We start from the raw sequence: 226,926 nt of genomic DNA on the forward strand, positions 1-226,926 counted from the left end.
CCGCTGGTCGCCGAATGTTACGCCAGCTTCGAATGCCGTCTGGTCGACGACAGCCAGATCGACCGCCACGAGCTGTTCATCTGGGAGATCGTCAAGGCGCATGTCGACAGCTCGATCGAACGTCCCCGCACGCTCCACTACCGCGGCCATGGCCGCTTCATGATCGCCGGCGACGAAGTCGACCGATCAAGGGACTTCCGGGTGCAGAATTTGTGACTCTCGATTCATATCAGCAGCGTGTCGTTGCAGAAACCTCGAGGCTTCGACTTCGCGAGCTCGCGTATAGCGACCACGCCGAGCTGGCGAAAATATTGGCTGACAGAGAAGTCATGCACTTCTCGATGAGAGGTCCCCTTACCAACGATCAAACTAGCGCATTCATCGAGGCCAACCACTCTTTGTACCGGGAGCGTCAGTTCGGAATGTGGGCCGTGGAACAAAGCGCTGACGGTGCGCTCATCGGCTTCTGTGGACTGAGTCCAATCGACCTCGCAGGTAAGGAAGAAATTGAACTCGGTTATCGACTAACGCCCTCCGCATGGGGCAAAGGGCTCGCTACGGAGGCCGCCTGTGCGACAGTGAAGCAGGGTATAAACAACTGCTGCCTAGACTCGATCATCGCTATCGTCGCGAGCAGTCACCCAGCCTCGGCAAGCGTGGCGCGTAAAGCTGGGATGAGTCTCGAAACGACTACCCGCTTTCACGCATGGGAAGTCGATATATTTCGCTATCGAAGACACGATGATAAAGATTAGCGCTCCAGCAGCCCCTCGAAGAAGCACACCGCGTTCTCTTCGAGCCCTTCCAGGTAGTAGCCGCCCTCCTGCACCACCAGCGTGGGGAGACCGAGAGCGGCGATGTCGCGGCCGAGCCTTTCGAATCCCGGCGTGGAGACCGTCACCTTGGCCTGGGGGTCCTTCTCGTGGATATCGAAGCCCAGCGCCAGCACCAGCGCATCCGGTTCGAACAGGCGAATCGCCTGGCAGGCTTCCTCGAGACGCGCGAAGAAGACCGCCTCCGATGATCCGTGGGGCATCGGCAGATTGAGGTTGTAACCGAGCCCCGCGCCGCGCCCGCGCTCATCCTCGAAACCGCAGACCGCCGGGTAGAAATTGGTGGTGTCGCCGTGGATCGAGATATACATCACGTCGTCGCGCTCGTAGAAGATCTCCTGCACGCCCTGGCCGTGGTGCATGTCGGTATCGAGCACGACGACGCGGGGATAGCGCGAGGTCAGACGCTGTGCGGCGATCGCCGCGTTGTTGAGAAAGCAGAAGCCGCCGGCGGAGTCGATCCCCGAGTGGTGACCCGGTGGGCGCGACAGCGTATAGGCGAAGCGCTCGCCGGCGAGCAGGGTGTCGGCCCCCGCCACCGCGCCCTGGGCCGCCCAGTAGGCCGCCTGCCAGGTGTGCCGGCCCACCGGGGCGCTGCCATCGGCCAGGTAGCGCGCCGCTTCGGCAAGAATGCCGCGCAGGGCGTTGGGCGAGCGCACGAACACATTGGAGATCACCTCCTCGCCCCAGTCCTCGCCCAGCTCGTGCCAGCGCCGGTGGGCGCTCTCGAGAAAGCGCAGATAGGGCAGCGAGTGCACGGCGCGCAGCGGGCCGACCCCCTGGTCGGTCGGCGCCTGGACCTGGAAACCGAGCCGCCTGGCCGCCGCCAGCAGATGCTCGGCGCGGTCGCGAACTTCCTGGGGCTTGCGCATCTTGCCGCGGGAGAAATAGGTCTGCGGTTGATGCAGTAGCTGATCGTCGTGAAAGAAGGTCTTCATGGGTTGTCCTTGTTGTCCGCCGTCCACTTCGAGCTCAATACCCTGCCTCTCGATCCACCACGCTCGCAGGCAGCAGACCGTCGTCCAGACGCTGCAGCGCCTTCGCCACTTCCTGGGCCACCTGCGGCGGCGTCGAGTCACAGGCGTCGTGCGGGGTGGCCAGGATCCGCTCGTGCCGCCAGAACGGATGATCCTGCGGCAGCGGCTCGATCGCGAAGACGTCCAGCGAGGCCGCCGCAAGCTGGCCGCTCGCCAGGGCCGCGAGCAGGTCGTCCTCGATGAGATGCTCACCGCGCCCGACGTGGATCAGCGCCGCGCCCCGAGGCATCCGGGCAAACAGCGCGGCGTCGAGGATGCCCCGGGTCTGCGGGGTCAGTGGCAGCAGATTGATCAGGATGTCGCTGCGCGCCGCGAGCCGCTCGAGCCCCGCCTCACCGCTGAATCCCTCGACGCCGGCCGGCAGATTGCGCCCGCTGCGCGAGTAGATCGCCACGTCGTAATCCAGCGCCACCAGTGAGCGCGCCACCGCCCCGCCCATCCTGCCAGCCCCCAGCAGCCCCACCCGCACGTCAGCGGCGTCGCGCTTCGGTAGACGCTGCCAGTGGCGTTGACGCTGATGGCGCAGATAGTCGCCGAAGCGACGGTGATGCCACAGCACGTGCCAGGTCACGAATCCCGCCATCATCTGCGCCTGGGACTCACCGGCAATACGCATCAGCGGCACGTCACTCGGCAGGCTGGGGCTGGCGAGAATTCCGTTGACGCCGGCGGCGATCGACGACACCAGGCGCAGATGGGGATAGGGCCGGAAATCCTCGGCCCCCGGGTCCCAGGCCAGCGCGAAGGTCACGCTCTCGGGGTCGGTGATGGCGTCCGGCAGCGACAGACGGATATGCGGCGCCACCTGCTCGAAGGCGGCGATGTAGGTCGTCATGATCTCGGCCGAGCCCAACAGCACGCCCTGCACGGTGGGCACGTCGGCGCCTGGTTCGGGTGTCCGAGCGTGATGTTCGGTTTCCATGGTCGTCATGCGTTCCATTTGTCGTTGATCGATTCAGAGCACCCCGGCGGTTGCCGTCGCCGGCGCCTCGCGGCGTCCCGGTATCGCTTCCAGCAGCTCGCGAGTGTACGGGTGCTGCGGCGAAGTAAAGATCTCCCTGGCGCTGCCGTGCTCGACGATACGCCCCTTCTGCATCACGATCAGGCGATCGCAGATCTGGGCCGCCACCCGCAGGTCATGGGTGATGAACAGCAGCGAGAGATCGAGTTTCTGTTTCAGGTCATCGAGCAGCTTCAGCACCTGCGCCTGGATCGAGACGTCCAGCGCCGAGACGGCCTCGTCGGCCACGATCAGCTCGGGATTGAGCGCCAGCGCCCGAGCGATACCGATACGCTGACGCTGGCCGCCGGAGAACTCGTGGGGATAGCGCTCGGCGGCGCCGCCATCGAGCCCCACCGTTGCCAGCAGCGTCCGCGCCTGTGCCAACGCCTCGGCCTTGGGCACGCCGTTGGCGATCGGCCCCTGGGCAATCGCCATGCCGACACGGATGCGCGGGTTGAGCGACGCATACGGGTCCTGGAAGACCATCTGGATGCGACGCCGATGCGCTCGCAGCGCGCGGCCCTCCAGGGCGCTCAGGTCCACCCCGTCGAGACGGATCTCGCCGCTGTCCGGCCGGTTCAGGCCCACGATGCAGCGCCCCAGAGTCGATTTCCCGGAGCCCGACTCGCCGACGATCCCCAGCGTCTCGCCCTTGCCGAGCGAGAAGCCGATGCCGTCGAGCGCGACGACTTCACGCTTGGGCTGGAACCAGCCGCCGCTGGATCGATAGACCTTGTCGAGGCCGCTGACCGACAGCAGCGGTGTCGAATCCGTGCCGTCCCGCGGCGGCGGGATGGCATCCCCCGGTCTTTCTACCGCCGCCACGACACCGGCGGGTCTTCCTACCGCCGCCACGGTATCGGCGGGTCTTCCTACCGCCGCCACGACATCGGCGGGGATGGCGTCGATCAGCGCACGGGTGTAGTCATGCCGGGGATGGTCGAGCACCTCGCGGGCCTCCCCCATCTCGACGATCTTGCCTTCGCGCATGACGCAGACGCGATCGGCGATCTCGGCGACCACGCCGAAATCGTGGGTGATAAACATCACCGCCATGCCACGCCGCGCCTGCAGATCCTTCACCAGATGCAGAATCTGCGCCTGGGTGGTCACATCCAGCGCCGTGGTCGGCTCGTCGGCAATCAGCAGTTCCGGCTCGAGGGCCAGGGCCATGGCGATCATTACCCGCTGACGCTGGCCGCCGGAAAGCTCGAAGGGGTAGGCGCGCAGCGCCGATGTCGGATCGGGCAGGCGGACCTCCTCGAGCAGCGCCAGCGCCCTCTCCCTGCGCGCCCGCGGGGTCAACAGGCCGTGCGCCTCGAACACCTCGGCGATCTGCTCGCCGACCCGCATCAGCGGATTGAGCGCCGTCATTGGCTCCTGGAAGATCATGCCGATGCGCCGCCCGCGCAGGGCACGGTGGCTGAGCTCATCCATCGCCAGCACGTCCTGGCCGTCGAACAGTGCCCGCCCCTTGGCGACGTGAACACCGGTGGGCAAGAGCCCCATGAGCGCATTGGCCGTCATCGACTTGCCGGAGCCGGATTCGCCGACCACGCACAGGATCTCCCCCGCCTTCAGGTCGTAGCTGACGTTATCGACGGCATAGAGCCGGTCGGCGCCCTCCGGCAGGGCCAGCGACAGGCGCTCGATGCGTAGCAGGGGCGCGCCGGACTCTCGTGTGGGTTCACTCATGGTCGGTCTCCTAGCGTGCTCTGGCGAGCTGCGGGTTCAGTGCATCATCCAGCCCTTCGCCGACCAGATTGAGCGCCAGCACCGTGAGCAGGATCGCCACCCCCGGAATGACCGACAGCCACCAGGCCTGGCGCATGACCGTCCGTGCGGCGCCGATCATGTAGCCCCAGGACATGGTGTCCGGATCGCCGAGACCGAGGAAGGAGAGCGAGGATTCCAGCAGGATCGCCGTGGCCACCATGAGCGAGGCCAGCACGATCACCGGCGAGAGCGTATTGGGCAGGATCTGCTTGATGATGATGTCACGGTGGGTCTGGCCGACCAGGCGCGCCGCCTCGACGTACTCGCGATGTTTGATCGAGAGAAATTCACCGCGCACCAGGCGCGCCACCGGCGGCCAGCTGACGATGGCGATGGCCAGCACGATGGAGAACGTGCTCGGCTCCATGATCGCCACCAGCACGATCGCTAGCGCAAAGTTGGGAATGGTCTGGAAGAACTCGGTGAAGCGCATCAGGGCGTCGTCGATCTTGCCACCGAAATACCCCGCCAGCGCCCCAAGGGGCACCCCGATGGCGAGCGCCACCACGGTGGAGATCAAGCCGATCAGCAGCGACACCCAGGCGCCGTGGGCCAGCCCCGCAGCGACGTCGCGCCCCATGACATCGGTGCCCAGCCAGAAACCGGAGACCTCCCCCGGCGCCAGAAACGGCCGCTGCACCATGCGCCAGGGCGAGTCGGGATAGAGAAAGGGCGCCAGCAAGGCCAGCAGCACCACCAGACCGAGAATCACCAGCCCCACCAGGGCGCCGCGATTCTGGGCAAAGCGTTTGAAGAAATTCATGCGGCCCCCAAAGAAAGAGTTGCCTGGATCGCCGAGCGGAATGAAGCGCGAGGCGCTCGGCGCGTAGAGAGCAAGACATAACTGGCTGTTAGGATTGCGCTAGAGCACCGCGCACCATTTCGCCGGGAGCGAAATGGAACAGCCGTAGGCTGGCCTTCGGTGGCCGCCAGGACGGCGGCCATAGCAAAGCGATTCGTCCGCGCAGACATTCAGGTAGCGCCCTGCTTGATACGCGGATCGGCGAGTCGATAGATCACGTCGGTCAGCATGTTGAACAGGATCACCAGCAGCGCGCAGAAGAAGAAGATGCCCAGTAGCAGGTTGTAGTCCCGCTGCATCAGCGCCTCGTACATCAGCCGGCCGATGCCGGGCCAGGCGAACACGGTCTCGGTCAGCACCGCCCCGCCCACCATCTGCCCGGCCTGCAGTCCGGCCAGGGTAATGATCGGCAACAGCGCGTTGCGCAGGATATGCCGACGCTGGATCACTCCGGGCGCCAGCCCCTTGGCCCGCGCCGTCTTGACGAAATCCTGCTGCGACACGCTCAGCATCGAGGTGCGCGTCATCCGGGTGTAGACCGCCATGAAGAACAGCCCCAGCGTCAGCGCCGGCAGCATCAGATGAACCGCGACGTCGCCGACGTGGGCCAGGCCGGTGTAGTCGGCGCCGACCGTCGAGTAGCCGTAGGCGGGCAGCCAGTCCAGCGTCACCGAGAAGACCAGCACCGCCATCATCGCCACCCAGTAGAGCGGCGTGGCGTAGAACAGCAGCGCCAGCCCCATGATGATCGACCCCGATGGCCGTTTGGCGCGCATGGCGGCCAGCGTCCCCGCGATGATCCCGAACAGCAGCGAGATGCAGAACGCCGCGCCGGTGAGCAGCAGCGTCGCCGGCAATCGATCCAGGATCAGATCGAGCACCGGCATCTGCTGGCGATAGGAGTAGCCGAAGTCGAGCTGCAATACCCCGCTCATGTAGCGCCAGAGCTGCACCGGCAGTGGCTGGTCGAGACCGAAGCGTTCGCGCAGGTCGTCGAGGAACTGCTGGTCGGTCGCCCCGGCTTCGCCCGCCATGACGGCCGCGGGATCGCCGGGAGCGGCGTGAATCAGGAAGAAATTGAACACCAGGATCGCCAACAGCACGATGACGGCCTTGCCGACGCGACCCAGGATCAGAGAGACATAAGCCATGGTTCTGTCCTCGTCGAGCGTCGGCCACCCGCAGGCCACCGACGCTTGCTACCGAAACGAAACCGGGGTCGTCTACTGCTCGATCCAGGCGTTCTTGAACCCATCGTTGAGACCGATACCGGTGGTGATCAGGTCATGCACGTTGCAGCGGTAGATCGTCGGCTGCGCCAGCTCCATGATCCACGCCAGCGGCACGTCTTCGTGCAGCGTCTGCTGAATCTGGTCGTACATCGCCTGGCGTTTGTCGGCGTCGTTCTCCACCGCGGCAGCGGCGAACAGCTTGTCGATCTCGGGGTTCTCGTAGCCCTCGACGTTGTTCCACGGCGAGCCCTTGGCGATATTGCTGGAGACGTAGGTCCGCGCGATACCCAGTGACGGGTCGCCATACTGGAACAGGTAGGTGAAGGCGATATCGTAGTCCCAGTCACTCACTTTCTGGTTCCAACCCGCCACGTCCGAGGATTCGGTTTCGATGTTGATACCCACATCCTCGAGGTTCTGGCGCACGGCTTCCGCCCAGCGGGTCCAGGTCTCGCCATAGGGCAGCGGCAACAGGCGCACCGGTTCGCCGTCGTAACCCATCTCGTCTAGCAGTTCCTCTGCCTTGTCCGGATCGTAGGGGTACGGCTGGAGATCGTCGTCATGAGCGGCCAGGGTCGAACTGAATGGGCCGTTGGGCACCTTGCCCAGTCCATTCCAGAGCACGTTCTTGGCGAAATCGCGATCGAGGGCGTACATCACCGCCTGGCGGAAGCGCTTGTCGGCGGTCGGCCCTTCACGGTTGTTGAGCCACAGCATGGCGAACGGGTTGAAGTACTCGTTGCCCGCTTCCGTCATGCAGCTTCCGTCCATCCCGGCAAGACGCGGGATATCGAAGTTCTCCACCGACCCGGCGGGCATGATGTTCAGGGTCCCGTTCTCGTAGGCCGCTGCCCGGGACGCCGCATCCGGGATCACGTGCCAGTAGATCTTGTCGAGATAGGGCTTGCCCGCTTCGTAGTAGTCCGGATTCTTGTCCAGCTCGATCACCGAGCCGCGATCCCATTTGGCGAACTCGAACGGGCCGGTGCCGATCGGGTGGTTGTTGGCCGGATTGTTGTAGAAGTCGGTGCCTTCATAGAGATGCTTGGGCACGATCGGCAGGGTGCCGACCTCGAAGGCCTGGATGAAGGCCGGGAATGGCTGCTTGAGCGTGAAGACCACCGTCTCGTCGTCCGGCGCCTCGATGCTGGCGACGTGGTCGAGAATCGCCCGGGTTCGCGGGTTGGTCTCGCGCAGGAACACGTCGGCGGAGAACACCACGTCGGCGGCGGAGAACGCCTCGCCGTCATGCCAGGTCACGTCGGGGTGCAGATGGAAGGTGTAGGTCAGGCCGTCGTCGCTGATCTCCCAGGAGGTCGCCAGCTGGGGCATCGGCTCGAGCTCGGCGTCGTAACGCAGCAACCCTTCGAAGATATTCCCGGCCACCCGCTGGGTCGGGGCATTCTGGACCAGCGGCAGCATCAGCCCCGGCGGCTCGGGTTGAATGGCGACATTGGCGACACCGCCGGATTGTGGCGTTTCCTGAGCCACGGCGGGCAGTGCGACGGCAAGCGATAGTGCGGCCGCCGTCAGACGGCCGGTCACGGACGATAGCAGGGTCATGGCAGATCTCGTCGTTATTGGATTTGTCGAATCTTCGAACCACTGGCAAAGCGACTTTCAGACGCCTTCAGCGCGGTGTGTTCAGGGTTACCGCGCGCCTTCTCGTGTCTAGCTTGGTGATGTCCAACCTCGTTCCATCCAGCCTCGTTTCCTTCCAGCCTCGTGATGGCCCACCGCAGGGATCGGCGACAGGCGCGCGAGCTTCCGGCGGCGCGTCGTCAGCCCTCGAAATCGGGCTGAATGCGCTTCAACAGGCGCAAGTAGGCGTCCCACTCCGGGTCGTGATCGGTGACACCGTGATCCGCGTCCCACTTTTCGTACTGCTGGGCGGTGTGCTCGGCCAGGGCGTCGTCCACCCGGCGGACTTTCATGCCGCTGCCCATCAGCGCGAGCTGCGCCTGACAGCTGCGCTCGAGGTTGTGCATCCGTTTGAACGCCTCGCCGACGCTGCGGCCACACACCAGCATGCCGTGATTGCGCAGCACCATGATCGGCTTGTCGCCCAGATCCGCGACCAGGCGCTCGCGCTCGGCCAGGTCCAGGGCGATCCCTTCGTAGTCGTGATAAGCGGTGCGGCCGTGGAACTCCATCGACCACTGGTTCAAGGGCAACAACCCCTCTTCCAGGCACGAGACGGCGACACCGGCCACCGAGTGGGTATGCAGCACACAGTGAACGTCCGGGCGCGCCTCGTGGATCGCACTGTGGATGGTGAAGCCGGCCTTGTTGATCCCGGCACGCTCCGGATCGTCGACCACGTTGCCGTCGAGGTCGACGGTCACCAGATTGGCTGCGGTCACTTCCTCGAAACGATAACCGTAGGGGTTGATCAGGAAGTTCTCCTTGCCCGCCTCGGCACGCGCGGAAATATGCGTATAGATGCTGTCATCCAGGCCGAAGTGCGCGATCAGCCGATAGGCTGCCGCCAGGTCGCGGCGGGCGGCCTGTGTCGAGGCGTGGTGGGCGTCAGTCGCCATTTCCATCATCGATCTCCTGTGGGGACTTGGGGCGTTGCCGTTGTCATCGGTGACCGCGTTGTCGAGCGGGCCTGGCGATTAACCTATCAGGCCATCCTCAAACTGTCGACACTCGACAGTCGACCCGATACGATCGCTGAGAGAGTATCTGAACGATGCCAACCGCCAGCCAAACGAGATGACATGACGACGACCACACGGGGATTCGCCACCATCCAGCAGCGCGATCTGGTCAACCAGATTGCCGACATGCTGACGGAAGCGCTGCTCAAGGGGGAGTTCGCACCCGGCGTGCATCTGGCCGAAGCGCAGCTGGCACGCGACTTCGGCGTCAGTCGTGCCCCGGTGCGGGAAGCGGCACGCCTGCTCGAAAGTCGTGGCATGCTGGTCTCCCAGCCCCGGCGCGGCTTCTTCGTGCGTACCTTCAACGCCGACGAGCTGGATGACGTCTACGACCTGCGCCTCTGCCTCGAACGCCACGCCATTCGCCTGCTGGCCGGCAAGTTGACCGCCGCGATGGAAGCGGCGCTCAGCCATCAGCTCGAGACGATGCGCCAGGTGGCCCGCGACGGCACCGCCGTGCAGCAGATCGAGGAGGATGTCGCGTTCCACCGCATGCTGTGCGAGTTCAGCGGTAACCAGCGCCTGGTGCGCGTGTTCGACGAGCTGTGTCACGAGATGCGCTTCTGCATTCTGCTGATCGGCCAGCTCTACGATGACCCCCTGCGCGTCGCCGATACCCACGAGCCGATTCTGGAGGCGCTGCGCACCCGCTCGCCCGACGCCGGCGAGGCGGCGCTGGATTACCACATCGGCGTCGCCCAGCAGCGGGTGGTGGAGATGTTCCGGGAACGTGCCAAGGGCTGACTGCGGCTTCGGCGCTCGTGGGCACGACAGACGGCTCTGGCCGCGCGGCTGACGCCGGTGTCGAAGACTTTCCGACAAGTGGAGAACAATATGCATGTCTTCGTCAGTGACGCTCACCGCGATCACGACCCGCAGTTCTTCGTCGTGCGCGGTCAGGTCCGCCGCAGCAACGAGCAGCCGGAGCGGGCCGATCGCCTGCAGCGCTCTGCGGCCAGCGCCGGCCATACCCTCGTCACCGCGGATACCGAGGTCGACCACGACACGCTGGCAGCCGTGCATACGCCGCGCTATCTCGACTTCCTCGAACACGTCCATAGCCGCTGGCTGGCCCTGGAGGACCGCAACCCGGAGGAGGTGGTCGCCAACGTCCACCCCTTTCCCGGCGAGCCCTGCACCTACCCGGATCATCTGGTCGGGCGGGTCGGCTTCCACCTGGGCGATATGGCCGCCTCGATCGGGCCCGGCACCTGGCGGGCGGCGAGAGGTGCCGCCCAGTGCGCCCTGGGCGCGGCTCGCCACGTCCAGTCAGGCCACCGCCTCGCCTATGCGCTGTGCCGCCCCCCGGGGCACCACGCCTATGCAGAGCGTGCCAACGGTTTCTGCTATCTCAACAACGCCGCCATCGCCGCCAGCGAGCTGCGCAGCCACCATGCGCGGGTGGCGATACTCGATATCGACGTTCACCACGGCAATGGCACCCAGGGCATCTTCTACCACCGCGACGACGTGCTGACGGTCTCGCTGCACGCCGACCCGCACTTCATGACGCCCTTCTTCACCGGTCACGCCCATGAAACCGGGCGCGATGCCGGCGAGGGCTACAACCTCAACCTGCCGCTGCCCCAGGGGCTCGAGACCGATGGTTACCTGCGCCAGCTGAGCCGCGCCTGCGAGCGCATCGCCGACTTCGCCCCCGGCGCGCTCGTCGTCTCGCTCGGTCTCGACATCTACGCACACGACCCCTACCAGGGTGTCGCGGTAACTACGGAGGGCTTTGCGCGGATCACCCACCAGATCGCCCAGCTCGGCCTGCCCACCGTCATCGTGCAGGAGGGGGGCTACCTCTCCGACGCCCTCGGCGACAACCTGATCAGCGCGCTGTCGGGGTTCGAATGACGACGATTCCCGCACACGAGACCACGGACGTCCTCGCGGCCACGGCCCTGACGGTGTCGCCAGAGACCGCCCAACGAGTGCTGGCCGAGCGCTTCGGCCTCGCTGCCACCCTCGAGCCGCTCAGCGGCGAGCGCGACTGCAATTTCCGCGCGGCGACGGCCGACGGCCAGCGCTATCTGCTCAAGTTCACCCACCCGGCGGAGCGCCAGGCGGTGAGCGATTTTCAGGTCCGGGCGCTGATGCACCTGGCCGAACAGGACCCGGCCCTGCCGGTCCCGCGGGTGCTGCGCGACCGCGATGGCGATCCAGCGCCGCCGCTGCGTCTCGACGACGGCCGCGTCAGTCACGTGCGCCTGTCGACCTTCCTGCCCGGCACGCCACTGGCCGACCGGGTGGCCTCCCCGCCTTTCCAGTTCAGGCTCGGCGGCTGGCTGGCGCGGATCGATACCGCCCTGGCCGACTTCGACCACCCGGTTCGCGAGCTGTCGATGCCATGGGACCTGCAGCGCGCCGACGACCTGCTGCCGCAGACCGACAGCCTCGATGACGCCTCGCGCCAGCGCATCCGCGACCTGCTCCAGCGCTTCGCCGAGCAGCTGCGCCCGCGCCTGGCGGTGCTGCCGCGTCAACCGATCCATAACGACCTCAACGGTCACAACGTGCTGTTTGCCCCGACCGCGGACGACGCCAACGCCGCGCCCGAACACCCCGCCGCGATCATCGATTTCGGCGACATGCTGTTCGCCCCGCGGGTGATCGATCTCGCCGTGGCCGCGGCCTACCAGATGAAGGGTGCCGCCGATCCGCTGGCGGGGGCCCTGGCGCTGATCGCCGGCTATCATGCCCATTCGCCGCTCGACGAGACGGAGTGCGCGCTGCTGCGCGGCTTGATCGAGACCCGGCTGGCGATGGCGATTACCATCGCCACCCATCGCGCCGAGCGCTATCCGCAAAACGCCGACTACCTGCTGCGCAATACGGCGGCCTCCCGCCGGGCGCTGGAGCACTGCCTGAGCCTGCCCGCGGCGACCTTCCAGCGCCGCCTGAGCGAGGCCCTCGACTCACCCATCAATCCACCGGGTACGGGAGAGTGAACATGCAGGAGCCCAGCGTGAAAGATGACGATGCCGTCGATGCGGCCCTGCTGGCGCGGCGCCAGCGCCTGCTCGGCGCCTCCTACCGCCTGTTCTATCAGCGGCCGTTCCATCCCGTGCGCGGTGAGGGCGTGTGGCTCTTCGATCGTCACGGCACGGCGCACCTGGACGCCTACAACAACGTCGCCTGTGTCGGCCACTGCCACCCGAAGGTCGTGGCAGCCATCGCCAACCAGGCGGCCACCCTCAATACCCATACCCGCTACCTGCACGAGACGATCCTCGACTGCGCCGAGCGGCTGATCGACTCACTGCCGGCGCCGCAGGAACAGCTGGTCTTCACCTGCTCGGGCAGCGAGGCCAACGATCTCGCCCTGCGCATGGCCCGCGCCTTCACCGGCGGCGAGGGGCTGATCGTCACCGAGCTGGCCTATCACGGCGTGACCCAGGCGATCGCCGAGGCATCGCCCTCCCTCGGCAGCAAGGTCAAGCTGGGCAGGAGCGTGCGCACCGTGCCCGCACCGGTGGATCGCGGTGACGGCGTCGCAGCGATGGGTGCACGCTTCGCCGCCGGCGTGCAGGCGGCGATCGACGATCTCGCCGCCCACGGCATCCGCCCCGCCGCGCTGCTGCTCGACAGCGTCTTCTCCAGCGACGGCATCGTGACCGATCCGGTCGGGTTTCTCGCCCCGGCGGTCGAGACCATCCGGCGTGCCGGCGGGCTCTATATCGCCGACGAAGTGCAGGCCGGGCTCGGCCGCACCGGCGTCCTGTGGGGTTTCCCACGCCACGGCGTCAGGGCCGACCTGGTCACGCTCGGCAAACCGCTGGGCAACGGCCACCCGGTGGCCGGGGTTGCCGGCCGGCGCGAGGTGATGGACCACTTCGGGGAGACGGCGCGCTACTTCAATACCTTCGGCGGCAACCCCGTGGCCTGCGCCGCCGCGCTGGCGGTCCAGCGCGTCATGGCCGATGAGGATCTGGTGGCACAGGCCGCCGCGGTTGGCGCCGATCTGCACGCCGGCCTGGGTCGGATCGCGGCCACCACGGACCGGCTCGGCGCGGTGCGCGGTGCGGGTCTGCTGGCCGGTGTCGAGGTGCTCGATGCAAAGGGCGCACCGGACGCCGCGCTCGCGCAGGCGCTGGTCGACGGCCTGCGCGAGCGCCAGGTGCTGATCAGCGCCACCGGGCCACAGGCCAATGTGCTGAAGATCCGCCCGCCGCTGGTCTTCAACCGCACACACGTCGAACGCCTGTGCGAGGTGCTGGAGGAGACCCTGGGCGACCTGCTCGAGACATGGCGCGACAGATAAATCCCGACAATGACGTTCCTGGCAGCCAGCCACTAACATGAAGAGCCAGGCGCGGTGATAGACCGCTGCAAGTAGCAGGCTGAACATGAGGAAAATGCCCAGCGGCCTGGCTTGGCCCTCACCCGTCACCCCACCCGTCATTCCATCCCAACCAGGAGAGAGATCATGTCCGACGCCCCGGTTGCCATGATCAGTGGCGCCAATCGAGGCATTGGCGCCAGCATTGCCGACACCCTGCTGGCCGCCGGCTGGCGCGTGAGTCTTGGCTGCCGTACCCCGCCCAGCGAACGTCCGACGCGCGACGACTGGCTGAGCTGTCACTACGATGCCCTCGATGCCGCCAGCGGCCAGGCCTGGGTCGATGAAACCCTGCGCACCTTCGGCCGCCTGGATGCCTTGATCAACAACGCCGGTATCCTCAGCCAATCGACGGTGCTGGAGGCGAGTGGCGATGAGTTCGACCGCGTGATGGCGGTCAATGCCCGCGCGCCGATGCTGCTCACCCAGCAAGCCTGGCCGCACCTGGTCGCCGCCGAACAGGGCAAGGTGATCTCGATCGTCTCGCTCTCCGGGCTGAGGGTCAGATCCGCCGCTTCCGGTCTCTACGCGATGAGCAAGTTTGCCGCCCAGGCGTTCGTCCACGGCTTGCGCCACTGCACGGCGGGCACCCGTGTCCGCGCCACCGCGATCTGCCCCGGCTTCGTCGCGACCGACATGGCCGCGGCCGCTCAGGTCGATGGCGCCAGCGTCACCCAACCCGAGGAGGTCGCCCGCGTGGTGCAGATGCTCGTCACGCTGCCGCCCTCCGCCGGCATCGCCACGGTCCCGATCAACTGGCAGATCGAGGACACGGTCTGATTCGCCATCATCGCCGGCGGGACGCGGGTGCCGAGAAGGCGAGCCCGGCGCGACACTCGCGCCTCGGGGTCTCGCGTCCGGGCGTCGGGCGTGGTGCAACGGCTATCGACATGGCAGCTGTCGACATGGGCTGAGCGCCGGCATCACGGACAACCGACGATACCCATGGCAAGATGGCCTTTTGACACGCGGCACACTCGCTATGACCTCTCCTGCCTTGACGCCAATACGCCACTGGGTCTTCGACATGGATGGCACGCTCACCGTTGGTGTGCACGACTTCCCGGCGATCCGCCGCGAGCTGGAGATACCCGAAGGCGCCGATATCCTGCACCACCTGGAGACGCTCCCGGCTGCCGAGCGCGACGCCAAGCACCGCTGGCTGCTCGAGCATGAACGTGCGCTGGCGATGCGTTCGACCGCCGCCACCGGTGCGGTCGAGCTGATAAAGGCGCTGCGTGATCGCGGCTGCCGGCTGGGCATCCTGACACGCAATGCCAAGGAGCTGGCGCATATCACCCTGGAGGCGATCGGCCTCGCCGACTGCTTCGCCCACGCGGACGTGCTCGGCCGCGACGAAGCGCCGCCCAAACCCCACCCCGGCGGCCTCGACCACTTCATCCATCACTGGCGGGTCGAACCCTCGGCGGTGGTCATGGTCGGCGACAGCCCGCTGGATCTCGAGTGCGGTCGCGCCGCCGGTACCCGCACCATCCTGGTCAACGTCGCGGACAACCACTGGCCAAGCCTCACCGACTGGCACCATCAGGATTGTCGAGGACTGCTGGCACAGCTTTGAGCCCGAGCGCCTGCGGGCGCGGCGCCGTCCGGCACGCTCTCGCCCTCACCACCGGTTTGGCCGTCCCCCGCTTCAGACCCTCTCCTTCCGATTGACGTCGCTTTTCCCTTCACAGCCGAATCAACCGATGCTATACATCGAAACCAAAGGAACACCATTTAACCGGGGTAAAAAAAGAATCGCGCTAACGTTTCGCGCTCGAAGCACTGCGTGGGCTTGGAGCACAACGATCGCGACTACCCTGGCCAATCTCGTTTCGAGTAGGAGCGCCTCATGCCTGGGATGATGGATCGACGTTGGACACTGGTGCGGATCGTGACCTTCGCGATGCTGCTGATCGCGCTGCCGGCCTTCGCGCAGGATGCCGAGCGGAAAAAGTTCAAGGCGGTGACGACGTTCACGGTGATCGCGGATATGGCCCAGAACGTGGCCGGGGATGCCGCCACGGTGGAATCCATCACCCGTCCGGGCGCCGAGATCCACAATTATGCGCCGACCCCGCGCGACATACTGCGTGCCCAGGATGCCGACATGATCCTCTGGAACGGGCTCGACCTGGAGCGCTGGTTCGAGCGCTTCTTCCACAACCTGCAGGAGGTACCGAGTGTCGTGGTCTCCGAGGGCGTGAGCCCGATCAGCATCGCCGAAGGGCCCTACGACGGCAAACCCAACCCGCATGCCTGGATGTCACCGGCGAGTGCGATGATCTACGTCGACAACATTCGCGACGCCTTCATCCAGTACGACCCGGACAATGCCGACACCTACCGCGACAATGCGGCGCGCTACAAGCAGCAGATCGAGGCTGCCGTGGCGCCGATCCGTGAAGCGCTGGCCCAGATCCCGGAGGCGCATCGCTGGCTGGTGACCAGCGAGGGGGCATTCTCCTATCTGGCACGGGATTTCGACCTCCGCGAGCGCTACCTGTGGCCGATCAACGCCGATCAGCAGGGTACGCCACAGCAGGTTCGCCAGGTCATCGACGTCATCCGCGCCAACGATATTCCGGTCATCTTCAGCGAGAGTACCGTCTCCGACAAGCCGGCCCGCCAAGTGGCCCGCGAAACCGGCATTCACTATGGCGGTGTCCTTTACGTGGATTCGCTCAGCGATCCCGATGGCGCGGTACCGACCTATATCGATCTGCTGCGCGTCACCACCGAGACCATCGTGGACGGCCTGAATCAGGGAGCCTCTTCATGACGAGGCGGCGCGATACGGCACCTGCCGATCACAAGGCGGATGCCACGACTGCCGATCGGGCCGGCGCGGGCATCCGTGTGACCGACGCCGCCGTCATCTATCGCAACGGGCACACCGCGCTGCGCGATACCAGTTTCGAGATCCCCACCGGTACGATCACCGCGCTGGTCGGCGTCAACGGTTCCGGCAAGTCGACCCTGTTCAAGGCGATCATGGGCTTCGTGCGCCTGGCCCGGGGCGAAATACGCGTACTGGGGGTGCCAGCGCGCGTGGCGCTCAAGCGCAACCTGATCGCTTATGTGCCGCAGTCGGAGGAAGTCGACTGGAACTTTCCGGTGCTGGTCGAGGGCGTGGTGATGATGGGCCGCTACGGGCACATGGGCATGCTCAGAATCCCCAAGCGCCAGGATCGCGAGGCGGTCGAGACGGCACTGGCCCGGGTCGATATGCAGGCGTTCCGCCAGCGCCAGATCGGTGAACTCTCCGGCGGCCAGAAGAAACGTGTGTTCCTGGCCCGTGCGCTGGCCCAGGACAGCCGCGTGATTCTGCTCGACGAGCCGTTCACCGGCGTCGATGTGCAGACCGAGGACCGGATCATCCACCTGCTGAGAGAGCTGCGCGCCGAGGGGCGGGTGATGCTGGTCTCGACCCACAATCTCGGTTCGGTTCCGGAGTTCTGCGACCGCACGGTGATGATCAAGGGCACGGTGCTCGCCCACGGCCCCACCGACGAGATATTCACCCAGCACAACCTCGAGCGCGCCTTCGGCGGCGTGCTGCGGCACTTCGTGCTCGACCAATCCCAACAGGCCGGCGCGCCGCCCCAGGCCGTGGGGGTGTTCACCGACGATGAACGGCCCCTGGTGCTGCAGAACGGCATCGCCGCCAGGCGGCCCTCGAGCAAGCCGGGGGAGCGACGATGATCGGTGCGCTGCTCGAACCCTTCGGCTACGGCTATATGCAGAATGCCATGTGGGTATCCGCACTGGTCGGTGGGGTCTGCGCGTTTCTCTCCTGCTACCTGATGCTCAAGGGGTGGTCACTGATCGGCGACGCGCTGTCGCACTCGATCGTGCCTGGCGTCGCCGGTGCCTACATGCTGGGGCTGCCGTTCTCGCTCGGCGCCTTCTTCGCCGGTGGGCTGGCCTCCGCGACGATGCTGTTTCTCAACCAGCGCAGCAAGCTGAAGGAAGACGTCATCATCGGCCTGATCTTCAGCTCGTTCTTCGGCCTGGGGCTGTTCATGGTGTCGCTGTCGCCGACCTCGGTGAATATCCAGACCATCGTGCTCGGCAACATTCTGGCGATCACCCCCGCCGACACGCTCCAGCTGGTGGCGATCGCGGTGGTATCGCTGGTCGTGCTGCTGGCCAAGTGGAAGGATCTGATGGTGACCTTCTTCGACGAGAACCATGCCCGCTCGATCGGGCTCAATCCCACGGCGCTCAAGATCCTGTTCTTCACCCTGCTGGCCGCTTCCACCGTCGCGGCGCTGCAGACGGTCGGTGCCTTTCTGGTGATCTGCATGGTCATCACCCCGGGCGCGACGGCCTATCTGCTCAGCGACCGCTTCCCGCGCCTGCTGATCATCGCGGTGACGATCGGCACGCTGACCAGCTTCTTCGGCGCCTATGCCAGCTACTTTCTCGACGGCGCCACCGGCGGCATCATCGTCGTGCTGCAGACGGTGCTGTTCCTTCTGGCGTTCGTATTCGCACCCAACCACGGCATGCTGGCGGCGAGACGCAGGGCCGCCGCATCGCTGGCGCAGTCATCGACGAGCCAGACACGATCGCCAGCCACCGGGCCCACGGAGTCACCTCGATGAGCGGGTTCGAGACGCTGCTGATGCCGTTCCAGTTCGGCTTCATGGTCAACGCCATGATCATCGCGGTGCTGGTGACCATCCCGATGTCCCTGCTCTCCTGCTTTCTGGTCCTCAAGGGCTGGTCGCTGATGGGCGACGCCATCTCCCACGCGGTCTTCCCGGGTGTCGTGATCGCCTATCTCGTCGGCATCCCCTACGCCATCGGCGCCTTCGTCGCCGGCATGTTCTGTGCCGTTGCCACCGGCTTCCTCGAGGAGAACAGCCGTATCAAGCAGGATACCGTCATGGGTATCGTCTACTCCGGCATGTTCGGCATCGGCCTGGTGCTGTTCGTCAAGATCCAGTCAACGGTCCACCTCGACCACATCCTGTTCGGCGACATTCTCGGGGTCGCCTGGCGTGACATAGTGGAATCGGCGCTGATCGCCCTGGTCACCGTTGGCGTCATCGGCGTGAAGTGGAAGGAGTTTCTGCTCCACGCCTTCGACCCGACCCAGGCCCGGGCGGTGGGACTGCGAACCGGGCTGCTGCACTATGGCCTGCTCTGCCTGATGTCGCTGACCATCGTCGGCGCCCTGAAGGCGGCGGGGATCATCCTGGCTATTGCCCTGCTGATCGCGCCCGGCGCCATCGCCTTCCTGCTGACCCGGCGCTTTGGCACCATGCTGCTGCTGTCGGTGACGATGTCGGCGATCATCGCCTTCCTCGGTGTCTATCTCTCGTTCTTCCTGGACAGCGCCCCGGCCCCGACCATCGTGCTGCTGTTCTCGCTCGTCTTCATCGTGGCATTCGTCGTCTCGACGAGACGCACGGCGAAGCGCGAAGCCAGCGGCGGATCGCTACCCGTCGAGCGGCGCTGACACGTCTCGGGTGGGCGCAAACCGCTCGGTGTGGCGGAAATCATACTGACGAAGCGTTGCCGCCGGCAGACACCCGCACGGGGTGGCGAATAAAAAATCACACTATCGTTACCAATTCCTGCGAATCGCCTTCCCTGGCGGCTGTAGCATGAGCGGCTTCATTCAGGACGCTACCGTACCGGATCATGGAATCTTTCAACTTACGTCTCTTCGCCTGGCTCAATGCCCCGCCGCACGCTTCACATCTGACCCTGTCACTGGCCTACGCCCTGGCCATCTACGCCATCTATCTCGTGCCGCTACTGATGATTCTCGGCTGGTTGCACCGAGACCCCGCCCGCCAGCGTTTGGCGCTGAAAGCCCTGCTGGGGTGCGTCGTCGCCCTGTCGGTCAACGAAGTCATCGCCTTGCTGTGGGATCATCCTCGCCCCTTCGTCATTCCCGTCGGCCATACCTACCTGGATCACGCCGCGAACAGCTCGTTTCCCAGCGATCACATGACCGTGATTTCGACACTGGCGATCACGCTACTGTTGTCCCGTGAATGGCGTCCGCTCGGCTGTCTCTTCGCCGGACTGGGGCTAGGTATCGCCTGGTCCCGGGTCTACCTCGGCGTTCACTTTCCCCTGGACATGCTCGGCGCCATCGTCGTCTCGGGCCTGGTTGCCACGCTGTTGGCCATCACCGAGCGCTTCTACATGCCGGCGCTCCATGGCCTGTCACGCGGCCTTTATCGGCGCCTGTTCGCCCCGCTGATCGAGCGCGGCTGGCTGGCCCACTGAGCTCCCGCGGCGATTCAGTGGCCAAGACAGAACGGCCGGGCCATCGATGATGGCCCGGCCGCTTGGTTTCTTCCGCGCTACCGCCGCGCGTCAGGCGCCGGCGGACACCGCGGGCTGCCTCCGCCCGGCGAGACTCACGCCGATCAGCGTCACCGCCGCCAGCGGCATCGCCACCAGCACGCTGTTCCAGCCCATCGGCTTGCCGAGCGCGATCTCCCACACCAGCGTCATCACGCCGCCGACGATCATCGCCGCCAGCGCCCCGGCCGGGGTCGCCCGCGGCCACAGCAGCGCGGCCAGGAACACCGGGGTGATTGCGGCGCCGTACATGCCGTAGGAGTACATCTGCATCGCCAGCACGCTGGGGAAGAACGCCCCCAGGACCCAGGCCAGAATGCCCAACCCGACCACGGTCAGCCGGTTGACGAGCAGCGCCTTGCCCGCCGGGATATTCAGTCTCAGCAACCCACCAAGAATGTCCTGGGTCAGGCTGGCCGAGGCCGACAGCAGGTACGAGTTGCCGGTAGTCAGCAGCAGCGCCACCAGAGACGCCAGCAGCAGCCCGCCGACCACCGTGGGCAACCCCTGCTGGGCCAGGGTCATCATCGCGGTCGACGGCGTGATATCGGGATACATCACCCGCGTGGCACAGACCAGCAGGGTAATCAGCGAGGTGCAGACGATGGAGGCGATGACCAGCCCCATCGCCGCCTTCTTGGCGGTGGCCGGGTCACGCGCGGCGGCAAAGCGCTGGAACAGGTTCTGGTCGCCCAGGATGAGCAGGAACAGCGGCAGGAAATAGCCCAGCGCCTGCCATGGCGTGAGACCGCCGAGCAGTGTCTGGTGCGTGGCCGGCAGCGCATCCATCATGTCGCCGAGACCGCCCAGCCGAGTCAGCACCAGCGGCAAGGCGATCAGCATGCTGCCAAAGATGATGATGGCGCTCAGGTAGTCGGTGTAGGCCACCGAGACCAGCCCGCCCATGGTCGCCAGCCCGATCATCACCAGCGCGGCGATCACCACCCCCTGCCACACCGGCAGGCCGAACGCCAGGTTGAGCGCCTGGCCCGCCCCGGTGAACTGGTAGGAGACGATGCCGACGTAGGCCAGCAGGATGATCAGTGATGCGATCGAGCGCGCCGTGGAGCCGAACCGCTCCTCGATCAGCCCGGGAATGGTGGTGGCGCGCGAGCGCCGCATCTTCTGCGCCAGCAGGAAGTAGACCACCAGCGCCGCGATCGGCGTGCCGGCGAAGAAGAAGATTGCCGCCCCCGGGCCGTGCTGGAACACGAAGCTGGCGCCGCCGACGATGGAGCCGGAGCCGACGAAGGTGGCCAGCAGCGTCGCGGTCAGTACCAGCGTGGAGAGCGAACGCCCCGCCACGATGAAGTCGGTGTCGTCGTGAACCTTGCGCCGCGAGAAGTAGAGCCCGATGACGACCATCAACACGATATACGCGATGACGAAGAATGCCTGCATGATCGCAGCCTCCCGTTCTTGTTTGTTATGAGTCGTGATTGTTATGCGTCGTGACTGTCTTGCATGTCGTTGTGCCGACCCGGTGCGAATGCTCGCCCCGGATCGAACGGGTGTCAGCGGCTCAAGCGATCCTTGACCGCACGGCCGCCCTGCATGATTAGCGACAGGTGCTTGCCCTGGCCGGCCAGCAGGCTCATGTCTTCCAGTGGGTTGCCGTCGACCACGATCAAATCCGCCCACGCCCCCGGCGCGACACAGCCGATCTCGCCTTCCATCCGCAGCAGCTTGGCCGCCGTGGCGGTGGCACTGCGGATCACCTCATGGGCCGGCAGGACCTGGGCGCGGATCACGAACTCCTCCGACTGATGCGGATGCATCTCGCCGAGCAGATCGGTGCCGTAGGCCATCTCCAGGCCGGCCTCGCGCATGGTGACCAGACTCTCCAGCCCGGCCAGGCGCACGTCGTCGATCTTGGCCACCGACTCGGGCTTGAGACCGTAGTCGGCGCCTTCGATCTTGAGACGTTCGTAGGTCACCAGGGTGGGACAGGCCATGGCACCACGCTCCGCTGCCAGTCGGGCCGTGTCCGCCGTGATCAGGTTGCAGTGCTCGAGCGAGCGGACGCCGGCCTCGACGGCACGTCGAATCGCCTCGTCGGTGTAGAGATGGGCGCTGACATAGGTCTGGGCGTTGCTGGCCTCCTCGACGATGGTCTCGAGCTCCTCCACCGAGAAGCTCAGGAAGTCGATCGGATCGCTGGGCGAGGAGACGCCGCCGTTGGCCATCACCTTGATGAACTGGGCGCCGGCCTTGATCTCCTGACGCACCGCACGACGCACCGATTCGACGCCGTCGCAGATACGGCCCATCGATCCCAGTCGCCGGGTCTGGTACTGGTCGTCACGCTCGTCGTAGAAGCCGCGGTAGTCATTGTGGCCGCCCGTCTGGGACAGGGCCTTGCCGCAGATCACCAGCCGCGGCCCGACGAAGAGCCCTTCCGCCACCGCCTGTTGGATCCCCCGGTCGGCACCGCCCACGTCGCGCACCGTGGTGAAGCCTCGCATCAGCATGCCTTCCATGATTGGCGTCGCGCGCGCGGCCACCAGGGCGTCCGGCAGCAGCGCGTTGGCGCCGAGATCGGCCGTGGTCGCGATCACGTGGACATGGCAGTCGATCAGGCCCGGCATCAGCGTGCGCCCTTCGAGGTCGATCACGCGGGCGTCCCGGGGCGCCTCGATCGGCGAGTCGGAAACCTGGGTGATGCGGTCACCCTCGACCAGGACGTGCACGCCGGGCCGTGGCTGCGGAGAGGATCCGTCGACCAGGCTGGCGTTACGAAACAGCACCGCCGGGGTCGCGCGGGAGGAGGTAGGTTCGGTCATGGCTTGGGCTCTTGTGGGTGACTCGAATACGGCTTGAGCCTACCCAGCGCCTCGAGCCCATGAAAAGCGCTAAAAACGCATGGCAGCATGCGGCCAGCGCATCGATCGCCCGCTCACGCTTCCCGCGGTGATATCTCCAGCAGCCAGCGCTTGAAACAGCGCGTGGCGACGTTTTCCCGACGCTCGTCCGGCGTGATCAGATAGTAGCCGCCGCCATGGCTGGCCCAGTGGTCAGAGGCGACCACCAGGCGGCCACGCTCGATCTGGCTGTCGATGACGTGGCGCCAGCCGAGCACGATGCCTTGCTCGAATACCGCCATTTCGACCAGCGTGGGGTAGTGATTGAAGATCACCGCCTGGGTCGACGGCGAGATGGTCACATCGTGGTATTGAAACCAGTCGCGCCAGGAGATCCACAGGCTCTGGGCATCCTCCAGGGTCAACAGCGTCTCCTGCAGGATATGCTCGGGCTCGAGCTTCTGGTGCTCAGCGAGGCCGTAACGCTCGCGACACGCCGCGAGATAGGCGGGCGCGCAGACCGGGAAGACCTTCTCGGGGATCGCATGAGTGGTTTCGAATCCTGGCAGGGACGCCTGTTTCAGATAGTAGAGCCCGATATCGAACTCGAACGAGGAGAGCGAAGTCACGCCGTCCCGCACGATCAGGCGCAGCTTGAAGTTGGGGTACTGACGCCGGAAATCGCCCAGCCGTGGCGCCATCCAGAACTGGGCCACCCCCGCGGTACAGGCCACCGTCAACTCGTTCTCGCCGGTGCTCTTCATCACCTCGGCGGTGGCGTTGACGCAGTCGTCCAGAATCGAGCGCACCTGCAGCGCATAGGTTTCGCCCGCACGGGTCAGCGTCAGTTGACGCTGCTCGCGGATGAACAGCTTGCGTCCCAGGAACTGCTCGAGATGAACGATCTGGCGGCTCACCGCGCTCTGGGACAGATTCAGCTCGACCGCGGCGCGAGTGAAACTCATGTGTCTCACCGCCGCTTCGAAAGCGATCAGAGCGTTGAGCGGCGGCAGCGGCGACATGCGCATGGAAAGCTCCAGGGAAGCGGCGAAGGGGATCAGGATACGTTATCGCGCCGCCGGGAACGCGAGTCGCGATCGCGGACGAAGTCGATGAAGGCGCGCAGGGGGGCGGGCACCAGCCGGCGATCCGAGTAGTAGAGATAGGGGCCGGGGAAGCGCAGCCACCAGGGCTCGAGAACCGCGACCAGCTCACCGCTGGCCAGGTACGGTTGAAGCCACTGCTCGAACAGCATGATCAGGCCGACGCCTTGCAGCGCCGCCTCGACGCCAAGATCCACCCCGCCGCCGATGCTGATCGTCAAGGGGCCGGTGGGCTCGATGCGCATCGACTCCTCGCCGCGCTCGAACTCCCAGGCCGCCCGGTTACCGTTGGTGAAGCGGCCACGGATACAGGCATGCTGCAGCAGCTCGCGGGGGTGCGTGGGCGTGCCGCGACGCGCCAGGTAGTCGGGCGAGGCGACCAGCGCAAAGCGCTGCTCGCGCGGACCGATGGGCACGGCGATCATATCCTGCTCGAGTAGTTCGTCGTAGCGAATGCCGGCATCGAAGCCCGCCGCCAGCGTATCCGTCGCGGCGCTGTCGGCGGTGACCTCCACCTGGATCTCCGGGTAGGCCTTGAGGAAATCGGGCAGGATCGATGGCAGGATCAGCCGCGCCGCACTGACCGGCACATTGAGGCGTAGCGTGCCGGCGGGGCGATCCCGGAATCCATTGATCGCATCCAGGGCGTTTTCGACCTCCTCGACCGCTGGCGCCAGCCGCGCGACCAGGGCAGCACCGGCCTCGGTCAGCGTCACCGCCCGCGTGGTGCGATGAAACAGCCGGATGCCAAGTGCGGTTTCCGCACGCCGCACCGCATCGCTCAAGCGTGATGGGCTACTACCGCTCAGCCGCGCCGCTTCCCGAAACCCCTTGGCTCTGGCCACGGCCAGCACGACCTGAAGATCGCTGAGATCGGCGCTCATTGTGCATTTCTCCGCACGCCCTGTATGGATTGAGGGCAATAGTCGCACAGCCCTGGCGCGCCTACCATGAGGACACATCGGGGCATCTGACGCTCCGACCTCGACACAGGAGTGAACGCATGTCCCTCATCGACAAGGCTGGCACCTACACACTCGGCAACCGCCAAGTCAAACGACTGGGCTATGGGGCGATGCAGCTCGCCGGCCCCGGCGTGTTCGGTCCGCCCAAGGATCCCGCTCGCGCCGTTCAAGTGCTCCAGGATGTCATCGCTGCCGGCATCGATCATATCGACACCTCGGACTTCTACGGCCCCCACATCACCAATCAGCTCATCAAGCAGGCGTTGCACCCCTATCCGAGCGATCTCTGCCTCGTCACCAAGGTCAGTGCCCGGCGCGATGACACCGGCGCCTGGCTGCCCGCCCTCTCCCCCGCCGAGCTGACCCAGGCGGTGGAAGACAACCTGCGCAACCTGGGGCTCGAGCAACTGGAGGTCGTCAACCTGCGCAGCATGCTGGACGTGCACGGGCCGGCGGAGGGCTCGCTGGAGACCCCGCTGACGACACTGGCGGAGCTTCGCGAGCGCGGCCTGATCAAGCATATCGGGCTGAGCAACGTCACGCCGACCCAGGTGACCGACGGCCAGAAGATCGTGCCCATCGTCTGCGTGCAGAACCAGTTCAACCTGGCCAACCGCGCCGACGATGCGCTGATCGACCGGCTGGCCGCAGAGGGCATTCCCTACGTGCCGTTCTTCCCGCTGGGCGGATTCACCCCTCTCCAGTCGCAGACGCTCACCGAGGTCGCGGCGACGCTCGACGCCACCCCGATGCAGGTAGCACTGGCCTGGCTGCTGGCTCGCTCACCCAACATCCTGCTGATTCCCGGCACCTCGTCCCCCGACCATCTGCAGCAGAATATCCAGGCGGCAGCGCTGGAGATTCCCGCAGCGCAGATGGCGCTGCTGGATCGCATCGGCGACTGATTCATTGGGTCTCCCCCGCGCCCGGCAGCCATGGATTACCCGGTAGTGCGACGCGCGGACACGATGGCCCGGGCCGAGCGCGACTTCGCCCTCTGAGGAGATCGCAGGAGTGACGCCAGCGCACCGAACACGATCACCCATCGTGCCCGGTTCGGCGTCCATTCGTCGAAGCTAGCCGATGGTCTGACGGTCGTCGGACGTTACCCCTCATACAGTGTCATCAAGCCCCGGCGGGATGGGCCGGGCAGGCACTTCAGCGGGGTATGCCATGAGTCGTTATCAGGACGAGTACCGAGCTTCGCTCGAGGACCCGGAAGCCTTCTGGATGCGCCAGGCCCGGCGCCTGCCCTGGTTCACCCCGCCGACCCGGGCGCTCGCCTACGACGCAAACGGACATGCCCGCTGGTATGGCGATGGCGAGCTCAACCTGTGCCACGCCGCCCTCGACCATCACGTCGAGCAGGGGCACGGCGAGCGCATCGCGCTCTACTGGGACTCGCCGCTCAGCGGCCAGCAGCGGCGCTACACCTATCGTGAGCTGCGCGACGCCACCGCCCGCTGCGCCGGCGCCCTGCGCGGGCTGGGCGTGACCCCGGGCGAGCGCGTGGTGATCTACATGCCGATGGTGCCGGAGGCGTTGATCGCGATGCTCGCCTGCGCACGCCTCGGCGCCATCCACTCGGTGGTGTTCGGCGGTTTCGCCGCCCGCGAGCTGGCGGCACGGATCGAGGACGCCAAGCCCAGGGTGGTGGTCGCGGCCTCCTGCGGGCTCGAGCCCGGCCGCGTGGTGGCCTACCAACCGATCGTGCGCGAGGCGCTGTCGCGCAGCGCCCATGCGGTGGCTCACTGTGTCTACCTGCAGCGCGATGCCTGCCGCGCCGAGCTCGGCCCCGGCGAGGCCGAGTGGAAGACGCTGATGGCCACGGCCGAGCCCGCCGACTGCGTTGCGGTCAAGGCCACCGATCCGCTCTATATCCTCTATACCTCCGGCACCACCGGCCGCCCCAAGGGCGTGGTCCGCGATACCGGCGGCTACGCCGTGGCGCTGCACTACTCGATGGAGACGATCTACGACATCGCCCCGGGTGAGGTGTTCTTCTCCGCCTCCGATGTGGGCTGGGTGGTGGGCCACTCCTACATCGTCTACGGCCCGCTGCTGCGCGGCGCCAGCACGGTGGTCTACGAGGGCAAGCCGGTACGCACCCCCGATGCCGGCGCCTTCTGGCGGGTGATCGAGGCGTATCGGGTGAAGAGCTTCTTCACCGCGCCGACGGCCTTCCGCGCGATCAAGAAGGAGGACCCCGAGGCGCGGCTGAAGGAGGGCTACGACCTCTCCAGCCTGCGCTCGCTGTTTCTGGCCGGGGAGCGCCTCGACCCGCCCACCTACCACTGGCTCAAGGCGCATCTCGACGTGCCGATCGTCGACCACTGGTGGCAGACCGAGACCGGCTGGGCGATCGCCGCCGATCCGCTGGGGCTCGACCCGGTGCCCACCCGCGCCGGCTCCGCCACCTTCCCGGTGCCGGGCTACGATGTGCGCATCCTCGATCGCCACGGCGAGGAGGTGGGCGCGCTGACCGAGGGTAGCGTGGTGATCAAGCAGCCGCTGCCGCCGGGCTGCCTGGCCGGTATCTGGGGCGACCCCGAGCGCCTGTACAGCGCCTACCTGGCCACCTATCCGGGTTACTACCTCACCGGCGACGGTGGCTATATCGACGAGGACGGCTACCTGTTCGTGATGGGGCGCACCGACGATGTGATCAACGTCGCCGGCCACCGGCTCTCCACCGGCGAGATGGAGGAGGTACTCGGCTCGCACCCGGCGGTGGCCGAGTGCGCGGTGATCGGCGCCCAGGATGCGCTCAAGGGGCAATTACCGCTGGGCCTGGTGATCCCCAAGGATGGCTTCGATGGCGACCACGCCAAGCTGGAGCGGGAGCTCGTCGCCCTGGTGCGGGAACGGATCGGCCCGGTGGCGAGTTTCAAGCAGGTGCGGGTGGTGGACCGCCTGCCCAAGACCCGCTCGGGCAAGATCCTGCGCCGCGCGCTGCGCCAGATCGCCGACGGGGAGACCTTCGACGTGCCCGCCACCATCGACGATCCGACCAGCCTGGAGGATGCCCGCGAGGCGATCGCCAACCTGCGCGAGGGGGCGCCCAAGGGGGTGGACGACACTTGCTAAGAACGTCTTTCACAGCCGCCAAGCGACGTGGGCTTATCCGGCGGCAGGGCGTCGTGAGGGCGCTGTGAACCCATCCCTGGGCGCTACTTTTGCATCCATGGCAAGGGACCCTCGCTTTGCCATGCCCCCGGCGCCCATCGCCAGAGGGTTTGGAAATGAGCGCCAAGAGGGGTGTACAGGAAAATGCCTGCGCGTGCGTCCGCTCTCGAATCGCGCCAGCCGAAACGTCCCTGCCGAAAAACCTAGCCGAATAGCCCTTTCAAGGTATGCGGCTGGCTGCGTAGATACTGCTTGGGCGCGTGCACGCTGGCCCCCAGCTTGGCCGCGGCGTGCCACGGCCAGCGCGGATCGAAGAGCATGCCGCGGGCCAGCGCCACGGCGTCGGCCTCGCCGCTGAAGACGATCCCTTCGGCCTGCTCCGGCTCGGTGATCAGACCCACCGCGATCACCGGCATGGCGACCTCCTGCTTCATGCGCCGGGCGAACGGCACCTGGTAGCTGGGGCCCACATCGAGCGCCTGGCGCGGGTCGAGCCCGCCACCGGAGCAGTCGATGAAGCTGCAGCCGCGGGCGTCCAGCGCCTGAGCCAGGGCCACGCCCTGCTCCAGATCCCAGCCGCCTTCGACCCAGTCGCTGCCGGAGATGCGAATGCCCACCGGCTTGTCTGCCGGGAATACCTCGCGCACCGCCTCGAAGATCTCGAGGACCAGGCGCATGCGGTTCTCCAGGCTGCCGCCGTAGGCGTCCTCGCGCTGGTTGGAGAGCGGCGACAGGAACTGATGCAGCAGATAGCCGTGGGCCGCGTGCAGCTCGATCAGATCGAAGCCGAGACGCTCGGCACGCTTCGCCGCGGCGACGAAATCCGCCTTGAGCGCGTCGATATCGTCGAGCGTCATCGCCTGCGGCGGGCGCTGATCGTCCTGATAGGGCACGTCGGAGGGCGCCAGGGTCTGCCATCCTCCCGCCTCCAGGCTCAACTGCTTGCCGCCCTCCCAGGGGGCCTGGCAGGAGGCCTTGCGTCCGGCGTGGCCGAGCTGGATGCCGATGGGCATCGGCGAGTGAGCGCGTACCGAGGCGAGCGTACGCGCCATCGCCTGCTCGTTGGCGTCGGAATAGAGCCCGACGTCGCCCGGGGTGATACGCCCCGCCGCGGCCACGGCCGAGGCCTCGATGATCAGCAGGCCGGCGCCGGAGAGCGCCAGCTGGCCCAGGTGGATGGTGTGCCAATCAGTCATGCTGCCCTCGCCGTCGGCGGAGTATTGGCACATTGGCGAGATCACGATGCGGTTGGCCAGCTCGAGCTCGGCGAGCTTGAATGGTGTAAACAGCTTGGGAGATGCCATGAATCCTGTTCCTGACTGAGACGGATGATGGCAAAAATGTAGCTTGCTAATAATTTTTTAGCAATATCTGCACCTCGATGGCGGAACCAAACATCCACCGGGCGGCTGTCGAGGTCGTGAATGACCACTCGCACGATGACCGCTGACAATGGCGTCCAAAAAAACCCCGGTAAACCGCGAGGGGTTACCGGGGAAGCTCTGGTGGAGACCAGACCATAGCGAGTCGTCAATAGCAGGCTCAGGCGGCGACACCCCAGTCGGGAAAGGGATCGGGCAAGCTTTTCCAGTACACCTTGCCGCGGGCCAGTTCGTCGTCGTCGAGCAGGCAGGCTTCCAGGCGGCGGCGAATGTGCGCCACGTCGAGCCCCTGGCCGATGAACACCAGCTCCTGGCGCATGTCGCCGAAGGGTTCTTCCCACTTCTCCCGGATCGAGGCGAGATACTCCGGGTCCTGGGGCCAGCGCGACTCGGGCACCGCTCGCCAGAACAGACCGGCGAAGCCGTGGTGGGCAATGCCGCCGGCCTGGCTCCACTGGCCAGCGAACTCGGGCCGGCTGGCGAGCCAGAAGAAGCCCTTGGAGCGCAGCAGACGGCCGTCGCCCCAGTCGCCGTGCAGCAGTTCGAAGAAACGCTGCGGGTGGAACGGCCGGCGCGCTTCGAAGCTGAAGCTGCTGATGCCGTACTCCTCGGTCTCGGGGACATGCTCGCCGCGCAGCTCCTTGAGCCAGCCCGGGGCGAGCTGGGCCTTCTCGAAACTGAAGCGGCCGGTATCGAGCACCCGATCCAGGGCGATCTGGCCGTGGCTGATGGCGTGTATCTCGGCGTCCGGATTGAGGGTTCTGAGCACCGCCTCGACTTCGGCGAGCTGGGCGGCGTCGATCAGATCGCTCTTGGAGATCAGCAGCACGTCGCAGAATTCGATCTGGTCGACCAGCAGGTCGGCGACGTTGCGCTCGTCCTCCTCGCCCAGGCTTTCACCGGCCTCGGCCAGCGATTTGGCCTCGTAGTACTGGGTCAGGAAGTTGGCGCCGTCGACCACCGTGACCAGGGTATCCAGGCGCGCCACCTGCGACAGGCTGCGGCCCTGTTCATCCTCGAAGGTGAAGGTCTCGGCCACCGGCAGCGGTTCGGAGATGCCGGTGGATTCGATCACCAGGTAGTCGAAGCGCCCCTCCTCGGCGAGACGGTTCACCTCGATCAGCAGATCTTCGCGCAGGGTGCAGCAGATGCAGCCGTTGCTCATCTCGACCAGCTTCTCTTCGGCGCGGTTGAGATCGACTTCGCGCTCGACCAGGGCGGCATCGATATTGATCTCGCTCATGTCATTGACGATCACCGCGATACGCCGGCCGTCACGGTTGTTGAGCAGATGGTTGAGCAGCGTGGTCTTGCCGGCGCCGAGAAAGCCGGACAGCACGGTAACGGGAAGCGGCTGCGCCCTGGGGCGCGGTTCACTCGGTGTTTTTTCACTCATGATCGTTTCCTCACGGCATCGGTCGTTGCCAGGACGCGGCTGGTGCGGCGCGCGTCAGACGCGCGACGCCATAGCGCCTCTCACGCTGCAGCGTTTGGAGTCAGGCGCTGCGGCGCTTGGCATAGTGGTGTTCGCGCTGCTCCTGGCGCTGCTTGGCCTCCAGGCAGAGCGTGGCGGTGGGTCTCAGCAACAATCGTCGCAGGCCGATCGGCGCGCCGGTCTCTTCGCAGAACCCATAGTCGCCCTCGTCCAAGCGCTTGAGGGTACCGGCAACCTTGCGCAGCAGTCGGGTCTCGCGGTCGGCCTGACGCAGCAGCAGACGCAACGTCTCCTCGTTGGCGGCCAGATCGGCCTCGTCGCCGACGCCACGGCTGTCGACGATGGTGCGGCGAGTCTCTTCAAGCGCGACTTCAAGATCCGCCTGCTCCGCCAGCAGACGCCGTCGAAAGAAGTCGAGCTGAGCCTCGTTCATGTAGTCCTGCTCCGGCATCGCCAGTAAGTCGTCCTCACTACCGATGGCATTTTCCATTGACATGGCAACCTCCAGGCGCGGGAAATGGCGCCAACTAAATATGTTATAACATAACAATCATGATCGACAAAGCATCCGCCCGACAAGTGCTATTCAGTCGACGGTTAGGTTGAGGCGCTACACGCCCTGTCGGGATCGGCGCTACAGAGAATCACGTGACACTTGATTATTTGCAGTAACTGCAATATTTTTATTTTGCAGTTACTGCATTTTTCAATAAAACGGCACGGGAGCTCTGACCCATGGCTGAATTCGCAACGACGGCAGCACAGTTCGCGTTCCTCCAGAAGGCAGGAACGGAAGACAGAGTCAGCTACATCATCGACTATCTGGAAATCACGGAGGTCGTGCAGCGCTACGGACGCAGTGTCGATATGCACGATTTCGAATTGCTCCGGACGTGTTACGGCGACGAGATCGACGTCGATCACAGCCCTACCATCGGCATGGGTCAGATGCGTATTTCAGCCGACAAGTGGTGTGCCATGGCGAAACGGTTCCATAGTCAGCTGGATGGCGACGAGCACATCCTGATCCCGCAGGGCATCGTGATTAACGGCGAAACCGCGTTCTGCCATGTGCTTGTTCATGCACGCCATTTCTATCGCGGCGCTAACGGGAGCCCGTTCCAGATCCTCGTGGGGAGTTATGACCTATCTTTCAAGAAGACCGATGATGGCTGGAAGATTTCCGAGTCGACCCAGGGCATGAGGTGGACCGAGGGTAATTGGCAGTTCCATGAAGAGATCAAGGCGTCCCTGGCCGAATCCACCGACGAGTAGGCAGCTTGCGCGCCACTCAGGCGCTCTATATCGTGGGCCTCGCCGACTCCCCTGTCGCCGAGGCCCGCGCTGCGTGAGTGAGATTCAGTGCTGAGGGGGCTTGTGCATGACTAACATGCCATGTGCCGAGTCGGGATAGGCGTTTCGACATTTTCTTAAGCCCGCTCAAACAGACGCTGATTGATCAATGGTCGAGAAGTCCAGTACACCTCAGGTTGGCTTACGCGAGCAAAAGGCTGCCAGTACGCGTTCTCGCATCGCGTATGAGGGGCTACGTCTCTTCGATCGCCGTGGATACGATGCGACAACGCTGGAAGAGATCGCAATTGCCGCTGGCGTTTCGCCGCGAACGCTCTACCACTACTTCAGAACCAAACATGATCTCCTGCTGTTTTTCCACGACGAGGGCCTAGTCGCCGAGATAGGCCCCACGGTCCTCAGTCTGCCGGGGCATCTGAGACCCCTCGAGGTGGCGCGTGATTGTCTACTGACGCTGGTTCCGAAATACGAGACGGCCAACATGGCCACGACCTATCGCATCTGGAACTCGACGACCGCCCTCAAGGCGCAGAAGTTGCTCGCGTTCAAGGATATCGAGCTCACCCTTTTCGACGCATTGAGGCAACGCTGGCCCGACGCCGAGAACGGAGCGACATTGAAAGCCGCCTGCCTCGTTGCCGTCGGTTGCCTCGGCCTTGCGATGGATGCCGGGCAGATCGAAGGCGACACGCGATCGCTCAGGCAGCGGCTCGAGGAGAGTTTTCAGACAATCACCGAGCTACTGCCGTAGTCGACAAGCGCTCGCCACCCGGGCCGTTTTCGATCAATTGTAAAATGCCGGGGCGTAGCGGGCGATCCGACGCCGAGATTCACTCAAAGTGCTGCTTGAGCGTATGTGGCTGGCTGCGCAGGTACTGATTGGGCGCGTGGACGCTGGCGCCGAGCTTGGCGGCGGCATGCCACGGCCAGCGCGGATCGTAGAGCATGCCGCGGGCCAGCGCGACGGCATCCGCTTCGCCGCTGAAGACGATGCCTTCGGCCTGTTCCGCCTCAGTGATCAGACCCACCGCGATCACCGCCATCTCGACTTCCTGCTTCATGCGCCGCGCGAACGGCACTTGGTAACTGGGACCGACGTTGAGCGCCTGGCGCGAATCCAGGCCGCCGCCGGAGCAGTCGATGAAGCTGCAGCCTTGCGCATCCAGCGCCTTGGCCAGTTCGACGCTCTGCTCGATATCCCAGCCGCCTTCGACTCAGTCGCTGCCGGAGATGCGAATGCCCACCGGCTTTTCGCGGGGAAAGACGTCGCGCACCGCGCCGAAGATCTCGAGAATCAGCCGCATGCGATTCTCGAGACTGCCGCCGTACTCGTCGTCACGTTGATTGGAGAGCGGCGATAGAAACTCATGCAGCAGATAGCCGTGGGCGGCATGCAGCTCGATGAGATCGATACCCAGACGCTCGGCGCGTTGGGCCGAGGCCACGAAGTCGGCCTTGAGCTGGGCGATGTCGTCGAGACTCATGGCCTGCGGAGCCCGCTGCCCATCCAGATAGGGAACGGCGGACGGCGCCACGGTCTGCCAGCCGCCTTCATCGGGCCCCAGTTGCGCGCCGCCCTCCCTGGGAGCCTTGCAGGATGCCTTGCGCCCGGCATGCCCCAATGGATACCCACGGGCATCGGCGAATGTGCTCTGACCGCGGCCAGTGTGCGCGCCATCACCTGCTCGTTGGCATCCGAGTAGAGCCCGACGTCTCCCGGCGTGATCCGCCCCTCGGGCGCGACGGCGGACGCTTCGATGATTAGCAGCCCGGCGCCGGAAAGCGCCAGATGTCCAAGATGGATCGTATGCCAGTCGGTCATGCTGCCTTCGGCGTCGGCGAAGTACTGGCACATCGGCGAGATGACGATGCGATTGGGCAGTTCCAGGTTACCGAGCGAGAGCGGCGTGAACAGTTATGGTGACGCCATTGACTGACTCCTGATGCGAATGAATGGCAAAAATGTAGCTGGCTAATAATTCATTGGCAATGGCCGGCTTTCACCATTGTCTACATCGCCAAAGTCGTATGCGCTTTACGGCGGATTTTGCGCACACTGTGACAAAACCATGACACCCAAAGCGCCTCCAAAGAGATCGACAAATCGCGCAGCCGGTGTCGCCTATAACAACCTCCGCTCCAGGAGATCCGCCATGCTACGACGCCTCGAATCCTCCAGCTCCCCCTCGCTGCGCTTGCCGCTTTCCCTGCTGACCACGCTGCTACTCGGCTGCGGCCTCGCTCTCTCGGCTCAGGCCGCCGACGAGTGCCCGCAACGCGGGGACCTGGCGCCCATGTACTGCGACGCCGATGGCGATCTGGTCGCCGATGCGCCGACCGACGAATCCCAGTATCTCGATCCCGATCCGCTGGTCTTCGCCTATACCCCGGTCGAGGACCCGGCGATCTACGCCGATATCTGGGAGCCGTTCATCGAGCACCTCCGCGACGTCACCGGCAAGGACGTTCGCTTCTACGCCGTGCAATCGAATGCTGCCGAGATCGAAGCGATGCGCAGCGGACGCATCCAGGTCGCGGGCTTCTCCACCGGGCCGACGCCGTTCGCGGTCAACCTCGCCGGAGCGGTGCCGTTCGCGATCATGGGCAGCGACGACGGCGAGTTCGGCTATACCTTGCAGGTCTACACCCGCAAGGACAGCGGCATCGACGAGCTGAGCGATCTCAAGGGCAAGCGCGTGGCGCACACCTCCCCTACCTCCAACTCCGGTAACCTGGCACCGCGCGCCCTGTTCCCGAAGCAGGGCATTACCCCCGACGAAGACTATGAAGTGGTCTACTCGGGCTCCCACGACCAGTCGATGCTGGGCGTGGTGGCGGGGGACTACGACGCGGCACCGGTCGCCTCCGAGGTGGTCGATCGGATGGCCGAGCGGGGTCTCTACGATCCGGAAGAGGTCAAGATCGTGTTCGAGTCCAAGCGCTTCCCCACCACCTCCTATACCTATGCCTACAACCTCAAGCCCGAGCTGATCGACAAGATCAAGGAGGCCTTCTTCAGCTTCGACATGAAAGGCACCGAGCTGGGCGAGGAGTTCGACGGCGTGACCAAGTTCGTCCCGGTCACTTACCAGAAGGACTGGGAAGTCATCCGCGACATCCAGGATGCCAACGGCGTCGTCTACTCCCAGGAAAACGTCGAGTAATCCGCCGACCCACCAGGCGGCGCCATCTGCCATGAAGGCCGATGGCGCCGTCACAGAGGATCTCCCATGCTGCGCATTCAGAATCTGATCAAACGGTACGGCCATGGCGAGCCGGTGCTGCGCGGGCTCGATCTCGACGTTCCCGGAGAATCGGTGGTATCGATCATCGGCGCTTCGGGGGCCGGCAAGAGCACCCTGCTGCGCTGCATCAACCGACTGGTGGAACCCACGGAAGGCAGCATCGAGCTCAACGGCCTGGAGTTGACGCATCTCAAGCGTGAAGAGCTGCGCAAGGCGCGCCGGCGCATCGGGATGATCTTCCAGGGCTTCAACCTGGTGGATCGCCTGACGGTGATGGAGAACGTCCAGTGCGGGAGGCTGGGTTACATCCCCTACTGGCGGGCGGCACTGCGCAAGTACCCGGCGGAAGACATCGAGCGCGCCTACCACCTGATGGAGCGCGTCGGCATCGCACACTACGCCAACAAACGCGCCGATGCGCTCTCCGGTGGCGAACGTCAGCGTGTCGGCGTGGTTCGGGCGTTGATGCAGCAACCGGAAATTCTGCTCGCCGACGAGCCCACGGCCTCGCTGGATCCGGTGAGCTCGCGCCAGATCATGGAGCTTCTGCAGACGCTCTCCCAGGAGCTGTCGCTCCCGGTACTGATCAACATCCACAACGTGGCCGAAGCGCGGGAATACACCCAGCGCATCGTCGGCATGCGATTCGGCAAACTGATCTTCGACGGCGTTCCCGCCGACCTGGATCAGGAGGCGATGGATGCCGTCTACAGCGGCACACCGGGGGAAGCACGTCAGCAGGCCGAGAGCGGTCCGGCCCACTCCCCGGCGGTGGTGTCATGAGCACCAGCACCGATCAGACGGTCCCGTCGTCACGGCGACACTGGCGCAAGCCACCGTTCATCGCCAATCCAGTGCTGCGTTGGGGGCTGGTCGTGGGCGTCGCGATCTACGCCGTGTGGGCGATCTCGATCCTGCCGTTCGATCTCGATCGCATCAGCCAGGGCATGACCCGTGCCGCGCGGATCTTCTCCGGCGCCTTTCCGCCCAACTTCGACCGCTATGAGCTGCTCATCGACGGCTTCCTCGAAAGCCTGCAGATCGCCATCCTGGCGACACTGCTCGGCCTCGCGTTGAGCGTTCCCATCGCCTTCATGGCGGCCCGCAACATCGCCGCCAAGCCGATCTACATGATCGGCCGGGCCATCATCATCCTCGCACGCAGCTTCCATCCGGTGATCGTGGCGATCCTGTTCGTCAAGGCGGTGGGGTTCGGTCCGGTGGCCGGGATCCTGACGCTGACACTCTACTCGATCGGCTTCGTCGCCAAGATGCTGGCCGAGCGAATCGAGGAGATCGACTGGGGTCAGGTGGAAGCGCTGCGTGCCAGTGGCACCCGCTATATCAGCGTGCTGCAGTTCGCCGTGCTGCCGCAGATCATGCCGCGCCAGATCGGTCTAGGCATCTATCAGCTCGACAGCAACCTGCGGGCGTCGGCGGTGGTCGGCATCGTCGGCGCCGGCGGCATCGGCTCGACGCTGATGAACGCCTTCGGCCGCTACGACTACGACTTCGCCCTGGCGATCACGCTGGTGATCATCGGCGTGATTCTGGTCAGCGAAGCGATCAGCGGTCGGATCAGGAGGAACATCGGATGACCCAGCAGACCGTTGCCGAGCGCACCTGGGCGCGCTATACCCCGCAGCAGCGCTGGAAGCGCTTCCTGACAATGCTGGTCGTGGCGGCGGCCGTGGTGTGGGCGGTGGAGAGCATCGATATCATCTGGCCCTGGGTGTGGGATGCCCCGGCCCAGGTCGGTGACCTGTTCGGGCGCATGGTGCCGCCGGACGTGAGCAACCTGCGGGCGATTCTTTGGGCCCTGGTCGAGACGCTCAATATCGCCACCATCGCCACGTTCGTGGCCATCTTCCTGTCGCTGCCGATCGCCTACATCGCGGCCCAGAACACGACCCCCAACCGTTTCACGCTATGGCTGGGGCGTTTCATCCTGGTCTCGAGCCGCTCGGTCAACACGCTGATCTGGGCCCTGCTGTTCGTGGCGATCTTCGGCCCCGGCGTGCTGGCCGGGATCATCGCGATCATGTTCCGGTCGATCGGCTTTCTCGGCAAACTGCTGGGCGAGGCGATCGAGGAGATCGATCGGCGCCCGGTGGAGGCGCTGGAAGCGACCGGCGCCTCGCGAGCCAAGGTGGTGCTCTACGCGATCGTGCCGCAGGTCATGCCGACTTTCTTCGCGGTCGGCATCCTGCGCTGGGACATCAACCTGCGCGAGTCGACAGTGCTCGGCCTGGTCGGCGCCGGCGGAATCGGCGTGATCCTGCAGGGCGCCATCGACACGCTGGCGTGGCAGACCGTCGCCACCATCCTGCTGGCGATCATCGCCCTGGTCATCCTGGGCGAAGCGCTCGCCGCCTGGCTGCGCAAGAAGGTCATCTGACCGAGCCCTGCCACGGGAGGACCGCCGCCGGCTTCAGCCCGGCGGCGGCTGGGCGGATTCGCCGCGCTTGATTCGCTTCAGCCAGCGCTGCTTGGCGTACTTGCGCAGGTTATGCACGTTGTCGGTCTCGTCGATGATGTCCTGGCCCAGGATCGTCTCGATCACGTCTTCCATGGTGATCAGCCCGACCCAGTTGCCATGGTCGTCGTAGACCACGCGCAGGTGGTTGTGATCCTTGAGCATGGCGGTGAAGACATGCTCGACGCTGTCGTTCTCATCGATGATCGCGACGGAGTGCATCAGCGATTTCAGCCTCTCGCCATCCTCGGCGTGGTAGGTATCCGACTTGTGCACGTAGCCCAGGGCATCCTCGCCGCCATCCATCACCGGGAAACGCGTGAACTGCGTCTTGCCATAGCGCTCATCGAACTCGGCCACGGTCATGTGGGGCGTCACCGTTTCACATACGGTTCGCGGCGTCATCACGCTCTTCACCGGGATCTCGTGGAGATTGAGGATATTGGTGATGGTGCGGGTCTCGTCGGCATCCAGCGCCTTCTCTTCCAGCCCGATCCTCGCCAGCGCCTTGATCTCGCCGCGCATGTCGACATCGCCCTCGTTCTTGGCGATACGATTGGTGATCATCTCCGACAGCCAGATGAAGGGCAGCAGCAGCAACACCATGAAGCGCAGCGTCGGTGGCAGCAGAGGCGCCAGGCTGCGCCAGTAGGTCGCTCCGATGGTCTTGGGGATGATCTCCGAGAACACCAGGATGCCGAAGGTCATCAAGGCCGAGGCGATGGCCACGTGGGCATCGCCGAACACGACGGCCACTTGCGCGCCGACACCCGTGGCACCGACGGTGTGCGCGATAGTGTTGAGCGTGAGGATCGCCGCCAGCGGCCGATCGATATTCGACTTGAGCTTGTTGAGCTTGTCGTGAAGCCTGGGGCGGTCGTCCTTGAGCTGCGCGATATAGCTCGGTGTGAGCGAGAGCAGCGCGGCTTCCAGCACCGAACAGACGAAGGAAAAACCGATGGAGAGAACGACGAATGCCGTCAGCAGAAACATGGGGGGTCGCTATGTGACTTGTGAGGACTCTTTATCCTGACTTGTCACGCAACTGTCAATGGCCTCCCGGAGAAACGCCGCCGACACCCCGTCGGACGTCGGCGGCATCAAAAGCCAGGTCGGGTCTGGCGGCTCAGTGGCCGAACTTCTCGTTCTCGCCGAGATCCGGCTGATGCTCCTTCTTCACGTTGGCCTTGGCGATCTCGTAGAGCTGGAACGTCTTGCTCTCACGCGACTGCCAGTGCTCGCCGAAGTCGATGTCGATCTCCATCATGGTGATGTCCGGATCCTCCTTGCCACCGGTGAACCAGGCGGCCACGAACGGATTCCAGTACTTCTCGATCAGCGCGGGATCGTCGTTGAGGCGTGCCCGGCCGGACATCGACACGTAGATGCCGTCATCCTGGTCCGAGAACGTGATGCAGACATCCTGATCCTGCTTCGCCTCGAACGACTTTTCGGCACTGCGGCGCGTATAGAACCAGAGCTTGCCGTCGTAGGCATCCTGCACCAGATGCATGGGGCGCGCTCGCGGCACGCCATCGTCGAGCGTGACCAACATGCCGACCTTGATCTTCTCGATCAGCTTCCAGATCTTCTGCTTGTGCTCGGGACTGGACATCGTTGCCTCCTGCTAATGTTGCCCGTGGCGGGGTTACCCCTTCGCCGGGCTGTCATCACGCCATCCGGGCGTGAGCGTCTTGCACTGACGTTCTGGGATCGTCTGGGCGTCTTGCAGCCTGGGCGACGCCCACCAAGAAGCCTAGTCGGGGCGCCCCGGTCCGGCAAACCGTCGCGATGCGGACCACGAGCTGACGCTATACTGGTGAACGTTCGCCCGATAACGCCACCATCACTCGCCCCGACCAAGGCGCCCATCATGCCCCTTTCTCGCCCTTTCTCGCTCGATCACGCCGCCCTGCTGGACGAACTGGCGGCCACCGACAACCTGCTCGTCATCCAGGACCTCGACGGCGTCTGCATGGGACTGGTCGGCAATCCGCTGACGCGCCAGTTGGAGCGACGCTACCTCGACGCCACCCGCCGGCTCGATGGCCATTTCTTCGTGCTGACCAACGGCGAGCACATTGGCTCCCGCGGCGTGAACGGCATCGTCGAGGCGCTGTTCGAGACGCCGGATCGTGCTGGCGAGCAGGGGCGCTACCTGCCCGGCCTGGCCGCCGGTGGCGTGCAGTGGCAGGACCGCTTCGGGGCGGTGTCGCACCCCGGCGTGAGCGACGCCGAGCTGGCGTTTCTGAAGACGTTTCCCGATCGGGCCGAGGCGTTCCTCGAGTCGCTGCTGTCGCAGCCACCCTACGACCTGCCGTCCGAGGCGAGACGCGACCTGATCGCCGCGGCGGTACTCGACAACATCGCCTCGCCGACACTCAACCTCAACGTCTTCCACCGTCACTGGCAGGCAACGCCGGAGCGCTATCGGGCACTACAGGCCGACGTCGCCGAGTTCATGCACGAGCGGCTCGGGGCGGCCCGCCGGTCGGGAATGAGTGACGCCTTCTTCATCCACTACGCGCCCAATGCCGGCCAGGATGGCGAGGGCAACGAGCGCCTGCGACAGGGCGACGAGAACGGGGAAGGGGCCGGCACCACCGATTTCCAACTGATGCTGCGCGGCGGCGTCAAGGAGGTGGGGGTGCTGGTCATCCTCAACCGCTACTACCATCGCCATACGGGGCATTATCCGTTGGGCGAGGGCTTCAACGCCCGCGAGGCGCCCCGCGATCAGGCGGCGTTGCTGGAACTGGCCCGCGACTATTTCGATCCCGCGCTGATGCCGCGCATCGTCGGGGTGGGAGATACCGTGACATCGTTCATTCCATCTGGCGATGCGGGCGGCGAGCGCCAGCGCGGCGGCAGCGACCGCGGTTTCCTGACGCTCGTTCAGCAACTGGGTAACGCTTTCGACAGCGGCAACCGGGTACTCTATGTCGACAGCAGCGGTGGCGAGGTTCGCCGCGCCGGCGTCGACGCCGAGCGGCTGGCGCGCCACGCCGGGAATCCCGACATCGACGTCTGGCCGGCCCTGGAAGGGATCAGCGATGCCGAGGATCCGTTGACGCTGGATGTGATCTTTCCCGAAGGCCACACCCAGTATGTCGACTTCTTCTGCGAGCTGGCCGCGCGGCGCTGATCAGACGGCCGGCACCGCGCGCCGCGACGGCTGCAGCCGTGGCTGCGTCGATGTGCTCTCCCCGCTCAAGGCGGGCGCCGGCATGTCGGCGAGCCGGAACGCCCCCACCGTCACGGCCAGACGCTGCGACTGGTGACGCAGCTCGGCCGCCGCCGTCGCGGTCTGCTGAACCATCGCCGCATTCTGCTGGGTGACCTGGTCGATCTCCGCCACGGCCTGATTGACCTGGCCGATCCCCTGACTCTGCTCGCTGGTCGCCGCGCTGATCTCGCCCAGCACGTCGGTCACCCGGGCGATGCTGGCAACGATCTCCTCCATCGCCTCGCCAGCATGGCGGACGCGCTCCGCACCCAGCTGCGTCTTGCCGCTGGCGACATCCACCAGCGACTTGATCTGGCGCGCGGCGTCGGCGCTGCGGCTGGCGAGGTTGCGCACTTCCTGGGCGACGACCGCGAATCCCTTGCCCTGTTCACCGGCGCGAGCAGCCTCCACCGAGGCGTTGAGCGCCAGCAGGTTGGTCTGGAACGCGATGCCATCCATGGTGGTGACGATCTCGGCGATCTGGCGCGAGGAGGCTTCGATCTCACCCATGGTATTGACGACGTCACCGACGACCTCGCCACCGCGGCGCGCCGCGTCGGTGGCGGATACCGCCATCTGATCGACCTGGCGCGCCGACTGCGCGGTGTGGTCGACCGTACTGGTGAGCTCCTCCATCGAGGCCGAGGTCTGCTGCAGGCTGGCCGCCATGGCATCGGTGCGGCGCGACAGATCTTCGCTACCGCTGGCGATCTCCTGGGATGCGGCGCGTACCGACTCGCTGCTCTCGCGCACCTCGAGCATGACCTCGTGCATCTTGTCGGCGAAGGCGTTGAACTGGATCGCCAGCTCGGCGCTCTCGTTGCGGCCGCGCACCGGCAGGCGCTGGGTGAGGTCTCCGTCGCCGGAAGCGATCTCGCGCATCCGCAACGCCAGCCGTCTGAGCGGCCGCGACAGGCTACCGCCGAGCAGCCAACCGGCGAACAGGCCCAGCAGCGCCACGCCGACACCCACCGCGAGCATCGCGAGCGTGTCGTGGTGACGCTGGCTGGCGAGCTGCTGGCGCAGGTCGGTCAGCCCGGCCATGACCACGCTCTGGGGCAGCCGGATCATCAGTACCCATGGCTTGCTGTCGGCCGGACCGACGGTGAACGGCCATAGCATCTCGATCTGGCCCTCGTGGCTGTCGAGGACCGGCTGCCCCTGGCGCGCCTCGGCAAGCCGGGCGTTGATGGCGGCATCGAAGAATGTCTCCGCGTTGCTGCCCACGCCGGAGGGTTCGCCGGTGCGGGCGGTAATCCCACCTTGCGGGGCGACCAGGGTCCAGTCACCGGCGCCGTCGTAGAGCGAGCGGCTGGCATCGGCCAGCAGCCCCTGGATGAAGTCGACGGAGAGGTCGACGCCGGCGCTACCGCGGAACTGGCCGTCGACCATGATCGGTACGTTGAAGGAGGTCACCATCAGCGTCTTGCCATTGTAGTCGTATGGCGCCGGGTCGATGATGCAGGGCTTGCCGGTCTCCTTGGGACAGAGGTAGTACTCCCCTTCTCGCACACCGCTGTCCATCGTCTTGCTGCTATCCATCGTCTCGCCCAGCGGCAGCACCGCGACCTTGCCATCCTCGGTCCGATACCACCACGGCATGAAGCGGCCATCCTCGCCGTAGCCGGCATCCTCTCTTCCGGTGTAGTAGCGGTCACTGCCGAAGGCATCGGGCTCCCAGCCGATGAAGGCGTCGAGCAGATCGGGATTGTCGACGACCGTCTGGCGCACCAGGTTGGAGAGTTCGTCGCGACCGAGGAGAAGCCGACGCCGACCCTGATCGTCGACCTCCCCCATCAGGGCATTGGTACTGGCCAGGTTTCGCGCCAGGGTCAGCGCGTGTTCGAGTCGGGCCTGGATGCTTTCGGCCTGGCGGCCGGCCACGGCAGAGAGGCGCCGGTCGATGCTCGACTCGAGCAGCGCATGGGTGCGAGCGTCCACCAGCGCCTGCGAGCGCGCGTCGGCATAAAAGGAGTAGCCCACCAGAGCAGCGGCGACCAGCACGATACAAGCGCCCACCAGAAGCGTGACCAGTGTGCGTATAGATTTGAAATGCATGGGGTATCCCTGCCATAGGAAGGCGCCGCCCGGGGCACGGCATCGAAATTGACAGAGGAGATATCGTCCATGTCGAAGGCAACTTTAGGCTTTCGGCGAAAACGGCTCGCGCTCGGCAGTACGACGTTGCATCGCGACTTGCCGAGGGGCGCCTGGCTGGTCCGGATGATGGCCGAGCGACCGGCGGGCGGGGCCGGGAGAGCGGGGTCTCCCGGTCCCGTACCCGGCGTCAGCCCGCCAGTACTTCGTCGACCAGCGCCTTGGCCTCCTGCTGAATCCGCTTGAGATGCGCGTCGCCCTCGAAGCTCTCGGCGTAGATCTTGTAGACGTCCTCGGTGCCGGAGGGACGTGCGGCGAACCAGCCGGCGTCGGTGACCACCTTGAGCCCGCCGATGGCGGCGCCGTTGCCGGGCGCCTCGGTCAACTTGCGGGTGATCGGGTGGCCCGCCAGCGTGTCGGCGCTGACCTGCTCGGGCGACAGCTTGCCGAGCCTCGCCTTCTGCTCACGGTTGGCCGGGGCATCGACGCGTTCGTAGACCGGCGCACCGAAGCGTTCGGTCAGCGCCTGGTAGCGCTCGCCCGGGTCCTTGCCGGTGACGGCGGTGATCTCGGCGGCAAGCAGGCCGAGAATGATGCCGTCCTTGTCGGTGGACCAGGGCTTGCCGTCCAGGGTCAGGAACGAGGCGCCGGCGGACTCTTCGCCACCGAAGCCGAGGCTGCCCTCGATCAGGCCGTCGACGAACCACTTGAAGCCCACCGGCACCTCGACCACGTCTCGACCCAGCCCTTGGGCGACGTAATCGATCATCGACGACGACACCAGGGTCTTGCCGATGGCGGCCTTGTCGCTCCAGTTCGGGCGATGGGTGAACAGATACTCGATGGCGACGGCGAGATAGTGGTTGGGATTCAGCAGTCCGGTCGAGCGGGCGACGATGCCGTGGCGATCGTGATCGGTATCGCAGGCGAAGGAGACATCGAAGCGATCCTTGTTCTCGATCAGCCCGGCCATGGCGTAGGGCGACGAGCAGTCCATGCGGATCTTGCCGTCCCAGTCGACGCGCATGAAGCGGAAGGTCGGATCGACGGTGGTCGAGATCACTTCCAGCGGCAGGTCGTACTTCGCGGCGATCCGCGGCCAGTAGTGCACCCCGGCACCGCCGAGGGGGTCGACGCCGAACCTGAGCCCGGAGTCACGGATCGCGGCCATGTCGATGACCTTGTCGAGGCCACCGACGTAGCTCTCGATATAGTCGAAACGCTGGGTGGTCGGCGCCTTCAAGGCTTCGGCATAACCGATGCGGCGAACGCCCTCGAGGCCGCCGGCGAGCAGTTCGTTGGCCCGCTCCTGGATCCACTTGGTGACGTTGGTATCGGCCGGCCCGCCGTTGGTCGGGTTGTACTTGAACCCGCCATCGCCCGGCGGGTTGTGCGAAGGGGTGATGACGATGCCGTCGGCCAGCCCGCCGCTGCGTCCCTGGTTGTAGACCAGAATGGCGTTGGAGATCGCCGGCGTCGGCGTGTACCCCACCTCGCCACCGGTTTCTTCGCAGCCGGCATCGATGCGCGTCTCGACACCATTGGCCGCCAGCACTTCCAGCGCCGAGCAGAATGCCGGCTCGGAGAGCGCGTGGGTGTCCATGCCGATGAACAGCGGGCCGTCGACACCCTGCGCTTCACGGTACTCGCAGATCGCCTGGGTCGTGGCCAGGATGTGCCATTCGTTGAAACTGGTCTTCAACGAGGAGCCGCGATGGCCCGAGGTGCCGAAAGCCACCTGCTGGCCCGGGTCGCTGGGGTCCGGCCGCTCGCTGTAGTAGCGCGACACCAGGCGCGGAATATTGGCGAGGCTGTGCTCGTCCGGCAAGCGTCCTGCTTGGGAATCGATGCTCATCGTCAGTTCCTTTCGATGGTCTGGGGAGGAATGCCTTTCTTATAGCAGACCATCTTCAACGCCCGACAGGCAAGATGAGCTCGGCCATGCTTGCCGCGTCTCACCTCGCCCGGTCGGTCGTACCGACAGACACCAGCCCATCGCCTACTGGCAGCTAGCCACCACCGTGTCGCCTTCGCCAGCCGGCACCGGCCTCGTTCTCACGCCCGCGAGTACCAGTGCGGCCGCGGCCAGCAGCAGCGTGCCCGCGGTGGCGCAGACGGCCAGCACGCCGCCGATGCCGAAGACAACGCCCCCCACGGCCGCTCCCAGGGCGATCGCCAGCTGGATCGATGCGACGATCAGGCCACCGCCACTCTCGGCTTCGTCCGGCACGACACGGGTGATCCAGGTCGACCAGGCCACCGGCACGGCGCCGAAGGCGAAGCCCCACAGCGCGACCATGAGGGCATCGGTCCCCAGCGAGAAGCCGCCCAGCGTCGCCAGCAGCCAGCCCAGCGAGCCCATGATCAGCGGCATCAGCACCAATGTCAGACGCAGGCTGCGCTCGAGCAGATACCCCGCGGCCAAGGTTCCGACGAAGTTAGCCACCCCGAACGCCAGCAGAGTCGATGACAGCGCATTGATCCCCATGTGCGACACGCCCTCGAGAAACGGACGGATGTAGGTGAAGAAGGCGAAATGGCCACAGAACACCAGCAGGATGGCGACGATACCGACCATCATGCCCGGTCGTTTCATCACGCTCACCAGCGTGCCGAGCGGGGTGGGACGCTCCGGCGTCATGGACGGCAAGGTGACGTACTGGAAGACCAGCGTCGCTACCGATATCGCCGTCGCGAGCAGAAACACGTTACGCCAGCCGACCAGGTCGCCGAGATAGCTGCCCAGTGCCGCGGCACTAATGGTGGCGATGGGGACGCCGGTAAAAAGCAGCGACAGCGCGCGCGGCACGTCGTGCTCCGGCACCAGTCGCATGACGGTAGCGGCGGAAAGCGCCCAGAATCCGCCCAGCGCCACGCCCAACAGCACCCGCCCGGCCAGCAGCCAGATCAGGTCCGGCGAGTAGGCGACCAACAGATTGGCAGCGATCATCAGTCCGGAAAACCCCAGCAGCACGTGGCGACGGTCGAGCCGCTGGGTGGCGGAGGTCACCAGCAACCCCGACAGCAGCGCCACCACCGCCGTCACCGTGACGGCCTGCCCTGCCTGGCCCTCGCTGATCGCCAGCGAGTCCGCCATTGGCGTCAGCAGGCTGGCCGGCAGAAACTCGGCCATCACCAGGCTGAAGACACCCAGCGTCAACGAGAAAACGGCGCTCCAGGCCCCTCGGGATGCCCCCGTCGGGCGCATGTCGTGCGAGTCGTTCGTGGTCATGTGAGACATCCATCGATCATTGAGATGCTGCGTAGACTAAAGTAGCATCGCAAGATCCGCTATCATCAAAACTCCAGGATCTTTGATCAAAAGTCCGAGATAACGATGAAACCCTCGATCTCTCAGTCGTCCTCCCCGCGCTCCCGGTCCCCCGACCGCCGATCGGCCGACACGCTATCGCCCGAGAGTCGCGTGCCTGACACCCCGCCGATGGAACAGCCGCCGCTCCGGAAGTCCAGCGAGTGGATCAACGCGCTCTTGCTCGGAATGCGGCTTTCGGGGTTGAGCTATCGGCGCGTGCAGATGAGAGCGCCGTTCGCCATCGCCTTCGACACCGATGCCACCTGCGCGCAGTTTCACTTCATCGCGCAAGGTTCGGCGATCCTGCGAATCGGCGACGACGTGCAGCAGCTGGAGAGCGGCGATGCGGTGCTGCTGCCGCGCGGCGGGCATCACTGCCTGCTCTCCTCCCCCGAGGTGGAGAGTCGTGACATCGAGCAGATCGACGCCATCCCGCTCTGCGACTCATTCAGCTGTATCGACGACGGCTCGGCGCGCCTCGAGCACGGTCAGGGCGTGCGGCTGTTCAGCGGCTGCATGCAGTTCGATCTCGGCGGCATGCAGCCCCTGGTCTCGATGATGCCTGCCGTGATGCACGTGGGAACGCTGCTGTCGCGCTACCCGGAGATGTTGCCGATGCTCGAGGCGATGGAGCGCGAGGCGAGCCTGAGCCGGGCCGGCGCTGCCGGCATCCTGTCGCGGCTGGCGGACGTGGTGGCCGCCAGTATCGTACGCGGCTGGGTCGAATGCGGCTGTGCGGAGATCGGCGGCTGGGTCGAGGCGCTGCGCGACCCACGCCTGGGCAAGGTGATCGCGGCCGTCCATCGCCAACCGGGACGCCACTGGAGCGTGGCCGACATGGCGGCGGAAATGGGCAGCTCACGCTCGGCCTTCGCCGAGCGCTTCCGCACTGTCCTGGGTGTTTCGCCACTGGGCTACGTGACGCAGCTACGGATGCGACTCGCCACGCAGTGGATCCGCGAGAAACGCCTCTCCATCGATCAAGTCGCCTGGCAGCTGGGCTACGGTTCCCAGGCCGCCTTCAGCCGCGCGTTCAAACGCGCCACCGGGCAGACACCGGGCGAGGCGCGGGGCGGCTGACGACCACGCCTTCCGCACCACGCCGTCGCTCGTCGGGTCACGCCATCGCCAGCGGCGGCACCAACCTGGGCAGCTGCGTTTCCAGCAGCCGGGCCACGGCCATCACGCGGTCGTCACGATAGCGCGGACCGACCAGATGCAGACCGACCGGCAAGCCGTTGTCGTCCAGACCGCAGGGCAGCGAGGCAGCGGGTTGCTGGGTGAGGTTGAAGGGGTAGCTGAACGGGGTCCAGTCCACCCAGTCGACATAGTCGCTGCCGGGTGGCACTTCATGACCGGCGGCGAAGGCCGACAACGGCATAGTCGGGGTCACCAGCAGATCGAACTCGCGGTGAAATTCGGCCATCCGCGCCACCAGAGCCGCGCGCTGCTCGCGAGCGACCAGGTAATCGGTCAGCGACAGTGTCTTGCCATGCTCGGCGATGGCACGCAGGCCCGGGTCCAGCGCTTCGATCTGGGCGTCGCTCAAGCCGTCCAGCAGCCGCGAGGCACCCGCGTGCCAGAGCGTATCGAAGCTCACCTTGGGCGAGTCGAACCCCGGATCGACGTCGATCACTTCCGCGCCCAGCGCCCGCAACCGTTCGACCGCCGCCTCCACGGCGCGCAGGATGTCCGGCGCCACCGAGACGTAGCCCAGATCACGGCTGTAGGCGATGCGCATGCCGTCCAGTCGACGCGGCGCGGCGGCCAGCCAGTCGAGCGGACAGTCAGGACCGGCGTAGCCGTCCCGCGCATCGGGCTGGGCGATCACCGAGAGCATCAGCGCGCTGTCGGCGGCCGTGCGCGTCATCGGCCCCAGGTGCGACAGGGTCGTCATGGCACTGGCCGGCCATTGAGGGATCCAGCCGAAGGTCGGCTTGATGCCGAACGTGCCGGTGAACGCGCAGGGAATCCGGATCGAGCCGCCGGCGTCGCTGCCCTGGTGCAGCATGCCCAGGTTGAGCGCTGCGGCGGCGCCGGCGCCGCCGGAAGACCCGCCGGCGGTCAGCTCGGGATTCCACGGATTGCGGGTGATGCCGTAAAGCGGGTTGTCGGTCACCCCCTTCCAGCCGAACTCCGGCGTGGTGGTCTTGCCCAGCAGCACGGCACCCGCCTCGCGCATCCGCGCCGTGAAAGGGGCATCGCTCGTCCAGGGGCCATCCGCCGACGTCGTCGTCGAGCCCTTGCGGGTCGGCATGCCGACGGTGAGGGTCAAATCCTTGATCGTGCTGGGCACGCCATCCAGCGGCCCCATCGGATCATGACGCCGCCAGCGCGCTTCCGATGCCCGCGCCGCCGCCAGCGCGCCCTCACCATCGACATGGCAGAAGGCGTTGACGACCGGGTTGTGGCGCTCGATGCGCGCCAGGCAGTCCCGGGTCAACTCCACCGGCGAGAGCTCGCCCCGCTCGAACAGCGCCAGGGCCTCGAGGGCGGTCAGATCGGCCAGCTCGGTCGTCGTTACATTGCGCATGCTGGTGTCCTCGTCGCTGCTCATGCCGCCGCCCCGGCCGCAAGCCCAGCCAGGTTCAGCGTCGCGTGCAGCAATACGTTGGCGCCGGCAGTGACATCTTCCGGCGCGGCGTACTCGCTCTCGTTGTGACTGATCCCCTTCTCGCAGGGGATGAAGATCATCGCCGCCGGCGCGATGTCGCCGATGAAGACGGCATCGTGCCCGGCGCCGCTGACGATATCCCGGTGTGCATAGCCGTTGGCCTGGGCACCCTGACGCACGGCGGCGATGCAATCGGCGGCGAAATGCTGCGGCGGATAATCGGCGGTGGGTGCGATCTCGATGGAGAGTCCGGTCTCGCGGGCGATGGCGTCCAGCGTCTGGCGAAACTCGGTGACGATCGCGTCGAGCACCTCGCCCTCGCTGTGCCGGAAGTCGACGCTCAGCGTCACCTGTCCTGGGATCACGTTGCGCGAGTTGGGCAGCAGCTGAAACGCCCCCACCGTCCCGCGGCCGTCGGGTTGGTGCGCCAGCGCGATCCGGTTGACCGCTTCGACCACCCGGGTCGCGCCCAGCAGCGCATCCTGGCGCAGATGCATCGGCGTCGAGCCGGAGTGGGCCGCCATGCCGGTCACCGTGACATCGAACCACTTCAGCCCCAGCGCCCCGGTGACCACGCCGATGGTCTTGCCCTCGTCCTCGAGGATCGGCCCTTGCTCGATATGGGCTTCGAGATAGGCCGCAAACCGGCCGGGGCGATTGGCATCGTCCCCGACGTAGCCAATCGCCTCGAGCGCTTCGCCCGCGGTGATGCCGTCGACATCCGTTCGCGACAGAGCATCTTCCAGCGTGAGCTGACCGGCAAACACGCCGGAGCCCATCATGCAGGGCGCGAAACGGCAGCCCTCTTCGTTGGTCCAGGAAACCAGCTCGATCGGCCGTTCGGTCTCGATGCCGTTGGCGTTGAGCGTTCGGATGACCTCAAGTGCCGCCAGCACACCGAAGCAACCGTCGTACTTGCCGCCGGTGGGCTGGGTGTCGATATGGCTGCCGATGACGACCGGGTCGGCGTCGGCGTTGCTGCCATCGCGGCGAGCGAAGAGGTTGCCGATGGCATCGAAGCGCACGGTCAGGCCTTCGGCCTCGCACCAGCGGATCAGCAGTTCACGACCTTCGCGGTCGAGCTCGGTCAGCGCCTGGCGATTGCAGCCCCCCTTGGGCGTGCCGCCGATCACGGCCAGCTCCATCAGTGTCTGCCAGAGGCGTTCGCCATCGATGGCGGGCACGTTGACCTCGGTCGAAAGTGTCTCGTTCATGTCGTTGTCCTTATCATCGAGATGAAGCACGGCGAACCTCGGCGCCATGGGTATTGTGCTTGAGCGTCAGTCGGCGATCGTCAGTTCTCACTATCGATACGTATCGATCGATCATGACGTCGCCGCCAGCGTCGGATCAAGCTCGCCGCAAGCCGAGACGCGCCGACGTGCGCTAGACTACCGCGACAGCTCGTGATGATGGAGCCCGACCATGCCCCGCCCTCCCCGCATATTCTCCAACAGCACCCCCTCGCTGCCTCACGATGACACCGGGCCTCTGGATCAGTACCAGGCAGCGGATACGCTTCCCGACGAGAGCGAAGCTCGCGCTGGCAGGCTCGAAAGCCATGCCGAGAGTTACAGCGACGAGCGCTTCTGGCGGAAGATGACCCGCTTCGGCAAACGCGCCGGCCGCGAGGTGGCGCTGAAGGCGCTGCAGCTCTATTTCGTGCTGAAGCGCCCCGATGTGCCGTTGTGGGCCAAGTCGACCATCATCGGTGCGCTCGGTTATTTCATCTCGCCGCTGGATGCCATTCCCGACTTCATTGCCGGTGTCGGCTATACCGATGATGCCAGCGTGCTGGCTGCCGCGCTGGTGGCGGTATCGATCTATATCGACGAGGAGGTCAAATGCCAGGCGGAGTCCGCCTTGGCGCGCTGGTGGCCCCAGGCCGAACAGCGCTGAAGCGGCCGTCGCGAGCGACGCCCCATTGGCAGTTTTTTTGTACACAAAAACAATCTACAGTAGTTTCCCAAGAGCGGATAAAAACAATCAACGTGGGAGTCGATCATGAGCCTGGATACCGCAGAACGGTCGGATTCATCGCATCAATTCGAAGAAAATCAGGACGCTAAGAAAAACCCGTTACGCGACGTCGACTATTTTCCGCCACTGCGAAAAGCCATCCCTCTTGGTATACAGCACGTGCTGGCCATGTTCGTCAGCAACGCCGCGGTGCCGCTGATCATCGCTGGCGCGGCAGGGCTTTCGGGTGCCGATACGGTGTTCCTGGTGCAGATGGCGATGTTCGTCGCGGGCGTGGCGACACTGGTCCAGACGCTCGGCATCGGCCCTCTCGGCGCCCGTCTGCCCATCGTCATGGGTACCAGTTTCGGCTTCGTGCCGGTGATGATTCCCATCGCCGCCAACCAGGGGTTGCCGGCGGTGTTCGGCGGCGCCCTGATCGGTGGGCTGGCGATGGCGGTGGTGGGGCTCTGCTACAGGCGCTTGAGCGTTTTCTTCCCGCCGGTGGTATCGGGCACCTTCGTATTGCTGATCGGCATCCTGCTGCTGCCGGTGGGGTTTGCCTACGTCGGTGGTGGCGTCGGCGCCGAGGACTTCGGCGCACCACATCATTTGCTGCTGGCGACGCTGGTGTTCGTGGTGACCGTGGCGTTCCACCAGTTCTGCCGCGGCTTTCTCTCCGAGGCCGCGGTGCTGATCGGCATCCTGGTCGGCTGCGTGGCGGCGGCACCGATGGGCCTGCTCGATTTTTCCCGCGTCGCCGAGGCCGGCTGGTTCCAGCTTCCGATCCCCTTCGAGATCGGCCTTGCCTTCGATCCGGCGGCGATCCTGGCGATCACGCTGATGGCCGTGGTCACCTGCGCCGAATCGATCGGCGACATCTCCGGCACGGCGATCGGCGGTGCCGAGCGCGAACCGACAGCGCGGGAGCTGTCCGGCGGCGTCATGGCCGACGGGCTCTCGAGCAGTTTTGCCGCACTGTTCGGCGCCTTCCCGCAGATCAGCTTCAGCCAGAACGTCGGCCTGGTGGCGCTCACCGGGGTCGCCAGCCGCTTTGTCGTCGCGCTCGGCGGCGGCTTTCTGGTTCTGGCGGGGCTGGTGCCGAAGCTGGGAGCCCTGGTATCGGCCATCCCGGCGGCGGCGCTGGGCGGCGCGGTGATCATCATGTTCGGCATGATCGCCAGCGCCGGAGTGAAGATGCTCTCTCGCGCCAGGTTCAACAAGCGCAACATGCTGATCGTCGGCGTATCGCTGGCGCTGGCGATCGGCCTGCCGGCCCAGAGCGGGCTCTACCAGGGCGCCCCGCAGCAGATCGGCGTGCTGCTGGAGTCGGGCCTGATCCCGGGGGCGCTGGCGTCGATCATTCTCAACCTGATCCTGCCCCGGGCGGACGACGAACCCGCCACGAAGGACCCTGCCGAGCCCTGAGCCACCTGGCCGGCCGGCGTCACCGGGGGCTTCCCGACTTCATCCGCGATAAGGACAATCGATCCCCGAACGAGCTACCCTGAACTGGATCTGGTTAATTCGGCAGCAAGGAGCACGCCATGGGTATCTACTGCCTGACCTTCGACAGGCCGCTGGGAAGGATGGATCGTCATCGCCTGGAGTCGATGCTCCGGCGATTCGACTCCATTGCACTGTTCCGCACGACGTGGCTGATCGAGTCGACCGATCCGATCGAATTCCTGCGCTCCCGCTTGAGTCGGGCATTCGGCAAGCAGACTCGCTTTTTCATCACCCGACTGAGCGAACCCTGGTGCACCGACGGTATCGGCCCGGTAAGCCAATGGCTGAGCGCCCCTGAACGGCAGTGGTAGGCGGTCAGGCTTGCGCCGCCTCCAGCACGCCCTGGCTATCCCTGGTCAGCTTGCAACGAACCAGTGCGGCCATCAGCCTGGGGTAGTCCTTGCGTGACACCTTGTTGGCGAGCTTCCCCGCATCGGCCTTGAGCCCCAGCTTGTCAGCCGCCGAAAGTGCTGCCTTGTCGGCGTAGGGATAGCATTCATCCCATACCGCCTGAACCTCGCGCAGGAAGATATCGGCACCGGTACCGCCGATCCCCTTGAACGTCTTGAGCCGCTTGCGCAGGGCTTTCGGGCTGCCCGCCGCCGCTTCCCGCAGCTGGCGCAAATCGCCAGCGTAGGTGTCCAGCAGCTCGGCGTTCATGTCGGCCAGCTGCGTGGCCGTCTTCTCGTCGACGCGGGCGTAGCCGGCTTCGTTGAGCACCCGCGCCCGACTCGCCCAGTCGCTCGCCTGCAGCTTCCGTGGCGTCGTCCAGCCGGCTTCGGCCATTGCCCTGGCGCCTCGCATCGCCAGGTCGGCACTGACCGGCGCGCTGGTCAGCAGCGAATAGCAGAGCAGGCGGAACAGCGGCGACGGCGTGTTCTTGCGCAGGTCGACGCCGAGTTCACTGGCGAAGGTTCGACCGTGACGCTGCATCAGGACTTCGACGATTCGTCTCTGGCGGGCCATGTTGTCTCCTCGAAGCAGTACGGACTTTCAACATGGCAGCAGCGGGCACGCTGTCAAATCGACCGCTGGCTGATTCGCGTGCGCGAGGGCGAGAGGCGGCCTTGAGATCTCCTCCCGGCCACCGCATATTGCGCATTCGCCAGCGTCATGCAACGGAGTCCCATGTCCTTCGACACCACCGCCCACAACCGCCGGATGACCTACTTCGACAAGCACGAGTCGGTATGGCTCTTTGGCTACGGCTCACTGATCTGGAAGGCGGATTTCGACTATCTGGAGCGCCGGCCGGCATCGATTCGCGGCTGGACGCGTCGCTTCTGGCAAGGCTCTCACGATCATCGCGGTACGCCGGAAGCACCGGGAAGAGTGGTGACACTGGTGCCGGAAGACGACGCCGTCTGCCACGGCATGGCCTATCGCATTTCCCCCCGGGTGTTCGAACCGCTGGATGTTCGAGAGAAGAATGGCTACCTGCGCGTGGTGACCGAGATGACGTTCGAGGACGCACCCTCGGGAGAGGTCGAACGGACCGAAGGCGTCGTCTATCTGGCGGGGGAGGATAACGCGGCCTATCTCGGCCCCGCCGAGGAAGCGGCCATCGCGCGCCAGATCGCCGAATCCCACGGTCCCAGCGGTCCCAATCGCGACTACCTGCTCAATCTGGCCGCCGCCTTGCGCGAGTTGGGGTTCGAGGACGCCCACGTGTTCGCCCTGGAGCGCGCGCTGCTCGGTGACTGTCGCTGAGGTGAGCCAGCTATGGCTCGCCTCAGTGGCTGCTACCGGATCGGAACTTCTTGATCAGCAAGACCGCGCCAAGCACCAGTGCACCGGCCAGCAGGCCGAAACCGAGATTCAACAGCATGGGCGTCAGCGGTTGAATGATCGTGCCGACACCCGGGATCTCGCCGGGCGCCTCGGCGAGATCCTCGATGCCGTGGTGAATGAAGGGGATGCCGTGGGTCAGGATACCGCCGCCGACGAGGAACATCGCGATGGTGCCGACGATCGACAGCAGCTTCATCAGGTAGGGTGCCGCCCACAGGATGGCACGGCCGATCGATTGGGCGACGCGCGTGGCACGCTCGGTGAGATAGAGGCCGAGATCGTCGAGCTTGACGATGCCTGCCACCAGGCCATAGACCACGGCGGTAATGGCGACGGCGATGATCGCCAGCACCGCGACCTGCTGCAGGAAGCTGGCGCTGGCCACCGAGCCGAGCGTGATGGCGATGATCTCCGCCGAGAGGATGAAGTCGGTACGAACCGCTCCCTTGATCTTCTCCTTCTCGAAAGCCAGGCGCTCCTCTTTCGACTTCAGTTGCGCCGCGGCCCGCACCGCCTCCTTGCTCGCTTCTCCTCCGTCGTGCAGAAACTTGTGGGCCAGTTTTTCCGCCCCTTCGTAGCAGAGAAACGCGCCCCCCAGCATCAGCAGCGGCGTGATCAGCCAGGGAGCGACGACGCTGATCAGCAGCGCCGCGGGGACCAGAATCAGCTTGTTGCGCAGCGACCCTTTCGCTACCGCCCAGACGACCGGCAGCTCCCGATTGGCACGAACGCCGGTGACCTGCTGGGCATTGAGCGCCAGATCGTCCCCCAGCACCCCTGCCGTCTTCTTGGCAGCGACCTTGGTCATCAGGGATACGTCGTCGAGCAGCGTGGCGATGTCGTCGAGTAGTGTCAGTAAACTGCCTGCGGCCACGAGTCTTCCCCTCTCGATCGATCAAAGCACGGCTGGATGATGCCAAGCGTAGCGGAAACCCTCACCCTCATGTGACGATTCTTGCCAGCGCCTGCTTCACGGACTCCGCCGATTCCGGACGCACGCAGCGCGCGACCTCCTCGCCATCCCGCAGGAAGATCAGCGTCGGCCAGAGCTTGACCCGGAAAGCTCGGCCCAGCGGGCGGCCCTTGCCATCCTCGATCTTGAAGTGCGTCAGGCCTTCGTGGCCCGCGAACGCCTCGTCGATCCGTGGCCGGGCAGCCTGACACCAGGGGCACCAGGGCGCGCCGAATTCGACCACGACAGGCCCCGGGGTGGCACGCAGGGCTTCGCGATCCGGTTCGTCCGTCGTGTAGTGGTTCGTCATGACACTCTCCTGGCCCGGTCTTTTGCAGTCCCGCCAGCACACTGTAGACATGAACGGGGGAAGTTACCGCAAACGCCGACAACATCGCCGGCGCGAGGAGCTCGGGCAAAAGCCCCCCGGCATTCTGCCAGCCAATGGGAGCCAGCCAACGGGAGAGAGCGGGCTCGCACCTCGCTCGATCTGCGGCGCCTCAATCGAGGTCGAGCGGTTTCAACCCGCGGGAGAACGCCTGCCAGCGCTCGACATAGTGCGCGGCCGACGCTTTCAACCCCTCGATCGCCTTGTCGTCCAACGTGCGCACGGCTTTTGCCGGCGCGCCCACGATCAGCGAGTTGTCGGGAAAGGATTTGCCTTCGGTCACCAACGCATTGGCACCGACCAGGCAGTTGCTGCCGATCTCGGCGCCGTTGAGCACGGTAGCCCCCATGCCGATCAGCGTGTTGTCGCCCAGGGTGCAGCCGTGCAGGATCGCGTGATGACCAACGGTACAGCCACGACCGACACGCAGCACGAAACCGGGATCGGTATGCAGCATGGATCCCTCCTGGATATTGCTGCCCGCGCCGATCACGATGCGATCATTGTCGCCACGGATCACCACGTTGAACCAGATCCCCACATCCTCCCCGAGTTCGACCTGGCCAATGACGTGAGCGCTTGGCGCGATCCAGTGACGATTCCGGTCCGGCAGACTCGGTACCGCGTCGAAATAGGCATAGACAGGCATGGGCTCGGCTCCGACGGAAAGAGGCTTATCCTCGCCCGCGCCGGGACCCGCCACCAGCCGACTTTAGCCCCAGAGCGCCTGCTTCCCCAGGCACCTGCCGCCGGTTCGCTCGCCCCGGCAAGCGCAGGCACCGACGCAAAGAGGCCCCGGCATCGTATCGACGCCGGGGCCTCTCGTTCACGCTGGCTGCTCACCCGTTACCTCGCCACGACGCCTGCCCGTCACTGCTAGGCGGATTCGTCGTCCTGCTTGCTCTCGCTGGTAACGGAGGTGGTGACACTGCTACTGCTATAAGAATTCTGGTGCTGGCTGGCCTCGCTCTCCGCTGCCATGGAAAACGGCAACACGGCGGAGACGACGATGGCGGCCAACATCGAAAACAGCTTGTTGAACGCTTTCATGACCACTCCTTCGGTAATGGGATGCCCTGCGACGTTTTGTCGCGAGACCTTGTTAGCATGCTAAACGAAACGATGGCCGTCAAGCACGGAATGGTCGAAAGGAGAGCGTCGCCATGCCTGCCGCGATGACACGCCGACGTTCGGGGTTCAAGGCTGCACCCAGTTCGCGATCTGCAACGTCTCGGGAAGCGACTGCAGTACAGCGGTGAGCTGGCGTGCGTCATCCGACCGGCAGCCGCTATCATGCTCAAGCACCGCCGTTTCACCGTCGCGGCGTATCCAGGTCACCGTGTAGTGGGAGAAATCCGTTGCCCGCGGCCCGCAACGCGGCGTCTCGGCCGTCTTCAGCGTGGTACCCATGGTTGGCTGCCAGGCCGAGAGACGCTGTTTCACCAGCGCAAAACGCTCCGGATCGCCGGTTGTCATCCGCTCGCCCTCGACGGCGGTATAGCGCTCGCCGATGAAGCGTGTCGCGCCATTCTGCTGAAGATCGACACGATAGACCGGGCAAGTTCCATGGCAGGGACCGACCTGGTATCGAATGGCAGTGATGGCCGATTCATGGGGCGCGGCCAGCTCCTGTCGAGCGCATCCGCTGACCGCCAGTACACCAAGTGCCGCGACGAAACAGCGGATTTTCCATCGCATTCGAGTGCTCTCCTTTTTGTCACACCTGAAATTTTTTTAGTTCATCTAGTTTAAAAACAACACTGAAAAGCTTTCAGTATTGTTAGGAAATCCGATGATTCCATGATGGCACGCACGCTCTCGACCTGAATATTAAATTTATAAAATCATCGTTTAAATCCGCGCGGCTTCATGCACTCTGCGACAATTTACAGCGCTACCTCCGCTCCCTAGAATATCGCCCGACTCTCGCCCGCGGCAGATCACATTGTCTGCATCGCAGAATGCTTCAGAACGTGATGTCGGCATCGTCGACACGACACTTTCGTGACAGTCCTTCGATCATGATCCAATCATTTTTTCATCGATGATTGAGGGATCGGTGTGATCGCGATCGACTTCATTCAGGAATCAGGGATCATTCAATGAAACTTTATCGCAGCATGGCGGCAGGAGTAGGCCTGTTGACGATCTCGTCGGCACTGATGGCCGCCGACGAGACACCCGTCGATGTCGTTCTGATCGGTGGCGGCACGATGAGCGCAACGCTCGGCACCTATCTCCAGGAGCTGGAGCCGAACTGGAATGTCACCCTGTTCGAGCGCCTCGGTGAAGTCGCGGAAGAGAGCTCCAACGCGTGGAACAACTCCGGTTCCGGCCACTCGGCCTTCTGCGAGATGAATTACACGCCGCAGCTCGAGGACGGCAGCGTCGCCATCGACCGCGCCATCAAGGTCACCGAGGACTTCGAGGTCTCGCGCCAGTTCTGGGCCCATCAGGTCGACAAGGGCGTACTGCACGACCCGGCGTCCTTCATCACCAGCATGCCGCACATGAGCCTGGTGTGGGGCGACGACCACGTCAACTTCCTGCGCGCACGCTATGCCGCGATGCACCAGCATCCGTTCTACGAGCAGATGGAGTACACCGAAGATCGTGACACCATCCGCCAGTGGCTGCCGCTGGTCATGGACGGCGCCGATGGGGATCAGCCCATTGCCGCGACCCGCATGCCGATCGGTACCGAGGTCAACTACGGCGAGATTACCCGCCAGCTGATCCACTCGCTCGGTGACAACGACCATTTCACGCTCTCGCTCAACAGCGAAGTGCGCGGCCTGGATCGCAATGACGACGGTACCTGGAAAGTCACCGTCGCCGATCTCGCCAATGGTGAAAAGGAACACAGCGTCAACGCCCGCTACGTGTTCATCGGTGCCGGCGGCGCCGCACTACCGCTACTGCAGGCCTCCGGCATCCCCGAAGCCGAGCAGTACGCCGGCTTCCCGGTCGGCGGCCAGTTCCTCTACACCACCAACCCGGACGTGGTCGCCCAGCATCGGGTGAAAGCCTACGGCCTCGCCGCGGAAGGTTCTCCGCCGATGTCCGTGCCGCACATGGATGCTCGAATGCTCGACGGCCAGCCGGCCATCTTCTTCGGGCCGTTCGCGACCTTCTCCAGCAAGTTCCTGAAAAATGGCTCCTGGACCGACCTGTTCGGCTCGATGACCTTCAGCAACACCTGGCCGATGATGGAAGTCGGCATGGACAACTTCAATCTGGTCCAGTATCTCGTCGGCCAGGTGATGCAGTCCGACGACGATCGGATGGAGGCGCTGAAGCAGTTCTACCCGCAGGCGAATCCCGATGACTGGAAGCTGTGGACCGCCGGTCAGCGCGTACAGATCATCAAGAACGACCCCGAAAAGGGTGGCGTGCTACAGTTCGGCACCGAAGTGGTCGCATCGGAAGATGGCACCATGTCGGCGCTGCTGGGCGCTTCGCCGGGCGCCTCTACCGCGCCGCCGATCATGCTGCGCCTGCTGAATCGGGTCTTCCCGCAGCAGGTCGAAAGCGCGGCGTGGCAGGAAAAACTGCACGAGATCATTCCCTCCTACGGCCAGAAACTGGCGGACAACCCGGCGCTGCTGCGCGACCTGCGCCGCCGCACCGCCAATTCACTGGAGCTGGTCGGCGGCGGACCGGAGCCGACCACTTTCGAGCAGGCGGTGAAGGCAGAGCGAAAGGAGGGCGATGCGCCCTCCGAGGCAGCGATCGAACCGAGCGGCCCGGTCGCCGGCGAGTCCCGGACCGATACCTGACACCCGACCCGCGACGCCATGACCCCGTACTGCCCTCCGGCGGTGCGGGGTTTCTTCCTTCAAATCTGTAGGAAGTTCATCTTTTTCTCTCAACTTACTGATTGGAAAGAATAAAAATACCAAACGGCGACCTCCCATCCGCGCCGCCTCTGTCATAGTCATGGCACTAACGCCGCGACCTCATTAAACTGTCGTCCTAGTCGCGTTCGCGCCTGTCCGTATCCATCAGACAGAGAACCTTCATGAAATTGCGTCACGGCATGACATTCGTCTCCAGCCTGCAGACCCAGACTGGCGCCGAATCCGGCGAGACCCAAAACGTCGACGTCGTTCTCATCGGCGGCGGCACGATGAGCGCCACCCTGGGAACCCTGCTCCAGTCACTACAGCCCGACTGGACCATCCACCTCTACGAGCGCCTGGACAAGGCGGCCGAAGAGAGCTCCAACGTCTGGAACAATGCCGGCACCGGCCACTCGGCCTTCGCCGAGATGAACTATACCTCGCCGCAGCCGGACGGTAGCGTCGACATCCAGCGTGCCATCGGCATTACCGAGCAGTTCGAGGTGTCGCGCCAGTTCTGGGCCAGTCAGGTCCGTGAAGGCGTGCTGGCCAACCCGCGCTCCTTCATCAACACCGTGCCGCACCTGAGCTTCGTCTGGAGTGGCGAGCGCGTGTCGTTCCTGAAGACACGCTTCGAGGCGATGCGGGAAAGCCCGCTCTACGCCGGCATGGAGTACTCCGACGATCCCAAGAAGATCTCGGAATGGATCCCGCTGGTCATGACGGGGCGCGATACCGACGAACCCGTGGCCGCGACCCGCATGCCGATCGGCACCGAGGTCAACTTCGGCGAGATCACCCGCCAGATGATGAACTCGCTGGCCCGCCGCGACAATTTCCATCTCTCCGTCAATACGCAGGTGCGCGACCTCAAGCGCAATGCGGACGGCAGCTGGAAAGTCACCGTGGCCAACACCAGCGACGGCGAGAACGAGCGCAGCGTCAACGCCCGCTTCGTTTTCATCGGCGCGGGCGGTGCGGCCCTGCCACTGCTGCAGAAGTCCGGCATTCCCGAAGCCCGGATGTACGGCGGCTTCCCGGTCGGCGGCCAGTTCCTCTACACCACCAACCCGGAAGTGGTCGCCAAGCACGACGCCAAGGTCTACGGGCTGGCGCCGGCCGGCTCGCCGCCGATGTCGGTACCCCATATCGACAAGCGCATCCTCGACGGTACGCCGGCGATCATGTTCGGCCCCTTCGCGACGTTCTCGAGCAAGTTCCTCAAGAACGGCTCCTGGACCGATCTGGTGCGCTCGATCACGCCCAACAACCTGTGGCCAATGACCAAGGTCGGCATCAACAACCTGGATCTGGTGCGATATCTGATCAGCCAGCTTCGCATGTCGGAAAGCGGCCAGTTCAAGGAGCTTCAGAACTACTATCCCGAGGCCAACCGCGACGACTGGAAACTGTGGACCGCCGGCCAGCGAGTGCAGACGATCAAGGATATCGAGGGCAAGGGTGGCACCCTGCAGTTCGGCACCGAACTGGTAACCGGTGCGGAAGGCTCCATCGCCGCACTGCTGGGCGCATCGCCGGGCGCCTCGACGGCACCGTCGATCATGCTAAAACTGCTCGAGAAGGTCTTCCCCGACCAGGTGTCCAGCGAAGCGTGGCAGGCCAAGCTGAAGTCGATGATCCCCTCCTATGGCAAGGCACTGACCGACAACCCGCAACTGCTCTACGACGTTCGCGCCATGTCACGCGAGCTGCTGGAGCTGAGCGAGCCGGATTTGACCACCACGCCGGTGCCAAGCTCGGAACCGGAAACCAGCGGCAGCTGAGCCGAATCGCCACCCTCCGTGAAAAACGCCGCCCGCCCTGGATAAACCAGGGCGGGCGATCCGTTCGACCCATGTCTGGCTTTTCGCCGCTCTATCTCGCTGTTGGCGGCGCCTCCTGCCGGTAGAGCACCATCCCGCCGTGGTGCAGGACGCCATCGATGAAATCGCCATCGGCGGTAAAGCCGGTGTCGTCCCAGTACTCGATGTGGTCGCCGGTGATTTCATATCGGCCCTGGTAGGCACTCTCCCGCGTCCCCCTGGCCTCGTCGTAGCGGCCATTCGGTAGCAGCTCGTGGCGGACGTGACCGTCTGCCGTCGCCCATAAGCCAACGTAGGTTCGATCCGTCATGTCGGTGACCCCCTCGTGATTCTCTGCGGATGCTTGGGCCCCAAAGCCGAGCGCGGCAGCGAAGATGCCGATGCACGTTTTTCGGTAGCCACGGAAATGCCGGACGCGGCCGGTCATGGCCCCGCCTCGACAAGCTGGCGCCGCTCCTCGAACAGCTCGGACAGAGCGACGGATGCCGCGATGGCCGGCGGAAACCCGGCATGGACGGTCGTCAGGTAGATGACCTCCTTCAACTCTGCCTCGCTGACACCGGCATTCAAGGCGTAACCGGCGTGAATCTTCATGTAGGCAGGCTGGCCGAGAGCGGCGAAGACACCGACAGTGATCAGCTGACGCGTGCGATCATCCAGCACTTCGCGGCCCCACACCTCACCCAGCGCATAGCCCTGGGTGGCATCGGCGAGGAAGGGAAACTCCTCGCGCATGGCCTCCAGCGCGGGCTGGGGCTGCCCCTGGTTGAGGCGCTCGATCACTTCTCTTCCCGTCTCCAGGCGCTCCCGCTCGCCGGCGGCATGGGCCGGTTCGAGAGCGAACAGCGCCGCCGAGAGCCACAGCGCCCCGTAGCAACATGATATTCCCAGTGTCGTCGACGTCATCTCGCTTCCTGCCTTTCGGGTGTCCGATCCAGCGGCCAAGGTCAGTAGGGACTGGCCGTGGGGCGCACGATGATTTCGCTGACATCGACGGTGGCCGGCTGTTCGATGGCGAAGGCGATCGATCGGGCAATGGCCTCGGCCGGTATGGCGCCCTGGCGGAAGGTTCTCATCGTCTCCTGGGCAGTCGGATCGGTGATCGAGTCGGCAAGATCGGATTCGGTGACACCGGGGCTGATCACGGTCACGCGGATGTCGCCCCCCACCTCCTGGCGAAGCCCTTCGGAGATCGCCCCCACGGCAAACTTGGTCGCGCTGTAGACGGCCGCGGTGGGCGAGACCGCATGTCCGCCGATGGAAGAGAGATTGATGACCTGCCCCGCCTTCTGGTCCTGCATGACCGGTAGCACCGCCGCGATACCGTGGAGGACACCGCGAATGTTGACGTCGATCATCCGGTTCCACTCGTCCAGCTTGAGCATCTCGAGCTTCGAAAGCGGCATGACGCCGGCATTGTTGATGATGACGTCGACGCGGCCATAGGTTTCCTGCGCTGCGGTGACGAAGCCGCGCATGGAATCGATGGAGGTGACATCGAGCTGGCGCCAGTTGGCCTCGCCACCGCGCTCGCGTATCTCGCCGGCCAGACGTTCGAGCCGGTCGACGCGACGCGCACCCAGCATCAGTCGGGCCCCTCGCGCCCCCAGATGGCGTGCGGTGGCTTCGCCGATGCCGCTACTCGCACCAGTGATCAGCACGACCTTGTCTGTCAGTTCCGTCATGGTAACTACTCCGTCTCATGAAGGGTCGTGCAACGGCACGACCGACGAGGAGCAGTCTATTGAGTAATGACAAAACGATAATCGGGGAACATGTTCATGCGTTATGAAGTTGAATAGACATAATCGGACAAAAGCGGCGACGAGCCCGGGAATCGCTCACCCCTCGGGACCTCGCCGCTTCGACAGCCGCCGAAGAAGCGCCGTGCGATCGACGAGGTGCGGGTCGAGCCACCATGTCAGGTCGTCATTTCTCAGCATCAAAGGTGCGGCGCTCGTCCCGAACCCGGTATCGACATCGGCGTTTTCCCGCAGGATCGTGGCGGTCGGCCGAGAGGGAGCTTGGCGCCAGAAGCCGCCGACCCAGCAGGGTGAAGGGCATGCCGAGGCCGGCTGTCCCCCCACCCCACCATCGGAGTCGAAACCGAAGCCGCCGTCATCGTTGACGGGAAAGGCGCACCGCCTCAAGGCCAGGGAGATGCCCCGCAAGGGCATCAGGCAGGCGCGATGCAGATCCATGCTGACGATACCTTCGTCGTCGCCTCCTGAATCCGGCTCCCGGTCGCCCAGCTCCACATGGACGAAACAGAGCCGAGAACTGTGCGCCGGATCGGGGCACAGCAGGGCCAGCAAGCGGTTACCCGGCATGACCTCGATGGGAAGATCGAGGGCTTCCGAGGGTGCCATCGACAGCAGATACCGCCCCTCCCCCTCAAAACGAGTAGCTGATCCCGCTCTGGAAGGAAACGGCATGGTCGTCCTCGATCAGTGGGCTGTCGGCAATGTCATCGGGATAGTGCTGGTATTCCAGGCCGGCGTAGACAGCCCAGTCCCGATTCAACGAGTAGGCGAGATCGAGGCCGACACCAGGAATGAGCGCGGCATCGGGATAATAGGCGTAGCCGCCATCAAGGCTCTCATTCGTATCGACCCCGAAGTAGTAATCGGTGACCCTGCCGGAGAGATAGGTAACCCCCAGGCTGGGGGTGATTCGCAAGTCGCCTGTCTGCCAAGGATAGGCGTAGTACCCATGGTAGCGCTCGCCCTCGGCGTTGCCCGATATGTCCGTCTGCGCTCGTGCCCCCAGCACACCGAATGGCGTCTTCCAGGCGCCAGCGAGACCGGCGTAATAGCTGCGATCACGATCATCCAGCCGGTCTCGGTCGACACCGGCTGCCGCCAGTTCCCGTCGTCCGAGATCGTCCGGGTCCATCTCCTGTCCGCCTAGCGACAGTAAAGCGTCCAGGGTGAAGGCACCGCTACGATAGAGGTGGACACCACCTTCCGTTGCGTGGAAAAACAGCCGCCGGCCATCGAAATAGATCAGCGGCAGGACGCTGGTGTTCGCGTCGGCACCCGCATAGGCGTCATCGGAGATCGCTCCCATCACTCCCAAGCGCCATTGACCGGCGCCATCATCACCGACCGGTTCGTCCTGCGCCGCTGCCCCAGGAGCCCAAAGTGCGGCGAAAGCGCCGGTCGCAGACAATAGTACAGAGGAAAGTCTCGAGTTCGATGGAACGTACACTGTTTTCTCCCCAACAAAGATAGCTGGACACAAGGCCGCGAAATCATGTTGGAATGAATAGTGGCATGACGATCTTTCCAGGTTATCTCTGCAGTGTTTCCGAACAGACATATCAATCACGAATCGATACATTCGACGCTATCCCGGCGACGGGTAAAAGCGAACCAGAGGAACAGACAATGACGAGACTCCTGGTCGTCGATGACGACATCGACCTTCTCGAGCTCATGACCACTTTCTTCGGTCGCTATGATATCGAGATAGAAACCGCCTCATCCGGCCAGGAACTGGATCGAAAACTGGCAGAGTCCACGTTCGACATCATTATTCTCGATATCATGCTTCCTGGCGAAGATGGCATCAGTATTTGTCGAAGAATGAGAGAGAAGTCTTCGATACCTATTATCATGTTGACGGCAGTATCGGAGACAACAGAGAGAGTCATCGGGTTGGAACTGGGGGCCGATGACTACGTTACCAAACCGTTCGAGCCACGAGAACTTCTGGCGAGGGTTCGAGCGGTTCTCCGGCGGGTAACGGAAAGAACTGACAGCCAAGCATGCTCCTCTTCCTCGCTGCAGTTCAGACACTGGAGGCTCAATGTCGCACGCCGTGAGTTGCGCCGCCCGGATCAAACATTGATTCCCCTATCCGGAGGAGAGTTCGCACTGTTGATGACCTTTCTCAGTCGTCCGGGGCAACTGCTGTCGCGCGATCAACTACTGGACTACACCAAAGGCTCGGCTCATGAGGTGTTCGACAGAAGCATCGATGTTCTCGTCAGCCGGTTGCGCCGCAAGCTGGAGACCGATCCCCGAAGGCCCGAGATCATCAAGACGGTTCGTAACATGGGCTATCTGTTCTCGCCAGCGGTCCATCGATCATGACCACTAGACAGCGTTTCATCGGCAGCCTCAATGGCTGGTTCATCTTCAACGTCATCGTTGCCATATTGATCGCCCTGATCATGAACCTTACCTTCCTCAGGTTCTCCGGCACCTGGGCCAACCCACCGATCCAGGACATCGACCAGCTTGTAGTGGCAGGAAGTATTGCCAAGACGTTCAATTATCTATCGCCCTCTCAGCGGAACGCCCTCAAAGACAAGGTGTCAGGAAACGGAATAAACGTCAGTTGGTTCTCCGACCGCAACGATCTTCCCATACCCACACCGGAAAAGAATGACGACACCGATTCCTGGCCTGAAATCAGAAGAATACTGGACTATCCCGATAGTGAAATCCTGACCGTCGGCCCTAACGAAAAAGGATGGGCATCCTTATCACCTCCACCCGAACAACGATTCTATGCAATCGCGATTCGGCTTGAGGATCACTCATGGATGATGTTCGATACTCCCTCGAAACTCTGGGGACTGAGTTCGACATCACGAGCGCTGGTCACCGGCTTTTTCATACTTGTCTCGACCATCGCCATTTCCTGGTTTTTTGGTCTGAGAGTGGCAAGGCCACTTCGCTCTTTCGCGGATGCCGTCGAGCGTTTTGGGATTGGTGCTCGAACCCAACCACTGGCAATTCGTGGCCCCCTGGAAATCAGGGAGGCGCTCTCCGCATTCAACGCCATGCAGGTCCAGATTCAGCGATTACTGGACGGCCGCATCGAGATGTTTTCGGCGATATCTCATGACCTCAGGGCGCCTTTGACACGACTCAAGCTGCGCAGTGAGCTTGTCGACGACGAACGGCAACGCGACAAGATCATGGCCGACATCGACGAGCTGCAATCCATGGTCCAATCCTGCCTGTCATATTTTCAACTGGAATCCCGCCCCGAGGAAATGACCCGCTTCGAGCTCGGTGAGCTGCTCCACACGGTTATCGACAACTTCCGGGACACCGGCAAGGAGGTTCGTTTCCGACCGGGAGATCGCGTCGTCTACGACGGTCAACCGCTGGCCTTGACGCGAGCCCTGACCAATCTGATCGACAATGCGGTCAAGTATGGCGGCCATGCCGAGGTCAACTTGAGGGTGTCCCATCGCGATGTCGTCATTACGGTCCAGGATCAGGGGCCCGGCGTTCCGCCAGAGAGCCTGCCAAGGCTGTTCGACCCGTTCTACCGGGTGGAGCCGTCACGCAACCCTCACACCGGCGGATACGGTCTGGGGTTGGCCGCCAGCCGTGCCATCGTGCATTTCCATGGCGGCGAGTTGACGCTCGCCAACCGCCAGCCCCACGGCCTGATCGCCACGCTCCGTCTGCCCCTGCACGGGGCGTCCCGTGCGAAGGCCTGACCCGGGTGCTGGCGCCTCAGGCGTTCCGCTTGAGGAAGTCGATGAAGACCCGCATCGCGGCCAGGTGGTGACGCTGGCGCGGGTAGCAGAAGTAGAATCCGTCGAACGGCGCGCACCAATCGTCGAGCATGGTCACCAGGCGCCCCTCGCGGATCAACGGGGCTGCCCAGGCATCGACGGTGAAGGCGATGCCGACGCCGTTGACGGCCGCCTCGAGCATGGCCCGCAGATCGTTGACGATCAGCGGACCATGGACGGCGACCCGAAACCAGCCGCCGTCGCGATGGAACTCCCATTGGTACGGATGCATCTGCCCCGGCCAGCGCCAATTGATGCAGCGGTGCCGGTGCAGGTCGGAGGGTGTGGCGGGCTTGCCGTGGCGCTTCACGTACGCCGGTGACGCGACCACGCAGTGGCGCAGGGTCGCGCCCAGCGGCATCGCGATCATGTCCTGCTCGAGCAGCTCGCCGAGCCGGATCGCCCCGTCGAAGCCCGCTTCGATCATGTCGACCGGCTGATCGTCCAGCGTCAGATCCAGTTCGATATCGGGATACGCCTCGGCAAAGCGGGTCAGCAGAGGTGCCAGATAGAGCTGGTAGCCGACCCGGAAGGCATGAAGGCGCAATCGGCCCTGGGGCCGCTCACCGAGTTCGGCGGCATCGGCGACGGCCGCCTCGACCTCCTCCACCGCCGGCTTCAGGCGGGCCAGCAGTCTTTCCCCCGCCTGGCTCACCCCGACCCGGCGGGTGGTGCGATGAAACAGCCGGACGTCGAGCCTCGCCTCGAGCCCCTTGATGGTCTGGCTCAGGGCCGATGGCGAGACCTGCAGCGCCTCCGCCGCGCGAACGAAGCTGCCCTGCTCGGCAACGGCGAGAAATGCCTGCAGTTCGGCGAACTCATTACCGCGCATCGCCACCGTCGACCACGTTCAGCTTCGACAGCATCTCGTAGGCCGCCTGCACTCGCGCATCGTTGGGATAGTTCCTGTTGGCCAGCATGACCAGCCCGACCTGCTTGCCGGGCACGAGAACCACATAGCCGCCGAAACCATTGGTGGAGCCGGTCTTGTTGATCCAGACGTCATCCCGCGGCGCCTGCGGTGGCTCGATCGCCTTGGCCGCGTTGGGTTTCAGGATCATGTCGTAGCCGTTGCCCGCCAGCAGCGTATCGATCGAGACCGGCAGCGGGTACTGCTCCCAGATCAGATCCTGGGTCATGTCGCCGACCTGGAAATTGCCCTGGCGCGTGATGTCGATCGCCTGCTGCAGGTCGTCGTCGATCTCGAGCAGGCCGAGATTGGCCTGCACCAGCCGGGCCAGGTCGCCCGCGGTGGTCTTGACGCCGTAGGCCTCGTCATCGAGCACCCCGGGCGCCACGCGAATGGGCTCGCCCTGCTTGTCTTCGCCCATGGCGTAGTGCGCCATCTGCGCCTCGGGGACGTCGTACCAGGTATGCTGCAATCCCAGCGGTTCCAGCACCCGAGCCCGCATCGCCGGCACGAACGCCTGATCGAGGCTCGCGGCAGTCTCGACGCCCAGCAGGCCGATGCCCAGGTTGGAGTAGGTGCGTACCTCGCCGATCGCTTCGCTGGGCTGCCACTGTCGGTACCAGGTCATCAGCGAGTCGCGGTCGGTCGCCTCGTCCGGCACGAACAGCGGCAGTCCGCCAGTGGTGTGCGTGCCCAGGTTGCGCCCACTGATCCGGTCGAACGCGCTGCCCTCGAGCGTCGGCAGATAACGGCTGACCGGCGCATCCAGATCGAGCTTGCCCTCGACGGCGGCAAGCGTGGCCAGCGTGGCGGTGAAGATCTTGCTGAGCGAGCCGATCTCGAACAGGGTATCGCCGTCGACCGGGGTGCCGTCGTCACGCTCGGCGACGCCGTAGTTCAGAACCTGCACGCCCTGCGGCCGCACCACCGCCACCGCCATGCCGGGGATGCTCTGTTGCTGCATCAGCGACGCGACGATCGGATCGACGGCACCGCGCACATCGACGTCATCGTCCTCCGCCAGCGCCACACTCGACGAGCCCAGCAACAGCAGCGACACTCCCAATGCGATTCCTTTCATGACGATTTCGGTCCTCGGCAGTGCGCGCCGACAGGCATCGTCGGGCGCGGAAAACGGTGCCGCCAATCATGCGCAAAAACCGCACAAACCGAAACCGTCTTCGATCGGCTACAGCAGCTTGTCCAGCGTGATCGGCAGATCGCGAACACGCTTTCCGCAGGCGTTGTAGACCGCATTGGCCACCGCCGCGCCGACGCCGGTAATGCCGATCTCACCGACGCCGTGGGCCCCCATGGGCGTGTGCGGGTCGGGAATATCGGTCCACATCACCTCGATCTCCGGCACGTCCATCTGCACCGGCACGTGGTAGTCGGCCAGGCTGGGGTTCATCACCCGGCCACTGCGCGCATCGAACAGCGTCTCCTCCATCAGCGCCATCCCGAGGCCCATGATCATGCCGCCGCGGAACTGGCTAGCCGCCGTCTTGGCGTTGAGAATCCGGCCGCAGTCGAACGACCCGAGCAGGCGGCGAATGCGCACCTCGCCGGTGACCGCGTTCACCCCCGCCTCGCAGAAGATCGTGCCGAAGGAGTGCATCGACCAGTTGCCGAGTTCTTGCGATTCGGCGGCGCTCGCCTCCACGCAGAGTTCGCTGCGGCCGGCGGACGCCAGGATCTGACGATAGCTCTCGAAGCGCGAGCCATCGCCGATGGCGCCGAGGCCTGCGTCCCGGCATTCGATCTCGTCCGGCGAAAGACCGGACAACGGCGAGTGCTCATCCACCAGCGACAGCAGCTCCGTGACCAGCGCCCGCTGCGCGGCGATCACCGCACCGCCGATCGCCGCCGTCTGCTGCGAGCCACCCGCCAGCACGCTTCCGGCCAGCTGCGAATCGCCATACCGAAAAGCGATCTTCTCCACCGGCAGACCTAGCCGTGCGGCGGCGACCTGGGTCTGCACCGTCGCCGTGCCCATCCCCATCTCATGGGCGGCGATGCCCACGGTCGCGCCGTCGGGCGTGAGCGTGATGGTGGCCACGGCCCCGGGCATGCGCATGTAGGGATAGGTGGCCGTGGCGCAGCCCATGCCGATCTGCCACTCGCCGTCGTGCCGGCCACCGGGCGTCGCGCTGCGCTCGGACCAGCCGAAGCGTTCGGCTCCCGCGCGAGCCGCTTCCAGCAAGTGACGCGAGGAGAACGCCAGGCCGCTGGTGGGGTCGCGCTCCGGCTCGTTGCGCGCCCTCAGTTCGAGCGGGTCCATGCCGAGCTGGTCGGCCAGTTCGTCCAGGGCCGATTCCAGCGCGAAAGTGCCCACCGACTCGCCCGGCGCACGCATGAAGGTGTTGGCCAGCATGTGCATGTCCGCGACATCGATCGACAACCGGATATGGTCGGCCGCGTACAGGCACTTGGTCGCCTGGAAGAAGGGTTCGGGCAGGTTGTTGTGGCGAGTCATCGCCGCGACTCCCGAGTGGATCAGTGCCTGCAGCCTGCCCCGGTCGTCCGCCCCCAGGGCGACCCGCTGCTCGGTGCAGGCCCGTCCGCCGACCACTCGGTAGACGCCCTCGCGAGACAGCGCCAGCCGTACCGGGCGACCCGCGAGCTTCGCCGCCGCCGCGGCCAGGATCTGATGCTGCCACAGTGTCTTGCCACCGAAGCCGCCCCCCACGAACGGCGACGTGATGTGAATCCGCGAGATATCGATGCCGAACACCTCGGCCAGCGATGCCACGGCCAGATCGACGCACTGGGAGGCATCGTGAATTCGCAGCGTTTCGCCCTCGCCCTCTGGCTCGTTCACCCACGCAAGCGTCAACGCATGGGGCTCGATGGCATTGTGATTGTGGCGTGGAGTGGTATAGGTGGCGTCGACCCTGTAGGCGGCGGCTGCCAGGGCTGAATCGGCATCGCCCACGCGGATCTCGGCCGGCCCGCCGAGCAGGTTGTCCGGCTGGCGCGCCTGGGTCTTGGCGATCGCGAAATCGGTCATCGCCGGTTCGGCCGCGTAATCCACGCGGATACTCTCGGCGGCGGCATCGGCCTGTTCCTGGGTTTCGGCCAGCACCAGCGCCACCGGCTGGCCGTTCCAGTGGACGCGATCGGTCTGCATGATCGGATGATCGTCGCCGGCGGCGCCGTTGGGGGCGCGCAGGAACACCGGCGGGGTATTGAGCCGCGGTGCGTTCTGGTGCGTCATCACCAGCGCCACGCCGTCCAAGGACTCGGCGTCGCGGGTATCGATCCCGAAGATGCGGCCGTTGGCGATGGTGCTGTAGACCAGTGCGGCGTAGAGCATGCCGTCGAAGCGGAACTCGCCGGCGAAGCGCGCGCCGCCGGTGACCTTGTCCGCCCCGTCGACACGCGACAGCGGCGCGCCGATCCCGCTTCGCCCCTTCTCGCCCAAGGGATCCGGCCGCCCCTCCGGACGCCAGTAGTCGCCGGCCAGGGCGACGCCCGCGGGTTGGGTATCGCCCGACCGTCCTGTATCGAGAGCACTCATGCGTCACCTCCGTTACGCGCGTCCGAGAGACGCTGCGACAGTTCCGCGATCATCAGTCGTCGCGCCAGCTCGACCTTGAAGGTATTGCCCGGCAGCGGCCGGGCAGCGGCCAGCTCGGCGTCGACGGCGGCGGCGAGCGTCGCCGCGGTGGCCGGCTGGCCCCGCAGCGCCGCTTCCGCCTGCCAGGCCCGCCACGGTTTCGTCCCCACGCCGCCCAGCGCCAGGCGCGTATCGGCGATGGTGTCTCCGTCGAGCTCGACCATGGACGCCACCGATACCAGCGCAAAGGCATAACTGGCACGGTCTCGCACCTTGCGGTACTGGGAATGCACCGCCATCGCCAACGGCGGCAGCTCCACCGCGACGATCAGCTCCTCGGGTTGCAGTTCGGTCTCGAGATCCGGACGCTCGCCCGGCTCGCGATGGAGTTCGGTGATCGCCAGTTGCCGATCACCAGCGGGTCCACGCAAATGAACCCGCGCATCGAGCGCCACCAGCGCCACCGCCATGTCCGAGGGATGCGTGGCGATACAGGATGACGAGGTACCGAAAATGGCGTGGTAGCGGTGAAAGCCCTCGAGCGCATCGCAGCCCGCGCCCGGTTCGCGCTTGTTGCAGCGTGTCGCCGTGTCGTAGAAGTAGGCGCAGCGCGTCCGCTGCAGCAGGTTGCCGCCGACGGTCGCCATATTGCGGATCTGGGCGCTGGCGCCACTCAGGATCGCGCGGGCCAGCAGCGGGTAGCGGCGGCGGACCCGCGCATCGCCGGCCAGCGCGGCGTTGGTGACGGCGGCACCGATGATCAGGCCGCCCCCATCGGTGTCGGTGATATCGCGGGACAAGCGTGTCACGTCGATCAGGGTTTGCGGACGCTCCACGGTTTCGCGCATCAGATCGACCAGATTGGTGCCGCCGCCAAGATACTTCGCCTGCTGGCAACGCACGGCCTGCTCGATCGCCTGGGTGCCGTCGGCGGCCTGGTGATAGTCGAAGGCGTTCATCGCGCTATCTCCTCACCCAGCTCCTCGGCGAGCACCGCCGCAATCGCGTCGGCAATACCGTTGTAGGCCCCGCAACGACACAGATTGCCGCTCATCCGTTCGCGCAGCTCGTCACGCTGCCACTCGATCTGGCCCGCCGCCAGATCGGCCGTGACCGCACTCGGCAGGTCGCGTTCGAGTTCGCCGATCATGCCCACCGCCGAGCAGAGCTGGCCGGGGGTGCAGTAACCGCACTGGAACCCGTCGTGTTCGACGAACGCCGCCTGAACCGGATGCAGCTTGCCATGCTCGGCCAGCCCCTCGACCGTGGTGATCTCCCGGCCCTGATATTGAACGGCGAGTGCCAGGCAGGCGTTGATGCGCTCCCCGTCGACCAGCACGGTGCAGGCACCACAGGCGCCCTGGTTGCAGCCCTTCTTGGTGCCGCTGAGCTGGAACTGCTCGCGCAGCAGATCGAGCAGTGACGTTCGGAAATCCACCTCGGCCTCCCGAACCTGGCCGTTGATCGTCCATTGCATATCGAGCCTCGAGTCACGGTTGTGTATCGTTATCGGATTGTCGTCAGGTCGTTGCTAGGTGCGGATCGCGGGTGTTTGTCGAGCGTAGCTCGCTTCCCGGTCTGGCAAGATCTCTCTTTCGTGACGGCCCGATCAGACGATGCCGACTGCGCCTTTTCGGCCCCCCGGGTCGGAGATTTGGGCGCTCGTGGGCAATGGCAGGATCTCCAGCCGAATCGCCGTGCCCTGCAGCAGATCGGATAGCGCCTCGCCGCCGATCGCATCGAAGGAGGGAAAGCGGACGACGCGGGCCGCGCGCGCCCGGGCGAGCAGTGGCAGGAAGGTGAGAATCGGCCCCAGGGTGGCAAAGCGATAGGGTGAGGTCCGTCTTGCCCAGGGACAGCGACGGTCGGGCTCGGCGAGATATTCGACCGTGCCGATGGCGAGGAGATCCAGCCGCCCGTATCGATCGTCGATCCAGGCCGCCGCCCGCTGCAGCGCACCGGCATCGCCGATCGACAAGGGTAGACCGACCACGTCGCCAAGCGCCGCGTTCGGACCGGGCTGGGGAAGAGAGCCGGCGGGAGCGGTCGACTCGTCCAGCAACAGCGTCCCATCGGCCCAGCCCGATACCAGCAAGGCCCCGAGTTCGCTATCGTCGAGACCGAGACCCAGCGTGATACGGGAATCGGGTTCCATTCACTCTCTCCGGTCAGCCAAGAAGACGTCGGTTGACGCCGCTGCCGGAAACCCTAGTATTCTTCGCTATCCTACAAAATCCGTGACTTTATCCTACGTTTGGAAACCTCAGGCTCGGCCATCACCCCATGAGTGCATTCGACTCCCCTTCGCCCTCGCTCGGCGAATTCCTGCGCGCCAAGCGCGCCGACATCACCCCCGAGATGGCCGGTCTGCCGCCGGGTCGCCGTCGGCGCACGCCTGGCCTGCGCCGCGAGGAAGTGGCCAGCCGCGCCAGCATGGGTTCGGCCTGGTACACCGCCCTGGAGCAGGGTCGCGATGTGCAGCCCTCCGACCGGGCCCTGGCCTGCCTGGCACGTGCGCTGATGATGAACGAAACCGAGCGCGAACATCTCTACGCGCTGGCCGGACGCCCGGCGCCGCCGCGCGCCATCGATGGCGAATCGACGATCAACCCGATCCTGCAGCGCCTGCTCGACCGTCTCGAACCGGAACCGGCCTACGTCATGGACGCCTACTGGGAAGTGATCGCGTGGAATGATGCGGCCGCCGCACTGTTCAGCATCGAGCGCCCCGGCGACAAGCATCCACGCAACAAGCTGTGGTGGGTGTTCACCCAGAAGCGAGTGGAGACGCATCAGGCCGACTGGCTGAAATCCGCGCGCACGCTGGTGTCGATCTTTCGCAGCCAGGCCACACGCTACGCCGACGACCCGCGCATGCGCCAACTGATCGACGACCTGCTCGAGGCGAGCGACACCTTCCGCGAACTCTGGGCCGAGCAGGGTGTGCAAGAACTCGGCAGCGGCCGCAAGGCGATGCGAATGCCGGACGGCACCGACCGCGAGTTCGACTACCTGCCGCTGCGGATTCCCGACCTGCCCGGCGCCTGCCTGATGATCTATCTGGGGGTGGGCGGGGGTATCACGGACTGACTCCATCCGGGCGCTTCGGGAAGCCTCCCAAGGCTAGGTATCGTCATGGTGAAGGATGCCCAGTATCTCGCGTTTGAGATCGAGGAAGCGCGTTTCCATCACGATCTCCGAGGTCCGTGGTCGTGACAGGTTCACTTCGATGGTTCGACTGATGACGCCCGGCCGGCCACGCATGACATGGATCCGATCGGCGAGCAGGATCGCCTCGTCGATGTCATGGGTGACGAACAGCACGGTCTTGCTGTGGTGGCCCCAGACATCGAGCAGCAGCTGCTGCATGGAGAGCCGGGTCTGGCTGTCGAGGGCGCCGAACGGCTCGTCCATCAGCAGGATGTCGGGATCGTTGGCCAGCGCACGCGCGATCGCCACCCTTTGCATCATGCCGCCGGAGAGCTGGCGTGGCCAGGCCTCGGCGAAGCGCTCAAGCCCCACTTCGCGGAGAGAGTATTCGACGATCTCCTTGCGCTGAGCGGCTGGCAGGCGACGTCGCTTCAAACCATGCCCGCACTCCACGTCAGCGTCTTCGGGCGCGGCGCTCTCGGCGTGAGGCAGCGTTGCCATAAAGACGCATGAGCCATTGCGATGCCCTCACGATTGCTCGATGAAGGTGGGGTCGACGATATCGGCGTAAGTGGCACTGATATTGCGGTTCTCGAGCTGGTTCCAGGTATCGCGGGCCACATCGATCAGGGCGGAGATGGAGCCGGGCTCGTCCTGGGTGCCGAGAATACGCCGGTTGCCGGGCTCGCCGTAGAATTCGACGCCTTTGGTCGCCTCGGCCAGATCCGTGGGGTCCTTGAGGTAGCCACCAACCCCCTCTGCCATCAGTCGATAACACGCTTCCGGGCGGGACTTCAGGTAGTCGACAGCCCGGTAGAGACCGGCTACCAGCAGCGGTCGGTATGCTCAATCCGCGTAGGAGGGATCCTCGCGATCCAGGATGGCTTTCATCTCTTCGAAATGCGCCAGCGAGAAATCGCGGATGGATTCCCAGTCTTGCGCCGTGGCTTCGGCGACCTCGTCAGACAGCACGTTCAGCGGCTGGCCGGTGGCATACGCCTGAACCAGCGTGCGGCACCCGCGTTCGAGGGTGTACATGTCGTCGAACGCTTCGCCCACGGTCTGCGCCGCGACCATCACGCCGTGGTTACCCATCATCAGACGCGTCTTGTCGCCGAGGAGCGCCGCCAGCCGCTCTCCCTCCGCTTCGCTGTTGGCCATGCCGCTGAAGCCACTATCGATGGCGATACGATTGAAATAGCGCGCCGTGTTCTGGTCGATCGGCAACACCGTCGGGTCCTGCAGCGTCGCGACCGTGGTGGCATAAGGGGGATGCAGATGCAGGACGACCCGCGCCTGCGGCATCAGGCGATGCATCTGGCCGTGAATGGCCCAGGCCGTCGGATCGACGACCGTGGCGAGATCCGGGGCCTCGCCATCGAGATCGAACAGCACCAGATCACTGGCGCGGATGCGCGAGAAGTGCTTCCACTTGGGGTTCATCAAGAAGCGACGGCCATCGGCGGACACCGCTGCACTGAAATGGTTGGCGACGGCTTCGTGGAGACCTTGCCTGGCGACGATGCGGAACAGCGCCGCCATGTCGACACGGAGCTGCGCTTCATCGGGGAGCGACACGTTGGACATGATGAGAATCCTTGTCATTGTTCTGGTGACGCAGTCGAACGACCTATCGACTTTCGTCTCACTGCTGTCACGCTACTGAGCCGCGTTGATTTTTTAAAATATCTTTATTCGCTCTTCGGCATCAGTTTTTCCTATCCACGCCTCGGCCTCATGCCTCGGTCTGACTCAACTCGCTGTGCTTGAGAAACTCGCCCATGGCCTGAGCGGCCGGACTCAAGCGAACCCCCTTCAACGTCGCCATGCCGACGGTCAGCGCGCGGACCTCCCCGTCCAGCGGGATCGTCCGGAACGACTTGCCATCCAGCGCCAGATGTCGCCCCGGTGGCACGTTGAGCAGCGAGAAGCCAAAGCCATTGGCCACGAGGCCACGCACCATGCCCAGCGAGGTCGCACGGTGTGCGATCTTTGGCTGGCGTGGCGCATCGATGAACAGCGACAGGAAGTAATCCCGACTCATGGGCCAATCGAGCAGTACCATCGGATACTCGCTGAGCATGTCGATGGATAGCCGCTCATGCGCCGCCAGCGGATGATCGGGGGCGACCGCCGCGTAGGGTGGAAAGCGGCACAGCGGTTGAAACTCGATATCTTCCGGCACCTGCATGTCATAGATCAGCCCGAGCTCGTAGCGACCTTCCCGCAACCCCTCCACGATATCGACCTGATGCCCCTCGTCGCATTGGGGCACGACCCGGGGAAACTGGGTAAGGAACGACTGCATCAAGCGCGGCATGAAAATGGGCGCGAAGGTGTGAAAGGCGGCCATGTTCAGCGGGCCGGCGATCTCTTCACCCAGCGATATCGCGAACTGCATCAGGCTGTCGGCATCGTAGAGCAGACTGCGCGCCCGCCCCAGCAGTTGCGTGCCCGCCGTGGTCAGCGACAGCCCCTGGGCATGGTGCCTGACAAAGAGTCGAACGCCGGAGGCTTCCTCGAGGTGGGCGATCGCGGCGGAGATCGAGGGCTGGGAGACGTGAAGCTGTTCCGCCGCTCGGGTCACGCTTTTCAGTTCACCGGCAACGACGAAGTATCGCAATTGCTTCAGGGTGGCATGCAGCATCTGGGCTCCCTGGCACAGCCTGGAGTGAGGGAAACGAGCGTCATCTCGCGACGAGATGACGATGCGTTTCAGCATCTTGCACCCACGCCGGTGGGGCGTCCATGCCGACCCCGCCGCCGCTCAGTCATCGACATGATTGGGCGCCGGTGCCGCCTCGAACAGGGTGTTCCTCTCGAGATAATTGCCGAGAAATTGCGCGAGCCTGGGTGACTGGGGGTGTCTGAACAGCCGCGTGGGCGGGCCTTGCTCCACGATATGCCCCTGATCGAGAAACAGCACGCGATCGGCGACCTTGGCGGCGAAGCCCATCTCATGGGTCACCACCACCATCGTCATGCCCTCCTCGGCGAGCTGTCTCATGACCTGCAACACCTCACCGACCAGCTCGGGGTCGAGCGCCGAGGTCGGCTCGTCGAACAGCATGATCGCCGGCGACATCGCCAGTGAACGCGCGATGGCGACACGCTGCTGCTGGCCGCCGGAGAGACGATTGGGCCAGGCATCGGCCTTTTCGGCCAGCCCCACCTTCTCCAGGGTCGTCAGTGCCAGTCGGCGGGCATCGGCACTCTTCATCCCCCGTACCCGCAGCAGCGCTTCCATCACGTTCTCGACGACGCTGAGATGCGGCCACAGATTGAACTGCTGGAACACCATACCCATGTTGCGACGCACGTCGCTCAAGCGAGAGGGGCGCGAGCGCACGCGACGGCCGTCGCGTGCGCGATCGTAGCCCAGCAGCTCCCCTTCGACGAACACCTCGCCGTCGTCGTAATTTTCCAGAAAGGCGAGGCTGCGAAGCAGCGTGCTTTTACCCGAGCCGGAAGGCCCGATCAGACAGACGACCTCGGAACGCTGGATCGACAGATTGATATCCTGCAGCACCGTATGCTCGCCGAACCGCTTGCTCATGCCCCGGGCTTCGAGCATGACGTCGCCGGCCGAACGCTTCGCTGTTGACTGGTTCATGCGGCGGACTCCCGCGGCTTGAGGGCGCCTCTTTGCCGCACGCCCTGGGTGAGATAACGGCTGGCTCTGCGCTCGAGCCACTGACCCAGACGAGAGCAGAGCTCGGCCAGGAGGAAGTAACCGACACAGAGCGCCAGCAGGGTTTCGACGTAGGCGAAGGTTTCGGCACCGATGCCGGTGAGGACGAAGGTCAGTTCAGGCACCGTGATGATCGACAGTACCGGGGTCTCCTTGCCCAGGATGGTGGTGAAATTGACCAGCGCCGGCAGGATGAGAACCAGCATCTGCGGGATCTGTACGCGCCAGATGATCTGCCAGGGGGTCATCCCCAGCATGGCGGCCGCCTCCTGCTGTCCACGCGGAATCGACGTGAAGCCGGTGCGAAAGATCTCGGCGAAGTAGACGCTGCCATAGATTCCCAAGCCGATCAGGCCAGCGGCCATGGGTGACAGCGAGAGGCCCAGACTCGGCCCCCCGTAGTAGAGCAGGAACAGCTGCACCAAAAAGGGCGTCGCCCGAATCACCTCGATATAACAGCGCAGCACGCCACGGACCCAGGGGCCGGCGCTGAGCTGGATCACGGCAATGATCAGCCCCACGATCGCACCGGCAAGCACCCCGCCGCCCCAGGTCCAGAGCGTGACGAGAAAGCCGCTGCCGATCTCGCTGGCATGCTCGGTCAGAACCGTGAGATCCATTACGCTCTCCCCTTCGCGAAGCGGCGTTCGAGCCGCCCGGCAAGTAACGCCAGGCTGATGTTGACGACGCAGTAGAGCACCGCCGCGGCGAGATAGAACTGCAGCTGAAGGAAACTGCTGGCCGCGAGGTTCTGTGCGGTACGGGTCAACTCCGCCAGCCCGACCGCCGAGATCAGCGATGAGGCCTTGATCAGCAGTATCACTTCATTGAGCAGGGCGGGCAGCGTGGCGCGCAGCGCTTGCGGCAGCTCGATTCGCGTCAGGATGGTGCGGCCGCTGAGCCCCAGCAACCGGGCGGCCTCGACCTGCCCCGCCGGCAGTGTCAGCAGGCCACCCCGCAGGATTTCGGCCAGATAGGCCCCACTGCACAGGGCCAGTCCGGCGATAGCCGCCACCCAGGCGGGAACATCGAGTCCCAGTCGCGGCAGCAGGTAATAGATGAAGAGCAACTGGATCAGTAGCGGAATGCCCCGGAACACGCTGATATAAGCCCCTCCGAGCCGACGCAGGGCACCGCGCTCGGAGAGCTTCAGCGAGCAGACTCCGATCCCGATCAGGAAGCCGAGCGCCAGTCCACACGCCGACAACCAGATCGTGTTCCACAGGCCCGCCAGCAGCAGCGGCAGGCCCTGGATCAGCAGCGCAAGATCGAACATCGAATGCCCCCGTTACTGGGCAGGCACCGGGTGGTCGGGCACGTCCATCTTCTGCCCGATCCATTGTTCCTGCAGCGCGGCCAGTCGGCCGTCGGCGCGCATCTTCGCCAGCACATCGTTGAACGTGTCGATCAGTCGCTGAGAGTCGTCACCGCCACGACCGATGTAGGCGAAATAGCTCTTGGGCCCGAAGGACGGGGTCACCACCTTGAACAGCGAGGGTCGCTGCTTGGCGAGATAGGCAATATTGGGCAGGGAGTTCGCCACGGCATCGAGACGCTTCGCGGCCAGGTCGGCGTAGGCCTGGTTGTTGTCGACATACTCCCGGATCGCGACCGGCGGGTCGAGTGACTCGGCATAGGCTTGCAAGGTGGCCAACTGCGCCGAAGCCTTGCCGGCACCGACGGTCTTGCCGGCGATATCCTCCGGCGCCGAGATGTCGTCGTCATTGGCACGGATCATCAACGCAACGGAACTCTCGGCCACCGGATCGGTAAAGCGATAACGCTGCATGCGCTCACTGGTGATGATCAGCGGGCCGGCGACCATATCGTACTTGCCCGCCTCCAGCCCGGGCAGCACGCTGGGCCACGGCAGGTCGACGAATCCCACCTCGACGCCCAGCGCCTTGCCGACCGCCTCGAAGACCGCCTTGTTGAAACCTGTCTGTTTGCCGTTCTCCAGATAGTCGAACGGCGCAAACTGCATCTCGGTGCCGACACGGAGCACGCCGCGCGCCTTGACGTCATCGAGCGTATCCGCCTGCGACGACGCCATTGCCGAAAGACCAAGTGCCATCAAGAGAGTCGCTACTGCCAGTTTTTTCATGGTTCGTTCCACCGGGTTTTGTCGTTGTTGGGGTGTTGCCTAACCAGTTGTTCGATAACGCCAGATCACAGCGTGGCGTCGATGCCTGCCTGCTGTACGAAGAACGAAGCTCCTTTCGGCTTCTGCGGCAGTTTCATCACGTTGGCCGTGGTGCGGACTTCGCCGCTCTCCTCGCCGCGTAACAGCATGCCCTGGTGCTGACTCGGCAAGGGGTTGTCGCCATAAGGGAGCGCATCGTCGGCCGCGTACACCGTGATGAACAAGGTTCGCGGCAGCGCCGAGGCGTTCGGTGCGGAAGCGTGCAGCAGGCGGGTGTGCATGAAGCAGACCGAACCGGCCGGCCCCACACATTCGACCGGTGACTGACACTCGCGGCCGATCACCTCGTCATCGACGCCGCCGGTGAAGCGGCCGCCCTGCCAATGAGAGTAAAGCGGGTGCCTGTGGCTGCCCGGGATGACCTGCAACGGGCCGTTCTCGGCCGTCACCTCGCCCACCATCAGCAGTGCAGTGACCAGATCGTCATTGCTGTGAGGCGTGAAGAGAAAATCCTGGTGCCACTTCACCTGGGTCTCGGTGCCCGGCAGCTTGGCGTTGATCTTGCTGTGGTGGAAACGCACGCCACCGGCTCCGATCAGCGCGTGCACCATGTCGGTCATGCGCGAATCCGTCGCCACCTGCAGATAGGCGGGCGAGATCTCGGTCGGCGATGCCACCCGGCGCAGCGAGGGATGCTCGGCGCTGTGATCGCCACCGACGTCGAAACGCGGCCGGCGATCCAGCGTCTCACCATAGGCCGCGGTCTGCGCGCGGCTCTCATCGACCCAGCCATTGAACGCGGCGTTGAGCGCTTCGAGCTCGTTGGCGCTGAGCACGTTCTCGACGACCAGATAGCCGTTGCGTTGGAATTGTTCGATCTGAGCTTCGGTCAACACGTTGTCACCCCCTTATCTTGTCGCTTCGGGAATTGGTCGGGGTCTGGCTCACTGATCCCCCGGGACGCCGTAACTCGGCGCCGCCTCCGGCTGGCGTGCGCGCGTGACATAGGCTTCGAGCTGCGGCGCGTAGCGCGTCCACAGCCCGCGCAGCTCGGCAATCGGGGCGTCATGCCAATCGACGCGCAGGTCGACGACGGGCCAGGACGCCTCGGGACGCGCCACCACCAGGCCGGCGGAAAACACCGCGCCCGCTTCACCGCCGGCGGCCAGGCCAGCCTCCATGGCGATCAGCAGTCGCTCCGCCAGTGGCCCTGCACTCTGCTCGAACGCCGTGACCATGGCCCGCGGCACCTCGGCATCGGCCAGTAGATTGCCGGCCGCCACGCAGTCGAGGCCAGCAGCTCGGCCGACCACGCCAAGGGCGTTGTCACCGTCATAGACGGCCGTGCGCCCCTCACCGTCGATCAGCAGCAACTGCCGGTACTGCGGGGCAGGTTCTCCCTCGATCAGCCGCGCCAGCGCCGCCTGCGGCGACAGGCCCCGCGCCATGAGTGCCAACCCCTCGGAGCCCAGTGCCGGATTGGTGACGTTCTGCGTCAAGACCGCACCGCCGGGGCCGGCAAAGGCGCAGCGCGCCGCCACGCAGATGCTCGATGAGCTGACCGCGCAGCCGGTTTCGCCGGTCTCGGCACAGCGCGCCGCGATCGAAAAGGTCATGCCTCATCCTCCTCGGGGATCACCGCGATCACGTCGATCTCCATCAGCCACTCCGGCTGCGCCAAGCCGGCGACGACCAGCCCGGTCGAGATCGGGAAGACCCCACGCAACCACTGGCCGACTTCACGGTAGACCGGCTCGCGAAAGCGCGGGTCGGTGATATAGGTGGTCGTCTTGACGATGTGCGAAAGATCGCTGCCGGCCTCTTCGAGCAGCTGCTTGACGTTCTTCATCGCCTGCTCGGCCTGGGCGCGGGGATCGCCCAGGCCGACCAGCCTGCCATCGAAATCCGTTCCCACCTGACCGCGTACGTAGACCGTATTGCCGGCGCGGACGGCCTGGCACAGATCGTTGTCCAGGGTCTGATTAGGGTAGGTCTTCTGGGTGTTGAACATGCGGATGCGGGTATGCGTCGGCATTAGCTGACCCTCCGAGGACGAGAATCTGTCGAGGACGCGGCTTCGCTGGCTGTCGGCGGCCTCGAGACGGGATCGGGTGAATCGTAGTGGGCGAGATAGTGGCGCATCTTGGCGATGTGATCGGCGATGTGCTTGGCGTCGTGCCAGACCCCCCAGATGAAACTGGAGCCGCGCCGGGAGAGCCACGGCAAACCGAGGAAATAGATGCCGGGCTCGCTCGAGACCCCGCGCTGGTGGCTGGGCCTGCCATTCGCATCGAAGGCATCGACTTCCAGCCAGCGATAATCCTGCGCGAACCCGGTTGCCCAGATGATGGTGGTGATGCCGGCTTTCGCCAGATCGAGTTCGGCAAGCGGATTGGTGACGCAATCCGGATCGGGCGGAATTACCCGCGCTTGCGGCTCCAGCGGCAAGTCGAGGCCGTTGCGCGCGGCATAGGCATCCGCACTGTCCAGCAGCGACAGATAGTTGGCGTCGCCGGCGTCGAGATTGGCGCGGAGATCGGGGGCGAATCGCGCCACGCCGACATCGAACGATTCGGTGCGCCCGACCAGCGTCACGCCCGCGTGGGCCAGCTCGCGAAAATCGATGGTGTAGCCGCCACGCGCACCGGTGACGGCGATGGTGACGTGTTCCGAACCCGGCTTGCGCACCTCGTTGTCCCACTCCCCCAGCACCCCGAGCCACCAGCAGAAATCGCGCCCGCGGTAGGCGCGCGGCGGGCGATGGTGTGGTCCCACCGAGAGATAGACCCGGCGCCCGGCAAGATTGAGCTCCGCCGCCACCTGCGTGCCTGACGAGCCAGCGCCGACGACGAGAACGGCACCCTCGGGGAGCCGCTCGGGGTTACGGTAGTCGGCCGTGTGCAGCTGTGTGAAACGCCCGTCCTGCGGCGCGATGGCGGGAATGACCGGTGTCTGGAAGGCGCCCGTGGCAGCGACCACCCGCTGCGCCTCGATCGTGCCCTCAGAGGTTTCCACCGTGAAGCCCGGCCGTCCCTGATTCGGTGTCACGCGAGTGACCTCGACACCAGTGCGAACGGGAACCTCGAATTGCCGCGCATAGGCTTCGAAATAGTCCGCCACCTGCTCCTTGGGCACGAAGCCGTCCGGCGAGATCGCGGGAAATGTCAGGCCAGGAAAGCGATCATGCCAGGCGGGGCCATTGGCCACCAGCGAGTCCCAGCGCGCCGTTCGCCAGCGTTCGGCAATGCGATCGCGCTCGAGTACCAGGTGGGCAACGCCGTGTCGGCTCAGGTGTTCGCTCATGGCAATGCCCGCTTGCCCGGCGCCGACCACGAGCGTGTCGGTGGAAGTACTCATTGTGGCTCCAGCGTGCGTGAAGTTGTTATTGACACTCTTCACCCAACACTAAAGACGTAGATTTCATCGTTAAAATATTGTTATCCGTTCTTTGAGATCAGGAAAACCAATGCAAGACGGGCAAACTTGCTCGCCAGCAATCGCGCTCGGCTGCCCGATGACGCAGATCGAAATAGAGGCCGGCGTCACGGAAAGGGAGCCATCACGCGCTCGTCATCAACATGGAGTTGGGGGGGACATTACCCATCGGCGAGCCACTCGCGGTAGAGTTCAGGCGTGGTAATCGTGAGTCCCCAACGTTGTTTCAGGAGGAAACATGGAGTTCATCCGAAAAAAGAGCTGTCGAATCGGTATCGTTGCGGCCGGCCTGTTGGTGCTGCTGGCCGGTTGTTCGGATTCGTCTTCGGACGCGGACGACGCCGCCGGCGGCCAGGCGTCATCGACGCCACAGGCAACGACTCAGGAACCGGCACAGGCCACCGCCGAGCGACCGTCGGACGCGGGTGGCGCAACCCAGGGCGGGGATGGTTCCCAGATCACCCTCGATGCGCTGACAGCGTCGGATATCGACGAGGCCAACCTCTCGGGCGAGCTGGGCTGTCAGTTCTCGACGGAGCGAGCTTCGCCGCTGCTGGTCGCGATGGGGAATGTCGACTCGTCCTCGGCGGCCCAGGGCGTGGTCAAGGTAGCCGGCTACGTGGAGCGCGTCTCGGCGCCAGGCGGCTTCGACGGCATGACCGACAACCCGACTTTCGAGGGCAAGGGCAAGACGCTCAGCATCGAGGTGACGGGCGAACCCAGCGAGGGCGGCGAGTCGCCCGCACGGCCGGCGACGCTGACCTACGACCGGGCCGATGGCGCCCAGCGCACGCTCGAAGGCGAGTGGCAGTGCGGCCCGTAAGCCTCGACGGCGCCAGCGAGCTGTCGTGACGAAGGGCTTCTCGACCGCGCTGGCCGTCAATGGCACCAGGCGTCGCCCAACGCGGCGGCCGCCTCTGCGATGATCGTCTCCGGCGCGTCGCGTCGGCTGACCAGCCCTTCCAGATACACGAATTGCGGCGCGCGAATGCCCAGCGTATTCAGCACGGCTTCGAGATGGGGGGTGAGGAAATTGGGCTGCTGCGATTCTCCGGCGCGGTGAAAGCCGCCGGAACTGACGATGACGAGCGTCGCCCGGTCCGCCAGCAGACCCACCTTGCCCTGCGGGGATGCCGCAAAGGTCCGATGGATGCGCAGCACGTAATCGACCCAGAGCTTCAATGCCGCGGGCATGCCGAAGTTATGCATGGGGGTCGCGATGATCAGCCGGTCGGTGGATTCGAGCTCTTCGATCAGGCGCTCGGATAACGCCAGCGTCGCGTTTGCGCGAGGCATGGGATCGCGCAACGTCAACGCCCGGGCATAGTCCATCGTCAACGGCACCAGCGGCTCGGCGACGAGATCCCGCACCAGCAGGGCGCTTCCCTGTCGCGCCGCGATCTGCCGCGCCAGACGGCTCCCCAAGGCCTCGTCGCGGTGCGGGCTGGCGGTCACGAGCAGTGTTCGTATCGTCACGATGCCGTCTCCTCGACGCTCAAGGCTTCCACGAAGTGCATGCCTCGGGAAAGCAGCCCCTGCCGGAAGTAGAAGCGCTGTGCCAGTGCCATGCCCAGCCCGGTATCCAGCACCAGATGACGGCATCCCTCAGCTCTCGCCTCCTCGCGCACGGACGCCAGCAGCCGCGCCCCCAGACCGTGGCGACGGCCTGCTGCGCTGACGACGAGATCGTCGACATAGACGTAGCGGCCATAAAGCAGGTTTTCGGTCAGTCGATAGCCCGCCAGTCCGACGACCCGATTCCGCTCCCACGCCGCCAACAGCCGATATCCCAGAGCCATCTGGCGCATGATCTGGCTGACGAAGGTCTGCGGCGCGTCGAGAGGCGGGCGAAGCTCACGCATGACATCGAAGCAGCGCAGACACGCCTGCTCCGTCGTCACCGGTAGTAGTCGAACGGTGGTCATCGGACATCCTCCTTGTGAAGAGGAGTCAGGTTAGAATCGGACAGATCCGCTTGGCAGCGCCAAGACGTCTTCGATCTTCTGGGACATCGACATGTCCAATACCCGACTTCGGCTCGACCGTACGCAGAGCGTGCCGATCTACCGGCAGCTCTACCAGCGCCTGCGCGAAGCGATGACAGACGGGCGCCTGCCACCCGGCAAACGGGTGCCTTCGGTACGCAGCCTCGCCAGTGAGCTGAACCTGTCGCGCGGCACGGTGGAGTTGGCGTATCAACTGCTCGTCAGCGAAGGGTATCTGCTGCCGCGAGGCCCGGCGGGCACGATCGTTTCGCCACACTTGCCCGACGCCATGGGTCCGGCCCCGACACCGGATACGATGGCCGGGCAGGCGCCGGAGTCCGATCTCGAACCGCCGCAACCGTTCCAGCTGGGGCTTCCGGCGCTGGACGCCTTCCCCCACAAGTTGTGGGCACGCCTGAGCCAGCGCCGACTCCGGGTCCAGTCCAGCGCCGAACTGAACTATCCGCCGCCGACGGGCCATCCGGCGCTGAAGCGCGCCCTGGTGAGCTACCTCGGCGTGTCGCGAGGCATCGCCTGCCAGCCCGAACAGATCTTCATCACCGACAGCTATCGGGACACGCTTGGCCTGATCTGCCGGGCCCTGCTGACACCCGGTAACAGGGGATGGTTCGAAGAGCCGGGCTACGTGATGGCGCGGGAACGACTGCTGGGCGAGGGGATGCACCTGACGCCGGTGAGCGTCGACGGCGAAGGAGTGAATGTCGAAGCGGGGTGCTCACGCGACGCCCAGGCCCGTTTCGCCGTGGTCACGCCCACGCATCAGAGCCCCACCGGGGTGACGATGACGCTGGCCCGCCGCCAGGCGTTGCTGGCATGGGCGCAGCGGGAAGCGGCCTGGATCATCGAGGATGACTACGACAGCGAGTACCGCTATCGCGGCCAGCCCGTCCCGGCACTGAAGAGTCTCGATGGCGACGAACGCGTGCTCTACACCGGCACGTTCAGCAAGGTGCTGTTTCCCGCCATCAAGCTGGCCTACCTGGTGGTCCCCCGCGCCCAGGTCGCGACCTTCCAGCACGCGACGCGGGGTCTGGGTCATGGCTCCCCGACGTTGAACCAGGCGGTGGCGACGGATTTCATCGAAGAGGGCCATTTCGCCCGCCACCTCAAGCGGATGCGGGCGCTCTATCAGATGCGGCGTGAACACCTTCGACAGGCGCTCGAACACCATCTGGGCGACCGGATTCACATCGACCTACAAGCCGGCGGGATGCACCTGCTGGCTCGTCTTCCCGACGGCGCCGACGACGTGACCCTCGCGAGACGGGCGGCCAGCGCCGGGCTGGGTGGGCATGCACTGTCCGCCTGGTACCTGAGCGCGGCAAAAGAGTCCGGGCTGTTGCTGAGCTTTACCAACGTCATCGATGCGGCCCATGCCGATGCCCTGGCCACTCGGCTGGCCGCGCTCATGGCATGACGCGTCGCAGGTCATCTCGCGATGGCCCAGAAATCGTCGCCGGTCTTGGCTCTGTGCGACCTCACGCCGGCACCTCATCCTGTCCCGGTATCTGGTTCGCATCTTCCCATGACCCACTACCCAGACAGGTGAACGACATGCAAGCCCGCGTGAATTACTACCAGACCTCTCCCAAGGCCGCACAGAAATACATCGATTTCAACATGGCACTGTCGCAGAGCGAGGTAATCAAGGAGATCAAGCATCTGGTGACGCTGCGAGCGTCTCAGCTCAACGGCTGCGCCTTCTGCGTCGACATGCACGTCAAGGAGGCGAAGATCGACGGCGAGCGCGAATTGCGCCTGCACCACGTTGCGCTGTGGCGGGAATCGACGCTGTTCACCCCCCGCGAACGGGCCGCCCTGGCCTGGACGGAAACCTTGACCCGACTGCCCGAGCATGGGGTCGATGATGGCGCCTACGACAACGTGCGCGGCCACTTCTCCGAGGCGGAGCTCTCGGACCTGACCTTCCTGATCGTCGCCATCAACGGCTGGAATCGTCTCAGCATCGCCTTCCAGGCCATTCCCGGCTCAGCCGACAAGGCCTTCGGGCTGGACAAGGCGGGACTGTGATCGGACGCTACCGGGCCTGGCACCGAGTGCGCTGCGGGGTCAATGCACCACATTGCGGATGAAGCGCAGCGTGCCACGCCCATCGTTGCGATAGCGATAGGGCTGGTTACTCGGATAGACATGGAAGTCGCCGGCGGGGATGACGATATCCCCCGTCGAAAGCTCCAGCGTCAGCGTGCCTTCGATCACCACCAGCATTTCGTGCCAGCCGTTGTCGTCGGCCGCCGACTCGTAGATATCTCCCGGTGCGAGCGACCAGGACCACAGCTCGACCTCCTGGCGGGCCGGCTTGCTCGCCAGCAGCCGCGCCCGGCTCTCCGGCGAGCGGCCGACCCAGGCCACCTCGTCGATGCGCGCGGAGTCTTCGCTGTCCGGCGGCTGGACCAGCGCGTAGAACAGCACGCCCAGCGCTTCGGCCAGACGATCCAGCATGCCCAGACTGACGTTGACGTCGCCCTTCTCGATATTGACCAGCATGCGCCGACTGACCCCGGCCCGCTCGGCCAGGGCCTGCTGGCTCAGGGAGACCGCCTGACGCAGGCGCCTGACATTGGCGGCCACGTGCACCAGTACGTCGGGGCGCTCGTTAGAGTTGTGCAATATATTGCCCATCCGTACAATCGCGACTCTCGTCCCATGCCGCTCATCGCCAAGGCGATAAGCGGTCACGTTTTGGCGAGTCATCATGCCGCAGACCTCGGGAGGTGTCATGTCAGTCGCCATGCGCGAATTCTTCGCCAGAATCTGGCCGGTGGCCATGCTGATCGTGGCGATGTGCTCGATCCAGAGCGGCGCCTCCGTCGCCCAGTCGCTGTTCCCGGTCATCGGCGCCACCGGCACCACCTCGATCCGCCTGATCCTCGCCGCCCTGCTGCTGCTGCTCGTCATGCGCCCCTGGCGCCGGCCGCTGAGCCGTCGCGCCTGGAAATCGACGCTCATCTACGGCGTCTCGCTGGGCGTCATGAATCTCCTTTTCTACCAGGCCTTGCGGACCGTGCCGCTGGGGATCGCGGTGGCGCTGGAGTTCACCGGGCCGCTGGCGGTGGCGATGCTCTCGTCACGGCGCTGGCTGGATCTGCTCTGGGTGGCCCTCGCGGTACTCGGTCTGATCTGCCTGCTGCTGCTGGGCGATGGCGGCAGCGGCCCGATCGACCCCTACGGCGCGGCCTGCGCCCTCGGCGCCGGCGTCTGCTGGGCACTCTATATCCTGTTCGGGCAGAAGGCCGGGGCGATCAATGGCGCCCAGAGCGCCACCCTCGGTATCACCATCGCCGCGGTGGTCATCGCCCCGGTGGGGTTGCTCGACGCGGGTACGGCCATCTTCGCGCCTGAGGTGCTGCCGTACGCCCTGGCAGTGGCGATACTCTCCACCGCGCTGCCCTACACCCTGGAGATGATCGCCATGCCACGGCTGCCGACCCAGACCTTCGGTACCCTGATGAGCCTCGAGCCCGCCGTGGGCGCGCTCTCCGGCCTGCTGTTCCTGGGCCAGCTGCTGGGTACGCTGCAGTGGTTGGCGATCGGACTGGTGATTGCCGCCTCGATCGGCACCACGCTGACGATCCGGCGCCGCGATACCTTCGAGGCGCCAGTGCCGGATTGAACGCGCCCGCGTTCCTGCGGCGAGGCCCGGACTGCACGAACGTTCCAGACCCCGGCGTCCCTTTCTGGCATGCTGCCAGGATCGAACCGGCGTAGCGCATCGATGGGCAGCCGGACGGGAGGCAGCATGACATCGACGAACTGGATCGATCTGCGACAGGACCGCGATACCGGCATCGAGACGATCCGTGCCCACTTCGAGGGCCACGCCTACGATCCCCACTGGCACGACAGTTATCTGATCGGCTTCACCGAGCAGGGCGTGCAGCAGTTCCACTGCCGCCGCGTTCGTCACGACAGCACACCCGGCCACCTGTTCTTAGTCGAGCCCGGCGAGATTCACGACGGCCATGCGCCGGCCGAGGGCGGTTTCACCTACGCCATGCTCTACCTCGACCCCGACTGGCTGCAGCGTGAGCTGCGCCAGTTTGCGACCGCCGGCACCGTTGCCGGCGAACCGGGCTTCGCCTCGACGCTGGTCGACGACACCCCATTGATCGCGAGCATCGCCCGCGCCTTCACGACCCTGCGTCAGTCGACGTCGCGGCTCGAACGCGACGACGCTCTCGATGCCCTGCTCCAGGGCCTGGTGCCACACCTGGGCTGGCGCCGACGTCCGTTGACGGATCCGCGTCTGCCGCGCGCCGCCCGTCGGGCGCAGGAACTGCTGCATGCAAACTATGCCGAGGATATCGGCCTGCAGACCCTGGCCGAGCAGTGCGGCGTCGACCGGTTCCGGCTCACCCGCGCCTTCAAGTCGGCCTTCGGCCTGGCACCTCATGCCTATCTGGTGCAGTTGCGCCTGAGCCTCGCCCGCCAGCGGCTCGCTGCCGGCGAATCGCCCGCCTCGGTTGCCAGCCAGCTCGGTTTCGCCGATCAGAGCCATCTGGGACGCTGGTTCCGGCGCGCCTACGGTCTGACGCCGGCGAGCTATCGCCAGCGCTGCGGCCGGGGCGGTTGAATCGGCCTGGGGCTTCGGTAAACGCCGGTTGCGGGGCGCTGTTGAAGCGGCTTCGAAGCAATTCCGGGGCGCGGCTGCTCAAACCTTCCAGACCCTGGGTGACAACGGCGCGATAGTGGCGGCTCCATGCTATTTCCGGAGTCGATCATGTCCGCCTGGTTACCGTTCACCCTGTTCGCCTTCGTCGCCTCGATCACGCCGGGGCCGACCAACCTGCTGATACTCGCGCAGGGCTCGCGACGGGGCTGGAAAAGCGCCCTTCCCGCCGTTTTCGGCGCCAGCCTGGCGGCGGCGGCGATCGTGCTGGCGGTGGGACTGGGGCTATCGCAGACGCTACTGGCCTACCCCCTCGTGCGTCGACTGATGGCGGCGATCGGCGTGGCCTGGTTGAGCTGGCTGGCGTGGCGGCTCTTTCGCAGCCCGCCACCGGAAGTCGAGGCCGGAGACGAGATATCCGTCGCGCCGGCATTCGGGGCGCGCCAGGCCGCCGGCTTGCAGTTGATCAATCCCAAGACCTGGATGATGGCGCTGTCGGTCGTCGGTGTCTTCGCCGGCCCGGCCTCCCGCGCGCTGGATATCGGTCTGCTGGCCCTGACGTTCGGTGTCGTGGCCCTGCCCTGCCTGGCGCTCTGGGGGCTGGTGGGCAGCGGTGTCGCCCGGCTGTTCCGGCACCCGTATCAGTGGCAGTGGTTCAATCGCGTGCTGGCACTGCTACTGTTGACAGTGGCGTGGTGGAGTCTACTGATCACGGGCTGACCAGTTGCCGGCGTCGCGGCGTCAGCCCTCGCTGCCGAGTCGCCGGCGGAGCCCCCGAACCTCTGCGCGAAGCGCCTCGCAACGCGCTTCCAGGGCCTGTCGCGTGGCGGGATCGGGTAGCGCTTCGAGATTGGCCCCGGCCCCGATCACCAACGCCTCCAGCGCCGCGCCGAGCATGGTGGCGCCGGCCAGCGTGTCGCTGCGCATCGCCGGCGAGGTCAGCGGCAGCGCCTCGAGCGCCAGCACCAACCCCTCCCGGCATCGCTCGGCGGCGGCCAGCGGAATCCGGATCGACGCCTCACGAGCCTCATCTAGGGCCGAATCGCACGGATCCGATTCGGCGGTATCATCGTGCGATCGCCGTTGCGCCTGTAGATAGTCGTCGAATGCCGCGGCGTCGTCGTCGACGGCCTCGGCCAGTGCCTGCTGCAACGCGTCTCCTTCGGCTATCAGACGCTGGCGATGCGGATCGGTTTCCCCCCGATGCAAGCGCACGCCCTTGAGGATCAATGCCAGGCCCAGGCAGCCGTTCAACGCCGCGGCAGCACCGCAACCCGGCGTGGACCGCGTTTCGACGGCGTGCTGGAAATCGGCGAGCGAGGCGTGCCAGAGCGAGGATGAGGTCGACATGAAAGCTCCCGGAGAGGATCGATGTCTCAGCATAGACGCCGCCACGGAAAGCGTGGCAAATCAAGGGCTCGATGCGAGCCGAAAGGGGGTCATCGGGAGGTATGGGTAGGAAAAACGGGGGGAGCACCATGGCGAAGCGGCCGCAGATCGTTTCAGGCCGCTTGGCGATGGCGCCCTCCCTCGGACGACCGCCCTTTGCGGGAGTAGCTGCCCTTGCCTTTCTTCGGTTTCTGTTGCTGCTGTCGGAATCGGGGCGAGCGCAGTGTCGCCTTCAGCGCGTTGTCCCGAATGGGGTGTGATGCCATTTGACCTCCAGGTTCGTTCGACTTCACGGATGGGGGGCATAGCCTAGGGCCTCAGCCAAGCGCTTGGAACCCCAGAACCCGAGGCTCGCGCCTGGTCTCACGAAAAAGCCGGCTCCGTCGCGGCCGCACGGATGGTGTGAATAGGCCTAGGCAGTGTCGGCAAGCTTTCAAGCGACGCGAGCCACCAGATGCTCGTAGAGCACGGTACAACCGATTCCGATCAGGACCAGCCCTCCCACGATTTCGGCCCGCTTGCCGATCAGCGATCCGATCGCGCGACCCAGCATGATGCCGACGGTGACCATTAGCATCGTCGCCAGGCCGATTGCCGCCGCCGCCACGACGATGTTCACATCGGTAAAGGCCAGCGTCACGCCGACGGCCATGGCGTCGATGCTGGTGGCCAGCGCCGTGAGCGCAAGCAGCCAGCCCGATTTGCGCTCCGGTGCGCTGCCGTCGTCCGCCTCGACCGGGACCGGCTTGAACCCTTCCCAGATCATGTGGGCACCGAGCGCCCCCAACAGCACGAAGGCGATCCAGTGGTCCCATTCGGACACGAACCGCGTGGCGGCCAAGCCGATAGCCCAGCCGATGACCGGCGTGATCGCCTCGACCGTTCCGAAAATGGCACCGATGCGCAGTGCCTCGGGGAACCGGGTACGCCGGAGAGCCGCACCCTTGCCGACCGAAGCAGCGAAGGCATCGGTCGACATGGCGAAAGCGAGTATGAACAGGGATGCAGGATTCATTGTCCGTTCCAGCCGGTGGTGTTGCCACGACATTCGCCGTACCCGACTCGTACCGCGGATGCCCATGGTCTCGCCAACCGGTCTCGGCGTTCGTGCCACGGCATTGCCGGGTGTGTTGACACGGACATCACGACCAGCAAGGTGCAGTCGTGATCGGCTACTCCCCAAGGAGGTCTCAGACTATAGCCACGAAAACGAAGAACGGCAATAAATGATTGAATTTAAAGGGAAAAATTCACCTCGGTTAATTCATGTCGTTGACGTTAATCAAGTTAACGCCGGTTGGACTTTGATGACGAGGTTACGGGCCGGTACGGCAAGATTGGCAGCGATCGTGACGAACCGCAGCGTAGTGGTGACACTGCGAGATCAAGTCGGAATGCGTCATTCCCGATGACGCCATGATGCGACACGGGGATGGAAAAATGCTCGCGCTGCAAACCGTTCATGCAGACGTAATTCAGATGAAACTAATTCAGAAATAACTCAAAACAAGAGCATGAAAAAACCCGACGAAAAAGGTGTGCACTTTAATGCACGTTGACCATCGGGCGGCATCGAGTCACTGAAATGAAGAAGAGTGCCACCATGGATTGAAACGCTCATTTCAACGTAACGAGGGGTAATAAATGCATACCAGGAATCGATTGAACGGCCATTCAATATAGATCTTTTTCTTTATAATCAAAATCTTGCTTCAAACAATATGGCTTTCCTTCCGTTACTCTACAGCAACGCAAAACATCAAAGTTTTACTTCCAAGCCGTCGCATTGTCATTCGCAGCCAGTAGTCTGAATTGCGTTGGATCGCGTTCCCAAAGTTTGGTCGATATCGAGAACCCGGTCCGGCACCTCTTCAAACCGCTGGAATGGCGGACCTTGAATTTCACGCTACCAGGAGAAATACCATGGCTACGCCCGCAATCGATCCGTCAACTTCGAATGACAGCGCAGACTCTTCCATCGATCAATTGAAGGCCGTGTTTGATCAGGCGATCGAGAAATCCGCTGAAATCACCAAGGTCACGACCGAGAAGAAGACCATGCTCGATGCGACCAAGCAGCGTCCGCAGAACTGATGCGGAGAAGTCGCGGGCGAAACCACGCCGCCCGCGACGCTCTTCCCAACCACGGCAGTGCGTCCGGGACGCATCGGACATAGCGACGATGGAGAATGCTGGATTTTCTGGAGTTTCCTTGGCTGTCCGCCTCGACGAATCCGGTACGGACAGCCAAGGAATTTCTTCCCGCATCGTACGACACTAGCGAGTCAAGCGCATGAACACCGTCACCTCCCCCATGGCGTCGGCAGGCGAAGTCGTTGCGACGCTCACGGTCACCGCTGGACTGCATCACGGCGCGACGATGGATCTCGGCGAGCCAACCTGTCGGATTGGCAGCGACGAAGCCGCCGATATTCTGCTGGGCGACCCCGGCGTGGCACCCGAGCACCTGGTACTGCGGTTCCACGGACGCCAGCTGGCGGTCGAAGCGATCGGCGGCGATATCGTCTTCAACGGTCGCGTCGTGCACCAGGGGACCGGCCAGCGCGGCGAGCTTCCGGCCGAGTTGCGCTTCGAGGGCGTGTCACTGACGCTGTCGCGTCCCTCCGCGCCCTCGATGATCCCGGCACTCCCCAAGCTCCCGGCCCTGCCACCACGCTGGCGAACCTCGCTCAATCGAGGCGCCACGTTCACCGCGCTGGTGGCGACGCTCGGCGTGCTGGCGGTCTACGAATTCATCGACGTCAATCAGGCTGGCGCCAATATCGGCGGTTACTCGACGGTCTCCCTCGATCCCCAGGCGCTCGACGGAGCGCATCGGCTGACCACGGAGAGCCGCCCGGGCCCGGCGGAAGCGCTACGTCGCCAGCTCTCGGACGCAGGCCTCGACTCGCTGAGCGTCGTCGATCACGGCGGTTACCTGAGCGTATCCGGCCAGTACGCGGCGGCGCAGGGCGCGGCCTGGGACCAGACCCAGCGCTGGTTCGATCAGCATTACGGCGGCCATCAGGTGCTGCTCAACGACGTCAAGGCCCGGCAGGATGCCGCACCACCCGACCTGAAGCTGCAGGCCGTGTGGCTGGGCGACAGCCCCTATGTCATCGACGGCCGCGGGAAGCGACTCTATCCCGGCGCCGCGCTCGAATCCGGATGGGTGATATCCGCGATTCAGCCGGACCGCATCACGCTGAGCCGCGGCGACGACCAGTTCGCGCTGACGCTCTGAATGAGAGACCGCGCTGACGAGGCCGTCGTGTCATGAAGATCACCGGTCGCCAGGTCGAACCAGACCGCTATCGCTCCTCGGGCACGGGTCCGGCGCCTGTCCGTCCCGTCGAGACACCCGCCGGGCGGGACGACGATTTCATCCGCGCGATCGGTCACGCCCGGGCTCGCGGCGCCGGCCAACCGGCGCTGGCCGCACGCCTGGACGCGTTCGAGCGACCCGAGGCCAGCGACGCCCGCAGCTACGCCAACGCCCGTAGCATCGAACTGCTCCAGCACGTGATCGAAGGCGTGCTGCCGACGTTGGATGCGGACGACGACATCGTCGGGATGGCGAAGAAAGTCATCGGCGAGGAGCTCGAGTGGCGCCAGGCCTGGGAGGCGCGCATGAGCGACACCATGGCACCGCAGGCAGACGCTGCTCCCGGTGGTGACGATGCCCACGACGAGGAGCCGTCATGACAGAGACCAACGATCGCGATGCGGCCGACCTGCTGCACTTGATGGGCCACCTCTACCTCAAGAGCGGCCAGACCCAGCGGGGGCTGGTGCTGCTGCTGATCGCCACCCGCATGGCGCCGGAGCATACCGGCATCCTGCGCGCGCTGTGTCGCGGATTTCTGACCCACGGCAACGGCGGGCGTGCCCTCAATGTCATCGAGCGCCTGGAGGCCGCGGGCCAGGGCGATGCCACGCTGCTCCTGCTGCGCAGCCGTGCCGAATGGCTGAACGGCGACCGGGACGCCGCGCGACGCCACTTTCGACGCTACCTGGAACACCGACAGCAAGCCGATGCATCACGGGAGCGGGCATGACATGAACCAGCTTCTCGGTCGACTCAATATCCTCGCCCGCCGCGCCTCCCAGCGCAGCGACGTGATCATCGCGGTCTTCATGGTGCTGGCCGTGGTGATGATGATCATCCCGTTGCCCACCGCCCTGGTCGACGCGCTGATCGGGGTCAACATCGGTTTCAGCCTGCTGATCCTGATCGTGGCGTTCTATATCTCGCACCCGGTGGAGTTCTCCTCGCTGCCGCCGATCATTCTGCTGGCGACGCTGTTCCGGCTGGCGCTGTCGATCACCACCACCCGCCTGATCCTGCTCGACGCCGATGCCGGCCAGATCGTCGACGCCTTCGGCAACTTCGTCATCGCCGGGGAGGTGGTCATCGGCATGGTGGTGTTCCTGATCATCACCGTGGCCCAGTTCCTGGTGATCACCAAGGGCTCGGAGCGGGTCGCCGAAGTCGCGGCGCGTTTCACGCTCGACGCCATGCCCGGCAAGCAGATGAGCATCGACAACGAGATGCGCAACGGCGATATCGACCACGTCGAGGCTCGCCGCCGACGTTCGCTGCTGGAGAGCGAGAGCCAGCTCTACGGGGCCATGGATGGCGCCATGAAATTCGTCAAGGGCGACGCCATTGCCGGGCTGGTGATCCTGTTCGTCAACCTGATCGGCGGCCTGCTGATCGGGATGCTCGAGCACGGCATGCCGTTCGGCGAAGCCGTCGAGACCTACTCCCTGCTCACCGTCGGCGACGGCCTGATCGCCCAGATCCCGGCGCTACTGATCTCCATCGGCGCCGGCACCGTGGTCACCCGGGTCAGTTCCGACAACGCCAGCGACCTGGGCAGCGAGATCGTCGGCCAGCTCGGCAGCAACGCCAAGGCGCTGGGCCTGACCGCCGCCGTGCTGTTCTGCGCGGCCTTCATCCCGGGCTTCGCCACCGGCGTGTTCCTGGCGATCTCGGCGCTGCTGGGGAGCGCCGCCTTCCTGCTACGCCGACGCCACCTGCGTGAACAGGCCGAAGCGGAAACGGCCGATGCCGAGACCACGCCGAGCGCTGGCGAGTCTTCGCCGCGCCAGGACGACGCCCCCGCCGAGGCCGCTACCCCCGGCCGCCTGGCCGCCGACGATCCGGGCCAGCATCGCGTCATGCTGTGCCTGAGCGCGACCCTGGCGGACTCCCTGTCGCTGGACCTGCTGCGAGAGGGCGTCCAGGCGGTCCGGGAGCGCGTCGAGCGCGACCTGGGGATCGCCGTTCCCAGCGTCGGGCTGCGTCTCGAACCGGCGCTCGGCGCGCAGCGCTTCGCCATCGAGCTGGACGAAGTCCCCGTGCTCAACGGCGAACTGCCGGCCGCCAGCGTGCTGCTGGACGACGACGCCGGCACGCTGGCGCTACTCGAGCTCTCCGCACAGACAGAGCCCGCACTGGTCGGCCGCGGCCATTGGCAGTGGCTGCCGGACTCGGCGAGCAGCACGCTCGACGAGGCGGGAATGCGCTATCGCACACCGGACCAGGTGCTGGAACGCTGCCTGGAACGCACGCTGACGCGCTACGCCGGTGATTTCGTCGGCATTCAGGAAGCTCGCTCGCTGCTGTCGCGGATGGAAACGGATTATGCCGAGCTGGTCACCGAGGCGGTTCGCGTCGTCTCGCTGCAGAAGATGGCGGAAATCCTGCGCCGTCTGGTCAGCGAGGGAGTACCGGTCCGCGCCATGCGTACCATTCTCGAAGCGATGGTGACCTGGGGGCCGCAGGAGTCCAGCAGCGCGCGGCTAGCCGACCGCATTCGCGTCGCCATGGCACGTCAGATCTGTCATCGCCATGCCCGCAGCGATCGGGTCCTGCCGGCCTGGGTCGCCACCCGACCGCTGGAGGAAGCGCTACGGGCCGCCCAGCGCCACGCCGAGGCCCAGTCCCTGCGCATCGGGCTGCCAGCCCCCCTCTCCCGGGCCCTCAATGGCTGGTTCCAGCAACAGCTGGACGCGCTGGATACCGACCTGCGACCGGTGATCGTGATCGCCGGGGACGTGCGCGCGTCACTGCAGCAGTGGCTCAAACAGCAGGAGATCGACATGGCCGTCCTGGCCTGGCCGGAGGTCGCACCGGAATTCAGCCTGCAGGCGATCGCCCAGGTGCGCCTGCCGAAGCCCGCACCGCGACGCGAGACCGAGGCGCAGACCAAGTCGTAACATGATGACAATAAACGATTTCCAAGGTATGAGTAGAGACCCCGCGGCCAGCGGGACTTTGCGACAAGGGATCCGATGACAACAGCAATGGACAACGCTCGTGGCATAGTGGCAGGCCACTTCATGAGGGGCGCTAGCCACACCTCTCTGCTCGCCCCCTTCTACTTGGCACTCCAGCTGGTGATGGCACTGCTGATGACCGTGCCGTTCGCGCATGCCGATGTCGCCGTCGACAGCGCCGGCGAGACACTGGCGCTGGAGACTGGCCAGGGACGCATTCTGCGCTTCGACCGACAGGTCGCCTCGGTATTCGTGGCCAACCCCGCCATCGCCGATGTGCAGGTGGTCTCCCCCGGGGTGATCTACCTGTTCGGCAAGCAGGCCGGCGATACCAACCTGATCGCCCTCGGCGCCGACGACGAGAGCCAGGCCTCGCTGCGGCTGCAGGTCCGCGACGGTGACGCCAGGGCGAGCCAGGCGCTTCGCGGCATCGACGGCGACAGTCAGGTCAGTCTGCACATGGCCGGCAACCAGTTGGTGGCCGAGGGCCGCAACGCGACGGTGGCCAGCGCCATGGCCACGCAGTCGGCCCTCGATGCCGAGGCGCCCGCCGATGGCGGTCTCAATCGCTCGAGCTACGACGGCGCCAACCAGATCAATATTCGGGTGCGCTTTGCCGAGGTCGCCCGCGACGAACTGCTCAGCTACGGCGTCAGCTGGAATGCGCTGATCAACAACGGCTCGTTCTCGTTCGGCGTGCTGACCAGCAATATCGCCAGCTCCCCGGGCAGCGAGGGCGTCGACGGCCTGCTCCAGGCGCTGCAGCAGAACAACCTGTTGCAGATACTCGCCGAACCCAACATCACCACGGTCTCGGGTCAGACCGCCAGCTTCCTCGCCGGCGGCGAGATTCCGATTCCCGTACCGGTCAACAGCGACCTGGTGGGGATCGACTACAAGCAGTTCGGGGTCTCCCTGCTGAGCACCCCGACCCTGCTGCCCAACGGCCGCATCTCGATGGAGGTGCGCCCCGAGGTCAGCAGCCTCTCCAGCGACAACGTTCAGATCGCCGGTTACGACGTGCCGTCGCTGCAGGTGCGACGCGCCGACACCGTGGTCGAAGTGGGTAGCGGCCAGACCTTTGCCATTGCCGGGCTGTTCCAGCGCCAGGCCTCCAACGAGATCGAGCGCATCCCGGTACTCGGCGACATTCCGATCCTGGGCCAACTGTTCCGGTCGCGCCGTTTCCAGCGCAACGAGACCGAGCTGGTGATCCTGATCACCCCCTACCTGGTCCGCCCCTCCTCGTCCCCGACGCCGAGAACGCCACTGGACCAGGCCCAGGTCAGCCGCGGCACCCGGCTTGGCGACGATCCGGCACAACACGCCAGGTCGGCGGGCGTCGACGATCCTTTCGGGTTCTATCTGCGATGAGCGAGGAGACCGCCGTGATGTCACCCAACCCGCTCGCCACGACGCGCGCGATCCGCCACTTCGCCCCGCTGCTGATGCTGACGCTACTGGCCGGCTGCCAGTCGTCGATGGGGCCGATGAGCTGGACCAGCGGCTACCGCCAGGTGGCTCTGGCCGCTCCGGGGATCGACGAAGCCGCACCGGGCGGGCGGATGGCGACCCTGCCCAACCTGTGCCAGACGGAACCGGACGCCGAGGGTCTGGTGACGCTCCCCCCGGGTTGCGCCAACGATCTGAATCTCCAGCTGATGGTGGCCAATCCCCAGGACCTGATCCGCGGGCGGGAGATGGGGCCGCCAATGGCGGGCCCCATCGCCAACGCCGCCCGCGAGCGGCTCGACGATCGCGGCCGCGCCAACGAGCGGCGTGCGATGCTGGAAGGCGAGGCGCGCAGTGCCATGGGCGACACTGCGACGACCGATGGCCTGTGACGGGCCGGTGGGCGCCGGCGCGAGTTCACTCGCGCGCGGCAGAAGCCTGGGCCATGCCGAGGGCCTGGGCTCGTGCAGCGGCGCTGGGCAGCGCGGCAATGCGCTCGGCGCTGGCGATCAACGACTCGCGCCGCGACGCCGGCAGGTCGGGGATCTCGACACGACGGGCTTCTTCGCGCTGCCCGCCCAGTACCAGCACCAGAATGAGGTTGCGGTAATGGCGCGCTTCGGCGAGGGGAGAGTCGACGACCCGTCGCATGCCGGCGATGGCCTTGGCGTCATCGCCGGCCAGGGACTCGGCCAGCGCCAGATTGGCCTGGACGTCGAGATCCCGCGGTTCGAGCCGCGCGGCCCTGGCAAAGGCCTCGACCGACCGACCGGGATGCCCCGCCAGCGCCTGCGCGGCGCCCAGACGGCTCCAGGCAGCCACGCTGTCGAGCTCGGGGGCGGCCCGCGACAGGCTGCGCAGCGCCCCCTGGGGCTCGCCCAACCGCAGCTGTGCCGTGCCCAGGCCCAGCAGCGCCGGGGCCAGGTCGAGATCGTCGGCCAGTGCCTGCCGAAAGGCTTGGGCCGCGGCCTCGGGCTCTCCGGCGGCCAGGCGCGCATTGCCCAGGCGAATCAGCAGCTCGGCGGACGGTTCCCCCTGCTCCAGCGCACGTTCGTACATGGCCGCCGCCGTGGCGTGGTCGCCGCGCTGGTCGACATCGTCGGCCAGCTTGAGCAGCCGGCCCTCCCGGGTATCGGACGGCGTCGCCGCGCACGCGGAGAGGGCGAATCCGACGGCGACGACCGCCGCCCATGTCACACCCTTGCGGCGGACCGTCGCCGCGCGGGTCGAGACCATTCGAGAAACCGCAGAAGATGACTTCATCCGTGAATCAGTCCAGAGGCTCGGGGAGTGGAGGAACAGCGTACCGGAGAACCGGCAGCTTGGGGCAGCGTGGCATGTCAATGAATGGTGACAGTCGTTTACACAGGGCAAGCGAAAGCCACAAAAAGACATACAACCGGCCACCAAACCGTCATCGCGATCTTGCTAGGGTTATCGGAGCGTCCGCGGCGGTGGCCCTCATGGGCCTTCGCCGCCGGGGAGCCAGGTGGCGATCCTTGGCCGTCATCGCCCTGATGCTCGGGTTGGCGGGCAACGGTGCCTTCGCAGCCGACGCCCCCTGGGCAGGCCGAAGCTACCGCTACGTGGTGATCGATCAGAAAGTCCGCGACGTGCTGCAGGAGTTCGGGCGCAACCTGTCGCTGCCGGTCGAGGTCAGCAGCGCGGTGAAAGGTGAGGTCCGCGGCGATATCCACGCCGAGACCGCCCAGGCCTTTCTGGAACAGGTCTGCCGGGCGAACGGACTGGCGTGGTTCTTCGATGGCTATGTGCTCCACGTCGCCGCACGCGAGGAGTTGGGTCGTCGAAGCTTCGATCTCGACGGGGTCGATGTGTCGCGCTTGAGCGCCGAGATTGAAGCGACGAGGATCGGCTCGCCATTGAGTGCCGATTTCCAGGACGGCCGCCACCGGCTCGAGGCGATGGGCCCGCCCGCCTGGCTGACGGAGGTGGCGCAGCGGGTGGAGGATTCGAGGCGGACGCCGGCGCCCTCGGCACCCGGTGAGGTCAGGGTCTTCCGAGGCAGCGTGGCGCAACCGGCCGTAGCGCAGTAGTCGTATGCGGCAGGCAGGACAACGAGGCAGGAACGAGCGGGCCGTCACTCCAAGGCGACCGCTCATCAATGACCGTTCCCGAACGCGCTCTCTCGAAGAACGGTACGACGACTCACCGACGGCTCGACGCCGATCGGTCAATGCCAAACCGAAGGAGACGACACATGGCTATCGATGCCGTAGGCAATGCCAGCGCGACTGGTGAATCCACCCCCGACTCCCAGGCCTTCGACGACGCCGTCGACAACGCCAAGTTCCAGGAAGCGATGTCCGAGGGCATGGTCCAGGTCGGTGGGCAGTTGATCCTGATGCCGATGATGAAGGAGATGCTCAGCGAAGCCATGTCGGGCGGCGAAGAGTAGCCAGGCCTCCAAGCCCGAATCCCGCGAGGTGACGAGGGACGACGACCGGTTGGCGACACGTCGCGATGGCCGGTCGCCGTCGTTGGAATCGACACCGGCCCGCCATGGGCCCGAACACGAGGTGAATGATGACTCCCGTGACACCACCGGGGGCGGGGGTGCCGATGACGACACCCGCGCCGACCCCATCGGAGACGAGCGCCAAGACGCTGGCATCGCAGAACCTGTTCGAGCACATGGCCGGCCAGGCCGGCGCCGCGCCCCCTGGCGCGAGCCCCAGCGAGCTGGGCTCGAACCTGATCAACAATCTCGACGGCTTCGTCGACCGGGTCAACAGCTTCGCGCAGCAGGCCAAGGTTCCCGATGCCCAGGCTCCCGATCGCTTCGCCAAGGTGACCACCCAGGAAGTCTCGCCGGCGCCGGATGCCGGCGACAGGCCCACCGCCATCGGCGACGACAAGATGGCGAAAGTCGTCGACTCGCTGAGCCAGGTCTTCGACCACTCCATCGAGACCACCATGGTGGTGCGAGGTGCCACTCAGGTATCGGGCTCGGCCAATACCCTACTGAAAGGTCAATGACACTTGGCGCCTCTCGATCGACGCTTCAGCCCTTCGCGGCCAATCCGGAACCGCTACCGACGCCCGCTGCACTGGCTTGCGCTGCTGTTGATGGCCCTGCTGCTGCAGGCCTGCGACACCGACCTCTATACCCAGCTCGACGAGCGCGAGGCCAATGTCATCGTGGCGACCCTGGCACGCAACGGCATCCCCGCCAGTCGCCATGCCGAGGATGAGGGCCGGATGCGCGTCACCGTCGACGAGAGCCGCTTTGCCGAAGCGGTCGACGTGCTCGATCACGCCGGTCTGCCGGAACGCAAGTTCGCCAATCTCGGCGAGGTCTTCCAGGGTAACGGCCTGGTGTCGTCACCGGTCCAGGAGCGCGCCCAGATGATCTACGCGCTGAGCCAGGAACTCTCCCACACGGTATCCCAGATCGACGGTGTGCTGTCGGCGCGGGTCCACGTGGTGCTGCCTGACAACGACCTGCTGCAGCAGAACAGCACGCCCTCCTCGGCCTCGGTCTTCGTGCGCTACATTCCTTCGCTGGAGATCGCCCCGCTGATCCCGCAGATCAAGACCCTGGTGGCCAACGGTATCGCCGGCCTCTCCTACGACAAGGTCTCGGTGGTGCCGGTGGTCTCGTCCCTGCCCGAGGAGACACGCTCGGCCCCTCAGCCGGCCATGAGCTCGTTTCTCGGCATCGCGATGCCGGCCACCAGCGTGGCGCGTGCCGGCTGGCTGTTCGGCCTGCTGAGCGTGGCGATTCTCGCCCTCGGCATCGCGGTCGGCTGGCTGGTCTGGCGCCAGCGCCGCCAACGCCCCTACGACCTGGCGACCCCGTCATGACGGCAGCGCCATCCCCCGAGCTGCCGGTGCGAATCGATCCGGCCCACTGGGCCGGCACCCTGGACGGCATCGCCAGCGACGAGACGCTGCACCGCTGGTGCCGCCAGCCGCGGTTCCAGCATCGACTGGTCGAACGGCTCCGGCGCCGCCACCACCTCCCCGCCCAGGCCGAACTGCCGCCGAGAGATCCCATCGACCAGACGCTTTGCCTGCTCGACGGTGAGTCGCTGACACACTGCGCCCGCGCGGCGGGCATCATCTTCCATGCCGGAGCCCTGGTCCGCGAGATCCGGGCGCCCCGGGTCGCGGCCGTCAAACAGCGCTTCGGTGCCGAGCTCTACGCCTTGGCACTGGCCAAGCGGGAGCATGGCCAGACCGAGGAGAGCGAGGTGCGCGATCTCGACGCCTTCGAGGCGGAGGTCGAGCGGGATGGCAGACGCTGTCTGCTGGCCTGGGCCGACGCCCAGCCCGCCGCGCTGCGCGCCTGGTTGCAATTGGGCTGGTATGGCAGGCTGGCGCGCGACGACGCCGAGGCGAACGACGGCGCCATGGAGATCGCACGCCTGGCCGCCGCCGAGCGACTTGCCGCCGAAACGGCGGCTGCCGCCCAGAATCAGCCTCAGCCCGCTGGGCCAGCAGCGCCGGATCGAGGGGGTGAGCGGCCATGAACTCACTGCCTCCCCGCCCCGGCAAGGTGATTCTGCGCGCCGAGGAAGCCGAGGCCTGGATCGATGGCTACGCCTTTCTGGAGCGGGCGCGCCGACAAGCGGCCGATCAGGATCGGGTGCTTCGTGACGCCCGTGACGAGGCTCACGCCGAGGGCTTCGAGGCCGGGCGCCGCGCAGGCGAGATCCAGGCCGCCCGGCTGCTGGCGACCACCCGGGATGATGTGGCTCGCTATCTGGAGCGCCTCGAACCGGCGCTGGCAGAGCTTGCACTGGACCTGGTCCGGCGTCTGCTCGGCGAGTTCGACGAGGCCGAGCTGGTCGCCCGCTGCGTTCGCCAGGCGCTGCGCGAGTGGCGCCAGGAGCACCGGATCCGCATCCGCGTGGCCCCATCGCTGGAGGCGCGAGTGGCGACGCTGCTCTCGGCGGATCCAGCCGTCACGCAAGACTATGAGGTCGAAGCCGATCCCCAACTGGGGCCGGAACAGTGCCTGCTGGTGACCCCGGTCGCGGTGATGGACATCGGTGTGGATTCGCAACTCGACGTTCTCCGCCAGGCGCTGCTCGACGCCCCGGTGGACGGCCAGGAGCCGGCATGAGTCGACCTGACCCGGACCGGGCCACAGTCGCACTCGACGCGCTGCTGCCGAGGCTCGGCCAACGCCTGGCCCGGACGGAGACGCGCCGGGTCAACGGCCGGGTGCGCCGCATCCGCGGCCTGCTGATTCACGCCAGCATCGAGGGCGTCAGCATCGGCGAACTCTGCTATCTGCGCGACCCGGTCAGCGGACGTCGCGTCGCCGCCGAGGTGATCGGTTTCGAGGAAGAGGATGCGATCCTCTCGCCCATCGGCGAACTTCACGGACTCTCCACGCGCAGCGAAGTGATCGCCACCGGGCGCGCTCAGGGCGTGGCGGTCGGTGAAGCGCTGTTGGGCCGGGTCATCAGTCCGCTGGGAGAGTGGCTGGACGCTGCGGCGACGCCGCCCGGCGACGCCTCGAATCCGGCGCCTCCGCTGCGCGAATATCCCGTGCACGCCGAGCCGCCCGCGCCGCTGCGCCGCCAGCTGATCGAACAGCCGCTGGCGCTCGGCGTGCGTGCCATCGATGCGCTCAACACCGTGGCGAGAGGCCAGCGTGTCGGCCTGTTCGGCGAACCCGGCGTGGGCAAATCCTCACTGCTCTCGGCCATCGTCAAGGGCAGCAGCGCCGAGGTGGTGGTGCTCGGCCTGGTCGGCGAGCGCGGCCGCGAAGTGCGCGAACTGCTCGACGTGCAACTGGACGCCGAAGCGCGTCGCCGCACCGTCTGTGTCGTCTCCACCTCGGACCGCCCCGCCATCGAGCGCGCCCGCGCGGCGCTGGTCGCCACCGGCGTGGCGGAGTATTTCCGCGACCAGGGCCGGGACGTGCTGCTGCTGGTCGACAGCCTCACCCGATTTGCCCGTGCCCAGCGCGAGATCGGCCTGGCCGCGGGCGAACCGCCGACCCGACGCGGCTACCCGCCATCGCTGTTCGCCGCCCTGCCCCGGCTGCTCGAACGCGCCGGCCCGGGCGATGCCGCCAGCGGCACCATCACCGCCATCTACACGGTGCTGACCGAGGGAGACGGCACCCTGGACCCGGTAGCGGAGGAGACCCGCGCCATCCTCGACGGACACATCGTATTGAGCGCCGAGCTCGCCCGGCGAGACCATTTTCCGGCGATCGATGTGCTGGCCAGTCGCAGCCGGCTGATGGAGAACGTCGCCGACGACGAGCATCGCCGCGACGCGGCCAAGGTCCGCGACCTGATGGCGCGCTATCGGGACGTCGAGCTGCTGCTCCAGGTGGGCGAGTATCGCGAGGGCAGCGACGCCGCCACCGACGAAGCGATACGCAAGCACGCCGAGATCGAGACCTTCCTGCGCCAGTCCCGGGACGATCGCAGCGATTTCGCGGAGACGCTGAAACGGCTGAAGGAGATCGCCCGATGACCTCGTTGCACCCACTCGAGCGCCTGATCCAGCTGCGGCGTCATCGTACCCGCCGAGCCGAGGAGGCGCTGATGGCGAGCCAGCGCCGCTGTCGCGAACTGGATGCCCGGCATCAGGCACTTGAGATCACTCTCGACCAGCACCAGCGCGCTTCCAGACATCGCGAGCAGGCGCTCTTCGACGACAGCGCACAGCAGCCGATGGGCGCCGAGACCATGGCGGCGTGGCAACAGACGCTGGCCGACGATGCCGGACGACAGGAATCGCTGCTCCAGCAGCGGCGAACGCTGGCGCGGGAGCGCCGGACCGCCGATGCCGAGCGCGACGAGCGGGCCGCCGAATGGGCGAGATGTCGGCGCGCCGAGCAGGCCCTGGACCGCCTGCAGGCCGATCGCTCCCGCGCGCTGGCGGTCGACGCCGAGCGGCTGGCGGAGCTGGAGATGGAAGAGATGCGACCGCCGCAGGGAGCGCTGAGGTGACCCAACTGTCCACGACGCCACGCCGAGCTTCGGACCCGGCCTCAACGATCACGGCCGACGTTGCACCCGAGGGCGCCGCGCCGGGCCGGGCGACACCGTTGTCGCTGGCATCGCTGCCCGCGGTGGCAGCCGACCGCCTGGCGCTGCACAACGCGCTGCACGTCGCCCGCCGGCCGCTCGAATTCGACTGGCACGACCGCAAGGCCACGCTGCGCTTGCTGCCCGAGGACACCGCCATCGAGTCGGCCTGGTCGATCACCCTCGATCTCGGCGGGGAGCCGCTGACGCTGTCCGGCAGCGCAGCGGCGCTGGACCGGCTCGGTCAGCATCCCGACCGCCGGCGAGACCTGCGCGAGGTCGATCGCGAACTGGCCGCCATGTGGCTGGAGGTGGTCTGGCTGGAGTGGCTGGAGCCGCTGGAGCACCGGCTGGGCATCGACATCCAGCTGCGGCCTACGATGTCGGCAACCATGGAGAGCCCCGCACGTATCTGCATCGCTTTCGAGCTCGATGGCGAATCGCACCCGCTCGCCCTCGACCTGCCGGTGGCCACCGCCGAGCGACTGCTGCCGACGCTCGACAGCGCCTTTCCGGCGCAACGTGCCCCGGCCAATGGCGTCACTGCCACCCTGCGAATCGAGAACGGCACCCAGACCCTGACGCTGGGCCAATGGCGCAGCCTGCGCGCCGGCGACGTGGTCATGCTCGACGGCGCAACCGCCGACGGCGTCCGGCTGAATCTCGCCGACCGTTTCGGCTGCCGGGCTCGCCTCGGCGACACCGGACTGCGTGCCGACGGGCCGCTCGCCGCGAGCTCCCTCGATCGAGCCCCGAGCTCCCCCTGTGAAGCCCCGAACCGTCCTTGTGAAGCCCAGAACCGTCCTTGTGAAGAGAGTGCCATGAGCGAACCCCCTGTGGATAAATCAACATCCCCCGAGCGATCCGGAACGGCCCAGGAGAGTTCGGCACCGACGCCGGAAGTACCGGACGTGGATAGTTCGCCCACCGCTCCTCTGGATTCGGTCGACCGGAACCTGGATGACCTCCCGGTGCAGTTGACCTGCGAACTGGGTCGGCTGGAGCTCTCGCTCGGCGAACTGCGCCAACTCGGCGAGGGTAGCGTGCTCCCGCTGGAGCGGCATCCCGAGCGGGCGGTCGACCTGGTCGTCAACGGCCGGCGGATGGGACGTGGGCGCCTGGTCGCCATCGGTGACGCGATCGGGGTGCAGGTCGAGAGGCTCGCGCTCGACGACGGGCGCGCCGGAGATGACTGAGTTTCAGCCCAACCTGATCGCGATCATCATCGTGGTCGCCACCATCGGCCTGGTGCCGCTGGCGGTGGTGACGATGACCGGCTTTCTCAAGATCTCGGTGGTGCTGTTCCTGATCCGAAACGCCCTCGGTGTGCAGCAGACGCCCCCCAACCTGGTCCTCTACGGCATCGCGCTGATCCTGACGGTCTATATCACCACGCCGTTGATCGGCGAGATGGCCCATGAGTTCGAGCAGCGCTCGGCGGGTCTGGCCAGCGTCGAGGAGATCAAGCAGACCGGCGAGGCCCTGCGCGGGCCGCTACAGGCGTATCTGTCGCGCTACGCCAGTGAACACGAGCGGGCGTTCTTCATCGATGCCACCCGCACGCTATGGTCCGACGAAGCCCGCGAGGACCTCAAGAGCGATGACCTGATCGTGCTGATTCCCGCCTTCGTCAGCTCGGAACTGACCCGCGCCTTCGAGATCGGCTTTCTGCTCTATATCCCGTTTCTGATCATCGACCTGATCGTCTCCAACGTGCTGATGGCGATGGGCATGATGATGGTTTCACCCACCCTGATCTCGATTCCGCTGAAGATTTTCCTGTTCGTGGCGGTGGACGGCTGGTCGCGGCTGATGCACGGACTGATCCTGAGTTACGGAGGCGGCTAGGATGACCGACGACATCTTTCTCTCGCTGATGAAGAACGCCCTGTGGACGGTGCTGCTGGTGTCGGCGCCGGCGCTGCTGGTGGCGATCGCCGTCGGCTTCGGCGTCGGTCTGCTGCAGGCGCTGACCCAGATCCAGGACCAGACGCTGCCGCAGGCGGTCAAGCTGGTCGCGGTGCTGCTGGTGCTGATTCTCTCGGGGCCGCTGCTGGCCGGGCAGATCGTCAATCTCACCGATCAGGTGCTGGACAATTTCGCCGCCTGGTCGCGCTGAGGAAACGTGACCTGACCGGCTGCGCTTTCTTCTTGAGAAATCCAAGAGACCGATGAACTACGACGATTTTGCCCGGTTCCTCACCGACTTCGCCTATCCGCTGATCGCGGCGGCCGCCGTCGGCGTGGCCCGGGCGCTGGGCATGGTGCTGGTGACGCCGGCCTTCAATCGCCTGGGGCTGACCGGCATGATCCGCTCCGCCGTGGCGGTGACGATCTCGCTGCCTCTGATCGTGCAGCTGTTCGACGCGATGGTGAACGCGGAGACCCTGTCGACCTTCAGCGTCGCCGGTATGGTGATCAAGGAGTTGCTGATCGGCGTCGCCATCGGCCTGGTCTTCGGCGTGCCGTTCTGGGCAGCCGAGGTGGCCGGCGAGCTGATCGACCTGCAGCGCGGCTCGACCATGGCGCAGATCGTCGATCCGATGGGCGCGACCGAAACCGGGGTGACCTCGACGCTGCTGACGATCACGCTGCTGGCACTGTTCTTCATCACCGGCGGCTTCATGCTGCTGCTCGACGGCTTCTATCGCAGCTATGCGCTGTGGCCGGCGGTGGACTTCGTGCCGCTGCTGTCGCAGACCTCGGCGATGGCGCTGCTCGGCCTGCTCGACCAGGTGATGCAGATCGGCGTACTGATGATCGCCCCACTGGTGATCGCGCTGCTGATCGCCGACCTGATGCTGGCCTACGTTGCCAGGATGGCGCCTAACCTTCACGCCTTCGATCTGTCGCTACCGATCAAGAACCTGCTGTTCGCGTTCCTGATGCTGATCTACGTGGTCTTCCTGATCCCGCTGATGGTCGACAAGCTCGATATCGTCGCGCTCAACATGGCGCGTCTCGAAGCTATTCTCGGCGCGATGCGATAGCCGCCGTCCACCCCACCAAAGCCATACAGTCCGTTACCCAGCGTTTCACCGCTGCCATCGGGGCGTCATCCGGCGCCGGAATACTGGAGATGTCTTCCCGCGATGCCGTCCCGTCCTGTTCATGGATCGAACGTCGGCGTCCTCGAGCCAACCTCCTTGTAGAGAGAACAAGCCGATGCGCGTCAACGATGATGTCACCCTCGACAAAGATCCGGTCTCGTCCGCCCCCACTCAGGTCTTCAACTCCTTGCTCAAGCTGGCGCAGAAAATGGCCAAGGAGGGGGGCGCGGAGAAAGAAGATCTCGAACCCGGCAGCCAGGCTTACGAGGAGACGCTGAATTCGCTGGCGGTGGACATGGCGGACGGCATCGACATCGACAAGCGCCGGGTTTCCAGTCTGACGGGGGGCGCCGCGGACAAGTTCGAGAAGCTGGTCACCGCCGAGCTCAACGCCCAGCGCGCCGACGGCAAGCGCCCCGATCTGTCCCAGGCGATCGACAACGCCAGGAAAGCGCTGTTCGACCGCATCGGGCATGCCCTCGACAACGCCGACCGCAACGCTGGCAAGGGCCTGGATGTCTTCGAAGGCTACTGGAAGCGCCACGGCGGCGAAGAGGCCGCGATCGACGCGGGTTATGACGCCTACGGCGACTTTCTGGCCGATACCACGCTGACCGACAACCCCGATTACGAAGACAACCTCAATGCGCTGGCCCTGGGGATGGCCGGCGGCACGCTGACCGACCAGCGCAAGATCCTGCATCTCGACGCATCGGACACGCTCTCCCAACTCTACAAGAATCTGATCCAGAACCGGATCGATCAGGGCGACGATACTCAGGAAGCGATGGATCACGTCAACGACGATCTGCGCGAGCGCATCGACAGCGTCGGCGGTGGTGACGTCGCCAATGTCTTCGACGGCTATTTCAAGCGTCACGGTGGCGAAGCCGACACCGAGAAGCTGGCCCAGGAGAGCTATCTGGCCAATCGCGACGAGGGCGACATCGCCTACGACGACACGCTGAATTCGCTCTCCTCCGACATGGCCGAAGGCATCGATATCGATGACCGCACGGTAAGACCGCTGACCGGAGAGGCCGCCAGCCAGTTCCGCCAGCTGGTGGCGTATCAACTCGACCAGCAGCGTGAGCGCGGCGATGCCCCGGATCTCCAGGCGGCCATCGACGACGCCAAGGAAGACCTCTTCGCGCGCACCGGCAACGCCTTGACCGATGCCGACAAGGACAGCGCCGATGGCCTCGATGTGCTCAACGGCTACTGGGAGCGTCATGGCGGCAAGGACGACGCCATCGATGCCGGCTACGCAGCCTACGACGACTTCCTCGCCGACCACACCGTGACCGACAACCCCAGTTACGAGGACAACCTCAACGCGCTCTCATCCGGCCTGGCAGGCAGCACCCTGACCGACTCGCGCCAGATTCTGCATATCGAAAGCTCGGAGACGCTGTCACAGCTCTACCAGAACCTGATCGACAGCAAGCTGAGCGACGGCGCCTCCCGCGAGGAGGCCACCGCCCAGGTCAACGACGACCTGCGCGAGCGGATCCGGCACGCGGCCGGAGACGATGGCAAGGCGGTCCAGAATGTCTTCGACGGTTACTGGTCGCGGCACGGCGGCGAGACCAACACCCAGCGCCTGTCCGACAACGCGGAGCTGGACACGGCGCGGCGCGATCACGACCTGCCGGCGTTCAGCGATGTCGACATCCAGTCGATGGAGACCAGCGAGAGCGACCCGGACGACAGTTCACGCAAGCTGACCGTCAGCGAGCTGACCTGGCAGAACCTGATCGAAGCGTGGAAGACGGGGATCGAGGACGGCAGCATCGACAAGAACGACGAGCGCGCCCAGTTCTACCGTGCCCTGCGCGCCCAGGGAGCGCTCGACAACGGCCTGGACCTGGTCGGCCTCGATATCTCGGAGGGGCTGAGCCTCGATCACGTCACCGGCGATGATCTGTCGTCGGTCATCGATGGCGAGAAACTCGATGCCAGCCTCGGCGAACTGTTCGCTTCCGAGGCCGTGCAGAAGGATTACCTGGAAGCCCAGGAAGGCGCCGTCGACAAGGTCGCCGACAAGGACGACATCGCATCGCGACTGGAGGAGACCGCCTTCAGCGAGGAGTACATCGACTACATCAACGACCTGCGCGAGAGCGGTCAGGGGGAACTCGCCGAGCAGGATATCTCGCGCACCTACAATGCGCTCTCGACACTGTTCCCGGCCACCGAAGAGAGCGACAAGGCGGCAGAATTCGCCCAGAATCTACAGCTCGACTCGATGATCACCGATCTCGACGATCTGCTCGCCGACCCCAACAACATCAACGATGCCAACCTGGCCGCTGGCACCCAGGACGTGGTCAAGACGGTCCTCACCGCGCTCAAGCGGGCCGGCATCGACATACCGCGACGCACGGCCGAGAGCATCGACAAGTTCGTGCACGAGTTCCTGAACAATGAGCAATCGGCGAAGACCTTCGGCAAGGCACTGCAGGAACTCGGCGACAAGTTCGAGAAAAACGGCAGCCTCACCGAGGCGGATATCAAGAAGACACTGAGCAAGGATGTCTACACTGCGCTCAACGAGAAGACCAACGGCGGCATGATGTCGCTGGTTTCTCACCTCAACGGCAATGGCGCGCTGGGTTCCGTTGGCGGCCTGATTTCACTCACTTCCGGTATTTATCAGCTCGCTGGCGGCCGTGTCTCCGACAAGGCGGAAGCGGGAGTCGCCATTACCAAGGAGCTGGTGAGTTTCCTCGGCGCGAGCCAGCATTTCGTCAATCTCGGCAGCAATATCATCGATACCGTCTCCGGCTCGAAACTCAACGAGATGCTGGGGCTGGACAAGACGCTGGACGGCATCTGGAGCACCGACAAGCCCACCCCGGGCAGTCAGGATCCGGACCGCTTCCTGCGCTTGAGCGAGAATTTCCAGAGCGTCGTCGATACGGCGTCCGTCGACGATCAGGGCAAACTCGGCAAGATACTGGATCTCACGCCCGAGGAGGCAGAAGCGGTAGTCAAAGGCGTCGACAAGGGCTTCACTTCCAACCCCGAGCTGCCAGGTGCAACGACCACGACACGGAGTATCAGCTCATTTCTTCGCGTGCTTGACGGTGCCGCCAACGGGACGGCCGGAGCGCTGGACATCGCCCTCGGCGGACTGATGATCAAGCGCGGCGCGGATAGCGGCGATGGCGCCACCATCGGCCAGGGCGCGGTGACCGTCGCGGCGGGCGCCTTCGGCCTTGCCGGCGGCGCCTCGTCGCTGGCCGCCCTCAAGGGCATTGCCGTCGCCCGCGCCGCCACCGGGCCGCTGTTCTGGATCTCCGCCGGCCTGACGCTGGCGACGCTGCCGTTCTCCATCGTCCAGGACATCAAGCGCACCAACGCGCTGGAAGGACACGAAGCCGACCTCAAGGAGCTCTTCACCTCTCTCGACGAGGATGGTCTACTGACCGAGGATGGCTTGACGCGCTACGAGTTCCTCGAAGCGTATGTCCGGAACTACGGCCAGCGCGACGCCCCGGACGACGAGAGCATCCTCGACTACCGTAGTGACGAGTACGAGTTCTACGTGCGGGAGGGCCATCTTCCCGACTCGACCTGGGACGATTTCGAACATGAGGACTACGCCGGCGATGGCAGCAATCTCGAGACCAAGATGGACGAGGGCTCGACCGTCGGTGCCTGACGCCTCGGCGGGTGAACGCCTCGCGCCATGAGCCAGCAGCCATCCGAGGAAAAGACGCTACCGCCGTCGACGAAGAAGCTGCGCGACGCCCGCAAGAAGGGCCAGGTCTCCAAGAGCGCGGACCTGGTCACGGCCATGGTGCTGCTGGCCTGTACACTCTACATCGCGGTCAGCGCCAGCCATATCATCGCCCGGGTTCAGGGCCTGCTCGACACCATCGCGCGGCTCTACACCGAGCCCTTCGACTCGCTGTGGCCGCGGCTGGTCGCGCAGGCGGGCGAAGTGCTGCTGCTCTCGGTGGTACCGCTGGTGGCACTCACCTTCGTGATCATCGTGCTGACCAACATCGTGGTGTCGCAGGGTTTCGTCTTCGCCACCGAACCGGTGCTGCCCAAGGCGGAGAAAGTCGATCCGGTGCAGGGGTTCAAACGCATCTTCTCGATGCGCGGCCTGATCGAATTCCTCAAGTCGCTGTTCAAGATGGTGGCGCTGGGGGTCGCCCTGATCGTGGTCTATGGCCTGGGCCTGCAGTCGCTGATGGAGTCGTCGAGCTGCGGGTTCGGCTGCATCCAGGGGACTTTTCTCGATCTGCTGCAGCCGCTGGTGATCACGGCGCTGATCGCGTTCCTGCTGGTGGGCGGCTTCGACGTGATGCTGCAGCGCTGGCTGTTCCGCCGCGACCAGCGCATGACCAAGACCGAGCAGAAGCGGGAACGCAAGGATCAGGAAGGCGACCCGACGATGAACCAGGAGCGCCGCAAGCGGCGGCGTGAGATGCATCAGCTGAACGCCAAGGTCGGCGTGCAGCACGCCTCGATGATGATCGGCACCGAAGATGGCTGGCTGGTCGGTATTCGCTACGTGCGCGGCGAAACACCAGTGCCGCTGGTCACCTGCAAGGCGTCGCCGGACCAGGCCGCGGCGCTGCTGGTGAGTGCCAACTCCCGCCACCTCCCCCGGGCAGCGGACGCCACGCTCGCTGCCAGCATCGCCAGACGGGCCAGCAACGGCGACCCGATACCCGACGGGACCTTCCAGTCGGTGGCTGACCTGCTGGTGGCTGCCAAGCTGATCTGAACGTCAGTCGACATCTTCCACGGCCAGCGCGCGGACGATCCAGCGCCGGAGATTGGCGGCGGTCGCCGATTCGCGATCGTACAGCAGGCGGTAGGTCATCGGCGCCACCACGCCGTCGACGAGGCGCTCCAGAGAAGGCACCGCCTCCTCGCCGCGCGCGAGCGCACGCTCCCGCAGTGTCGTCATGAGCGATTCGCTGTAGCGGCAGCAGCGCTCGCGACGGCCGTTATCCGCGCTGGCCATCACATCGTTGAGGGCGCGCTGCCCGGGCACCGAGGCCATCTCCTCGAGATACTGCTCGCCCCAGGCCTGTAGATCGCCAGCCAGGGTACCGGTATCTACGGGGTCTTCATCGGGGCGCATGCGCTCGACCGAGACATCGGCGACCAGTTCCGCCAGATTCCCCCAGCGCCGGTAGATCGTCGACGGCGTGACGCCGGCCAGTTCGGCGACCTGGGGCACCGTCAATTCATCGCGCGATTTGACCGCCTGCAGCTCGCGAACGGCCTGATGGACGGCTTCCTGTACCCGGGCACTGCGCCCGCCCGGTCTGACGGCTTCTTTGATCGGCATGGCGGTTCACTGATGAAGAATACAAACGCAAAATATTTGCTTTATGAGTCTGCTAAGTTCAAACTCTCTCTAACGCAAAATTTTAGCATTAATGGACACCCTCATGTCACCTCCATCTTCCTCCCCGTCGGCCAATGGCTATCCGGCCCCCCGGCTCGGTTCGCTGGTCTACTACGCGGTATTGATGGTGACGTTTCTCGCGGCCTCGAGCGCGCCGACGCCACTCTACCGGATCTATCAGACCAGCTGGCACTTCTCTACGACCTGGCTGACGCTGGTATTCGCGAGTTACGTCTTCGCGCTGCTGCTGGCGCTGCTGGTCACCGGTTCGCTATCCGATTACATCGGTCGGCGACCGGTAGTGGCGATCGCCATCGTCGGCGAGATTATGTCGCTGCTGCTGTTCGTGGTCGCCGACGGGCTCGCCTGGGTACTGGCGGCCAGGGTTCTGCAAGGCGTGGCCACCGGTATCGTGACCAGCGCCCTGGCCGCGGCGATGCTCGACAGCGACCATACACGCGGGCCGGTGCTGGCGAGCATCGCACCGCTCTCCGGGATGGGCATCGGCGCGCTGTTCGCCGGTCTGCTGGTGACCTACGCGCCGGCGCCGATGCGAATGGTCTATCTGGTACTGATCGTCCTGCTCGTCGTCATGGGTGTCTGTCTCAGGCGTATTCCGGAGAGCGTGACGCCGCGTCCCGGTGCCCTGGCGGCGCTCCGTCCCCGTGCGACGATTCCGCCATCCGTGCGCGGGCCACTGTTTCGGGTCATCCCGGCCGTCGTCTCCTCCTGGGCGCTGGGGGGCTTCTCGCTCTCGCTGGGGCCCACCCTGGTGGAGACGATCAGCGGTGTCCACAACCCGCTGGTGGGCTGCCTGATCACCTTCCTGCTCCCGTTCATCGGCGGCATCAGCGTGCTGGTCCTGCGCGCCCGACCGCCACGCCTGGCAGTGCTGCTCGGCACCGCCTGCCTGATCGTCGGCATGTTCGGCTTGCTGCTGGGAGTCCATCAACGGGCGGTAGGGATACTACTGGTCGGAACGGCGATCGCCGGCATCGGCTTCGGCGCCGCGTTCATGGGCGCCATGCGCGTCGTCATGCCCCTGGCACCGCCCACCGAGCGATCGGCGTTGATGGCAGCGTTCTACGTGATTTGCTACCTATCCGCCAGCACGCTGGCACTGGGTGGCGGGATCATGACACAGCACCTGGGCCTGATACCCACCACCTACGCCTACGGCAGTCTGGTGGCGCTGCTGTCACTGGCCGCGTTCTTCGGAACCTTGACCCAGCGTCCGCCCGAGTCCGAGCCCCGGGCGCAATGCACGAACCCGGCCTAGGCCGGGCTTTCGTCGGTCTGGCGTTCCAGCGTACGGCAGAGATCGCCGTCGAGCTTGAGCGCTGCCGCCAGTTGATCGAGCCAGGCCCGCTCCATCGGGTTCTGTTCGTCGACGATCGCCACGCTGGCCAAGTAGACCTCGCGCGCCGCCTGGGGTGAATCGGCAGCGCGGGCGATGGCATCGGCGTCCAGTGGCGCGGACATCTGCTGCTCCACCCAGGCGTGAAGTTCGTCATCCGCGCCCAAGGCGTCGATCTGCTCGGCCAGCGCGGCCCGCTCCTGGGCATCGATATGGCCGTCGGCACGCGCAGCGGCGATCATCGCCTGCAGGATCAACAGGCTGCGGGTCTCCTGCCGCTCGCCGGAGAGCTGCTCCAGCGGCTGGTCCGTTGCGTTCGTCGCCTCGGCGGGCGCCGATTTCTGCTCCTGATGCGCCTGCCAGGCTTTCCAGGCCAGGGCGCCCAGGCCAGCCAGGGCGCCGTACTTGATCGCCTTGCCGCCCATGCTACGCCCGCGCTTGCTGCCGACGAGCATGCCCAACGCACCACCGCCGAGCAGTGACTTGATGTCGAAACCGCTGCTGCCGGACTTCTGGCGCTGACCGCTACCCGCCTGCTTCATGAGCTGGGAAAGGATCCGTTGTGCGTTCATCTGCTGTACTCCGCTGCCTGTCGAGAAGAAGTGACGTCGCCAGCGACGCCCCCCGGGCCACGGCGCCGGCCAGGTGTGCCAGTTTGCCGCAGCGGCGGGTACTCAAGGCGCTGGCGCAAACGCCGATAAAACGTACTCGGCACCCACGCGGATCGGCGCCGTTCCGGCCGACACCCGCGTGGTGACGCCCGGCACTCGGATACTAAGGGAAGGCAGGTGAACCAAGCATGAAACGTCTCGCAGACATGACCGTGAAGACCAGCTGGCTGCTGGTACTGGTGGCATTCACTCTCCTGGTGCTGGGGGTCGCGGGGTTGGCCGCCTACGCCGTCAACACCGATGTCTCGCCGGGGTTGATCAACGCCGGCATTGTCGCTGCGGTGGTGGCGACCCTGGTCCTGGTGGCGATCGTGCTGTGGGGCGTGACGGTCAACGTGATTCGTCCTCTGGAGCGGCTGGTGGCGCACTGCGAGAAGCTCGCCGCCGGCGACCTGTCGGTGCCGGTGGAGCGCCGCGGCAACAATGAGATCGGGCGGCTGTTCGCGGCCATGGCGCAGACCCAGAGCCATCTCTCGCGCACCGTCGGCAACGTACGCAACGCCTGCGACAACGTGCTCGACGGCGCCAGCGGCATCGCCCAGGGCAACACCGACCTCTCCTCGCGCACCGAGCAGCAGGCGGCATCGCTGGAGGAGACGGCCGCCAGCATGGAGCAACTGACCTCGACCGTTCGCCAGAACGCCGACAACGCCGCCCAGGCCAGCCAGTTGGCGAACGAGGCCACCGGCGTGGCGCACCGCGGTGGCGAGGTGGTCGGCGGCGTGGTGAGCACGATGCACGAGATCAGCGAGAACTCGCGCCAGGCGGTGACGCTGCTCGACGCCATCGACGCGGTGGCGTTTCAGACCAATATCCTCGCCCTCAACGCCTCGGTGGAGGCAGCCCGCGCCGGCGAGCAGGGCCGCGGCTTCGCCGTGGTCGCCAACGAGGTGCAGACACTGGCCAGGCGTTCCGCCGATGCGGCCAAGGCGATCCGCGACCTGATCCAGCGCTCCGCCGAGCGAGTCGAGAGCGGCGCCGCCCTGGCCGACAAGGCGGGTACCACGATGAACGACATCGTCACCTCGATCACCCGGGTCAGCGAGATCATGCACGAGATCGCCGCGGCGTCGGAGGAGCAGAACCACGGCATCACCCAGGTCAATCAGGCGGTGACCCAGATGGATCAGGTCACCCAGCAGAACGCCGCCCTGGTGCAGCAGGCCGCCAACGCCGCGCGGGCGCTGGAGGAAGAGGCCAACGAACTGCAGTCGGTGGTTGCGGTATTCCGCCTCGACGCCCGCACCGCGACCAGCCCGCGACGCCCGCAGGCCACCCCGCTGCCGGCAGCGAGCGCCAAGCCTGCAAACGCCCGGCCGGCCCGGCGCCGCGAGTCGGAAGCCGCCGAGTGGGAGGCGTTCTAGGCGTCTCGTCGGCGGGCTTCGCTAGTCGATGATCGTGGGCCGCTGCGGCTGGGCATGAAAGGCGAACGCATCCTCGATGTCCCGGGCGATGACCCTAGGCTCGGAGAGTGGCGGCAGCGCCGTGGGCGAGAAATAGGCGGCATCGTGCACTTCATGCCCGGGATCGAGCGGAGCAGCATCGAGCCGCTCACAGAGAAAGAACAGCTTGTAGAAATCGAGCACGTCGGCGGGATAAGCGTGCTTCGCCTTGTGGCGGACGGCGTAGAGCCGCTTGGCTTCGACCTTGACGCCAGCCTCTTCCCACACTTCCTTGATCGTGTTTTCGGCAGCCGAGAGCCCGACCTCGGCGTAGCCGCCGGGCATCGTCCAGCGTCCGTCCATCTTCTCCCTGACCAGCAGAATCCTGCCGTCGTCGATGATCGCCGCGCGCACATCGATCTTGGGGGTGACATGACCCTTGCCCTCGCCCAGGGCCAGGTTCACGTGGCCGATGGGGATATCGCCCAACGCCGACATCATCGATGCCGAAATCTCGGCGACTTCTTCATAGCGCTCGCGATCGAACTTGTCGCGGCAGTAGTGAAGCCCGGTATCGGCCAGCGCCGCGAGCCGCTTGGCCCAGGCAAGCCATTGATCTTCCATGGGTCGGTTTCCGATCGCAGAGGGTGGATGACGATGCAGGTTCGGCTAAAGACTAACAACTGTGGCCGAGGACGTCAGGCAACCACGTAGCGCGGGCATGAAAAAGCCCTTCCGAGGAAGGGCTGGTGTCGACGTGATAGCGGCATCAGCCGGCCGCAGGCGCCTCGTGTTCCGGCCGGGGGCCGTGATTCGGGCCATCATGCGGACCGCGCGGCGGCTTGGTCAGCGCTTCGAATGCTGCGACCTGCTCGTCATCCAGGACCGAGGAGAGCGCGCTGTGACGCTGCTCCAGCAGTTGCTTGAGCTGGGCACCGCGAGCGTCCCGCGATTCGCCATCGCCCTTCATGTCGGGGCGCTTCAACTGATGCAGGCCATCGAAGAAGGTGCGCTCGGCGTTGAGCACCTTGGCGCTCTGTGCCTGATCGAGATTCCAGGTCGCGAACAGCGGCGCATAGCGCTGCTCGAGCTGGGCGGTCATCTGCTCGGGATCCAGGCGCGGTCCGCCGTGGTGACGCATCATCGGACGCGGGCGCTCCAGCATCTGGTAGGCGTGCAGCTGTTCATCGCTGAGCACGTCGCTGAGTTGCTCGCGCTGCTGCTGGAGCAGGGACTCGATGGCGGCACGGCGCTGCTCCGGCGCAACCTTGCCATCGGCATCGCCGCGCAACTGGTGCAGGCCAGCGCGGAACTCGCTGTCAGCCTTGGCCAGACGGGCCAGCTTGTCCTCATCGAGGTTCCAACTGGCGACCACCGCCTCCTTGAGCGGGTTGGCGTGGGCCATGGGTGCCTCGTGGGGCGCAGGCGGTCTGGGCTGTTCGGTGGGAGCGGCCATGGCCAACGGTGACAAGGTGGAAGCGGCAACGGCCAGCGCGATGAGTGACTTGTGAAATTTCATGACTTCGACTCCGGTTGCGCACCGAGACAAGGTGCAGAAGCACTATCGCGCGACTTCGTGCAGGCAGTGTGCAGCGAGCGAGGAAGGTCATTCCACGACATTGGCTGGTCTGCCGCGACCGCGAGATTCGGACAGACACAAAAAAGCCGCCCTGGGCAGGGCGGCTTTTGTCGAGACAGGCCGTCGGATCAGAACGCCCAGTCCTCGTCTTCCGTACTGACTGTCTTGCCGATCACGTAGGAAGAGCCGGAGCCGGAGAAGAAGTCGTGGTTCTCGTCGGAGCCGGGCGAGAGCGCGGCGAGGATCGCCGGGCTGACGTCGGTGACGCTGGCCGGGAACAGCGCCTCGAAGCCCAGGTTCATCAACGCCTTGTTGGCGTTGTAGTGGAGGAACTTCTTGACGTCTTCGGTCAGGCCGACGTCGTCGTAGAGCGCCTCGGTGTACTTGACCTCGTTGTCATAGAGCTCGTGGAGCAGCTCGTAGGCGTAGATCTTGATCTCTTCCTGACGCTCCGCCGGCAGCTGGGCCAGCTGGCGCTGGAACTTGTAGCCGATGTAATAGCCGTGGATCGCCTCGTCGCGAATGATCAGGCGAATCAGGTCGGCGGTGTTGGTCAGCTTGGCGCGGCTGGACCAGTACATCGGCAGGTAGAAGCCGGAGTAGAACAGGAACGACTCCAGGAACACGCTGGCAATCTTGCGCATCAGCGGGTCTTCACTGCGGTAGCGCTCGAGGATCAGTTCCGCCTTCTTCTGCAAAAACGGGTTCTCCTCGCTCCAGCGGTAGGCGTCGTCGACGTCGCGAGTGGCGCACAGCGTCGAGAAGATCGAGCTGTAGGAGCGCGCGTGGACCGACTCCATGAAGCTGATGTTGGTGAACACCGCCTCTTCGTGCGGCGTGAGCGCATCCTCGATCAGCACCGGCGCGCCGACCGTGCCCTGGATGGTGTCGAGCAGCGTCAGGCCGGTGAAGACGCGGATGGTGAGCTGCTGCTCGTGCTCGGTCAGGGTGTTCCACGCGGGAATGTCGTTGGAGAGCGGAATCTTCTCCGGCAGCCAGAAGTTGCCGGTGAGCCGGTTCCAGACCTCCAGGTCCTTGTCGTCCTGGAGGCGGTTCCAGTTGATCGCATCGACCCGGTTGAGATGACGGGCGGCGGAGGTAGGCATATCCATGAGATGTTCTCGTTCGGTTGGCGCCGAGCCCGCGGCTCGGCGCGTTCAAACAGATTCAGGCTTACAGCGTGCAGGAAACGCAGCCTTCGACTTCCGTTCCCTCGAGAGCGGCCTGGCGCAGACGAATGTAGTAGATCGTCTTGATGCCTTTGCGCCAGGCGTAGATTTGCGCGCGGTTGACGTCACGCGTGGTCGCGGTGTCGCGGAAGAACAGCGTCAGCGACAGGCCCTGATCGACGTGCTGCGTCGCTTCGGCGTAGGTGTCGATGATCTTCTCCGGGCCGAGCTCGTAGGCGTCCTGATAGTACGCCTGATTCTCGTCGGTCAGGTACGGCGCCGGATAGTAGACCCGACCCAGCTTGCCTTCCTTGCGGATCTCGACCTTGGCCGTCACCGGGTGGATGCTCGAGGTCGAATTGTTGATGTACGAGATCGAGCCAGTGGGCGGAATCGCCTGCAGGTTGCGGTTGAACAGCCCGTGGGCCATCACCGATGCCTTGAGTTCGCGCCAGTCGTCCTGGGTCGGGATGGCGATGCCGCTCTTCTCGAACAGACCGCGCACCTTCTCGGTCTTCGGTTCCCACGCCTGCTCGGTGTACTTGTCGAAGTACTCGCCGCTGGCATAGGTCGACTGCTCGAAGCCGGCGAAGCGCTGGTCGCGCTCGATGGCGATACGGTTGGACGCCCGAAGGGCATGGAACGCGATGGTGTAGAAGTAGATGTTGGTGAAATCCAACCCCTCTTCGCTGCCATAGAGAATGTGCTCGCGGGCCAGGTAGCCGTGCAGGTTCATCTGCCCCAGGCCGATGGCGTGCGACTTGGCGTTGCCTTCGGCGATCGACGGCACCGAGGTGATGTTGCTCATCTCGGAGACCGCGGTCAGACCGCGAATGGCCGCCTCTACCGTGGTGCCGAAGTCCGGCGAATCCATGGTCTTGGCGATGTTGAGCGAGCCCAGGTTGCAGGAGATGTCCTCACCGATATGACGATAGCCGAGATCGTCGTCGTACTCGGTGGGCGTATTGACCTGCAGGATCTCCGAGCAGAGGTTCGACATGTTGATCCGGCCGTGGATCGGGTTGGCACGGTTTACCGTGTCCTCGAACATCAGATACGGATAGCCGGACTCGAACTGCAGCTCGGCGATGGTCTGGAACAGTTCGCGGGCGTTGATCTTCTTCTTGCGGATACGACCGTCGGCGACCATCTCCTCATACTTCTCGGTGACGCTGATGTCGCCGAACGGCACGCCGTAGATGCGCTCCACGTCGTAGGGCGAGAACAGGTACATCTCCTCGTTGCGCTTGGCCAGCTCGAAGGTGATGTCCGGCATCACGATGCCGAGCGACAGCGTCTTGATGCGGATCTTCTCGTCGGCGTTCTCGCGCTTGGTGTCGAGGAAACGCAGGATGTCCGGGTGGTGGGCGTTGAGATAGACCGCCCCGGCACCCTGACGCGCGCCCAGTTGGTTGGCGTAGGAGAAGGCGTCCTCGAGCATCTTCATGATCGGGATGATGCCGGAGGACTGGTTCTCGATGCGCTTGATCGGCGCGCCGGATTCCCGCACGTTGGAGAGCGAGAACGCCACCCCGCCGCCACGCTTGGAGAGCTGCAGCGCGGAGTTGATCGAGCGCCCGATGGACTCCATGTTGTCCTCGATGCGCAGCAGGAAGCAGGAGACCAGCTCGCCGCGCTGGCGCTTGCCGCAGTTGAGGAAGGTCGGTGTCGCCGGCTGGAAGCGGCCGTGGATGATCTCCTCGACCAGTTGTCGCGCCAGGGTCTCGTCGCCGCGCGCCAGGCTCAATGCCACCATGCAGACGCGGTCTTCGAAACGCTCGAGGTAACGCTTGCCGTCGAAGGTCTTGAGCGTGTAGCTGGTGTAGTACTTGAACGCGCCCAGGAAGCTCTGGAAACGGAATTTCGCCGCGTAGGCCTGATCGAACAGTGCCGTCACGAAGCCGAAGTCGTACTGGTCGAGCACCTGCTGCTCGTAGTAGCCCTCTTCCACCAGGTAGTCGAGCTTTTCCTTCAGCGAGTGGAAGAACACCGTGTTCTGGTTCACGTGCTGCAGAAAATACTGACGCGCCGCTTCCTTGTCCTTGTCGAGCTGCAGACGGCCGTTGGCGTCATACAGGTTCAACATGGCATTGAGCGCGTGGTAATCGAGCGCCTTGGCATTGTGGTCGGCACTGACGGCAGGCCGCACGGTCGTACCCGTATCTAGGCTGAGCGTTTCCAAAATTCGGTCACCCCTGCAAGGACTCGATGGACATCTTCTGCCGTGCCCATCAGTTCGAAACGATAGAGAAGCGGTACCCGACACTTGTTCGCGACAACCCGTCCCGCCAGGCCAAAGGCCTCGCCGAAATTGGTGTTGCCGCCGGCGATGACGCCGCGAATCAGGGACCGGTTATGTTCGTCATTCAGAAAGCGAATGACTGGCGCGGGCACCGCGGAGCGCGGATCACCGTCACCATAGGTCGGTACTACGAGAATATAGGGTGTCTCGACCTGCAGGGGTGGGTCGCTTCGGTTCAGCGGAATCCGGCTGGCCGGCAGACCCAGTTTTTCGACGAAGCGCCGCGTATTGCCTGATTTGGTCGAAAAATAGACCAGCCCAGCCATGACGGTCTCCTGCGCCCCTGCGCGGTTTCGGCAGCGCGGGCGAAGCCAGCGCTAGCCGGAAAGATTCGAGCCTGAAAGATGCGAAGCGATCGGATCAGGCGACCAGCGTGCTGATCTTGTCCGGACGGAACCCGGCCCAGTGATCTTCACCCGCGACCACGACCGGCACCTGGCGGTAGCCGAGATTTTGAACGCGCTGCATGGCATCGGCGTCTTGGGTCAGATCAACCACGGTATAGTCGATTCCTTGCTTGTCCAGAGCGCGGTAGGTGGCGTTGCACTGGACGCAGGCCGGCTTGCTATAGATCGTGATGCTCATGATAACCATCCTTGACAGGGAAAGACGCCATCGACAGCCGATGGTGCAGGCTATGGCGGTTGGGAAATCACGGTTTCGCACCGCTCCCGCCGCCTCTGGAAAAACACTATATATGGTAGCCGGCGGTTTTTCCAAGCATAGATGTGGTCTTTTTCTGTCAACATCCTGTGGATAATTTCGGACGACTCGGGAGCCCGCATGGTAGCCGGCTTCCCGCCCTGTCAAGGTCGAAAATCGAGTGCGGTTGCAGCCGAAAACGCCGGGAGAGTTGTGTCTCCCGGCGTCTCTGAACACACTATCTGGTAGTGGAAGGGAATGGGTAGGGCAGCGTGACGAAGGTCGATCCAGGCGTGGCGGCGCGACGATGCGCCAGCCACGGAGGCGCTTCGATCAGCGCTTCTTGATCTCGTGTCCGCCGAATTCGTTGCGCATGGCGGAGAGCAGCTTGTCACCATAGGAGTCCTGCTCGCGCGAGCGCAGCCGTTCGAGCAGAGAGAGAGTGATCACCGGCGCGCTGACCTCGAGTTCGATCGCCTCGTCCACGGTCCAGCGCCCCTCGCCGGAGTCCGAGACATAGGGCGCGATACCCTCCAGCGATGGATTCTTTTCCAGTGCATCGGCGGTCAGGTCGAGCAGCCAGGAGCGCACCACGCTGCCGTAGCGCCAGATCTCGGCGATCTGATGCAGATCGAGCTCGAAATCCTTGCGCTCCATGATCGCGAAGCCCTCGGCGTAGGCCTGCATCATGCCGTACTCGATGCCGTTGTGGACCATCTTGGTGAAGTGACCCGCGCCGCTGGGCCCGACATGCCCCCACCCCTTGTCCGCGGCGGGTGCGAGCGCTTCGAACAGCGGCCGGAGCGATTCGACCACGTCGGTCTCACCGCCCACCATCATGCTGTAGCCCTCGGCGAGCCCCCAGACGCCGCCGCTGGTGCCGACATCCACATAGTGCAGCCGACTCGTGCGCGACTGCGCCGCGCGGCGCAGCGTGTCCTTGTACATCGAGTTGCCGCCGTCGATGATCACGTCGTCGGCGGCCAGCAGCGGTTCGAGTTCGGCGATCAGCTTGTCCACTGGCGGGCCTGCAGGCACCATCAGCCAGACGATCCTGGGTGACGGCAGCGCGTCGACTGCCGCCGCCAGCGACACCGCCGGCTCGATGCCTTTATCCGCCGCCCTGGCCCTCGCCTCCTCGCTGGGATCGACGCCCACCACGCGATGGCCGTTGCGTACCAGGCGCTCCGCCATATTGGCGCCCATGCGCCCCAAGCCCACCATTGCAAGATCCATACGAACTCCTGTCGAGCGTGAACGGAGATGACGGGGCTGGCCCGCCAGTCGCTAACTTGCCGAACGGGTCAAATGACCGGCGATCAGGCGCCGAATGGGCCAGGCCGTCTCGCCGGCTCTCAATACCGCCTTGCGTAACAGCCTGGCCGGTGGCCGATCATCGGTATAGAGCCCGACGATCGCCAAGGTTGCCGCGAACAGCGGGCCTGTCGCCAGCCGCTGTTCGCGCTGATACCGCCTGAGCAGAGCCGGCGAGGCGATGTCGCGCCCCTGCTGGCGTGCCTCGCCAACCAGCTCCGCCAGCCTGGCGAGGCCCTGCAGGCCGAGATTGAAACCATGGGCCGTCACCGGGTGCATGCCGACGGCGGCATCACCGATCAGCGCCTGACGGTGACCGACGAAACGCTCGGCATAGACGCTGACCAGCGGATAACAGTGCGGCTCGGCGATCCGATGCATGGCGCCGAGCCGACCCTCGAAACGCCGGGTGATATCGGCGTCGAACGCCGCGTCGCTCAGCGCCAACTGCTGCGCCATCGCCTCGGGGGAGAGGGTGAGCACCAGCGACGAGCAGTGGGTATCGACCGGCAACAACGCCAGGGTCTGACCGTAGCCGAACCACTCCCAGGCGGTCTGGTCGTGAGGCTCGTCGTGGTGCATCCGGCAGACCAGCATCTGCTCGCCGTGCTGGTAGGTACGGGCCGGAATCCCCATGGCCCGCCGCGTAGTGGAGAAGCGGCTGTCCGCTGCCACCAGCAGCGAAGCCTGGACACGTTCGCCACTGCCGAGCTCGATATCGACCGCTGCCTCGTTGGCCTGGAACCGCACGATCTCGCCTTCGTCGCGCCACAGGATATCCCCCGCTCCCGGCGCTTCCGGCTGCAGGGCACCGTAGGCAGCCCGACGAATCACCCGATTGGGTACCAGGCAACCGAGCGGGTCGTCCCGGGTGGCGCCCGGCGCGATCTCCATCGCGAACAGTGACTGGCCGTCGAAGACCTTGGCGGCTCGCATTCGGGCCCGTTCAGCGGGATCGATACCCGACCAGACGCCGAGTCGATCGAGGATCTGCTGCGATGCTCGGGTCAGCGCGATCTCGCGCCCGTCGTTGCCAGGGTCCGCCATTGCCGACCTCGGCTGGCGATCGATCAGCATCGAACTCACGCCCTGGCGCGACAGTGCATTGGCGAAACAGAGGCCGATCGGCCCCGCGCCGACGATGGCGACATCGACCTGCGTGGTCGGGGTTGAATCATCCATTCCTACCGCTCCCTAGCCTCAATGGGCGTAACGGTAACGGAAAAGCCCTCGGCGGCGAAGTCGCCACGCCTGTCGAGCGTCGCGCTCGAGGAGCAACGGCGTGGCGCCCGGCGAGACACGAACGGCGCCGAGTTGGCGGTGCCCTGCCGGCTCGACGCCGGAGCGAGCTCTCAATGCCCTTCGCCATGAATGTTGATGTGCCCGGTCTTGTCCCGGAATATCTTCTCCTCGAACTCGACTTCCAGGTGCTTGTCGCCCTTCTGCCTGAGCCGGTGATACTCCAGGCCACTGAAGCTCAATTCGAGCTGATCGTCGTATTCGTCGAGCAGGCGCTTGAATTCGCCAACGTTGATAATCATGCCATCTCCTTTTTCTCGAGGGGACGTCGAACTCCTTCCGACACTCCAAGCCTAGACCATGATGCGGGTTCGGAGTTTCCTCGTCACATCGAGGATCGCGGACGGTCATCACCGCGCTTGGACAGAAGCGCCTGGTTGCTCTAGCGTAGAGCGGCGCCAGCAAGGCGTCTCATCGCCCTATCATCGATACTCGCGGATCGTTTCACCGGAACCCCGTCGGGGTTTCTTTTCCAGCCAGGAGTATGAATTCATGAATCTTCGTTTCCTCTCCGCCGCCCTGTTGACCGCGTCCATCGCCGCCTCACCCATGGCGTCGGCCTTCAGCTTCGACAGCGTCAAGAAAAACGCCGGCGAGGTGATGTCCGGGCACTCCTCCCAGGGTCAGGGGGCAGGCGCCACCGGCGGCGCCTCGCTGCTCAGCTCGCTCGGCTCCGGGTCGATGAATCTCGGCAGCATGCAGAATGTGGCCGGGGTGCTGGGCTACTGCCAGCAGCAGGGCTATACCGAGAGCACGACCGACCAGGTCAAGAGTCGCCTGCTCGAGAAAGTCGGCGGCCAGAGTCAGGCCAAGGAGGATGCCGGCTATCAACAGGGCCTGAACGGCCTGCTGCAGGGCGGCAATGGTCAGACCTTCAGCCTGACCAATCTCAAGGAGCAGGCAGGTAAAAAGGCCTGCGGCATGATCACCGACAAGGCCATGTCCTCTTTCCTCGGCGGCTGACACTCGCCCTCGCGCCATTCAATCCCGCTCCACGGGCGTCCCCGCCGCTCCCGGCTCACGGCAACGGGGCGCCCGTTCCTGCGGCGACGGCCATCCTCGCCGCTCCGGCTCATGGCGGATCATCGGCCTCGTCACGTCGCCGACAGAACTCGACGAATCGCTCGATCAACGGACTGCGATACTTGTCGCGGTGCAGCACCAGACTGAACTCCCGGGTCATATCCAGGTCCAGTTCGATCTCGACCAGACGTCCATCTCTCAAGGCGTGTCGCGCCTCCAGCGCGGAGAGGCAGGTCAGCCCGAGCCCGGCCGCGGCGGCGTTGATGATCGCCTCCGCCGAGTTGATCTCCAGGCTCAGTTCCCACTGGGGTAACCGCGGGGCGATGAACCGCATGAACTGCTCCCGGGTGCCGGAGCCCGGTTCCCGCAGCAGCCACGCGTACTCTGCCAGCCTCTCGACCGCCACCGGCCCCAGGGCTGCCAGCGGGTGATCGCGGGAGGCCGCCACCAGCATCCGGTCGCGGCGCCACGGCAGCACGTGGAAACGCTCTCCGGCGACGCGGCCCTCGATCATGCCGACGTCCAGCTCGAACGCTTCCAGCGCGGTGCAGATCGAGGCACTGTTGGCGATGGTGATCCGCTGATCACGATGTCCGCTCTCGACCCGGAAGTCCCGCAACAGCGTCGGCAACAGCTGGTGGCCGATGGTGTAACTGGCGCCGATATGGAGATGCCCGCCCAGGGCATCGTTGTCGAACAGCTGCTCGATCGCTTCGCTGCGGGCCAACAGCTCATCCGCCATCGGCAGCAGCCGCCGCCCCTGGTCGTTGAGATAGAGTCGGTTGCGGTGGCGATCGAAGAGCGTGCGACCGCACTGCTTCTCCAATTCCGCCAGCGCGATGCTGACCGCCGGCTTGGTCAGGAACAGCGTCGCTGCCGCGGCGGTCAAGGTGCGCTCGCGCGCCACCGCGACGAACACTTGAAGCTGACGGAACGTGATCGCCATTGCTTCCTCGCTTTGATCAAACCTCGTTCGTTGAATTTTATAAAACGACCAGTAAACAAAGTTAAAATATAACGATAGCGCAAAATGCCATAAGGTGTCTCCATCGATCATGAGGAGACCCTCCATGCCGACCCTGACCCAACGTCTTCAGACTGCGCCGACGCCGATGGCCGGCCTGGCGCTGGGGATCTCCAGCCTGGGCTGGAGCTGGGAGAGTTTCGCGCCCCTCGAGGGCAGGGCGCAGTTGGCCGGTGCGATAGCCGCGACGGTGCTGCTGTTGATCCTCAGTGCCAAGTTCGTGCTTCACCCTCGGCTGCTGTGGACGGACCTGGCCCACCCGGTCGTCGGCAGCGTCGTGCCAACCTTCGCCATGGCGCTGATGGTGGTCTCGAAAGCCGCCGGTGAATGGCTGGCGCCTTCCGTCGGTGTCGCGCTCTGGCTCGTGGCGGTAGCGCTGCACCTGAGCTTTCTCGTCGCCTTCGTGGTACACCGGGCGCGGGCGTTCGAACTCCACCACATGGTACCGGCGTGGTTCGTGCCGCCGGTGGGGATCATCGTCGCCGACGTGGCGTTTCCGGGCGTCTCGGCACTGCATCCGTTGGCGATCGGCCTGCTCTATCTCGGCATGGGTCTCTACGCCATCCTGCTGCCGGTCATGATCTACCGACTGATCTTCGCCGACGAGATCCCCGATCCCGCCAAACCGACCATCGCCATCATGGCGGCACCGGCCAGCCTGTCACTGGCCGGCTACCTCACCGTCGTCGAGACGCCGTCGCCGCTGCTGGTCGCACTGCTGGGCGGCATCGCGGTCCTGATGACCCTGATCATCTATCTGGCCTTTTTCAAGCTGCTGCGCCTGCCCTACAGCCCAGGATATGCCGCCTTCACCTTTCCCATGGTGATCGGCGCCACGGCCCTGGCGAAGACCGCCGACTGGATGCAGACCCACGGCTTCAGCGCCCACGATGTCGCGATCGTCCACGCCCTGGCAACGCTGGAGGTGATCGTCGCCAGCGTCATCGTCGGCTATGTGGCGCTGCGCTATCTCGGTTTCTATCTACGCGGCTGGCGTGCCGGCGCCCTGACCCGCACGGTCTGAGAAAAGCGCCCTGGAACGAGCCGACGGCCCCACGTGGCAGATCGCGCCGGCATGCGCCACACTCGGAAACATGCCGACTTCCCTGAAAAGCCCTCGCGACATGCCTGCCTGGCGTCTCTGCCTCGTTGGCCTGCTGACGCTGCTGCCGTTCGAGCCGGCGGCCGCGGCCCTGGCCACCGACAAGCGGGAGAGCGTCGTCGAGCGCGCTGGCGCCCTGCCGCGCAGCCATACCCTGCTGGTCGCCATCGATGGCGAGACCGTCATCGAAGAGGGCTTTCGCGGCCACGCGACCGACGAGACGGCCAATATCAAGTCGCTCTCCAAGACGCTGATCTCGGCCCTGGTGGGCGCGGCCATCGACCGCGGCGTGATCGAGAGCGTCGATCAGCCCGTCGTCGAGCTGCTGGGGGCCCGGGCCCCCGCGGATGTCGACCCACGCGTCAGCGAGATCACCGTCGGTAACCTGCTGTCGATGCAGGCCGGACTGGAGCGCACCTCCGGCGGCAACTATGGCGCCTGGGTGACGAGCGCGAACTGGGTCGGCGATGCCCTGACGCGCCCCTTCGTCGCCGAGATCGGCGGGCGCATGCTCTACTCCACCGGCAACAGCCACCTGCTCTCCGCCGCACTGACCGAGGCCTCCGGGCGCAGCACGCTGGCGCTGGCCCGGGACTGGCTGGGCGATCCGCTCGGTGTTGCCGTTCCGCCGTGGACGCGGGACCCGCAAGGGATCTACTTCGGTGGCAACGAGATGGGCCTGACGCCACGCGCGCTACTGCGATTCGGCGAGCTCTATCGCCAGGGTGGCATGCACGAGGGACAGGCCATCATCTCCGCCCACTGGATCGAGCAGTCGTGGCAGCCCCGCACCCGCTCGTTCTTCAACGGCGATGACTACGGCTATGGCTGGTTCATCACCGAACTCGCCGGCGAACCGGTCTACTACGGCTGGGGCTACGGTGGCCAGCTGCTCTACGTCATCCCCTCCCGCGCCATGACCGTCGTCATGACTTCCGATCCCACCCCGCCCTCGAACGGCAGCGCCTACAACACCCGTGTCGAGGCACTGGTCAGAGAGTTGATCGAGGCGACAGCCACGAACGAAGCGACCGCCAGCGCCGAAGGCGGCTAGCACGACAAAAATCGCTTATCCCTGGCCAAAGAAAAATCGATTGGACGCTAACGTCCGAAATCGGTTTCCTCTTATCAAGCGACTCACTCCAACTCCAAACACAATCGAGAGCGCACCATGAGACGTTCAATGCTCGCCGCGACGCTCGCGGCACTATCCGCTGTCGCCTTGACCACGGCCGCCCATGCCGAGACCTGGCGCATGGCTACCAAGATGCCGGTCGACAGTCCGGAAGGAGAGCTCTTCCAGGCGTTCGCCGACAAGGTCGAGCAGTACACCGACGGCGAACTCACCATTCAGGTATTTCCCAACGAACAGCTCGGCAAGGAAGACGCCATCCTCGAGCAGTTGCAGTCGGGGGTCGTCACGATCTACGCCGAAGGCTTCAATTTCCTGAAGCGCTGGGAGCCCGACCTGGCCTGGGTCGTGGCACCGTTCGCCTTCGACGATTACGATCACTGGTCGCGTTTCATGAACTCCGAGCTGGTCGACGGCTGGTTCGAGCATGCCGCCGAGAAGTCCGGCATCGTGCCGCTCGGCGACCCCTCCGCTATCGTGCGCGGGCCCTATCGTGTGCTGGTCTCCAATAAGCCGGTCGCCGGGCTTCAGGACGTCGACGGCCTGAAAATGCGCATGCCGGCCAATCAGTTGCTGATGAAAGTCTGGGACAACCTGGGCGCCCAGGTCATGACTCTCCCATGGACGGAGGTCTATCAATCGATCTCCAAGGATATCGTCCAGGCGGTTACCAGCCCCGTTGCCATGGTCGAGTCGATGCGTTTCAACGAGGTAGCGCCCTACATGGCGCGTACCAACGAGTACTATCAGTCGATCGGCTTCATGACCAACCGGGCAGCGCTCGATGCGCTGGACGACGACACTCGGGCCGGCCTGATGCGGGCCTACCGGGAAACCGGCAAGGAGAGCCATGACGCCCTGGCCAAAGTGACCCGGGCCAGCCTCGAGCGAATGCAGCAACATGGCCTGAGCTATACCGAACTGGATACGCAGCCATTCATCGAGCGCACCCAGCAGCTCTATCGGCAGATGGATACCGCCGGCGATCTACCCGAGGGGTTCCTGCAGACGGTCAAAGACACTCGCGGCGCAGCGGAGTGATGACGCCATGAGTGAGCAAGACAACGTCATTCGACGCCTGGTGGCGGGTGCCGATCGAGCGCTGTGGACGCTCGGCGGGGCCTGCCTGTGGCTCTGCAATCTGTGCCTTCTTGCGATGCTCGCACTGACGGCGGCCACTTTTCTGCTGCGTCCTTTCGATGTCTCGGTGTGGTGGTTCTGGCCGTGGACCATGGTGCTGTTCATCTGGCTGAGCTTCTTCGGCTTCTTCGCCATCTACGTCCGCCTCAAGGACGTGCGTATCGACTTCCTGGTCAAACGCCTTGGCCAAGCCGGCGATATCGTCAGTCGCTTGCTCTCCGATGCGGTCGGCTTGGGCGTCAGCGTGATTCTGGTGCAACAGGCCCCTACGGTGATGGCTTCCGCCGCCGGGTTCGTCGAGGGCGTGCTGCTGCCCTGGGGTGACGAGCTTCCGCGGCAGGCGCTGTTCGTGCCGCTCTTCATCTCCAGCGCGCTGGTGGCCCTGACCGCACTCGTCGATATCGCCAAGTGCTGCGTCGGCCTCCCCGAGAATACCGCGCCACTCCATCCGGAGGTGGCACCATGATCTACGTTCTGTTTGGCGTCTTCCTGATGCTGATCCTGCTGCGGGTACCGATTTCGATCGCCATCGGCGGCGCGGTGACCCTCGCCTTTCTCACCTCGGATTTCTCGACGGCCCTGCAGATCATTCCGCAGCAGATGCTGGAGGGGGTCAACAAGGCCTCGCTGACGGCCGTGCCGTTCTTCATCATGGCCGGCAACCTGATGAACGTCACCGGTGTCACCGACCGCATCTTCGCCTTCGCCAATGCGCTGGTGGGTCACTTCCGTGCCGGGCTGGCGCAGGTCAACGTCCTCTCCTCGATGATCTTCGCCGGCATCTCCGGCGCTGCGGTCGCGGATTGCGCCGGCCTGGGAGCGATCGAGATCAAGGCGATGCGCGAGCGAGGCTATCGCGCGGACTTCTCCGCCGCCATCACCGTGGCCTCCTCGGTGATCGGGCCGTTGATCCCGCCTTCCATCGGGCTGGTGATCTACGCCTTCCTGGCCCAGGTCTCCATTGAACGCATGTTCCTGGCAGGACTGGTCCCGGGGCTGCTGGTGGGCTTGTCGCTGATGCTCTATCTGCGGCTGCGCGCGACTCGCGAAACGTTCCCCATGCAACCACGCGCCTCGCGACGGGAGATCGCGGTGACTGGCAGGCACGGCTTCCTGGCCCTGCTGGCGCCAGCGATCATTCTCGGCTCGATCATGACCGGTTTCGTCACCGCGACCGAAGCGGGCGTGCTGGCATGTCTCTACTGTATCGGACTGGGGCTATGGTATCGCGAGCTGACCTGGCGAAAGTTCCGTGAGGCGCTCACCGACACCACTTCGATGACGGCAGTGATCATGATCATCATCGCCTTTTCCATTGCCATGGGCTGGGTGCTGGCGATCGAGCAGGCGCCTCAACACATCGCCAACCAGATGTTCGCCCTGACCGACAACCGCTACGTGTTCCTGATGCTATTGCTGGTCTTCATCGTCGTGGTCGGCTGCGTGGTCGAAGGTGTGCCGGCCAAGCTGATCCTGGTGCCGACGCTGCTGCCGGTGATCGACGCCTACGGTATCGACCGCGTGCACTTCGGCATCATCATCCAGCTCGGCCTGCTGCTCGGCATCGCCACGCCGCCGATGGGGATCGGACTCTACATCGTCTCGAAGGTCGGTCGCGTCCGCTTCGAAGACGTCACGCTGGCCGTCCTTCCCATGCTGGTTCCGCTGTTCCTGGTGCTGCTGTTGATCACCTTCGTTCCCGGCGTGGCGACCCTTCTGCCTGACCTGCTGCTGGGGCCTTCGTGAACCGTCCCGACGCGAAGGTCATCGACACACAATCGACCGCCATGATCGGACACTGACAGCGGTCGGTCTCGACTCGTCGCCTATCCCCAAACACAAGAGAGCCATGATGACGCAACTGACCTACAAGATTAATCCCATGCCGGAGCCGATCGCCGCCGACAAGCTGGAGCGTCTCGCCAAGCTCGAGACCGCAACCCTGGGCCACTTCTATCACTTCGGCTTCGCCAGCCCGGCGATCTCGCCGGTACTGCCGAGCAAGACCGTCGTCGGCACCGTCTGCACGCTGGCGATCCCGGGGCTCGACAGCACCCTCCTGCATCACTGCCTGGCTCAGATGGGCCCGGGGTATTTTCTCGCCGTGGACCGTCTCGGCGACCGCAAGTACGCCTGCTGGGGCGGCGGCGTAACCCGTATGGCGGCGTCGATGCAGATCGCCGGCGGCTGCGTCGACGGCCCTCATACCGACACCGCCGAGATTCGCGAGCAGGACTTTCCGATGTGGTCCCGCGGTGCCTCGCCGGTCACCACGCGGCTCTACAATACCGGTGGCGGCTTCAATATTCCGGTCGCGATCGGGGGAGCCGCCGTACTGCCAGGCTATGCGGTACTCGCCGACGAGTGCGGGGTACTGTTCATCGCCCCCGAGGATCTGGACGCCGTGCTCGACGCGGGCGAGACCAAGACCGCCACCGGCCTCAAGAACGAAGCCCGTGTCAGCGCGGGAGAGCGCCTGGGTGATCTGTCCGGCGCTTCCCGTATGATCGAAGAAAAACTGGCAACCTGAGGCAGCCATGGCCACCAACACGCTTCATGCCGATATCGACAACTGGACCCTGGCCACGCCAGCCGCGCGCTCCCCGAACGGCGTGGTCGCTTCCCAGCACCGTTTGGCAGCGCAGGCGGGCGCCGCCCAGCTCGATGCCGGCGGCAACGCCATCGATGCCATCGTCGCCACCGCCTATGCACTCAATGCCGTCGAACCGTGGATGAGCGGGCTCGGCGGCTCGGGCTTCATGGTGATCTGGCTGGCGCGGGAGCAGCGCGCGGTGGCCCTCGATTTTCAGGGCACCCTGGCCGGCGATACCCGCCTCGAAGACTATCCGGTCGATCCCGGCCTGCCGGCGACCCCCATGGGCTTCCCCGGCGTGGTCGATAACGCCAATATCGAAGGCTATCGCTCGATCACCGTACCCGGCGCCGTGGCCGGGCTCGAACATGCGTTGCGCCGTTTCGGCACGAAGCCGCGTGCCGAGGTGATGGCACCGGCGATCGCGCTGGCCGACCGCGGCCTACATGTCGACTGGTTCACCAGCCTGCAGATCGGTGTCTGTGCCAGGACGCTGGCCCGCGACCCGATATCGGCCTCGATCTATCTGCCTGGCGGTCATCCGGCCACGCCCGAGAGCCGGCTACGCATTCCACAGCTCGCCGGGACGCTGCGCGAGATCGCCGAGGCGGGCGCCGAGAGCTTCTATCGCGGTGCCCTGGCCGAGCGCATCGTCGCCGACCTTCAGGCCGGCGGCTCGCGTATCTCGCGGGAGGATCTCGCTGCCTACGAGGTGTTCGAGTATGCCGCTATGGCCGCCGAGCATCGCGGCTATACACTCTACACTCCGGGCGAGGTCTCCGGCGGCCTGCGCCAGCGCGAGATGCTGGCGCACGCGCTCGACGCCATGCCTGCGCCGCCGGAAAACCCGACACCTGAGACCTGGCTCGTCTATGCCGAGGCGCTCGAGGCGTGTTGGAAGCAGCACAAGATTCGCAACGGCGTGCTGAACGCGGCCGACGGCGAGAATGGCGCCTGTACCTCGTCGATGTCGTCAGTGGATGCCGAGGGCAATATGGTGGCGCTCACCTACACGCTCCTCAATCGCTTCGGTTCCGGCGTCACCCTGCCGGCGACCGGGATGCTGATGAACGACAGCGTCAGCTATTTCGATCCGCGCCCCGGTTACCCCACCACCATGGCGGGCGGCAAACGCATCAACGCCTCGAACATGTGCCCGACCGTCGCGGTGAGGGGCGGCGAGGCACGCTTCTCGGTGGGCGCCTCTGGCGGCAACCTGATCATGCCGGCGGTGACCCAGGTCGCGGCGCTGATGATGGATTTCGACATGAGCCTGGAACAGGCCGTGCATCATCCGCGTCTCGATGCCAGCTATCGCGGCTCGGTGCGAGTCGATCCCCGCTTCAGCCCCGAGACGCTGGCGCGGCTGGGCGAGCGCTTCGCACTGGAGATCGCCCAGCAGCTGGTATTTCCCAAGCTCTACGCCTGCGTCTCGGCGGTCTCGCGGGACCCGGAAACCGGCGAATGTATTGGCATCAACGATCCCACTCAGCCGATCGGCGGGGGCGCCGCGCCGACGCCGTTCAGGCTGGGGTCGCTCGGCAGCGATGCGCCCGCGGTACGGCCCTGAACCGACGGCACCGTGGTCATGCCGAGTCGACGAAGCGCGCATAGTCGAGGTGGTCATCGCACCAGGTCTTCGCGGCATGGCGCGCCAGCTCGAAGAGGTCGTCTATCAGCGGGCGGCGCGATTCGTTGAGGTGCACGCAGCGAATCTCCAAAGGTGCCAGCGCGGTCGTGGTGGGGATTTCGACCAGCAGGCCACTGGCGATATCGGGCTCCACCACCGCCAGCGGAATCGCCGAGGGACCAAAACCCTGACGCAGCATCTCGACGATCATCGGCAGCGAGTTGGCATAGTGTCGTGGCCCCCGGCCGAGCTGGTCTTCATGCACGTAGTCGGCAATCGGCGAGAACAGTGGCGACGAACGCGGGTAGAGAATCAGCGGCATCTGACGCAGTTCGTCGGGCGTCCTGGACCTGGCAACATCGGCCGCGCCGTCGGTACGCGTCACCCAGCCGACGCGATACTGCACCGCAAAGCTGCCTTCGACAGGCGAGAGTCCGGCGTCGTTGGAGAGAAAGGCAATGTCGATGCTCCCCGAGGCTATCATCGGTCGCAGTTGATAGTTTGCCGAAGCGTGGAAGTCGACGACGAGATCCGCCGCGTGGTGGGCGATGTCGTCCTTCAGGGCCACGCCCCAGGTCAGCGCTGCCGGCCCGGTCATCGCGATCGAGAGCCGCTGGTGCTGGCGCTGATGGAGACGGCTATTCATCGCCTCGCGAAGATTCAGGAACTGCTCGGCATAGCCGGCCACCGCATGGCCCGATTCGGTGAGCGCGAAGTCATGGCCACGCCGCTCGACCAGAGGGGTGCCGAGTGCCTCTTCGAGTGCGCTGATACGCGCGGATACGGCAGGCTGTGTCAGGCTGAGCCGCTCGGCGACCCGTTGATAGTTACCCAGTTGGGCCAGCCAGTAGAAGGCTTCCAGTTGCTTGAAATTCATCCTTGGGACATCCCCAACCTTGTTCTTATCAGGTAGATCATCATGACCATCATTGTTTCACACCCCCATCGCGAAAAGATCAACTGGTGGATCGAGCAGCTCCAGGCGCTACTCCCGAGCTGGACGATCCGCCCGATCCACGATCCGGGCGATGTCGAGGCGGTCACCTATGCCGTAGCGTGGAAGCCGAAGACCGGCGCGTTTCTCCCCTTCCCCAACCTCAAGGCGATCGTCTCGCTGGGCGCCGGGATCGATCACGTCCTGGCCGACCGCGAGCTGCCATCGGGGGTGCCGATCATCCGCACCGTGGGGGCAGATCTGACCCAGCGTATGCGCGAATACGTGGCGCTGCATGTGCTGCGCCATCACCGCGACATGCCGACAATCACCGCCAATCAGCGCGAGCGGCACTGGCAGCAGCTGGTGGTGCCGCCCGCCACCGGTCGCACCGTCGGCATCATGGGGCTGGGCAATCTCGGCGGCAGTGCCGCGCTGACGCTCGCCGCCCTCGGTTTCGAGACGCTCGGCTGGTCACGTACGCAGCGCGAGATCGAGGGGGTCACCACCTACGCCGGCGACGCCGGGTTCGATGATTTCATCGGCAACTGCGAGATTCTGGTCTGTCTGCTGCCGTTGACCGAGGCGACGACGGGGATCCTCGACGCCGAGCTCTTCGCCAGGCTGCCGCGAGGTGCCAGCGTGATCAATGCCGGCCGGGGTCAGCATCTTGTCGAGGCGGATCTCGCCGCGGCCTTGGACGAGGGCCAACTGAGCCACGCCACGCTGGATGTCTTCCACGTCGAGCCGCTGCCGAGCGAGCATCCGTTCTGGTCGCATCCCAGGATCACGGTGACGCCGCACATCGCCTCGCTGATCGATCCCGCCACCGGCAGCCGCATCGTTGCCGCCAATATCGAACGCTTCGAGCAGACCGGGCACGTGGATGATCTGGCCGATGCCACACGCGGGTATTGACGCAAAATAGCTCACCCACCAATAACGGCCTGTTGCCGGAGAAACCAACCCAAACTGCAAGGGCGATCGTCCGATCCCTTTTCAGCATAGGAGTTTCAAAAACAATTAATTGACATGTCAAAAACATGAGTTCAACCTTTCTAAATAAAATCCGTACAATAAACAGGAATTTGAGCCGTGTCGGACACCTCTACCTTTCGCCCCGAGACCTGGTTGGGGAGCCGCGAGCCAATCTTCGAAGGCCAGCGACTCTCATCGCACTACCTGACCATGCGGGACGGTATTCGCCTCGCCGTTGACATCCACCTTCCCGGCAGTCAGCCCTCCTCTGACGCCCGACTCCCCGTCGTCGCATTCTTCACGCCTTACTACCGGCGCATGAAATTGAAGCCCGCCGCCCCGGATGACACGGAAGACTGTCCCAACATCGCCGTGTTCCGCTCGCTGCTGCTGGCGCGAGGCTATGCGCTGGTTGCCGTGGACGTGCGTGGTAGTGGCGCTTCCTATGGCACTCGCACCGGCTTGCGTTCTCCCAACGAGCGCGAGGACTACCTGGAGGTGATCGACTGGATCAGCCAACAGTCCTGGTGCAGCGGCGCGATAGGAGTGACCGGCATCTCCTACCTCGGCGCGGCTGCCGATTTCACCGCGTCCTGGGCCCATCCAGCCGTCAAGGCTATCGTGCCGCACTCGGCGGTCTGGGATACCTGGTCGAATCAGCTCTACCCGGGAGGCGTCATGTGCCGTCGACTGGTCAAGGAGTACGGCCGTCTGATGGAGGCGCTCGACGACGATGCCGCCGACGAGAGGGCCAGCTTCCCCTATTTTCGCGGCGACCACTTCGAGGGTCCGGCGCCGGTCGATGAAGACACGGACGGCGCCATGCTTGCCGCAGCACTGAAGGAGCATGTCGCCAACTTCGACATGGCAGATTTCGTCCACCAACTGCCCTACCGGGACCGGGCCCTGCATACGTCGCCGGACTTCACATCGGCTACCATCAGCCCCTACCACTACGCCAATCGCACCGCCGACTCACAGACCGCCGTCTACACGATCTCCGGCTGGATGGACGGCCATTACTCCCGTGGCGCGGCGCTGCGTTTCAACTGGCAGCGAAACCCCGACAAGCGGCTGATGCTCGGCGCATGGGATCATGGGGCCCGCACCGGCTCCAGCCCGTTTCGACACGATCCGGCACCGCAGGACAAGGCGCTAGCGGAGACGTTGCGTTTCTTCGACCAGCATCTGATGGGTTTGGAAACCGGTATCGGCAATGAACCACCGGTGCACTATTACACCGTGGGGGAAGAACGCTGGAAGTCCGCCAGCGAGTGGCCACCCGCGGAGACGACGCTCAACAGGCTCTACTTTCAGCCCGACCACCGGCTCGCCGACACCGCGCCGACGGCGGAAACGGCAGCGGACCGATATGTCGGCGACTATCGCTGCGGTAGCGGTAACCAGTCCCGCTACAACCGCCTCTACGCCCAGAACGTCGAGCGCTACTACCCAGACTGGCATGGTCGGGACGAGCGCATGCTCTGCTATACCACCGACCGCTTAGAATCGGACATGGAGGTGACCGGCCACCCCGTCGTGCGACTGTTCCTAGAGAGCGATACCGAGGACTGCGCCCTGTTCGTCTATCTCGAGGACATCGATGAACAGGGGCAGGCATCCTATGTCACCGAAGGTGTCTTCCGCGCCCTGCACCGACGACTCTCGTCCGGCCCCGATAATATTCCGTCGCTTGGCCCGGATCACAGTTTCAACGAATGCGACGCCCGCTACCTGATTCCCGGCGAGCGTAGCGAGATCGCCTTCGACTTGCTGCCGATATCGTGGCTGTTCAAGGCTGGCCATCGCCTACGGGTGGCGATCGCACTTGCTGACAACGACCACTTCTCCCGTATTCCGGATGGCGTCGTGCCGACCATCACCATAGGCCGACAAGCCGCCCACGCCTCGCATATCGAACTGCCCATGATGGCCCGCCGATAACCCTTTCCCCCGTTTCGGACAGGCCCGCGACGACCGGTCGGGCGTCGCTCAACGCAAAGAACAAGCCCACAACAACCAATGGGGTCTCTCCATGCAATTCTTGACACGGCTGTGCCTCAAGTTCGTCCAGACCTGTCTGCCCAACGCGATGCTGTTGGCCATCGCGTTGAGCGCGGTCGTCTTCCTGCTCGGCGTGACCATCGAAGGGCAGAGCGCCTATACCATGCTCAACGGTTGGGGAGAGGGATTCTCGAATCTCTACAAGTTCGCCATGCAGATGTGCCTGATTCTGCTGACAGGCTTCGTCATCGCCAAGACGCCAATCGTCGCGCGCCTCATCGATCGCCTGGTCGACATCCCCGACAACCCGGCCCAGGCCGCCGGTATCATCGCCGTCGTATCAATGGTGACCTTCTATATCAACTGGGGGTTCGGCATGATCGTCGGCGCCTTCCTGGCCCGGGAGATGGGGCGCCGCGTGCCAGGACTCCATTTTCCCCTCGCCGTTGCCGCCGCTTATTCGGGGGAGATCGTCCGTGGCACCACGGCCTCGATCCCGCTGTTGATGGCCTCCGAAGGTAATTTCATGCAGGACGTGGTGGGTATCGTACCGATCACCGACACTCTCTACTCGTGGTGGAACGTCGCCCTGACTCTGGTGCTGCTGGCATTGCTCTATTTCGTTTTTACCCGGGTCAAACCGGAGGGTGACGAGGTCAAGCAGTTCCAGGGCGAGCCCTTGAACAATGACACGGGGATCGTCGATACCCGCCAGATGCCGTGGGCCGAAAAGTTGGAGCACTATCGCCTGCCCAATCTCGTGCTGGCGCTGTTGCCCCTGGGATACCTGGTGATCAACTTCCAACAGCTCGGCTTCACGCTGAGTCTGAACCTGGTCATCCTGATCTTCCTGACCATAGGCCTGTTGCTGCAACCTAGCCCCGCAAGCTTCGGCAAGGCGGTCAAGGAAGGCGTCCTCTCTTGTCGCGGCATCATCATGCAGTTTCCGCTGTACGCCGGGATTGCCGGCATGGTCAAGGTCTCGGGACTGGCCGACACCCTCTCGACCTGGTTCGTTGATATCGCCAACGTTCATACCTTCCCGATCCTGACGTTCGTGTCGGCGGGGATCATCAACATATTCATCCCTTCCGGCGGCGGCCAATGGGCCATTCAAGGACCGATCATGCTGGACGCGGCGAAGACGCTGGGGGCCGACATACCGCAGACCATCATGGCCTTTACTTGGGGTGATGCCTGGACCAACCAGATGCAGCCGTTCTGGGCACTGCCGCTGCTGGGCGTTGCCGGCCTCTCCGCCAGGGACATCATGGGCTACTGCGTGATGTGGACATTGCTGTGCGGCGCTACCATCATCGCGGCTTTCGTGCTGCTCTCCATGCTGTAAAGTGGCCGCATCACCACACACCAACGTCGAGTGTCGTCCGAGAGGCCGGCGGGTGCAGACAGTTTCCGGCGACACTCGGGCTGCTCCAGCATCCGGCGGACTCATCGGGCGCCACTGCGCCATCCTCACGGAAATCGGCCATGGCAACGTCCCCGAAAAAAGGCAACCTTAACGCTCAAGCCTTCGACACCCTGCGCAGAGACATCATCTCCTGCACGCTGAAGCCTGGCACCACTATCACCGAAGCCTGGCTCACCGAGCACTACGCCCTGGGTAAGGCGGCGATCCGCCATGCCCTGGCGCGACTCACGCAACAAGGGCTGACCCTCAATCAGGGGCGACTGGGCTACACCGTGGCCCCGATCACCATCAAGAGTATTCGCGACAGTTACCAGGCGCGCCGGCTGATCGAGCCGGAGCTTTGCCGACTGGCGGCCGGGCGACTCGACGGCGACAAGCTACGCGCCCTGCGTGACTGCAGCTCGGCAAGCTACGACCGTAACAGCGCCGCCGAAATGATCGCCTTCTCCCAGGCAAACCACCGGTTTCATTGCCTGATCGCTCATACCGCGGGCAACGACCGTCTAGCGCGACTGATCGAGGAGCTGTCGGACGATCATATGAGAATCGCCTATGTCAGCATGGTATATGGTCAATCGAGCGAGTACTGGAACGATGATCACGCAGGCATCGTTGCCGCGCTGGAAAGCGGTTGCGGGGACGAAGCGGCGAGATTGATGACGGAGCACCTTGCCTCGGGCGAGGAGGCGATCATGAAGGCGATACTCAACCTTCCTGAGCTGCTGGAGACCTCGCTGAGTTCTTCGTGATCTCGGCCTATCAAGGTAGGGTCGCCCGCACGTCCGCGCGACAACTTGCTAAACTGACGGGGCAAGCGATTCGATACCGATCATCTCTCCACGCGCACGCTAAAGGGGTCCCATGGCCAGCAAGAAAGACAACACCGCGAGTCGACGCAACATCAAGTCCTGGTTGACCGATATGGATGGCGTCCTGGTCCATGAGAACAAGGCCATTCCCGGCGCCGCGGACCTGATCAATCAGTGGCGGGAGCGGGAGATTCCGTTTCTGGTACTGACCAACAACTCGATCTTCACCCCCCGCGATCTCAGCGCGCGCCTGCGTCACAGCGGCCTGGAGGTCCCCGAGGAGAAGATCTGGACCTCGGCACTGGCGACGGCGGCGTTCCTGCGCGACCAGGCACCGGGTGGCTCGGCCTTCGTCGTCGGCGAGGCGGGCCTGACCACCGCGATCCACGAGGCCGGTTTCATCATGACCGATGCCAAGCCGGACTACGTGGTGATCGGCGAGACCCGCTCCTACTCCTTCGAGGCGATCACCAAGGCGATTCGTCTGATCAACCAGGGCGCCCGCTTCATCTGCACCAACCCGGACGCCACCGGGCCCAGCCAGGAAGGCGTGCTGCCGGCCACGGGCGCGGTCGCCGCGCTGATCACCGAAGCGACGGGGCGCAAGCCGTACATCGTCGGCAAGCCCAACCCGATGATGTTCCGCTCGGCGCTCAACAAGCTCGGCGTCCACTCCGACGGTACCGGCATGATCGGTGACCGCATGGATACCGATATCGTCGCCGGCATCGAAGCGGGCATGCACACGGTGCTGGTGCTCAGCGGCATCGCCGACAAGGCGGAGATCGAACGCTACCCGTTCCGACCCAAGGAGATCATGTCCTCGGTGGCGGAACTGGTCGACAAGTAGCCTCGGAGACGCATCGAGGCGGCGCTCTCCGCGCCGCCTCGCCTCAAGTCTCCGACAGCAGACGCTCCCCCAGCAGCCGGCCATTCTCGAGGCAGTCCCCTACCGCGATCCCCCCGCGCCAGTTGCCCGCCAGGTGCAGCCCGGGATGGGCCTGAAGCGCCGCGTCCAGCGCCTCGATGCGCTTCAGGTGGCCGAGTTCGTACTGTGGAATCGCCCGTGGCCAGCGGATGACGCGCTGCCATACCGGCTCGCCATGAATCCCCAGGAGATCACCAAGATCGTCGATCACCTGCGCGACCTGGGCCGCATCCTCGCCGTCGGCGGCATCCGGGTCCTGGCGGCCGCCGATGAAGACATTGAGCAGCTTGTGCCCCGCCGGTGCCCGATGGGGAAATAGCGTCGACGAGAACAGCGCACCGAGCGTGCGCCGTCCCTCCGAGCGGGGAATCAGCACCCCGAAGCCATCCAGGGGGTGGGCGATCTCCTGCTCGCGAAAACCCAGCGCGATGGCGTTGACCGGCGGATAGGCGATCGCCGCCAGCGGCTCCGCCAGGGCCGAGTCCGTGGGCGCCAATAGCCGTGCCGCCACTGGGGCCGGCACCGCGAGCACCAGCGACTTGGCGCGCCACACCTGCCCTAGGCGGTCCTTCACCTCCCAGCGCTCGCCGTCACGATGCACGCTGACGATATCGCACCCGGTGTGGATCGCGGCCGTCGGCTGCGCGTCGATTCGCGTGGCCAGGCGGTCGGCCAGGTGCTGGAGACCACCGGGGAAACTGACCAGTTTGCCGCGCCACTCGGCCGGCACCGGCGAAGGCTCGCGGCGAGCCTGGCGCAGGCGCTTGAGACCGCCGAGGATCAGCGAGCGGTGCTCGCGCTCGATGGCCGCCAGCCGCGGCATCGCTGCCTGGACCGACAGCCGGTTCGGATCACCGGCATGGACGCCGGAGACGAACGGATCGACCATCCGCGCGAGAATCCGTGGGCCGAGGCGGCGTTCGACGAAAGCGGCGAGGGTCTCCTCCGCTGCGCTCGCGCGACCGATGAAGGGTTCTCGAACCAGCCGTGACCAGCCACGCCAGCCGATGAGCGGGCTGGTCAACGCCTCGGCCGGTGTCATCGGCAGCGCCACCGGTTTGCCGGCCATCACCACGTAGCGCTTGTTGGCGATGGCGTTGGCCGGCTGCGCCTCGTCGAGGAGATCGAGCTCCTCGAGCAGCGCGTAGAGCGGGGGTTTCATGATCACGGTGTTGGGACCGTGTTCGATCTGCCAGTCGCCGTCGCACTCGGTACGCAGGTTGCCGCCCACCCGGTCGTTGCTCTCGAGCACGGTGACCTGCTGGCCGCGCTTGGCAAGCGCCCAGGCAGCAGCGAGGCCGGTGGCCCCGGCACCGACGATCAGGGTGTCGGCAGGCGCTTCATGTCGGTCGGCCGGCGTGTCGGCCGGCGTGTCGGCCGGGGCATCTGGAGCATGGCTGGTCATGGGAGCTCGCGCGGGAGAGTGTCATGTGAAGTCTACGCAGACATCGTTCGCCCCGCATCCAGCCGGCGTGCGGCGTCTTGCCGCCACGCCGGCCGGTGGAGCGCTCACTCGCCGGACTCATTCAGAGGCTCATTCAAAGGGCTCACTCGTCGTGCCCGCCCGGATGACAGCCGGGCGCCGCGACATAGAGGTCGCAGTCCGGCATCACCGCGGTCTCCTCGTGCGGCGTGCCCTTCGGCGCCCAGTCGTAATCCACGAGCTGCGCGCGGTAGACCTGGTTGGTGACGTAATCGTCGCCCGGCATCGACTTGCCGAAGAACGGGCTCACGTACTCCCACACGATCTCGCCTGCCGGCGTGACCTGGAACAGTCGGCCATTCTGGCCCTCGTCGATCAGCGTATTGCCGTTGGGCAGCCGCCGCGCGCTCGAGATGAACGAGCTATAGAAGGTGTAGGGCGAACGTCCCGACATGTTGCCGGTGTACTGCCACACGATCTTGCCGCTGCTCGGGTTCACCTCGATCACGCGGGAGGAAGAGAAAAATCCCTGCTTCGACGGCGGGAAGCCGGCATTGCCCTGGTTGTCGAAGATCAGCAGATTGCCGGCCCCCGGCAGGCCCTCGGGGATGAGGTGGACGTCGTGGGACCCCACGGTCTGATCCACGGGACGGCCAAGCTTGCCATTGAGCTGCAGGGCCGGCAGGTCGGGGCCGATACGCCAGACGATCTCGCCGCTCTGCCGGTCGACGATGAACGTGACGTTGGCGTTGCGCGAATTGACCAGGATATTGTCCGGCGCGAAGCGCTCGTCGCCGGCGTCGTACCAGCGATTGGGGCCCAGCGGTACGGCGGTGTTCAGATGCAGGAAGTCGGGATCCTCGGACTCCTTGAGCGAGCGAAGGCCGGCATCGGAGAACCCCATCTCGTCGAGATGATCGCCCGCCTTCCAAGTCCACACCACCTGGCCCTCGTCATCGACCTCCTCGATGCCGTTGTCGATGATCGGATAATCGAAACCGTTGAGTTCCCGCATCTCGGCGGTCATCACCAGGTTGTTGCCGTTGGGCAGCCGGCGCATGTCGTGATGCTGGTAGACCGGATCCTGCTGGCTGCCCCACCGCCACTTCACCTCGCCGTTCCAGTTCACCTCGGCCACGGCGGCGTTGGTGAGCCCGTTGCCGGGGCTGGCATGCGCGGGGAGCTTGTCGACCCGTGCCGACTGCACCAACAGATGCCCTTTTTCGCCGCCGGCCTGCTCGGCGGAGAGCGGAATGGGCGGGAAGCTCTCGTAGTCCCAACGGTGCACTTCGTTGCCGTTCATGTCGATCAGGTGGGTCTTGCGGTCACCACCGGGGAACAGCACGAAGCCGTTGTAGGCCCGCTCGGGATCGTAGTAGGTCGTGCCGGTGGGAAAACTGCTGGGCAAGGCCAGCGCCGTGGTCGCCGTGGCCATCAGCCAGGCGCCCAGCAGTCCCGCAACGGATCCTCTCCGTGTCATCATCGCTCGTCGCTCCTTCGTCGAGTCTCGCCCTGTGCGGGCGTGGCCGGCACGACAGCCTGCCGGCGCTCCCTGTCTGGCCGATGATAGTCATGACGCATGGCCATCGGCTTTCCGATAGACCTCGGCAACGGCGTTTCGATCCCTCCCCGCCAATGTTTAGCGCCTAAGCGGCGTCCGGCAGCCGTGCGGTGAAGTCGGCGATCGTCATCGGCTTGGAGAACATCGGGTAGTCGTAGCGGATCGCGGCATCGTGCTCGGCCTCGCTGGTCGCGGCGACACCGTCGGTCAGCGTCACCACCTCGAAGCCCTTCTCGTAGCCCGAGCGCATGGTGGATTCGACGCAGCAGTTGGTCAGGAAGCCGGCCAGCGCGATGGTTTCGATACCCTTGCTGCGCAGGATGAAATCGAGGTTGGTCGAGGCAAAGGTATCCAGCCCGCGCTTGCCCTCGATGACGATGTCACCGGCCTGGGGCGTCAGCGCCTCGCAGATCTCCGCACCCCACTCGCCCTTGACGAAGGCGTTGCCCTCGACGACACCCGCGAGGATGCCGTAGGGCTGGGCGGTGATCTCGCCATAGCCGGGTGCGAAGTGGATCGGCGCGTGCAGCACGCTGACACCCGCCGCGCGTGCCGTGGCGACGAGACGCTGGGTCTTGGCCAGCATGTCGTCACGCGCCATGACGGCCTTGACGGCCTCGTGGAGTACGCCACCGGGAGTGGTGAAGTCGTTCTGGAATTCGATCAGGACCAGGGCGGTCTTGAGCGGATCGATGCGCTGGGAGAGAGCAGATGTCATGGCGGGAGGCTCCTGACAGGGGATGGACTCGCTGTCGTTCAGCGTAGTCCACCTCCGGCCACGAAGCGGTGGTGGTGCTCAGCCGTAGACGCCCTGGCTGCGCAGATAGTCGTCGTAGTTGCCGCTGAAATCGACGATGCCATCCTCTTTCATCTCGATGATGCGGGTCGCCAGCGAGCCGACGAACTCGCGGTCGTGACTGACGAAGATCAGCGTGCCGGGATAGTTATCCAGCGCCAGGTTGAGCGCCTCGATCGACTCCATGTCGAGGTGGTTGGTGGGCTCGTCCATCACCAGCACATTGGGCTTCTGCAGGATCAGCTTGCCGAACAGCATGCGCCCCTGCTCGCCGCCGGAGATCACCTTCACCGACTTGCCGATATCGTCGTTGGAGAACAGCATGCGCCCCAGCGCGCCGCGCACGGTCTGCTCGCCTTCGGTGGTCCACTGGCGCATCCACTCGAACAGCGTCTCGCCGCTCTCGAAATCGGCGGCGTGGTCCTGGGCGAAATAGCCCACTTCCGCCGCGTCGGTCCACTTCACCTCCCCGGCGTCCGGGGCCATCGTGCCGACCAGGCAGTTGAGCAGTGTGGTCTTGCCGATGCCGTTGGGGCCGATGATGGCGACCCGCTCGCCGGCCTCGACCTGCAGCCCGAAACGCTCGAACAGCACGTTGTCGCCCCACGCCTTGGAGAGCTTCTCGGCGGTCAGCGCATGGCGGTGGATCTTCTTGCTCTGCTCGAAACGGATGAACGGGCTCACCCGCGAGGAGGGCTTGACCTCCTCGAGTTGGATCTTGTCGATCTTGCGCTGGCGCGAGGTCGCCTGCTTGGCCTTGGACGCATTGGCCGAGAAGCGGCTGACGAACTGCTGCAGCTCGGCGATCTCGGCCTTCTTCTTGGCGTTGTCGGCGTGCAGCCGCTCCCGCGCCTGGGTGGCAGCGATCATGTACTCGTCGTAGTTGCCCGGGAACAGCCGCAGCTCGCCGTAATCGAGATCCGCCATGTGGGTGCAGACGCTGTTCAGGAAGTGGCGGTCGTGGGAGATGATGATCATGGTCGAGCTGCGCGCCCGCAGGATCTCCTCCAGCCAGCGGATGGTATTGATATCCAGGTGGTTGGTGGGCTCGTCGAGCAGCAGCACGTCGGGGTCGGAGAACAGCGCCTGGGCCAGCAGCACGCGCAGCTTCCAGCCCGGGGCGACCACGCTCATCGGCTGGGTGTGCTGTTCGAGAGGAATGCCCAGTCCCAGCAGCAGCTCGCCGGCGCGGGCCTCGGCGGTATAGCCCTCGAGTTCGGCGAAGCGCACCTCCAGGTCGGCGACCTTCATGCCGTCCTCGTCGCTCATCTCCGTCTGGGAGTAGATACGCTCACGCTCCGCGGTGACTTCCCACAGCTCCTCGTGACCCATGATCACGGTGTCGATCACCCGCTCGTCCTCGAACGCGAACTGGTCCTGGCGCAGCTTGCCCAGCCGCGTGGTGACGTCCTTCATCACCTGGCCGCCGGTCGGCTCCAGATCACCACCCAGGATCTTCATGAAGGTGGACTTGCCGCAGCCGTTGGCGCCGATCAGGCCGTAGCGATGGCCACCGCCGAACTTGACGGAAACATTCTCGAACAGCGGCTTGGGGCCAAACTGCATAGTGATATTGGCAGTAGAGAGCACAGCGGGGAATCTCGCGGAAACGGCGTGAATGAAACGACGACAGAGGGAACGAAACGACGACAGCCGAGGCAGGCTCGACTGTCGTCTTGGACGTTCGTCTCATGCGGATTGTACGCGCATGCGGCGCCCACTCATACGCCACATAGCGATAGATTGCGCAGAGCCCCCGTGTTCGGGCTTTCACTCGCCGCGGGGGAAGCGCTGGGACTCCTCGACGATGTTGAGATCCATGTGGTTGCGCATGTAGCGCTGCGAGGCGTCCTGCAACGGCTGATGATCCCACGGGTAGTAGTGGCCGTTGCGCAGCGCTTCATAGACGATCAGCCGCTGGGCCTGACTTTCGCGGACTTCGGCGTCGAAGCGCTGCATGTCCCAGCGCTCGCGGACCTTGGCCTGGAATTCCGCCAGCGTCTCGGCGTGCGCCGGGGCGTCGGCCAGGTTGCGGGTCTCGTGCGGATCGGCCTCGAGATCGAACAGCTGCGGCGGATCGAGCTCGCAGTGGTTGAACTTCCAGCGCCCTTCGCGAATCGTGACCAGCGGGGCCTGGGTGCCTTCGGCAGCGTACTCCATGTAGACCGGCGCCTCGCGGGTGCCGCCCCGGGCCAGCGGCAGCAGCGACTGGCCATCGGTCCAGGGGGCCACCTCGGAGAGATCGATCCCCACCAGGTCGGCCAGGGTGGCGTTGACGTCGATGGTCGACACCGGCGTCTCCACCGAACGCGGCGCCAGTCCCGGCGCGGCGATCATCAACGGGACTCTCGAGGAGCCCTCGAACGGGCTCATTTTGAACCACAGCCCTTTCTCGCCGAGCATGTCGCCGTGATCGGAGCAGACCACGATGACGGTGTTGTCGAGCATCCGGGTCCGCTCCAGCACGTCCAGAATCGAACCGACCTTGTCGTCGATATAGGAGATATTGGCGAAATAGCCGCGGCGTGCCCGGCGCACGTGCTCGGGCTGGATATCGAACTGGGTGTAGTCGTTGGCCTCGAAGATCCGCCGACTGTGCGGGTCGAGCTCGTCGAAGGGCACTACAGCCTGCTCGGGATCGAGGTGCTCGCAGTCCTCGTAGAGGTCCCAGAACCGGCGACGGGCGACATAGGGGTCATGGGGGTGGGTAAAGCTCACGCACAGCGCCCAGGGCCGCGAGTCGTGCCCGCGGGAGAGATCGAACAGCTTCTGCTCGGCGTGGAAGGCGACCTCGTCGTCGTACTCCATCTGGTTGGAGATCTCGGCCACGCCGGCGCCGGTGACCGAGCCCAGGTTGTGATACCACCAGTCGATTCGCTCGCCGGGCTTGCGGTAATCCGGCGTCCAGCCGAAATCGGCGGGATAGACATCGGTGGTCAGCCGGCTCTCGAAGCCGTGCAACTGGTCCGGCCCCACGAAGTGCATCTTGCCGGAGAGGCAGGTCGAATAGCCGGCCCGGCGCAGGTGATGCGCCCAGGTCGGCACGGCGGAGCGAAACTCCGCGGCGTTGTCGTAGACCCCGGTGCGCGACGGCAGCTGTCCGGACATGAAAGCGGCGCGACCCGGCGCGCACAGGTAGCTCGGGGTGTAGGCGTTGTTGAAGTTGACCGCGCGCCTGGCCAGCTTCTTCAGGTTCGGCGCGTGCAGAAAGTCCGCCGGCCCGTTCTCGAACAGGGTACCGTTCAGCTGATCGGCCATCAGCACCAGAATATTGGGTCGTGTCATGCATTCCCCCTGCGTCGTTGTCTTGGCGTTCGAATACCGTCAGCTTGCGCTTCGCTGAAGGAGTGGCGCAAACGATCAATTCGACGCCTGAGGCCAAGTGGGGCTTGGGCTAGGCGATACGCCGCCAGGCTCCGTCGTCGGCACCTTTCCCGAAACTTGCCGGACGGCGTCGAGGCGATGGCGTCCTTCACGCATCGCCGTTGTCTCGTCCCAAAGGACGCCGTTTCCTTCAATTTTCATCGACCGCCCTTCGGTAGCCTGGTAGCCACGAGTCGAGACGTCCACGGCCGCCGCAAAGGTGCGCGACAAGGCCCTGACCCGCTCGATTCGACTGCGACTTTCCGCTATCACACATCGAGAAGGGCTGATCATGTCACCGAAACTGGAAGTCTTGACGCCAGACAACTGCCAGATCATTTTCATCGACCAGCAGCCGCAGATGGCTTTCGGCGTGCAGTCCATCGACCGGCAGGTGCTGAAGAACAATGTGGTGGGGCTGGCCAAGGCCGCCAGTATCTTCGGCATCCCCACGACGATCACCACGGTGGAAACGCTCAGTTTCTCCGGGCATACCTTTCCCGAACTGCTCGCCGTCTTCCCGGATCTTCCGATTCTCGAGCGCACGTCCATGAACTCCTGGGACGACCAGAAAGTGCGCGACGCCCTGGCCACAAATGGCCGCAACAAGGTCGTCGTCGCCGGCCTGTGGACGGAAGTGTGCAACAACACCTTCGCGCTTTCCGCCATGCATGACGCGGACTACGAGATCTACATGGTCGCCGACGCCTCGGGTGGTACCTCGAAGGATGCTCACGATTACGCCATGCAGCGCATGATTCAGGCCGGCGTGGTACCGATGACGTGGCAGCAGGTTCTGCTCGAATGGCAGCGCGACTGGGCGCGCCGCGATACCTACGACGCCGTCATGGCACTGGTCAAGGAGCATTCCGGCGCTTACGGCATGGGTGTCGACTACGCCTACACCATGGTGCACGGCGCCGAAGAGCGCGTGAAACACGGCCCGACACAGGAACCGGTTCCCGCGCGCTGACGCTCGATACCCGAGGGCCGCTCGCGACCGTCATCCCCGCGGCGACGTCGGGAGCGCGGCCGACGCGTTCGGCCCATCTCCGCCCATCGTCCTGAAAGGCGCACGCAGCCATGAAGCTCTACCTGCTCTCCATCGGTGCCGGCGTGCTGGTCGGCATCCTCTACAGTCTGCTCCAGGTACGTTCACCGGCGCCACCGCTGGTGGCGCTTCTGGGCCTGCTGGGCATGCTCTGCGGCGAGCAGGTGATTCCGGTCGCCAAGCACGTCCTGGGCGGCACCTCGCTGACATCGGCCTGGCACAGGGCCGATTGCAGCAATCACATTCTTGGCGTGCTGCCGGGGCGGAACAACGGGGCCTCTTCGAATCCGTCCCCCGACTGCCGCACTCCCGGCGACCCGGCCACTCGCCCGCTCGATCCCGAGGATCCCCGCTCATGAATCGCACCGTCAACGCATCGCCGGATCTGATCCTGGTCAATGGCCGGTTCACCACGCTCAACCCCTCGCAGCCACGGGCGGAAGCCGTCGCCATCCAGAGCGGCCGGTTTTCGAAGGTGGGTTCCGTCAGCGACGTCATGGCCCTGGCGGACGCCAGTACGCAGGTCATCGATCTCGGTGGCAAACCGGTACTCCCCGGGCTGATCGACAACCATATCCACGTCATCCGCGGCGGCTTGAACTTCAACATGGAGTTGCGCTGGGACGGCGTGCCGTCCCTGTTTGATGCCATGCGGATGCTCAAGCAGCAGGTCGCGATCACGCCACCGCCGCAGTGGGTCCGCGTCGTCGGCGGCTTCACCGAAAACCAGTTCGTCGAGAAGCGCCTGCCCACGCTGGAGGAGCTCAACGCGGTGGCACCGGATACCCCGGTATTCATCCTGCATCTCTACGATCGCGCCCTGCTCAATGCCGCCGCACTACGTGCCGTCGGCTATACCCGGGAGACGCCCAATCCTCCGGGTGGCGAGATCCAGCGCGACGCCAGCGGCAACCCCACCGGTCTGCTGCTGGCGAAGCCCAACGCCACCATTCTCTACGCGACGCTGGCCAAGGGTCCCAAGCTGCCGTTCGACTACCAGCTCAATTCGACACGCCACTTCATGCGCGACCTGAACCGGCTCGGGGTGACCAGCGTGATCGATGCCGGTGGCGGCTTCCAGAACTACCCCGACGACTATGCCGTGATTCAGAAGCTGGCGGACGACGGTCAGTTGACGATACGCCTGGCGTACAACCTGTTCACGCAGAAGCCCAAGGAGGAGAAGCAGGACTTCCTGAACTGGACACGCTCGACGCGCTACAAGCAGGGCGACGATTACTTCCGCCACAACGGCGCCGGCGAGATGCTGGTCTATTCCGCCGCCGACTTCGAGAATTTTCGCCAGCCGCGCCCCGAGATGCCGGCGGAGATGGAAGGCGAGCTGGAGGAAGTGATCCGAGTCCTCGTCCAGAACCGCTGGCCATGGCGTCTGCACGCCACCTACGACGAGACCATCAGCCGTGCCCTGGACGCCTTCGAGAAGGTCAACGAGGAGACACCGCTGGATGGCATTCACTGGTTCTTCGATCACGCCGAAACCATCTCCGAGCGTTCCATGGAACGGATCGCGGCGCTGGGCGGCGGCGTCGCCGTGCAACACCGCATGGCGTACCAGGGCGAATACTTCGTCGAACGCTATGGCGCCAAGGCCGCCGAGGCGACACCGCCGATCGCCAGGATGCTCGAGATGGGCGTGCGCATCTCTGCCGGTACCGATGCCACACGGGTCGCCTCCTACAACCCTTGGGTATCGCTGGCCTGGCTGGTAACCGGCAAGACCGTTGGCGGCCTGCGCCTCCATCCGCGACACCACTGTCTGGATCGCGATACCGCGTTGCGGATGTGGACCGAGAACGTCGCCTGGTTTTCCAACGAGGAGGGCAACAAGGGCCGGATCGTCGAGGGTCAGCTGGCCGACCTGATCGTTCCGGATCGGGATTTCTTTGCCTGCGCCGAAGACGAGATCGCCCATACCAGCTCGCATCTCACGGTGGTCGGGGGACGCGTGGTCTATGCTGCCGCCGATTTCGCAGGATTGGACGACGCGCCGCCGCCGGCCATGCCGGACTGGTCGCCAGTGAATCGTTACGGTGGCTACGGCGGCTGGAGAGAGGCCGAGATGGCCACCAACCCGCCCCCGATGATGCGTGTCTCCGCCTCCACCTGTGGATGCGGTACGGGTTGCGCCGTGCATGGCCACGATCATGCGCGTGCCTGGGCCAGTCAGGCCCCGGCCTCGGACCTGAAGGCCTTCTGGGGCGCGCTCGGCTGCGCCTGCTGGGCGGTGTGAGGTGAACCTGAGGAGCACGCGTAACCCGCGCTGGGTCGCGGCCCTGGTGAGTCAGCCCGGCATCCTGAGGCTGGCTCGGACCGGACTGGCTTCTGCCTACCTGGTCGGCGGTCTCGATAAACTCTGGCACTTCGAGGCTGCCATACAGGAGCAGGCCCATTTCGGCCTTCACCCCGCCGGGCTGTGGGCAACGCTAGCGGTCGTCATCGAACTGACCGGTTCGCTGAGCCTCATCTTCAACCGCTGGACATGGCTCGGTGCCGGTGCGCTCGGCTGTCTGACGCTGGTGGCAATGCTGGTCGCCAACGATTTCTGGAACCTTACCGGCCAAGCCCGCTTCGTGGCGATGAACGGTTTCTTCGAGCATCTCGGGCTGATCTCCGCGCTCATTCTCGTGACGCGGCTCTGCGACACGCCATTCGTCGACGCGCCACTGCCGGAGAAGTCGTCGAGGGAAACATCATGAAGCATGAAGACACCGTACTCGCCGGCATCGCGGGCTACGTCGATACGCTGGGCTTCGTTGCCCTCTTCGGGCTTTTCACCGCCCACGTGACCGGCAACTTCGTGCTGATCGGGGCACAGGCCGGTGGCTTCGCCGAGGGTGCGCTCATCAAGCTGATGGCGTTTCCTGCCTTCGTGATCGGCGTCGTGCTGAGCAGCTTCCTGGTCAGGTGGCTACCGCGGCCTCTGGCGCCCAGTGTGCTATATGGTACTCAGACGGTATTGCTGCTCGCCTTCTGTCTGACGGGCATTCGCCTCTCACCGGTGGTCGACCCCGAAAATATCAGCGTGATCCTCTGCGGCATGACCGGCGCCATGGCAATGGGCATACAGAACGCCCACAGTCGTCTGATCGTGCGAGTCGGCGTTCCCAACACCGTGATGACCGGAAACGTGACCCAGGCCGTGCTCGATATCATCGAACTGATCGGACGGCGCTGCTCCCAGGAAGTCCGGCAGGCGGCCAGGGGGCGCCTGTCCAGGACCCTGCCGGCAGTGGCGGCATTCGGGCTCGGCGCCATCGCCGGTGCCGTGGCCTATCGCGAGATGCTGTTCATCGCGCTGCTACTGCCCGTGGCGCTGCTCGCCGCGATGACGCTGATCGCCTGGCGTCGACGTCCATTGGCGCGAGACGAATCCGCCGGGGCGGGCGTTGAACGCTAGCGCGATACGCTCCCATGTCACTCCCTTCCCGGTGGCAAGGCCACCGGGCACCACCGGACTGGAAGTTCCAGTCCGACGTTACGACAACCCGACACTGTAAGAGGAGTGCTTCCGATGACAACGATCACGACCCGCGATGGCACCGCCATCTACTACAAGGATTGGGGGAGCGGTCAGCCTATCGTCTTCAGCCACGGCTGGCCGTTGTGCGCCGATGCCTGGGAGAGTCAGATGATGTTCCTGGCCGAACAGGGCTTTCGCTGTATCGCCCACGACCGTCGTGGCCACGGTCGTTCCAGCCAACCGTGGCACGGCAACGAGATGGATACCTACGCCGACGATCTGGCCGAACTGATCGAATCGCTGGATCTGCAGGATGCGATTCTGATCGGCCACTCCACCGGCGGCGGCGAAGTCGCGCGCTACATCGGACGCCACGGGACCCGGCGCCTCGCCAAGGCAGTGCTGGTGGGCGCGGTGCCCCCCATCATGGTGGAAAGCCCCAACAACCCCAACGGTCTGCCGATGGCGGTCTTCGACGGCATCCGCGAGGGCGTGGCCAAGGACCGTTCGCAGTTCTTCCAGGACCTGACCACACCGTTCTTCGGCGCAAACCGCGACGGGTCCGAGGTCAGCCAGGGCATGCGCGATGCCTTCTGGCAGCAGGGCATGATGGGCGGCCTGAAGAACGAGTACGACTGCATCAAGGCGTTCTCGGAGACCGACTTCACCGACGATCTGAGAGCCTTCGACATTCCGACGCTGATCATTCACGGCGACGACGATCAGATCGTGCCCATCGCGGGCGCAGCTCGCCTGAGTGTGGAACTGGTCCCCGACGCCCGATTGACGGTCTACGAGGGTGGCAGTCACGCGCTGGCGGACACCCACAAGGACCAGCTCAACGCCGATCTGCTCGCGTTCGCCCGCTCCTGACAACTGGCCGGCGCCGCCAGGCGCCGGACTCGACTCCCCACTGGCACCGATGCTCACTCTCGGCGCGACCCACCAAAACGAGGGGCGAAGCCTCGCATCATGCGCAGTCACCGGGCGATTCCGACGTGAAGCGGACCGTCGTTTTCATCCACGATATTGGCCAGACGCCCGCCTGTTGGAACCTCTTCGTCAGCCGCTACGGCGCCTGTGACTATCTTTGTCAGGCACCCGCCTGGCCATGGCTTGCAACGACGCCAGGGACCGTATCCTCGACCCCAGGGTCCGGACCGTCGATCAAGAGCGTCGTCGATCACTACGCCGACTGGATCGGGTCGATGTCGTTTCCCCCCCTGCTGGTCGGCCACGGTTTCGGCGGTCTTGTCATCCAGCTGCTGCTGGATCGCGGCCTGGGCGCTGCCGGTATCGCGCTGTGCCCGATACCGCGCCGGGGCCACTGGAAGTCGCTGTTCCCGTTGCCGCCCCCTGCGCCAACGCTGGGGGCGGGCGACGTGCCCCCGCCGTCGACCGTGATGCCACGCCGGCTGCTGCTCGACGTCACGCTGGGCATCGGCACCGCCATCGACTACGCCAACGACGAGCGGGGACCACTGCTGCTGATCAGCGCGGGGAAGAGTCGCCGGGTATCGAGTGCCAGCGTCGCCGCCTGCTACCGACGCCATCGCCGCTCGATGGCCATCACCGCGCTGCGGGCGTTCCCCCATCACGGTGACTGGCTGATCGTCGAACCCGGCTGGGAAGCCGTCGCCGACGCCACGCTCGACTGGGTGCTAGACCCCGAATGACGCCAAAGACGGAGGCTGGGTGTAGTATCGGACACCCGGGTGTCCCTCCAACTCGACCGGCGAATACGACGCCGGCGCATCGCCGTAGGAAGGTCGGCATGAAACCTACGTCACCGCTCTGGCTGCACGCGCCGCGCCGTCGGTCGATCCTTCTCTGGCTATGGTGGGTCTGGCTGCTGATGCCGCCCAAGGCGCTGGCCCTGGATCCGAACCTCGCGCTCCAGCAGCTTCACCACCGCAGCTGGAGCGGGACCGCCGATGCGGGCGGGCCTGGCCAGGTCGGTGCTATCGCCCAAACCCCGGATGGCTACCTGTGGCTGGGCACGCACTACTCGCTGTTTCGATTCGACGGCAATACCTTCGAGCGTTATGTCTCGCTGGCGGGAAAAACCGTGGGGACCGTGTCGTCCCTGCTGGCGCTTCCCGATGGCGGGCTCTGGGTAGGTCTTCGACGTGGGGGGATCAGCCTGATTCGCAACGGCGAGCTCACCGACTACGCGCCAGGCGCGGAGTTCCCCAGTGGCGCCGTCTATGGGCTGGCGCAGGATCACGACGGCAACGTCTGGGCTGCCGCCAACGATGGTCTGGCGCGCTTCGACGGCAATCGCTGGCATACCGTCTCGGTCGACCAGGGCTTCCCCGGCCACAACGCTCGCTCGGTCTTCGTCGACCGGGACGGCACGCTCTGGGCCGCCAGCGAAAACCGGCTTTTCTACCTGCCCCGCGGTCATCGTCGATTCCTCGCTGTCGACCAGCCGGTGGGCTGGATCAGTCAGATGACCCAGACCCGCGACGGCACCTTGTGGATCGCCGAACTCTATCCCGGCCGCGTGCGCCCCGTTCTGCCTGATGGCAAGGCTTCGCCATCCATCGATGTCGTTTCTCTGGGCCTGGCCGCGGATCGCGACGGCAACCTGTGGATCGGTAGCCAGGGCGATGGCCTGCTGCGATTGCCCGCGCACGACGTCTCGTCGACCGACGCCGATCCGCCTGGCGATGCACTTCAACGCTATGTCCATCTCGATGGTCTTAGCGCCGACGATGTCGAGCCCGTCTTCGAGGACGGCGCGGGCAATATCTGGGTCGGCACCAGCGCGGGCCTGGACCGCTTTCGAGTGGCGACCCTCACGCCAGCGACACTGCCCGACGGCACCCGCAATGTCGCGTTGGCCACGGATGCGTCCGGCACGTTGTGGGCAGGCTCCAGCAATCGCCCGGTCATGCGCCAATCGACAGGAGAGTGGCTGGCGACCGACGTACCGCCGCCCATCACCAGCGCTTTCAGCGATGCCGGGGGCGACGTGTGGCTGGGCGGTCCGAACGGTCTGTGGCGAGCGCATCGAGGTGTGCTGAGCCATCTCACCGCGTTGCCGCCGGCCGCCCATGCTGAAGCGAGCGTGCGCGCCATGGCCCGAGATGGAAGTGGTGCTCTGTGGGTCTCGATCAACCGGCTGGGGCTGTTCCGGTGGCAAGACGGAACCTGGCAGCCCACGCGCCCGCCGACGAGTCGCCCGAGTCAGACCATGCCGGTCAGCGCTGCCAGCGATGCCCGGGGCCGGGTCTGGTTCGGCTACCGGGACGACCTACTGGTCAGACGAGGCGAGGATGGTGTTCGACAATGGGGGCCGCCGGAGGGTCTGGATGTCGGCAATGTGACGGCGCTCGCCCCGTCATCCCAATCTCTGTGGGTCGCGGGCACCAACGGCGTTGCCCTGTTCGATGGCGAACGCTTCCATGCCATCGCCAGGGGGGAGCCGTTCACCGGCATTCATGCGATCATCGAAACCCGACCGGATAACGCGAGCGAACATCGCACCGCGCTGCCGCCACTGGCCCCTTTCCTATCGGGGGATCTATGGCTACACACGCAATCCGGCATCCTGCGGGTTCCGGCGGCGGAAGTCGCTCGAGTGCTCGACGATCCTGGCTATCGTGTTCGCTTTGACCGCTACGAAGGGGATGGCGATCTTCCCAACGATGCTTTTCGTATCCATCCAGTGCCCAGCGCCATCCGGGGTCTGGACGGTCGTCTATGGTTCGCCACTGTCACCGGCGTGGTCTCGATCGACCCGCATCGGAGCCAGGATCGATCGCCACCGCCCGAGCCCCGGATCACGGCGGTCTCGGCAGATGCCAGCACCTACCCCCCGGCTGCCCGGATTTCGCTCTCCAGTCGACCCAGGCGTGTCGTGATCGACTACACCGCGATCGACCTGGCCCGTCCCGACAGTGTCCACTTCCGGTTTCGCCTGAACGGCTATGATGCCGATTGGCAGGATGTCGGCAGTCGTCGTCAGGCCATCTACACCCAGCTGGGCGCCGGCGATTACCGCTTCGACGTCGCGGCCGCGGGCAGCAACGGCATCTGGCACCCCCAGTTTGCGAGCGTGACGCTGCACGTCGCCCCCGCCTTTTATCAAACCTGGCTCTTCCGCGGGCTGTGCCTGCTGACGATGGTCACCGCGCTGTGGGCCTTCTATCGTTATCGGATGCGCCAGGCGGCGTTTTATCTGCGCGCTCGGCTCGAGGCGCGCCACGCCGAACGCGACCGTATCGCCCGCGAACTGCATGACACGCTATTGCAGAGCATCCAGGCGCTGGTGCTGCATTTTCAGGCCGCTGCCGACAGAATGCCCGCCGAGGATCCGGCTCGTCAGGCAATGACCCGGGCCCTCGAGCGTGCCGACGAAGTCATCGACGAAGGTCGTGAACGCGTGATCTCTCTGCGCCGCGCCTCGACCCGCGACAGTCTCGTCGCGCGCTTGTCCCGGGTGCCGCTGGAGTGGCCCTCCGCCCACAGCGTCACTTGCCGGGTCGTCACCCGGGGCCACCCCAGGCGCTTGCATGCCCAGGTCGACAACGAAGTGTACTGGATCGGCCATCAGGCGCTGAGCAACGCGCTTCGCCATGCCGGGGCCACGCAAGTCACCACAACGCTCAGCTATGAGAAGGAGGGCTTACGCTTGTCTGTCAGCGACGACGGCATGGGGATTCCCGGCCATTATTTGACGTCTTCGGGCCGCCCTGAACACTGGGGGCTGTCCGGCATGCAGGAACGCGCCCGACAGCTCCGAGGGAGGCTGACGATCGATAGCCGGGCTGGCGTCGGGACCACGGTCCGCCTGTCGGTGCCGGCAGCGGAGGCCTATCGAAGCCAAGCCCGGTCATGGCGCCGATGGCGATTGGGGAGAGCCTGAGCATGCAGCAGCGCCATGGGCCCATTCGGGTACTGATCGCCGACGATCATCCGCTGTTGAGGGAAGGCATCGCTGCCGTGATCGCGGGGCAACCGGATATCGAGCTGATCGGGGAAGCCAGCAACGGCGTCGAGGCCGTCGATCGCTATCGTCATCTACAGCCCGACGTCACGCTGATGGATCTGCAAATGCCCGAACTGGACGGCATCGCCGCCATTCGCGCCATTCGCGACGAATTCCCCGCGGCGCGTATCGCCATCCTGACCACCTATCAGGGAGATGTCCGCGTTCTGCACGCCATTCAGGCCGGCGCCACTGGCTATCTGTTGAAAAGCACGCTGCGTAAGTCGCTCGTCGAGACCATCAGAACGCTCGCGCAGGGCAAGCCCCACTTCCCCGCCGAGATCGCCGCCGACCTGGCATGCCATCTCGGCGCCGAGCCGCTCAGCCGGCGCGAGGTCGAGGTCTTGCGCTGCATCGCGCAAGGGCAGTCCAACAAGGCGATCGCACGCCAGCTCGGGCTCACCGAGGAAACGATCAAGGCCCATGTCAAGAATCTGATCGCCAAACTCGATGCCAGCAACCGCACGCATGCCGTCGCTATTGCCCTGCGGCGCGGCATCATCGATATGGCATAGGGGAAGGGTGGCCTGGATAACGAGTGGTAGAAAGACGCTGCCACTACCTCTTTCAAGGGAGGCATCGCCCCTACCAAAGGGGCTTATGGTGTCGACGACCGTGACCGATCATCGGTGCTCTGACGTCGCAGCAGAGGAGCTCGAACATGGCAGACCCTCGCCAAGGACCGGCCGTTTACCCGCCCCATCATGAAATGCAGACGGACAGGATGGTCATCGCGCTGTCTCTCCTGACCCAGGCAACCTACACCCTTGACGACGAATCGCTCTCCGAGCAACTGGGGCTTTCTCGGGTCGTGACGCTGCTGAGAGAACGACTCCCGGACAACACCGCGCCAGCCAAGCTCGCGGGCTGGCAGACCCAACGCTTGACCCTCCACATCGAGACCCATCTCCACGATACGATACGTGCTGCCGACCTGGCCGCCATCGTTCGGCTGAGCGTCGGTCACTTCACACATGCGTTCAAAAAGACTTTCGGCGAAACGCCATGCCACTATATCCATCGCCTGCGCATCCAACGGGCGCAAACGCTGATGCAGCGTCGAGAGCTTCCGCTGGCCGAGATCGCGTTGGCCTGCGGCTTCTGCGATCAGCCTCACTTCACCCGTCTGTTTCGTCGAGTCACCGGTATCAGCCCCAGTGAGTGGCGACGCCGCTTCGGCAACGGCCCGGTACAGCCACCGGCATCGATGGCACCGACGACATCGACGCCGCCAGCCTCGGCAGTCTGCGAGGCCCTTCTTCCCTGAACGAGGTCGACCGGACTCGACCGCCAGCGTCACTCAGGCAGCAGCAGGAAATTACCCTCCCGACCGTCACCGAGCTGGGAGTCCCCTTCGCTGTCGTCCTTGAGTGCGACCCCGGAGGCGTCCAGCGCCTGCGCCTCGCGCATCAGGTAGGCCAGCAGCCTGGCGGCATTGGCATACTTCAGTCCTCGCGGGCGGATGTTGGAGATGCAGTTGCGCTCGCTGTCGCGCCGGCCTGCCCGGGGCGCCCAGGTAAAATAGAGCCCCAGGCTGTCCGGCGAACTGAGTCCGGGCCGTTCACCGATCATGACGATGCTCATGCGCGCCTTGAGCGCCTCGCCGATGGGGTCACCGATCGCGACCCGGCCCTGCTCCACCAGCGCCACCGGCCCCAGCGACAGCCCCAGCCGTTCGATCTCCGGCAGCGCGGCGTCGAGAAACGGGATGGCCTGTTCATGAATCGCCCGCGCGGAAAGGCCGTCGACCACGCAGATCGAGACATCGCAGGGTTCGGACGTGATGGCGGCAAGCTCCTGCTCGGCGTCTGCGGAGAGTTGTCGGCCGAGATCCGGCCGGCGCAGGTATTCGTCACGGTCGGCTGCTTGGCTGTGCAGGCGCAGCGCCAGCGGAAAGCGACGGTCCAGTTCTGGCATCAGGCGCTCGGTATCCAGCGCCATGTGTACGGCATCCCGGGCCCGGGCATGGTCGAGCTGAAAGGCCAGCTGGGCCGACGTCGGCAGGCTGCCGCCGACGCGCCCCAGGCCGATTCTGGCATCGGTGAGCTCGCGCAGTCGCTGCCAGGGGTTGGTGACGGTGAGCGCTTCACCGGCCGCGGACGGTTGTCCCTCCTTCATGACGGCAGCTCCGTAGTGCCCCTCGATCCCAGTACATGCTGGAAACGCGGCGGCAACTCGCGGTCAAAGGCGATGCCCTGACCGTGGCGGTAGATGCCGCTGCGCTCCAGCCACTGCTCGAACTCCGGCGCCGGACGCAGTCCCAGCACCTGGCGCAGGTAGAGCGCGTCATGGAACGACGTGGTCTGGTAGTTGAGCATAATGTCGTCGGAGCCGGGAATGCCCATGATGTAGTGGCACCCCGCCGCACCCAGCAGCGTCAGCAGCATGTCCATGTCGTCCTGGTCGGCCTCGGCGTGATTGGTGTAGCAGACATCGCAGCCCATCGGCACGCCGAGCAGTTTGCCGCAGAAGTGATCCTCCAGCCCGGCGCGGATGATCTGCTTGCCGTCGAACAGATACTCGGGGCCGATGAAGCCGACCACGGTGTTGACCAGCAGCGGCTCGAACTCCCGCGCGACCGCGTAGGCGCGCGCTTCCAGCGTCTGCTGGTCGAGCCCGTGATGGGCATTGGCGGAAAGCGCGCTGCCCTGACCGGTCTCGAAGTACATCACGTTGTTGCCGAGGGGGCCGCGCTTCAACGACAGTGCTGCTTCGCGCCCTTCCCGCAGCAGGGCCAGGTCGATGCCGAAGCCGCGATTGGCCGCCTCGGTGCCGGCGATCGACTGGAACACCAGATCCGTTGGCGCGCCGCGCTCGATCGCCTCGATCGCGGTGGTGACATGGGTCAGCACGCAGCTCTGGGTGGGGATTTCGTAGCGGGAGATGACCTCGTCGAGCATCTTCAACAGCGTCACCACCGTGGAGGTGTTGTCGGTGGCGGGATTGATGCCGATCACGGCGTCACCACTGGCGTAGAGCAGGCCATCGAGAATGCTGGCCGCGATGCCGGAAGCGTCGTCGGTGGGATGGTTGGGCTGCAGCCGCGTCGACAGCCGGCCCGGCAGGCCGATGGTATTGCGAAAGCGCGTGACGACCTCGCACTTGCGGCCCACCAGCACCAGATCCTGCACCCGCATCAGCTTGGAGACCGCCGCAACCATCTCCGGTGTCAGGCCGGGGGCCAGCCGTGCGAGCGACTCGCCATCGGCGCGTTCGGAGAGCAACCAGTTGCGGAATTCGCCGACGCTCAGCGAGGCGACCGGCGCGAACGCGGCACGATCATGTCGATCGAGGATCAGCCGCGTGATCTCGTCCTCCTCGTAGGGGATCAGCGGCTCTTCCAGGAACGTGGCGAGAGGCAGCTCCGCCAGCGCCATCTGGGCGACGGCTCGCTCCTCGGCACTGGCAGCCGCAATTCCGGCCAGGGCATCTCCGGAGCGGTGCGGCGTGGCGGCAGCCAGCAGCGCACCAAGACCGTCGAACCGGTACCGCCGGCCGTCGACATCGATAACATGCTCACTCATGGCATCACACCTGTTGTCGTTGTTCGCGTACAGGGAGAGTGACCTTCAGTTTATGCCATAAACGCCGTAGCGCCTGCGAGCGGCATGTCGTCGCCTTCGCGGTACTTGCGCCTAGCTCCTCGCCAGTGCCAGGACCTCCTGCCAGAGGCCGTCGTCCAGCGTCAGCGGCGCCTGGCTGCGACGCTGGCGCCAGGTCGAAGCCCCTGGCCAGCGCACCGCCCGGCCTGACTCATCGGACGTGGCGGTCGCCAGATGATGCTGGATGCCCTCGACGATGGCGTCGCAGGCGGCTCGTCCGCCGAGCTGCTCGGGGTCGAACAGCATGAATATCTGGCAACTCCCGCCACCGCTGCCGCGTTCGACCCGATCGATGTCGTGGCTCGGTCGGCCCTGCGCCAGCAGCGCGGCCAGGGCGTCAAGCATTATGGACAGTCCCGACCCTTTCCAGTAACCGGTCGGAAGAAGGCGACGCGTCGCCTCGATCGCCGCCGGATCCCGCGTCAGTTCGCCATCCGCACCGAAGCCACCGTCGATGGGAAGCTGCTCGCCTTTGCGTCGCGTGGTCTGCAGCTTGCCATAGGAGAATTGGGACATCGCCATGTCCAGCACCAGCGGACCGTCGCGATGGGGAACGGCCATGACCAGAGGATTGTTGCCGATCGACTGGGTGGTGGCCCCCCAGGCCGGCATGCACGACTCCGTATTGGTCCACATGATCGCCGCAAAGCCCTGTTCGGCTGCGTGCCAACCGTAGCTGCCTCCGCGCATCCAGTGGGTCGTGTCGCGCAGCGCGACCAGCCCCATGCCGTGCTCACGCGCCAGGGCCATGCCCCGTTCGGTGGCCTGGATCGCATTACGAATGCCGATGCCGAAGTGGCCATCGAGCACCTCGATGGCGCCGAGTCGCTTTACGGGTTCCAGCGAGGCATCGACGTCGACCCAACCCCGGCGGACGTAGTCGACGAAGCGGGGAATGCGCCCGATCCCGTGAGAGTGCACCCCGTCCCGCGTGCTCTCGGCGTGAATACGCGCACAGAGCGCAGCGTCGTCGGGGCCTAGCCCCGCCTCGAGCAGGACCCGGTGCAGGGTGGCTTGCAGTGTTGCGAAATCGACCGTCGCCATTGGATATCCTTTAGTAATACATCATACATATATCCAGGGACCATAGCGGCCGCGATCACGCCTGCGTATTCGCCTTTAGTGGGGGATGGACCATCGCCGGTATTCCAGCAGTGGCGATCGCCTGAGCGACGAGCCCTGGCACCGGGGTGTGGAGAGACGGGATCACCCGCATCGAGCGCATGAAAAAAGCCCTGCCGATGGATCGACAGGGCTTTCTCGACGATGACGAGGCGTCACCGGCTTTCGCTGATACCAGGGCCGCCGTTGCCGGCGACCGGGCGACTCAGCGACGCAGGCCGAGCTTCTTGATCAGCGACTGATAGCGATCGAAGTCCTTACCCTTCAGGTAGTCCAGCAGCTTACGGCGCTGGTTGACCATGCGGATCAGACCACGGCGAGAGTGGTGATCCTGCTTGTGATCCTTGAAGTGGCTCTGCAGGCCGTCGATGTTGGCGCTCAGCAGCGCAACCTGGACTTCCGGGGATCCGGTGTCGCTCTCGCCCTGACCGAACTCTTTGACGATCTCGGCTTTCTTTTCAGCGGTTAATGCCATGAAAAACTCTCCAGCAAGCAATATGCCTGAATGATGAATATCGGAGACCACGCATATTTGCAGCCTCCCGTTTGGCCGTCACGGGGACGGGTGCATCGAATCGATGCCGCCAGCTTGGCCTCAGCCGCCTGTCGAGACTTGTCTCGACTCGACAGGATCCGAGTCCAATGCTGTCGTGTCGACCAGACGCCGGGGAGCGATTTCCCCCGGCGCGGTCAATTCGACCAATCCCAGAAAGGATTCGTCGCGATACAGTCTTGCCGTCGCGCCTGGCGCCAGCTCGGTGTCCGACACCGCCGCCCGTTGCCCCAGCAGCAGTCGCCGGGCCACGGTTTCCGTCACGCTGAGCGTCGGCAGATGCTCGAGCATGACGTCGACCGGGAGCAGTTGCGCCAGCCGTTCCTCGCCGCTCATCGCCTCGAGCGCCTCGAAGGATAAACGCCTTTCGCTGTCGAAGGGCCCGGTTTCCAGCCGTTCCAACGCCGTGATGTGGGCGCCAAACCCAACCGCGGCGCCGATATCCTCGGCCAGGGTCCGAATGTAGGTGCCCTTGCTGCAGCGAACCTGCAGCCAGACGCCATCGGGCTCCCATTCGAGCGGGCGCATATCATATATCGTTACGCGGCGCGGCGCACGCGCTACCGTCTCACCCTGACGCGCCAGCTCGTAGAGCTTGCGCCCCTGATGCTTGAGCGCCGAATACATCGGTGGGACCTGCTCGATCTCACCGCGGAAACGCTCGAGCGCAGCTTCGACGACGTCACGATCCAGCGTGGCGGGCAGCGCCTGGCGCGCGATCACCTCACCTTCGGCGTCCCCGGTGTCGGTCATGGCCCCGAACTGGATTCGGGTCCGATAGACCTTGTCGGCTTCGAGCAGGTGAGCGGAGAACTTGGTCGCCTCGCCCAGGCAGACCGGCAACAACCCGGTCGCCATCGGGTCCAGCGTCCCGGTATGGCCCGCCTTACGTGCCTGGAACAACCGCCGGGCGCGCTGCAGCGCGTGATTGCTCGACACCCCCTTGGGCTTGTCGAGCAGCAGCACACCGTTGATGGGCAGCCCCTTGCGACGCCGTGCCATCAGCGGGACTCTCCATCTCCGTGCCGCGTATCGTCCTGCCGGGATTCGTCGTCCTGGCCCGCACCATCCGCAGCCGCCGCCTCGTCACTCTCCTGCGGGCGGTTGCTGGCAACGGCCTCGTCGATCAGCGCCGACAGCTTGTGCCCGCGCACGACACTCTCGTCATAGTGAAAGCGCAGCTCGGGTACATGACGAAGCTTGATGCGGCGCGCGATCTGCGAGCGCAGGAAACCGGCGGCCCGCTTGAGCACAGCCAGGTTTTCCTTGACCCGAGCCGGATCGTTCTCGCCCAGCAAGGTCATGTAGATGTCGGCGTAACCGAGATCCCGACTGACCTTGACCGAGCTGACCGTGACCATCCCCAGGCGCGGATCCTTGATCTCGCGCTGAATCAGCACGGCCAGCTCCTGCTGCAGCTGGTCGGCGACCCGGTCGGTTCGTTTGAATTCGCGCATCGTTGCCTCTCGAGATTCCGCGGGCGCCTATTGCTTCAAAGACCTAGGCGCCGGCGGGATCCTGTCACTTACAGGGTACGCTCGACCTTGACCTGGTCGAAGACCTCGATCTTGTCGCCAATCTGAACGTCGTTGTAGTTCTTGACGCCGATACCGCACTCCATGCCGTTGCGCACTTCGTTGACGTCATCCTTGAAGCGACGCAGGGACTCCAGCTCGCCTTCGTAGATGACCACGTTGTCGCGCAGGACACGGATCTTCTTGTTGCGGTGGACGGAGCCCTCGACGACCATGCAGCCGGCGATCGCCCCGATCTTCGGCGCCTTGAACACGTCGCGCACCTCGGCGATACCGACGATCTCTTCCTTCCACTCCGGTGCCAGCATGCCGCTCATGGCCTGCTTGACCTCGTCGATCAGCTGGTAGATGACGCTGTAGTAGCGCAGATCCAGCCCTTCACGCTCGACGATCTCCCGCGCGGAGGCGTCGGCACGGACGTTGAAGCCGACCAGAATCGCTTCACTGGCCAGTGCCAGGTTGGCATCCGTACCGGTGATGCCGCCAACCCCGGAGGAGACCACCGCCACCTGCACTTCATCGGTGGAGAGCTCTTCCAGTGCGCCACGGATCGCTTCCAGCGAGCCCTGGACGTCAGCCTTGAGCACGACGTTGACCTTGGCCACCTCGTCCTGACCCATCTGGCTGAACATGTTCTCCAGCTTGGCCTTCTGCTGGCGCGCCAGACGCACTTCGCGGTATTTGCCCTGACGGAAGTTGGCGATTTCACGCGCCTTCTTCTCATCGGTCAGCACCATGAAGTCTTCACCGGCTTCCGGCGTGCCGTCGAGCCCCTGGATCTCCACCGGCATCGACGGACCCACCGACTCGACCTGCTTGCCGAGTTCGTTGGTCAGCGCACGCACGCGACCGTAGTGCAGGCCGGCGAGGACGATGTCGCCACGCTTGAGCGTGCCGTTCTGGACCAGCACGGTCGCTACCGGGCCACGGCCCTTGTCGAGGCGAGACTCGACCACGACGCCTTTGCCCGGTGCTTCCGGCACGGCCTTGAGCTCGAGCACTTCGGAAACCAGCAGCACCGATTCCAGCAGTTGGTCGATACCTTCGCCGGTCTTCGCGGAGACCGAGACGAACTGGGTATCGCCGCCCCACTCCTCGGAGATCACACCGTGCTGAGAGAGCTCGTTGCGAATCCGGTCGAGATCGGCGCCTTCCTTGTCGATCTTGTTGATCGCCACGACCAGTTGCACCCCGGCGGCCTTGGCGTGTTCTACCGCCTCGACCGTCTGCGGCATGACACCATCGTCGGCGGCAACCACCAGGATGACGACGTCGGTAGCCTGGGCACCACGAGCACGCATGGCGGTAAAGGCCGCGTGGCCAGGCGTATCCAGGAAGGTGACCCCACCATGTTCGCCTTCGACGTGGTAGGCACCGATGTGCTGGGTGATACCGCCGGCCTCGCCGGTCGCGACCTTGGTGCGACGAATGAAGTCGAGCAGCGAGGTCTTGCCGTGGTCGACGTGTCCCATGACGGTGACGACCGGCGAGCGGGTGATCTCGTCGCCTTCATAGGAGATGCCTTCGAGCACTTCGGTCTCGAGCGCATCTTCCTTGACCAGCTTCGGCTTGTGGCCCATCTCCTCGACCACGATCGCGGCAGTGTCCTGATCGATGGTCTGGTTGATGGTCACCGCCGCGCCCATGTTGAACATGGCCTTGATCACTTCGTTGGCCTTGACCGACATCTTGTCCGCCAATTCCGCGACGCTGATCGACTCCGGCAGCGCGACTTCACGCACGATCGGCTGGGTCGGCTTCTGGAACCCGTGCTGGTTGTCGCCGCGACCGCGACGGCTACCCCGACGCTCGGCCCGCTTGACCTTCTTGGCACCACCACCGCGACGCCGCTCGGAACGGTCGTCATCGTCGTCACGACGGCCACGACGACCCTGATCGCGCTCCTTGTCCTTCTTCGGGTGGGCGCGACGGTTCTCCGTCCGCGGCTCCTTGGGCGGCGGCTCGACGAACGGCTGGCTGTTGGACGTCGGCTCCTCGTCTTCCACCTGAGGCTCCTGGGGAATGTCATCCCCCGGTGCCTGAGGCTCGGGCGCGGGGGCCGCTGCCTTGTTGGAGCTCTCCTGACCGGCGGTCAGATCCGCCGTCGGCTCGCTGGCCGCTTCCGCCGCCGCAGCCTGCTCGGACTGCTGCTGCGCCTGATCGGCCATGTCGCCGACGAGCTGACGCGGACCCGCTTCCTCGGCCGGCGCTTCCTCGACCGGCTCCGCATCACGCTTGACGTAGGTGCGCTTCTTGCGCACCTGCACCTCGATGGTCTTGCCACGCTCGCCCGAACGGATCTTGCTGCGGGTATTGCGTGTCAAGGTGATGCGATTGCGCGGGCCGCGGCCACCACCACCATGACTCTTGGTCAGGTGATCGAGGAGACGTTGCTTGTCCTCTTCGGAGACCGCGTCGCTTTCCTTCTGATGCGGCAGACCCGCATCCTTCATCTGTTCAAGCAGGCGGGACACATCGCGTCCCACCTTGCCGGCAAACTCTTTTACGGTCATGTCTGACATTACGACCCTCCTGAACCCGTGACCACGTTACTCTTCGCTCTGAAACCAAGGCGCACGGGCAGTCATGATCAGTGCCGCTGCGCGCTCCTCGTCCACGTCGTCGATATCCTTCAGATCCTCGATGGACTGTTCTGCGAGGTCCTCCATGGTGACGATGCCACGGCTGGCAAGAATGAAAGCCAGGTGGCGGTCCATGCCGTCCATCGTGAGAAGGTCTTCGGCGGGCTGAGCGCCATCCAGTTGCTCTTCCGACGCGATGGCCAGGTTGAGAAGCTCATCCTTGGCCCTTGCACGAAGTTCCTCGACCAGATCCTCATCGAACTCTTCGATCTCCAGCATCTCTTCGACCGGCACGTAGGCCAGTTCTTCGATCGTCGTGAACCCTTCCTCGACCAGGATGCGGGCGACGTCTTCGTCGATCTCGAGATGGTTGATGAAATATTCGACCAGGCTGTCGACTTCCTGCTCGCGTTTACCCTCGGCTTCATCGATGGTCATGACGTTGAGCGTCCAGCCCGTCAGCTCGCTGGCGAGCCTCACGTTCTGACCGCTACGACCAATGGCCTGAGCGAGGTTGTCCTCGCCGACGGCGACGTCCATCGAATGGGCGTCCTCGTCAACGAGGATGGAGGCGACTTCCGCCGGCGCCATGGCGTTGATCACCAGTTGCGCGGGGTTGTCGTCCCATAAAATGATATCCACGCGCTCGTTACGCAGCTCGTTGGATACCGCCTGCACGCGCGATCCGCGCATGCCGACACAGGCGCCGACCGGATCGATTCGCCTGTCGTTGGTCTTGACCGCGATCTTGGCCCGCGCGCCGGGATCGCGAGCCGCGCCCTTAATCTCGATCAGTTGCTCGGCGATCTCCGGCACTTCGATCTTGAACAGCTCGACCAGCATGCCCGGCTTGGTCCGCGACAGGATCAGCTGGGAGCCACGCGCCTCCGCATCGACTTTCCACAGCAGCGCGCGCACACGCTCGTTCATGCGGTAGCGCTCGCCGGGGATCATCTCGCCACGGGGCAGGAAGCCCTCGGCGTTCTCGCCGAGATCGATGATCAGCCCGTCGCGTGTCGTTTTCTTGACGATGCCCGCGACCAGTTCGCCTTCCCGCTCGGAGTACTGCTTGACGATCTGGGCGCGTTCGGCCTCGCGCACCTTCTGCACGATCACCTGCTTGGCGGTCTGCGCGGCGATACGGCCGAAGGCCACCGACTCCACCTGCTCTTCGACCACATCGCCGACGGCCAAGGGAGGCTCGCGCGTCTCCGCTTCGGAGAGCGGAATCTCGCGATCTTCGCTGAGATAGTCTTCGTCTTCGACCACCACCCAGCGACGGAAAGTATCGTACTCGCCGGTGCGGCGATCAATCTGGACGCGGACGCTGACGTCCTGCCCCTCGAAGCGCTTGCGCGATGCGCTGGCCAGTGCCGCCTCGACAGCCTCGAAAATGACGTCTCGGGGCACGCTCTTCTCGTTGGAGATGGCGTCAACGACCAGCAGTATCTCTTTGCTCATGCCTATGCCTCGCCGAAAAACCGGTTCTTGGTTTCGAATTCTTGGTCTCGAATTACTGAGTCATCGAACAACAGGTGATGGAATTCAGTCGTCGAACTGCGGGACGACGCGAGCCTGATCGATGCTTTCGATGGGAAAGCAGTACTCTTCGCCATCGATGTGCAGCAGCACCTCGTCGCCATCGATGCCGGCCAGGCGCCCCTGGAACTTGCGACGCCCATCGAAGGCGGTGCGTAGCTTGAGCTGCACCACGTGACCGCTGAAGCGCGAAAAATGATCGAGCGTATAGAGCGGGCGATCGAGACCTGGAGAGGAAACTTCCAGGCTGTAGTTGCTCGAGATCGGATCTTCGACATCCAGCACGCCGCTGACCTGACGGCTGACACTCGCGCAATCATCGACCGAGATTCCATCGGGGCTGTCGATGTAGATCATCAGCTTGGAATGCTTGCCCTGAGCCAGATAGTCGAGGCCCCACAATTCGAAACCCATGGCGGTGACCACAGGTTCGATGATCGCATACAGTGCTGCGTCCTTGGTGACCACAAACGACTCCTACAGCAGTTGCATCAGGCACCTGACCGGGAGTTGAGAGAAATGCAAGGTGCTAGGTGGCTGACTGGCATTGACGTCGGCAGCGCCGTCGACGGCGACGAGCGCTGAAATCGACAAGGCTGCTAACAAAAAGCCCCTTCTCAGGAAGGGGCCTTTCAAAAAACTTGGTAGCGGGGGCCGGATTTGAACCGACGACCTTCGGGTTATGAGCCCGACGAGCTACCAGACTGCTCCACCCCGCAACATCAGGTTGGCGATTATAGGAACGGCCTCGAGATGGGTCAAGGAGGGCCGCAATATCGCCGAATTCTCAGCAACAAGAATTCATCAGTACCGCCCAGAGGTTCAAGTCGAAAAGACCGGAAAAACTTGACGATGGTGCCGAAGGCGGGACTTGAACCCGCACGACCGTAAGGTCACTACCCCCTCAAGATAGCGTGTCTACCAATTCCACCACTTCGGCATCAGGGGTGTGTAGCGCCTGGGCGCCACACTTAATTCGCTGCATTCGGAGCTTTCATCGAAGGCAGCGAATTTTCCTTTTCACTCAAGGATTTGACGATTCCTGACCGCCACCTTCCTCGAGTGCTGGCGCAGCATTATTCCCGCTTTGGGCACCATCGTCAAGCGTTGGCGCACCATTATGTTGCTGCTCGATCACCTGAGCATCCGGAATACCGCTCTGCGGCGCACTGCCGGCATTGGCGGCGAAGTACGCCAGCCCCAGCGAGGTCACGAAGAAAAGCGCCGCCAGGCCGCCCGTCAGCTTGGACATGAAGCCGCCACTGCCGCGAGAGCCGAACACCGTCTGCGAGGAGCCGCCACCGAATGCAGCGCCCGCTTCGGCGCCCTTGCCCTGCTGAAGCAGGACCAGAACCACCAGCGCAATGGCGGCGAGGACGTGTAACAACAAAACTGCTATCTGCATGAAATCAACCTGCTGACTGACAAATCGCTTTGAAATCGTCGACCTTGAGCGAAGCTCCGCCGATCAGGCCGCCGTCGATATCTTCCTGGGCGAGCAACTCCCGTGCGTTGCTCGCGTTCATGCTACCGCCATACAGCAGGCGTAGCGCATCGGCCAACGCCGAGTCGAAGCTCGCCTGATAGCCGCGAATCGCGGCCATCATCTGCTGGGCTTGCTCCGGCGTGGCCGTGCGCCCGGTACCGATCGCCCAGACCGGCTCGTAGGCAATCGTCATCATTCGACGCTGCCCGGGCTCGAGCCGGGCCATGACATGACCGACCTGACGCAGCACGACATCCTCGGACTGGCCGGCGTCGCGCTCCTCGAGGGTCTCTCCCACACAGAGAATCGGCTTGAGCCCCACGGTGAGCGCAGCGATGACCCGCTCGTAAACCTGTTCGTCACTCTCGTGATAGAGCTGGCGACGCTCGGAGTGGCCGGCCAGCACATACTCGACGCCGAACTCGGCGAGCATTTCGCCACTCACCTCGCCGGTGCGGGCCCCGGAGGGCAGCGGGTTCAGCGTCTGGGCGCCCAGCGCGAGAGGCGTGCCCGCAAAAGCGCTGCGCGCAGCATCGAGATAGGGAAACGGGGGATGGATCACCACATCGACCGGCGACGACAACTCAATCCCGGCAAACGTTCGACCGAACGTCTCGATCAATTCTGCCGAGCCGTTCATCTTCCAGTTACCTGCGATCAGCGGCTTGCGCATGCTACCTCCCATCGGTGGAGCGACATGGTATAAGAGCCTTGACAACAAGACAACAATTGCTGTCGGCGATCCGATCAGCTCAGGCGATCAAGGTTTCGACACTATCGGCGATCCGCCGCGCCAGCGCCTGGACATCGAATCTCGGTCGGCCTTCGACCATGACCCTGATCAGCGGTTCGGTACCCGAGGGCCGCAGCAGAACCCGACCACCGCCGCCCAGCTCCTCTTCCACCGACGCGACGCTTCGACACAACGCCTGGCTCTCCAATAGCGCCCGGGCATCGGAACCCGGGGGCAGGCGAACGTTGACCAGGGCCTGCGGCGCCTTCTCGAACCCTTCGAGCAACTGGTCCAGAGGCACCCCCTCTCGCACCATGACCGCCAGCACCTGCAGCGCGGAGACGATGCCATCGCCGGTGGTCTGCACGTTGCGACAGACGATATGTCCCGAGGCCTCCCCGCCCAGCAGCCAGTCGTTGGCCAGCAGCCGCTCGACGACGTAGCGGTCTCCCACCTTGGCCCGCTCGAAAGGGATCCCCTGCTTCTCGAACGCCGCGGCCAGCCCGAAGTTGGTCATCAGCGTGCCCACGACCCCGCCATTGAGCTTGCCTCGCGCGTGGAGGTCCCGCGCGATGATGTAGAGGATCTCGTCGCCGTCCACCGCCTCGCCCCGACGGTCGATCATCAGTACGCGATCGCCGTCGCCATCGAACGCGATGCCCAGGTCGGCCTGACACGACAGGACAGCCTCGCGCAAACGCTCGGTGTGGGTCGACCCCACGTCGCGGTTGATATTGAGGCCATCCGGCTCCCCGCCGATCACGCTGACATCGGCGCCGAGCTCCCGAAAGACATTGGGCGCGATATGGTAGGTCGCGCCATGCGCGCAATCCAGGACGATCCTCAGGCCATGCAGCTCGAGGCGATTGTGGACCGTTGACTTGCAGAACTCGATGTAGCGCCCGGCGGCGTCGCCGATTCGCACCGCCTTGCCGAGCTGGTTCGGCGCCATGGTCTCCAGCGGCTTCTCGAGTTCATCCTCGATCTCCGCCTCGACCTCGTCGGCCAGCTTCAGCCCTTCCGCCGAGAAGAACTTGATGCCGTTGTCCTGGTAGGGATTGTGCGAAGCCGAGATCACGATACCAGCGTCGGCACGAAAGGTTCGGGTCAGGTAGGCGATACCCGGGGTCGGCATCGGTCCCAGCAGGGAGACGTCGGCCCCTGCGGCCGATAGCCCCGCCTCCAGCGCAGATTCGAACATGTAACCCGAGATGCGAGTGTCCTTGCCGATGATCACCTTGGGTCGCGGCGACTGGGAGGATCGCTGCCGGGTCTGATGAGAGGATAGCTTGCGAGACAGCACGCGCCCCATCGCCCACCCCAGCTTGAGCATGAAGTCAGCGGTGATCGGATACTCGCCGACGGTGCCGCGAATACCGTCGGTACCAAAATAACGTCTACTCATGATCGCTCCGTTCCTGAAGCACGGCCCAGGCCATGTCGATCGCGTCGACCGTGGCTGCCACATCGTGCACTCTGACTATTCTAGCGCCACGCTCGACCGCCATCACGCTCAACGCGAGACCTCCAGGCAGGCGCTGATCGACAGGCCGGCCCAGCGCCTGGCCGATCATGCTCTTTCGCGACATCCCGACCAGCAGCGGCAGATCGAGCGCTTCGAGCGCACTCAGACGATTGAGCAGTCGAAGATTGTGTTCCAGCGTCTTGGCAAAGCCGAAACCCGGGTCGATCAGCAGTCGCTCCCTCGGAATACCTGCCTGCGCGCAGGCGGTGACGCGCTGGCGCAGGAACTCGACCACCGCCATCTCGATCGGCTCGGCGTAGTACGGCGCCTGCTGCATCGTCCCCGGCTCTCCGCGCATGTGCATGAGACAGACGGGCAACTCGGTGCCCGCCGCCGCCGCCAACGCCCCGGGTCGCGTCAGCGAGCGCACGTCGTTGAGCATCCCCGCCCCGGCCGCAGCGGCTTCGCGAATCAGTTCCGGCGTGCTGGTGTCGACCGAGACCAGCGCACCGAACTCCCGCACCAGCGTCTCGACCACCGGCAGCACTCGATCACGCTCCTCCTCCAGCGACACCGGTTCGGCGCCGGGGCGCGTCGATTCCCCGCCCACATCGATGATGTCGGCCCCCTCCCGCAGCAGCCGTTCGGCGTGACGGCGCGCGTCGTCCAGCTCGCGGTGCCGGTTGCCATCGGAGAAGGAGTCGGGCGTCACGTTCAGAATGCCCATGACGCGCGGACGCGAAAGATCGAGATCGTGATGGCCGCAGCGCAATCGGACACCGATGGAGGAAGAGTCAGTCATGGAAGGTCGTCGCTGGCAAAAGCGCCCACTCTAGGTAGGCCGGTACGGTTTCGCAACCGTCTCACAACGCAGCAGGGCGCCATATCTGACGCCCTGCTGGTTGATGCCGAGTCGTTCGAACCCGGATTGGCTGTGGACCGCCGGATCACCTCAAAGCCCTGACGGCCCGCCCAGAGGATCCGAGGGCCGGCGGTTGCCGGGCTCGTCATCCGACGTGCCTTCATCGCCTGGCTGTGGCTCAGGATCGCTGACCGGCCGACCAGAACCCGAGCTCGGACCATCGTCACCCCAATCCTTCGGCGGACGCGGCGGGCGACCTTCCATGATGTCCTTGAGCTGGGCAGCGTCGATGGTCTCGTACTGCATCAGCGCTTCGGCCATCAGGTCGAGCTTGTCGCGGTTGTCCTCGAGAATCTTGCGCGCCATGGCATAGCATTCGTCGATGATGCGACGCACCTCCTTGTCGAGGCGGGTCGAAGTCTCACCGGAACTCAGTTTGCCGCCACCCTGACCGGGACCACCGAGGAACTGATGCGATTCGTCCTCGTCGTACATCAGCGGCCCCATCTCCTCGGAGAGACCCCACTTGGCCACCATGCTGTGCGCAAGCTCGGTGGCCCGCTTGATGTCGTTGGAGGCACCGGTGGTGACCCCATTCGGCCCAAGCGTCATCTCTTCGGCGATCCGGCCACCGAACAGCGAGCAGAGCTGGCTGATGATCTGCTGACGGGAATAGCTGTAGCGGTCTTCCTCGGGGAGGAACATGGTCACGCCCAGCGCACGACCGCGCGGGATGATGGTGACCTTGTAGACCGGATCGTGCTCGGGCATCACCAGGCCGATGATGGCATGGCCGGCCTCATGGTAGGCCGTGTTGAGCTTGTCCTTCTCGGACATGACCATGGACCGACGCTCGGCGCCCATCATGATCTTGTCCTTGGCCAGCTCCAGCTCTTCCATACCCACGGTGCGTCGATTGCGTCGCGCCGCGAACAGCGCCGCCTCGTTGACCAGGTTGGCCAGGTCGGCGCCCGAGAAGCCGGGCGTGCCACGGGCGATGATGCTGGCCTGGACACCGTCGGCCATCGGCACCTTGCGCAGATGTACGTTGAGAATATGCTCGCGACCCCGGATGTCGGGCAGCGGTACGGTGACCTGACGGTCGAAGCGGCCCGGGCGCAGCAGAGCCGGATCCAGCACGTCGGGACGGTTGGTGGCGGCAATGACGATGATGCCGTCGTTGGCCTCGAAGCCGTCCATCTCGACCAGCAATTGGTTCAGGGTCTGCTCGCGCTCGTCGTGACCGCCGCCCATGCCGGAGCCACGATGGCGACCGACGGCATCGATCTCGTCGATGAAGATGATGCACGGCGCCTGCTTCTTGGCCTGTTCGAACATGTCGCGGACGCGGGATGCACCCACGCCGACGAACATCTCGACGAAGTCGGACCCGGAGATCGAGAAGAACGGCACCTTGGCCTCGCCGGCGATCGCCTTCGCCAGCAGCGTCTTGCCGGTACCCGGGGGGCCCACCATCAGCACGCCGCGGGGTATCTGGCCACCCAGGCGCTGAAACTTCGAAGGATCCTTGAGGAAGTCGACCAGCTCGACCACCTCCTCCTTGGCCTCGTCACAACCCGCGACGTCGGCAAAGGTGGATTTGATCTGATCCTGGCTCAGCAGCTTCGCCTTCGACTTGCCGAAGCTCATCGGGCCGCCCCGACCACTGCCGCCGCCCTGCATCTGGCGCATGAAGAAGATGAAGATGCCCAGAATCAACAGGATCGGGAAGCTGGCGATCAGCAAGCGCGTCCACAGGCTCTGCTCCTCGGGCTTCTGGCCGACGACCGTGACGTCATGCGCCAACAGATCGTCCATCAGCTTGGGATCCTGGGCGGCGGGGCGAATGGTCTGGAATTGCGTGCCATCCTTGCGCTCACCGTTGATGGTGTAGCCGTCGATGGTCACGCTGCGCACCTGGTCGTTCTGGACCTGCTGCACGAACTGCGAATAGCTCGTCGTGTGCGGCGAGCTATCGACGCTGAAGTTGTTGAACACCGTCAGCAGCACGGCTGCGATGACCAACCAGAGAATTAGATTCTTCGCCATGTCGTTCAAGACACCACCCTCGTAGTACGAATCTTGCTGCCTGCGCTTGCCGTGGTCTGACACTACACCAGATGGGGGCGTTCAACCACGCTTGCAAGCCTAGCCATGAAATCCCTGCGCCAGCAGGTAGACTTCTCGGGACCGGGCCCGGGACGCCTCCGGCTTGCGCGTGACCACCTTGCGGAAGCTGCCGCGCAGCTCCCGCAGGTAGTCGTCGAATCCTTCGCCCTGAAACACCTTGGCCAGAAAATGACCGCCGGGTGCCAAGGTCTGCCGCGCCAGATCGAGCGCCAGCTCGACCAGATACATCGCCTGGGGCTGGTCTATCGCCGCCATGCCGCTCATGTTCGGGGCCATGTCGGACAACACCAGGTCGACGGAGCGATCCCCCAGCGCAGCCAGAATCGCCTCCAGCACCGACTCTTCGGTGAAATCGCCCTGGATGAAGTCGACGCCGGCCAACGCATCCATCTCAAGGATGTCCGACGCAATCACCACCCCATCGCTACCGACCTTCTCGGCGGCGACCTGACTCCAGCCTCCCGGGGCGGCCCCCAGGTCGATCACCGACATCCCGGACCGGAGTAACTTGTCACGCTCGTCGAGTTCCAGCAACTTATAGCTTGCACGCGAACGATAACCATCCTTCCAGGACTGCTGGACGTAGCGATCGTCGAAATGCTCTTTCAGCCAGCCTGCGCTGCTCTTGCTCTGGCGCGTCGAGGAACCGGCATTGTCGGGACTGGGCCTGGAGGAGCGCGCCACTGGAGATCACCTGAAGAAAGCTCGAAGAAAGGGTGGAGATGCGGACTGAAGATCGGACGTGGGAGAGCGAGGTGTCGACAGGGGATCACCATCACCGCTCCAGGGACCACACACCAACGACATCTTTCCCGCGGCGACCGAAACCCGTACCATGTCGCGTTTCGACAGTGCGGTGGTGAGACCGATTGCAGCACCGCTGTAAAATATCGCGAAGTCCAACGGTCAGACTACCATGAGCCTATCATCCGCACAAAAGAAAGCCTTCCGCAGCATCGGCCATCATCTGCAGCCGATCGTCACGGTGAGTGAAAACGGCTTGAGCGAGGGCGCTCAGCAGGAGCTCGAACGCGCCCTGCGCGATCACGAACTGATCAAGGTCAAACTGGCGATTCCCGAACGGGAAGAGCGCCAGGCCATGGTCGAAGAGCTGATCGAGCTCTCCGGCGCGGAGCTGGTGCAGTCGCTGGGCAAGACGGCACTACTCTACCGCCACAACCCGAAAGCCAACCCCAAGCTCTCCAACGTGCAACGCGCCGAGGAGCATCACGGGCGGCACTGAGCACGAAGGCCGCGAGCCGCGAGCCGCGAGCCGCGAGCCGCGAGCCGCGAAAATCAGAATGCTCCAGAATGAAAAGAAGCCGCGACAGTGTCGCGGCTTCTTTCGCTTTCAACGCCGCTTGACCGACGCGCAACTGCGCGCGATCAAATATGCTCGACGCCGGATATCTCGTACTCCACGTCCCCACCCGGCGTACGCACGTTGACCACGTCGCCTTCGCTCTTGCCGATCAGCGCACGGGCGATCGGCGAGGTCACCGAGATCTTGCCGGCCTTGATGTCCGCCTCATCCTCGCCGACGATCCGGTAGCGCACCTCGTCGTCGGTCTCGAGATTGAGCAGTTCGACCGTCACGCCGAAGATCACCTTGCCGTTCTTCGGCATCTTGGTCACGTCGATGACCTGCGCCGCCGACAGCTTGCCCTCGATCTCCTGGATCCGCCCCTCGATGAAGCCCTGCTGCTCGCGGGCGGCGTGATACTCGGCGTTCTCCTTGAGGTCGCCGTGCTCGCGGGCGACCGCAATGTCGTTGATGACTCGCGGGCGCTCTACGCCTTTCAACAGCTCCAGCTCCTGACGCAAGGCCTGCTCGCCGTGGACGGTCATCGGGACTTTATTCATGGACTACTCCTGCATGCTGTTCCTGCAGCCGCCGCACCGTGATCTCGTTACCGTACTCCAGCGCCATGCAGACGGCACGCGCCCCGGCCAGCGTGGTGGCATAGGGAACCTTGCGCGCCAGCGCGGTGCGCCGGATGACCGAGGAGTCATTGATCGCCTGACGACCTTCCGTGGTATTCACGATATAGGCGATCTCGTCGTTCTTGAGCAGATCGACGATATGCGGACGGCCTTCAAAAACCTTGTTGACGACGGCAACGGACAGACCGGCCCCTTCCAGAGCCCTGGCCGTACCCCGTGTTGCCACTAAACTGAAACCCAAGGCTAGCAGAGATTGGGCCACCTCGATAACACCTTGCTTGTCCGGCTCGCGCACGGAGAGGAACGCCTTGCGCTCCCCGGTCAGCCTCGGAATCGCTTCGCCGGCGCCCAACTGCGCCTTGTAGAAGGCTTCGGCAAAGGTCGCGCCGCTCCCCATCACCTCACCGGTGGACTTCATCTCCGGCGACAGGATCGGATCGACCCCCGGGAACTTGTTGAACGGGAAGACCGCTTCCTTGACGCTGTAGTAGCCCGGAATGATCTCGCGGGTGAACTGCTGCTCGGCCAGGGTCGTTCCGGCCATGCAGCGCGCCGCGACCTGCGCCAGCGAGGTGCCGATGCACTTGGAGACGAACGGCACGGTGCGCGAAGCGCGCGGATTGACCTCGATGACGTAGATCTCGCCATCCTGCCACGCCAGCTGCACGTTCATCAGGCCGACCACGTTGAGCTCGACCGCCATCTTCTTGACCTGGTCGCGCATCGCGTCCTGCACCTCCGCCGGCAGCGAGTACGGCGGCAACGAGCAGGCGGAATCACCGGAGTGCACGCCGGCCTGCTCGATATGCTGCATGATGCCGCCGATCACCACCTGCTTGCCGTCGCTGACCGCATCGATATCGATCTCGATCGCCGCGTTGAGGAAATGGTCGAGCAGCACCGGCGAGTCGTTGGAGACCTTGACCGCGTGGGTCATGTAGCGCTCCAGCTCCTCGGCGGTGTAGACGATCTCCATGGCGCGGCCGCCAAGCACGTAGCTCGGTCGCACCACCAGCGGATAGCCGATCTTCTCGGCCTTGGCGAAGGCGTCCTCGAAGCTGCGCGCGGTAGCGTTGGGCGGCTGCTTGAGGCCCAGCTTGTCGATCATCTGCTGGAAGCGCTCGCGGTCCTCGGCCCGATCGATCGCATCCGGGGTGGTGCCGATGATCGGTACGCCGGCGGCTTCCAGGGCGCGGGCCAGCTTCAGCGGGGTCTGGCCGCCGAACTGGACGATCACCCCGACCGGCTTCTCCTTGTCGGCGATCTCGAGCACGTCCTCCAGGGTCACCGGCTCGAAATAGAGCCGATCGCTGGTGTCGTAGTCGGTGGAGACGGTCTCCGGGTTACAGTTGACCATGATCGTCTCGTAACCGTCTTCGCGCATCGCCAGAGCCGCATGCACGCAGCAGTAGTCGAACTCGATACCCTGGCCGATCCGGTTGGGTCCACCGCCCAGCACCATGATCTTCTGGCGATCGCTGACGTCGGCCTCGCACTCCTCTTCATAGGTGGAGTACATGTAGGCGGTGTCGGAGGCGAATTCGGCGGCACAGGTGTCGACCCGCTTGTAGACCGGGCGAATGCCGAGCTGCTGACGACGGCTGCGGAACTCACTCTCCGAGACGCCGAGCAGCGACGCCAGTCGGGCATCGGAGAAGCCCTTGCGCTTGAGACGATATAGCTCGTCGGCGCTGAAATCGTGCAGCGAGCGTTCGGTGATCGCCGCCTCGCTCAGGATCAGATCCTCGAGCTGGACCAGGAACCAGCGATCGATATTGGTCAGCGTGAACACCTCGTCCACGCTCATGCCGCTGCGCATGGCGTCGGCGATGTAGAAGATGCGGTCGGCGCCGGCGGCCTGCAGCTCGCCCTTGATCAGCGCCATGTTCTCCGGACCGAAGTCGATCACCTTGGGATCGAGCCCGTCGACACCGATCTCGAGCCCGCGCAGCGCTTTCTGCATCGACTCCTGGAAGGTGCGACCGATCGCCATCACCTCGCCGACCGACTTCATCTGGGTGGTCAGACGGTCATTGGCCTGGGGGAACTTCTCGAAGGTGAAGCGCGGGATCTTGGTCACGACATAGTCGATCGACGGCTCGAACGAGGCCGGCGTGGCACCGCCGGTGATGTCGTTCTGCAGCTCGTCCAGGGTGTAGCCCACCGCCAGCTTGGCGGCGATCTTGGCGATCGGGAAACCGGTCGCCTTGGAAGCCAGCGCCGAGGAGCGCGACACCCGCGGGTTCATCTCGATCACCACCATGCGTCCGGTGTCGGGATCGACGCCGAACTGGACGTTGGAGCCGCCGGTCTCGACGCCGATCTCGCGCAGCACCGCAAGCGATGCGTTGCGCATGATCTGGTACTCCTTGTCGGTCAGCGTCTGCGCTGGCGCGACGGTGATGGAGTCGCCGGTGTGCACGCCCATGGGGTCGAAGTTCTCGATCGCGCAGACGATGATGCAGTTGTCGTTCTTGTCACGAACGACCTCCATCTCGTACTCCTTCCAGCCGAGAAGGGACTCGTCGATCAGCAGCTCGTGGTTGTTGGAGAGTTCGAAACCGCGATCGCAGATCTCCTCGAACTCCTCCTTGTTGTAGGCCACGCCGCCGCCGGAGCCGCCCATGGTGTAGGAAGGCCGGATGATCACCGGGAACCCGAGCGTAGCCTGGATCTCCCACGCCTCGTCCATGGTGTGCGCCACTTTCGCCTTGGGGCACTCCAGACCGATGTTCTTCATCGCCTTGTCGAACAGATCGCGATCTTCGGCCTTGTTGATGGCATCGGCGTTGGCACCGATCATCTCGACCCCGTACTTCTCGAGCACGCCATGCTTGTCGAGATCCAGCGCGCAGTTGAGCGCGGTCTGGCCGCCCATGGTCGGCAGGATCGCCGACGGGCGCTCACGCTCGATGATCTGCTCCACCGCCTGCCAGGTGATCGGCTCGATATAGGTGGCGTCCGCCATCACCGGGTCGGTCATGATGGTCGCCGGGTTGGAGTTGACCAGGATGACGCGGTAGCCCTCTTCGCGCAGTGCCTTGCAGGCCTGGGCCCCGGAGTAGTCGAATTCGCACGCCTGCCCGATGACGATGGGGCCGGCGCCGATGATCAGAATGCTGTCGAGATCCGTACGTTTTGGCATGCGCTAACACTCGTCGAAAATGGTGGTGTCGGCGGCTGGCGCCGACCCAAGAAGACTGAATTCCAAACGGCCGAGGCCGTGCTGCGTTTCGCTGACGGCTTATACCGCGTCCCGCTGGCGGGCCTGCATCATCGTCACGAAGCGATCGAACAGCGGCGAGACGTCCTGCGGCCCCGGGCTCGCCTCAGGGTGCCCCTGGAAGCTGAACGCCGGCCGGTCGGTCAGCTCGATGCCCTGCAGGGTGCCATCGAACAGCGAGCGATGAATCGCGCGCACGTTGCCGGGCAGGCTGGTCTCGTCCACCGCGAAGCCGTGGTTCTGGCTGGTGATCATCACCTGCCCGCTGTCGAGATCCTGAACCGGGTGGTTGGCGCCGTGGTGGCCATGGTTCATCTTCACCGTTCTGGCGCCGGCGGCCAGCGCCAGCAGCTGGTGACCCAGGCAGATGCCGAAGACCGGGACATCCGTCTCGAGCACCTCACGGATCGCACTGATGGCGTAGTCGCAGGGCTCGGGATCGCCCGGCCCGTTGGCCAGGAACACGCCGTCCGGGTTCATCGCCAGCACCTCGCTGGCCGGCGTCTGCGCCGGCACCACGGTCAGGCGGCAGCCACGGGAGGCGAGCATGCGCAGGATGTTGCGTTTGACGCCGTAGTCGTAGGCCACCACGTGGTACGGGCGCGGGTCCTGGGCGCCCTCCGAGGGCCGCTCGCCCCGGGCGGTGTCGGCGTAGCCCTGGCCCAGCGTCCACTCGCCCTCGGTCCACTCGTGGATCGACTCGCAGGAGACTTCCCTGGCCAGGTCCATGCCCTTGAGACCCGGGAAGGCCTGGGCTTCCGCCAGCGCCCGCTCGACGGCATCATCGCCCCGGGCTGCGTCGCCGGCCAGGATGGCGCCGTTCAGCGACCCTTTGCTGCGCAGGATGCGCGTCAGGCGACGCGTGTCGATATCGGCGATGCCGATGACGTTCTGCGAAGCCAGATATTCGGAGAGCGTGGCCGTGCTGCGAAAATTGCTGGCGATCAGCGGCAGGTCCCGAATGACCAGGCCGGCGGCGCAGATTCGATGCGACTCGACGTCCTCGACGTTGACGCCGGTATTACCGATGTGGGGGTAGGTCAGGGTCACGATCTGGCGGGTATAGGAGGGGTCGGTGAGAATTTCCTGATAACCGGTCATGGCGGTATTGAAGACCACCTCCCCGCTGGTCTGCCCATCGGCTCCGATCGCGACGCCGTGAAATACACTGCCGTCTTCGAGAGCCAGTATCGCGGGTCTGTTCAAGGCAACATCCTCCTTAACTGGTCATCAACAAATTGCGTCGAGGTGTAGCATCACGCCCCTTCATGCACTGACCGGCAGCCGCCGCAAGGTCGTAAAAAAGCGGGACGAAATCCGGAAAACCGGTTTCATCCCGCTCATTGTCCTGTTGCTGCATCATCTGCGGCGAATCTCTACTGCCTGCGGCGCTGGCCCGGCCAAATTGGCGAAATGATACCGGAAAGCGGCGACCGGCTCCAGTACCGATCGCGATTCGATCCCATGACACGCCACCCGGTGTCCCGCCGCCGTCGAACATCCGCTCCGACCGAGCGTCAATCCTTCAGGCCGAGCACGTCCTGCATGTCGTAGCGCCCGGCCTCGCGCGCGGCGAGCCAGCGCGCCGCGCGTACCGCACCCTTGGCGAAGGTCATGCGGCTGGAGGCCTTGTGGGTGATCTCGATGCGTTCGCCCTCGGTGGCGAACATCACCGTGTGCTCGCCGACGATATCGCCCGCCCGCACGGTGGCGAAGCCGATCTCCTTGTCGCTGCGCGGCCCGCACTGGCCAACCCGCTCGAACACGCCGTACGCCTTGAGCGGACGCGCCAGGGCATCGGCCATCACCTCGCCCATCTTCAGCGCGGTACCCGAGGGCGCGTCGACCTTGTGGCGGTGGTGGGCCTCGATCACCTCGATGTCGTAGCCCTCGTCGCCCAGCGCGCGGGCGGCGGTGGCGAGCAGATTGAGGGTCAGGTTGACACCGACGCTCATGTTGGGCGCGAAGACCATCGCCACGCGCTCGCGGTAGCCGTCGAGCTCGGCCAGTTGGGCCTCGTCGAGGCCGGTGGTGCCGATCACGATCGCCTTGCCGTGGTCGGCGCAGAAGGCGAGGTTGGCCAGGGTGGTGGCGGGGCTGGTGAAGTCGATCAGCACATCGAAGTCGTCGGCGATGGCGGCCAGGTCGTCCGTGGCGGCCACGCCCAGGCGGCCGATGCCGGCGAGTTCGCCAAGGTCGGCGCCGACCAGCGAGCTGCCGGCGGAAACGCTACCGCCGGCCAGACTGACCCCGTCATCCTGCTGCACGGCACTGACCAGGTTGCGGCCCATGCGGCCGGCGGCGCCGACAATGGCGATACGGGGGGCGTGAGAAGGCATGCGATCTCCAGCGGTAGGGTAAGCGTCGCGGCAGTATAACAACTGCCGCCGGGGCCCGCGCGACGCCTGTCGGCAGCCCCCGGCAAGCCTGGGTGCAGCGCTGGACGCCCCGCCACCCCTGCGACATACTAGCGCCCCATCGCAAATAAGAATCATGCGTAACTAATCCATCAGCCCCACAGCCGGATCTCGCCGTGACTCAGCCACGTTCCCTCTTCGCCGGATACGCCGCGAGGCTCGTTCGTCTCGCCGTCATCACCCTCGCCCTCGGCGGCACCGCCAGCGCCTGGGCCGACCCGATCACGGTGACCGATATCGCCGGCCGTCAGGTGACCCTCGAGGCGCCGGTGCAGCGCGTCATCCTCGGCGAGGGGCGCCAGATCTATCTGCTCGCCGCGCTCGAGCCCGACAACCCGTTCGCCCACGTGGTGGGCTGGCGCCACGACCTCGCCGAGGCCGACCCGGACAACTACGCCGCCTACGCCGCCAAGTTTCCCGAGATGAAGCAGATCCCCACCTTCGGCGGCTTCAAGGATGGCACCTTCGACGTCGAGCAGGCCGCCAGTCTGCACCCGGACGTGGTGCTGATGAACCTGGAGGCCAAGGCCGCCACCGAAGACGCCGGCTACGACACCAAGCTGGCCGCGCTGGGCATTCCGATCGTCTACGTCGATTTCCGCGAGAAGCCGCTCGAGCACACCATCCCCTCGATGCGTCTGATGGGGCGTCTGCTCGGCGACACCCAGCGCGCCGAGGCTTTCATCGACTTCTCCCAGGCGCAGCTGGCCCGGGTCACCGACAAGATCGCCGCCGCCGACCCGGCGCGACCCAAGGTGTTCATCGATCGCGCCGGCGGCTACTCCGACGACTGCTGCATGAGCTTCGGCCCCGGCAACTTCGGCGAATACGTCGAACTCGCCGGCGGCCACAACATCGCCGACGGCATCATCCCCGCCACCTTCGGCACCCTCAACCCGGAGCAGATCATCGCCGCCAACCCCGATCAGGTGGTGGTCACCGGCGGCAACTGGGGCGCCTACGTCCCTGGCGGCAACTGGGTCGGCGTGGGCCCGGGGGCTGACATGCAGCAGGCCCGGGCCAAGCTCGAGCAACTGACCCACCGCACCGCCATGACCGGTATCGAGGCGGTGAAGAGCGGTCAGGTCCACGCCATCTGGCACCAGTTCTACAACAGCCCCTACTACTTCGTGGCGGTGCAGCAGCTGGCCAAGTGGTTCCACCCGGAGCTGTTCGCCGATCTGGACCCCGAGGCCACCCTGCGCGAGCTGCATCAGCGCTTCCTGCCGGTGGACTATGCCCCCGGCTACTGGGTATCCCTGCATGACGACTGAGAGTTCCCGCGTGGCCGCCGCGCCGTCGCGTGCGGCCGCCTTCGCCCCGGCCGCGGCCGATGATGCCAATCTCTATCGCCGGCTGGTGCTGCGGCGCCAACTGATCCTGGCCGCGCTGGCCCTGGCGCTGTTCGCCAGCCTGTGTATCGACCTTGCCCTGGGGCCGGCGCGTTTCGGCCTGGACCAGGTGATCGCGGCGCTCTTCACCCCCGGCTCGGTGGAGGATTCGCTGCGGGTGATCCTGTGGCAGATCCGCATGCCGGTGGCACTGATGGCGCTGGTGGTGGGCGCCAGCCTGTCGATCGCCGGCGCCCAGATGCAGACCATCCTCAGCAACCCGCTGGCCAGCCCTTTCACCCTCGGCATCTCCGCCGGGGCCAGCTTCGGCGCCGCGCTGGCGCTGGCCTTCGGGGTGACCCTGGTGCCGGCGCTGGTCGACTACGCGATCCCGCTCAACGCCTTCATCATGGCGATGCTGACCGCGCTGGCGATTCACTTCCTGAGCATGCGCCGCGGGGTGACGATCGAGACCATCGTGCTGCTGGGCATCGCCATGGTCTTCATCTTCAACTCGCTGATGGCGCTGATTCAGTTCTTCGCCAGCCAGCAGGCGGTCTCCGCGGTGGTGTTCTGGACCATGGGCAGCCTGACCAAGGCGACCTGGCCCAAGCTCGGCATCGCCTTCGCCGTGCTTGCGGTGGTGGTGCCGCTGCTGGCCCGCCACGGCTGGGCGCTGACCGCCATGCGCCTGGGCGATGCCAAGGCCGAGAGCCTGGGCGTCAAGCCGCGGGCGCTGCGTCTGGAGGTGCTGATCATGGTCTCGCTGCTGGCCGCGATCGCCGTCTCCTTCGTCGGCACCATCGGCTTCGTCGGGCTGGTCGGGCCGCATATCGCGCGCCTGCTGCTGGGTGAGGATCAGCGCTTCTTCCTGCCCGGCTCGGCGTTGTGCGGGGCCCTGATGCTCTCGGTGGGCTCGGTGCTGTCGAAGGTGATCATCCCCGGCACCATCATTCCGATCGGCATCATCACCTCGCTGGTGGGGATTCCGTTTTTCCTGTTCTTGATCCTCAACCACAAGAAGAACGCATGGTAACGCTGACGCTCGATCGCCTCTCGGCGCGCTACGGCCGCCGCCAGATCCTCACCGACATCTCCACGCCGCCGCTGCACGGTGGCCAGGTAGTGGCGCTGCTCGGCCCCAACGCGGCGGGCAAGTCGACCCTGTTCCGGCGCATCCTGGGGCTGCTCGAAGGGGAGGGTGAGGTACGCATCACTGGCACTCGCAGTGAGCGTCCGATCGCCTACATGCCCCAGGACAACGGCGCCACCGCGGTGCTGACGGTCTACGAAGCGGTGCTGCTGGCGCGCATGCAGGGGCGCCGCCTCAAGGTGGCGGATGCCGACCTCGGCGAGGTCGACAAGGCGCTGGCAGAGCTCGGCATCGACACCCTGGCCGGGCGTGACATCGGCAACCTGAGCGGTGGCCAGCGGCAGTTGGTGGGCGCGGCCCAGGCGCTGGTGCAGTCCCCCGACATCCTGCTGCTGGACGAGCCCACCTCGGCGCTCGACCTCCACCGCCAGATCAGCCTGCTCAGCATCCTGCGCCGACTGGCCCAGGAGCGGAACATGCTGATCATCGCCGCGCTCCACGATCTCGGCCACGCCCTGCGCTTCGCCGATCAGGCGCTGGTGATCGAAAGCGGGCGACTGGTCGACTGCGGCCCCTGCGAACAGGTGGTGACACCGCAGATGCTGCGCCACACCTTCCAGGTCGAGGCGCGCATCGAGCCCTGCTCCCAGGGAAGGCCGCAGTTGATCGTCGAAGCCGCCATCTAGGTATTGCAACGGCAACGGCCTACCCTCGCCGACTTTTCGTGCGGAGCCTAGTCACCCGCGCTCGGGCTACCCGCACCCAGGCGCCGCCGCGGCCATCCCAGGCGTCGCCCCTCCAGCGCTGCCAGCATGGCGCCCCCCAGCACCAGCGGCAGGGCCAGCACGAAGCCGCTGGAGAGCGGCTGTCCGAACAGCCACAGATCCGCCAGCAGCGGCCAGATCAGCGCCACGTACTCGAACGGCGCCAGCCGAGAGACCTCGGTCATGCGCAGCGCCAGCGTCATGCAGATATGCGCCGCACCGCCGAACAGCCCCGCCAGCACCAGCAGCAGCAGCGTCGGCCAGGCCACCGAAACCCAGCCCAGGGCGGCGGTCGCCAGCCCCGCCAGCGTGGTCACCAGCACGAAGTAGAACGCGATCGAGGCGGGCGTCTCGGTGCGCGAGATGCGCCGCACCGTGAGCAGCGCCCCGGCGGTGAGCAGCGCGGCGCCGATACCCAGGGCGTAACCGGTGATCCGCGACGGCGCCGGGGCGCCGCGCAGTTCGGGCAGGATCAGCACCCCCACCCCGACCAGCACCAGCGTCAGCGCCGCCAGGCGGTGGCGGGTGAGCCGTTCACCCAGCAACAGGATCCCGCCCAGCGCCAGCGCCACCGGCGCCAACTGGGCCAGCAGGGTCGCCTCCGCCACCGGCAGCCGCGCCACCGCGGCGAAGGAGGCGAACATCGCCGCCGCCCCCAGCCCCGAGCGCAGCAGATGGCCGAGCGGCCGCCGGGTGGCCAGGGCGCGCGGGAATTCACGCCGCCACAGCATGAAGACGACGATCGGCAGCAGCGCGAAGGCGGAGCGAAAGAACACGGTCTGCCCCAGCGGCACCTCGTCGCTGACCGCCTTGACGCAGACCAGCATGCCGGCGAACAGCAGCCCCGAGAGCAGCCGCAGCAGAATGCCGGCCAGCGGCCGGTCCGTGGTGTCGTGCATGGAAAGGCGTCTCCTCGGGGCGGGATGATTCGGCTTCAACGAGCGGGCGACATTATACCTGGGTGCACCGAATCTCGCTGGAGGGCAAGGCCTCCCATTGCCATGAGCTGGAACAGGGAAGTCCCCCTGATCGCAGTCCGGGGCACGCCCCGACTTTCTCCTGGGCGCAATCCTGCCAGATCGATCACTGTTGATGGCAACAGTATGCCAAGGTCATGCCAACCCTGACCTGAATGAAGTTAACGCCCGTCCGCCATGCCACGAGCCTCCGCGCCTGGAGGTCGACAATCCGCTTTCCGCAGGATGCGACCACCGAAACTTCATGCGCGGCCAAACCCGACACCGTGCCGACAATAAACGCAGCGTTAAGATTAACGCTTAAAACATTAGCGCACTAAAATCATCCGACACCAAGTGTGTTATTCGACCCCGCCAGACCCAGCTATTTTCTCAACCAGACGAGACTAGACCTTCGACTCATAAACCAAAGACCAATAAGGAATTTTTTATTTAAAATCAGCGAGATAAAACAAAGAATATAGATAGAAGAATTAGCCACAAGGGAATCGACTCGAATCCAATTGACGCCAATTGAAGGCGCTGTTATTCCTGATATATCACAAAATATCACGACCAGATAAATCTCGAACCGCGTCAAACTCGGGCAATAAAGCGAGGCCATATTGATTGCTGCACGCCATTTATTTGCCAACGGATAAAGCGCGACGCATACCCGACAACCCAGATCGGAGCATTCATCCGACGCCCATGAAAACATGGACCTGGCCGGCTTTTGTTGGCTGGCGGGATGTCATCTGGTGACCTCGTGATCAACCCACGCAACGCGCTGGCCAAGAGAAGGGAATATCGATGTCGATTCAACTATTCGACCTGACCGGAAAAACGGCACTGGTGACAGGCTCATCCAGGGGTTTGGGTCGTGCTTTCGCGGAAGGATTGGCCGCTGCCGGCGCCGAGGTGATTCTCAACGGCATCAACGAGCAACGACTGACCACTGCCGCCCGCGAGATGTCAGAAGCGGGCCATCGAGTCCAGACCGCCGCCTTCGACGTTACCGACGACGACGCCGTCAAGGAGGCCTTTTCCCGGTTCGATGAAGACGGCGTCGAGATCGACATCGTAGTCAATAATGCCGGCATTCAGTTTCGCAAACCCATGCTGGAACTCGAGACTGCCGACTGGCAACGGGTGCTCGATACCAATCTCACGTCGGCGTTCGTCGTCGGGCGCGAAGCGGCCAGGCGAATGGTCGAACGCGGTCAGGGCAAGATCATCAATATCGGCTCCCTCACCAGCGAGCTGGCCCGCGCCACAGTCGCCCCGTACACCGTGGCCAAAGGGGGAGTAAAGATGTTGACCAAGGCCATGGCAGCGGAATGGGGCGGCCTGGGGATCCAGGCCAACGCCATCGGTCCTGGCTACATGCTGACCGACATGAACGAGGCTTTGACCTCCAATGCCGAATTCGATGCCTGGGTCAAGGGCAGGACGCCGGCAGGCCGATGGGGCAAGCCGGAAGAGCTGATCGGGACCGTGGTGTACCTCGCATCGCAGGCCTCCGACTACATCAATGGCCAGATCATCTACGCCGATGGCGGCATGATTTCAGTGCTCTGACCGCATCACCACGATGCCTGACAATCTCCAGGCGCAGGTAGCCTGAATCGGCAGACCTGCTTCATGACCCACTGGATCCGACATCATGCCAAATGCGCCGGATATGACGCTGCCGACGGTTCAAGACAAAGGCCGCGACAATAAAAGCCTGCTCGAACATGCCTATAGGGAGATCGAGGAGCTGATCGTCACCTGTCGGTTGGGTCCAGGGAGTTATCTGCGAGTTCGCGACCTGCAGGAAATTACCGGCTATAGCCGCATGCCGGTCTATCAGGCAGTCACTCGCCTGGCGTCGGATACGCTGGTCACCATAAGGCCGCGACAAGGCGTCCAGATCGCCCCCGTCGACCTGGCAAGAACGGCAACGCTGTTGCATTTACGTCGGGACATGGAGCGATTCGTCGTCACGCTAGCCTGCGAGAAAGCCTCGCCATTGCAACGAAGGATGCTGGAAAAACTGGCACGGTCCATGGAAAACCAAGCGGCGGCAATGTCGCTATCGACATTCAACCGTTTCGATCTTCAGATCGATGCCCAGATATTGAAGATCTGTGACGAGCCTTTCCTGGAATATTCGTTGCGACCCCTGCACACCATGTTCCGCAGGATCGGGTGGATCTACCACACGAACGCCAAGCCCAATCAGGATCTTTCGGGGACTATCGAAGGCCATCTTGGCGTCCTGCGGGGCATTCTCTCTCAGGATGCTCAGGCTGCGGCAAAGGCATCGGACAATCTGATGGATTTCATGGGAGAAACCCTGCGCGTCATCGAGCGGGATACCGATCCGATTCTGCTGAATGTGGAGCTTGATCCAAGCATCGATTGAAGCAGCGATGAGCGTGTCCAGATTCGATGGGAGACACGGTCTCGTCGAGAAGAGGGTGTCGACCGAACGCCCCCAATCCCGGGTCCTGGACTCACTCATCACGACCCGGCAATAACGTGCGCCAGACGGCGTTACCACCCGAGGAATACGACATGACAACAGCTTCCCTCTTGACTCACGCACCTCGTCTTGCCGCCCTGGCCGCCGGTGTCGCCATGGCACTCGGCAGCCTCTCGGCGTCTGCCGCCCAGTTCAACGCCAAGCTTTCACTGGACGTGCCCGAGGGCAACACCAAATACGAAGCGGCTCAGCAGTTCGCCGACCTCGTCCGCGAACGCACGGACGACAATGTCGACATCCAGCTGTTCCCCAACAGCGTACTGGGAGGAGAGACCGAATCCGCGGAGGGGATCCGGCTGGGATCCGTTCAGATGGGCATCATCACGAGCTCCGTACTCTCCTCGTGGGTACCCGAAGTCCAGGTTCTGGACCTCCCCTATGTCATTACCGATGAAGCCAATGCTTCGGCACTGAGCGAGCCGCTTACCGAGGCCCTATCTTCCAGTTTCGAGGATCAAGGCTTCCACCTGCTCGGGTTTACCGTCAATGGCGTCCGAGAGCTGATGAGCAGCTTCCCGATCCACTCCATCGACGATATCCAGGGCAAGAAGATGCGGGTCATCCAGAGCCCACTGCATGTGGATGCCTGGCGCGCGGCGGGCGCCAACCCGACGCCGGTACCCGCGCCCGAGATCTACAACTCCATGCAGACGGGAGTCATCGATTTCTTCGACAACACGGCCACCAACTACCTGACGAATCGTTTCTATGAAGTCGCGCCCTACTACGTGAAGACCGACCATATCTACGCGATGGGCACCTGGGTCGTGGCGCAGAACTGGTGGAAGCGGCTGCCCGAGGACTACCAACAGGCCATCACCGAAGCGGCGCTGGAGGTGCAATCCCGGGTACCGGAAATGCGCCAGAAGGACGACGAAGCGGCTCTCGCCGAGACCGTGGCGGACGGGGCGACCATCATCGACATCGAAGACAAGACGCCTTGGATGGAGGCGATGGCCCCGGTGCGCGAAAAGTACATCGATCAGATTCCCGACGGGGCCGAACTGGTCGAGCTGATTCGCAGCGCCAAGTAAGTTTTCGCCTCGCTCGGGACCTGCCTGGGCGGGGCGTCAGTCATTGACGATCGATCCCTTTCTGGAGGTAGCACCATGGCTGCCGATCAACCCGCTCTCTCCGCTACCCTGTCGCTGCTCGATCGATCGGCGGTACGCCTGGAAAGCCTCGTCCGGCTTTCCGTTTTCTCCATCCTGGTGGCGATGTCCCTGGCGGTCCTGGCGGGAGTCGTTGCCCGCTACGTATTCAACAGCTCCTTCTCCTGGACCGAGGAGTTCGCCATCTGGTGCTTCACCTGGCTGATCTTTCTCGGCGCCGCGCTGGGGGTACGCCGCAGCCGCCATGTCGTGGCGGACCTGCTGCCGTCATCGCGGGTGCCATGGCTGCAGGCGCTGCTCGAGCCGATGGCGACCACCTTGCTGGCGCTGACCCTGATCATGATGTACGCCGGCGGCATGCAGTTGACCGAGATGGTCGGAGGGCTCAGTGCGAGCCTGCAATGGCCGAATTCGATCAAATACGCCGTGATTCCTGCGTCGGCCATGATTTCCCTGGCCTTCTTGCTGGTACGCCGTGTCGACTCTCTCAAGGGGTGTCTACGCAATCTGTTGTGCGTCGGCATCGCCTGGCTGCTGTTTCAGTGGAGTGACGCCGGTGGCCTCGCTTTCCTGGCCAGCTTTTCACCGAGCCTGGTCATGGTGGCGGCATTCTTTCTGGCTATCGCCATCGGCGTTCCCGTGGCTTTCGCCCTGGTGCTCGGCGTCTTCATCGCCAGCTCCGCCTCCTTCATCCTGCCGCCACCCGCCGTCGTTCAGAACATGGTGACCGGTTCGACCAAGTTCATCCTGCTGGCCATCCCCTTTTTCCTGTCGACGGGTTATCTGCTCAATCTCGGTGGGCTGTCGGCGCGACTGATCGACTTTGCCGTCTCTCTCGTCGGCCATTTCCGGGGCGGCCTGGCCCACGTCAATATCCTCAACAGTCTGATGGTCGGCGGCATCTCGGGTTCCTCCAGCGCCGATGCCGCGAGCAGTACCAAGATTCTCGTCCCCGAGATGGTCAAGCGTGGCTACTCCCCGGCGTTTTCCTGTGCCGTCAGCGCGGCGTCGGCCATCTTGCCCAATGTCGTGCCGCCGGCTATCGCCATGCTGGTCTATGCCTCGGTCGCCAACGTGTCGGTGGCCAGGCTGTTCACCGCGGGGGTACTGCCGGCCATTCTGATCGCACTGGCCTTGATGGGGGTTGCCTACGCCATCTCGGTTCGACGCGACTATCAGTCCTCGAGCCAGCGCGCGCCCTGGTCTACCGTGCGCCACAGCTTTCTACGCGCCCTTCCGGTGCTGGTCATTACCGTCGGTGTTCTCGGTGGGATTCGTTTCGGGGTCATCACGGCGACGGAGGCGGGCGTCGTCGCCCTGGTCTGGACCTTCATCCTGGGGAAGGTGGTGTTCAAGCAGTACGACTGGCGAACGTTCTACCGTGCGTTCAGTGACTGCGCCATGGATGCCGCGCTCATCGGGTTCATCATCGCGGCATCGGTGCCCTTCGCCTGGGTGCTGATTGCCGAGCAGGTACCCCAGGCCATCGTGGGCTGGGCCGGGGCGGCAGCGGAAGGGCCACTGGGGCTCTTCCTGATCCTCATTCTCGTGCTGGCCGCCGCAGGCATGTTCCTGGACCTGACGCCGGCCATGCTGATCATCGCGCCTCTGTTTCTGCCCATGATGATCGACGCTGGCATCGATCCCGTACAACTGGGGATCATCATGATCGTCACGCTGCAACTGGGCGGCGTCTCGCCACCAGTGGGTCTGCTGGTCTTCATCACGTCCCAGATCGCCAACGTGGCCCCCTCTGCCGTGTTTCGCGCGGTCATGCCTTTCATCTTCGCGACCATGGGCGTCGTGGTGCTGTTGTGCGCTTTCCCCTCGCTGACCATCGGGTTATGGAACCTGCTGGAATAGCCTTGGCAGCCATGAAGCCACGCGGGTGATTCCTGCCGACGGATGCCCACGTCCAATGCCGAAATCGATAGATTGGAGATTGTGGATATACTGCACCTCAGTCACGTCCGAACGGGAAAGCGGTCATGTCACGATTGTCCCACCGACTGGCCATCTTCACCGGCTGGCTGGCGCCTGCGCTGATGGTCGCCGGCTGCAGCGCCACGCCTCATCGCACCGCCATCGCGCCGGTGGAGCTGCTGGCGAGCACACCGAACATCGAATGGTGCGGCACCCTGGCACTGCCGTCGGAGTGGCAGGATGGAACCCCGGTGGGTGGACTCTCCGACCTGGGCTGGGACGAGGACGAGTCGATGCTGTTTCTGGTCTCGGATCGCGGCTGGCTGCACCGGGCGCGGCTGACGTTCAGCGGCAGCGGCGAGCTGCGCGACTACGAGCCGCTGGATACCTATCCGTTGCGGGGCGAGGATGGCGCCATTCTGGCGCATGCCAGCAGCGACGCCGAGGCGCTGACGCTGGAGAACGCCGATGATGGCCTGCGCGGCAACACCCAACTGGTCATCGGCTTCGAGGGAGCGCCGGCAAGCGACGCCCGCTGGCAGCGTTTCTATCCCTCGGGGCTGGCCAGCGAACCGCCCCACCGCCCCGCGGCGCTGGCCGACGTCAACGCCAACGGTGGTCTCGAGGCGCTGACCGATACCCCCGATCACGGCCTGATCGGGGGTATCGAGGAACCGCCGACGGGATGGCCGCCCAAGCTGACCCGGCTGTTCACCCTCGACGGCTCCCGGGAGTGGCGTTACCCGCTGGCGGCCAATGCCAACAGTGCCCTGACCGCCCTCGAAACGCTGGATGGCGACTTGCTGGCGCTGGAGCGCGCCTACACGCCGCCAGCCTCGCTGGTGATCCGGCTACGCCGCGCCCATCTCGCCGACGATGGCAGCGTCGAAATCACCGAACTGGCCAGACTGTCCAATGGCGATGGCTGGTCGCTGGACAATTTCGAAGGCCTGGCGCGTATCGGTCATCACCGCTACCTGATGGTCAGTGACGACAACTTCAGCCTGATGCAACGTACCCTGCTGACCTGCTTCGCCATCAACGAACCCGATACGGCGACGCCGTGACACCGGCGCACACGACCATTTTCAGGATGGGTGCCGACTTCCCCACCAACCACCCCCAGCCCCTTGCGCCCTCTGCCAGCCCTCACCTATGCACGAACAAGCATAATGATTTCCGCTAGTTGCCATTTCCGCCCGCGGATTCGATCCTGCCGACTCTCGTTGATGAACACGGCAACAATAAGAAGAACTGTTCATACATTCTTCGCTCAAGCCCAAGGGCGCTCCTGCCGATGTAGAGCACGCAGTGTCTTCCCGGTAGGGCCGGCAGCGCCATCGACACGATAATCAAGAAGAGGGTTCAGGATGAGTGGGATCAATCAGGCCGCGCTGGAGACCGGCGGCAACACATCGGCGGGATTTTTCTCCCGCGAGAGAACGGTAGCGGGACCCAACTTCAATCGCTGGCTGGTGCCGACCGCGGCACTGGCGATTCACCTGTGTATCGGCATGGCCTACGGCTTCTCGGTGTTCTGGCTGCCGATGAGCCAGCAGATCGTCGACGCCCCGGCCAGTTGCAGCAATCTCGGCCTGCTGCAGGCACTGACCACCACCAGCTGTAACTGGAGCGTGGCCCAGGTCACCTATGTCTTCGGTATCTTCATCGCCATGCTGGGCGTCTCGGCAGCCATCTGGGGTGCCTGGCTCGAGCATGCCGGCCCGCGCAAGGCCGGCTGCATCGCGGCACTGTGCTGGGGCGGCGGCCTGATCGTCGGCGGCATCGGGGTCATGCAGCATCAACTGTGGCTGGTCTATCTCGGCTGCGGCGTGCTGGGCGGTATCGGCCAGGGCCTGGGCTACATCACACCGGTCTCGACCCTGATCAAGTGGTTCCCGGACCGGCGCGGCATGGCCACCGGCTTCGCCATCATGGGCTATGGCGGCGGCGCCATGGTCGGCGCGCCGCTGGCGGTAGTGCTGATGAACCACTATTCCACGGACGGCGGGACCGGTGTCGCCATGACGCTGATCACCATGGGGGTCATCTACGCCATCGTCATGGCCTGCGGCGCCATCGGCTTCCGAGTGCCACCCAACGGCTGGAAACCGGCGGGCTGGACGGCACCGAAGGACGCCAAGGCCAACACCATGATCACCCAGGGCCACGTGCACCTGAACACGGCGTGGAAGACCAGGCAGTTCTGGCTGATCTGGGGCGTGCTGTTCCTCAACGTGACCGCCGGCATTGCCGTGATCTCCATGGCCAGCCCGATGCTGCAGGACGTCTTCGGCGGCGCCCTGGTCGGCCTCGCCGACCGCTCCGCCGCATTGAGCGAGGCACAGCAGGCGGCAGTGGTCGCCGCGGCTGCCGGCCTGGTCGGCCTGATCAGTCTGTTCAACAGCGTCGGCCGCCTGTTCTGGGCCTCGCTGTCGGACAAGATCGGGCGCAAGAACACCTACTACTGCTTTTTCGCGATCGGCATCGTCATGTACTGCCTGCTGCCGATGTGGGGCCACCTGGGCATGGCCGGGCTGTTCGTGATCTCGATCTGCGTCATCCTGAGCATGTACGGCGGCGGCTTCGCCACGGTGCCGGCCTATCTCGCCGATATCTTCGGCACCCAGATGGTCGGCGCCATCCACGGCCGCCTGCTCACCGCCTGGACCGCTGCCGGTCTGGTCGGCCCGCTGATCATCGCCGCTCTGCGCCAGGCCCAGCTCGACGCCGGCGTGGAGCCGAGTCTGGTCTACGACCGCACGCTCTACATCATGGCGGGGCTGCTGTTCCTGGGTCTGATCTGCAACTCGCTGGTCAAGCCGGTCAAGCCGGAGCAGCAGATGAGCGAAGAGGAACTGGCCCGTGAGCGCTTGCTGCAGAAGGAAGACACCGTCTCCTCCAATGCCGAGACCGCGGCTCGCGGCAGCTTCGGTATCGGCGGCGTGCTGGCCTGGCTCGGCGTGGGCGTACCGTTCCTGATCGGCCTCTACATCGCTCTGGCCAAGGCGGCCGCGCTGTTCTGATTCCGGCGCACCGCCCCTGAACGACGGCCGGACACGATCGTGTCCGGCCCTCTACCCGCGATCTCCCGCCAGTAGCGCCTCGAACGTCTCCACTTCGCCACACCGATCCGCCGCATAGCCGGTCAGTGATTCGAGCTGGGCGAGAAATCCCTTGGATCCCATGAACGCCAGCAGATCCTGGACGTTCTGCTGCCGCAGTCGATCCTCGGGGCAGACCAGCAGGTAGTGTTCGGTGGAGAGCGGCTCGAAATCGAGCCCGAACTGCGCCGCCGCCGCTTCCAGACCAAACCCGACATCGGCCATGCCCGAGGCGACGTAGGCCGCCACCGCCGTGTGGGTGAACTCCTCCCGTTCGGCGCCCTGGATCTGGGCCTCTTCGATCCCCTTCTCCTCCAGCAACAGATTGAACAGGATCCGCGTGCCGGAGTGCTCGTCGCGATTGATGAAGCGCACCCCGGGTCGGGTGAGATCGTTCAGCCCCCCGATGCGATCGCGATCCGCGGCGCGCAGGATCAGTCCCTGACGCCGGGTCACGAACCGGATCACGCGCAGCTTCTGACGCCCCAACTGCCGCCGATAGACCTGCATCACCCGCCTCGCCAGTCGCGGGCAGGTAGGCAGATGGAAGCTGGCCAGGTCGCACTCGCCGCGCTCCATGGCATTCAGCGCTTCCTCGGGATGGCAGTAGCGCAGATCGAGTTCGCTGCAGCTCCCCGGCAGCAGCGCCACCGCGTAGCCGTGGGTAGCGTGCAGCCGCAACACCGGGTGAGCGCCCGCCAGCAGCTGCTGCAACTGGTTGTTGAGTTCCGAGGCCATACTGTCGATCTGCGGTCCCAGACGCGCCTTCACGCGTTGCTCCGACCACAGTAGCTTTTCCCCCAGGGGGGAGAGCCGAGTGCCGTGCCCCTTGCGCATCTCCACCAGTGCCATGCCGAAGAACGCCTCGCCACGATTGAGCAGATTCCAGGCGTGACGGTAGGAGACACCGGCAGCTTCGGCAGCGCGTGTCAGCTTGCCGGACTCGCGCAGATTGGCAAGCAGACGAAACAGCACCGGGTCGAGCAGCTCGCCATCGTCACTTCGAAACAGCCAGGCCGGGGTGATATTCAACTTTTTTCTAAGCATCTTCGTTCATATTTTTCGTGTCTCCAGGGAGTGCTAGTTTGGCGAATAGCGGGACCCTGACTTAAACCAGTTAAGAACGACGATTCCTATAAGACGATTGGACGAGTCCCGACATGCGTGAAGTCACCGTCGGGCACAGACCAGCAACTTGATGAGACGACCAGGCCATGTCACACGCTAGTCCGCAGGCCGCCGACACCTGGACGTCGGCGCAGATCCAGGCAGTGGTGGACGAGTATCGCTCGTTGCCGGGCGCCATGCTGCCGACGCTCCACGCGCTCCAGAACCGTTTCGGTCACATCCCCGAGGCGGCGATCCCGATCGTCGCCGAGGCGCTGCGCCACACCCGCGCCGAGGTGCACGGCATCATCAGCTTCTACCACCACTTTCGCACCCAGCCACCGGGGCGCCACGTGATCCAGGTGTGTCGCGCCGAGGCCTGCCAGGCGGTGGGCGCACGGGCGCTGGAAGCCCACGTCAAGTCCGCGCTGGGGGTCGACTACCATCAGACCACGGCGGATCGCGAGTTCACCCTGGAGCCGGTCTACTGCCTCGGCAACTGCGCCTGCGGGCCGTCGCTGCGGGTCGACGACGAGATCCATGGGCGCATGGACGCCGCCGGCTTCGACCGCCTGGCGGCCCAGCTCAGCGCCACCGTGGTGGAGGTGAAGTGATGACGACCACGATCTATGTGCCGTGTGACACCACCGCCCGCTCCCTCGGCGCCGACGCCGTGGCGGCCCGCCTGACACGGGCCGCCGATCGTCTGGGCGTGGCGATCCAGCTCAAGCGCAACGGCTCCCGCGGGCTGTTCTGGCTGGAGCCGCTGGTGGAGGTCGAGACCGCGGCGGGCCGGGTGGCCTATGGTCCGGTGGCGCCCACCGACGTCGACGCTCTGGTCGAGGCCGGCCTGTTCGAGGGCCGGCAGGAGCACGACCTGGCCCTCGGCGACATCGAGGCGCACCCCTATCTGGCTCGCCAGCAGCGGCTGACCTTCTCGCGCATCGGTCTGACCGACCCGCTGTCGCTCGAGGATTACACCGCACGGCAGGGCTTCGCCGGCCTCCAGCAGGCGCTGGCGCTGACGCCCCAGGGTATCGTCGACGAGGTCAAGGCCTCGGGGCTGCGCGGGCGTGGCGGTGCGGCCTTCCCCACCGGCATCAAGTGGCAGACCGTGCACGACACCCCGGCGGCGCAGAAGTACATCGTCTGCAATGCCGACGAGGGCGACTCCGGCACCTTCGCCGACCGCCTGGTGATGGAGTGCGACCCCTTCATGCTGATCGAGGGCATGACCATCGCCGGGCTCGCCGTGGGTGCCACCCAGGGCTATATCTATCTGCGCTCGGAGTATCCGCTGGCCCAGGCGATGCTCGACGAGGCGATCGTCCGCGCCGAGGCGGCCGGCTACCTGGGCGATGACATCCTCGGCAGCGGCCAGACCTTCCACCTCGAAGTGCGCCTGGGCGCCGGTGCCTATATCTGCGGCGAGGAGACCTCGCTGCTGGAGAGCCTGGAGGGCAAGCGCGGGCTGGTGCGCGCCAAGCCGCCGCTACCGGCGATCGAGGGCCTGTTCGGCCAGCCCACCGTGGTCAACAACGTGCTCTCGCTGGCCGCCGTGCCGTTCATTCTCGACCAGGGCGGCCAGGCCTACGCCGACTACGGCATGGGCAGGTCCCGCGGCACCCTGGCGCTGCAGCTGGCTGGCAACGTCGCCCGCGGCGGGCTGGTCGAGCTGGCCTTCGGCACCACCCTGCGCGAGCTGATGGAGAGCTTCGGCGGCGGCACGCGCAGCGGCCGCCCGCTCAAGGCGGTGCAGGTGGGCGGGCCGCTGGGCGCCTATCTGCCGCAGAACCAGTGGGACACCCCGCTCGACTATGAGGCCTTCGCCGCCTTCGGTGGCGTGGTCGGCCACGGCGGCGTGGTGATGTTCGACGACAGCGTCGACATGGGCGCCCAGGCGCGCTTCGCCATGGAGTTCTGCGCAGTGGAGTCCTGCGGCAAGTGCACCCCGTGCCGCATTGGCGCCGTGCGCGGCGTCGAGGTGATCGACCGTATCCGCGCCGGCGACGCGGCCGACGACAATCTGGTGCTGCTCGCCGACCTGTGCGAGACCATGGTGGACGGTTCGCTGTGCGCCATGGGGGGCATGACCCCCTTCCCGGTGCAGAGCGTGATGAAGCACTTTCCCGATGACCTGACCCGGCCCCTGGCCGAAGGCGGGAGGTAAGCATGTTGCAATATTTCGAACCCGACGCATCCCACGCCGCCCAGTTCGCCCGCGACCTGGGCACCCCGGCGCGTTTCTCCGAGACCCAGGTGGCGCTGACCATCGACGGCCACAGCATCAGCGTGCCCGAAGGCACCTCGGTGCTGCGCGCCGCAGCGCTCGCCGGTATCACTATTCCTAAGCTGTGCGCCTCGGACAATCTCGAAGCGTTCGGCTCGTGCCGCCTGTGCGCGGTGGAGATCGAGGGCCGACGCGGCCTGCCGGCCTCCTGCACCACGCCGGTCACCGAGGGCATGGCGGTCACCACCCAGAACGCCCGGCTGGCCAAGCTGCGTCGCAACGTGATGGAGCTCTACATCTCCGATCACCCGCTGGACTGCCTGACCTGCCCCGCCAACGGCGACTGCGAGCTGCAGGACATGGCCGGCGCAGTGGGCCTGCGCGAGGTGCGCTACGGCTTCGACGGCGCCAACCATCTCGACGCCGAAACCGACGACTCCAACCCCTACTTCAGCTTCGACCCCAGCAAGTGCATCGTCTGCTCGCGCTGCGTACGCGCCTGCAACGAGGTCCAGGGCACCTTCGCCCTGACCATCGAGGGGCGCGGCTTCGACTCCAAGGTCGCCGCCGGGCAGAACGAGCCGTTCATGGACTCCGAGTGCGTCTCCTGTGGCGCCTGCGTGCAGGCCTGCCCCACCTCGACGCTGATGGAGAAGAGCGTGATCGAGCAGGGCGTGCCCGAGCACAGCGTGGTCACCACCTGCGCCTACTGCGGCGTGGGCTGCTCGTTCGAGGCGCAGATGAAGGGCGATAAGCTGGTGCGCATGGTGCCCTACAAGGGCGGCGACGCGAACCACGGCCACTCCTGCGTCAAGGGGCGCTTCGCCTTCGGCTACGCCACCCACAAGGATCGCATCAAGGAGCCGATGATCCGCGACGCGATCGATCAGCCGTGGCGCGCCGTCTCCTGGGAAGAGGCGATCGCGTTCGCCGCCCGACGCCTCAGGGAGACCCAGACGAAGTACGGGCGCGAGAGCATTGGCGGCATCACCTCCTCGCGCTGCACCAACGAGGAGACCTATCTGGTCCAGAAGCTGATCCGCGCCGCCTTCGGCAACAACAATACCGATACCTGCGCGCGTGTCTGCCACTCCCCCACCGGTTACGGACTGAAGACCACCCTGGGCGAATCCGCCGGTACCCAGACCTTCGATTCGGTGATGCAGGCCGACACCATCCTGGTGATCGGGGCCAACCCCACCGACGCCCATCCGGTGTTCGCCTCGCAGATGAAACGCCGTCTGCGCCAGGGGGCGACCCTGATCGTCGCCGACCCGCGGCGGATTGATCTGCTCAAGACTCCTCACGGCGGCAGGAACCTGCACCTGCCGCTCAAGCCGGGCACCAACGTGGCGCTGGTGAATTCGCTGGCCCACGTGGTGGTGACCGAAGGTCTGGAGGATGCCGACTTCATCGCGAAACGCTGCGACAGCGACGCCTACCAGCGCTGGCGCGGCTTCATCCAGGAACCCCAGAACTCCCCGGAAGCCCTCGAGAACGTGACCGGCGTGCCCGCCGTCCAGGTCCGCGAAGCGGCCCGCGCCTACGCCAACGCCGGCAACGGGGCGATCTACTACGGCCTCGGCGTTACCGAGCACAGCCAGGGCTCGACCATGGTGATGGGCATCGCCAATCTGGCGATGGCGACCGGCAACATCGGCCGCGAGGGGGTCGGGGTCAATCCGCTGCGCGGCCAGAACAACGTCCAGGGCTCCTGCGACATGGGCTCCTTCCCCCATGAGCTGCCCGGCTATCAGCACGTCGCCGACCCGGCGGTGCGCGAGAAGTTCGAGGCGGTCTGGCACACCCCGCTGGACGACGAGCCGGGGCTGCGCATCCCCAACATGTTCGATGCCGCCATCGCCGGTACCTTCAAGGGGCTCTATGTCCAGGGCGAGGATATCGCCCAGTCCGACCCCAACACCCAGCATGTCGAGGCGGCGCTGACCGCGCTGGACTGCCTGATCGTGCAGGACATCTTCCTCAACGAGACCGCCAAGTACGCCCATGTGCTGCTGCCCGGCTCCACGTTCCTCGAGAAGAACGGCACCTTCACCAACGCCGAACGCCGCATCAACCGCGTGCGCAAGGTGATGCCGCCGGTGGCCGGCAAGGAGGACTGGGAGGTCACCCAGGACCTGGCCAACGCGATGGGCTATCCGATGCACTACACCCATCCTTCCGAGATCATGGATGAAATCGCCCAGCTGACACCGACCTTCACCGGCGTCAGCTATGCCAAGCTCGAGGCGCGAGGCAGTATCCAGTGGCCCTGCAACGACGCCTTCCCCGACGGCACCCCGACCATGCACGCGCTGGACTTCCCCATCGGCAAGGGCAACTTCGCGATCACCGAGTACGTCCCCACCGAGGAGCGCGCCAGTCGACGCTACCCGCTGCTGCTGACCACCGGGCGCATTCTCAGCCAGTACAACGTCGGCGCCCAGACCCGGCGTACCGCCAACAGTGCCTGGCACGCCGAGGACGTGCTCGAGATCCACCCCAGCGACGCCGAAGTACGCGGCATCGCCGATGGCGACTGGCTTGGTATCAGCAGCCGCGTCGGACGCACGGTGCTGCGCTGCCGGGTCAGCGAGCGCATGGCGCCGGGGGTGGTCTACACCACCTTCCACCATCCTGGCAGCGGGGCCAACGTGATCACCACCGACAACTCGGACTGGGCCACCAACTGCCCGGAGTACAAGGTGACGGCGGTGCAGGTGGAGAAGGTCTCCCAGCCCTCTTCCTGGCAGCAGCATTTCCAGCGCTTCGACGAACGCCAGCAGCGTTATCTGGAATCTGCAGAGGCGGCGCTCAAATGAGCGCCGCCGGCCACTCTTCCGATACCAGGGAGCGCGCGAGATGAGCGATGCGAGCATGAATGATGCGAGCCATGGCGGACCCACCGCGCCGCTGATCAAGATGGTCAACCAGATCAGCGCCAACAATCTGCACCATGGTGACGACACCCAGGCGGCCGAGCTGGTCGCCACGCACCTCAAGAAATTCTGGGCACGCCCCATGAAGCGCGACATCATCGCCTACGCCGATACGGATGGCAGCGAGTTGAGCCCGGTCTCGCGCCTCGCGATCGCGCGGCTGGAGACCCTGTCGTCGACCGTCAAGGACTGGGAGGAGACCTCGGACGCGGGCTAGCGGCTGGCGTGGACCAGGGTATTGACGCCCAGACCACCCAGCACACCGCCGCCGAGCCGCTGCAGCCAGCGCGAACCGCGGCTATTGCCGGCGGTGAACCAACGCCGCAGCGGCGCCGCCAGCAGTACCGTGACCACGTCGGCGGAGGAGAAGATCAGGTTGGAGGCCACACCCAGGCCGAGCAGTTGCCAGGTCATGGCGAGATCGGCCTGGGGCTGCACGAACTGCGGCAGAAAGGCGACGAAAAACAGCGCGGTCTTGGGATTGAGCACCTCGACCAGGAAACTGTCACGCAGCACGCGCCGTGCGCTGGCGCGTGCGTCGAGCTGCGGCGCCTCACCCCCCAGACCCTGACGCCACAGCCGTACGCCCGCCCAGAGCAGATACACCCCGCCAATCACCTTCATCGCCATATAGGCCGGTGGCACTGCCGCAAACAACGCTGCCAGCCCTAGCGTCGCCATCACCACATGCACGTAGCAGCCAAGATGCACGCCCAATACCGCGAACCAGCCGGCGCGCTTGCCACGCCCCAGGGTCTGCGCGGCGGTATGGTATAGAGCATGGCCGGCCCAGGCAGATAAGCGAAGCCCAGCGCGGCCAGGGCAAAGGTGAGCAGATCCATGATGATGCCGTCTCCAGGGTAATCCCTTCGACTGTAGCGCGCACGACCACAGAGAAAAAGCTCCGCCCGGGCGAACCCGGGCGGAGCTTTGGCATGATCCGAAGGTCATGACCCGCGCGCCAGAATAGGCGCGCTCGGATCAGGGCTTCATATCTTCGAAGAAGCGTTTGACGCCATCGAACCAGCCCTCTTTCTTGGGCGAGTGCCGGCTTGCACTGCCCAGGCTGTCCTGGAACTTGCGCAGCAGCTCTTTCTGCTCTTCGTTGAGATTGACCGGGGTTTCGGTCACCACCTTGCACAGCAGATCGCCGGCGGGGCCGCCGCGCACGGGCTTGACGCCCTTGCCACGCAGCCGGAACAGCTTGCCGGTTTGGGTCTCGGGCGGGATCTTGAGCTTGACGCGACCCTCCAGCGTCGGCACCTCGAGCTCGCCACCCAGGGCGGCGTCGACGAAGTTGATCGGCACTTCGCAGTGTAGATGCCGGCCGTCGCGCTCGAAGATCGGGTGCGGCTTGATCTCGACCTGGACGTAGAGGTCCCCCGCAGGGCCGCCGTTGAGCCCGGATTCGCCCTCGGCATTGAGCCGAATGCGGTCGCCGGTATCGACACCCGCCGGGATCTTCACCGATAGCGTACGGGTCTCGCGGACGCGACCCTCGCCATGACACTTGCGACAAGGCACCTTGATGCTCTGGCCGCTGCCGTGGCAGGTCGGGCAGGTCTGCTGGACGGCAAAGAAACCCTGCTGCATCCGCACCTGGCCCTGGCCGTGGCAGGTCGGGCAGGTCTCCTTGCTCGATCCCGGTTCGGCGCCGCTGCCGTCGCAGTGCCCGCACTCGACGTGACGCGGTACGCGGATGTCGACGGTGGTGCCGAACACCGCGTTCTCGAGGTCGAGCTCGAGGTTGTAACGCAGGTCGCTGCCACGCTGCGGGGCATTGGGATTGCGGCGACCGCCGCCGCCTCCGAAGATGTCGCCGAAGACATCGCCGAAGATATCGCTGAAGCCACCCGCCCCGGCACCGCCGAAACCGCCGCCGCCGAATCCGCCGGCCTGGCCGTCGACGCCGGCATGACCGAACTGGTCGTAGGCCGCACGCTTCTGATCGTCGGAGAGCACTTCATAGGCATCGGAGACCTCTCGGAACTTCTCCGCCGCCTGCTGATCTTCCGGATTGCGATCCGGATGGTATTTCTGCGCCAGCCGACGATAGGCTTTCTTGATGTCCTTGCCGTCGGCGCCCTTGTCGACGCCCAATACTTCGTAGTAGTCACGTTGGGACATTACTGAGCCCGCCTCCGTGTCGGTGCCGTGTAAACAGCAACGCGGGAGTCGTCTTGGCTCCCGCGCTACTGCCGATCACACGGCGTCAGACGTCGTGGTTATTGCTTTTTCTGATCGTCGTTGACTTCTTCGAACTCGGCGTCAACCACGTCATCCTCTTTCTTGCCGCTGGCCTGGGTGTCGTCGCTCGGCTGCTCGGCCTGTGCACCGGCACCTTCACCCTGCTCGGCATACATCTTCTGCGCCAGGTTGCCGGACGCTTCGGTCAGGGCATCGAGCTTGGCCTGGATGGCGTCCTTGTCGTCGCCCTTGAGCGCTTCCTCGAGTTCGCCGATGGCGGTCTCGATCTTGCTCTTCTCGTCGGCGTCGACCTTGTCGCCAGCCTCTTCCAGCGTCTTGCGCGAGGCATGGATCATGCCGTCGGCCTGGTTGCGCAGGGCCACCAGCTCCTCGAACTTCTTGTCCTCGGCTTCGTGGGCCTCGGCATCCTTGACCATCTGGTCGATCTCTTCGTCGGAGAGACCGCTGGAGGACTTGATCACGATCGACTGTTCCTTGCCGGTCGCCTTGTCCTTGGCCGTGATGTTGAGGATACCGTTGGCATCGAGATCGAAGGCAACCTCGATCTGCGGTACGCCGCGCGGCGCCGGCGGAATGTCGGCCAGGTCGAAACGGCCCAGCGACTTGTTCTGACCGGCCTGCTTGCGCTCACCCTGCAGCGCGTGAATGGTCACCGCCGTCTGGTTGTCTTCCGCAGTGGAGAAGGTCTGGGTCTTCTTGGTCGGGATCGTGGTGTTCTTCTCGATCAGCGGGGTCATCACGCCACCCAGCGTCTCGATGCCCAGCGTCAGCGGCGTGACGTCGAGCAGCAGTACGTCCTTGACGTCACCGCCGAGCACGCCACCCTGGATCGCGGCGCCCATGGCCACGGCTTCGTCCGGGTTGACGTCCTTGCGCGCTTCCTTGCCGAAGAACTCGGCGACCTTCTGCTGCACCATCGGCATGCGGGTCTGGCCACCGACCAGGATCACGTCGTGAATCTCGCTGTTGGAGAGGCCGGCGTCTTCCATGGCGGTCTTGCACGGACCCAGCGAACGCTGGACCAGATCCTCGACCAGTGATTCCAGCTTGGCGCGAGTGACCTTGATCGCCAGGTGCTTGGGACCGGTGTTGTCCGCCGTGATGTAGGGCAGGTTGACTTCGGTCTGCTGTGCGGAGGAAAGCTCGATCTTGGCCTTCTCGGCGGCTTCCTTCAGACGCTGCATGGCGAGGCTGTCGCCGGACAGGTCGATGCCGGAATCGCTCTTGAACTGCTGGACGAGATAGTCGATCAGCTTGAGGTCGAAGTCCTCGCCACCCAGGAAGGTGTCACCGTTGGTCGCCAGCACCTCGAACTGCTTCTCGCCGTCGACGTCGGCCACTTCGATGATCGAGATGTCGAAAGTACCGCCACCCAGGTCGTAGACCGCGATGGTGCGGTCACCGGTGGAGCGGTCCATGCCGTAGGCCAGCGCGGCTGCGGTCGGCTCGTTGATGATGCGCTTGACTTCGAGACCGGCGATACGGCCGGCGTCCTTGGTCGCCTGGCGCTGAGAGTCGTTGAAGTAGGCCGGCACGGTGATGACTGCTTCGGTCACTTCTTCACCGAGATAGTCCTCGGCGGTCTTCTTCATCTTTTTCAGCACTTCGGCGCTGACCTGGGGCGGTGCCAACTTGTTGTCGTTGACCTTGACCCAGGCATCGCCGTTGTCGGCTTCGACGATCTCGTAAGGCACCATCTTGATGTCTTTCTGGACAACATCGTCCTTGAACTTGCGGCCGACCAGACGCTTGATGGCGTAGAGCGTGTTGGTCGGGTTGGTGACCGCCTGACGCTTGGCCGCCTGACCGACCAGCGTTTCGCCGTCATCGGTATACGCGATGATGGAAGGCGTCGTGCGGCCACCTTCGGCATTTTCGATCACACGAGTCTTGTCACCATCGAGTACGGCGACACAGGAGTTGGTCGTACCCAGGTCGATGCCAATGATGCGTCCCATAATTCCTCACCTCTAACTATTCGTTGACGACTCAATTCGTTTGGATGACGGCGCTTGCTGCGCGATTGCTTGCTATGTGGGGGCTGGCCGGCGCCTTTCAAGTCCCCGCCGACACTCAGTTGCAGTATCGGCCCGGCCGCGGCATTCGGCCCTCTACCCCGCCGCCTTGCTGACCACGACCATCGCCGGCCGAATCAACCGGCCATTGAGGGTATAGCCCTTCTGCATGACGTCCATCACGGTATTGGGTTCCAGTTCCGGATTGGGAACCATGGTCATGGCTTCGTGGAACTGCGGATCGAACGGCTCACCCTGCGGATCGAGCTGCTCGACACCGAACTTGCCCAGCACGTCGAGCTGCATCCTGAGCGTCATCGAGACACCCTCGCGGTGGGTCTCGTCGACCTCCTGCATGCTCTCCAGACCCTTCTCCAGGCTGTCGACCACCGGCAGCAGCTCCTTGACGAACTTCTCGAGCGCGAACTTCTTCGCCTTGTCGGCATCCTGCTCGGCACGACGACGCGCGTTCTGTGCCTCGGCAGCGGCGCGCATCGACTGATCCTTGGCGTCCGCCAGCGCCTGCTCGAGCTCCTCGACTCGGGCGGCCAGAACCTCGGCCTCGGGATTGGCCTCCCCCTCGAAGTCATCCGCCTCGTGTTCGAGCGACTCCGCGAACTGCTCCAGATCGCCGTCCAACGTCTCGTTGGTGGACTGGTGCTGGGGCTCGCCGTCGCGTTCGGCGCGCTCGAGTTCTTCGTCTACGGGGTTCTGCGGATCTCTAGCCATGAATCTCTCCTGGCAAGGTGTTGTGACAGCGATTCGACAAGCGTCGGAAGTTGTCTGCCTATATGGGGCTATCGATTCAGATCTCAAGCGTTTCGTCACCACACCATCACGACAGCCGTTGAAGGGCATTTTCGACTACTGTATAAACAACCAGAAACTCGAATGAACGATCGTCCACCGCCCGCAGACCGTATCGCCGCCATTGCCCCGCAGGAGGCCGCATGCTGATCCAACTCGCCATTCGTGACTTCGCTATCGTCGACACGCTGGACCTGGAGTTTCAGGCCGGCATGACCGCCATCACCGGCGAGACCGGGGCCGGCAAGTCGATCCTGCTCGGTGCGCTGGGCCTCTGCCTGGGAGAGCGGGCCGACGCCGGCGGCGTGCGCCACGGCGCCGACCGCGCCGATCTGAGCGCGCGCTTCGACATCGCAGAGCGGGAAGATGCCCGGGCGTGGCTGGCCGCCCGCGAACTGGCGACGGACGACTGCCTGCTTCGCCGCGTCGTCACCGCCAACGGACGCTCCAAGGCGTGGATCAACGGCCAGCCCTGCACCATCGCCGACCTGCGAGAACTGGGCGAGTGCCTGATCGACGTGCACAGCCAGCATGCGCATCAGGCGCTGCTCAACGAGGATACCCACCGCCGCCTGCTCGACGACGCCGCCGGCCATCACAAGGCGGTCGCCGAGCTTGGCGACCTCCATCGCCAATGGCACGCGCTGCGCCGGCAGTATCGTCAACGCAGCGAGAACGACGAGGAGCGCCAGGCCAAGCGCCAGTTGCTGCGCTATCAGGTCGAGGAGCTGGATCAGCTCGATCTCCAGGCGGACGAACTCGCCGACCTGGAGCAGGAGCAGGAGACCCTGGCCCACCTCGAGGAGAGCCTGCGCGAGGCGCAGTTCGCGGCGGACAGCTGCGACCATGACGAACACGGCGCATCGACGCTGCTGTCGCAGGCGACCCAGCGGCTGTCCCGGGTGCCGGGCAGTGACCGCGGCGCGCTGTCGGAGGCACTGGGCATGCTCAACGACGCCCAGATCCAGATCGAGGAAGCGGCCCGGGAACTGCACCATTTCGTCGAGTCGACGGAGCTCGATCCGCAGCGGCTGGCCTGGGTCGAGGAGCGACTCGGCGAGATTCACCGGATCGCGCGCAAGCATCACGTCATGCCGGAGGAGCTGAGTGGGCTGCATCGCCGGCTGCGGGAAGAGCTGGAGGCGCTCGACGGCGGTGACAACGACCTCGAGACCCTGCGAACCAGGCTCGACGAACTACGCCAGCAGTACCGCGACAGCGCCAGGGAGATCAGCGAAACGCGACAGCGCGCCGCCAAGGTTTTCGCCCGGCAGGTCCAGGAGCAGCTGGCGTTTCTGGGAATGGACAAGGCGCGCTTCGCCGTCGATGTCTCGCCGCTGGAGACCCCTCAACCCCACGGCCTGGATCGGGTCAGCCTGCAGATCAGCGCCAACCCGGGCCAACCGACCCGGCCGCTGGCCAAGGTCGCCTCGGGCGGCGAACTCTCTCGCGTCAGCCTGGCGATTCAGGTCGTTGCCGCCAGTCACAGCACCCTGGCGACGTTGGTCTTCGACGAGGTCGACGTCGGCATCTCCGGCGCTACCGCCGAGATCGTCGGGCAACTGCTGCGCCGGCTGGGCAGCGATGCCCAGGTCATGACCGTGACCCACCTGCCGCAGGTGGCGGCGCAGGCGCATCAGCATCTGCATATCGAGAAGCACTCCAGCGACGATGCGACGCGCACGCTGATGTCTCAACTGGACGAAGCCGGGCGAGTCCGCGAACTGGCGCGGATGCTGGGAGGCGTCAAGCTCTCCAACCGCACGCTGGCTCATGCGCGCGAGATGCTGGCGGCCAGTCAGCGTTCAGCGCACTGATTGAAGCCCTTTGAACGCGAAACGCCGACCCGAGGGTCGGCGTTTCGATAGTCTGTCGCGCGCTAGCGGGCGCTGCGCGGGTTACTTCTTGACGGCATCCTGGCGCGTGGCCTTTGAGCCACGGGGGCGCACGTAGAGCACCAGCGCATGCTCGACCAGCTCGTAGCCGTGTTCTTCGACGATCTCTCGCTGCCGACGCTCGATCTCCTCGTCATAGAACTCGACGATCTCGCCGGATTCGAGGTCCACCATGTGGTCATGGTGCTCTTCCTGGGACATCTCGAAGACCGCGTGCCCGCCGTCGAAGTTGTGCCGGACGACCAGCCCCGCCGCCTCGAACTGGGTCAAGACGCGATAGACCGTGGCCAACCCGACATCCTCTCCAGACTCCAGCAGCGCCTTGTAGACGTCCTCGGCACTCATGTGGAGCTCTTCTTCCATACGAGTCGCTTCGAGGATCTGCAGAATCTTGACGCGTGGCAGAGTGACCTTCAGCCCCGCCTTACGCAATTCTTGGTTTTCGTCGGCCATGGTCGCTCTTCGCAGTAGCGTCTCGTGTCGGGTATGATCAATCCACGCAACGATAGTGAAAGACGGACTCAAATGCAAAATCTGATCAGAACGGTCGTACTCCTTATTGCAGTCTCGCTCATCGCCGGCTGCAGCTACTTTGGCGTCTATAAAAGGGACATCCCGCAAGGCAATCTCATCACCCAGGACATGGTGTCCCAGCTTCACCCCGGCATGAGCCGTTCGCAGGTGGCCTACATCATGGGCACGCCGCTGATGGAAGCGCCCTTCTCGTCGGACCAGTGGGATTACGTCTTCTATCTCGACAAGGCTTACGGCGGTACGGTGGAAAAACGCCTGACCCTGACTTTCCAGAACGACCAGCTGGTCGACATCGCCAAATCCGGCGACATGGACTCGGACGTCGAGCTGAATCAGGACGACGGGCCCGGACCTGCGGTGGAAGGCTCCGGCGAGGGCTCGGCGGTTCCGCAGATCGGTCCCAGCGGCATCTAGATCCCGCCTGACTCACAGCTGAACGGGCAGTTCAACGCGAGGCGTTGGCCGCCCGTTCACGCCGCGCCTGCTTGGGGTCGAGCTCCAGCGGCCGATAGACTTCGAGGCGATCGCCGGCCACCGGCTGGTACGTCTCAGGAGCCGCCAGACGCTCGCCGAAGATTCCCAGCGGCGCCTGCGTGAAATCGAGCTCCGCCCAACTCGGGTGTCGGCTCGGCAGGTCCGCCAGCATCACTGCCTGCCGGGCGTTGATGCCGGGCTCGAGTGTCAAGCGCACGATCGTCTGCCATTCGGGCGTGGCGAAGGCGATTTCGATATGGCCCACCGGCATACCCGCTAGCGTCCGTAGACCTGATCGGCGCGCCGGGTGAAGGCGTCGACCAGTTGGCCTGCCACCTGTTGGAACAGGCGACCGAATGCCATGCCCAGCAGGCGATTGCTGAATTCGAAGTTCATCTCGAGTTCGATCTTGCAGGCGTCTTCTCCCATGGCTCGAAAATGCCACTGTCCACTCAGCCGCTTGAACGGGCCATCGACGAGGGAGAGGTCGATCCGCTGGGGCCGCTCGAGGTCGTTGCGTGTCGTCACGCTCTGCTCCACGCCGCCCTTGGCCAATGTCATTCGACCAATCAGATAGCCGTCTCCCTGTTCGACGATGCTGGCCCGCCGACATCCGGGCAGGAAGTCGGGATAACGCTCGAAATCATTGACCAGTTCAAACATCTGTTCCGGTGTATGCCGAACGAATGCGGACCGATTCACGCTGGGCATAGGGGTCTCCACTGATTTATCGCCCCGACATGCGTATCATGGGGCACTGTTTTCAATGGCTTGAATGGTATCACGGCTGCCCTCATAACTAGACTTCACACGATGCTTTGCGCATGAACCCCCACGGCGCATGATGTGATGAACATAGCGCACGGCGCGCCGGACCGCAGGTCATCGAATGCATTGGCAGTGGGGCATACCGGATAACGCCGCAAAGAGGTGTCATGGGTAAGAAAAAAGGCAACGCGCCTAGCAGCAACACGATCGCCCAGAACAAGAAGGCTCGGTTCGAATATCACATCGACGAGACCTTCGAGGCAGGCCTGTCACTGGCCGGCTGGGAGGTGAAGAGCCTTCGCGCAGGCAAGGCCCAGTTGACCGACACCTACATCCTGGTCAAGAACGGCGAAGCGTGGCTGCTGGGCAGCCACATCATGCCGCTCAACACCGCCAGCACTCACGTGCTTGCGGACCCGACCCGGACGCGCAAGCTGCTCTTGCATCGCAAGGAGATCGCCAGAATCTTCTCCAGAACGCAGGAGAAGGGGCACACCTGTGTGCCGCTCAAGCTCTACTGGAAGCAGAATCTGGTCAAGTGCGAGCTGGCCCTGGTGCGCGGCAAGCAATTGCACGACAAGCGCGCCACCGAGAAAGAGCGCGACTGGAACCGCGAGAAGGCCCGGGTCATGAGGGATCACGCCTGAGACGACGCTGAATAGTCGAGACGGCACTTGATATGGCGTGGGCTCGTCGCCATCTGTTAGACTGTACGAGTTGTAAGGGGGCGACATGGCTTCGACGCCGGTGACAATCCCTGAGGTGCATGCCGAGAGTGTAACGTATCTCGTAAATCCAACGTTGCAATTGAATAGTCGCAAACGACGAAAACTACGCTCAAGGCGCACTGGCAGCGTAAAAACTGCTAGCTGTTAGTCTGGCCCCAAAGCGATGTGCCCATTCATCGCGGCGGGGATACGAGCTAAAGCTGATGGGACCGCGGATGTCAGCGCTCTCCTGACATTCGTTAAACCTTAGAGAGATCGCAAGGTGCCATCCTGCCCGTCGGAGTGCACTGAGTTAAATCAAAAGACGGAACTAAGCATGTAGAGCTGATGGGCGAGTGCCGGCGGACGGGGGTTCAATTCCCCCCGCCTCCACCAAACATGAAAAAGCACCCGATCGGGTGCTTTTTTTGTGACCTGACGCCAGCTATCCCATCGCGGTCCGCGACACCGACGATCTCATCCCGCCAGCAGGCTCTTCATGAAGCCGTGATAGGGCTCGCAGGGTTCGAATCGGCCCATCCTCTCCATCAGCTTGGCTCTCCCGGCCGCCGGTATCGCCCGCGTCACCCGCTCGAGTTCAGCCTCGGCCAGCGTCTTCACGATCCGACCGGGGGTTGTCAGGTAACGCTCGTTGGTCTGCAGGATCACATGATCCGCGGCTTCGCGATCGACGATCTCGTGCACGTAACTGCCCGGCAGATTGACCACGACGACCCGCCGGAAGACGTTGGCAAACAGCGTCGCGAAGCCGCCCGCGCCCGCCGATGATCCCCCGAAGATGACCAGGGTTCGGTCGTGGATCGGCCGGATGTTGTCGAAGATCGTGATGTTGCCGGTCCCCGGAAGATAGTTGGAAAAACGGCAGAATACGCCACTCTTTTCCCGGAAGACGGCGACGGTCGACGAGGATTTGGCTGGAGGCTCCCTCTTCGATCCCAGATCGCCCACCACCTCCCGTTTCTCGAAGACGTATTGCGACTCGAAGTCGTCTTCGTATCCGAAGTGGCGCATGCAGGCGGCGAAGGCAAGATAGGCACCGCGACCGCTCCAGTGGGTGTCCGTGGGGTAGTAGCTGTCCGCTTCCGCCTGCATCGCGGCGACGGGGTTGCAGTAATCTATCCCGCCCTCATCCAGCAGCGCCGATACCTGCTCGGTGATGGTAACCTCGGCTCTTTCGTACGGATAATGTTCCGGCCGGACCATCTCCTTGGAGTTGGCGATCAAGAACAGCAGGGAGCGCTGCCGTTGTAACGGTGCGAGTCCGGCAGCGAAAAACCGCCACTGCGACCTCTCCTCGTCACTCAGGCGCTTCCTGCCGGTGAACTGGTCGACGCTCGCGTTGGTATCGTTGGCCAGGAACAGCCATCCTTCCCGCCCCTCGACCACCTCCATCACCGGCGCGACCGAGAGCCTAACGCACTGCAGCAGTTCACCATTCCCGTCGCGAACGCCAAGGGTCACTCCCGCGGCGATATCCAGCGAGTGCTCGAACAGCCAGGCGCCGGCGTCCATCCCCGCTTGCGGTTCTCGCTCGAGAGGCAGAGGAGATTCACCCTCGGGGCCGATGGCAATCAATTCGGGCTGCCGACCCGGGGGCGCGTCGACCCGCCCCCTCACCCGGTAACGGCGGAAGGTTTCCAGCGCCGCGATCTGCCGCTGGCCGTCGACGAGCTCCCAGTACAGCGCGGACGCGGCCTCTAGCGGCTGGACCACCACTTGATACTTCTTGGCCTTCTGACTGGCAATGACGCTCTTGAGGTCTACCAGCACCGGGTCATCGGGACGTGCCTCCAGCGCCAGATCCACCACGCCGAGCGCTGCCGTGAACTGCTTCGCCGCCAGCAGGGCGCGGGCCTGGCGCAGATAGACCTGAGGAGGAAAGCTTGCCTGGTGATCGAGTATCGATTGCCACCGCTGTACCGCGCTGGACCAGTCGCCACGTCTCATCGCCGCCTCGGCGTAGGCGATGCTCAGCTTGAGCGGCGGTTGGGGGGATTTTCGCAGCACGACCGCCATCAGTGCTTCCTGCTTGGCGATGTCACCGGCGCCCTCGTAGGCCTGCATCAGCGCAGAGGAGAGATCCAGACTGTCGATGCCGGCTCGAAACGCGGGCTCCAGCAGCGCAATGGCGCCAGTGAAATCGTGACGTGCCAGCCGCTCTTCGGCCTGGACAACCAGCTCGGGTATCTGCTCGATGCGCTCGGCGAAGGATGTTGAACTCATGACAGTCCCTGGTAGTTGGCAACGGAAGATAGCGAGCAGGATGCTTCATTCAAAACCTCGTAACGAAGCGCAGTGTGCCGCCCTGAGCTCCCGGTCGTTCGTCACTATATCCCAGCGCCAACCTGACCCGACATCGTCCGTCGAGCATGAAATTTGTCAGCGTGGCGAGGTCATCGATGACAAGGTCGTCTCGAGGAGAATCGGCGGCGATTGGCGCCGAGAATCGACCTGGCAAGCCCCCGATGCAGCGTGAAAAGCAGAGCCCGACGCCCGCGATTCTGGAAAACACGCCTAGATCGGCTAGCCTCACAAGACACCCGGATTCACGCCGACGCGTCGATTGGTCGGCCGCGATAAAGTGTTATCCTAAAAATGGTTAGGGGCCGTCGAGCGCTGCCGAGACGCCCCGGGAACGATTCGATCACTAGACAGGAGGTTGGAGCTTGACAGTCCTTCGCCCCGATCGCTGGCTCAGTCGCTGGCTGTTGCTATTATTTTTGATATTCGCTGGCCCGACACTGGCTCAGGAAAGTGGCTCCGAAGGGCAGAGTGCTCAGGATGGCCCGGCTTATTCCACCATGGCGGATTTGCTCGAGAACGCCCAGTCGCGACAGGCGCTGATCGACCAGTTGCGGCAACTGGCCGCTCGGCAGGAGTCCGGCGACACTCAGGAATCCGGCGCGAATGACGCTGGCGGTGGCACCACGGAAGCCTCCGGAAGCGGCCAGGAATCGACGGCCTCGAACGGCAATGAAAAGGGCGCCGTCGCCACGGACTCCTTCCCGCGCAGAATGGCGCAGATGACCAGCGATATCGCTGGCGATATCGGCGGACAATTCACCAGCCTCGCTGCCATGATCGGCGGCTTCTTCACCAGTGGCGACGCGGCGGCCAGCAGTGGCCCATCGTTCAACATGAACGACTTCCTCAGCGCGGCGATCGATCTCGCGCTGGTCATCATCGCGACCGTGGCCGTCTTCCTGATTCTGCGCCGGATCGCACGCCCGTTTTTCTCGAAGTTCAGCCAGTGGGCCATGCAGGGTGACGGTCGTAGCCATCTGCCCCGGGTCATCGTCGCCGTGATACTGGCCGCCATCGTCGATGTCATCGTCATCGTGCTTGCCTACGTGGCCGGCAATCTGGTCGCGACCTTTCTTGTCGGCGAGAGCGGCAGCCTCAATACCCGGTTCTCGCTGTTCCTCAATGCCTTCCTCATGATCGAGCTGTTCAAGTGCGCACTGCGCGTCCTTTTCTCGTCGCAGCACGAGGGGCTGCGTCTGGTCTCGATCGAGGCTGCCCAGGCGAAGCGCTGCAACCGCTTCCTGGCAACGTTGGCCGGCTTCGTGGGCTACGGCATGCTGGTCGTCGTGCCGATACTGAACGCCAATCTTCCGCTCGCGTTCGGCAAGGCCGTGAGCGTGTTGATCATGCTCATCGCGCTGATCTGGGCGATAGGCGTGATCCTCAGGCATCGCACCGGCGTCCGCGACATGATCGTCGCCAAGGCCGACACCGCGCAGATGTCCGCCTCCCGCGTGACGCTGCGCCTGTTCGCCCGGATCTGGCACGTTCTCGCGCTGCTCTACGCCATCATGGTGTTCGCCGTGACCCTGCTGCATCCCGAGACAGCGCTGCCATTCGTGCTGATCGCAACGCTCAAGACGATTGTCTACATCGGCATCGGCATGCTGGTGTCCGGCCTGCTGACCCAGTTGATCGGCCGACGTATCGACCTCGGCGAGAACATGCGCTCCCGGCTGCCACTGCTCGAGACTCGCCTCAACTCCTACATCCCGACGCTGCTGAAGATCATCCGCGCCATCATCCTGATCGCCGTGGTGATGTATACGTTCGATGCCTGGAAGGCGTTCGATCTCGCCGCCTGGTACGCCAGCGACTCGGGATCGCACGTCGTCGCGACGGTGATTCAGGTGATCCTGATCCTGATCATTGCCGCCATCGTCTGGATCGCCCTTGCCAGCCTGATCGAGAACTATCTCAATCCGGACACCGGTGGCGGCGCCCCCACCGCGCGAGCCAAGACCTTGATGAGCCTGTTCCGCAACGCCCTGGCGATCACCCTGATCATCATGACCGTGATGATCGTGCTGTCGCAGATCGGTATCAACATCGGGCCGCTCATCGCCGGCGCCGGGGTACTGGGTCTGGCGATCGGCTTCGGGGCTCAGAAGCTGGTGCAGGATGTCATCACCGGCGTCTTCATTCAGCTCGAGAACGCCATGAACACCGGCGACGTGGTCACCGTGGGCGGGATCACCGGTACCGCCGAGCGCGTCAGCATCCGCTCGGTGGCGATCCGCGACCTGTCGGGCACCTACCACATCGTGCCGTTCTCGTCGGTCGATACGGTCTCCAACTACATGCGCGAATTCGGTAACCACGTCGGCGAGTACGGCATCGCCTATCGCGAGAACATCGATTACGCCATCGAGCAGTTGCAGGCCGCTTTCGACGACCTTCAGGCCAGCGAGGAGCACGGCCACAAGCTGCTGGCGCCGATGACCGTCGCCGGTGTCGTTGCGCTCGCCGACAGCTCGGTCAATATCCGCGTGGTGATCAAGACCACGCCGGGCGACCAGTGGGGCGTCGGCCGAGCCTTCAACCGTCTGGTCAAGCTCTACTTCGACAAGGCCGGTATCGAGATCCCGTTCCCGCACACCACTCTCTACTTCGGCCAGGATCGCACCGGCTCGGCACCGCCCGCCAACCTGCGCATCATGCAGGAAGACTTCACGATCGACGGCAGCCCTGCCGGCCAGCCCAAGTCTCACGAGACCGGGGCGCCTGCAGCGATCGAGGGTGAAAGCCAGTCGAAGAAGACGCCGGACCAGGAGGCCAAGGACCGTACGCACCGCAAGCCCACCGACGACGATGTCGACGGTGACGAGGCAGAAGACCCTCGCTGAGTCGGTCCAGTCCGCGCTTTTCCAGGCCGCCTACGGGCGGCCTTTTTTATCTCCGTTCGTCCCCGACGCTCCCGAAGCGGCGGCGCCCAGCATCGCCGCGCCGCGTACGCCACTCGATGCGCCCAGTCGGGAGCCGACGACTTCCGGCGTCTCGACCCCCGGGAACAGGTGCATCGATATCGCTGCCGGTAGCGCCTCCAACAGCCCTTCCACGGTCGACAGGCCGCCCCCCATCACGATCACCTGCGGCGACAGCAGCTTGACCACGTTGGCCAGGGCGCCACCCAGCAGATCGAGGTGACACGCCCGGGCCCGCTGCGCCGCTTCCTCGCCCGCCTGCCAGGCCGCGTGCCACGCTTCGGCGGACGCCGAGGCACCACCGAAATGACGATGCAACCTCGCCAGGCCGGGCCCGGCGATGTAGGTCTCCAGGCAACCCGCCAGGCCGCAGCCGCAGGTGATGCACGGCAGGTCGTAACGTCTCGCCGTGGCGGCGGAGAGGGGCAGATGCCCCCATTCGCCGGCGAACCGGCCTGCGCCGCTGAGAAGTCGGCCGTCGACGATGGCGCCACCTCCCGCGCCCGTCCCCAGGATCGCGCCGAAGGCGTGCCTCGCACCCTCCGCCGCCCCGCCGGGGCCGACCTCCGAGACCATGAAACAGCGGCTGTCGTTCTCGATCACGAAGGCCCGGTCGAGGACTGCGGCAAGCGCCGTCTCGAGCACCAGCGGGCGCAGCCCCGGCAGATTCGCCGTGATCAGGTGGCCGCGCTCATCGAGCACGCCCGGGAACCCGAGCCCCAGCGTCCCCCGGCCGGCACAGCGTCGGTCCGCTTCCCGCACCATCGCGGCCAGCAGCGCCAGAAAGGCCTCGGCGTCGTCGGAGGGCGTCGGCTCACGCCAGCGCTCGAGACATGCCCAGTCCCGATCATAGATCGCGATCTCGGTCTTGGTTCCACCGACATCGATACCGTAGTGCATGGGGTCTTGCTCCTGGTGAAGATACCGTTTCGCTCGGGCGGACAGGGAAATCACGCCGACCCCTGGCCACAAAAAAGGCGCCCGCAGGCGCCGAGGAGAGCAATCGGTCGAAGGCCGAAAGTCAGCGTGTCATGTCGCTGGGCTGCGGCAGCGCGGGTAGCGACTTGTCCAGCAGCGTCACGCTCTGGCGATAATAGAGCTGGCTCTTGCTGTGATCGCCGAGGTTGGCGTAGAGCCTGGCCAGCTCGGCGCAGACGACGCCACTCGGGCGCTGGCGCTGGCTCGCTTCGAAGTACTCCTGCGCCTTGCCCCAATAGGCATTGCGCAGCGACAGGCGGCCGAGCGTCAGCAGCAGATCGGGGTCGTTGGGTCGCTCCTGCAGCCACTTCTCGGCGTAGACCAGCTGGCGCGCCGCATCGACGTTGAGCAGACCGTAACGCAGCACCAGTCGCGTATCCCAGTGCTCCTTGAGGGCGTTGCGCAGCAGGCGTTCGGCGTCGCCCTCTTCGCCGCCCTTGATCAACGCTTCGGCATAGAGCCCCACCAGCTCGACGTCGCCGCGCAGGTTATCCGGCATGTCCGCCCATAGCGAGCGAACCCGGGTCAGGTTGCCCTCCTGTTGCGCAGCCTGGACCAGCAGCTCCCGGTAGACGCGCTGATCGAGGGCCTGACGCTCGTCTTCGGTGATCAGGCGGTGCTTGTCGAGGCGCGGCAGCAGCCGGCGCATGCCGTCCCAGTCATTGACACTGAGATAGGCCTGCTTGAGCAGCTTGAGTACCTGCGGGTGCTCCGGCAGCTGCTGTTCGAGCCGCGTCAGTGTCGCCAGCGCCTCCTCGAACTGCTGGCGATCCAGCATCAACTGCGCCTGCACCAGACCGACCGCGGTGTCGGCGCCCTCGGTGCTGTGATGCGCCCGCTTGAGCAGGACGTCGGCCTGCTCGTAGCGCCCCTGGTAATGGGCCGCCAGTGCCGCGGAGAGATAGTTGACCAGCGGCGTGCCGGAGTCGTCGGCCGCCTTGGTCAGTGACTTCTCGGCCCGTTTCCAGCGCCCCTCCGCCAGTGCCACCAGCCCTCGAACGGTACGCTTCATCGCCGTGCGGTGGCGCGTGCGGCTATTCCACACCTTGAGCCGGCTGACCGGACGACGCAGGCGCATCAGCGCCCGCAGCAGGAAATGCAGTACCAGGAAGGAAGCGAGCAGCAGGACGCAGCCGAACCAGAACGAGGTCTGGACCGAGGTGTCGCCGACGCGAATGAACCAGTAGCCCGGCAGCGACTGCATCAACTGCCCGAATAGCGCGCCGACCGCCAGACCGAAGACGATCAGCAGGATCAGCTTTCTCATGCGCCCTCTCCCTGTGCCGATCCCTGGTTCGTCGCGCTACCGCTTGGCGAGTCGCTGCCCTGGGAACTGCCCTGGGAGCCACCCTGCGCCCCCCCGCCGTTGCCGAAGCGTTGCTCGATGAAACGCTTGAGCAGCTGCGAGGATTCGCTGATGTCCGGCAGCTCCGGACGCACATCCTGATCACGCAGGCTTTTCAGCTTGTCGATCGATTTGGCGACGCCGTCGTTATCGGTGTCGTAGTAGCCCTCGACCAGTTCCGTCGCCTTGTCGAGGCTGGCCTGATAGAGCTCGGGCTCGGACTTCAGCAGTGCCAGCTGCGCCTGCTCCAGTAGCAGCCGCACGTTCTGGCGCAGATAGGATTCCTGTTCCGGCGTGATCAGGGCCTCCAGCGGCTGATCGTGTCGCCGCACGGTCACCAGGTCCTTGAGTTCGCGACCCAGTGTTGCCAGCTGCTGGCGCCAGCCTCCGGTGGGCTTGGCGTCGCCCTTGCCGGCGGCGATCTCCTCGATGTCCTGCTTGAGCGGCAGCCGCGCCAGCTGCTCCTGCTGCGCCATCAAGGCGAGATAGAGCCCCGTGCGGTCGATCACCGGCACGGAGTCGAGGGAGGCAAGCTCGGACTGAATGGCGCGACGAACCGGCACCAGAGCCGGGTTGTCGGCTTCACGCAGTCGATCGTCCGCCGCCTTCAACAGCGCCTTGGCACCCTTGACGTCGCGCTCGAGCTGAAGCCGCTGATTGGCCAGACGGAGCAGATATTCGGCCTCGGCGTGCAGCCATTCGCGCGGATCGGCCTGCTGCTGCTGCGCCAGCTCCTTGAGCACCTTGTCCAGCGTATTGTCGAGACTCTGGCGATACTGATCGAACTCGCCACGCATCATCTTCAGGTTCTGCTGGCGGTTCTGGTCAAGCTCGCCGACTTTCGATTCGAGCTGATCGAGGGTCGTGCTGTTGGTACCGATCTGGCTCAACTGCGCCTGCTGTGCCTGCAGTTTCTGCCACCCCCGGTAGCCGACGAACGCCACGACGATCGCCAGCAGGATTACCAGGATCAGGGCCAGCAGGCCCAGTTTGCCGCCGGCGCCGCGCCCGCCGCTACCCGAGCTCGCGCCACGGCCGGAGGGTGGCTGGCCGCCGCCCGAAGCGGCCTTGCCGGCGGGGCTGGAGGAATTGCTGGTGGGTTTGGACTGGGCGGCGGCACCGGATGTCGCCGAGGGGGTAGCGCTCGATGTCGTGGTCCCGGCCCCCCGACCGGCCCCTGCCTTGGACTTGCCTGCCGATTTCGACTTGCTGCCGGTAGCGGGAGCGGGCTTGTCGGTTGCGTCGGTGGAGCCGCTGGACGCGCTTGTCGCATCGCTCGCGGTGCCCGGCTTGCCGGTCGCATCGTCGGCGGCAACCGGCTGGGCGACATCGGGCTTGATCGGATCGGTCGCCCCCGTCTTGTCGGCGGAACTGGCGGGGGATGGCGCCCGGTCCTTGCCGGTATCCACCGTCTCGGACGCCGCTGCCTTCGACCCCTGCCCAGTCGGCTTGGCCTGGCCGTCCGGCGCCTTCTCGCCATCGGAGGCCGGAGCCGACTGCGGTTGCTGATCTTTGCTCTGCTTGCTCATCTATCGCTAGCCTTTTCCGTGATCACCCTGATCGAAGGTGGCGCCCTTTGGACCGAGCACCGCGCGAATCTCTGCGTTCAATGCCGCGGGAGAGGCGCCCGACGCCACGTGAAGCGAGCCGAATCCCAATGTCCCCGCCAGTGTAGCCAACCGCGGACTCGAGACGATTAGCGGTTGGTTCAACGCAACCGGGCCACACCACGTGACCAAATGTTGCAATATTTCCCCGCTGGTCACCACCAATGCGGCGAAATCGCCCTGTTCGAGCCACCCTTTGGCGGGCGGCGAAGGCGCTCGGTAATGGCGCCGGTAGAGCGCCAGGACCTCGACATCGGCCCCCCGCTCTCGCAGCCGTTCCGGCAGCAGCTCCCGCCCCGACTCGCCCCGTGCCAGCAACATGCGCTTGCCGGCCACCGCCTTGAGCGACGCCACTTCCAGCAGCGCTTCGCTGTGCTCGCCGCTCGCCCGTGGGGGCAGGACCGCCGGCACGCCCAACTCCGTGTAGAGCCGCTCCGCAGTGGCTTCGCCGACGGCGTAGAAACGCAGCCCCTGCGGCAACTGCGGCCAGTATGACGCAATGGCCTCGGCAAGACACGTCGCCGCCTGCGGGCTGACCACGATGATGCCGTGGAACTGATCGAGATCGAGCAGTGCCGCCCGGCCGCTATCCGACAGCGCCAAGGGCTCCAGGCGCAGGATATCGAGCGCGGCCGTCACCAGGCCGCTCCGTTCCAGTGTCCGCGCCAGGACCTCGCCGCGCTCGCCAGGGCGCGTCAGCAGTACGCGGTCTGCCATCACTCGCCGCCAACGCCCCCGTAGACTTCGGCGAGGATCTCACCGGCCCCCTGGGCCAGCAGCTCTTCCGCCACCCGGATTCCCAGCGACTCGGGCTCCATGGCCGACCCTCGGCCCTCGGCGCGCAGCACGGTCGAGCCGTCCGGATGCCCCACCAGTCCACGCAGCCAGAGCGTATCGCCATCGTTCTCGAGCATGGCGTAGCCGCCGATCGGTACCTGGCAGCCGCCATCCAGGCGCGTATTGAGCGCCCGCTCGGCACGCACCCGGGTTGCCGTCGCAGTGTGGTCCAGCGGCGCCAGCAGAGAGACCAGCTCGGCATCGTCATGGCGGCACTCGATGCCCAGCGCCCCCTGGCCGCAGGCGGGCAGGCTCTCCTCCGGCGTGAGCTCCGCGGTGATCCGGTCGGCGAGCTGGAGCCGCTCCAGCCCCGCCGTGGCCAGGATGATCGCGTCGAAATCGCCGGCGTCGAGCTTGCCCAGGCGCGTCTGGACATTGCCCCGCAGCGAGAGCACCTCGAGATCCGGCCGCCGCGCGCTGACCTGCAGGCCGCGGCGCAGGCTGGACGTCCCCACCCGCGCCCCCTCGGGCAGCGCATCGACGCTGGCGTAGGCGTTGGAGACGAAGGCGTCGGTGGGTGCCCCGCTCTCCAGGATCACCGAGAGCCCGAGTCCTTCGGGGAACTGCATCGGCACGTCCTTCATCGAGTGAACGGCCAGATCCGCCCGACCGTCGAGCATCGCCTCCTCGAGCTCCTTGACGAACAGCGCCTTGCCGCCGACCTTGGCCAGTGGCGTATCGAGGATCTGGTCGCCACGGGTGGAGAGCGGCACCAGTTCGATGGTCAGGTGCGGATGATGATGTTCGAGCAGCGCCTTGACGTGTTCGGCCTGCCATAGCGCCAGGGCACTCTTGCGGGTTGCGATTCTCAATCTGTTAGCGTCGAGCACGCCATTCTCCGAGTGGGATGGACGCCCCGAAACGCCTGGGCAGGCGCTTCAGGATTCGTCATCAAGTGGGTGTTCGTCTGCGCGAACCTCATTGGCCCATGATAAAGCAGTCACCCACCGAGTAAAAACGGCGACCGGGTACCGCGGGACAGACCTTGCATCCCGCCCTTCGACCGCGAGTTTCAGCGTCCTATGCCGACGCTGTCTCTGATACACTCGGGCAATCGTTTCGCAGTTTTCACCCGTAGACCACGCAGAGCTCGATTTTCGATGACGCAGGCAACCAACCAATCCTGGGGCGGACGTTTCAGCGAGCCCACCGATGCATTCGTCGCCGCCTTCACCGCTTCGATCGCGTTCGACAAGCGTCTCTATCACCACGATATTCGCGGCTCGATCGCCCACGCCACCATGCTGGCCCGGGTCGGCGTCCTGACCGACGACGAGCGGGACCGTATCGTCGATGGCCTCAACGCCATCGAAGCGGAGATCGAACGCGGCGACGTCGAGTGGTCGATCGCCCTCGAAGACATCCACATGAACATCGAAGCGCGGCTGACCGACAAGATCGGCATCACCGGCAAGAAGCTGCATACCGGGCGCTCGCGCAACGACCAGATCGCCACCGATATCCGGCTCTACCTGCGCGACGAGATCGACGCCGTGGCCGCCGAACTCGCGCGCCTGCGCAGCGGCCTGATCGAGTTGGCCGACCGCGAGGCGGATACCATCATGCCCGGGTTTACCCACCTGCAGACGGCGCAGCCGGTGACCTTCGGCCACCATCTGCTGGCGTGGCAGGAGATGCTGACGCGGGATCACGAGCGCCTGCTCGACTGTCGCAAGCGGGTCAACGTGCTGCCGCTGGGCGCGGCGGCGCTGGCCGGCACCACCTACCCCATCGACCGCCACGTCACCGCCGAGCTGCTGGGCTTCGACCGTCCGGCGGAGAACTCGCTGGATGCGGTGAGCGATCGCGATTTCGCCATCGAGTTCACCGCCTTCGCCAGCATCCTGTTGATGCACCTGTCGCGGATGAGCGAGGAGATGGTGCTGTGGGCCAGCGCCCAGTTCGATTTCGTCGATCTGCCGGACCGCTTCTGCACCGGCTCGTCGATCATGCCGCAGAAGAAGAATCCCGACGTGCCGGAGCTGGTACGCGGCAAGACCGGCCGGGTCTACGGCCACCTGATGAGTCTGTTGACGCTGATGAAGTCCCAGCCGCTGGCGTACAACAAGGACAATCAGGAGGACAAGGAGCCGCTGTTCGACACCCTCGACACGGTCAAGGGGTGTCTGCGCGCCTTCGCCGACATGGCGCCGGCGCTGGTGGCCAAGCCGGACAACATGCTCGAGGCGGCGCGGCGCGGTTTCTCCACCGCCACCGATCTCGCCGACTACCTGGTCAGGGCCGGTGTCGCGTTTCGCGATGCCCACGAGATCGTCGGCAAGGCGGTCGCCTACGGCATCGAGCAGGGCAAGGATCTCTCCGAGATGTCGCTCGAGGAACTCAAGCGCTTCTCCGACGTGATCTCCGATGACGTATTCGAGGTGCTGACGCTGGAAGGGTCGGTCGCCGCCCGCAACCATATCGGTGGAACCGCGCCCGACCAGGTTCGCGCCGCCGCCCAGCGCGCCCGCGATGCGCTCGCCACGCTGCAGGAGAGCCGTCATGTCGCGTAACGCCGCACTCGCCATCGCCCTGGCCACGATGCTGCTGGCGCTCGCCGGCTGCGGCCAGAAAGGCCCGCTCTACCTGCCCGGCGACAGCGAGGCTTCGAAGACCTACGACCCGCAGGGGGATTACGAACCGTCGCAGCCAGCCTCCTCCAGGCAGACGCCCACGGAGAGCGACCCCGACGCGGCGCCTCGTCAGCCGGCAGCGCCCCAGGCAAGCCCGGCGCCGGCAGCCAACCCGCCGACCGCCGAGGAGCTGCCGTGACCTCCGACAACTTCCCCGTCCGCGATGGCGTGCTGCATGCCGAGGGCATTGCGCTGGATCAACTGGCCGAGCAGTACGGCACGCCTTGCTACGTCTACTCCCGCGCCGCCCTGACCCGGCACTTTCGGGCCTACAGCGACGCCCTGGGCGACATGCCGCACCTGGTCTGCTACGCGCTCAAGGCCAACTCCAACCTTGCCGTGCTCGACGTGCTCGCCCGGCTCGGTGCCGGCTTCGACATCGTCTCGGTGGGCGAGCTGGAGCGCGTCCTGGCGGCCGGTGGCGATCCGGCCAAGGTGGTCTTCTCCGGGGTCGC

At 65.0% G+C, this 226,926-nt stretch carries 215 protein-coding genes, 2 tRNA genes, 1 other RNA gene and 2 pseudogenes (2 of these 220 cut by a window edge); 107 read left to right on the plus strand and 113 right to left on the minus strand.

Features of this window, described 5'->3' with window-relative positions:
- On the plus strand, positions 1–216 hold the end of the coding sequence (locus DOM45_RS00530) for a flavin reductase family protein (RefSeq protein ID WP_110597568.1). It extends 339 nt beyond the left edge of the window; 216 of the gene's 555 nt are visible here — the last part of the coding sequence; its start codon lies off the left edge, out of view; its stop codon occupies positions 214–216.
- Positions 213–755, plus strand: coding sequence for a GNAT family N-acetyltransferase (locus DOM45_RS20445; protein WP_157958312.1), 543 nt, complete (start codon positions 213–215; stop codon positions 753–755). Before DOM45_RS00530 ends, DOM45_RS20445 begins: the two co-directional genes overlap by 4 nt.
- On the opposite strand, the gene DOM45_RS00540 is transcribed toward DOM45_RS20445, so the two are convergent.
- From DOM45_RS00540 to DOM45_RS00570, 7 genes are all read right to left on the minus strand, one after another.
- On the minus strand, positions 752–1,771 hold the full coding sequence (locus tag DOM45_RS00540) for a histone deacetylase family protein (RefSeq protein WP_110597570.1): 1,020 nt from the start codon (positions 1,769–1,771) through the stop codon (positions 752–754). The two genes, DOM45_RS20445 and DOM45_RS00540, sit on opposite strands and share 4 nt — an antisense overlap.
- A gap of 34 nt (positions 1,772–1,805) precedes the next feature.
- Positions 1,806–2,801, minus strand: coding sequence for a 2-hydroxyacid dehydrogenase (locus DOM45_RS00545; protein ID WP_240612242.1), 996 nt, complete (start codon positions 2,799–2,801; stop codon positions 1,806–1,808).
- 24 nt (positions 2,802–2,825) lie between these two features.
- Positions 2,826–4,568: an ABC transporter ATP-binding protein gene (locus tag DOM45_RS00550; protein WP_110597571.1), complete on the minus strand. Its 1,743-nt coding sequence runs from the start codon at positions 4,566–4,568 to the stop codon at positions 2,826–2,828.
- Between the two features lie 10 nt (positions 4,569–4,578).
- Positions 4,579–5,412: an ABC transporter permease gene (locus DOM45_RS00555; RefSeq protein ID WP_110597572.1), complete on the minus strand. Its 834-nt coding sequence runs from the start codon at positions 5,410–5,412 to the stop codon at positions 4,579–4,581.
- Between the two features lie 209 nt (positions 5,413–5,621).
- Entirely contained in the window at positions 5,622–6,602 is a 981-nt protein-coding gene (locus DOM45_RS00560; RefSeq protein WP_110597573.1) for an ABC transporter permease, read from the minus strand.
- Between the two features lie 72 nt (positions 6,603–6,674).
- Positions 6,675–8,246, minus strand: a complete 1,572-nt coding sequence (locus DOM45_RS00565) for an ABC transporter substrate-binding protein (RefSeq protein WP_110597574.1) — start codon at positions 8,244–8,246, stop codon at positions 6,675–6,677.
- A gap of 218 nt (positions 8,247–8,464) precedes the next feature.
- Complete coding sequence (locus DOM45_RS00570) at positions 8,465–9,229, minus strand: class II aldolase/adducin family protein (protein ID WP_110597575.1); 765 nt, start codon at positions 9,227–9,229, stop codon at positions 8,465–8,467.
- A 177-nt stretch (positions 9,230–9,406) separates the two neighbouring features.
- On the opposite strand from DOM45_RS00570, the gene DOM45_RS00575 reads away from it, so the two are divergent.
- The 11 genes from DOM45_RS00575 (at position 9,407) to DOM45_RS00625 (ending at position 19,943) form a co-directional block, all read left to right on the plus strand.
- Complete coding sequence (locus DOM45_RS00575; RefSeq protein ID WP_110597576.1) at positions 9,407–10,090, plus strand: GntR family transcriptional regulator; 684 nt, start codon at positions 9,407–9,409, stop codon at positions 10,088–10,090.
- 90 nt (positions 10,091–10,180) lie between these two features.
- Positions 10,181–11,206, plus strand: a complete 1,026-nt coding sequence (locus DOM45_RS00580; protein WP_110597577.1) for a histone deacetylase family protein — start codon at positions 10,181–10,183, stop codon at positions 11,204–11,206.
- Positions 11,203–12,300 carry a phosphotransferase gene (locus tag DOM45_RS00585; RefSeq protein ID WP_110597578.1) on the plus strand — a complete coding sequence of 366 codons (1,098 nt, stop codon included), beginning with the start codon at positions 11,203–11,205 and terminating at the stop codon, positions 12,298–12,300. The genes DOM45_RS00580 and DOM45_RS00585 overlap by 4 nt, the downstream gene beginning before the upstream one ends.
- 2 nt (positions 12,301–12,302) lie before the next feature.
- Positions 12,303–13,613: an aspartate aminotransferase family protein gene (locus DOM45_RS00590; protein WP_110597579.1), complete on the plus strand. Its 1,311-nt coding sequence runs from the start codon at positions 12,303–12,305 to the stop codon at positions 13,611–13,613.
- A gap of 165 nt (positions 13,614–13,778) precedes the next feature.
- Complete coding sequence (locus tag DOM45_RS00595; RefSeq protein WP_167404609.1) at positions 13,779–14,471, plus strand: SDR family NAD(P)-dependent oxidoreductase; 693 nt, start codon at positions 13,779–13,781, stop codon at positions 14,469–14,471.
- Between the two features lie 202 nt (positions 14,472–14,673).
- On the plus strand, positions 14,674–15,270 hold the full coding sequence (locus tag DOM45_RS00600; protein WP_110597580.1) for an HAD family hydrolase: 597 nt from the start codon (positions 14,674–14,676) through the stop codon (positions 15,268–15,270).
- 273 nt (positions 15,271–15,543) lie between these two features.
- The gene (locus DOM45_RS00605; protein ID WP_280951641.1) at positions 15,544–16,473 is read left to right on the plus strand and encodes a metal ABC transporter substrate-binding protein; all 930 of its coding nucleotides are present in this window, start codon (positions 15,544–15,546) and stop codon (positions 16,471–16,473) included.
- On the plus strand, positions 16,470–17,396 hold the full coding sequence (locus DOM45_RS00610; RefSeq protein WP_110597581.1) for a manganese/iron ABC transporter ATP-binding protein: 927 nt from the start codon (positions 16,470–16,472) through the stop codon (positions 17,394–17,396). The genes DOM45_RS00605 and DOM45_RS00610 overlap by 4 nt, the downstream gene beginning before the upstream one ends.
- Positions 17,393–18,301, plus strand: a complete 909-nt coding sequence (locus tag DOM45_RS00615) for a metal ABC transporter permease (RefSeq protein WP_110597582.1) — start codon at positions 17,393–17,395, stop codon at positions 18,299–18,301. Before DOM45_RS00610 ends, DOM45_RS00615 begins: the two co-directional genes overlap by 4 nt.
- Positions 18,298–19,161, plus strand: a complete 864-nt coding sequence (locus DOM45_RS00620; RefSeq protein ID WP_110597583.1) for a metal ABC transporter permease — start codon at positions 18,298–18,300, stop codon at positions 19,159–19,161. Before DOM45_RS00615 ends, DOM45_RS00620 begins: the two co-directional genes overlap by 4 nt.
- A 185-nt stretch (positions 19,162–19,346) precedes the next feature.
- Positions 19,347–19,943, plus strand: coding sequence for a phosphatase PAP2 family protein (locus DOM45_RS00625; RefSeq protein ID WP_110597584.1), 597 nt, complete (start codon positions 19,347–19,349; stop codon positions 19,941–19,943).
- 90 nt (positions 19,944–20,033) lie between these two features.
- On the opposite strand, the gene DOM45_RS00630 is transcribed toward DOM45_RS00625, so the two are convergent.
- The 4 genes from DOM45_RS00630 to DOM45_RS00645 all read right to left on the minus strand — a co-directional run bounded on the left by DOM45_RS00630 (position 20,034) and on the right by DOM45_RS00645 (position 24,809).
- Complete coding sequence (locus tag DOM45_RS00630) at positions 20,034–21,422, minus strand: sodium:solute symporter family protein (RefSeq protein ID WP_110597585.1); 1,389 nt, start codon at positions 21,420–21,422, stop codon at positions 20,034–20,036.
- Positions 21,423–21,535: 113 nt separating this feature from the next.
- On the minus strand, positions 21,536–22,804 hold the full coding sequence (locus DOM45_RS00635; protein ID WP_110597586.1) for a metal-dependent hydrolase family protein: 1,269 nt from the start codon (positions 22,802–22,804) through the stop codon (positions 21,536–21,538).
- 113 nt (positions 22,805–22,917) lie between these two features.
- On the minus strand, positions 22,918–23,850 hold the full coding sequence (locus tag DOM45_RS00640; protein WP_110597587.1) for a LysR substrate-binding domain-containing protein: 933 nt from the start codon (positions 23,848–23,850) through the stop codon (positions 22,918–22,920).
- A gap of 29 nt (positions 23,851–23,879) precedes the next feature.
- Complete coding sequence (locus tag DOM45_RS00645) at positions 23,880–24,809, minus strand: LysR family transcriptional regulator (RefSeq protein WP_110597588.1); 930 nt, start codon at positions 24,807–24,809, stop codon at positions 23,880–23,882.
- A gap of 119 nt (positions 24,810–24,928) precedes the next feature.
- Here DOM45_RS00645 and DOM45_RS00650 point away from each other — a divergent pair, with 119 nt between their 5' ends.
- Together DOM45_RS00650 and DOM45_RS00655 are read left to right on the plus strand one after the other, a co-directional pair.
- On the plus strand, positions 24,929–25,795 hold the full coding sequence (locus DOM45_RS00650; protein WP_110597589.1) for an aldo/keto reductase family oxidoreductase: 867 nt from the start codon (positions 24,929–24,931) through the stop codon (positions 25,793–25,795).
- 268 nt (positions 25,796–26,063) lie between these two features.
- Positions 26,064–27,977: a propionyl-CoA synthetase gene (locus tag DOM45_RS00655; protein ID WP_110597590.1), complete on the plus strand. Its 1,914-nt coding sequence runs from the start codon at positions 26,064–26,066 to the stop codon at positions 27,975–27,977.
- 242 nt (positions 27,978–28,219) lie between these two features.
- Here DOM45_RS00655 and DOM45_RS00660 read toward each other — a convergent pair whose 3' ends face one another.
- The 3 genes from DOM45_RS00660 to dksA all read right to left on the minus strand — a co-directional run bounded on the left by DOM45_RS00660 (position 28,220) and on the right by dksA (position 31,329).
- Entirely contained in the window at positions 28,220–29,320 is a 1,101-nt protein-coding gene (locus DOM45_RS00660) for an NADH:flavin oxidoreductase/NADH oxidase (RefSeq protein ID WP_110597591.1), read from the minus strand.
- Between the two features lie 238 nt (positions 29,321–29,558).
- Complete coding sequence (gene zigA / locus DOM45_RS00665; protein WP_110597592.1) at positions 29,559–30,794, minus strand: zinc metallochaperone GTPase ZigA; 1,236 nt, start codon at positions 30,792–30,794, stop codon at positions 29,559–29,561.
- Between the two features lie 100 nt (positions 30,795–30,894).
- Complete coding sequence (gene dksA, locus DOM45_RS00670) at positions 30,895–31,329, minus strand: RNA polymerase-binding protein DksA (RefSeq protein WP_110597593.1); 435 nt, start codon at positions 31,327–31,329, stop codon at positions 30,895–30,897.
- 239 nt (positions 31,330–31,568) lie between these two features.
- Between dksA and DOM45_RS00675 the strand changes: the two genes are divergently transcribed.
- Together DOM45_RS00675 and DOM45_RS00680 are read left to right on the plus strand one after the other, a co-directional pair.
- Complete coding sequence (locus DOM45_RS00675) at positions 31,569–32,108, plus strand: nuclear transport factor 2 family protein (RefSeq protein ID WP_110597594.1); 540 nt, start codon at positions 31,569–31,571, stop codon at positions 32,106–32,108.
- A 187-nt stretch (positions 32,109–32,295) separates the two neighbouring features.
- Positions 32,296–32,898, plus strand: a complete 603-nt coding sequence (locus DOM45_RS00680; protein WP_110597595.1) for a TetR/AcrR family transcriptional regulator — start codon at positions 32,296–32,298, stop codon at positions 32,896–32,898.
- A gap of 79 nt (positions 32,899–32,977) precedes the next feature.
- Here the strand turns inward: DOM45_RS00680 and DOM45_RS20450 are convergent.
- Together DOM45_RS20450 and DOM45_RS20455 are read right to left on the minus strand one after the other, a co-directional pair.
- A pseudogene (locus DOM45_RS20450) lies at positions 32,978–33,682 on the minus strand (oxidoreductase).
- Positions 33,628–34,002, minus strand: coding sequence for a beta/alpha barrel domain-containing protein (locus tag DOM45_RS20455; RefSeq protein WP_425353317.1), 375 nt, complete (start codon positions 34,000–34,002; stop codon positions 33,628–33,630). The pseudogene DOM45_RS20450 and the gene DOM45_RS20455 overlap by 55 nt, the downstream one beginning before the upstream one ends.
- On the opposite strand from DOM45_RS20455, the gene DOM45_RS20460 reads away from it, so the two are divergent.
- The 5 genes from DOM45_RS20460 (at position 33,937) to phnE (DOM45_RS00705) (ending at position 37,790) form a co-directional block, all read left to right on the plus strand.
- On the plus strand, positions 33,937–34,071 hold the full coding sequence (locus tag DOM45_RS20460; protein WP_280951642.1) for a hypothetical protein: 135 nt from the start codon (positions 33,937–33,939) through the stop codon (positions 34,069–34,071). The two genes, DOM45_RS20455 and DOM45_RS20460, sit on opposite strands and share 66 nt — an antisense overlap.
- Positions 34,072–34,300: 229 nt before the next feature.
- A complete protein-coding gene (gene phnD, locus DOM45_RS00690; protein WP_110597596.1) occupies positions 34,301–35,311 on the plus strand; it encodes a phosphate/phosphite/phosphonate ABC transporter substrate-binding protein in 1,011 nt (336 codons plus the stop codon).
- 66 nt (positions 35,312–35,377) lie between these two features.
- On the plus strand, positions 35,378–36,175 hold the full coding sequence (gene phnC / locus DOM45_RS00695) for a phosphonate ABC transporter ATP-binding protein (protein WP_110597597.1): 798 nt from the start codon (positions 35,378–35,380) through the stop codon (positions 36,173–36,175).
- Positions 36,172–36,990, plus strand: a complete 819-nt coding sequence (phnE, locus tag DOM45_RS00700) for a phosphonate ABC transporter, permease protein PhnE (protein WP_110597598.1) — start codon at positions 36,172–36,174, stop codon at positions 36,988–36,990. Before phnC ends, phnE (DOM45_RS00700) begins: the two co-directional genes overlap by 4 nt.
- Positions 36,987–37,790, plus strand: a complete 804-nt coding sequence (gene phnE, locus DOM45_RS00705; RefSeq protein WP_110597599.1) for a phosphonate ABC transporter, permease protein PhnE — start codon at positions 36,987–36,989, stop codon at positions 37,788–37,790. Before phnE (DOM45_RS00700) ends, phnE (DOM45_RS00705) begins: the two co-directional genes overlap by 4 nt.
- Positions 37,791–37,823: 33 nt before the next feature.
- Here phnE (DOM45_RS00705) and DOM45_RS00710 read toward each other — a convergent pair whose 3' ends face one another.
- Complete coding sequence (locus tag DOM45_RS00710) at positions 37,824–38,861, minus strand: CNNM domain-containing protein (protein WP_110597600.1); 1,038 nt, start codon at positions 38,859–38,861, stop codon at positions 37,824–37,826.
- A gap of 133 nt (positions 38,862–38,994) precedes the next feature.
- A complete protein-coding gene (locus tag DOM45_RS00715; RefSeq protein ID WP_110597601.1) occupies positions 38,995–39,483 on the minus strand; it encodes a pyridoxamine 5'-phosphate oxidase family protein in 489 nt (162 codons plus the stop codon).
- 258 nt (positions 39,484–39,741) lie between these two features.
- Between DOM45_RS00715 and stpA the strand changes: the two genes are divergently transcribed.
- Positions 39,742–41,013, plus strand: a complete 1,272-nt coding sequence (gene stpA / locus DOM45_RS00720) for a glucosylglycerol 3-phosphatase (protein ID WP_110597602.1) — start codon at positions 39,742–39,744, stop codon at positions 41,011–41,013.
- On the opposite strand, the gene DOM45_RS00725 is transcribed toward stpA, so the two are convergent.
- The 3 genes from DOM45_RS00725 to DOM45_RS00735 form a co-directional block, all read right to left on the minus strand.
- The gene (locus DOM45_RS00725; RefSeq protein ID WP_110597603.1) at positions 41,014–43,152 is read right to left on the minus strand and encodes a methyl-accepting chemotaxis protein; all 2,139 of its coding nucleotides are present in this window, start codon (positions 43,150–43,152) and stop codon (positions 41,014–41,016) included. It lies immediately after the preceding gene.
- 229 nt (positions 43,153–43,381) lie between these two features.
- Entirely contained in the window at positions 43,382–45,046 is a 1,665-nt protein-coding gene (pgm, locus tag DOM45_RS00730; RefSeq protein ID WP_110597604.1) for a phosphoglucomutase (alpha-D-glucose-1,6-bisphosphate-dependent), read from the minus strand.
- 144 nt (positions 45,047–45,190) lie between these two features.
- Complete coding sequence (locus tag DOM45_RS00735) at positions 45,191–46,423, minus strand: MFS transporter (RefSeq protein ID WP_110597605.1); 1,233 nt, start codon at positions 46,421–46,423, stop codon at positions 45,191–45,193.
- Between the two features lie 192 nt (positions 46,424–46,615).
- On the opposite strand from DOM45_RS00735, the gene DOM45_RS00740 reads away from it, so the two are divergent.
- A complete protein-coding gene (locus DOM45_RS00740) occupies positions 46,616–47,584 on the plus strand; it encodes an AraC family transcriptional regulator (RefSeq protein WP_342588707.1) in 969 nt (322 codons plus the stop codon).
- 37 nt (positions 47,585–47,621) lie between these two features.
- Here DOM45_RS00740 and DOM45_RS00745 read toward each other — a convergent pair whose 3' ends face one another.
- On the minus strand, positions 47,622–49,061 hold the full coding sequence (locus DOM45_RS00745; RefSeq protein ID WP_240612243.1) for an amidase: 1,440 nt from the start codon (positions 49,059–49,061) through the stop codon (positions 47,622–47,624).
- Positions 49,058–50,332: a Zn-dependent hydrolase gene (locus DOM45_RS00750; protein WP_110597821.1), complete on the minus strand. Its 1,275-nt coding sequence runs from the start codon at positions 50,330–50,332 to the stop codon at positions 49,058–49,060. Before DOM45_RS00750 ends, DOM45_RS00745 begins: the two co-directional genes overlap by 4 nt.
- A gap of 211 nt (positions 50,333–50,543) precedes the next feature.
- On the opposite strand from DOM45_RS00750, the gene DOM45_RS00755 reads away from it, so the two are divergent.
- The 3 genes from DOM45_RS00755 to DOM45_RS00765 all read left to right on the plus strand — a co-directional run bounded on the left by DOM45_RS00755 (position 50,544) and on the right by DOM45_RS00765 (position 52,897).
- Positions 50,544–51,017, plus strand: a complete 474-nt coding sequence (locus DOM45_RS00755; protein ID WP_110597607.1) for a YkvA family protein — start codon at positions 50,544–50,546, stop codon at positions 51,015–51,017.
- 105 nt (positions 51,018–51,122) lie between these two features.
- A complete protein-coding gene (locus DOM45_RS00760) occupies positions 51,123–52,505 on the plus strand; it encodes a uracil-xanthine permease family protein (RefSeq protein ID WP_110597608.1) in 1,383 nt (460 codons plus the stop codon).
- A 119-nt stretch (positions 52,506–52,624) separates the two neighbouring features.
- The gene (locus DOM45_RS00765; protein WP_110597609.1) at positions 52,625–52,897 is read left to right on the plus strand and encodes a hypothetical protein; all 273 of its coding nucleotides are present in this window, start codon (positions 52,625–52,627) and stop codon (positions 52,895–52,897) included.
- Between the two features lie 4 nt (positions 52,898–52,901).
- Here DOM45_RS00765 and DOM45_RS00770 read toward each other — a convergent pair whose 3' ends face one another.
- Entirely contained in the window at positions 52,902–53,552 is a 651-nt protein-coding gene (locus DOM45_RS00770) for a hypothetical protein (RefSeq protein WP_110597610.1), read from the minus strand.
- Between the two features lie 162 nt (positions 53,553–53,714).
- On the opposite strand from DOM45_RS00770, the gene DOM45_RS00775 reads away from it, so the two are divergent.
- Positions 53,715–54,296 (plus strand): gamma-glutamylcyclotransferase, encoded by a 582-nt coding sequence (locus tag DOM45_RS00775; RefSeq protein WP_110597611.1) that lies wholly within the window; start codon positions 53,715–53,717, stop codon positions 54,294–54,296.
- Between the two features lie 22 nt (positions 54,297–54,318).
- Here DOM45_RS00775 and DOM45_RS00780 read toward each other — a convergent pair whose 3' ends face one another.
- From DOM45_RS00780 to DOM45_RS00795, 5 genes are all read right to left on the minus strand, one after another.
- On the minus strand, positions 54,319–55,251 hold the full coding sequence (locus DOM45_RS00780) for a DUF808 domain-containing protein (protein ID WP_110597612.1): 933 nt from the start codon (positions 55,249–55,251) through the stop codon (positions 54,319–54,321).
- 67 nt (positions 55,252–55,318) lie between these two features.
- Positions 55,319–55,639 carry a thioredoxin family protein gene (locus tag DOM45_RS00785; protein WP_110597613.1) on the minus strand — a complete coding sequence of 107 codons (321 nt, stop codon included), beginning with the start codon at positions 55,637–55,639 and terminating at the stop codon, positions 55,319–55,321.
- Between the two features lie 190 nt (positions 55,640–55,829).
- A complete protein-coding gene (locus tag DOM45_RS00790) occupies positions 55,830–56,366 on the minus strand; it encodes a gamma carbonic anhydrase family protein (protein WP_110597614.1) in 537 nt (178 codons plus the stop codon).
- Between the two features lie 227 nt (positions 56,367–56,593).
- Positions 56,594–56,767 (minus strand): hypothetical protein, encoded by a 174-nt coding sequence (locus DOM45_RS19945; RefSeq protein WP_157958313.1) that lies wholly within the window; start codon positions 56,765–56,767, stop codon positions 56,594–56,596.
- Positions 56,768–56,914: 147 nt separating this feature from the next.
- Positions 56,915–57,415, minus strand: coding sequence for a DUF6438 domain-containing protein (locus DOM45_RS00795; protein WP_110597615.1), 501 nt, complete (start codon positions 57,413–57,415; stop codon positions 56,915–56,917).
- A gap of 464 nt (positions 57,416–57,879) precedes the next feature.
- On the opposite strand from DOM45_RS00795, the gene mqo (DOM45_RS00800) reads away from it, so the two are divergent.
- Both mqo (DOM45_RS00800) and mqo (DOM45_RS00805) read left to right on the plus strand, forming a co-directional pair.
- Positions 57,880–59,496 carry a malate dehydrogenase (quinone) gene (gene mqo / locus DOM45_RS00800; RefSeq protein ID WP_425353321.1) on the plus strand — a complete coding sequence of 539 codons (1,617 nt, stop codon included), beginning with the start codon at positions 57,880–57,882 and terminating at the stop codon, positions 59,494–59,496.
- A 242-nt stretch (positions 59,497–59,738) separates the two neighbouring features.
- Positions 59,739–61,343 carry a malate dehydrogenase (quinone) gene (gene mqo, locus DOM45_RS00805; RefSeq protein ID WP_110597617.1) on the plus strand — a complete coding sequence of 535 codons (1,605 nt, stop codon included), beginning with the start codon at positions 59,739–59,741 and terminating at the stop codon, positions 61,341–61,343.
- A 91-nt stretch (positions 61,344–61,434) separates the two neighbouring features.
- Here the strand turns inward: mqo (DOM45_RS00805) and DOM45_RS00810 are convergent, their stop codons facing one another.
- The 5 genes from DOM45_RS00810 to DOM45_RS00830 form a co-directional block, all read right to left on the minus strand.
- Positions 61,435–61,692 (minus strand): Atu4866 domain-containing protein, encoded by a 258-nt coding sequence (locus tag DOM45_RS00810; protein WP_110597822.1) that lies wholly within the window; start codon positions 61,690–61,692, stop codon positions 61,435–61,437.
- A 113-nt stretch (positions 61,693–61,805) separates the two neighbouring features.
- Positions 61,806–62,288: a carboxymuconolactone decarboxylase family protein gene (locus DOM45_RS00815; protein ID WP_110597618.1), complete on the minus strand. Its 483-nt coding sequence runs from the start codon at positions 62,286–62,288 to the stop codon at positions 61,806–61,808.
- A gap of 41 nt (positions 62,289–62,329) precedes the next feature.
- Positions 62,330–63,067, minus strand: coding sequence for an SDR family oxidoreductase (locus DOM45_RS00820; RefSeq protein WP_110597619.1), 738 nt, complete (start codon positions 63,065–63,067; stop codon positions 62,330–62,332).
- Between the two features lie 156 nt (positions 63,068–63,223).
- Positions 63,224–63,751, minus strand: a complete 528-nt coding sequence (locus DOM45_RS00825; RefSeq protein ID WP_110597620.1) for a hypothetical protein — start codon at positions 63,749–63,751, stop codon at positions 63,224–63,226.
- A gap of 25 nt (positions 63,752–63,776) precedes the next feature.
- Positions 63,777–64,451 (minus strand): MipA/OmpV family protein, encoded by a 675-nt coding sequence (locus DOM45_RS00830; RefSeq protein ID WP_157958314.1) that lies wholly within the window; start codon positions 64,449–64,451, stop codon positions 63,777–63,779.
- A 206-nt stretch (positions 64,452–64,657) separates the two neighbouring features.
- Between DOM45_RS00830 and DOM45_RS00835 the strand changes: the two genes are divergently transcribed.
- The gene (locus DOM45_RS00835; protein ID WP_240612245.1) at positions 64,658–65,479 is read left to right on the plus strand and encodes a response regulator; all 822 of its coding nucleotides are present in this window, start codon (positions 64,658–64,660) and stop codon (positions 65,477–65,479) included.
- Positions 65,476–66,846, plus strand: coding sequence for a sensor histidine kinase (locus DOM45_RS00840; RefSeq protein WP_110597623.1), 1,371 nt, complete (start codon positions 65,476–65,478; stop codon positions 66,844–66,846). Before DOM45_RS00835 ends, DOM45_RS00840 begins: the two co-directional genes overlap by 4 nt.
- Positions 66,847–66,862: 16 nt before the next feature.
- On the opposite strand, the gene DOM45_RS00845 is transcribed toward DOM45_RS00840, so the two are convergent.
- The 6 genes from DOM45_RS00845 to DOM45_RS00870 form a co-directional block, all read right to left on the minus strand.
- The gene (locus DOM45_RS00845; RefSeq protein WP_110597624.1) at positions 66,863–67,756 is read right to left on the minus strand and encodes a LysR family transcriptional regulator; all 894 of its coding nucleotides are present in this window, start codon (positions 67,754–67,756) and stop codon (positions 66,863–66,865) included.
- Positions 67,746–68,915, minus strand: a complete 1,170-nt coding sequence (ampC, locus tag DOM45_RS00850; protein WP_110597625.1) for a class C beta-lactamase — start codon at positions 68,913–68,915, stop codon at positions 67,746–67,748. Before ampC ends, DOM45_RS00845 begins: the two co-directional genes overlap by 11 nt.
- 108 nt (positions 68,916–69,023) lie before the next feature.
- Positions 69,024–71,354 carry a xanthine dehydrogenase family protein molybdopterin-binding subunit gene (locus DOM45_RS00855; RefSeq protein ID WP_110597626.1) on the minus strand — a complete coding sequence of 777 codons (2,331 nt, stop codon included), beginning with the start codon at positions 71,352–71,354 and terminating at the stop codon, positions 69,024–69,026.
- On the minus strand, positions 71,351–72,352 hold the full coding sequence (locus DOM45_RS00860) for an FAD binding domain-containing protein (RefSeq protein WP_110597627.1): 1,002 nt from the start codon (positions 72,350–72,352) through the stop codon (positions 71,351–71,353). Before DOM45_RS00860 ends, DOM45_RS00855 begins: the two co-directional genes overlap by 4 nt.
- Positions 72,349–72,870, minus strand: coding sequence for a 2Fe-2S iron-sulfur cluster-binding protein (locus DOM45_RS00865; RefSeq protein WP_110597628.1), 522 nt, complete (start codon positions 72,868–72,870; stop codon positions 72,349–72,351). Before DOM45_RS00865 ends, DOM45_RS00860 begins: the two co-directional genes overlap by 4 nt.
- A 132-nt stretch (positions 72,871–73,002) precedes the next feature.
- Complete coding sequence (locus DOM45_RS00870; RefSeq protein ID WP_110597629.1) at positions 73,003–73,548, minus strand: hypothetical protein; 546 nt, start codon at positions 73,546–73,548, stop codon at positions 73,003–73,005.
- 128 nt (positions 73,549–73,676) lie between these two features.
- Here DOM45_RS00870 and DOM45_RS00875 point away from each other — a divergent pair, with 128 nt between their 5' ends.
- Positions 73,677–74,483 carry a helix-turn-helix transcriptional regulator gene (locus DOM45_RS00875; RefSeq protein WP_110597630.1) on the plus strand — a complete coding sequence of 269 codons (807 nt, stop codon included), beginning with the start codon at positions 73,677–73,679 and terminating at the stop codon, positions 74,481–74,483.
- Between the two features lie 33 nt (positions 74,484–74,516).
- Here DOM45_RS00875 and DOM45_RS00880 read toward each other — a convergent pair whose 3' ends face one another.
- The 12 genes from DOM45_RS00880 to DOM45_RS00935 form a co-directional block, all read right to left on the minus strand.
- Positions 74,517–74,978 (minus strand): ABC transporter ATP-binding protein, encoded by a 462-nt coding sequence (locus DOM45_RS00880; protein ID WP_425353318.1) that lies wholly within the window; start codon positions 74,976–74,978, stop codon positions 74,517–74,519.
- A gap of 93 nt (positions 74,979–75,071) precedes the next feature.
- Positions 75,072–75,308, minus strand: a complete 237-nt coding sequence (locus DOM45_RS00885) for a hypothetical protein (RefSeq protein WP_110597632.1) — start codon at positions 75,306–75,308, stop codon at positions 75,072–75,074.
- 81 nt (positions 75,309–75,389) lie between these two features.
- Positions 75,390–76,130 carry a class II aldolase and adducin N-terminal domain-containing protein gene (locus DOM45_RS00890; protein WP_110597633.1) on the minus strand — a complete coding sequence of 247 codons (741 nt, stop codon included), beginning with the start codon at positions 76,128–76,130 and terminating at the stop codon, positions 75,390–75,392.
- Positions 76,131–76,278: 148 nt separating this feature from the next.
- The gene (locus DOM45_RS00895; protein WP_110597634.1) at positions 76,279–77,190 is read right to left on the minus strand and encodes a LysR family transcriptional regulator; all 912 of its coding nucleotides are present in this window, start codon (positions 77,188–77,190) and stop codon (positions 76,279–76,281) included.
- 120 nt (positions 77,191–77,310) lie between these two features.
- Complete coding sequence (locus tag DOM45_RS00900) at positions 77,311–78,156, minus strand: amino acid ABC transporter ATP-binding protein (protein WP_110597635.1); 846 nt, start codon at positions 78,154–78,156, stop codon at positions 77,311–77,313.
- The gene (locus DOM45_RS00905) at positions 78,153–78,854 is read right to left on the minus strand and encodes an amino acid ABC transporter permease (RefSeq protein ID WP_110597636.1); all 702 of its coding nucleotides are present in this window, start codon (positions 78,852–78,854) and stop codon (positions 78,153–78,155) included. The genes DOM45_RS00900 and DOM45_RS00905 overlap by 4 nt, the downstream gene beginning before the upstream one ends.
- A complete protein-coding gene (locus DOM45_RS00910) occupies positions 78,854–79,510 on the minus strand; it encodes an amino acid ABC transporter permease (RefSeq protein ID WP_110597637.1) in 657 nt (218 codons plus the stop codon). The genes DOM45_RS00905 and DOM45_RS00910 overlap by 1 nt, the downstream gene beginning before the upstream one ends.
- 12 nt (positions 79,511–79,522) lie before the next feature.
- Positions 79,523–80,338 carry a transporter substrate-binding domain-containing protein gene (locus DOM45_RS00915; RefSeq protein WP_110597638.1) on the minus strand — a complete coding sequence of 272 codons (816 nt, stop codon included), beginning with the start codon at positions 80,336–80,338 and terminating at the stop codon, positions 79,523–79,525.
- Between the two features lie 65 nt (positions 80,339–80,403).
- Positions 80,404–81,273: a phytanoyl-CoA dioxygenase family protein gene (locus DOM45_RS00920; protein ID WP_110597639.1), complete on the minus strand. Its 870-nt coding sequence runs from the start codon at positions 81,271–81,273 to the stop codon at positions 80,404–80,406.
- Between the two features lie 48 nt (positions 81,274–81,321).
- Entirely contained in the window at positions 81,322–81,993 is a 672-nt protein-coding gene (locus DOM45_RS00925; protein ID WP_110597640.1) for a DUF1028 domain-containing protein, read from the minus strand.
- Positions 81,990–82,412 (minus strand): RidA family protein, encoded by a 423-nt coding sequence (locus DOM45_RS00930; protein WP_110597641.1) that lies wholly within the window; start codon positions 82,410–82,412, stop codon positions 81,990–81,992. Before DOM45_RS00930 ends, DOM45_RS00925 begins: the two co-directional genes overlap by 4 nt.
- Complete coding sequence (locus DOM45_RS00935; RefSeq protein WP_110597642.1) at positions 82,412–83,734, minus strand: flavin-containing monooxygenase; 1,323 nt, start codon at positions 83,732–83,734, stop codon at positions 82,412–82,414. The genes DOM45_RS00930 and DOM45_RS00935 overlap by 1 nt, the downstream gene beginning before the upstream one ends.
- Positions 83,735–84,050: 316 nt before the next feature.
- On the opposite strand from DOM45_RS00935, the gene DOM45_RS00940 reads away from it, so the two are divergent.
- Positions 84,051–84,635, plus strand: a complete 585-nt coding sequence (locus DOM45_RS00940; protein WP_110597643.1) for a hypothetical protein — start codon at positions 84,051–84,053, stop codon at positions 84,633–84,635.
- Positions 84,636–84,691: 56 nt separating this feature from the next.
- Here the strand turns inward: DOM45_RS00940 and DOM45_RS00945 are convergent, their stop codons facing one another.
- The gene (locus DOM45_RS00945; RefSeq protein ID WP_157958315.1) at positions 84,692–85,288 is read right to left on the minus strand and encodes an FMN-dependent NADH-azoreductase; all 597 of its coding nucleotides are present in this window, start codon (positions 85,286–85,288) and stop codon (positions 84,692–84,694) included.
- Entirely contained in the window at positions 85,285–85,737 is a 453-nt protein-coding gene (locus DOM45_RS00950; protein WP_110597645.1) for a GNAT family N-acetyltransferase, read from the minus strand. Before DOM45_RS00950 ends, DOM45_RS00945 begins: the two co-directional genes overlap by 4 nt.
- A gap of 91 nt (positions 85,738–85,828) precedes the next feature.
- On the opposite strand from DOM45_RS00950, the gene pdxR reads away from it, so the two are divergent.
- The gene (pdxR, locus tag DOM45_RS00955; RefSeq protein WP_110597646.1) at positions 85,829–87,235 is read left to right on the plus strand and encodes a MocR-like pyridoxine biosynthesis transcription factor PdxR; all 1,407 of its coding nucleotides are present in this window, start codon (positions 85,829–85,831) and stop codon (positions 87,233–87,235) included.
- A gap of 137 nt (positions 87,236–87,372) precedes the next feature.
- Complete coding sequence (locus DOM45_RS00960) at positions 87,373–87,849, plus strand: carboxymuconolactone decarboxylase family protein (protein WP_110597647.1); 477 nt, start codon at positions 87,373–87,375, stop codon at positions 87,847–87,849.
- Positions 87,850–87,888: 39 nt separating this feature from the next.
- Here DOM45_RS00960 and DOM45_RS00965 read toward each other — a convergent pair whose 3' ends face one another.
- Positions 87,889–88,449 (minus strand): helix-turn-helix domain-containing protein, encoded by a 561-nt coding sequence (locus tag DOM45_RS00965; RefSeq protein ID WP_240612246.1) that lies wholly within the window; start codon positions 88,447–88,449, stop codon positions 87,889–87,891.
- 109 nt (positions 88,450–88,558) lie between these two features.
- Between DOM45_RS00965 and rhtA the strand changes: the two genes are divergently transcribed.
- From rhtA to DOM45_RS00980, 3 genes are all read left to right on the plus strand, one after another.
- Positions 88,559–89,452 (plus strand): threonine/homoserine exporter RhtA, encoded by an 894-nt coding sequence (rhtA, locus tag DOM45_RS00970; protein WP_232822117.1) that lies wholly within the window; start codon positions 88,559–88,561, stop codon positions 89,450–89,452.
- Positions 89,453–89,578: 126 nt separating this feature from the next.
- The gene (locus tag DOM45_RS00975) at positions 89,579–90,412 is read left to right on the plus strand and encodes an AraC family transcriptional regulator (protein WP_110597650.1); all 834 of its coding nucleotides are present in this window, start codon (positions 89,579–89,581) and stop codon (positions 90,410–90,412) included.
- A 147-nt stretch (positions 90,413–90,559) separates the two neighbouring features.
- The gene (locus tag DOM45_RS00980) at positions 90,560–91,168 is read left to right on the plus strand and encodes a LysE family translocator (protein WP_110597651.1); all 609 of its coding nucleotides are present in this window, start codon (positions 90,560–90,562) and stop codon (positions 91,166–91,168) included.
- A 21-nt stretch (positions 91,169–91,189) separates the two neighbouring features.
- Here DOM45_RS00980 and DOM45_RS00985 read toward each other — a convergent pair whose 3' ends face one another.
- The 3 genes from DOM45_RS00985 to mntP form a co-directional block, all read right to left on the minus strand.
- Complete coding sequence (locus tag DOM45_RS00985; protein ID WP_157958316.1) at positions 91,190–91,798, minus strand: cyclodeaminase/cyclohydrolase family protein; 609 nt, start codon at positions 91,796–91,798, stop codon at positions 91,190–91,192.
- 152 nt (positions 91,799–91,950) lie between these two features.
- Positions 91,951–92,103, minus strand: coding sequence for an alternative ribosome rescue factor ArfA (gene arfA, locus DOM45_RS00990; RefSeq protein ID WP_110597653.1), 153 nt, complete (start codon positions 92,101–92,103; stop codon positions 91,951–91,953).
- 167 nt (positions 92,104–92,270) lie between these two features.
- Positions 92,271–92,852 carry a manganese efflux pump MntP gene (gene mntP / locus DOM45_RS00995; RefSeq protein ID WP_110597654.1) on the minus strand — a complete coding sequence of 194 codons (582 nt, stop codon included), beginning with the start codon at positions 92,850–92,852 and terminating at the stop codon, positions 92,271–92,273.
- A gap of 908 nt (positions 92,853–93,760) precedes the next feature.
- Here mntP and DOM45_RS20155 point away from each other — a divergent pair.
- The 7 genes from DOM45_RS20155 to DOM45_RS01025 all read left to right on the plus strand — a co-directional run bounded on the left by DOM45_RS20155 (position 93,761) and on the right by DOM45_RS01025 (position 99,966).
- On the plus strand, positions 93,761–93,931 hold the full coding sequence (locus DOM45_RS20155; protein ID WP_167404610.1) for a hypothetical protein: 171 nt from the start codon (positions 93,761–93,763) through the stop codon (positions 93,929–93,931).
- Between the two features lie 199 nt (positions 93,932–94,130).
- On the plus strand, positions 94,131–95,081 hold the full coding sequence (locus tag DOM45_RS01000; RefSeq protein ID WP_110597655.1) for a SctD/MshK family protein: 951 nt from the start codon (positions 94,131–94,133) through the stop codon (positions 95,079–95,081).
- Positions 95,082–95,113: 32 nt separating this feature from the next.
- Positions 95,114–95,542 (plus strand): hypothetical protein, encoded by a 429-nt coding sequence (locus DOM45_RS01005; RefSeq protein WP_110597656.1) that lies wholly within the window; start codon positions 95,114–95,116, stop codon positions 95,540–95,542.
- Positions 95,539–95,895 carry a type III secretion apparatus assembly chaperone SctY gene (sctY, locus tag DOM45_RS01010; RefSeq protein WP_110597657.1) on the plus strand — a complete coding sequence of 119 codons (357 nt, stop codon included), beginning with the start codon at positions 95,539–95,541 and terminating at the stop codon, positions 95,893–95,895. The genes DOM45_RS01005 and sctY overlap by 4 nt, the downstream gene beginning before the upstream one ends.
- A 1-nt stretch (position 95,896) precedes the next feature.
- Positions 95,897–98,062, plus strand: a complete 2,166-nt coding sequence (gene sctV / locus DOM45_RS01015; RefSeq protein WP_110597658.1) for a type III secretion system export apparatus subunit SctV — start codon at positions 95,897–95,899, stop codon at positions 98,060–98,062.
- A gap of 123 nt (positions 98,063–98,185) precedes the next feature.
- Positions 98,186–99,496, plus strand: a complete 1,311-nt coding sequence (locus DOM45_RS01020) for a type II and III secretion system protein family protein (RefSeq protein WP_110597823.1) — start codon at positions 98,186–98,188, stop codon at positions 99,494–99,496.
- Positions 99,497–99,513: 17 nt separating this feature from the next.
- Positions 99,514–99,966: a hypothetical protein gene (locus tag DOM45_RS01025; protein WP_157958317.1), complete on the plus strand. Its 453-nt coding sequence runs from the start codon at positions 99,514–99,516 to the stop codon at positions 99,964–99,966.
- 25 nt (positions 99,967–99,991) lie between these two features.
- On the opposite strand, the gene DOM45_RS01030 is transcribed toward DOM45_RS01025, so the two are convergent.
- On the minus strand, positions 99,992–100,837 hold the full coding sequence (locus tag DOM45_RS01030) for a tetratricopeptide repeat protein (protein WP_157958318.1): 846 nt from the start codon (positions 100,835–100,837) through the stop codon (positions 99,992–99,994).
- Between the two features lie 236 nt (positions 100,838–101,073).
- Between DOM45_RS01030 and DOM45_RS01035 the strand changes: the two genes are divergently transcribed.
- The 14 genes from DOM45_RS01035 to DOM45_RS01100 all read left to right on the plus strand — a co-directional run bounded on the left by DOM45_RS01035 (position 101,074) and on the right by DOM45_RS01100 (position 114,387).
- Complete coding sequence (locus tag DOM45_RS01035; RefSeq protein ID WP_110597661.1) at positions 101,074–101,628, plus strand: type III secretion protein; 555 nt, start codon at positions 101,074–101,076, stop codon at positions 101,626–101,628.
- Positions 101,629–101,792: 164 nt separating this feature from the next.
- Complete coding sequence (locus DOM45_RS01040; RefSeq protein WP_110597662.1) at positions 101,793–101,990, plus strand: hypothetical protein; 198 nt, start codon at positions 101,793–101,795, stop codon at positions 101,988–101,990.
- Positions 101,991–102,115: 125 nt separating this feature from the next.
- The gene (locus DOM45_RS01045) at positions 102,116–102,571 is read left to right on the plus strand and encodes a hypothetical protein (RefSeq protein WP_205909361.1); all 456 of its coding nucleotides are present in this window, start codon (positions 102,116–102,118) and stop codon (positions 102,569–102,571) included.
- A 3-nt stretch (positions 102,572–102,574) separates the two neighbouring features.
- Complete coding sequence (sctJ, locus tag DOM45_RS01050; protein WP_240612247.1) at positions 102,575–103,399, plus strand: type III secretion system inner membrane ring lipoprotein SctJ; 825 nt, start codon at positions 102,575–102,577, stop codon at positions 103,397–103,399.
- Positions 103,396–104,067 carry a hypothetical protein gene (locus DOM45_RS01055; protein WP_110597663.1) on the plus strand — a complete coding sequence of 224 codons (672 nt, stop codon included), beginning with the start codon at positions 103,396–103,398 and terminating at the stop codon, positions 104,065–104,067. Before sctJ ends, DOM45_RS01055 begins: the two co-directional genes overlap by 4 nt.
- Positions 104,064–104,663: a type III secretion system stator protein SctL gene (sctL, locus tag DOM45_RS01060; RefSeq protein WP_110597664.1), complete on the plus strand. Its 600-nt coding sequence runs from the start codon at positions 104,064–104,066 to the stop codon at positions 104,661–104,663. Before DOM45_RS01055 ends, sctL begins: the two co-directional genes overlap by 4 nt.
- On the plus strand, positions 104,660–106,036 hold the full coding sequence (locus tag DOM45_RS01065) for a FliI/YscN family ATPase (RefSeq protein WP_110597665.1): 1,377 nt from the start codon (positions 104,660–104,662) through the stop codon (positions 106,034–106,036). The genes sctL and DOM45_RS01065 overlap by 4 nt, the downstream gene beginning before the upstream one ends.
- Positions 106,033–106,515: a type III secretion system stalk subunit SctO gene (gene sctO / locus DOM45_RS01070; RefSeq protein WP_110597666.1), complete on the plus strand. Its 483-nt coding sequence runs from the start codon at positions 106,033–106,035 to the stop codon at positions 106,513–106,515. The genes DOM45_RS01065 and sctO overlap by 4 nt, the downstream gene beginning before the upstream one ends.
- Positions 106,512–107,789: a type III secretion system cytoplasmic ring protein SctQ gene (gene sctQ, locus DOM45_RS01075; RefSeq protein WP_157958319.1), complete on the plus strand. Its 1,278-nt coding sequence runs from the start codon at positions 106,512–106,514 to the stop codon at positions 107,787–107,789. Before sctO ends, sctQ begins: the two co-directional genes overlap by 4 nt.
- Positions 107,782–108,441, plus strand: a complete 660-nt coding sequence (gene sctR, locus DOM45_RS01080) for a type III secretion system export apparatus subunit SctR (RefSeq protein ID WP_110597668.1) — start codon at positions 107,782–107,784, stop codon at positions 108,439–108,441. The genes sctQ and sctR overlap by 8 nt, the downstream gene beginning before the upstream one ends.
- Before the next feature lies 1 nt (position 108,442).
- Positions 108,443–108,712, plus strand: coding sequence for a type III secretion system export apparatus subunit SctS (sctS, locus tag DOM45_RS01085; RefSeq protein ID WP_110597669.1), 270 nt, complete (start codon positions 108,443–108,445; stop codon positions 108,710–108,712).
- A 52-nt stretch (positions 108,713–108,764) separates the two neighbouring features.
- Positions 108,765–109,583, plus strand: a complete 819-nt coding sequence (gene sctT / locus DOM45_RS01090) for a type III secretion system export apparatus subunit SctT (RefSeq protein WP_110597670.1) — start codon at positions 108,765–108,767, stop codon at positions 109,581–109,583.
- 175 nt (positions 109,584–109,758) lie between these two features.
- Positions 109,759–113,310, plus strand: coding sequence for a hypothetical protein (locus DOM45_RS01095; protein WP_110597671.1), 3,552 nt, complete (start codon positions 109,759–109,761; stop codon positions 113,308–113,310).
- 27 nt (positions 113,311–113,337) lie between these two features.
- Entirely contained in the window at positions 113,338–114,387 is a 1,050-nt protein-coding gene (locus tag DOM45_RS01100; protein ID WP_110597672.1) for an EscU/YscU/HrcU family type III secretion system export apparatus switch protein, read from the plus strand.
- Positions 114,388–114,390: 3 nt separating this feature from the next.
- Here DOM45_RS01100 and DOM45_RS01105 read toward each other — a convergent pair whose 3' ends face one another.
- The gene (locus DOM45_RS01105; RefSeq protein WP_110597673.1) at positions 114,391–114,960 is read right to left on the minus strand and encodes a TetR/AcrR family transcriptional regulator; all 570 of its coding nucleotides are present in this window, start codon (positions 114,958–114,960) and stop codon (positions 114,391–114,393) included.
- A 103-nt stretch (positions 114,961–115,063) separates the two neighbouring features.
- Here DOM45_RS01105 and DOM45_RS01110 point away from each other — a divergent pair, with 103 nt between their 5' ends.
- Positions 115,064–116,299 (plus strand): MFS transporter, encoded by a 1,236-nt coding sequence (locus DOM45_RS01110; protein WP_110597674.1) that lies wholly within the window; start codon positions 115,064–115,066, stop codon positions 116,297–116,299.
- On the opposite strand, the gene DOM45_RS01115 is transcribed toward DOM45_RS01110, so the two are convergent.
- Positions 116,296–116,949 (minus strand): tellurite resistance TerB family protein, encoded by a 654-nt coding sequence (locus tag DOM45_RS01115; RefSeq protein ID WP_110597675.1) that lies wholly within the window; start codon positions 116,947–116,949, stop codon positions 116,296–116,298. The genes DOM45_RS01110 and DOM45_RS01115 overlap by 4 nt on opposite strands.
- A gap of 227 nt (positions 116,950–117,176) precedes the next feature.
- On the opposite strand from DOM45_RS01115, the gene DOM45_RS01120 reads away from it, so the two are divergent.
- Positions 117,177–118,412: a methyl-accepting chemotaxis protein gene (locus DOM45_RS01120; RefSeq protein WP_110597676.1), complete on the plus strand. Its 1,236-nt coding sequence runs from the start codon at positions 117,177–117,179 to the stop codon at positions 118,410–118,412.
- Positions 118,413–118,433: 21 nt separating this feature from the next.
- Here the strand turns inward: DOM45_RS01120 and DOM45_RS01125 are convergent, their stop codons facing one another.
- The 9 genes from DOM45_RS01125 to DOM45_RS01165 form a co-directional block, all read right to left on the minus strand.
- Entirely contained in the window at positions 118,434–119,054 is a 621-nt protein-coding gene (locus tag DOM45_RS01125) for an NUDIX hydrolase (RefSeq protein WP_110597677.1), read from the minus strand.
- Between the two features lie 145 nt (positions 119,055–119,199).
- Complete coding sequence (locus DOM45_RS01130) at positions 119,200–119,949, minus strand: hypothetical protein (RefSeq protein ID WP_110597678.1); 750 nt, start codon at positions 119,947–119,949, stop codon at positions 119,200–119,202.
- A 188-nt stretch (positions 119,950–120,137) separates the two neighbouring features.
- Positions 120,138–121,121 (minus strand): class 1b ribonucleoside-diphosphate reductase subunit beta, encoded by a 984-nt coding sequence (gene nrdF, locus DOM45_RS01135; RefSeq protein ID WP_425353319.1) that lies wholly within the window; start codon positions 121,119–121,121, stop codon positions 120,138–120,140.
- Between the two features lie 61 nt (positions 121,122–121,182).
- The gene (nrdE, locus tag DOM45_RS01140; protein ID WP_232822119.1) at positions 121,183–123,327 is read right to left on the minus strand and encodes a class 1b ribonucleoside-diphosphate reductase subunit alpha; all 2,145 of its coding nucleotides are present in this window, start codon (positions 123,325–123,327) and stop codon (positions 121,183–121,185) included.
- Positions 123,328–123,341: 14 nt separating this feature from the next.
- Complete coding sequence (gene nrdI / locus DOM45_RS01145) at positions 123,342–123,746, minus strand: class Ib ribonucleoside-diphosphate reductase assembly flavoprotein NrdI (protein WP_110597680.1); 405 nt, start codon at positions 123,744–123,746, stop codon at positions 123,342–123,344.
- A gap of 94 nt (positions 123,747–123,840) precedes the next feature.
- Positions 123,841–124,065, minus strand: coding sequence for a glutaredoxin-like protein NrdH (gene nrdH, locus DOM45_RS01150; RefSeq protein ID WP_071230919.1), 225 nt, complete (start codon positions 124,063–124,065; stop codon positions 123,841–123,843).
- Between the two features lie 390 nt (positions 124,066–124,455).
- A complete protein-coding gene (gnd, locus tag DOM45_RS01155) occupies positions 124,456–125,358 on the minus strand; it encodes a phosphogluconate dehydrogenase (NAD(+)-dependent, decarboxylating) (RefSeq protein ID WP_110597681.1) in 903 nt (300 codons plus the stop codon).
- A 51-nt stretch (positions 125,359–125,409) separates the two neighbouring features.
- On the minus strand, positions 125,410–126,618 hold the full coding sequence (ubiM, locus tag DOM45_RS01160) for a 5-demethoxyubiquinol-8 5-hydroxylase UbiM (protein ID WP_110597682.1): 1,209 nt from the start codon (positions 126,616–126,618) through the stop codon (positions 125,410–125,412).
- 170 nt (positions 126,619–126,788) lie between these two features.
- Positions 126,789–126,977 (minus strand): hypothetical protein, encoded by a 189-nt coding sequence (locus DOM45_RS01165; RefSeq protein WP_110597683.1) that lies wholly within the window; start codon positions 126,975–126,977, stop codon positions 126,789–126,791.
- Between the two features lie 250 nt (positions 126,978–127,227).
- On the opposite strand from DOM45_RS01165, the gene DOM45_RS01170 reads away from it, so the two are divergent.
- Positions 127,228–127,698: a DUF2501 domain-containing protein gene (locus tag DOM45_RS01170; protein ID WP_157958320.1), complete on the plus strand. Its 471-nt coding sequence runs from the start codon at positions 127,228–127,230 to the stop codon at positions 127,696–127,698.
- A gap of 109 nt (positions 127,699–127,807) precedes the next feature.
- On the opposite strand, the gene DOM45_RS01175 is transcribed toward DOM45_RS01170, so the two are convergent.
- A complete protein-coding gene (locus DOM45_RS01175) occupies positions 127,808–128,704 on the minus strand; it encodes a LysR substrate-binding domain-containing protein (RefSeq protein WP_110597685.1) in 897 nt (298 codons plus the stop codon).
- Positions 128,705–128,828: 124 nt separating this feature from the next.
- Here DOM45_RS01175 and DOM45_RS01180 point away from each other — a divergent pair, with 124 nt between their 5' ends.
- From DOM45_RS01180 to DOM45_RS01210, 7 genes are all read left to right on the plus strand, one after another.
- Positions 128,829–129,806 carry a TDT family transporter gene (locus DOM45_RS01180; protein WP_110597686.1) on the plus strand — a complete coding sequence of 326 codons (978 nt, stop codon included), beginning with the start codon at positions 128,829–128,831 and terminating at the stop codon, positions 129,804–129,806.
- A 70-nt stretch (positions 129,807–129,876) separates the two neighbouring features.
- A complete protein-coding gene (locus DOM45_RS01185; protein ID WP_240612248.1) occupies positions 129,877–130,938 on the plus strand; it encodes a serine hydrolase domain-containing protein in 1,062 nt (353 codons plus the stop codon).
- 117 nt (positions 130,939–131,055) lie between these two features.
- Positions 131,056–132,057: a TRAP transporter substrate-binding protein gene (locus tag DOM45_RS01190; protein WP_205909362.1), complete on the plus strand. Its 1,002-nt coding sequence runs from the start codon at positions 131,056–131,058 to the stop codon at positions 132,055–132,057.
- A gap of 7 nt (positions 132,058–132,064) precedes the next feature.
- Positions 132,065–132,622, plus strand: coding sequence for a TRAP transporter small permease subunit (locus DOM45_RS01195; protein ID WP_110597689.1), 558 nt, complete (start codon positions 132,065–132,067; stop codon positions 132,620–132,622).
- Entirely contained in the window at positions 132,619–133,902 is a 1,284-nt protein-coding gene (locus tag DOM45_RS01200; protein WP_110597690.1) for a TRAP transporter large permease, read from the plus strand. Before DOM45_RS01195 ends, DOM45_RS01200 begins: the two co-directional genes overlap by 4 nt.
- A gap of 103 nt (positions 133,903–134,005) precedes the next feature.
- Positions 134,006–134,686, plus strand: a complete 681-nt coding sequence (locus DOM45_RS01205) for an RraA family protein (RefSeq protein WP_205909363.1) — start codon at positions 134,006–134,008, stop codon at positions 134,684–134,686.
- 7 nt (positions 134,687–134,693) lie between these two features.
- Positions 134,694–136,319, plus strand: a complete 1,626-nt coding sequence (locus DOM45_RS01210; protein WP_110597691.1) for a gamma-glutamyltransferase — start codon at positions 134,694–134,696, stop codon at positions 136,317–136,319.
- A 16-nt stretch (positions 136,320–136,335) separates the two neighbouring features.
- Here DOM45_RS01210 and DOM45_RS01215 read toward each other — a convergent pair whose 3' ends face one another.
- The gene (locus DOM45_RS01215; RefSeq protein ID WP_110597692.1) at positions 136,336–137,256 is read right to left on the minus strand and encodes a LysR family transcriptional regulator; all 921 of its coding nucleotides are present in this window, start codon (positions 137,254–137,256) and stop codon (positions 136,336–136,338) included.
- Between the two features lie 42 nt (positions 137,257–137,298).
- Between DOM45_RS01215 and DOM45_RS01220 the strand changes: the two genes are divergently transcribed.
- The 5 genes from DOM45_RS01220 (at position 137,299) to DOM45_RS01240 (ending at position 143,383) form a co-directional block, all read left to right on the plus strand.
- The gene (locus tag DOM45_RS01220) at positions 137,299–138,231 is read left to right on the plus strand and encodes a 2-hydroxyacid dehydrogenase (RefSeq protein WP_110597693.1); all 933 of its coding nucleotides are present in this window, start codon (positions 137,299–137,301) and stop codon (positions 138,229–138,231) included.
- A 177-nt stretch (positions 138,232–138,408) separates the two neighbouring features.
- Positions 138,409–140,235, plus strand: a complete 1,827-nt coding sequence (locus tag DOM45_RS01225; RefSeq protein WP_110597694.1) for a CocE/NonD family hydrolase — start codon at positions 138,409–138,411, stop codon at positions 140,233–140,235.
- Between the two features lie 91 nt (positions 140,236–140,326).
- Entirely contained in the window at positions 140,327–141,643 is a 1,317-nt protein-coding gene (locus DOM45_RS01230; RefSeq protein WP_110597695.1) for a short-chain fatty acid transporter, read from the plus strand.
- 140 nt (positions 141,644–141,783) lie between these two features.
- Positions 141,784–142,473 carry a GntR family transcriptional regulator gene (locus DOM45_RS01235; RefSeq protein WP_110597696.1) on the plus strand — a complete coding sequence of 230 codons (690 nt, stop codon included), beginning with the start codon at positions 141,784–141,786 and terminating at the stop codon, positions 142,471–142,473.
- Between the two features lie 112 nt (positions 142,474–142,585).
- Entirely contained in the window at positions 142,586–143,383 is a 798-nt protein-coding gene (locus DOM45_RS01240; RefSeq protein WP_110597697.1) for an HAD-IIA family hydrolase, read from the plus strand.
- Positions 143,384–143,426: 43 nt separating this feature from the next.
- Here the strand turns inward: DOM45_RS01240 and hemG are convergent, their stop codons facing one another.
- The 5 genes from hemG to betC all read right to left on the minus strand — a co-directional run bounded on the left by hemG (position 143,427) and on the right by betC (position 150,526).
- A complete protein-coding gene (gene hemG / locus DOM45_RS01245; protein ID WP_110597698.1) occupies positions 143,427–144,866 on the minus strand; it encodes a protoporphyrinogen oxidase in 1,440 nt (479 codons plus the stop codon).
- A 142-nt stretch (positions 144,867–145,008) separates the two neighbouring features.
- On the minus strand, positions 145,009–146,367 hold the full coding sequence (locus DOM45_RS01250; protein WP_205909364.1) for an aryl-sulfate sulfotransferase: 1,359 nt from the start codon (positions 146,365–146,367) through the stop codon (positions 145,009–145,011).
- A gap of 163 nt (positions 146,368–146,530) precedes the next feature.
- Positions 146,531–147,163 (minus strand): cysteine hydrolase family protein, encoded by a 633-nt coding sequence (locus tag DOM45_RS01255; RefSeq protein WP_110597699.1) that lies wholly within the window; start codon positions 147,161–147,163, stop codon positions 146,531–146,533.
- Between the two features lie 78 nt (positions 147,164–147,241).
- Positions 147,242–148,831 carry an ABC-F family ATPase gene (locus DOM45_RS01260; RefSeq protein ID WP_110597700.1) on the minus strand — a complete coding sequence of 530 codons (1,590 nt, stop codon included), beginning with the start codon at positions 148,829–148,831 and terminating at the stop codon, positions 147,242–147,244.
- A 180-nt stretch (positions 148,832–149,011) separates the two neighbouring features.
- Entirely contained in the window at positions 149,012–150,526 is a 1,515-nt protein-coding gene (gene betC, locus DOM45_RS01265) for a choline-sulfatase (protein ID WP_110597701.1), read from the minus strand.
- 370 nt (positions 150,527–150,896) lie between these two features.
- On the opposite strand from betC, the gene DOM45_RS01270 reads away from it, so the two are divergent.
- The 10 genes from DOM45_RS01270 to DOM45_RS01315 all read left to right on the plus strand — a co-directional run bounded on the left by DOM45_RS01270 (position 150,897) and on the right by DOM45_RS01315 (position 161,399).
- The gene (locus DOM45_RS01270; protein WP_205909365.1) at positions 150,897–151,577 is read left to right on the plus strand and encodes a hydrolase; all 681 of its coding nucleotides are present in this window, start codon (positions 150,897–150,899) and stop codon (positions 151,575–151,577) included.
- A 110-nt stretch (positions 151,578–151,687) separates the two neighbouring features.
- Positions 151,688–152,014, plus strand: a complete 327-nt coding sequence (locus tag DOM45_RS01275) for a XapX domain-containing protein (protein WP_110597702.1) — start codon at positions 151,688–151,690, stop codon at positions 152,012–152,014.
- Positions 152,011–153,906 (plus strand): amidohydrolase, encoded by a 1,896-nt coding sequence (locus DOM45_RS01280; RefSeq protein ID WP_110597703.1) that lies wholly within the window; start codon positions 152,011–152,013, stop codon positions 153,904–153,906. Before DOM45_RS01275 ends, DOM45_RS01280 begins: the two co-directional genes overlap by 4 nt.
- Position 153,907: 1 nt before the next feature.
- The gene (locus tag DOM45_RS01285) at positions 153,908–154,372 is read left to right on the plus strand and encodes a DoxX family protein (RefSeq protein WP_110597704.1); all 465 of its coding nucleotides are present in this window, start codon (positions 153,908–153,910) and stop codon (positions 154,370–154,372) included.
- Complete coding sequence (locus DOM45_RS01290) at positions 154,369–155,073, plus strand: YoaK family protein (protein ID WP_110597705.1); 705 nt, start codon at positions 154,369–154,371, stop codon at positions 155,071–155,073. Before DOM45_RS01285 ends, DOM45_RS01290 begins: the two co-directional genes overlap by 4 nt.
- Positions 155,074–155,187: 114 nt before the next feature.
- A complete protein-coding gene (locus DOM45_RS01295) occupies positions 155,188–156,009 on the plus strand; it encodes an alpha/beta fold hydrolase (protein ID WP_110597706.1) in 822 nt (273 codons plus the stop codon).
- Between the two features lie 335 nt (positions 156,010–156,344).
- Entirely contained in the window at positions 156,345–156,812 is a 468-nt protein-coding gene (locus DOM45_RS01300) for an alpha/beta fold hydrolase (RefSeq protein WP_110597707.1), read from the plus strand.
- Between the two features lie 98 nt (positions 156,813–156,910).
- Positions 156,911–160,009 (plus strand): sensor histidine kinase, encoded by a 3,099-nt coding sequence (locus DOM45_RS01305; RefSeq protein ID WP_162302588.1) that lies wholly within the window; start codon positions 156,911–156,913, stop codon positions 160,007–160,009.
- A 2-nt stretch (positions 160,010–160,011) separates the two neighbouring features.
- On the plus strand, positions 160,012–160,647 hold the full coding sequence (locus tag DOM45_RS01310) for a response regulator (RefSeq protein ID WP_110597830.1): 636 nt from the start codon (positions 160,012–160,014) through the stop codon (positions 160,645–160,647).
- A 146-nt stretch (positions 160,648–160,793) separates the two neighbouring features.
- Positions 160,794–161,399 carry a helix-turn-helix domain-containing protein gene (locus tag DOM45_RS01315; protein WP_110597709.1) on the plus strand — a complete coding sequence of 202 codons (606 nt, stop codon included), beginning with the start codon at positions 160,794–160,796 and terminating at the stop codon, positions 161,397–161,399.
- A gap of 29 nt (positions 161,400–161,428) precedes the next feature.
- Here the strand turns inward: DOM45_RS01315 and eutC are convergent, their stop codons facing one another.
- From eutC to rlmE, 17 genes are all read right to left on the minus strand, one after another.
- A complete protein-coding gene (eutC, locus tag DOM45_RS01320; RefSeq protein ID WP_110597710.1) occupies positions 161,429–162,250 on the minus strand; it encodes an ethanolamine ammonia-lyase subunit EutC in 822 nt (273 codons plus the stop codon).
- Positions 162,247–163,656, minus strand: coding sequence for an ethanolamine ammonia-lyase subunit EutB (locus DOM45_RS01325; RefSeq protein WP_110597711.1), 1,410 nt, complete (start codon positions 163,654–163,656; stop codon positions 162,247–162,249). Before DOM45_RS01325 ends, eutC begins: the two co-directional genes overlap by 4 nt.
- A 111-nt stretch (positions 163,657–163,767) precedes the next feature.
- The gene (yiaK, locus tag DOM45_RS01330) at positions 163,768–164,778 is read right to left on the minus strand and encodes a 3-dehydro-L-gulonate 2-dehydrogenase (RefSeq protein WP_110597712.1); all 1,011 of its coding nucleotides are present in this window, start codon (positions 164,776–164,778) and stop codon (positions 163,768–163,770) included.
- 283 nt (positions 164,779–165,061) lie between these two features.
- Positions 165,062–165,331 carry a 30S ribosomal protein S15 gene (gene rpsO / locus DOM45_RS01335; protein ID WP_071230933.1) on the minus strand — a complete coding sequence of 90 codons (270 nt, stop codon included), beginning with the start codon at positions 165,329–165,331 and terminating at the stop codon, positions 165,062–165,064.
- Positions 165,332–165,451: 120 nt separating this feature from the next.
- Positions 165,452–166,411, minus strand: a complete 960-nt coding sequence (gene truB / locus DOM45_RS01340; protein WP_110597713.1) for a tRNA pseudouridine(55) synthase TruB — start codon at positions 166,409–166,411, stop codon at positions 165,452–165,454.
- Positions 166,411–166,866 carry a 30S ribosome-binding factor RbfA gene (rbfA, locus tag DOM45_RS01345; RefSeq protein WP_110597714.1) on the minus strand — a complete coding sequence of 152 codons (456 nt, stop codon included), beginning with the start codon at positions 166,864–166,866 and terminating at the stop codon, positions 166,411–166,413. The genes truB and rbfA overlap by 1 nt, the downstream gene beginning before the upstream one ends.
- A 68-nt stretch (positions 166,867–166,934) precedes the next feature.
- A complete protein-coding gene (infB, locus tag DOM45_RS01350) occupies positions 166,935–169,466 on the minus strand; it encodes a translation initiation factor IF-2 (RefSeq protein ID WP_110597715.1) in 2,532 nt (843 codons plus the stop codon).
- 27 nt (positions 169,467–169,493) lie between these two features.
- A complete protein-coding gene (gene nusA, locus DOM45_RS01355) occupies positions 169,494–170,987 on the minus strand; it encodes a transcription termination factor NusA (RefSeq protein ID WP_110597716.1) in 1,494 nt (497 codons plus the stop codon).
- 84 nt (positions 170,988–171,071) lie between these two features.
- Positions 171,072–171,533 (minus strand): ribosome maturation factor RimP, encoded by a 462-nt coding sequence (gene rimP / locus DOM45_RS01360; protein WP_110597717.1) that lies wholly within the window; start codon positions 171,531–171,533, stop codon positions 171,072–171,074.
- 174 nt (positions 171,534–171,707) lie between these two features.
- Positions 171,708–171,784, minus strand: a tRNA-Met gene (locus DOM45_RS01365).
- A 134-nt stretch (positions 171,785–171,918) separates the two neighbouring features.
- A tRNA-Leu gene (locus tag DOM45_RS01370) sits at positions 171,919–172,005 on the minus strand.
- An 84-nt stretch (positions 172,006–172,089) separates the two neighbouring features.
- The gene (gene secG / locus DOM45_RS01375; RefSeq protein ID WP_110597718.1) at positions 172,090–172,470 is read right to left on the minus strand and encodes a preprotein translocase subunit SecG; all 381 of its coding nucleotides are present in this window, start codon (positions 172,468–172,470) and stop codon (positions 172,090–172,092) included.
- 4 nt (positions 172,471–172,474) lie between these two features.
- Entirely contained in the window at positions 172,475–173,224 is a 750-nt protein-coding gene (gene tpiA, locus DOM45_RS01380) for a triose-phosphate isomerase (protein WP_110597719.1), read from the minus strand.
- A 79-nt stretch (positions 173,225–173,303) separates the two neighbouring features.
- On the minus strand, positions 173,304–174,689 hold the full coding sequence (gene glmM / locus DOM45_RS01385; protein ID WP_110597720.1) for a phosphoglucosamine mutase: 1,386 nt from the start codon (positions 174,687–174,689) through the stop codon (positions 173,304–173,306).
- Entirely contained in the window at positions 174,682–175,551 is an 870-nt protein-coding gene (gene folP / locus DOM45_RS01390) for a dihydropteroate synthase (RefSeq protein WP_240612249.1), read from the minus strand. The genes glmM and folP overlap by 8 nt, the downstream gene beginning before the upstream one ends.
- Before the next feature lie 150 nt (positions 175,552–175,701).
- The gene (gene ftsH / locus DOM45_RS01395; RefSeq protein WP_110597721.1) at positions 175,702–177,669 is read right to left on the minus strand and encodes an ATP-dependent zinc metalloprotease FtsH; all 1,968 of its coding nucleotides are present in this window, start codon (positions 177,667–177,669) and stop codon (positions 175,702–175,704) included.
- Between the two features lie 90 nt (positions 177,670–177,759).
- Positions 177,760–178,425 (minus strand): 23S rRNA (uridine(2552)-2'-O)-methyltransferase RlmE, encoded by a 666-nt coding sequence (gene rlmE / locus DOM45_RS01400; protein WP_110597722.1) that lies wholly within the window; start codon positions 178,423–178,425, stop codon positions 177,760–177,762.
- Positions 178,426–178,657: 232 nt separating this feature from the next.
- On the opposite strand from rlmE, the gene yhbY reads away from it, so the two are divergent.
- Positions 178,658–178,984 (plus strand): ribosome assembly RNA-binding protein YhbY, encoded by a 327-nt coding sequence (gene yhbY / locus DOM45_RS01405; RefSeq protein WP_110597723.1) that lies wholly within the window; start codon positions 178,658–178,660, stop codon positions 178,982–178,984.
- Positions 178,985–179,127: 143 nt separating this feature from the next.
- On the opposite strand, the gene greA is transcribed toward yhbY, so the two are convergent.
- The 4 genes from greA to dapB form a co-directional block, all read right to left on the minus strand.
- On the minus strand, positions 179,128–179,604 hold the full coding sequence (gene greA, locus DOM45_RS01410; RefSeq protein WP_110597724.1) for a transcription elongation factor GreA: 477 nt from the start codon (positions 179,602–179,604) through the stop codon (positions 179,128–179,130).
- Complete coding sequence (gene carB / locus DOM45_RS01415; protein ID WP_110597725.1) at positions 179,597–182,830, minus strand: carbamoyl-phosphate synthase large subunit; 3,234 nt, start codon at positions 182,828–182,830, stop codon at positions 179,597–179,599. Before carB ends, greA begins: the two co-directional genes overlap by 8 nt.
- A gap of 99 nt (positions 182,831–182,929) precedes the next feature.
- Complete coding sequence (gene carA / locus DOM45_RS01420; protein WP_110597726.1) at positions 182,930–184,114, minus strand: glutamine-hydrolyzing carbamoyl-phosphate synthase small subunit; 1,185 nt, start codon at positions 184,112–184,114, stop codon at positions 182,930–182,932.
- Positions 184,115–184,425: 311 nt separating this feature from the next.
- Positions 184,426–185,247 carry a 4-hydroxy-tetrahydrodipicolinate reductase gene (dapB, locus tag DOM45_RS01425; RefSeq protein WP_110597727.1) on the minus strand — a complete coding sequence of 274 codons (822 nt, stop codon included), beginning with the start codon at positions 185,245–185,247 and terminating at the stop codon, positions 184,426–184,428.
- 194 nt (positions 185,248–185,441) lie between these two features.
- Here dapB and DOM45_RS01430 point away from each other — a divergent pair, with 194 nt between their 5' ends.
- Genes DOM45_RS01430 through DOM45_RS01440 form a run of 3 tightly spaced genes read left to right on the plus strand, consistent with a single transcriptional unit; the run spans position 185,442 to position 188,435 of the window.
- Positions 185,442–186,599, plus strand: coding sequence for an ABC transporter substrate-binding protein (locus tag DOM45_RS01430; protein WP_425353320.1), 1,158 nt, complete (start codon positions 185,442–185,444; stop codon positions 186,597–186,599).
- On the plus strand, positions 186,589–187,692 hold the full coding sequence (locus tag DOM45_RS01435) for a FecCD family ABC transporter permease (RefSeq protein WP_110597728.1): 1,104 nt from the start codon (positions 186,589–186,591) through the stop codon (positions 187,690–187,692). Before DOM45_RS01430 ends, DOM45_RS01435 begins: the two co-directional genes overlap by 11 nt.
- Positions 187,686–188,435, plus strand: coding sequence for an ABC transporter ATP-binding protein (locus DOM45_RS01440; protein ID WP_110597729.1), 750 nt, complete (start codon positions 187,686–187,688; stop codon positions 188,433–188,435). Before DOM45_RS01435 ends, DOM45_RS01440 begins: the two co-directional genes overlap by 7 nt.
- A 47-nt stretch (positions 188,436–188,482) precedes the next feature.
- On the opposite strand, the gene DOM45_RS01445 is transcribed toward DOM45_RS01440, so the two are convergent.
- The gene (locus DOM45_RS01445) at positions 188,483–189,412 is read right to left on the minus strand and encodes a DMT family transporter (protein WP_110597730.1); all 930 of its coding nucleotides are present in this window, start codon (positions 189,410–189,412) and stop codon (positions 188,483–188,485) included.
- 870 nt (positions 189,413–190,282) lie between these two features.
- On the opposite strand from DOM45_RS01445, the gene DOM45_RS01450 reads away from it, so the two are divergent.
- The 6 genes from DOM45_RS01450 to DOM45_RS01475 all read left to right on the plus strand — a co-directional run bounded on the left by DOM45_RS01450 (position 190,283) and on the right by DOM45_RS01475 (position 198,060).
- Positions 190,283–191,050, plus strand: coding sequence for an SDR family oxidoreductase (locus DOM45_RS01450; RefSeq protein WP_110597731.1), 768 nt, complete (start codon positions 190,283–190,285; stop codon positions 191,048–191,050).
- Between the two features lie 85 nt (positions 191,051–191,135).
- A complete protein-coding gene (locus DOM45_RS01455) occupies positions 191,136–191,879 on the plus strand; it encodes a GntR family transcriptional regulator (RefSeq protein ID WP_110597732.1) in 744 nt (247 codons plus the stop codon).
- A 152-nt stretch (positions 191,880–192,031) separates the two neighbouring features.
- Positions 192,032–193,033 carry a TRAP transporter substrate-binding protein gene (locus tag DOM45_RS01460; protein ID WP_157958321.1) on the plus strand — a complete coding sequence of 334 codons (1,002 nt, stop codon included), beginning with the start codon at positions 192,032–192,034 and terminating at the stop codon, positions 193,031–193,033.
- A 75-nt stretch (positions 193,034–193,108) separates the two neighbouring features.
- A complete protein-coding gene (locus DOM45_RS01465; protein WP_110597734.1) occupies positions 193,109–194,974 on the plus strand; it encodes a TRAP transporter large permease in 1,866 nt (621 codons plus the stop codon).
- A 125-nt stretch (positions 194,975–195,099) separates the two neighbouring features.
- Positions 195,100–196,101, plus strand: coding sequence for an esterase-like activity of phytase family protein (locus DOM45_RS01470; RefSeq protein ID WP_110597735.1), 1,002 nt, complete (start codon positions 195,100–195,102; stop codon positions 196,099–196,101).
- A 303-nt stretch (positions 196,102–196,404) separates the two neighbouring features.
- Positions 196,405–198,060, plus strand: coding sequence for an OFA family MFS transporter (locus tag DOM45_RS01475; RefSeq protein WP_110597736.1), 1,656 nt, complete (start codon positions 196,405–196,407; stop codon positions 198,058–198,060).
- Between the two features lie 51 nt (positions 198,061–198,111).
- Here DOM45_RS01475 and DOM45_RS01480 read toward each other — a convergent pair whose 3' ends face one another.
- Positions 198,112–199,170, minus strand: a complete 1,059-nt coding sequence (locus tag DOM45_RS01480; RefSeq protein ID WP_240612250.1) for a substrate-binding domain-containing protein — start codon at positions 199,168–199,170, stop codon at positions 198,112–198,114.
- A 182-nt stretch (positions 199,171–199,352) separates the two neighbouring features.
- Between DOM45_RS01480 and DOM45_RS01485 the strand changes: the two genes are divergently transcribed.
- From DOM45_RS01485 to DOM45_RS01500, 4 genes are read left to right on the plus strand one after another with little or no spacing between them, the layout of a single operon-like run.
- A complete protein-coding gene (locus tag DOM45_RS01485; protein WP_110597738.1) occupies positions 199,353–199,859 on the plus strand; it encodes a formate dehydrogenase subunit gamma in 507 nt (168 codons plus the stop codon).
- Positions 199,859–201,415, plus strand: a complete 1,557-nt coding sequence (locus DOM45_RS01490; protein ID WP_110597739.1) for a formate dehydrogenase beta subunit — start codon at positions 199,859–199,861, stop codon at positions 201,413–201,415. The genes DOM45_RS01485 and DOM45_RS01490 overlap by 1 nt, the downstream gene beginning before the upstream one ends.
- 2 nt (positions 201,416–201,417) lie before the next feature.
- The gene (gene fdhF / locus DOM45_RS01495; RefSeq protein ID WP_110597740.1) at positions 201,418–204,297 is read left to right on the plus strand and encodes a formate dehydrogenase subunit alpha; all 2,880 of its coding nucleotides are present in this window, start codon (positions 201,418–201,420) and stop codon (positions 204,295–204,297) included.
- Positions 204,298–204,337: 40 nt separating this feature from the next.
- On the plus strand, positions 204,338–204,631 hold the full coding sequence (locus DOM45_RS01500) for a formate dehydrogenase subunit delta (protein ID WP_240612251.1): 294 nt from the start codon (positions 204,338–204,340) through the stop codon (positions 204,629–204,631).
- Here the strand turns inward: DOM45_RS01500 and DOM45_RS01505 are convergent.
- The 4 genes from DOM45_RS01505 to grpE form a co-directional block, all read right to left on the minus strand.
- Positions 204,628–205,365 (minus strand): LysE family translocator, encoded by a 738-nt coding sequence (locus tag DOM45_RS01505; RefSeq protein ID WP_240612252.1) that lies wholly within the window; start codon positions 205,363–205,365, stop codon positions 204,628–204,630. The genes DOM45_RS01500 and DOM45_RS01505 overlap by 4 nt on opposite strands.
- 30 nt (positions 205,366–205,395) lie before the next feature.
- Complete coding sequence (gene dnaJ / locus DOM45_RS01510) at positions 205,396–206,541, minus strand: molecular chaperone DnaJ (protein ID WP_110597741.1); 1,146 nt, start codon at positions 206,539–206,541, stop codon at positions 205,396–205,398.
- Between the two features lie 98 nt (positions 206,542–206,639).
- Entirely contained in the window at positions 206,640–208,580 is a 1,941-nt protein-coding gene (gene dnaK, locus DOM45_RS01515; protein ID WP_110597742.1) for a molecular chaperone DnaK, read from the minus strand.
- 153 nt (positions 208,581–208,733) lie between these two features.
- The gene (gene grpE / locus DOM45_RS01520; protein ID WP_110597743.1) at positions 208,734–209,366 is read right to left on the minus strand and encodes a nucleotide exchange factor GrpE; all 633 of its coding nucleotides are present in this window, start codon (positions 209,364–209,366) and stop codon (positions 208,734–208,736) included.
- Between the two features lie 221 nt (positions 209,367–209,587).
- On the opposite strand from grpE, the gene recN reads away from it, so the two are divergent.
- Entirely contained in the window at positions 209,588–211,261 is a 1,674-nt protein-coding gene (gene recN, locus DOM45_RS01525; RefSeq protein ID WP_110597744.1) for a DNA repair protein RecN, read from the plus strand.
- A gap of 81 nt (positions 211,262–211,342) precedes the next feature.
- Here recN and fur read toward each other — a convergent pair whose 3' ends face one another.
- Complete coding sequence (fur, locus tag DOM45_RS01530; RefSeq protein ID WP_110597745.1) at positions 211,343–211,792, minus strand: ferric iron uptake transcriptional regulator; 450 nt, start codon at positions 211,790–211,792, stop codon at positions 211,343–211,345.
- A 33-nt stretch (positions 211,793–211,825) separates the two neighbouring features.
- On the opposite strand from fur, the gene DOM45_RS01535 reads away from it, so the two are divergent.
- On the plus strand, positions 211,826–212,287 hold the full coding sequence (locus tag DOM45_RS01535) for an outer membrane protein assembly factor BamE (protein ID WP_240612253.1): 462 nt from the start codon (positions 211,826–211,828) through the stop codon (positions 212,285–212,287).
- Between the two features lie 31 nt (positions 212,288–212,318).
- Here the strand turns inward: DOM45_RS01535 and DOM45_RS01540 are convergent, their stop codons facing one another.
- Together DOM45_RS01540 and DOM45_RS01545 are read right to left on the minus strand one after the other, a co-directional pair.
- Complete coding sequence (locus tag DOM45_RS01540) at positions 212,319–212,618, minus strand: RnfH family protein (protein ID WP_110597747.1); 300 nt, start codon at positions 212,616–212,618, stop codon at positions 212,319–212,321.
- A gap of 5 nt (positions 212,619–212,623) precedes the next feature.
- On the minus strand, positions 212,624–213,058 hold the full coding sequence (locus DOM45_RS01545; protein ID WP_110597748.1) for a type II toxin-antitoxin system RatA family toxin: 435 nt from the start codon (positions 213,056–213,058) through the stop codon (positions 212,624–212,626).
- 224 nt (positions 213,059–213,282) lie between these two features.
- Between DOM45_RS01545 and smpB the strand changes: the two genes are divergently transcribed.
- Together smpB and ssrA are read left to right on the plus strand one after the other, a co-directional pair.
- Positions 213,283–213,762: an SsrA-binding protein SmpB gene (smpB, locus tag DOM45_RS01550; protein ID WP_110597749.1), complete on the plus strand. Its 480-nt coding sequence runs from the start codon at positions 213,283–213,285 to the stop codon at positions 213,760–213,762.
- A gap of 76 nt (positions 213,763–213,838) precedes the next feature.
- Positions 213,839–214,218: a transfer-messenger RNA gene (gene ssrA / locus DOM45_RS01555) on the plus strand.
- A gap of 81 nt (positions 214,219–214,299) precedes the next feature.
- On the opposite strand, the gene DOM45_RS01560 is transcribed toward ssrA, so the two are convergent.
- On the minus strand, positions 214,300–216,066 hold the full coding sequence (locus DOM45_RS01560; RefSeq protein ID WP_110597750.1) for an alginate O-acetyltransferase AlgX-related protein: 1,767 nt from the start codon (positions 216,064–216,066) through the stop codon (positions 214,300–214,302).
- A gap of 443 nt (positions 216,067–216,509) precedes the next feature.
- Between DOM45_RS01560 and DOM45_RS01565 the strand changes: the two genes are divergently transcribed.
- A complete protein-coding gene (locus DOM45_RS01565) occupies positions 216,510–218,993 on the plus strand; it encodes a mechanosensitive ion channel domain-containing protein (RefSeq protein WP_110597751.1) in 2,484 nt (827 codons plus the stop codon).
- Positions 218,994–219,023: 30 nt separating this feature from the next.
- On the opposite strand, the gene DOM45_RS01570 is transcribed toward DOM45_RS01565, so the two are convergent.
- The 5 genes from DOM45_RS01570 to hemC all read right to left on the minus strand — a co-directional run bounded on the left by DOM45_RS01570 (position 219,024) and on the right by hemC (position 224,668).
- Positions 219,024–219,971, minus strand: coding sequence for an ROK family protein (locus DOM45_RS01570; RefSeq protein ID WP_110597752.1), 948 nt, complete (start codon positions 219,969–219,971; stop codon positions 219,024–219,026).
- Positions 219,972–220,092: 121 nt separating this feature from the next.
- Positions 220,093–221,316 carry a heme biosynthesis HemY N-terminal domain-containing protein gene (locus DOM45_RS01575; RefSeq protein ID WP_110597753.1) on the minus strand — a complete coding sequence of 408 codons (1,224 nt, stop codon included), beginning with the start codon at positions 221,314–221,316 and terminating at the stop codon, positions 220,093–220,095.
- Complete coding sequence (locus tag DOM45_RS01580) at positions 221,313–222,923, minus strand: uroporphyrinogen-III C-methyltransferase (protein WP_110597754.1); 1,611 nt, start codon at positions 222,921–222,923, stop codon at positions 221,313–221,315. The genes DOM45_RS01575 and DOM45_RS01580 overlap by 4 nt, the downstream gene beginning before the upstream one ends.
- 6 nt (positions 222,924–222,929) lie before the next feature.
- A complete protein-coding gene (locus tag DOM45_RS01585) occupies positions 222,930–223,718 on the minus strand; it encodes a uroporphyrinogen-III synthase (protein ID WP_110597755.1) in 789 nt (262 codons plus the stop codon).
- The gene (hemC, locus tag DOM45_RS01590; protein ID WP_110597756.1) at positions 223,718–224,668 is read right to left on the minus strand and encodes a hydroxymethylbilane synthase; all 951 of its coding nucleotides are present in this window, start codon (positions 224,666–224,668) and stop codon (positions 223,718–223,720) included. The genes DOM45_RS01585 and hemC overlap by 1 nt, the downstream gene beginning before the upstream one ends.
- Positions 224,669–224,938: 270 nt before the next feature.
- Between hemC and argH the strand changes: the two genes are divergently transcribed.
- From argH to lysA, 3 genes and pseudogenes are all read left to right on the plus strand, one after another.
- The gene (gene argH, locus DOM45_RS01595) at positions 224,939–226,351 is read left to right on the plus strand and encodes an argininosuccinate lyase (protein ID WP_110597757.1); all 1,413 of its coding nucleotides are present in this window, start codon (positions 224,939–224,941) and stop codon (positions 226,349–226,351) included.
- Positions 226,341–226,451, plus strand: a pseudogene (gene lptM / locus DOM45_RS20465) (LPS translocon maturation chaperone LptM); the annotation flags it as partial. The gene argH and the pseudogene lptM, both read left to right, overlap by 11 nt.
- Positions 226,452–226,606: 155 nt before the next feature.
- A protein-coding gene (gene lysA, locus DOM45_RS01605) for a diaminopimelate decarboxylase (RefSeq protein ID WP_110597759.1) crosses the window boundary here: on the plus strand, positions 226,607–226,926 show its beginning. 943 nt of this gene lie beyond the right edge of the window; 320 of the gene's 1,263 nt are visible here — the first part of the coding sequence; the start codon lies at positions 226,607–226,609; its stop codon lies beyond the right edge, outside the window.

This window comes from Salinicola lusitanus (genome assembly GCF_003206045.1).
Lineage (GTDB): Bacteria > Pseudomonadota > Gammaproteobacteria > Pseudomonadales > Halomonadaceae > Salinicola > Salinicola lusitanus.

Excerpts from the sequence above, each read along its gene's own strand:
- DOM45_RS00540 (WP_110597570.1), bottom strand. The coding sequence starts at position 1,771 with ATGAAGACCTTCTTTCACGACGATCAGCTACTGCATCAACCGCAGACC.
- DOM45_RS00545 (WP_240612242.1), bottom strand. The coding sequence starts at position 2,801 with ATGACGACCATGGAAACCGAACATCACGCTCGGACACCCGAACCAGGC.
- DOM45_RS00550 (WP_110597571.1), bottom strand. The coding sequence starts at position 4,568 with ATGAGTGAACCCACACGAGAGTCCGGCGCGCCCCTGCTACGCATCGAG.
- DOM45_RS00555 (WP_110597572.1), bottom strand. The coding sequence starts at position 5,412 with ATGAATTTCTTCAAACGCTTTGCCCAGAATCGCGGCGCCCTGGTGGGG.
- DOM45_RS00560 (WP_110597573.1), bottom strand. The coding sequence starts at position 6,602 with ATGGCTTATGTCTCTCTGATCCTGGGTCGCGTCGGCAAGGCCGTCATC.
- DOM45_RS00565 (WP_110597574.1), bottom strand. The coding sequence starts at position 8,246 with ATGACCCTGCTATCGTCCGTGACCGGCCGTCTGACGGCGGCCGCACTA.
- DOM45_RS00570 (WP_110597575.1), bottom strand. The coding sequence starts at position 9,229 with ATGGAAATGGCGACTGACGCCCACCACGCCTCGACACAGGCCGCCCGC.
- DOM45_RS00575 (WP_110597576.1), top strand. The coding sequence starts at position 9,407 with ATGACGACGACCACACGGGGATTCGCCACCATCCAGCAGCGCGATCTG.
- DOM45_RS00580 (WP_110597577.1), top strand. The coding sequence starts at position 10,181 with ATGCATGTCTTCGTCAGTGACGCTCACCGCGATCACGACCCGCAGTTC.
- DOM45_RS00585 (WP_110597578.1), top strand. The coding sequence starts at position 11,203 with ATGACGACGATTCCCGCACACGAGACCACGGACGTCCTCGCGGCCACG.
- DOM45_RS00590 (WP_110597579.1), top strand. The coding sequence starts at position 12,303 with ATGCAGGAGCCCAGCGTGAAAGATGACGATGCCGTCGATGCGGCCCTG.
- DOM45_RS00595 (WP_167404609.1), top strand. The coding sequence starts at position 13,779 with ATGTCCGACGCCCCGGTTGCCATGATCAGTGGCGCCAATCGAGGCATT.
- DOM45_RS00600 (WP_110597580.1), top strand. The coding sequence starts at position 14,674 with ATGACCTCTCCTGCCTTGACGCCAATACGCCACTGGGTCTTCGACATG.
- DOM45_RS00605 (WP_280951641.1), top strand. The coding sequence starts at position 15,544 with ATGCCTGGGATGATGGATCGACGTTGGACACTGGTGCGGATCGTGACC.
- DOM45_RS00610 (WP_110597581.1), top strand. The coding sequence starts at position 16,470 with ATGACGAGGCGGCGCGATACGGCACCTGCCGATCACAAGGCGGATGCC.
- DOM45_RS00615 (WP_110597582.1), top strand. The coding sequence starts at position 17,393 with ATGATCGGTGCGCTGCTCGAACCCTTCGGCTACGGCTATATGCAGAAT.
- DOM45_RS00620 (WP_110597583.1), top strand. The coding sequence starts at position 18,298 with ATGAGCGGGTTCGAGACGCTGCTGATGCCGTTCCAGTTCGGCTTCATG.
- DOM45_RS00625 (WP_110597584.1), top strand. The coding sequence starts at position 19,347 with ATGGAATCTTTCAACTTACGTCTCTTCGCCTGGCTCAATGCCCCGCCG.
- DOM45_RS00630 (WP_110597585.1), bottom strand. The coding sequence starts at position 21,422 with ATGCAGGCATTCTTCGTCATCGCGTATATCGTGTTGATGGTCGTCATC.
- DOM45_RS00635 (WP_110597586.1), bottom strand. The coding sequence starts at position 22,804 with ATGACCGAACCTACCTCCTCCCGCGCGACCCCGGCGGTGCTGTTTCGT.
- DOM45_RS00640 (WP_110597587.1), bottom strand. The coding sequence starts at position 23,850 with ATGCGCATGTCGCCGCTGCCGCCGCTCAACGCTCTGATCGCTTTCGAA.
- DOM45_RS00645 (WP_110597588.1), bottom strand. The coding sequence starts at position 24,809 with ATGAGCGCCGATCTCAGCGATCTTCAGGTCGTGCTGGCCGTGGCCAGA.
- DOM45_RS00650 (WP_110597589.1), top strand. The coding sequence starts at position 24,929 with ATGTCCCTCATCGACAAGGCTGGCACCTACACACTCGGCAACCGCCAA.
- DOM45_RS00655 (WP_110597590.1), top strand. The coding sequence starts at position 26,064 with ATGAGTCGTTATCAGGACGAGTACCGAGCTTCGCTCGAGGACCCGGAA.
- DOM45_RS00660 (WP_110597591.1), bottom strand. The coding sequence starts at position 29,320 with ATGGCATCTCCCAAGCTGTTTACACCATTCAAGCTCGCCGAGCTCGAG.
- zigA (WP_110597592.1), bottom strand. The coding sequence starts at position 30,794 with ATGAGTGAAAAAACACCGAGTGAACCGCGCCCCAGGGCGCAGCCGCTT.
- dksA (WP_110597593.1), bottom strand. The coding sequence starts at position 31,329 with ATGTCAATGGAAAATGCCATCGGTAGTGAGGACGACTTACTGGCGATG.
- DOM45_RS00675 (WP_110597594.1), top strand. The coding sequence starts at position 31,569 with ATGGCTGAATTCGCAACGACGGCAGCACAGTTCGCGTTCCTCCAGAAG.
- DOM45_RS00680 (WP_110597595.1), top strand. The coding sequence starts at position 32,296 with ATGGTCGAGAAGTCCAGTACACCTCAGGTTGGCTTACGCGAGCAAAAG.
- DOM45_RS20460 (WP_280951642.1), top strand. The coding sequence starts at position 33,937 with ATGTCCAAGATGGATCGTATGCCAGTCGGTCATGCTGCCTTCGGCGTC.
- DOM45_RS20455 (WP_425353317.1), bottom strand. The coding sequence starts at position 34,002 with ATGTGCCAGTACTTCGCCGACGCCGAAGGCAGCATGACCGACTGGCAT.
- phnD (WP_110597596.1), top strand. The coding sequence starts at position 34,301 with ATGCTACGACGCCTCGAATCCTCCAGCTCCCCCTCGCTGCGCTTGCCG.
- phnC (WP_110597597.1), top strand. The coding sequence starts at position 35,378 with ATGCTGCGCATTCAGAATCTGATCAAACGGTACGGCCATGGCGAGCCG.
- phnE (WP_110597598.1), top strand. The coding sequence starts at position 36,172 with ATGAGCACCAGCACCGATCAGACGGTCCCGTCGTCACGGCGACACTGG.
- phnE (WP_110597599.1), top strand. The coding sequence starts at position 36,987 with ATGACCCAGCAGACCGTTGCCGAGCGCACCTGGGCGCGCTATACCCCG.
- DOM45_RS00710 (WP_110597600.1), bottom strand. The coding sequence starts at position 38,861 with ATGTTTCTGCTGACGGCATTCGTCGTTCTCTCCATCGGTTTTTCCTTC.
- DOM45_RS00715 (WP_110597601.1), bottom strand. The coding sequence starts at position 39,483 with ATGTCCAGTCCCGAGCACAAGCAGAAGATCTGGAAGCTGATCGAGAAG.
- stpA (WP_110597602.1), top strand. The coding sequence starts at position 39,742 with ATGCCCCTTTCTCGCCCTTTCTCGCTCGATCACGCCGCCCTGCTGGAC.
- DOM45_RS00725 (WP_110597603.1), bottom strand. The coding sequence starts at position 43,152 with ATGCATTTCAAATCTATACGCACACTGGTCACGCTTCTGGTGGGCGCT.
- pgm (WP_110597604.1), bottom strand. The coding sequence starts at position 45,046 with ATGAGCATCGATTCCCAAGCAGGACGCTTGCCGGACGAGCACAGCCTC.
- DOM45_RS00735 (WP_110597605.1), bottom strand. The coding sequence starts at position 46,423 with ATGACCACGAACGACTCGCACGACATGCGCCCGACGGGGGCATCCCGA.
- DOM45_RS00745 (WP_240612243.1), bottom strand. The coding sequence starts at position 49,061 with ATGAGCAGCGACGAGGACACCAGCATGCGCAATGTAACGACGACCGAG.
- DOM45_RS00750 (WP_110597821.1), bottom strand. The coding sequence starts at position 50,332 with ATGAACGAGACACTTTCGACCGAGGTCAACGTGCCCGCCATCGATGGC.
- DOM45_RS00755 (WP_110597607.1), top strand. The coding sequence starts at position 50,544 with ATGCCCCGCCCTCCCCGCATATTCTCCAACAGCACCCCCTCGCTGCCT.
- DOM45_RS00760 (WP_110597608.1), top strand. The coding sequence starts at position 51,123 with ATGAGCCTGGATACCGCAGAACGGTCGGATTCATCGCATCAATTCGAA.
- DOM45_RS00765 (WP_110597609.1), top strand. The coding sequence starts at position 52,625 with ATGGGTATCTACTGCCTGACCTTCGACAGGCCGCTGGGAAGGATGGAT.
- DOM45_RS00770 (WP_110597610.1), bottom strand. The coding sequence starts at position 53,552 with ATGGCCCGCCAGAGACGAATCGTCGAAGTCCTGATGCAGCGTCACGGT.
- DOM45_RS00775 (WP_110597611.1), top strand. The coding sequence starts at position 53,715 with ATGTCCTTCGACACCACCGCCCACAACCGCCGGATGACCTACTTCGAC.
- DOM45_RS00785 (WP_110597613.1), bottom strand. The coding sequence starts at position 55,639 with ATGACGAACCACTACACGACGGACGAACCGGATCGCGAAGCCCTGCGT.
- DOM45_RS00790 (WP_110597614.1), bottom strand. The coding sequence starts at position 56,366 with ATGCCTGTCTATGCCTATTTCGACGCGGTACCGAGTCTGCCGGACCGG.
- DOM45_RS19945 (WP_157958313.1), bottom strand. The coding sequence starts at position 56,767 with ATGAAAGCGTTCAACAAGCTGTTTTCGATGTTGGCCGCCATCGTCGTC.
- DOM45_RS00795 (WP_110597615.1), bottom strand. The coding sequence starts at position 57,415 with ATGCGATGGAAAATCCGCTGTTTCGTCGCGGCACTTGGTGTACTGGCG.
- mqo (WP_425353321.1), top strand. The coding sequence starts at position 57,880 with ATGGCCGCCGACGAGACACCCGTCGATGTCGTTCTGATCGGTGGCGGC.
- mqo (WP_110597617.1), top strand. The coding sequence starts at position 59,739 with ATGAAATTGCGTCACGGCATGACATTCGTCTCCAGCCTGCAGACCCAG.
- DOM45_RS00810 (WP_110597822.1), bottom strand. The coding sequence starts at position 61,692 with ATGACGGATCGAACCTACGTTGGCTTATGGGCGACGGCAGACGGTCAC.
- DOM45_RS00815 (WP_110597618.1), bottom strand. The coding sequence starts at position 62,288 with ATGACGTCGACGACACTGGGAATATCATGTTGCTACGGGGCGCTGTGG.
- DOM45_RS00820 (WP_110597619.1), bottom strand. The coding sequence starts at position 63,067 with ATGACGGAACTGACAGACAAGGTCGTGCTGATCACTGGTGCGAGTAGC.
- DOM45_RS00825 (WP_110597620.1), bottom strand. The coding sequence starts at position 63,751 with ATGGCACCCTCGGAAGCCCTCGATCTTCCCATCGAGGTCATGCCGGGT.
- DOM45_RS00830 (WP_157958314.1), bottom strand. The coding sequence starts at position 64,451 with ATGGGAGCGATCTCCGATGACGCCTATGCGGGTGCCGACGCGAACACC.
- DOM45_RS00835 (WP_240612245.1), top strand. The coding sequence starts at position 64,658 with ATGACGATCTTTCCAGGTTATCTCTGCAGTGTTTCCGAACAGACATAT.
- DOM45_RS00840 (WP_110597623.1), top strand. The coding sequence starts at position 65,476 with ATGACCACTAGACAGCGTTTCATCGGCAGCCTCAATGGCTGGTTCATC.
- DOM45_RS00845 (WP_110597624.1), bottom strand. The coding sequence starts at position 67,756 with ATGCGCGGTAATGAGTTCGCCGAACTGCAGGCATTTCTCGCCGTTGCC.
- ampC (WP_110597625.1), bottom strand. The coding sequence starts at position 68,915 with ATGAAAGGAATCGCATTGGGAGTGTCGCTGCTGTTGCTGGGCTCGTCG.
- DOM45_RS00855 (WP_110597626.1), bottom strand. The coding sequence starts at position 71,354 with ATGAGTGCTCTCGATACAGGACGGTCGGGCGATACCCAACCCGCGGGC.
- DOM45_RS00860 (WP_110597627.1), bottom strand. The coding sequence starts at position 72,352 with ATGAACGCCTTCGACTATCACCAGGCCGCCGACGGCACCCAGGCGATC.
- DOM45_RS00865 (WP_110597628.1), bottom strand. The coding sequence starts at position 72,870 with ATGCAATGGACGATCAACGGCCAGGTTCGGGAGGCCGAGGTGGATTTC.
- DOM45_RS00870 (WP_110597629.1), bottom strand. The coding sequence starts at position 73,548 with ATGGAACCCGATTCCCGTATCACGCTGGGTCTCGGTCTCGACGATAGC.
- DOM45_RS00875 (WP_110597630.1), top strand. The coding sequence starts at position 73,677 with ATGAGTGCATTCGACTCCCCTTCGCCCTCGCTCGGCGAATTCCTGCGC.
- DOM45_RS00885 (WP_110597632.1), bottom strand. The coding sequence starts at position 75,308 with ATGGCAGAGGGGGTTGGTGGCTACCTCAAGGACCCCACGGATCTGGCC.
- DOM45_RS00890 (WP_110597633.1), bottom strand. The coding sequence starts at position 76,130 with ATGTCCAACGTGTCGCTCCCCGATGAAGCGCAGCTCCGTGTCGACATG.
- DOM45_RS00895 (WP_110597634.1), bottom strand. The coding sequence starts at position 77,190 with ATGCTGCATGCCACCCTGAAGCAATTGCGATACTTCGTCGTTGCCGGT.
- DOM45_RS00900 (WP_110597635.1), bottom strand. The coding sequence starts at position 78,156 with ATGAACCAGTCAACAGCGAAGCGTTCGGCCGGCGACGTCATGCTCGAA.
- DOM45_RS00905 (WP_110597636.1), bottom strand. The coding sequence starts at position 78,854 with ATGGATCTCACGGTTCTGACCGAGCATGCCAGCGAGATCGGCAGCGGC.
- DOM45_RS00910 (WP_110597637.1), bottom strand. The coding sequence starts at position 79,510 with ATGTTCGATCTTGCGCTGCTGATCCAGGGCCTGCCGCTGCTGCTGGCG.
- DOM45_RS00915 (WP_110597638.1), bottom strand. The coding sequence starts at position 80,338 with ATGAAAAAACTGGCAGTAGCGACTCTCTTGATGGCACTTGGTCTTTCG.
- DOM45_RS00925 (WP_110597640.1), bottom strand. The coding sequence starts at position 81,993 with ATGACCTTTTCGATCGCGGCGCGCTGTGCCGAGACCGGCGAAACCGGC.
- DOM45_RS00930 (WP_110597641.1), bottom strand. The coding sequence starts at position 82,412 with ATGCCGACGCATACCCGCATCCGCATGTTCAACACCCAGAAGACCTAC.
- DOM45_RS00935 (WP_110597642.1), bottom strand. The coding sequence starts at position 83,734 with ATGAGTACTTCCACCGACACGCTCGTGGTCGGCGCCGGGCAAGCGGGC.
- DOM45_RS00940 (WP_110597643.1), top strand. The coding sequence starts at position 84,051 with ATGGAGTTCATCCGAAAAAAGAGCTGTCGAATCGGTATCGTTGCGGCC.
- DOM45_RS00950 (WP_110597645.1), bottom strand. The coding sequence starts at position 85,737 with ATGACCACCGTTCGACTACTACCGGTGACGACGGAGCAGGCGTGTCTG.
- pdxR (WP_110597646.1), top strand. The coding sequence starts at position 85,829 with ATGTCCAATACCCGACTTCGGCTCGACCGTACGCAGAGCGTGCCGATC.
- DOM45_RS00960 (WP_110597647.1), top strand. The coding sequence starts at position 87,373 with ATGCAAGCCCGCGTGAATTACTACCAGACCTCTCCCAAGGCCGCACAG.
- rhtA (WP_232822117.1), top strand. The coding sequence starts at position 88,559 with ATGTCAGTCGCCATGCGCGAATTCTTCGCCAGAATCTGGCCGGTGGCC.
- DOM45_RS00975 (WP_110597650.1), top strand. The coding sequence starts at position 89,579 with ATGACATCGACGAACTGGATCGATCTGCGACAGGACCGCGATACCGGC.
- DOM45_RS00980 (WP_110597651.1), top strand. The coding sequence starts at position 90,560 with ATGTCCGCCTGGTTACCGTTCACCCTGTTCGCCTTCGTCGCCTCGATC.
- DOM45_RS00985 (WP_157958316.1), bottom strand. The coding sequence starts at position 91,798 with ATGTCGACCTCATCCTCGCTCTGGCACGCCTCGCTCGCCGATTTCCAG.
- arfA (WP_110597653.1), bottom strand. The coding sequence starts at position 92,103 with ATGGCATCACACCCCATTCGGGACAACGCGCTGAAGGCGACACTGCGC.
- mntP (WP_110597654.1), bottom strand. The coding sequence starts at position 92,852 with ATGAATCCTGCATCCCTGTTCATACTCGCTTTCGCCATGTCGACCGAT.
- DOM45_RS20155 (WP_167404610.1), top strand. The coding sequence starts at position 93,761 with ATGGCTACGCCCGCAATCGATCCGTCAACTTCGAATGACAGCGCAGAC.
- DOM45_RS01000 (WP_110597655.1), top strand. The coding sequence starts at position 94,131 with ATGAACACCGTCACCTCCCCCATGGCGTCGGCAGGCGAAGTCGTTGCG.
- DOM45_RS01005 (WP_110597656.1), top strand. The coding sequence starts at position 95,114 with ATGAAGATCACCGGTCGCCAGGTCGAACCAGACCGCTATCGCTCCTCG.
- sctY (WP_110597657.1), top strand. The coding sequence starts at position 95,539 with ATGACAGAGACCAACGATCGCGATGCGGCCGACCTGCTGCACTTGATG.
- sctV (WP_110597658.1), top strand. The coding sequence starts at position 95,897 with ATGAACCAGCTTCTCGGTCGACTCAATATCCTCGCCCGCCGCGCCTCC.
- DOM45_RS01020 (WP_110597823.1), top strand. The coding sequence starts at position 98,186 with ATGAGGGGCGCTAGCCACACCTCTCTGCTCGCCCCCTTCTACTTGGCA.
- DOM45_RS01025 (WP_157958317.1), top strand. The coding sequence starts at position 99,514 with ATGTCACCCAACCCGCTCGCCACGACGCGCGCGATCCGCCACTTCGCC.
- DOM45_RS01030 (WP_157958318.1), bottom strand. The coding sequence starts at position 100,837 with ATGAAGTCATCTTCTGCGGTTTCTCGAATGGTCTCGACCCGCGCGGCG.
- DOM45_RS01040 (WP_110597662.1), top strand. The coding sequence starts at position 101,793 with ATGGCTATCGATGCCGTAGGCAATGCCAGCGCGACTGGTGAATCCACC.
- DOM45_RS01045 (WP_205909361.1), top strand. The coding sequence starts at position 102,116 with ATGATGACTCCCGTGACACCACCGGGGGCGGGGGTGCCGATGACGACA.
- DOM45_RS01055 (WP_110597663.1), top strand. The coding sequence starts at position 103,396 with ATGACGGCAGCGCCATCCCCCGAGCTGCCGGTGCGAATCGATCCGGCC.
- sctL (WP_110597664.1), top strand. The coding sequence starts at position 104,064 with ATGAACTCACTGCCTCCCCGCCCCGGCAAGGTGATTCTGCGCGCCGAG.
- DOM45_RS01065 (WP_110597665.1), top strand. The coding sequence starts at position 104,660 with ATGAGTCGACCTGACCCGGACCGGGCCACAGTCGCACTCGACGCGCTG.
- sctO (WP_110597666.1), top strand. The coding sequence starts at position 106,033 with ATGACCTCGTTGCACCCACTCGAGCGCCTGATCCAGCTGCGGCGTCAT.
- sctR (WP_110597668.1), top strand. The coding sequence starts at position 107,782 with ATGACTGAGTTTCAGCCCAACCTGATCGCGATCATCATCGTGGTCGCC.
- sctS (WP_110597669.1), top strand. The coding sequence starts at position 108,443 with ATGACCGACGACATCTTTCTCTCGCTGATGAAGAACGCCCTGTGGACG.
- sctT (WP_110597670.1), top strand. The coding sequence starts at position 108,765 with ATGAACTACGACGATTTTGCCCGGTTCCTCACCGACTTCGCCTATCCG.
- DOM45_RS01095 (WP_110597671.1), top strand. The coding sequence starts at position 109,759 with ATGCGCGTCAACGATGATGTCACCCTCGACAAAGATCCGGTCTCGTCC.
- DOM45_RS01100 (WP_110597672.1), top strand. The coding sequence starts at position 113,338 with ATGAGCCAGCAGCCATCCGAGGAAAAGACGCTACCGCCGTCGACGAAG.
- DOM45_RS01105 (WP_110597673.1), bottom strand. The coding sequence starts at position 114,960 with ATGCCGATCAAAGAAGCCGTCAGACCGGGCGGGCGCAGTGCCCGGGTA.
- DOM45_RS01110 (WP_110597674.1), top strand. The coding sequence starts at position 115,064 with ATGTCACCTCCATCTTCCTCCCCGTCGGCCAATGGCTATCCGGCCCCC.
- DOM45_RS01115 (WP_110597675.1), bottom strand. The coding sequence starts at position 116,949 with ATGAACGCACAACGGATCCTTTCCCAGCTCATGAAGCAGGCGGGTAGC.
- DOM45_RS01120 (WP_110597676.1), top strand. The coding sequence starts at position 117,177 with ATGAAACGTCTCGCAGACATGACCGTGAAGACCAGCTGGCTGCTGGTA.
- DOM45_RS01125 (WP_110597677.1), bottom strand. The coding sequence starts at position 119,054 with ATGGAAGATCAATGGCTTGCCTGGGCCAAGCGGCTCGCGGCGCTGGCC.
- DOM45_RS01130 (WP_110597678.1), bottom strand. The coding sequence starts at position 119,949 with ATGAAATTTCACAAGTCACTCATCGCGCTGGCCGTTGCCGCTTCCACC.
- nrdF (WP_425353319.1), bottom strand. The coding sequence starts at position 121,121 with ATGGATATGCCTACCTCCGCCGCCCGTCATCTCAACCGGGTCGATGCG.
- nrdI (WP_110597680.1), bottom strand. The coding sequence starts at position 123,746 with ATGGCTGGGCTGGTCTATTTTTCGACCAAATCAGGCAATACGCGGCGC.
- nrdH (WP_071230919.1), bottom strand. The coding sequence starts at position 124,065 with ATGAGCATCACGATCTATAGCAAGCCGGCCTGCGTCCAGTGCAACGCC.
- gnd (WP_110597681.1), bottom strand. The coding sequence starts at position 125,358 with ATGGATCTTGCAATGGTGGGCTTGGGGCGCATGGGCGCCAATATGGCG.
- ubiM (WP_110597682.1), bottom strand. The coding sequence starts at position 126,618 with ATGGATGATTCAACCCCGACCACGCAGGTCGATGTCGCCATCGTCGGC.
- DOM45_RS01165 (WP_110597683.1), bottom strand. The coding sequence starts at position 126,977 with ATGATTATCAACGTTGGCGAATTCAAGCGCCTGCTCGACGAATACGAC.
- DOM45_RS01170 (WP_157958320.1), top strand. The coding sequence starts at position 127,228 with ATGAATCTTCGTTTCCTCTCCGCCGCCCTGTTGACCGCGTCCATCGCC.
- DOM45_RS01175 (WP_110597685.1), bottom strand. The coding sequence starts at position 128,704 with ATGGCGATCACGTTCCGTCAGCTTCAAGTGTTCGTCGCGGTGGCGCGC.
- DOM45_RS01180 (WP_110597686.1), top strand. The coding sequence starts at position 128,829 with ATGCCGACCCTGACCCAACGTCTTCAGACTGCGCCGACGCCGATGGCC.
- DOM45_RS01185 (WP_240612248.1), top strand. The coding sequence starts at position 129,877 with ATGCCGACTTCCCTGAAAAGCCCTCGCGACATGCCTGCCTGGCGTCTC.
- DOM45_RS01190 (WP_205909362.1), top strand. The coding sequence starts at position 131,056 with ATGAGACGTTCAATGCTCGCCGCGACGCTCGCGGCACTATCCGCTGTC.
- DOM45_RS01195 (WP_110597689.1), top strand. The coding sequence starts at position 132,065 with ATGAGTGAGCAAGACAACGTCATTCGACGCCTGGTGGCGGGTGCCGAT.
- DOM45_RS01200 (WP_110597690.1), top strand. The coding sequence starts at position 132,619 with ATGATCTACGTTCTGTTTGGCGTCTTCCTGATGCTGATCCTGCTGCGG.
- DOM45_RS01205 (WP_205909363.1), top strand. The coding sequence starts at position 134,006 with ATGATGACGCAACTGACCTACAAGATTAATCCCATGCCGGAGCCGATC.
- DOM45_RS01210 (WP_110597691.1), top strand. The coding sequence starts at position 134,694 with ATGGCCACCAACACGCTTCATGCCGATATCGACAACTGGACCCTGGCC.
- DOM45_RS01215 (WP_110597692.1), bottom strand. The coding sequence starts at position 137,256 with ATGAATTTCAAGCAACTGGAAGCCTTCTACTGGCTGGCCCAACTGGGT.
- DOM45_RS01220 (WP_110597693.1), top strand. The coding sequence starts at position 137,299 with ATGACCATCATTGTTTCACACCCCCATCGCGAAAAGATCAACTGGTGG.
- DOM45_RS01230 (WP_110597695.1), top strand. The coding sequence starts at position 140,327 with ATGCAATTCTTGACACGGCTGTGCCTCAAGTTCGTCCAGACCTGTCTG.
- DOM45_RS01235 (WP_110597696.1), top strand. The coding sequence starts at position 141,784 with ATGGCAACGTCCCCGAAAAAAGGCAACCTTAACGCTCAAGCCTTCGAC.
- DOM45_RS01240 (WP_110597697.1), top strand. The coding sequence starts at position 142,586 with ATGGCCAGCAAGAAAGACAACACCGCGAGTCGACGCAACATCAAGTCC.
- hemG (WP_110597698.1), bottom strand. The coding sequence starts at position 144,866 with ATGACCAGCCATGCTCCAGATGCCCCGGCCGACACGCCGGCCGACACG.
- DOM45_RS01250 (WP_205909364.1), bottom strand. The coding sequence starts at position 146,367 with ATGATGACACGGAGAGGATCCGTTGCGGGACTGCTGGGCGCCTGGCTG.
- DOM45_RS01255 (WP_110597699.1), bottom strand. The coding sequence starts at position 147,163 with ATGACATCTGCTCTCTCCCAGCGCATCGATCCGCTCAAGACCGCCCTG.
- betC (WP_110597701.1), bottom strand. The coding sequence starts at position 150,526 with ATGACACGACCCAATATTCTGGTGCTGATGGCCGATCAGCTGAACGGT.
- DOM45_RS01270 (WP_205909365.1), top strand. The coding sequence starts at position 150,897 with ATGTCACCGAAACTGGAAGTCTTGACGCCAGACAACTGCCAGATCATT.
- DOM45_RS01275 (WP_110597702.1), top strand. The coding sequence starts at position 151,688 with ATGAAGCTCTACCTGCTCTCCATCGGTGCCGGCGTGCTGGTCGGCATC.
- DOM45_RS01280 (WP_110597703.1), top strand. The coding sequence starts at position 152,011 with ATGAATCGCACCGTCAACGCATCGCCGGATCTGATCCTGGTCAATGGC.
- DOM45_RS01290 (WP_110597705.1), top strand. The coding sequence starts at position 154,369 with ATGAAGCATGAAGACACCGTACTCGCCGGCATCGCGGGCTACGTCGAT.
- DOM45_RS01295 (WP_110597706.1), top strand. The coding sequence starts at position 155,188 with ATGACAACGATCACGACCCGCGATGGCACCGCCATCTACTACAAGGAT.
- DOM45_RS01300 (WP_110597707.1), top strand. The coding sequence starts at position 156,345 with ATGTCGTTTCCCCCCCTGCTGGTCGGCCACGGTTTCGGCGGTCTTGTC.
- DOM45_RS01305 (WP_162302588.1), top strand. The coding sequence starts at position 156,911 with ATGAAACCTACGTCACCGCTCTGGCTGCACGCGCCGCGCCGTCGGTCG.
- DOM45_RS01310 (WP_110597830.1), top strand. The coding sequence starts at position 160,012 with ATGCAGCAGCGCCATGGGCCCATTCGGGTACTGATCGCCGACGATCAT.
- DOM45_RS01315 (WP_110597709.1), top strand. The coding sequence starts at position 160,794 with ATGGCAGACCCTCGCCAAGGACCGGCCGTTTACCCGCCCCATCATGAA.
- eutC (WP_110597710.1), bottom strand. The coding sequence starts at position 162,250 with ATGAAGGAGGGACAACCGTCCGCGGCCGGTGAAGCGCTCACCGTCACC.
- DOM45_RS01325 (WP_110597711.1), bottom strand. The coding sequence starts at position 163,656 with ATGAGTGAGCATGTTATCGATGTCGACGGCCGGCGGTACCGGTTCGAC.
- yiaK (WP_110597712.1), bottom strand. The coding sequence starts at position 164,778 with ATGGCGACGGTCGATTTCGCAACACTGCAAGCCACCCTGCACCGGGTC.
- rpsO (WP_071230933.1), bottom strand. The coding sequence starts at position 165,331 with ATGGCATTAACCGCTGAAAAGAAAGCCGAGATCGTCAAAGAGTTCGGT.
- truB (WP_110597713.1), bottom strand. The coding sequence starts at position 166,411 with ATGGCACGGCGTCGCAAGGGGCTGCCCATCAACGGTGTGCTGCTGCTC.
- rbfA (WP_110597714.1), bottom strand. The coding sequence starts at position 166,866 with ATGCGCGAATTCAAACGAACCGACCGGGTCGCCGACCAGCTGCAGCAG.
- infB (WP_110597715.1), bottom strand. The coding sequence starts at position 169,466 with ATGTCAGACATGACCGTAAAAGAGTTTGCCGGCAAGGTGGGACGCGAT.
- nusA (WP_110597716.1), bottom strand. The coding sequence starts at position 170,987 with ATGAGCAAAGAGATACTGCTGGTCGTTGACGCCATCTCCAACGAGAAG.
- secG (WP_110597718.1), bottom strand. The coding sequence starts at position 172,470 with ATGCAGATAGCAGTTTTGTTGTTACACGTCCTCGCCGCCATTGCGCTG.
- tpiA (WP_110597719.1), bottom strand. The coding sequence starts at position 173,224 with ATGCGCAAGCCGCTGATCGCAGGTAACTGGAAGATGAACGGCTCGGCA.
- glmM (WP_110597720.1), bottom strand. The coding sequence starts at position 174,689 with ATGAGTAGACGTTATTTTGGTACCGACGGTATTCGCGGCACCGTCGGC.
- folP (WP_240612249.1), bottom strand. The coding sequence starts at position 175,551 with ATGACTGACTCTTCCTCCATCGGTGTCCGATTGCGCTGCGGCCATCAC.
- yhbY (WP_110597723.1), top strand. The coding sequence starts at position 178,658 with ATGAGCCTATCATCCGCACAAAAGAAAGCCTTCCGCAGCATCGGCCAT.
- greA (WP_110597724.1), bottom strand. The coding sequence starts at position 179,604 with ATGAATAAAGTCCCGATGACCGTCCACGGCGAGCAGGCCTTGCGTCAG.
- carB (WP_110597725.1), bottom strand. The coding sequence starts at position 182,830 with ATGCCAAAACGTACGGATCTCGACAGCATTCTGATCATCGGCGCCGGC.
- dapB (WP_110597727.1), bottom strand. The coding sequence starts at position 185,247 with ATGCCTTCTCACGCCCCCCGTATCGCCATTGTCGGCGCCGCCGGCCGC.
- DOM45_RS01435 (WP_110597728.1), top strand. The coding sequence starts at position 186,589 with ATGACGACTGAGAGTTCCCGCGTGGCCGCCGCGCCGTCGCGTGCGGCC.
- DOM45_RS01440 (WP_110597729.1), top strand. The coding sequence starts at position 187,686 with ATGGTAACGCTGACGCTCGATCGCCTCTCGGCGCGCTACGGCCGCCGC.
- DOM45_RS01445 (WP_110597730.1), bottom strand. The coding sequence starts at position 189,412 with ATGCACGACACCACGGACCGGCCGCTGGCCGGCATTCTGCTGCGGCTG.
- DOM45_RS01450 (WP_110597731.1), top strand. The coding sequence starts at position 190,283 with ATGTCGATTCAACTATTCGACCTGACCGGAAAAACGGCACTGGTGACA.
- DOM45_RS01455 (WP_110597732.1), top strand. The coding sequence starts at position 191,136 with ATGCCAAATGCGCCGGATATGACGCTGCCGACGGTTCAAGACAAAGGC.
- DOM45_RS01460 (WP_157958321.1), top strand. The coding sequence starts at position 192,032 with ATGACAACAGCTTCCCTCTTGACTCACGCACCTCGTCTTGCCGCCCTG.
- DOM45_RS01465 (WP_110597734.1), top strand. The coding sequence starts at position 193,109 with ATGGCTGCCGATCAACCCGCTCTCTCCGCTACCCTGTCGCTGCTCGAT.
- DOM45_RS01470 (WP_110597735.1), top strand. The coding sequence starts at position 195,100 with ATGTCACGATTGTCCCACCGACTGGCCATCTTCACCGGCTGGCTGGCG.
- DOM45_RS01475 (WP_110597736.1), top strand. The coding sequence starts at position 196,405 with ATGAGTGGGATCAATCAGGCCGCGCTGGAGACCGGCGGCAACACATCG.
- DOM45_RS01485 (WP_110597738.1), top strand. The coding sequence starts at position 199,353 with ATGTCACACGCTAGTCCGCAGGCCGCCGACACCTGGACGTCGGCGCAG.
- DOM45_RS01490 (WP_110597739.1), top strand. The coding sequence starts at position 199,859 with ATGACGACCACGATCTATGTGCCGTGTGACACCACCGCCCGCTCCCTC.
- fdhF (WP_110597740.1), top strand. The coding sequence starts at position 201,418 with ATGTTGCAATATTTCGAACCCGACGCATCCCACGCCGCCCAGTTCGCC.
- DOM45_RS01500 (WP_240612251.1), top strand. The coding sequence starts at position 204,338 with ATGAGCGATGCGAGCATGAATGATGCGAGCCATGGCGGACCCACCGCG.
- DOM45_RS01505 (WP_240612252.1), bottom strand. The coding sequence starts at position 205,365 with ATGACCTTCGGATCATGCCAAAGCTCCGCCCGGGTTCGCCCGGGCGGA.
- dnaJ (WP_110597741.1), bottom strand. The coding sequence starts at position 206,541 with ATGTCCCAACGTGACTACTACGAAGTATTGGGCGTCGACAAGGGCGCC.
- dnaK (WP_110597742.1), bottom strand. The coding sequence starts at position 208,580 with ATGGGACGCATCATTGGCATCGACCTGGGTACGACCAACTCCTGTGTC.
- grpE (WP_110597743.1), bottom strand. The coding sequence starts at position 209,366 with ATGGCTAGAGATCCGCAGAACCCCGTAGACGAAGAACTCGAGCGCGCC.
- recN (WP_110597744.1), top strand. The coding sequence starts at position 209,588 with ATGCTGATCCAACTCGCCATTCGTGACTTCGCTATCGTCGACACGCTG.
- fur (WP_110597745.1), bottom strand. The coding sequence starts at position 211,792 with ATGGCCGACGAAAACCAAGAATTGCGTAAGGCGGGGCTGAAGGTCACT.
- DOM45_RS01535 (WP_240612253.1), top strand. The coding sequence starts at position 211,826 with ATGATCAATCCACGCAACGATAGTGAAAGACGGACTCAAATGCAAAAT.
- DOM45_RS01540 (WP_110597747.1), bottom strand. The coding sequence starts at position 212,618 with ATGCCGGTGGGCCATATCGAAATCGCCTTCGCCACGCCCGAATGGCAG.
- DOM45_RS01545 (WP_110597748.1), bottom strand. The coding sequence starts at position 213,058 with ATGCCCAGCGTGAATCGGTCCGCATTCGTTCGGCATACACCGGAACAG.
- smpB (WP_110597749.1), top strand. The coding sequence starts at position 213,283 with ATGGGTAAGAAAAAAGGCAACGCGCCTAGCAGCAACACGATCGCCCAG.
- DOM45_RS01560 (WP_110597750.1), bottom strand. The coding sequence starts at position 216,066 with ATGAGTTCAACATCCTTCGCCGAGCGCATCGAGCAGATACCCGAGCTG.
- DOM45_RS01570 (WP_110597752.1), bottom strand. The coding sequence starts at position 219,971 with ATGCACTACGGTATCGATGTCGGTGGAACCAAGACCGAGATCGCGATC.
- DOM45_RS01575 (WP_110597753.1), bottom strand. The coding sequence starts at position 221,316 with ATGAGAAAGCTGATCCTGCTGATCGTCTTCGGTCTGGCGGTCGGCGCG.
- DOM45_RS01580 (WP_110597754.1), bottom strand. The coding sequence starts at position 222,923 with ATGAGCAAGCAGAGCAAAGATCAGCAACCGCAGTCGGCTCCGGCCTCC.
- DOM45_RS01585 (WP_110597755.1), bottom strand. The coding sequence starts at position 223,718 with ATGGCAGACCGCGTACTGCTGACGCGCCCTGGCGAGCGCGGCGAGGTC.
- argH (WP_110597757.1), top strand. The coding sequence starts at position 224,939 with ATGACGCAGGCAACCAACCAATCCTGGGGCGGACGTTTCAGCGAGCCC.